Origin of the sequence: uncultured Acetobacteroides sp., from assembly GCF_963667355.2 — a bacterium.
In the GTDB taxonomy this organism is placed as follows: Bacteria; Bacteroidota; Bacteroidia; order Bacteroidales; family ZOR0009; genus Acetobacteroides.
The window spans coordinates 2887843-3118528 of record NZ_OY763328.2 but is presented as its reverse complement, the minus strand read 5'-3'; the positions used below and the strand labels follow the sequence as shown (position 1 = coordinate 3118528).

Annotated in this window: 189 protein-coding genes, 7 tRNA genes, 1 other RNA gene, 1 pseudogene and 2 riboswitches (2 of these 200 running past the window's edge); of the genes and pseudogenes, 98 read left to right on the top strand and 100 right to left on the bottom strand. The window is 49.0% G+C overall.

Annotated elements, in window-relative coordinates:
* The 3 genes from glpK to ACHZA1_RS12865 form a co-directional block, all read left to right on the top strand.
* Positions 1–558: the 3' end of a glycerol kinase GlpK gene (glpK, locus tag ACHZA1_RS12875; RefSeq protein WP_320052277.1), read on the top strand. Its footprint begins 957 nt before the window's first position; the window shows 558 of its 1515 coding nt (coding positions 958–1515); its start codon lies beyond the left edge, outside the window; its stop codon occupies positions 556–558.
* 105 nt (positions 559–663) lie between these two features.
* Positions 664–1395 carry an MIP/aquaporin family protein gene (locus ACHZA1_RS12870; protein ID WP_320052276.1) on the top strand — a complete coding sequence of 244 codons (732 nt, stop codon included), beginning with the start codon at positions 664–666 and terminating at the stop codon, positions 1393–1395.
* A gap of 133 nt (positions 1396–1528) precedes the next feature.
* Complete coding sequence (locus ACHZA1_RS12865) at positions 1529–2296, top strand: hypothetical protein (RefSeq protein ID WP_320052275.1); 768 nt, start codon at positions 1529–1531, stop codon at positions 2294–2296.
* Between the two features lie 391 nt (positions 2297–2687).
* Here ACHZA1_RS12865 and ACHZA1_RS12860 read toward each other — a convergent pair whose 3' ends face one another.
* The 5 genes from ACHZA1_RS12860 to ACHZA1_RS12840 all read right to left on the bottom strand — a co-directional run bounded on the left by ACHZA1_RS12860 (position 2688) and on the right by ACHZA1_RS12840 (position 13489).
* Entirely contained in the window at positions 2688–3416 is a 729-nt protein-coding gene (locus ACHZA1_RS12860; RefSeq protein WP_320052274.1) for a hypothetical protein, read from the bottom strand.
* 311 nt (positions 3417–3727) lie between these two features.
* The gene (locus ACHZA1_RS12855) at positions 3728–5407 is read right to left on the bottom strand and encodes a RagB/SusD family nutrient uptake outer membrane protein (RefSeq protein ID WP_320052273.1); all 1680 of its coding nucleotides are present in this window, start codon (positions 5405–5407) and stop codon (positions 3728–3730) included.
* An 18-nt stretch (positions 5408–5425) separates the two neighbouring features.
* On the bottom strand, positions 5426–8416 hold the full coding sequence (locus tag ACHZA1_RS12850; protein ID WP_320052272.1) for a SusC/RagA family TonB-linked outer membrane protein: 2991 nt from the start codon (positions 8414–8416) through the stop codon (positions 5426–5428).
* A 97-nt stretch (positions 8417–8513) separates the two neighbouring features.
* Positions 8514–10340: a RagB/SusD family nutrient uptake outer membrane protein gene (locus tag ACHZA1_RS12845; RefSeq protein WP_320052271.1), complete on the bottom strand. Its 1827-nt coding sequence runs from the start codon at positions 10338–10340 to the stop codon at positions 8514–8516.
* Positions 10341–10357: 17 nt separating this feature from the next.
* Positions 10358–13489, bottom strand: a complete 3132-nt coding sequence (locus tag ACHZA1_RS12840; RefSeq protein WP_320052270.1) for a TonB-dependent receptor — start codon at positions 13487–13489, stop codon at positions 10358–10360.
* Between the two features lie 503 nt (positions 13490–13992).
* On the opposite strand from ACHZA1_RS12840, the gene ACHZA1_RS12835 reads away from it, so the two are divergent.
* Together ACHZA1_RS12835 and ACHZA1_RS12830 are read left to right on the top strand one after the other, a co-directional pair.
* Entirely contained in the window at positions 13993–14121 is a 129-nt protein-coding gene (locus ACHZA1_RS12835) for a hypothetical protein (RefSeq protein WP_320052269.1), read from the top strand.
* Between the two features lie 547 nt (positions 14122–14668).
* Entirely contained in the window at positions 14669–15292 is a 624-nt protein-coding gene (locus tag ACHZA1_RS12830) for a hypothetical protein (protein WP_320052268.1), read from the top strand.
* 619 nt (positions 15293–15911) lie between these two features.
* Here the strand turns inward: ACHZA1_RS12830 and ACHZA1_RS12825 are convergent.
* From ACHZA1_RS12825 to ACHZA1_RS12805, 5 genes are all read right to left on the bottom strand, one after another.
* Positions 15912–18161 (bottom strand): hypothetical protein, encoded by a 2250-nt coding sequence (locus ACHZA1_RS12825; protein ID WP_320052267.1) that lies wholly within the window; start codon positions 18159–18161, stop codon positions 15912–15914.
* A gap of 543 nt (positions 18162–18704) precedes the next feature.
* Complete coding sequence (locus tag ACHZA1_RS12820) at positions 18705–19457, bottom strand: nitroreductase family protein (RefSeq protein WP_320052266.1); 753 nt, start codon at positions 19455–19457, stop codon at positions 18705–18707.
* Between the two features lie 80 nt (positions 19458–19537).
* Entirely contained in the window at positions 19538–20689 is a 1152-nt protein-coding gene (locus tag ACHZA1_RS12815) for a glycosyltransferase (RefSeq protein ID WP_320052265.1), read from the bottom strand.
* Between the two features lie 63 nt (positions 20690–20752).
* Positions 20753–21661, bottom strand: a complete 909-nt coding sequence (miaA, locus tag ACHZA1_RS12810) for a tRNA (adenosine(37)-N6)-dimethylallyltransferase MiaA (protein ID WP_320052264.1) — start codon at positions 21659–21661, stop codon at positions 20753–20755.
* Between the two features lie 5 nt (positions 21662–21666).
* On the bottom strand, positions 21667–22188 hold the full coding sequence (locus ACHZA1_RS12805) for a hypothetical protein (RefSeq protein WP_320052263.1): 522 nt from the start codon (positions 22186–22188) through the stop codon (positions 21667–21669).
* Positions 22189–22324: 136 nt separating this feature from the next.
* Here ACHZA1_RS12805 and ACHZA1_RS12800 point away from each other — a divergent pair, with 136 nt between their 5' ends.
* On the top strand, positions 22325–23575 hold the full coding sequence (locus ACHZA1_RS12800) for an ABC transporter permease (RefSeq protein WP_320052262.1): 1251 nt from the start codon (positions 22325–22327) through the stop codon (positions 23573–23575).
* An 84-nt stretch (positions 23576–23659) separates the two neighbouring features.
* On the opposite strand, the gene gap is transcribed toward ACHZA1_RS12800, so the two are convergent.
* The 3 genes from gap to ACHZA1_RS12785 all read right to left on the bottom strand — a co-directional run bounded on the left by gap (position 23660) and on the right by ACHZA1_RS12785 (position 26778).
* On the bottom strand, positions 23660–24664 hold the full coding sequence (gap, locus tag ACHZA1_RS12795; RefSeq protein ID WP_320052261.1) for a type I glyceraldehyde-3-phosphate dehydrogenase: 1005 nt from the start codon (positions 24662–24664) through the stop codon (positions 23660–23662).
* Positions 24665–25257: 593 nt separating this feature from the next.
* Entirely contained in the window at positions 25258–26214 is a 957-nt protein-coding gene (locus tag ACHZA1_RS12790; RefSeq protein WP_320052260.1) for a glycosyltransferase family 2 protein, read from the bottom strand.
* Between the two features lie 27 nt (positions 26215–26241).
* Complete coding sequence (locus ACHZA1_RS12785) at positions 26242–26778, bottom strand: DUF4199 domain-containing protein (protein WP_320052259.1); 537 nt, start codon at positions 26776–26778, stop codon at positions 26242–26244.
* A gap of 103 nt (positions 26779–26881) precedes the next feature.
* Between ACHZA1_RS12785 and ffs the strand changes: the two genes are divergently transcribed.
* Positions 26882–26981, top strand: an RNA gene (gene ffs / locus ACHZA1_RS12780) — signal recognition particle sRNA small type.
* 111 nt (positions 26982–27092) lie between these two features.
* Here ffs and ACHZA1_RS12775 read toward each other — a convergent pair.
* Entirely contained in the window at positions 27093–27842 is a 750-nt protein-coding gene (locus ACHZA1_RS12775; protein ID WP_320052258.1) for an adenosylcobinamide-GDP ribazoletransferase, read from the bottom strand.
* Positions 27843–27920: 78 nt separating this feature from the next.
* The gene (locus ACHZA1_RS12770; protein WP_320052257.1) at positions 27921–28376 is read right to left on the bottom strand and encodes a S4 domain-containing protein; all 456 of its coding nucleotides are present in this window, start codon (positions 28374–28376) and stop codon (positions 27921–27923) included.
* Positions 28377–29209: 833 nt separating this feature from the next.
* Positions 29210–29404: riboswitch (cobalamin riboswitch) on the top strand.
* Positions 29405–29518: 114 nt separating this feature from the next.
* Between ACHZA1_RS12770 and ACHZA1_RS12765 the strand changes: the two genes are divergently transcribed.
* From ACHZA1_RS12765 to ACHZA1_RS12755, 3 genes are all read left to right on the top strand, one after another.
* Positions 29519–31393, top strand: coding sequence for a TonB-dependent receptor domain-containing protein (locus ACHZA1_RS12765; protein ID WP_320052256.1), 1875 nt, complete (start codon positions 29519–29521; stop codon positions 31391–31393).
* Between the two features lie 59 nt (positions 31394–31452).
* Positions 31453–32511, top strand: a complete 1059-nt coding sequence (locus ACHZA1_RS12760) for a DUF5074 domain-containing protein (protein ID WP_320052255.1) — start codon at positions 31453–31455, stop codon at positions 32509–32511.
* 679 nt (positions 32512–33190) lie between these two features.
* On the top strand, positions 33191–34126 hold the full coding sequence (locus ACHZA1_RS12755; protein ID WP_320052254.1) for a carboxypeptidase-like regulatory domain-containing protein: 936 nt from the start codon (positions 33191–33193) through the stop codon (positions 34124–34126).
* An 80-nt stretch (positions 34127–34206) separates the two neighbouring features.
* Here the strand turns inward: ACHZA1_RS12755 and ACHZA1_RS12750 are convergent, their stop codons facing one another.
* The 13 genes from ACHZA1_RS12750 to ACHZA1_RS12690 all read right to left on the bottom strand — a co-directional run bounded on the left by ACHZA1_RS12750 (position 34207) and on the right by ACHZA1_RS12690 (position 45572).
* A complete protein-coding gene (locus ACHZA1_RS12750; RefSeq protein ID WP_320052253.1) occupies positions 34207–35949 on the bottom strand; it encodes an RDD family protein in 1743 nt (580 codons plus the stop codon).
* A gap of 442 nt (positions 35950–36391) precedes the next feature.
* Positions 36392–37426, bottom strand: coding sequence for an ABC transporter ATP-binding protein (locus ACHZA1_RS12745; RefSeq protein WP_320052252.1), 1035 nt, complete (start codon positions 37424–37426; stop codon positions 36392–36394).
* Positions 37426–38469, bottom strand: a complete 1044-nt coding sequence (locus ACHZA1_RS12740; RefSeq protein WP_320054919.1) for an iron ABC transporter permease — start codon at positions 38467–38469, stop codon at positions 37426–37428. Before ACHZA1_RS12740 ends, ACHZA1_RS12745 begins: the two co-directional genes overlap by 1 nt.
* Before the next feature lie 2 nt (positions 38470–38471).
* Positions 38472–39626, bottom strand: a complete 1155-nt coding sequence (locus ACHZA1_RS12735) for an ABC transporter substrate-binding protein (RefSeq protein WP_320052251.1) — start codon at positions 39624–39626, stop codon at positions 38472–38474.
* A gap of 28 nt (positions 39627–39654) precedes the next feature.
* A riboswitch (cobalamin riboswitch) is annotated at positions 39655–39845 on the bottom strand.
* Between the two features lie 75 nt (positions 39846–39920).
* Complete coding sequence (locus ACHZA1_RS12730) at positions 39921–40940, bottom strand: branched-chain amino acid aminotransferase (protein WP_320052250.1); 1020 nt, start codon at positions 40938–40940, stop codon at positions 39921–39923.
* A 292-nt stretch (positions 40941–41232) separates the two neighbouring features.
* Positions 41233–42441 carry an ATP-dependent 6-phosphofructokinase gene (locus ACHZA1_RS12725; RefSeq protein WP_320052249.1) on the bottom strand — a complete coding sequence of 403 codons (1209 nt, stop codon included), beginning with the start codon at positions 42439–42441 and terminating at the stop codon, positions 41233–41235.
* Between the two features lie 265 nt (positions 42442–42706).
* On the bottom strand, positions 42707–42985 hold the full coding sequence (locus ACHZA1_RS12720; RefSeq protein WP_394701034.1) for a GIY-YIG nuclease family protein: 279 nt from the start codon (positions 42983–42985) through the stop codon (positions 42707–42709).
* Positions 42986–43084: 99 nt separating this feature from the next.
* Entirely contained in the window at positions 43085–43363 is a 279-nt protein-coding gene (locus ACHZA1_RS12715; RefSeq protein WP_394701034.1) for a GIY-YIG nuclease family protein, read from the bottom strand.
* Positions 43364–43462: 99 nt separating this feature from the next.
* Positions 43463–43741, bottom strand: a complete 279-nt coding sequence (locus ACHZA1_RS12710; RefSeq protein WP_394701033.1) for a GIY-YIG nuclease family protein — start codon at positions 43739–43741, stop codon at positions 43463–43465.
* 62 nt (positions 43742–43803) lie between these two features.
* Positions 43804–43878: transfer RNA gene (locus ACHZA1_RS12705), tRNA-Val, on the bottom strand.
* Between the two features lie 111 nt (positions 43879–43989).
* Positions 43990–44064, bottom strand: a tRNA-Val gene (locus tag ACHZA1_RS12700).
* 24 nt (positions 44065–44088) lie between these two features.
* Positions 44089–44163, bottom strand: a tRNA-Val gene (locus ACHZA1_RS12695).
* 116 nt (positions 44164–44279) lie between these two features.
* Positions 44280–45572, bottom strand: a complete 1293-nt coding sequence (locus tag ACHZA1_RS12690) for a folylpolyglutamate synthase/dihydrofolate synthase family protein (RefSeq protein ID WP_320052248.1) — start codon at positions 45570–45572, stop codon at positions 44280–44282.
* Positions 45573–45705: 133 nt separating this feature from the next.
* Between ACHZA1_RS12690 and ACHZA1_RS12685 the strand changes: the two genes are divergently transcribed.
* Positions 45706–47040 (top strand): PhoH family protein, encoded by a 1335-nt coding sequence (locus ACHZA1_RS12685; protein WP_320052247.1) that lies wholly within the window; start codon positions 45706–45708, stop codon positions 47038–47040.
* 631 nt (positions 47041–47671) lie between these two features.
* Here ACHZA1_RS12685 and ACHZA1_RS12680 read toward each other — a convergent pair.
* The 12 genes from ACHZA1_RS12680 to ACHZA1_RS12625 all read right to left on the bottom strand — a co-directional run bounded on the left by ACHZA1_RS12680 (position 47672) and on the right by ACHZA1_RS12625 (position 58914).
* A complete protein-coding gene (locus tag ACHZA1_RS12680; RefSeq protein ID WP_320052246.1) occupies positions 47672–50125 on the bottom strand; it encodes an FAD-dependent oxidoreductase in 2454 nt (817 codons plus the stop codon).
* An 11-nt stretch (positions 50126–50136) separates the two neighbouring features.
* Positions 50137–50487 carry a winged helix DNA-binding protein gene (locus tag ACHZA1_RS12675; protein ID WP_320052245.1) on the bottom strand — a complete coding sequence of 117 codons (351 nt, stop codon included), beginning with the start codon at positions 50485–50487 and terminating at the stop codon, positions 50137–50139.
* Between the two features lie 163 nt (positions 50488–50650).
* The gene (locus ACHZA1_RS12670; protein ID WP_320052244.1) at positions 50651–52942 is read right to left on the bottom strand and encodes a glycoside hydrolase N-terminal domain-containing protein; all 2292 of its coding nucleotides are present in this window, start codon (positions 52940–52942) and stop codon (positions 50651–50653) included.
* Positions 52943–53022: 80 nt separating this feature from the next.
* The gene (locus tag ACHZA1_RS12665; protein WP_321426951.1) at positions 53023–53364 is read right to left on the bottom strand and encodes a DUF2809 domain-containing protein; all 342 of its coding nucleotides are present in this window, start codon (positions 53362–53364) and stop codon (positions 53023–53025) included.
* Between the two features lie 122 nt (positions 53365–53486).
* Positions 53487–54287, bottom strand: a complete 801-nt coding sequence (locus ACHZA1_RS12660; RefSeq protein ID WP_320052242.1) for an MBL fold metallo-hydrolase — start codon at positions 54285–54287, stop codon at positions 53487–53489.
* A gap of 78 nt (positions 54288–54365) precedes the next feature.
* Complete coding sequence (locus ACHZA1_RS12655) at positions 54366–54734, bottom strand: NifB/NifX family molybdenum-iron cluster-binding protein (protein WP_320052241.1); 369 nt, start codon at positions 54732–54734, stop codon at positions 54366–54368.
* A gap of 6 nt (positions 54735–54740) precedes the next feature.
* Entirely contained in the window at positions 54741–55052 is a 312-nt protein-coding gene (locus tag ACHZA1_RS12650; protein WP_320052240.1) for a NifB/NifX family molybdenum-iron cluster-binding protein, read from the bottom strand.
* Between the two features lie 3 nt (positions 55053–55055).
* Positions 55056–55454 carry a DUF134 domain-containing protein gene (locus ACHZA1_RS12645; protein ID WP_320052239.1) on the bottom strand — a complete coding sequence of 133 codons (399 nt, stop codon included), beginning with the start codon at positions 55452–55454 and terminating at the stop codon, positions 55056–55058.
* Between the two features lie 151 nt (positions 55455–55605).
* On the bottom strand, positions 55606–56289 hold the full coding sequence (locus tag ACHZA1_RS12640; RefSeq protein ID WP_320052238.1) for a TIGR00266 family protein: 684 nt from the start codon (positions 56287–56289) through the stop codon (positions 55606–55608).
* A 1-nt stretch (position 56290) separates the two neighbouring features.
* Entirely contained in the window at positions 56291–57004 is a 714-nt protein-coding gene (locus tag ACHZA1_RS12635) for a TIGR00266 family protein (RefSeq protein WP_320052237.1), read from the bottom strand.
* A gap of 8 nt (positions 57005–57012) precedes the next feature.
* The gene (locus ACHZA1_RS12630; RefSeq protein WP_320052236.1) at positions 57013–57672 is read right to left on the bottom strand and encodes a TIGR00266 family protein; all 660 of its coding nucleotides are present in this window, start codon (positions 57670–57672) and stop codon (positions 57013–57015) included.
* Positions 57673–57810: 138 nt separating this feature from the next.
* On the bottom strand, positions 57811–58914 hold the full coding sequence (locus tag ACHZA1_RS12625; RefSeq protein WP_320052235.1) for a M48 family metallopeptidase: 1104 nt from the start codon (positions 58912–58914) through the stop codon (positions 57811–57813).
* Between the two features lie 650 nt (positions 58915–59564).
* Between ACHZA1_RS12625 and ACHZA1_RS12620 the strand changes: the two genes are divergently transcribed.
* From ACHZA1_RS12620 to ACHZA1_RS12580, 9 genes are all read left to right on the top strand, one after another.
* Positions 59565–60047, top strand: coding sequence for a histidine phosphatase family protein (locus ACHZA1_RS12620; protein ID WP_320052234.1), 483 nt, complete (start codon positions 59565–59567; stop codon positions 60045–60047).
* A 2-nt stretch (positions 60048–60049) separates the two neighbouring features.
* The gene (locus tag ACHZA1_RS12615) at positions 60050–62104 is read left to right on the top strand and encodes an RNA degradosome polyphosphate kinase (RefSeq protein ID WP_320052233.1); all 2055 of its coding nucleotides are present in this window, start codon (positions 60050–60052) and stop codon (positions 62102–62104) included.
* Positions 62105–62121: 17 nt separating this feature from the next.
* Positions 62122–63039 carry a Ppx/GppA family phosphatase gene (locus ACHZA1_RS12610; RefSeq protein WP_320052232.1) on the top strand — a complete coding sequence of 306 codons (918 nt, stop codon included), beginning with the start codon at positions 62122–62124 and terminating at the stop codon, positions 63037–63039.
* A 3-nt stretch (positions 63040–63042) separates the two neighbouring features.
* Entirely contained in the window at positions 63043–63459 is a 417-nt protein-coding gene (locus ACHZA1_RS12605) for a DUF2721 domain-containing protein (RefSeq protein WP_320052231.1), read from the top strand.
* Positions 63460–63633: 174 nt separating this feature from the next.
* On the top strand, positions 63634–64938 hold the full coding sequence (mtaB, locus tag ACHZA1_RS12600) for a tRNA (N(6)-L-threonylcarbamoyladenosine(37)-C(2))-methylthiotransferase MtaB (RefSeq protein ID WP_320052230.1): 1305 nt from the start codon (positions 63634–63636) through the stop codon (positions 64936–64938).
* Positions 64939–65127: 189 nt separating this feature from the next.
* Positions 65128–66450 (top strand): ammonium transporter, encoded by a 1323-nt coding sequence (locus tag ACHZA1_RS12595; protein WP_320052229.1) that lies wholly within the window; start codon positions 65128–65130, stop codon positions 66448–66450.
* An 822-nt stretch (positions 66451–67272) separates the two neighbouring features.
* On the top strand, positions 67273–68079 hold the full coding sequence (locus ACHZA1_RS12590; protein WP_320052228.1) for an inositol monophosphatase family protein: 807 nt from the start codon (positions 67273–67275) through the stop codon (positions 68077–68079).
* 3 nt (positions 68080–68082) lie between these two features.
* Positions 68083–68991 (top strand): lysophospholipid acyltransferase family protein, encoded by a 909-nt coding sequence (locus tag ACHZA1_RS12585; RefSeq protein ID WP_320052227.1) that lies wholly within the window; start codon positions 68083–68085, stop codon positions 68989–68991.
* Positions 68984–70009 carry a glycosyltransferase family 2 protein gene (locus ACHZA1_RS12580; protein ID WP_320052226.1) on the top strand — a complete coding sequence of 342 codons (1026 nt, stop codon included), beginning with the start codon at positions 68984–68986 and terminating at the stop codon, positions 70007–70009. Before ACHZA1_RS12585 ends, ACHZA1_RS12580 begins: the two co-directional genes overlap by 8 nt.
* Positions 70010–70037: 28 nt before the next feature.
* Here ACHZA1_RS12580 and ACHZA1_RS12575 read toward each other — a convergent pair whose 3' ends face one another.
* The 3 genes from ACHZA1_RS12575 to ACHZA1_RS12565 all read right to left on the bottom strand — a co-directional run bounded on the left by ACHZA1_RS12575 (position 70038) and on the right by ACHZA1_RS12565 (position 73613).
* Complete coding sequence (locus ACHZA1_RS12575; RefSeq protein ID WP_320052225.1) at positions 70038–70703, bottom strand: inorganic pyrophosphatase; 666 nt, start codon at positions 70701–70703, stop codon at positions 70038–70040.
* Positions 70704–70723: 20 nt separating this feature from the next.
* Positions 70724–72025: a UDP-N-acetylmuramoyl-tripeptide--D-alanyl-D-alanine ligase gene (gene murF / locus ACHZA1_RS12570; protein WP_320052224.1), complete on the bottom strand. Its 1302-nt coding sequence runs from the start codon at positions 72023–72025 to the stop codon at positions 70724–70726.
* A 67-nt stretch (positions 72026–72092) separates the two neighbouring features.
* Positions 72093–73613, bottom strand: coding sequence for an SUMF1/EgtB/PvdO family nonheme iron enzyme (locus ACHZA1_RS12565; RefSeq protein WP_320052223.1), 1521 nt, complete (start codon positions 73611–73613; stop codon positions 72093–72095).
* A gap of 344 nt (positions 73614–73957) precedes the next feature.
* Here ACHZA1_RS12565 and ispF point away from each other — a divergent pair, with 344 nt between their 5' ends.
* From ispF to ACHZA1_RS12535, 6 genes are all read left to right on the top strand, one after another.
* Complete coding sequence (ispF, locus tag ACHZA1_RS12560; RefSeq protein ID WP_320052222.1) at positions 73958–74437, top strand: 2-C-methyl-D-erythritol 2,4-cyclodiphosphate synthase; 480 nt, start codon at positions 73958–73960, stop codon at positions 74435–74437.
* A 1576-nt stretch (positions 74438–76013) separates the two neighbouring features.
* Positions 76014–77129 (top strand): type IX secretion system outer membrane channel protein PorV, encoded by a 1116-nt coding sequence (gene porV / locus ACHZA1_RS12555; protein ID WP_320052221.1) that lies wholly within the window; start codon positions 76014–76016, stop codon positions 77127–77129.
* 285 nt (positions 77130–77414) lie between these two features.
* Complete coding sequence (porV, locus tag ACHZA1_RS12550; protein ID WP_320052220.1) at positions 77415–78563, top strand: type IX secretion system outer membrane channel protein PorV; 1149 nt, start codon at positions 77415–77417, stop codon at positions 78561–78563.
* 365 nt (positions 78564–78928) lie between these two features.
* Positions 78929–79519, top strand: a complete 591-nt coding sequence (locus tag ACHZA1_RS12545; RefSeq protein WP_320052219.1) for a LemA family protein — start codon at positions 78929–78931, stop codon at positions 79517–79519.
* A gap of 54 nt (positions 79520–79573) precedes the next feature.
* The gene (locus ACHZA1_RS12540) at positions 79574–80023 is read left to right on the top strand and encodes a TPM domain-containing protein (protein ID WP_320052218.1); all 450 of its coding nucleotides are present in this window, start codon (positions 79574–79576) and stop codon (positions 80021–80023) included.
* Between the two features lie 18 nt (positions 80024–80041).
* Positions 80042–80851, top strand: a complete 810-nt coding sequence (locus ACHZA1_RS12535; protein WP_320052217.1) for a TPM domain-containing protein — start codon at positions 80042–80044, stop codon at positions 80849–80851.
* Positions 80852–81136: 285 nt separating this feature from the next.
* Here ACHZA1_RS12535 and ACHZA1_RS12530 read toward each other — a convergent pair whose 3' ends face one another.
* From ACHZA1_RS12530 to ACHZA1_RS12510, 5 genes are all read right to left on the bottom strand, one after another.
* Positions 81137–81910, bottom strand: coding sequence for a C4-type zinc ribbon domain-containing protein (locus ACHZA1_RS12530; RefSeq protein ID WP_320052216.1), 774 nt, complete (start codon positions 81908–81910; stop codon positions 81137–81139).
* 2 nt (positions 81911–81912) lie between these two features.
* On the bottom strand, positions 81913–83013 hold the full coding sequence (locus tag ACHZA1_RS12525) for a Nif3-like dinuclear metal center hexameric protein (RefSeq protein WP_320052215.1): 1101 nt from the start codon (positions 83011–83013) through the stop codon (positions 81913–81915).
* Positions 83014–83103: 90 nt separating this feature from the next.
* Positions 83104–83442 (bottom strand): MerR family transcriptional regulator, encoded by a 339-nt coding sequence (locus ACHZA1_RS12520; protein ID WP_320052214.1) that lies wholly within the window; start codon positions 83440–83442, stop codon positions 83104–83106.
* 10 nt (positions 83443–83452) lie between these two features.
* Entirely contained in the window at positions 83453–84424 is a 972-nt protein-coding gene (locus ACHZA1_RS12515; protein ID WP_320052213.1) for a M23 family metallopeptidase, read from the bottom strand.
* Complete coding sequence (locus ACHZA1_RS12510) at positions 84421–85422, bottom strand: M23 family metallopeptidase (RefSeq protein ID WP_320052212.1); 1002 nt, start codon at positions 85420–85422, stop codon at positions 84421–84423. The genes ACHZA1_RS12515 and ACHZA1_RS12510 overlap by 4 nt, the downstream gene beginning before the upstream one ends.
* A gap of 237 nt (positions 85423–85659) precedes the next feature.
* On the opposite strand from ACHZA1_RS12510, the gene alaS reads away from it, so the two are divergent.
* From alaS to ACHZA1_RS12460, 10 genes are all read left to right on the top strand, one after another.
* Positions 85660–88278 carry an alanine--tRNA ligase gene (alaS, locus tag ACHZA1_RS12505; RefSeq protein ID WP_320052211.1) on the top strand — a complete coding sequence of 873 codons (2619 nt, stop codon included), beginning with the start codon at positions 85660–85662 and terminating at the stop codon, positions 88276–88278.
* Between the two features lie 176 nt (positions 88279–88454).
* On the top strand, positions 88455–88661 hold the full coding sequence (locus ACHZA1_RS12500; protein WP_320052210.1) for a hypothetical protein: 207 nt from the start codon (positions 88455–88457) through the stop codon (positions 88659–88661).
* Positions 88651–88980 (top strand): type II toxin-antitoxin system RelE/ParE family toxin, encoded by a 330-nt coding sequence (locus tag ACHZA1_RS12495; protein WP_320052209.1) that lies wholly within the window; start codon positions 88651–88653, stop codon positions 88978–88980. Before ACHZA1_RS12500 ends, ACHZA1_RS12495 begins: the two co-directional genes overlap by 11 nt.
* Positions 88981–89321: 341 nt before the next feature.
* Entirely contained in the window at positions 89322–89987 is a 666-nt protein-coding gene (locus ACHZA1_RS12490; protein ID WP_320052208.1) for an SDR family oxidoreductase, read from the top strand.
* Between the two features lie 6 nt (positions 89988–89993).
* Positions 89994–90935, top strand: coding sequence for an EamA family transporter (locus ACHZA1_RS12485; protein ID WP_320052207.1), 942 nt, complete (start codon positions 89994–89996; stop codon positions 90933–90935).
* A 163-nt stretch (positions 90936–91098) separates the two neighbouring features.
* Positions 91099–91470 (top strand): BlaI/MecI/CopY family transcriptional regulator, encoded by a 372-nt coding sequence (locus ACHZA1_RS12480; RefSeq protein WP_320052206.1) that lies wholly within the window; start codon positions 91099–91101, stop codon positions 91468–91470.
* Positions 91467–92768 carry a M56 family metallopeptidase gene (locus tag ACHZA1_RS12475; RefSeq protein ID WP_320052205.1) on the top strand — a complete coding sequence of 434 codons (1302 nt, stop codon included), beginning with the start codon at positions 91467–91469 and terminating at the stop codon, positions 92766–92768. Before ACHZA1_RS12480 ends, ACHZA1_RS12475 begins: the two co-directional genes overlap by 4 nt.
* Before the next feature lie 106 nt (positions 92769–92874).
* Positions 92875–94470: a M56 family metallopeptidase gene (locus ACHZA1_RS12470; RefSeq protein ID WP_320052204.1), complete on the top strand. Its 1596-nt coding sequence runs from the start codon at positions 92875–92877 to the stop codon at positions 94468–94470.
* A gap of 84 nt (positions 94471–94554) precedes the next feature.
* A complete protein-coding gene (locus tag ACHZA1_RS12465) occupies positions 94555–95853 on the top strand; it encodes a tetratricopeptide repeat protein (RefSeq protein WP_320052203.1) in 1299 nt (432 codons plus the stop codon).
* Between the two features lie 131 nt (positions 95854–95984).
* Positions 95985–97388: a tetratricopeptide repeat protein gene (locus ACHZA1_RS12460; RefSeq protein WP_320052202.1), complete on the top strand. Its 1404-nt coding sequence runs from the start codon at positions 95985–95987 to the stop codon at positions 97386–97388.
* Positions 97389–97441: 53 nt separating this feature from the next.
* Here the strand turns inward: ACHZA1_RS12460 and ACHZA1_RS12455 are convergent, their stop codons facing one another.
* A complete protein-coding gene (locus tag ACHZA1_RS12455; RefSeq protein WP_320052201.1) occupies positions 97442–97921 on the bottom strand; it encodes a DUF2062 domain-containing protein in 480 nt (159 codons plus the stop codon).
* A 159-nt stretch (positions 97922–98080) separates the two neighbouring features.
* On the opposite strand from ACHZA1_RS12455, the gene ACHZA1_RS12450 reads away from it, so the two are divergent.
* A complete protein-coding gene (locus tag ACHZA1_RS12450) occupies positions 98081–98386 on the top strand; it encodes a Dabb family protein (RefSeq protein ID WP_320052200.1) in 306 nt (101 codons plus the stop codon).
* 126 nt (positions 98387–98512) lie between these two features.
* Here the strand turns inward: ACHZA1_RS12450 and ACHZA1_RS12445 are convergent.
* Positions 98513–98881: pseudogene (locus ACHZA1_RS12445) on the bottom strand (methionine-R-sulfoxide reductase); the annotation flags it as partial.
* 384 nt (positions 98882–99265) lie between these two features.
* Between ACHZA1_RS12445 and ACHZA1_RS12440 the strand changes: the two are divergent.
* Genes ACHZA1_RS12440 through ACHZA1_RS12430 form a run of 3 tightly spaced genes read left to right on the top strand, consistent with a single transcriptional unit; the run spans position 99266 to position 103022 of the window.
* Positions 99266–101302 (top strand): hypothetical protein, encoded by a 2037-nt coding sequence (locus ACHZA1_RS12440; RefSeq protein WP_320052199.1) that lies wholly within the window; start codon positions 99266–99268, stop codon positions 101300–101302.
* Between the two features lie 34 nt (positions 101303–101336).
* Complete coding sequence (locus ACHZA1_RS12435; protein WP_320052198.1) at positions 101337–102041, top strand: hypothetical protein; 705 nt, start codon at positions 101337–101339, stop codon at positions 102039–102041.
* Between the two features lie 3 nt (positions 102042–102044).
* A complete protein-coding gene (locus ACHZA1_RS12430) occupies positions 102045–103022 on the top strand; it encodes a hypothetical protein (protein WP_320052197.1) in 978 nt (325 codons plus the stop codon).
* Positions 103023–103136: 114 nt separating this feature from the next.
* Here ACHZA1_RS12430 and ACHZA1_RS12425 read toward each other — a convergent pair whose 3' ends face one another.
* A complete protein-coding gene (locus ACHZA1_RS12425) occupies positions 103137–105083 on the bottom strand; it encodes an ABC-F family ATP-binding cassette domain-containing protein (RefSeq protein ID WP_320052196.1) in 1947 nt (648 codons plus the stop codon).
* Positions 105084–105503: 420 nt separating this feature from the next.
* Between ACHZA1_RS12425 and ACHZA1_RS12420 the strand changes: the two genes are divergently transcribed.
* A complete protein-coding gene (locus ACHZA1_RS12420; RefSeq protein WP_320052195.1) occupies positions 105504–106427 on the top strand; it encodes a M23 family metallopeptidase in 924 nt (307 codons plus the stop codon).
* 660 nt (positions 106428–107087) lie between these two features.
* A complete protein-coding gene (locus ACHZA1_RS12415) occupies positions 107088–107495 on the top strand; it encodes a hypothetical protein (protein ID WP_320052194.1) in 408 nt (135 codons plus the stop codon).
* A 238-nt stretch (positions 107496–107733) separates the two neighbouring features.
* Here ACHZA1_RS12415 and ACHZA1_RS12410 read toward each other — a convergent pair.
* Positions 107734–107806: transfer RNA gene (locus tag ACHZA1_RS12410), tRNA-Trp, on the bottom strand.
* Positions 107807–108108: 302 nt separating this feature from the next.
* A complete protein-coding gene (locus ACHZA1_RS12405; protein WP_320052193.1) occupies positions 108109–108924 on the bottom strand; it encodes a LexA family transcriptional regulator in 816 nt (271 codons plus the stop codon).
* 323 nt (positions 108925–109247) lie between these two features.
* On the opposite strand from ACHZA1_RS12405, the gene ACHZA1_RS12400 reads away from it, so the two are divergent.
* The 3 genes from ACHZA1_RS12400 to ACHZA1_RS12390 all read left to right on the top strand — a co-directional run bounded on the left by ACHZA1_RS12400 (position 109248) and on the right by ACHZA1_RS12390 (position 112069).
* Positions 109248–110498 carry a putative DNA modification/repair radical SAM protein gene (locus ACHZA1_RS12400; RefSeq protein WP_320054918.1) on the top strand — a complete coding sequence of 417 codons (1251 nt, stop codon included), beginning with the start codon at positions 109248–109250 and terminating at the stop codon, positions 110496–110498.
* Between the two features lie 3 nt (positions 110499–110501).
* Positions 110502–111290: a TIGR03915 family putative DNA repair protein gene (locus tag ACHZA1_RS12395; protein ID WP_320052192.1), complete on the top strand. Its 789-nt coding sequence runs from the start codon at positions 110502–110504 to the stop codon at positions 111288–111290.
* A gap of 131 nt (positions 111291–111421) precedes the next feature.
* Positions 111422–112069 (top strand): trimeric intracellular cation channel family protein, encoded by a 648-nt coding sequence (locus tag ACHZA1_RS12390; RefSeq protein WP_320052191.1) that lies wholly within the window; start codon positions 111422–111424, stop codon positions 112067–112069.
* A gap of 715 nt (positions 112070–112784) precedes the next feature.
* Here ACHZA1_RS12390 and ACHZA1_RS12385 read toward each other — a convergent pair.
* From ACHZA1_RS12385 to ACHZA1_RS12365, 5 genes are all read right to left on the bottom strand, one after another.
* A tRNA-Pro gene (locus tag ACHZA1_RS12385) sits at positions 112785–112859 on the bottom strand.
* Between the two features lie 42 nt (positions 112860–112901).
* Positions 112902–112976 (bottom strand) — tRNA-Pro (locus tag ACHZA1_RS12380).
* A gap of 9 nt (positions 112977–112985) precedes the next feature.
* Positions 112986–113072: transfer RNA gene (locus ACHZA1_RS12375), tRNA-Ser, on the bottom strand.
* Between the two features lie 177 nt (positions 113073–113249).
* Positions 113250–113531 (bottom strand): ATP-dependent Clp protease adaptor ClpS, encoded by a 282-nt coding sequence (locus ACHZA1_RS12370; protein ID WP_320052190.1) that lies wholly within the window; start codon positions 113529–113531, stop codon positions 113250–113252.
* A gap of 8 nt (positions 113532–113539) precedes the next feature.
* Positions 113540–116272: a tetratricopeptide repeat protein gene (locus ACHZA1_RS12365; protein WP_320052189.1), complete on the bottom strand. Its 2733-nt coding sequence runs from the start codon at positions 116270–116272 to the stop codon at positions 113540–113542.
* A gap of 371 nt (positions 116273–116643) precedes the next feature.
* Here ACHZA1_RS12365 and bcp point away from each other — a divergent pair, with 371 nt between their 5' ends.
* Together bcp and recA are read left to right on the top strand one after the other, a co-directional pair.
* Positions 116644–117108, top strand: a complete 465-nt coding sequence (bcp, locus tag ACHZA1_RS12360) for a thioredoxin-dependent thiol peroxidase (RefSeq protein ID WP_320052188.1) — start codon at positions 116644–116646, stop codon at positions 117106–117108.
* Between the two features lie 12 nt (positions 117109–117120).
* Positions 117121–118131, top strand: a complete 1011-nt coding sequence (gene recA / locus ACHZA1_RS12355; protein ID WP_320052187.1) for a recombinase RecA — start codon at positions 117121–117123, stop codon at positions 118129–118131.
* A gap of 678 nt (positions 118132–118809) precedes the next feature.
* Here recA and ACHZA1_RS12350 read toward each other — a convergent pair.
* The gene (locus ACHZA1_RS12350; RefSeq protein ID WP_320052186.1) at positions 118810–119565 is read right to left on the bottom strand and encodes a DUF6261 family protein; all 756 of its coding nucleotides are present in this window, start codon (positions 119563–119565) and stop codon (positions 118810–118812) included.
* Positions 119566–119800: 235 nt separating this feature from the next.
* Between ACHZA1_RS12350 and ACHZA1_RS12345 the strand changes: the two genes are divergently transcribed.
* From ACHZA1_RS12345 to ACHZA1_RS12320, 6 genes are all read left to right on the top strand, one after another.
* Positions 119801–120229, top strand: coding sequence for a hypothetical protein (locus ACHZA1_RS12345; RefSeq protein ID WP_320052185.1), 429 nt, complete (start codon positions 119801–119803; stop codon positions 120227–120229).
* A 128-nt stretch (positions 120230–120357) separates the two neighbouring features.
* On the top strand, positions 120358–121554 hold the full coding sequence (gene tcmP, locus ACHZA1_RS12340; RefSeq protein ID WP_320052184.1) for a three-Cys-motif partner protein TcmP: 1197 nt from the start codon (positions 120358–120360) through the stop codon (positions 121552–121554).
* On the top strand, positions 121538–122290 hold the full coding sequence (locus tag ACHZA1_RS12335; protein WP_320052183.1) for a phage Gp37/Gp68 family protein: 753 nt from the start codon (positions 121538–121540) through the stop codon (positions 122288–122290). The genes tcmP and ACHZA1_RS12335 overlap by 17 nt, the downstream gene beginning before the upstream one ends.
* Before the next feature lie 15 nt (positions 122291–122305).
* On the top strand, positions 122306–122839 hold the full coding sequence (locus tag ACHZA1_RS12330; protein ID WP_320052182.1) for a nitroreductase family protein: 534 nt from the start codon (positions 122306–122308) through the stop codon (positions 122837–122839).
* Positions 122840–123374: 535 nt separating this feature from the next.
* Positions 123375–125000, top strand: a complete 1626-nt coding sequence (locus tag ACHZA1_RS12325; RefSeq protein ID WP_320052181.1) for an alpha-L-fucosidase — start codon at positions 123375–123377, stop codon at positions 124998–125000.
* Between the two features lie 286 nt (positions 125001–125286).
* Positions 125287–125649: a hypothetical protein gene (locus ACHZA1_RS12320; protein ID WP_320052180.1), complete on the top strand. Its 363-nt coding sequence runs from the start codon at positions 125287–125289 to the stop codon at positions 125647–125649.
* A gap of 54 nt (positions 125650–125703) precedes the next feature.
* Here ACHZA1_RS12320 and smpB read toward each other — a convergent pair whose 3' ends face one another.
* On the bottom strand, positions 125704–126156 hold the full coding sequence (smpB, locus tag ACHZA1_RS12315; protein ID WP_320052179.1) for an SsrA-binding protein SmpB: 453 nt from the start codon (positions 126154–126156) through the stop codon (positions 125704–125706).
* Positions 126157–126216: 60 nt separating this feature from the next.
* On the bottom strand, positions 126217–126789 hold the full coding sequence (locus ACHZA1_RS12310) for a Yip1 family protein (protein WP_320052178.1): 573 nt from the start codon (positions 126787–126789) through the stop codon (positions 126217–126219).
* 80 nt (positions 126790–126869) lie between these two features.
* Between ACHZA1_RS12310 and miaA (ACHZA1_RS12305) the strand changes: the two genes are divergently transcribed.
* Positions 126870–127793 (top strand): tRNA (adenosine(37)-N6)-dimethylallyltransferase MiaA, encoded by a 924-nt coding sequence (gene miaA, locus ACHZA1_RS12305; protein WP_320052177.1) that lies wholly within the window; start codon positions 126870–126872, stop codon positions 127791–127793.
* 195 nt (positions 127794–127988) lie between these two features.
* Positions 127989–130097: a S9 family peptidase gene (locus ACHZA1_RS12300; RefSeq protein ID WP_320052176.1), complete on the top strand. Its 2109-nt coding sequence runs from the start codon at positions 127989–127991 to the stop codon at positions 130095–130097.
* A gap of 53 nt (positions 130098–130150) precedes the next feature.
* Here ACHZA1_RS12300 and ACHZA1_RS12295 read toward each other — a convergent pair whose 3' ends face one another.
* On the bottom strand, positions 130151–130972 hold the full coding sequence (locus ACHZA1_RS12295) for a helix-turn-helix transcriptional regulator (RefSeq protein ID WP_394701032.1): 822 nt from the start codon (positions 130970–130972) through the stop codon (positions 130151–130153).
* A 147-nt stretch (positions 130973–131119) separates the two neighbouring features.
* On the opposite strand from ACHZA1_RS12295, the gene ACHZA1_RS12290 reads away from it, so the two are divergent.
* On the top strand, positions 131120–132370 hold the full coding sequence (locus tag ACHZA1_RS12290) for an arginine deiminase family protein (protein ID WP_320052174.1): 1251 nt from the start codon (positions 131120–131122) through the stop codon (positions 132368–132370).
* Between the two features lie 521 nt (positions 132371–132891).
* On the opposite strand, the gene sucC is transcribed toward ACHZA1_RS12290, so the two are convergent.
* Positions 132892–134079, bottom strand: a complete 1188-nt coding sequence (gene sucC / locus ACHZA1_RS12285) for an ADP-forming succinate--CoA ligase subunit beta (protein WP_320052173.1) — start codon at positions 134077–134079, stop codon at positions 132892–132894.
* A 67-nt stretch (positions 134080–134146) separates the two neighbouring features.
* On the opposite strand from sucC, the gene ACHZA1_RS12280 reads away from it, so the two are divergent.
* On the top strand, positions 134147–134677 hold the full coding sequence (locus ACHZA1_RS12280; protein WP_320052172.1) for an RNA methyltransferase: 531 nt from the start codon (positions 134147–134149) through the stop codon (positions 134675–134677).
* A gap of 90 nt (positions 134678–134767) precedes the next feature.
* On the opposite strand, the gene ACHZA1_RS12275 is transcribed toward ACHZA1_RS12280, so the two are convergent.
* The 4 genes from ACHZA1_RS12275 to ACHZA1_RS12260 all read right to left on the bottom strand — a co-directional run bounded on the left by ACHZA1_RS12275 (position 134768) and on the right by ACHZA1_RS12260 (position 140745).
* A complete protein-coding gene (locus ACHZA1_RS12275) occupies positions 134768–136477 on the bottom strand; it encodes a TPR end-of-group domain-containing protein (RefSeq protein ID WP_320052171.1) in 1710 nt (569 codons plus the stop codon).
* Between the two features lie 264 nt (positions 136478–136741).
* Positions 136742–138934, bottom strand: coding sequence for a polyribonucleotide nucleotidyltransferase (locus ACHZA1_RS12270; RefSeq protein ID WP_320052170.1), 2193 nt, complete (start codon positions 138932–138934; stop codon positions 136742–136744).
* Positions 138935–139039: 105 nt separating this feature from the next.
* Positions 139040–139312 carry a 30S ribosomal protein S15 gene (rpsO, locus tag ACHZA1_RS12265; protein ID WP_320052169.1) on the bottom strand — a complete coding sequence of 91 codons (273 nt, stop codon included), beginning with the start codon at positions 139310–139312 and terminating at the stop codon, positions 139040–139042.
* 143 nt (positions 139313–139455) lie between these two features.
* Positions 139456–140745, bottom strand: coding sequence for a DUF2851 family protein (locus ACHZA1_RS12260; RefSeq protein ID WP_320052168.1), 1290 nt, complete (start codon positions 140743–140745; stop codon positions 139456–139458).
* A 209-nt stretch (positions 140746–140954) separates the two neighbouring features.
* On the opposite strand from ACHZA1_RS12260, the gene ACHZA1_RS12255 reads away from it, so the two are divergent.
* The 3 genes from ACHZA1_RS12255 to ACHZA1_RS12245 all read left to right on the top strand — a co-directional run bounded on the left by ACHZA1_RS12255 (position 140955) and on the right by ACHZA1_RS12245 (position 145602).
* Positions 140955–142616 (top strand): nucleoside kinase, encoded by a 1662-nt coding sequence (locus tag ACHZA1_RS12255; RefSeq protein ID WP_320052167.1) that lies wholly within the window; start codon positions 140955–140957, stop codon positions 142614–142616.
* 172 nt (positions 142617–142788) lie between these two features.
* Positions 142789–144249, top strand: coding sequence for an SPOR domain-containing protein (locus ACHZA1_RS12250; protein WP_320052166.1), 1461 nt, complete (start codon positions 142789–142791; stop codon positions 144247–144249).
* Between the two features lie 6 nt (positions 144250–144255).
* The gene (locus ACHZA1_RS12245; protein ID WP_320052165.1) at positions 144256–145602 is read left to right on the top strand and encodes a hypothetical protein; all 1347 of its coding nucleotides are present in this window, start codon (positions 144256–144258) and stop codon (positions 145600–145602) included.
* 491 nt (positions 145603–146093) lie between these two features.
* Here ACHZA1_RS12245 and ACHZA1_RS12240 read toward each other — a convergent pair whose 3' ends face one another.
* Entirely contained in the window at positions 146094–148487 is a 2394-nt protein-coding gene (locus tag ACHZA1_RS12240) for a transglycosylase domain-containing protein (RefSeq protein WP_320052164.1), read from the bottom strand.
* Positions 148488–148634: 147 nt separating this feature from the next.
* Between ACHZA1_RS12240 and ACHZA1_RS12235 the strand changes: the two genes are divergently transcribed.
* A complete protein-coding gene (locus ACHZA1_RS12235) occupies positions 148635–149345 on the top strand; it encodes a GH25 family lysozyme (protein WP_320052163.1) in 711 nt (236 codons plus the stop codon).
* A gap of 39 nt (positions 149346–149384) precedes the next feature.
* Here the strand turns inward: ACHZA1_RS12235 and ACHZA1_RS12230 are convergent, their stop codons facing one another.
* Entirely contained in the window at positions 149385–149957 is a 573-nt protein-coding gene (locus ACHZA1_RS12230; RefSeq protein ID WP_320052162.1) for an NAD(P)H-dependent oxidoreductase, read from the bottom strand.
* Positions 149958–150134: 177 nt separating this feature from the next.
* Between ACHZA1_RS12230 and ACHZA1_RS12225 the strand changes: the two genes are divergently transcribed.
* Both ACHZA1_RS12225 and uvrA read left to right on the top strand, forming a co-directional pair.
* Complete coding sequence (locus ACHZA1_RS12225) at positions 150135–151055, top strand: lytic transglycosylase domain-containing protein (RefSeq protein WP_320052161.1); 921 nt, start codon at positions 150135–150137, stop codon at positions 151053–151055.
* Positions 151056–151080: 25 nt separating this feature from the next.
* Positions 151081–153894, top strand: a complete 2814-nt coding sequence (uvrA, locus tag ACHZA1_RS12220; RefSeq protein WP_320054917.1) for an excinuclease ABC subunit UvrA — start codon at positions 151081–151083, stop codon at positions 153892–153894.
* A gap of 1128 nt (positions 153895–155022) precedes the next feature.
* Here uvrA and ACHZA1_RS12215 read toward each other — a convergent pair.
* From ACHZA1_RS12215 to ACHZA1_RS12200, 4 genes are all read right to left on the bottom strand, one after another.
* A complete protein-coding gene (locus ACHZA1_RS12215) occupies positions 155023–155505 on the bottom strand; it encodes a hypothetical protein (RefSeq protein WP_320052160.1) in 483 nt (160 codons plus the stop codon).
* A 13-nt stretch (positions 155506–155518) separates the two neighbouring features.
* Entirely contained in the window at positions 155519–158944 is a 3426-nt protein-coding gene (locus ACHZA1_RS12210) for a DUF6443 domain-containing protein (RefSeq protein WP_320052159.1), read from the bottom strand.
* A 63-nt stretch (positions 158945–159007) separates the two neighbouring features.
* Positions 159008–162403 (bottom strand): RHS repeat domain-containing protein, encoded by a 3396-nt coding sequence (locus ACHZA1_RS12205; RefSeq protein WP_320052158.1) that lies wholly within the window; start codon positions 162401–162403, stop codon positions 159008–159010.
* Positions 162404–162890: 487 nt separating this feature from the next.
* Complete coding sequence (locus ACHZA1_RS12200) at positions 162891–163157, bottom strand: hypothetical protein (protein WP_320052157.1); 267 nt, start codon at positions 163155–163157, stop codon at positions 162891–162893.
* Between the two features lie 264 nt (positions 163158–163421).
* Here ACHZA1_RS12200 and pdhA point away from each other — a divergent pair, with 264 nt between their 5' ends.
* The 5 genes from pdhA to ACHZA1_RS12175 all read left to right on the top strand — a co-directional run bounded on the left by pdhA (position 163422) and on the right by ACHZA1_RS12175 (position 169086).
* Complete coding sequence (pdhA, locus tag ACHZA1_RS12195; RefSeq protein ID WP_320052156.1) at positions 163422–164516, top strand: pyruvate dehydrogenase (acetyl-transferring) E1 component subunit alpha; 1095 nt, start codon at positions 163422–163424, stop codon at positions 164514–164516.
* A complete protein-coding gene (locus ACHZA1_RS12190) occupies positions 164495–165490 on the top strand; it encodes an alpha-ketoacid dehydrogenase subunit beta (protein WP_320052155.1) in 996 nt (331 codons plus the stop codon). The genes pdhA and ACHZA1_RS12190 overlap by 22 nt, the downstream gene beginning before the upstream one ends.
* A gap of 11 nt (positions 165491–165501) precedes the next feature.
* On the top strand, positions 165502–166794 hold the full coding sequence (locus ACHZA1_RS12185; RefSeq protein WP_320052154.1) for a dihydrolipoamide acetyltransferase family protein: 1293 nt from the start codon (positions 165502–165504) through the stop codon (positions 166792–166794).
* 27 nt (positions 166795–166821) lie between these two features.
* Positions 166822–168168 carry a dihydrolipoyl dehydrogenase gene (gene lpdA, locus ACHZA1_RS12180; protein ID WP_320052153.1) on the top strand — a complete coding sequence of 449 codons (1347 nt, stop codon included), beginning with the start codon at positions 166822–166824 and terminating at the stop codon, positions 168166–168168.
* Between the two features lie 267 nt (positions 168169–168435).
* Complete coding sequence (locus tag ACHZA1_RS12175) at positions 168436–169086, top strand: hypothetical protein (protein WP_320052152.1); 651 nt, start codon at positions 168436–168438, stop codon at positions 169084–169086.
* 32 nt (positions 169087–169118) lie between these two features.
* Here ACHZA1_RS12175 and ACHZA1_RS12170 read toward each other — a convergent pair whose 3' ends face one another.
* Both ACHZA1_RS12170 and ACHZA1_RS12165 read right to left on the bottom strand, forming a co-directional pair.
* A complete protein-coding gene (locus ACHZA1_RS12170) occupies positions 169119–169460 on the bottom strand; it encodes a hypothetical protein (RefSeq protein WP_320052151.1) in 342 nt (113 codons plus the stop codon).
* Positions 169461–169486: 26 nt separating this feature from the next.
* Positions 169487–169822 (bottom strand): hypothetical protein, encoded by a 336-nt coding sequence (locus ACHZA1_RS12165; protein ID WP_320052150.1) that lies wholly within the window; start codon positions 169820–169822, stop codon positions 169487–169489.
* 834 nt (positions 169823–170656) lie between these two features.
* Between ACHZA1_RS12165 and ACHZA1_RS12160 the strand changes: the two genes are divergently transcribed.
* Positions 170657–171136: a universal stress protein gene (locus tag ACHZA1_RS12160; RefSeq protein WP_320052149.1), complete on the top strand. Its 480-nt coding sequence runs from the start codon at positions 170657–170659 to the stop codon at positions 171134–171136.
* Positions 171137–171221: 85 nt separating this feature from the next.
* Here the strand turns inward: ACHZA1_RS12160 and mdh are convergent, their stop codons facing one another.
* From mdh to glmM, 4 genes are all read right to left on the bottom strand, one after another.
* Entirely contained in the window at positions 171222–172160 is a 939-nt protein-coding gene (gene mdh / locus ACHZA1_RS12155) for a malate dehydrogenase (RefSeq protein ID WP_394701031.1), read from the bottom strand.
* A 137-nt stretch (positions 172161–172297) separates the two neighbouring features.
* Positions 172298–173788: a TolC family protein gene (locus ACHZA1_RS12150; protein ID WP_320052148.1), complete on the bottom strand. Its 1491-nt coding sequence runs from the start codon at positions 173786–173788 to the stop codon at positions 172298–172300.
* A 15-nt stretch (positions 173789–173803) separates the two neighbouring features.
* On the bottom strand, positions 173804–175042 hold the full coding sequence (locus tag ACHZA1_RS12145; protein ID WP_320052147.1) for an efflux RND transporter periplasmic adaptor subunit: 1239 nt from the start codon (positions 175040–175042) through the stop codon (positions 173804–173806).
* Positions 175043–175097: 55 nt separating this feature from the next.
* Entirely contained in the window at positions 175098–176486 is a 1389-nt protein-coding gene (gene glmM, locus ACHZA1_RS12140) for a phosphoglucosamine mutase (protein ID WP_320052146.1), read from the bottom strand.
* A 219-nt stretch (positions 176487–176705) separates the two neighbouring features.
* Between glmM and ACHZA1_RS12135 the strand changes: the two genes are divergently transcribed.
* Entirely contained in the window at positions 176706–178292 is a 1587-nt protein-coding gene (locus ACHZA1_RS12135) for a pseudouridine synthase (RefSeq protein ID WP_320052145.1), read from the top strand.
* 67 nt (positions 178293–178359) lie between these two features.
* Here ACHZA1_RS12135 and ACHZA1_RS12130 read toward each other — a convergent pair whose 3' ends face one another.
* On the bottom strand, positions 178360–179532 hold the full coding sequence (locus ACHZA1_RS12130) for a DUF6051 family protein (RefSeq protein WP_320052144.1): 1173 nt from the start codon (positions 179530–179532) through the stop codon (positions 178360–178362).
* Positions 179533–179755: 223 nt separating this feature from the next.
* Here ACHZA1_RS12130 and ACHZA1_RS12125 point away from each other — a divergent pair, with 223 nt between their 5' ends.
* Complete coding sequence (locus ACHZA1_RS12125) at positions 179756–180604, top strand: LytTR family DNA-binding domain-containing protein (RefSeq protein WP_320052143.1); 849 nt, start codon at positions 179756–179758, stop codon at positions 180602–180604.
* Between the two features lie 371 nt (positions 180605–180975).
* Here the strand turns inward: ACHZA1_RS12125 and ACHZA1_RS12120 are convergent, their stop codons facing one another.
* Positions 180976–181590: a class I SAM-dependent methyltransferase gene (locus ACHZA1_RS12120; protein ID WP_320052142.1), complete on the bottom strand. Its 615-nt coding sequence runs from the start codon at positions 181588–181590 to the stop codon at positions 180976–180978.
* A gap of 634 nt (positions 181591–182224) precedes the next feature.
* Here ACHZA1_RS12120 and ACHZA1_RS12115 point away from each other — a divergent pair.
* The 11 genes from ACHZA1_RS12115 to ACHZA1_RS12065 all read left to right on the top strand — a co-directional run bounded on the left by ACHZA1_RS12115 (position 182225) and on the right by ACHZA1_RS12065 (position 193552).
* Positions 182225–183034: an FAD-binding oxidoreductase gene (locus ACHZA1_RS12115; protein WP_320052141.1), complete on the top strand. Its 810-nt coding sequence runs from the start codon at positions 182225–182227 to the stop codon at positions 183032–183034.
* Positions 183035–183705: 671 nt separating this feature from the next.
* On the top strand, positions 183706–184557 hold the full coding sequence (locus tag ACHZA1_RS12110) for a prephenate dehydratase (RefSeq protein WP_320052140.1): 852 nt from the start codon (positions 183706–183708) through the stop codon (positions 184555–184557).
* Between the two features lie 21 nt (positions 184558–184578).
* Positions 184579–185748 carry an aminotransferase class I/II-fold pyridoxal phosphate-dependent enzyme gene (locus ACHZA1_RS12105; RefSeq protein WP_320052139.1) on the top strand — a complete coding sequence of 390 codons (1170 nt, stop codon included), beginning with the start codon at positions 184579–184581 and terminating at the stop codon, positions 185746–185748.
* A 157-nt stretch (positions 185749–185905) separates the two neighbouring features.
* Positions 185906–186820 (top strand): prephenate dehydrogenase, encoded by a 915-nt coding sequence (locus tag ACHZA1_RS12100; RefSeq protein ID WP_320054915.1) that lies wholly within the window; start codon positions 185906–185908, stop codon positions 186818–186820.
* 320 nt (positions 186821–187140) lie between these two features.
* A complete protein-coding gene (locus ACHZA1_RS12095; protein ID WP_320052138.1) occupies positions 187141–188235 on the top strand; it encodes a chorismate mutase in 1095 nt (364 codons plus the stop codon).
* A gap of 6 nt (positions 188236–188241) precedes the next feature.
* The gene (gene aroB / locus ACHZA1_RS12090; RefSeq protein ID WP_320052137.1) at positions 188242–189279 is read left to right on the top strand and encodes a 3-dehydroquinate synthase; all 1038 of its coding nucleotides are present in this window, start codon (positions 188242–188244) and stop codon (positions 189277–189279) included.
* A complete protein-coding gene (locus ACHZA1_RS12085; RefSeq protein WP_320052136.1) occupies positions 189276–189917 on the top strand; it encodes a type I 3-dehydroquinate dehydratase in 642 nt (213 codons plus the stop codon). The genes aroB and ACHZA1_RS12085 overlap by 4 nt, the downstream gene beginning before the upstream one ends.
* Complete coding sequence (locus ACHZA1_RS12080) at positions 189907–190878, top strand: shikimate dehydrogenase (protein WP_320052135.1); 972 nt, start codon at positions 189907–189909, stop codon at positions 190876–190878. Before ACHZA1_RS12085 ends, ACHZA1_RS12080 begins: the two co-directional genes overlap by 11 nt.
* Positions 190847–192088: a 3-phosphoshikimate 1-carboxyvinyltransferase gene (gene aroA / locus ACHZA1_RS12075; protein ID WP_320052134.1), complete on the top strand. Its 1242-nt coding sequence runs from the start codon at positions 190847–190849 to the stop codon at positions 192086–192088. The genes ACHZA1_RS12080 and aroA overlap by 32 nt, the downstream gene beginning before the upstream one ends.
* Before the next feature lie 144 nt (positions 192089–192232).
* Positions 192233–193213, top strand: a complete 981-nt coding sequence (locus tag ACHZA1_RS12070; RefSeq protein ID WP_320052133.1) for a chorismate synthase — start codon at positions 192233–192235, stop codon at positions 193211–193213.
* 69 nt (positions 193214–193282) lie between these two features.
* Complete coding sequence (locus tag ACHZA1_RS12065; protein WP_320052132.1) at positions 193283–193552, top strand: hypothetical protein; 270 nt, start codon at positions 193283–193285, stop codon at positions 193550–193552.
* A 269-nt stretch (positions 193553–193821) separates the two neighbouring features.
* Here the strand turns inward: ACHZA1_RS12065 and ACHZA1_RS12060 are convergent, their stop codons facing one another.
* From ACHZA1_RS12060 to ACHZA1_RS12040, 5 genes are read right to left on the bottom strand one after another with little or no spacing between them, the layout of a single operon-like run.
* The gene (locus tag ACHZA1_RS12060; protein ID WP_320052131.1) at positions 193822–194160 is read right to left on the bottom strand and encodes a hypothetical protein; all 339 of its coding nucleotides are present in this window, start codon (positions 194158–194160) and stop codon (positions 193822–193824) included.
* 22 nt (positions 194161–194182) lie between these two features.
* Positions 194183–194851 carry a hypothetical protein gene (locus tag ACHZA1_RS12055; protein ID WP_320052130.1) on the bottom strand — a complete coding sequence of 223 codons (669 nt, stop codon included), beginning with the start codon at positions 194849–194851 and terminating at the stop codon, positions 194183–194185.
* A 9-nt stretch (positions 194852–194860) separates the two neighbouring features.
* Positions 194861–195232: a GntR family transcriptional regulator gene (locus tag ACHZA1_RS12050; protein ID WP_320052129.1), complete on the bottom strand. Its 372-nt coding sequence runs from the start codon at positions 195230–195232 to the stop codon at positions 194861–194863.
* A gap of 12 nt (positions 195233–195244) precedes the next feature.
* On the bottom strand, positions 195245–195997 hold the full coding sequence (locus ACHZA1_RS12045) for a hypothetical protein (protein WP_320052128.1): 753 nt from the start codon (positions 195995–195997) through the stop codon (positions 195245–195247).
* A 9-nt stretch (positions 195998–196006) separates the two neighbouring features.
* Positions 196007–196843, bottom strand: coding sequence for an ABC transporter ATP-binding protein (locus ACHZA1_RS12040; RefSeq protein ID WP_320052127.1), 837 nt, complete (start codon positions 196841–196843; stop codon positions 196007–196009).
* A 410-nt stretch (positions 196844–197253) separates the two neighbouring features.
* Between ACHZA1_RS12040 and ACHZA1_RS12035 the strand changes: the two genes are divergently transcribed.
* Positions 197254–199356, top strand: coding sequence for a M3 family metallopeptidase (locus tag ACHZA1_RS12035; RefSeq protein ID WP_320052126.1), 2103 nt, complete (start codon positions 197254–197256; stop codon positions 199354–199356).
* Between the two features lie 51 nt (positions 199357–199407).
* On the opposite strand, the gene ACHZA1_RS12030 is transcribed toward ACHZA1_RS12035, so the two are convergent.
* Positions 199408–200307, bottom strand: a complete 900-nt coding sequence (locus tag ACHZA1_RS12030) for a patatin-like phospholipase family protein (protein WP_320052125.1) — start codon at positions 200305–200307, stop codon at positions 199408–199410.
* A gap of 188 nt (positions 200308–200495) precedes the next feature.
* Here ACHZA1_RS12030 and ACHZA1_RS12025 point away from each other — a divergent pair, with 188 nt between their 5' ends.
* The 4 genes from ACHZA1_RS12025 to ACHZA1_RS12010 all read left to right on the top strand — a co-directional run bounded on the left by ACHZA1_RS12025 (position 200496) and on the right by ACHZA1_RS12010 (position 206475).
* Positions 200496–202553 (top strand): M3 family metallopeptidase, encoded by a 2058-nt coding sequence (locus ACHZA1_RS12025; RefSeq protein WP_320054914.1) that lies wholly within the window; start codon positions 200496–200498, stop codon positions 202551–202553.
* Between the two features lie 680 nt (positions 202554–203233).
* Entirely contained in the window at positions 203234–204802 is a 1569-nt protein-coding gene (dnaB, locus tag ACHZA1_RS12020) for a replicative DNA helicase (protein WP_394701030.1), read from the top strand.
* 215 nt (positions 204803–205017) lie between these two features.
* On the top strand, positions 205018–205497 hold the full coding sequence (locus ACHZA1_RS12015; protein WP_320052124.1) for a hypothetical protein: 480 nt from the start codon (positions 205018–205020) through the stop codon (positions 205495–205497).
* A gap of 189 nt (positions 205498–205686) precedes the next feature.
* Positions 205687–206475 carry a prolyl oligopeptidase family serine peptidase gene (locus ACHZA1_RS12010; protein WP_320052123.1) on the top strand — a complete coding sequence of 263 codons (789 nt, stop codon included), beginning with the start codon at positions 205687–205689 and terminating at the stop codon, positions 206473–206475.
* Positions 206476–206709: 234 nt separating this feature from the next.
* Here the strand turns inward: ACHZA1_RS12010 and ACHZA1_RS12005 are convergent, their stop codons facing one another.
* From ACHZA1_RS12005 to ACHZA1_RS11995, 3 genes are read right to left on the bottom strand one after another with little or no spacing between them, the layout of a single operon-like run.
* A complete protein-coding gene (locus tag ACHZA1_RS12005; protein ID WP_320052122.1) occupies positions 206710–207210 on the bottom strand; it encodes a DsrE/DsrF/DrsH-like family protein in 501 nt (166 codons plus the stop codon).
* Positions 207211–207229: 19 nt separating this feature from the next.
* Entirely contained in the window at positions 207230–207541 is a 312-nt protein-coding gene (locus tag ACHZA1_RS12000; protein WP_320052121.1) for a TusE/DsrC/DsvC family sulfur relay protein, read from the bottom strand.
* A gap of 35 nt (positions 207542–207576) precedes the next feature.
* Positions 207577–208809, bottom strand: a complete 1233-nt coding sequence (locus ACHZA1_RS11995; RefSeq protein WP_320052120.1) for an FAD/NAD(P)-binding oxidoreductase — start codon at positions 208807–208809, stop codon at positions 207577–207579.
* Positions 208810–208996: 187 nt separating this feature from the next.
* Here ACHZA1_RS11995 and ACHZA1_RS11990 point away from each other — a divergent pair, with 187 nt between their 5' ends.
* A complete protein-coding gene (locus ACHZA1_RS11990; protein ID WP_320052119.1) occupies positions 208997–209695 on the top strand; it encodes a Crp/Fnr family transcriptional regulator in 699 nt (232 codons plus the stop codon).
* Between the two features lie 407 nt (positions 209696–210102).
* Here ACHZA1_RS11990 and ACHZA1_RS11985 read toward each other — a convergent pair whose 3' ends face one another.
* On the bottom strand, positions 210103–210831 hold the full coding sequence (locus ACHZA1_RS11985) for a YjjG family noncanonical pyrimidine nucleotidase (protein ID WP_320052118.1): 729 nt from the start codon (positions 210829–210831) through the stop codon (positions 210103–210105).
* A gap of 218 nt (positions 210832–211049) precedes the next feature.
* On the opposite strand from ACHZA1_RS11985, the gene ACHZA1_RS11980 reads away from it, so the two are divergent.
* The gene (locus ACHZA1_RS11980) at positions 211050–212168 is read left to right on the top strand and encodes a DEAD/DEAH box helicase (protein WP_320052117.1); all 1119 of its coding nucleotides are present in this window, start codon (positions 211050–211052) and stop codon (positions 212166–212168) included.
* 22 nt (positions 212169–212190) lie between these two features.
* The gene (locus tag ACHZA1_RS11975; protein WP_320052116.1) at positions 212191–213540 is read left to right on the top strand and encodes an NCS2 family permease; all 1350 of its coding nucleotides are present in this window, start codon (positions 212191–212193) and stop codon (positions 213538–213540) included.
* Between the two features lie 77 nt (positions 213541–213617).
* Here ACHZA1_RS11975 and ACHZA1_RS11970 read toward each other — a convergent pair whose 3' ends face one another.
* Genes ACHZA1_RS11970 through ACHZA1_RS11960 form a run of 3 tightly spaced genes read right to left on the bottom strand, consistent with a single transcriptional unit; the run spans position 213618 to position 216153 of the window.
* Positions 213618–214358, bottom strand: a complete 741-nt coding sequence (locus ACHZA1_RS11970) for a LytTR family transcriptional regulator DNA-binding domain-containing protein (protein WP_320052115.1) — start codon at positions 214356–214358, stop codon at positions 213618–213620.
* Positions 214355–215419: a histidine kinase gene (locus tag ACHZA1_RS11965; RefSeq protein ID WP_320052114.1), complete on the bottom strand. Its 1065-nt coding sequence runs from the start codon at positions 215417–215419 to the stop codon at positions 214355–214357. The genes ACHZA1_RS11970 and ACHZA1_RS11965 overlap by 4 nt, the downstream gene beginning before the upstream one ends.
* Before the next feature lie 8 nt (positions 215420–215427).
* Complete coding sequence (locus ACHZA1_RS11960) at positions 215428–216153, bottom strand: LiaI-LiaF-like domain-containing protein (protein ID WP_320052113.1); 726 nt, start codon at positions 216151–216153, stop codon at positions 215428–215430.
* Positions 216154–216417: 264 nt separating this feature from the next.
* Between ACHZA1_RS11960 and ACHZA1_RS11955 the strand changes: the two genes are divergently transcribed.
* The 4 genes from ACHZA1_RS11955 (at position 216418) to ACHZA1_RS11940 (ending at position 220169) form a co-directional block, all read left to right on the top strand.
* Positions 216418–217494, top strand: coding sequence for an alkaline phosphatase (locus tag ACHZA1_RS11955; RefSeq protein WP_320052112.1), 1077 nt, complete (start codon positions 216418–216420; stop codon positions 217492–217494).
* A gap of 217 nt (positions 217495–217711) precedes the next feature.
* Positions 217712–218800, top strand: a complete 1089-nt coding sequence (prfA, locus tag ACHZA1_RS11950; RefSeq protein ID WP_320052111.1) for a peptide chain release factor 1 — start codon at positions 217712–217714, stop codon at positions 218798–218800.
* 55 nt (positions 218801–218855) lie between these two features.
* Entirely contained in the window at positions 218856–219686 is an 831-nt protein-coding gene (gene pyrF / locus ACHZA1_RS11945) for an orotidine-5'-phosphate decarboxylase (protein ID WP_320052110.1), read from the top strand.
* 117 nt (positions 219687–219803) lie between these two features.
* A complete protein-coding gene (locus tag ACHZA1_RS11940) occupies positions 219804–220169 on the top strand; it encodes a nitrous oxide-stimulated promoter family protein (RefSeq protein ID WP_320052109.1) in 366 nt (121 codons plus the stop codon).
* A gap of 474 nt (positions 220170–220643) precedes the next feature.
* Here the strand turns inward: ACHZA1_RS11940 and ACHZA1_RS11935 are convergent, their stop codons facing one another.
* From ACHZA1_RS11935 to amrA, 5 genes are all read right to left on the bottom strand, one after another.
* Positions 220644–222017 (bottom strand): dipeptidase, encoded by a 1374-nt coding sequence (locus ACHZA1_RS11935; RefSeq protein ID WP_320052108.1) that lies wholly within the window; start codon positions 222015–222017, stop codon positions 220644–220646.
* Between the two features lie 108 nt (positions 222018–222125).
* On the bottom strand, positions 222126–222710 hold the full coding sequence (locus tag ACHZA1_RS11930; RefSeq protein WP_320052107.1) for a DUF3109 family protein: 585 nt from the start codon (positions 222708–222710) through the stop codon (positions 222126–222128).
* A 123-nt stretch (positions 222711–222833) separates the two neighbouring features.
* Positions 222834–223667 carry an AmmeMemoRadiSam system protein B gene (gene amrB, locus ACHZA1_RS11925; RefSeq protein WP_320052106.1) on the bottom strand — a complete coding sequence of 278 codons (834 nt, stop codon included), beginning with the start codon at positions 223665–223667 and terminating at the stop codon, positions 222834–222836.
* 41 nt (positions 223668–223708) lie between these two features.
* Positions 223709–224710 carry an AmmeMemoRadiSam system radical SAM enzyme gene (gene amrS, locus ACHZA1_RS11920; RefSeq protein WP_320052105.1) on the bottom strand — a complete coding sequence of 334 codons (1002 nt, stop codon included), beginning with the start codon at positions 224708–224710 and terminating at the stop codon, positions 223709–223711.
* A gap of 175 nt (positions 224711–224885) precedes the next feature.
* Positions 224886–225398, bottom strand: a complete 513-nt coding sequence (gene amrA / locus ACHZA1_RS11915) for an AmmeMemoRadiSam system protein A (RefSeq protein ID WP_320052104.1) — start codon at positions 225396–225398, stop codon at positions 224886–224888.
* A 307-nt stretch (positions 225399–225705) separates the two neighbouring features.
* Here amrA and ACHZA1_RS11910 point away from each other — a divergent pair, with 307 nt between their 5' ends.
* Entirely contained in the window at positions 225706–226050 is a 345-nt protein-coding gene (locus ACHZA1_RS11910; RefSeq protein WP_320052103.1) for a DUF1493 family protein, read from the top strand.
* 266 nt (positions 226051–226316) lie between these two features.
* Positions 226317–227327 carry a hypothetical protein gene (locus ACHZA1_RS11905; protein ID WP_320052102.1) on the top strand — a complete coding sequence of 337 codons (1011 nt, stop codon included), beginning with the start codon at positions 226317–226319 and terminating at the stop codon, positions 227325–227327.
* Positions 227328–227434: 107 nt separating this feature from the next.
* Here the strand turns inward: ACHZA1_RS11905 and ACHZA1_RS11900 are convergent, their stop codons facing one another.
* Positions 227435–228613: an AIR synthase related protein gene (locus ACHZA1_RS11900; protein ID WP_320052101.1), complete on the bottom strand. Its 1179-nt coding sequence runs from the start codon at positions 228611–228613 to the stop codon at positions 227435–227437.
* A gap of 199 nt (positions 228614–228812) precedes the next feature.
* On the opposite strand from ACHZA1_RS11900, the gene ACHZA1_RS11895 reads away from it, so the two are divergent.
* A complete protein-coding gene (locus ACHZA1_RS11895) occupies positions 228813–229478 on the top strand; it encodes an NAD(P)H-binding protein (protein ID WP_320052100.1) in 666 nt (221 codons plus the stop codon).
* Between the two features lie 539 nt (positions 229479–230017).
* Positions 230018–230686: the 5' portion of an InlB B-repeat-containing protein gene (locus tag ACHZA1_RS11890; protein WP_320052099.1), read on the top strand. 525 nt of this gene lie beyond the right edge of the window; 669 of the gene's 1194 nt are visible here — the first part of the coding sequence; it begins with the start codon at positions 230018–230020; the stop codon falls past the right edge of the window.

The following is a 230686-nucleotide window of genomic DNA, read 5'->3' as shown; positions in this document are numbered from 1 at the left end:
GACGGTGCAAAACTCATCAAAAACGCTTCGGAAACAGAGGCAATGGCTACCAGCGTAGAGGATAACGGAGGCGTATACTTTGTTCCTGCACTTACCGGACTTGGCGCTCCCTACTGGGATCAGTACGCCCGCGGAACCATGGTGGGCATCACCCGCGGCACCTCGCGCGAGCACATGGTACGCGCAGCGCTAGAGGCTATTGACTTCCAAGTTTACGATGTACTAGAGGCTATGGAGCACGACTCGGGCAAAAAATCGCACGAGCTACGCGTTGATGGTGGCGCTGTTGCCAACAACTTCCTAATGCAGTTCCAAGCAGACATCTTTAAAGGCAAGGTTATCCGTCCGAAAGTACTAGAAACAACCGCACTTGGAGCAGCCTACTTGGCTGGTCTTGCAGTCGGCTTCTGGAATAGCACCGACGACCTGCAAAAGCAGTGGTCTATCGATAAGGTATTCGAGCCCAAAATGGAAAAGACTCGCGTAGAGAAGTACCTTAAGCAGTGGCACAAGGCCGTTGAGCGCGCTCAGAGCTGGATTGACCAGAACGAAGAATAGCAGAGTGCTTGCTGAGTATTTATAATTATAGGATTGCAGCCCGATAAACAACACCTAAAAAAGGGCTGCAATCCCTTTCAAATCTAACTTTTTAATTTCGAGAACATGAACGCATTTACCGCAGAATTCTTAGGCACCATGCTCCTTATTTTAATGGGTTGTGGAGTAGTTGCCAACGTCATCCTAAAGGGAACAAAAGGCAATGGAAGTGGCTGGATTGTAATAACCACAGGATGGGCATTGGGCGTATTTATCGGCGTTACCGTTGCCGGTCCCTATAGCGGAGCCCACCTCAACCCTGCCGTAACTATCTCCCTAGCCATCGCCGGCAAGTTTGCATGGGCAAGTGTACCAGCTTACATCGGAGCACAAATGCTAGGTGCCGCTACTGGTGCCTTCCTGATATGGCTATCCTACAACGATCACTTCAACCAAACGGAAGATAAGGCAACCAAGCTAGCCGTATTCAGCACGGGTCCTGCCATCCGCAACTATCCGCTCAACTTCATCTGCGAGGTTATCGGAACATTTGCGCTGCTGTTTGTCATCCTATTCTTCACGGATGCTAAGATTCAGGATGCCACTGGTACAACAATCGGTTTAGGCTCGCTAGGTGCTATTCCTGTAGCATTCCTGGTTTGGGTAATTGGCCTTTCGCTAGGTGGAACTACCGGCTACGCCATCAACCCAGCGCGCGACCTTGGCCCACGTATCATGCACGCCATCCTTCCTATGAAGAATAAGGGAGGTAGCGATTGGGCATACTCTTGGATTCCTGTTATTGCGCCTATTACAGGTGGAACGCTAGCAGCAGCTTTATACCTGTTCTTGGTATAGCGAACAATATAATGGGTGGGTAAACCTGACAGGTTTTGAAAACCTGTCAGGTCTAATAAACCGACATTTTACCACCATCCACCAAAGACCTCGGCTTTTGAATGCAGATTTTCACACGACAAACATTAACCCTATGAGACTATTTAAATCGACCATACTAGCGGTAGGAATGCTATCGGCATTCCCGTTCGCACAAGCACAAGATACGCCTGCGAAGGGCTCGATCGACATGCACCTTCAGGTTAAGAACATGCACCTTTGGAGAGGCTACGCCGTTACCGATGCACCAATGACCGCGCTCGATGTTGCCTACGTTTGCCCATCGAAGGCCTTTAAGATTGGCGTTTGGGGTGGTGAAGGATTTAACGGCGACTACCGCGAATTCGACTACTACCTTGCCTACAACAAGAGTGGCTTTAAGTTCGAGGTGTGGGACATCTTTAACTTCTCGCCTGGCTTGCCCTCCAAGCTGTTCGACTACGACCAAAAGACGACCAGCCACTTTATCGACGTAACCCTCGGGTACCAGTTTGGCAAGTCGTTTCCGCTATACCTCTCGGCCAGCACCATCATATACGGCAGAGACTTGGAGACAACTCCTAGCAACCTACCCGGCGTAGGACCACAATACGGCGACAACCGCTATTCGACCTACGCGTATGCTGAGTACCCCGTTTACAGCTACAACGGCTACGACATGAAGCTGTACCTGGGCGGCGCATTTGCCCTTGCCGGACAAACGCAGAACTTCTACGGCTCCAAGTCCAACATCGTAGCCACCGGCTTTGTGGTATCGAAAAACCTGACCATCGGCGACTACACCGTTCCGGTATCGGCCACTGCACTATGGAACCCCGAGCTCAACAGCGGGAATATCCAGCTAGCGGTGAACCTGTTCTAGCATTTTCTGATGTAAGCCTTTTTATATTTTATTCATAGAGCCAGATGCCGGGAGGTTTCTGGCTTTTTTTTGCGTTTGTTGGAATCTGGCATCGGTTACATGTTTTTGGGTGTCGGTTACAGTAGTTGACCCTCCGGTTACTAGTTTTTGAGCATCGGTTACCAAGTTTTGGCAGCTAGTTACCTTGGTTTACCCATCAGTTACCAAGTTTTGGGAGTCGGTTACCATGGTTTACCCACCAGTTACCAGGTTTGGGGCGTCGGTTACGGTAACTGGGCACAAAAAAGTGGTAACCGGGTAGTCAAACTAGGTAACCGACCGCAAAAAGAAAGTACCCCCAACCTGTAGGCGTACTACGGCTGAGGGTACTCAATAAATCATTTATAAGATCCTACTCTTCGGAAGTTTTTGCCTTCGATTTGGCAACCTTTACCTTCATATACTGGCTCACATACCCCCTCTTGCGCTCCTCGTTGCGCCAGAAGGCGTACTGGCCGCAGCGGCGAACCTCATCCATAGCCTCCTTGAGGTGGATGTAGGCCTTGTTGCGGGTTTGAACCGTAACATTGGAGTGCATGCGCGAGCCGTTGGCACGGGCAAGCAGGTCGGCCATCTCCTCCGATAGCACACCTGCCTTGTCGAATAGTTTCAGATCAACACCAATGGCCGTAAGCGGAGCCGGATAGGCCTTCCCCAGCGCGCAGAGATCGGTCAAATCCTGAATCATGTCGGCATGCCCGGATCCATCGGCAATACGCTGAACCTTGGTTAGCACATCGGGCATGTTGCGGTAGGCGAACAGGCCGTGATGGATCAGCTCGTCGTGCAGGGCGTAAGCCTCTGGCGAACGCAGATTCCACTCCTTCTGTGCCTCATCCTTGCTCTGAAACTCCTTGTTCCACTCGCCCTGAAGGTAGCGTAGCGCACCTGCACGAGGACTAATGCTATCCACCACTTTCCAGTCTAAACCAACTGCCGTAAGCAGCACCTTGTCTTCCTGAACCCAATGTTCGAGATTTTCGGCCTCCTGAAGCATCACCGATATCGGCATGTTGGGGGTTGCAGCATTCTGAACTTTCTCGATCTCCGCTGCAAGGAGATCATAATCTGTCTTGCTCATAAAATACCGTTTAAAAATGATTACTAAATTTCTACAGCACGCGAAGCAGCGTTTTGGCCTACTGCCTCTTCCTTCAACGCCCATAAAATTAGAAAAACGAAGCAAGATGACAAATAAAGCTAAACAATTTCATCTAAAACCTGCCAAGGAATACAGCGCAAAAGAGCCTTTACATAGAATGGCCATAGGCAGCCTCCCCTTCCGGTATCGCCCACAGAAAAGAAAGCCTCGACAATAAGACTACTCTATTGTCGAGGCTTTCATATCAGCTTCAATAAATATCCAAGGATGCTAAACCTAGCATTCGGATGCTACCAACCTGTATTCTGCTTCAGGTTTGGATTTATTACAATTTCTGCATAAGGGATTGGAGCAAAATACATTTTGTCCTCCCAAATTCGAGACTGGTAGCCACGCTCGTAAACAAGGCTCCCTTGGGCATCCTTTTTTAGGTGCAGCACACCAACCTTAGTAAAGAATTCGGGTCCCTTCTTCCACCTTCGCACATCGTAGAAACGGTGATCCTCAAAAGCGAGTTCCACAAATCGCTCATTCATGTAGCTTTTTTCGAAGGTTGCATTGTCCATTCCAGCAGGAAGAGCAGGCATTGCCACCCCGGTACGACTACGAATAACGTTAACTGCCGCAATAGCCGACATGGGGAACTCTGCAGACGTAGCATCAGGGCTACCTAGATAACGGTATACGGCTTCAGCATAGTTTAGGTAGAATTCACCCAAACGGAAGATTACCCAACTATGGCGCTTAGAAGTTTCCTTTCCTGGACGTAAATCCACCGAAACCTCTATCCACTTTTTCAGATAGTAGCCTGTAGGCGTAGCACCAGCCAAAGGAGCTCCATTTACCCCTCCTTCGAAGGTTTCGAGCGGTTTGGTGTTGTAGGTTGGCCACTTAGTGTCGCCGTTCTTTGCTACAGTTAGGTAAAACCGAGGATCTCGGCCAACCCAAGGGGAAGCAGGGTCATAACCACTTCCTGCCTCATCCCAGTATTTACCAGTGGTCTTCATTTGGTAGGCATCTACAAGGGTTTGGCTGGGGCAGTTTCCTCCACCGCCTCCTTCAACCCCAACAGGAAAGTTGGCATACTCCATCCAGTTACTGTCACCAGTACCACGAGCAAAGATTACCTCTGCGTTTTTATAGTTATCAACGCCCCAATTCTTCTCGTATGCACCTAGCTTAATTCCGTTAGAACTGGCAAAATCGAGTAACTCCTTCGAAGCAAGAGCCGCAGCTTTCCATAGCTCCTTGTTGTTATCCTTATTAAAAAGAGGGCTTGCCGCATATAGGGCCGCGCGAGCCTTTAGCGCCATGGCAGCAGCACGAGTTACACGCCCAATTTCCTTGTAAACCGATCCCACATAGGTTGGCGGAAGATTCGGAATAATTTCCGTACACTCCTTATTTATATAGTCGAAGATCTCCTTTGCAGGCGTTCTTGTAATGGTATTCGCTTCCTCAGCAGAAAGAACCTTATCTCCAACAAACGGAACATCTCCATAGGTTTTTACCAGCTCAAAATAGAAGTAGGCTCTCAAAAAGCGGACCTCCCACTGGTAGTTATTAAAGCGATCCATTTGCTCCTTGTAATCCTTATTATTGGCGAACTGCGAAAATGTTTGCCCCTTAGACTCAATAAGGAAAGTATTCACCGAACGAATGGCTTTATAGTAGTTGCTCCAGTTGGTCATTGTACGAATAGCGCTCCACGAACCATTATAAAAGTCGTGAACTCGTGATGATGGCTTCGAAAAAACAGCCTCGTCAGTTGCCGAAGCTAACATTCCATTGTCAAACGTTACAAAACCACCAAGCTGTCCATATATATCCGTAACGAACCCCCGAGTTTTATCGAAGCTGGTAAATACATCATTCTTATCAGCACTTACATGCTCATCATAGTCAAGATCGCTACAAGCAGCCAGCCCAACTATAGACATTAGCATAAAAAGTTTATTAACTATCTTCATGATATGAACTTTTTTATGTTAAAAACCAATACTTAACCCTACATGGTAAGACTTCAATGTAGGATAGTTTACACCGTAACTCTCTGGATCAACAATGTCTAAATTGTCGAAACAAAGAAGATCTACACCACGAACATAAATCTTAGCGGTGTTCAGCTTAATCTTAGATAGCAGCTGCTTAGGGAACGAGTAGTAAACCTCACAGTTTCTCAACTTCACGAATGACCTATCAGCAATCCAGGTCGAATTATTCGCAAAGTTATTGTCGCTATCAACAGTGGTTAAGCGAGGGTACTTTGCCGTTAGGTTGGTTGGAGTCCATCTATTTTCGTAATAGTCATTAGAAATAGTAGAATTGCCAATTAGTGGTTTGTAAACACTTTTCGTATTTAGCAACGCGCTATAGTTTCCAACACCCTGAAGTATTGCGCTAAAGCCAAACCCCTTATACTCGGCTCCTATATTAAATGAGTAGTATATTTCCGGACATACGGTATTATAACCCATAGCAACCATATCCAACGCATCAATTACGCCATCACCATTTTGATCTTTATACTTAAAGTCACCTGGTTTCACGGCCGAAAGTGTTTGACGAGGGCTGTTGTCAATATCCTGCTGATCCTTGAACATTCCCAACACTTGATATCCGAAAAGTTGGCTAATAGATTTTCCTGTACGTTTCAAGTAGTCGTAAGGCTGAGGAGTCTCTAGCGATTCCACGATCTTGCTACGCGAGAAGGTATACTTTGCGCCTGCAAACCAGCTAAAGTCACGTCCTACCTTACCGGCATAGTCCAACCCAAGTTCAACCCCTTTGCTATCTACTTTGCCGTCGTTGGCGTATGGGTCGAATGCACCATAAATCAAAGTATTTTGCCCTCCTGTAATAACAAAGATATCGCTACGTCTCTCGAAGAAGCAGTCGGCAGTAAGCTGCAAGCTATTCAACAGCATTGCATCTACCCCAACATTATACTTGTATGCCTTTTCGGTAGTTGGATTAGCTGTTGGAGTACGGCCTACCTTCCAACCATCTACCTTCTGAGGAGAATCTCCTAAATAGTAGCTGCTACCACCTACATAAGCTTGAGTTCCCAAGTCCAATTCTGGAACATAATCGGTATTAATAATTCCCGCAGAGGCTCGTAGCTTAAGGAAGTTTACCAGTTTAGAATCCTTCAAAAAGTTTTCATTCGAAAGCACCCATGCTGCCGAAATGGTAGGCGAAAACGCCCACTCCTTTAAGCCCTTTAGGCGGTTCGACCCTGAAGCCATTAGTACTAAATCGGCAAAGTAGCGATTAGCATATCCATAGTTAAAGCTACCCGATATGTTTTCCCTATTGTAGGTTTGGTCTCTCCCCGAATTCACTAGGTGATCGTGGTGATGCATGATTGAAGCACCAAACTTGCTTTCGCCAAACACCTTTTCATAGTCAACGCTCGTAACAATGTTAAGACGGCGAGACTGTACTCCCAGCGATGAGGTATAGTTAAGCTGCGAAACTTTACCACCTACTGTTGTGGTGGTGTCTATTGGATTCCCAGCCTGATCAAAAACAATCACATTATTCGAATAATTAAATCCCTTTGTTTTCGACTCCCAGTATTCGGTATAGTTATCGTATCCAACCCTCAACGAAGCAGACAGCCCAGGAGTAATAAAGTTAAGCTTCTCCGTCAGCTTTACATCAGCCTGTAGCGCCCTTGTTTGGGAACGAGCATAACCTGTACTAATAGAGTTTGCAACAGGATTTTGATTAGTCCAAGTGGCATCGCCCCCCCACTTCCCATCTAGTGCCCTTACAGGAAAAGCCGCAGAAGGCACAGAGTAAAGCTGATCCATAAGGGTCGATTGGTGAGTACCAGGTCTATTAGTTTCACCCAGAATACCAAGAATATTTACCTGTAATGCAGTTGTACTGGTCAAGTCGATGTCAAAGTTGGTACGAACATTACCTTTCGAACTTTTCAGCTGTGTTGAGTAGCCGCTATTCGCATCAGCATTCTTCAACAAGCCATCGCTTGTTTCAAGGTTAAGCACCGTAAAATAGCGGGCGTTTTTTCCGCCTCCTTTAAAGCTTAAGCTGTAGATATTGGTAGATGACCAATCTTTTAGCACCTCATCAAACCAGTCTACGTTTGGGTAAACACCAGGATAAGTTCCATTCTTAAACGCATCAACCTCGTAGGCATTATATCGAGGCGAAAGCCCGTCGTTCGCACGTGCTTCGTTTATCGCGTTTGCATAACGATACGAGTTTGCAAATTCAGGCAGACGTACAGGCTGCTTAAACCCGTGATCGTACCTGAAAGTAATGCTCTTCGAATTGTACTGACCACGCTTGGTTGTAACTGCTAACACCCCGTTAATTCCTCTAAAGCCATAACGGGCAACTGCCGCTGCATCTCTTAGCACTTCTACACTTTCAACCTCGTCGAGCACGATGTTGTCAATCGAACGTTCTAGCCCATCGACAACAACGAGAAGCGAGTTATTTGAAAGGGTTTTAGATCCTCTTACAAAAAGGGATGCATTGTTTTCCCAATCTACGCCACCATTTTGCAGGGCAGACAGTCCCAATATATTTCCGAACAATGCGTTGCTCAAATTTAGCGAGGAACTCTTCATCAGCTCTTCCGATTTAAGAACCGAAATTGCCCCCGTCAGCTCCTCCGCTCTACGTTCTACCCCATGAGGGAGCAAAACCACCTCGTCCCTATAGTCGAGCACCACAGATAAAGGATCAGCGCTCGTTATCTTGACATACTTTAGCCCAACTCCAGCCTTCGAAATGATGAGCTTATTACCAATGGTTGCGGATATCTTAAAACCTCCCGTACTATCGACCATTTCTCTTACCGCTGGAGCCTCAACAACTGATACCGTTGCTCCAAGTAACGGATTGTTTTTGCGATCCGCCACATGACCCAAAACCGTCACTTGTTGAGCAAAACCTGCAGCTGCCCCCCAAAGCAATATTAACAGCAATGCTATTTTTTTCATGTTAAATCTTTTTTCAGTTCTACAAGAACCCTGCGCTACCTAAACAAGGAAGGAAGGTAATTGCTGGAAATTAAACGACTTATCTCCGTATAATCTGCTACCATCCTGGGTTTTGAGTTAACCCGTACCCCTTATTTATTTCAGAAGGAGGGAATGCAGCCAAATACCACTTTGGGCTCCATCTGCCAGGTTTAGACCAATCGCGTTGTGATAGGTTAAACCTCTCGTACTTAAAGCTGCTTGGCCATCCTGTAGTCAGGCCATCTGTACGAGTTATATCTAATCCATGCAGCTGCTTGGTAAAATCATCAGCCAACTTTCTTCGAATCATATCGAATAGGCGGGTATCTTCCAGCCCCAGCTCGCAAGCACGCTCGCGCAGAATTTCCTTTATTAGAACATTCTTATCAGTAAGATCTAAGCTAGGATTGCTTTCTACTAAACCGCCTAAACCTACTCTACCACGCACTAAATTCACCTGTTGAATTGCCAAAGGAAGATTTTTGGTTTCTGCTAAAGCTTCCGCATAAATCAAGTACATTTCAGCCATACGCAGGTAGGGCCACGTTACAGATTTCATTCTATCAGAACCTTCCTGGATGTACTTGTACAGACCAAACCCAGACTTGTACCGATCCATATCTTTGGTAGTACGTTCACGTCCACCAATGTACATCTCCGCTTTGCGGCCTTTGAATGGAGCACCATTAACTAAAACCGTTTGGTAAAGTCTGGGATCCCTATTGGCAAACGGATTGGCAGCATGAGCAGGATTATTCCAATCGAAAGGCTTACCATCAGCCATGGGGAACATGTCCACATAATCGAGCGTTGGATTAAACATCCCATTTGCTTCTGCATCGGGGAAGTAGTAGTTATATCCTTCCCACGATTCGAATCTGTACTTTTGAGGCCTTGTTGAAATTAGCATTTCGGGATTCCCCCCCCCTGCACCACGCAAGAAGTAGGCATTCTTAAAGGCAGCCTGATAGTCTCCCCCTGTGTATAGTCCGTAGCGTCCTTGCGCGCTTTGCTCTTTAAAGAAGGCCTCACAGGCAGAAAGCGTACGATCCCAGAGCTCCTGCTTACGAGAACCAACCCAAACCTGTCGTTTTTCTACGGCAACCTGAGGGGGCTCGGTACTGTATGGTACATCATCATTAAATAGCGGACTGGCAGCAAACAGCAATATCTTGCACTTTAAACCCATAGCCCCAGCTTTGGTAAGCCTTCCATCCCAGTTCTCAATATCTTCGGGAGGAAGAGCCCAAGGAAGTTCGTTGGTGGCAATTGCTTCATCGAGGAGTGTAACCATAAAGTTGAGCGTTTCCTCGACCGTTGCTCTCGGATTGGTAAAATTCTCATTTATTTTAAGCGCATGGTTAACAATGGGCAATCCGCCAAGATGGCGAAATGCATCAAAGTAGTTCATCGCAATCATGGTCTTAGCCTCGGCCTTTAGACGGCTTTTTTCGGCTTCGTCCATATCCTTCGTTCTTTCGATATTTTCTATAAATATCCAGCATTTACGAACGTTTTGCCACATACCCTCCTTGGCAAACCCCCAACGAGAATGCCCGCTGTTATCTTCATAGCCAGCATTGTACGAACCACTGTAGTAAATGCTATTGGCAGTACCCCACGAGCAAGCCGTATTCATGCAGTCCGACAAGCATTCAAATGTCGACATGTTCATTTTACCACCAATATCCGACCAGCTAAGAGGCAAACCATAGTAAAGGCCGCTATACGCATTCCAAAGGAATCGTCGAGCATACTCCGCCTTGCTAAATACCGAATCGACGTTAACGTCTACGCCAGGAGCCTTCTCTAGGAAGTCGTCCCCAACCTTAAGAGGTTCTACGCATGCACTCATAGAAGCCAACATCGCTAGCAGTACGATTATTGAGCGTATCTTTTTCATACCTTCTGTTTTTTTAATTAAAACCCAATTTTCACCCCTGCACTAAACACCCTCATCAAAGGGTATGTAGGACGACTGTTAGTTCTAGATTCGGGATCTAGGAATTTGAGCTTAGAGAATGTCAACAGGTTGTACCCGCTAACAAACACCCTTAGCGACTTAACCTTAGCCTTGCTTACAAACGCACCGGTTATGTTGTACCCCATCTCCACGTTTTTAAGCCTTACGTAGCTGGCATCCTTAAGCCATAGGGTAGACATGGCATAGTTATTGGCCAAGCCAGTGGACAAGGTGGCCCTTGGTAAGGTGGCCGAATTTCGGGTTTCTTCAGTCCAACGATTTTCGTACTGGGAAATCAGCAGCCCATGGTTTTGGATATCGCCCAAAGGCTGACGGAGCAGCTCGTCAAGCTGCCTAGACACCTGCGTTGCAGCGGCCCAGTTCATGCTGAAGTTGAAATCTTTATAGTCGAAGCCCAGCGTTAATCCTGCAGTAAAGCGAGGGTAGTTCGGGTATCCGATAGCCTTAACATCGTTTTGGTTGATTACGCCATCCTTGTTAAGGTCGACGTACACGCAGTCTCCATTCTGCAGCGTGATGCCATGTGATGGGAATTTAGTATTGAACTCCTTCTCGTAGCGGGCAACAGCTGTTTCGTCGTAGAATCCCCAGAACACACGTCCGAAAGGCTGATCAACAGACTGTCCGGTACGGTTCATATAGGCTTCGTCTTGGAGAACTTCGTCGCTGAAGACAATCTTGTTCTTGGTGTACGATAGGTTTCCCTTGATAAAGTACTTGAAGTCCTTGCCGATCTTATCGTCCCAGTTAACGCTAAACTCGCACCCCTTATTCTCGACCTTACCCATATTTACGGCAGGAAGCGTTATGGCAACGTATCCGGGAACCGTCCTTCTTGTAATCAGGATATCCGAGCGATCGTCCCTAAAGAAATCTGCGCTCAGCTTCAGCCTACTGTTAAAGAGGTTCATGTCAACCCCGTAGTTCTGCTTTACCGCCTTTTCCCAGGTTACGTCCTTGTTGCCGAGCTTTCCTTCGTAGGCGCCAGGCTGGTTGGAGGTAACGTTAACGCCAAAGTTGTAGCTATTGCCCCCAAGCACATACGAGTCGTCGAGGTATAAGAATCGGTCGTCTCCGATCTTATCGTTACCAACAATGCCGTACGATCCACGGAATTTCAGGTAGTTCACCACCTCCTGTGCCTTAAAGAAAGGCTCCTCGGAGACAATCCAACCCAATGAAGCGGCAGGGAATACGCCGTAGCGCTTGCTAGGAGCAAAGTTCTCCGAACCATTATAGCCAATATTAAAGTCGAACAGGTACTTCGACTTAAAGTCGTAGGTTACGCGGCCAACGAGGCCAACGTACCCCGATGGGATATCCGTGTATGTCTTGGGATAGTACTTTTTTGATTGGTTGTAAAGGATCAGCGCGCTAAGGTGGTTATCCCCAATGTCTCTTTTCCAGTTCAACCCTGCCTCTGTGTACCAGTTTCTTCCCCTATCAAAGTTTTCGCCATAGCCTAGGTCAACCTCGTCGCCGCTCTTCCTGTACGAAATAGAGCCATCGGCTCCCAGCACAGGGGTATAGTAGGGCTTTGAAGCCGATCGGTTCTTATTCTGGTAGTAGGTGCTGTTGTAAGCACCTTTGATCTTTAGCGATAGCCCAGAGGTTACGAAGTCCAGCTTCTGATCCAGCTGAAAGTCAAGGTTCAGGTCGTTGTCTACCCGCTTTTGGTATCCTCGCCCATAGTAGATATCCAACCCATCAGATCCTGGATTCGAAATGTAGTCTGGGTTGGTTTTTATCCACTTACCGTCCACAATACCTGCACCTGAGAAGGGGGTTGCCCTATAGAGGAACCTAAAGATCTCTTCCTGCGTTTGGCCGGATATGGGCTGGTTCTTCTCCGCAACAACACCTCCAATGTTTACCGACATCACGGTAGTTTTCGTCAAATCGAAGTCGATATTTGCGCGGTAGTTGTACCTATTATACTTATAGTTCGATTCGCTGCTGGAATCGAATGTTTTGAAAAGCCCATTCTGGCTTGTCATTCCGAGAGAAACGAAGTAGCGAACCCGATCAATTCCCCCGTTTATATTGATGTTGTGCTGGCTTTGGGTGGTAAAGTCCTTTAAGCAGTAGTCCATCCAATCCATGTCAGGATACAGAATGGGGTTGGAATGGGTTCGGAATGCCTCCATAACCGTAGGCGTAAAGCGAGATTTGGTAACATCGCCCCCATCGCGGGTCAGCGCCTCGTTGTAGTACTGGGCGTACTGGTAGCTATTGGCAAACTCCAGCAGCTGGGTAGGAACCTGAACGCCAAAAGACGAAGAAATCGAGATCTGGGCCTTTCCCTGCTTTCCGCGCTTGGTGGTAACAATAATAACCCCGTTGGCGCCACGTACCCCGAACACCGCCGTTGCAGAGGCATCCTTCAGGATACTTAAGCTCTCGATCTCGTTGGGGTCTAGCTGAAAGAAGTTACGCTCAACCCCATCAACTAGCACCAGAGGGGTAGAGCTACTGGCCGACAAAGAACCGATACCACGAACGAACAGCTCGGGGTTGTCGGCACCTGGCTCGCCGGTATACTGAACTGAAGAAACGCCGGTAACCTTACCCGCTAGGGCGTTGCCCAGCGATGCGGTTGGGGATTTCAGCAGCTCGTCGCCCTTCATCCCGGTTACGGCTCCCGTAGAGGTTACCTTCTTTTGCTGTCCGTAGCCCACAACCATTACCTCGTCTAGCACCTTCGAGGCATCCTTGAGCACGACATTAAAGCTCGTTTTCCCATTCAGCGAGATCTCCTGCGTCTCAAATCCAACGAATGAGATCACCAGAACGCCCTTCAGATCGGGGCACTTGATGGTGAACATGCCGTTAACATTTGCAGCAACGCCGCTGGTTGGTGCTCCCTTATAGTACACCGTGGCCCCAATAACGGGATTCCCCGCTTGGTCCTTGATCTGTCCCTTTACCTCTATTCCCTTTTTACCTTGCGCTTGAAGGCTGCTAGGACTAGCGCCTCCAGCGGCATACAGCAAAATAGAAAAAGAACACATTAGAAAAACAAGAAGTGTTTTCCTAGAGAGCGCTTTCCTTCTTTTCTCTTTTTCCATAGCACAGAAAATTGTTTAACAATTAGATTCCTCGGTTGGTCCTTTTAACAAAATAACGTTTACACGGCAATATTAACGAATACGGGCAACAGCAACGGTGCGTTTTCAGTTCAATTTAAGGAGGAAATTCATTCATTTTTTTGCTACACACCAGCAACCGTTTTACACATATCTCTACAATAAAGACACTTGCAAAGTAAAAGTCGATTTTAGCTTAAATAATTCACCCTCCACTCGACCTTCCGATGAAACAACCCATACGCCCCATAACGCCCAAAGTTGCTTCACCCTTTTTACGTGAATATTTACATAAAATGTACTTACTCATGTTATAGGGCGACGACACTTCGATACGCACGCCTGCACACACCATTAACAACATCCAAAAAACTGTCGTTTACCCCATTGCAGCTAGGCACAAAGGGGACTAGCAGCAGAAGGGAGCTTCGCCGAGGTTGCTACCGTAGCATGCGCAACACCACTACGGCCCCAAGTCCAACATCGTGGCCACCGGCGTTGTGACATCGAAGAGTATGACCATCGGCGACCACACCATTCCGGTATCGGCCACCGCCCTTTGGAACCCCGAGTTCAACAGCGGGAATATCCAGCTAGCGGTGAACCTATTCTAGCATTTTCTGATGTAAGCCTTTTTATATTTTATTCATAGAGCCAGATGCCGGGAGGTTTCTGGCTTTTTTGTTGGCGGCCCCAACGGGCTTGCACCATGGGAGCGCATGGAGCATTGTAGATGCACAACGATCCATTGCAACCCTACAATGATCTATTGTAATCCTACAACGATCTATTGTAACCCTACAACGATCCATTGTAACCCTACAATGATCCATTGTAACCCTACAATGCCCCATTGCAACCCTACAACGATCCATTGTAACCCTACAATGATCTATTGTAACCCTACAATGATCTATTGCAACCCTACAATGATCTATTGCAACCCTACAATGGAGCAATGTAAACCTACAATGGAGCAACGCAAAATAGCGATATATCTAATTTTCAAGAATTTGTATGTTTTAAAAAACAAACAAAACCTATGTTATGCCATCATGAGATTGCCAGAACGCATTTTATGCTGTAAAACATGTTTTCAAAATGAAACTCGCCACAAATCCTTAACGTATAAATAGCATTATTAACTAAACTTCTCAAACCATGTCAAAGCGTGACGTTATCATTAACTACTTTAGGATGTCTGATTATGAGCTATCCACCTTTTCTCAGAATGTATCGAAGAAGCTAACAGGAAATGTAAACTTTAAGTTTGACGCCGCTACGCTTACAATGCTCGACGAGCGAACGACTACATATGTCGGGTCGCTAGTAAAGGCGCGGTCGGGTGCGCCGCACGATATCACCGAGAAGAACGTACAGAAGGAGCTGGTGTGCGCATGCCTGCATGATATTGCGATGGAGGTAAACGTGCAGGCCAAGGGGGATATCGTGAAGCTGCAGTCGAGCGGGTTTAACCTGCCCAAGGAGCCCAAGAAAAAGGGGGTGCTGCCCAAGCCCACCAAGTTTAAGGTGGCGAGCGGCACCAATAAGGGCGACTTGCTGTGCGAGGTAAACTCCAACCCAGATGCCTTTGTGTACAATTTCTACTCGGCACCGGTGCCTGCACCCGAAAACATCAACGAGTGGCGGCTTACCCCTTCGTCGACGCGCAAGAAGAATATCTCGGGCTTTACGCCGGGCAAGGAGTACGAGCTGAAGTGCGCCTACCAGGGCAGCGAGGATACGCTAACATTTAGCGAAAGCGTCCGAATTTTCGCCCAGTAGCCGCTCCGAACTACTGCATACGCCAAGGGGCAGCCTGTACGGGCTGCCCCTTGGCGTATAGGGACGATTGAGAATTGTACAGAAGCGCTTCTATCCCCATCGCATAAAAAAAGGGCTGCTCCTCGCGGACATCCCTCATCTTGTCTAAAAACGTAAACTAATGAACTAACCTAATCTAAACACACATCTATAATGAAACAATCAATTCAAATACGCTGAGCTCTGCCGTGCCGCAACGCTTGTGCATTGGCAGGAGCCCGTTCATTCTCTGTTTTGCGACGGCAAGTAAGCAAACGGATGTTAGCTGAGCGGTAGGTGCAAGCTACCAAATTGTGAATTATGGATGGTGATCGTGGGGTGCGCCTGAGCGTATTGTAGCCACCTGTTCGGCGGGGGCTTCTGCCAGAATTCAAAAAGCATAAACAGCGAATGGCAGCAAGCCACCTTCAGCGGATGTGGGAGGCAGGACTGGCGAAAGTAGATCAACCTACCCATAAAATAACGAACGAGCCTAAGCAACAACTGCTCAGGCCCGCTCGTTTACTATTATACGTCTAAAAAAAAGATCTTCTTCTAGCGTCGCTTAGCTTTCGAAATACCTTCGTATAGCCTCCACCATCTACAGTTTCACCACCTTAACGTTGTCGAGCATCAGCAGGTTGATGTTGCCATTCATGTTGCGGTTATGCTTCTCGTAGGTGAGCTTAAGGGTGTTGGTTCCCCTCTTCAGCTGTACGCGAACGACATTGGAGCGGCTCCAATCGCTCCAGGCATCCTTTTCGACAATCGGGAATACCATGGTAGCCACCTGCTTCCCGTTGATCCAAAGCGTGCGAAGGGCGGCAGAGTTCCCGCAGCACATGCGGTCGGTTCCATTCGAGTAGCGGAAGGTGAGCAGGTAGTCGCCCTCCTCGCCTACCGTTACGGGAATGGCGACTTTCGTGTTCTTGGTGGGCGACATCTCCACAAAACCTTTGCCGGAGAAGCTGGTATAGGGTAGATCCGACTTAGGGTTGAAGTCTTCTGCTTCGGCCGTAAAGGTTTTTGTCTGAGGTTCGATGGCAATCGGATTGCTAAGGAACGACTCGTACCCACGCGCATCTACCGCCTTCACCTGATACTCGGTGTAGCAGTCATCATTGCCAATGGCATAGGTGGTATCGGGAGTTCCATGCAGCGGCTTGCCGTTGCGGTACAGCTCGTACACGCCGGCGCCTGCAACCCTCCGCCAGGCCAGCACGCCAGCGTTAAGGGTAACCACCGGAGTTGCAGGGGCAAAGTCAACGCTCCGCAGGTTTACCTTCGATGGGGCAAACGGCGCATTCTTCATCTTGATGCTGATGTTGAGCACGCCCGAAGCGTTACCATCAACAAAAGGTTGCTGCTCTACGCCGTTTACGGTGAACGAGGCTATCTCGTAGCCAAACCCATCGACAGCGACGTTGATGGTAGCATTGCGGTACTTAAAGCCGGCAAGCGAGTACCTACCCGCGTAAGCCTGCGGGATTACGGGCGCAAAGGCAATGCCGTTGGGCTCGAAGTTCATCCCCAGGATCACCTTATAGGTCATCCCGATGTTGGCACCCACGCTCCATAGCTGGCGGTCGGAGTTGATGGCGGTTCCGTGGCTATCGCCCGTCGATGCCACAAAGTTCTCCTTGTTGGTAAGGTAGATGGCGGCAGCTCGGTAGATGGACGACATGCCGTAGGTCAGCGCAGCCTCGTTCCTCACCTTTGCGGCGGCAATATTCCAGAATGCCTGCACGAAGGGCCACACGCTGTTGTTGTGGTAGGGCCCAACCTCGGGTATCTGGGGGTATATGCACGTAGTACCATATTCGGTGATGGGGGTATTGGCAACTACCGACTGGCTACGCTCACCATCGGCCACGTTGTAGATAACGGCAAGCGCCTCTCCAAGCGCCTCCGATCGGGGCGATAGCGATATCGAGCTGATACCGTACAGGTACTGCCCGTAGTAGCCCTTATCGCCCATCCACAGCTGGGTGTTGATGCCACGCTTCACCGCTTCGGCCAGCTTACCATACTTTTCGCCCTTAATGCCAAGGATTTTTTCGATGCTATTTAAGATGTTGTAGGTTTGATAGTGTACCACCGATGTCCCAAGGTTTGCCGAGCGGTAGATATCGATGGGCTTCATCCACTGTGGGTAGGTTTGCTCCCTCCAATCTAGGAACGATGATTCGCCCAGCGGAAGGCTTCCGGGGTAGAAGATGGTTTTCAGGTCGGCTTCTACCGTATTCCTTATAATAGGATAGATGGTTTCCAGCCATTTCCTGTCGCCGGTGTACTTGTACACCTCCCACGCGGCAAGCGCCCACGTATTACGGTCGCTCGAAATCGGCCACGACCCACCCGAACCGGTATCCTGAATGATGTGGCCATCTTTGGTCTTGCGCATCAGCCCTCGCATGGCAACCTCAGGGTCGGCAATGGCAATGCCCAGAATGGTAGCGTAGCTAAGGTCGCGCGTCCACACGCCTCCCCAGCTTTTGCCCGTGTCAAAGTAGCCATCCTTGGTACGAAGCAGATCGAGCTCATTCAACGTCATGTTGTAGAGCGCATCCACCATCGGCACCGACGACTTTAGCTGCGGATAGCTGGTGTTTTTTAGTATGATTGATCGCTTGTAGGCGCCCGTAGTGCTGCTAAAGGCAGGTTCGTCGTTTCCGTTGAAGGTGGAGTATAGCGTATCGCCCTTCAGGAAGGCACGATCAGCCTTCCACGTCACCAAATCGGAAAAGATGGAGAAGTTCGGCGAGGTAAATATGGCCCTTTGCGAAGGTTGCGCGCTGCCTCCGAAGCAAGCGGCAACAGCCAACGCCATAGCGGTTATTTTATGTCTCATCAGGTAAGGATTTGCTTAATCCCCAAAGTTAGCATTAATCGATGTTCGCCAACGACAGACAACCGCAGAGATGATAAAGGGCCAAGAATCGATGCTAAAGGTAGCCTTAGCCTATTTAAACGGAAGAAGCGGCACTACTCCCAAACATACCTCCATTCACCGTTAGCCTGCCGTCGCCAAACGGTGTGGAAGATGCCGGTAGTAACGGAAATGGCAAACCTAAGCCATCATTGCAGCTGCCCAAAGCCCCAAAGGTCTTCAAGGCCAATAAACCCGAGTGAAACACAGGTAAGTAAGACAAGGAAAATAAACAATCATGAAGGGGTTGAATGTAGGCTACAACACGCATCTATTCCAGTTCCTTCAGTCAACCCTATTTGTTATAGAACCATACCTGCTCCAAGTAAAGAGACAAAAAAAGGGAGCCTTGATTCCAGACTCCCATACGGCATTTCAAAACATGTCTTCCTTAAAAATGGATCAAGTCTCAGATATCAGAGCTATCGTAGCAGACGATCTGAACTATTCCCTACTCGCCACTCCCTATTCACTGAATATATTGTTCATAAACCCCTGCTTCTTTAGCACATCGAGCAGCAGATTCGAGATAGCAACAAAGTCCTTTTTGGTGTAGCGGTTATCGGTAAACACCTGCGCAAGCGTATCCTTGCCGTTCTCCTCAAGCAGCTTAAGGGTAAGCGGCTGGGTATCGCGCTCGGTATAAATTCTATCAATATCCTCAGGGGTATAGTCCCTATACACCTCGCGATGAACAACTGCTTCGAGTGGAAGCCTGTCTGTTAGCTCGGGCATCTCGCTAGGGTAGCCCATAACCACGGTTGTAATGGGAACCACACCCTTAGGCAGCTTTAGTATATCGATGATTCTATCGGCCGTGTAGGTTGTGGTGCCAAGGTAGCAAATTCCCAATCCCTGATTTTCTGCCTCTAGGCTCACATTTTGCGATGCCAGTAGCGCATCTATTGCTGCAACCACAAAACCATGAAAGTTGTCGTAGCCAGGAGCGGCCTTACGCTGCTCGCACCACTTGTTGAAGCGGTTAAAGTCGGCGCAGAAGGTCATCATAACCGGTGCCTTAGTGGCAGGCTGATTAAAGTGGCAGGCGTTAAGCGCCTCGCGGCACTCGCTGTCGGTGGTTACCACAATGCTGTACACCTGCATATTCCCGGTGGTCGATGCGCGTACACCAGCCTCCAGAATACGGATTAACTTCTCCTCCTCCACCTTTTGGTTGGTGAAGTTCCTTATCGAACGATGGGTAAATATGGTATTCATACGTTTCTTTATTAGACGTTAGGGTTTAGACATTAGAAATTAGACTAAAGTTTCATTCGAAGAAGAATAATCTAATCGCATTACTTTATTGTCGCCTCATCAAATATTCTCAGAATCTCGTTAGCCATGCTGCCCCACGAGTACTTTACCTTTTCATTCTTTGCATTCTCCGACATCTCGGCTTCTCGCCCACTTTCGTAGAAATCGACAAGCGCATCGGCAATGGCAGGAATCTTAGGCTCCACAACGTAGCCCACTCTTCCATCTGGAATAATCTCCGATAGCCCACCAACCTTGGTTACCAGCATGGGCTTATTAAAGTGGTATCCAATTTGGGTCACCCCGCTCTGCGTTGCATGCTTATACGGCTGCACCACGATATCGGCAGCACAGAAGTATCTTCCAACTTCGGGATCAGGGATGAAGATTGGGTAGAAGATAACCCTATCCTTTAGCTCAAGACGCTCCACCTGATCGTAGTATGGCTTTGGATCGGCATAAAACTCCCCAGCCACCAGCAACTTTAGCTTTCTGTTCTGCAAACGAGCATCTGCAAAGGCATCAAGCAGCCAATCCAACCCCTTGTAGTCGCGAACCAGCCCAAAGAAAAGCATATAGTCAAACGAAGGATCAAGATTCAGCAACCTTTTTGCCTCATCTTTAGGAAGAATGGCTCCAAAGTTATCGAACAGCGGGTGATGGCAAAAGCCAACAGGACGCCTATAGCCAAGCGTTCCTAAATCCGTTCCAACGCTTTGCGACATTACCACAAAACCATGCGTAGAACCCAACCAAAACTTCGAAAGTAGCCTATCCCCTATTCTCTTCTCGTGCGGAATGATGTTGTCGGCCACCGAAACAACCTTGGTATGACCGTTACCCTTGGCAATTCGGGCTATCGTTCCAAAACAGGGAGCCATAAAGGGCAACCAGTAACGAATAAGAAGGATATCTGGCTTCCTTTTGCGGATTTTCATCCCAACATTAAGCCAGGTTAGCGGATTTATGGAGTTTACGGCAATGTCAATATCCAGTTCTTCAGGCTTAGGCTCCGTGGTGTACTGCGTTTTTCCAGGAAAAAGAAACGAAGGATACTGTAGGCTAAAGGTGTAAATCTTTACGCGATGCCCCATTCGCATAAGCTCCTGAGCCAACCTATCGTTATTGGCAGCAATACCCCCACGAAACGGATGAGCGGGTCCAACTATTACTATATCTAAAGGTTTCGTCATGTTAAATCGTATGATTGCCAGCAAAATTGGCTCTTTTTATTGAGATTGCGAAATGGGAATGCATCAAGCTTTGCGTGCCGCTGCAACATGCGCCATTATCCCATCGAAATCGTTTGGAGAAAACCAGGCAATATCGCAGTAGCGGTTAAACCAGGTTATCTGTCGCTTGGCATACCTTCGAGAGTTCCTTTTGATGAGCTCAACTGCCTCTTCCATCGTTATTTTTCCATCGAAGTAGTCGAAAAGTTCACGATAGCCAACGGTGTTGAGCGCGTTTAGCTCGCGATGCTCGTACAGCGACCGTGCCTCTTCAAGCAATCCCTGCTCCATCATCATATCCACACGCTGATTTATGCGCTGGTAAAGTTCCTCCCTGTCGCGCTGCAAGCCAATCTTTACGATGTCGAAGTTGCGGGTCTTCTCAAAGTTTTTTCGGAGGGTGGAATATGGTACGCCAGCAATTATACATACTTCAAGCGCCCTAATTACCCGCTGATGGTTATTCAAATCGATGGTATTATACGAATTCTCATCCAACCGCTTAAGCCAATCGGTTAGCGCAGCTATCCCCTCGTTCTTTAAGCGTTGCTTCAGCATCTCGCGAGTTTCGCTATTGGTTGCGGGAATGGCATCAATACCCAAGCATACAGCATCGATGTACAAGCCAGACCCTCCCGATAGTACTACATAATCAACATCCAAGAAAAGCTTTTCGATAACCTCCACGGCATCGAACTCGTAACGACCTGCCGTATACGGTTCGTGAATTGAACGAGAACCAATAAAGTAGTGAGGTACTGCTGCCAACTGCTCGGGCTCAGGAACCGCAGTTCCTATTCTCATCTCCTTATATATTTGTCGCGAATCCGAAGAAACGATGGGGGCATTCAACGCCTTGGCAATGCTAATGCTCAAATCGGTTTTACCTACAGCCGTTGGCCCCATCAGCACAACCAGAGTCTTTTTACCCATTAGCGCTAAAATTCATCATCCGACCGCTCGTTGTAATCCTCATACGATTCGAAATCATCAAAGTCCTCCATCACATCATCGTAAATCGAAGAGTCTTCTTCGCTAACGTTCTCGATTTGCAAAGGAGGCTCACCCTCGGAATAGGTTACAATAGGGTACTTCACGCCAACTTCGACCTTCTTATGCTCTAATACTTCAAGGAAGAGACTTCGGTCGCTATAAATATCAAACGTATAGAGCAACCGCTGATTCTTCTCCTTCACCAGCTCTTTAAGCGTCATAACATCCATTGGAACTGGAGCGTCATCCATATCGTCAGCCTCTTCCCCCAGATCAAAAAGGGTGAACTCGCGTAGTTTATTCCACTCGTGATCGACAGCGAAGAACGATGCCATTTGAGAAGAATCGAAGTTCAAGTCAGACTGTATCAGCTGGTGAAGATCAAAAAGGGTATTCTCTTCAGATATTTCGTAGTCACGAGCAAAGTTTTCCACATCTCCCGACAACGCCCTGAATTTAAAAACCATATAAAAGATTTTAGTCGTTAATTATTCCCCAAAAATAAAAAATATAGAATGAACAAAGCCACCATTTCAAGAGCTTTGTTTTATTAATGATTTTTGTACATTTAGAAGGATATATACTAATAAAAAAAGATAGCATATGCGTGCAGGAGCATTTGTCCAAGAAAACCTCCGAATTTCATGGCTTTCAATAAAATCGAATCCGCTAAGAACTATTCTAACCATTGTTATCATTGCCATTGGGCTCATGGCTTTAGTAGGCATTACAACGGCTATCGATTCAATAAAAAGTTCAATTACAAGTACCTTATCAATGATGGGGGCTAACTCCTTCACCATAACAAGCCGTGATTTCAACATACGAATAGGTGGAGATTCGAGGGGACGCGTAAGAAACAACCCTAACGTGTCCTACAACGAAGCCCTAGAGTTCAAGTCAAGGTATGAGCTGCCATCGACCATAAGCATATACATGAGAATGGGTGGTGCAAAGATTGTCCGTGGGAATGGAAACGAAACAAACCCAAACAACACCATAGTTTCTGCGGATGAAAATTACATTTCCAACTCAGGCTATGAGTTGGAAAAAGGAAGGGGAATCGTTCGATCGGAAGTTGAAAACCTAAACCACGTAGCCGTCATTGGGCAGGACATTGCAACTAAACTTTTCCCCAAGAAGAAAGACCCCACAGGGGAAATCATCAGCACAGTAGGTGGAAAGTATCGGGTAGTAGGTCTATTAAAGACTAAAGGAGGAATGATTGGAGGAGGAACCGATAGAATGGTAATTATCCCTGTCTCCCTAGGGAAAACACTACGGGCACGCGAACAATCATCGTTTTACATTTTGGTATTGCCAAAAAATCCAATGCACTTTAAGGAAGCACCCAAACAAGCAGAGGGACTTTTCCGTGCCATCCGAAAGCTCAAGGCAACAGACCCATCCGATTTCAATATCATAAAAAGTGATGCAATAGCAAAGGTGCTCATCGAGAATCTCAAGTACGTAACCTATGCAGCTACGCTCATCGGCTTCATCACCCTACTCGGGGCTGCAGTTGGCTTAATGAATATCATGCTTGTTGCTGTTGCCGAGAAAACACAGGAGATTGGAGTTCGAAAAGCCATAGGCGCAAAGTCAAAGAATATCAAGCAGCAGTTCCTTTTCGAGTCGATAATGATTTGTCAAATGGGAGGAGTTCTCGGTATTATTCTCGGTGTTTTACTAGGAAACGTCATATCATCGCTGATTGACAGCCCATTCATTATTCCTTGGGGATGGATTATTATTGGCATAGCCCTAAACTTTGGAGTTGGCCTTGCTTCAGGATACCTTCCTGCTGTTAAAGCGGCACGACTTGATCCGATTGAGGCACTTCGGTACGAATAGAGGAAATAAAATACAGAATGTTCAGATAATAAAAAAGGCCGACTATAGTCGGCCTTAATTTATTTAATTTATATAGTACTTAAACTATTTTACAGTACTCATGTGAGCGATAAGGTCAAGAACCTTGTTAGAATAACCCCACTCGTTGTCGTACCAAGATACAAGCTTAACGAAGTTTGGATTAAGCATGATACCTGCTTCAGCATCGAAGATAGAGGTACGAGGATCTGAGATGAAGTCGCTAGAAACAACAGCCTCTTCAGTATATCCAAGAATACCCTTCAATTCGTTCTCAGATGCAGCCTTAACTGCAGCCTTAATCTCATCGTAGGTAGCAGACTTTTCGATACGACAAGTTAGGTCTACTACAGAAACGTCAAGAGTTGGAACGCGGAAAGACATACCAGTAAGTTTACCCTTTAGCGAAGGGATAACCTTGGTAGCAGCCTTTGCAGCACCAGTTGACGAAGGGATGATGTTGCCAGCAGCAGCACGTCCACCTCTCCAATCCTTAGCAGATGGAGCATCAACAGTCTTTTGAGTATTGGTAGTAGCGTGAACGGTAGTCATAAGACCTTCAACAATACCAAACTTATCGTTGATAACCTTAGCAAGAGGAGCTAAACAGTTAGTTGTACAAGATGCGTTTGATACGAATTGCTCGCCCTTGTAAGTAGTGTGGTTTACACCCATTACAAACATTGGGGTGTCATCTTTTGATGGAGCAGACATAACAACACGCTTAGCACCACCTTGAATGTGAGCTTCGCAAGCTTCCTTAGTAAGGAATAAACCTGTAGATTCGATTACGTACTCTGCACCTACAGCACCCCAGTTAATGTCGGCTGGGTTCTTGCAAGCAGTTACGCGGATAGCATTACCATTAACGATAAGTTGTCCATTCTTTACTTCTACAGTGCCATCAAAACGACCGTGAACTGAGTCGTACTTTAGCATGTAGGCCATGTATTCAACATCGATAAGGTCGTTGATTGCAACAACTTCCATATCACTACGCTTTTGAGCAGCACGGAATGCTAAGCGTCCGATTCTTCCGAATCCGTTGATACCAACTTTGATTTTAGCCATAGCTTAAATGTTATAATGAAATAAATTGCTGTTTATCGATTCACAAAGATAATAAAACTGAAGAATACATCAATTCCCTTCCCACAGCCCAACAACAATAATAATACCTATACATAGTTTTATATTGTTGATTTTAAAACCCTTAATCAATTCGAAACACAGCCTGTCATGTTAATCGCGAATCCCTTAAGGATTCGTAAGAACTCCCTAAAAAAAGTTAACCCTAGAATACAGCCACTACCTCCTATTGGGAGATTGAGGGTATGCGGGACAACTTTTCTCAGAACTAGCACATGACGAAACTATTCCAGCCAAAACAACCAACGCTAGCAAAGCAACTAGTAACTTCTTCATTATTATCATGTTTTAAATACAAAAGAATCACACAAATTGACACTGCGAATCTAGCATTTATCTGCTAATCTCTGAAATTTATCCCGTACTAATTTTACCAACGGAGACAAGAACCATCGAGTTAGACCAGCAAAGGATAGAAATGCAGCAGCGTTCTACCTACAAAGGAAAGTGATAGACCAAAGCAGCATCTACAAAAAAAAGAGCAAGTCTTGAATTCAAGAACTTGCTCTTTTTCTCTATACTCTTTTATCGATTTGATAGTTATTTCGCTCGCTAGAACTCCTTGACACCAACTCACCAAGGAAGCCGGTAAGGAAGAGCTGTGCTCCGATAATCACCAGCGTTAATGAAATGTAGAATAGAGGCTGTGCCGTAACCTCACGCACTTTCATGTGGTTGGCCAAGTGGTAAATCTTTTCACCAATCATGAGCCCGGACAAAACTCCGCCTATTAAAAAGGTAATAATGCCTAGGGTTCCAAAAAAGTGCATTGGTTTTTTCCCAAACTTAGATACAAACACAACGGAAAGCAGATCGAGGAAGCCGTGAATGAAGCGTTCCCAGCCAAACTTCGTGACGCCATACTTGCGAGCTTGGTGTTCTACTACTTTTTCTCCTATTTTCTTGAAGCCGGCCTGCTTGGCAAGAACAGGGATATAGCGGTGCATTTCGCCATAGACTTCTACGCTTTTCACAACCTTACGACGATACGCCTTAAGTCCGCAGTTGAAGTCGTTAAGCTTAATACCGCTTACAAAACGAGCGGTTGCATTGAAGAATTTGCTGGGGAGACGCTTCCCTATTGGGTCGTAGCGCTTCTGCTTCCAGCCTGACACGAGGTCGTACTTCTCTTCGACAATCATTCGGTAAAGTTCGGGGATCTCGTTGGGGCTATCCTGCAAATCGGCATCCATTGTAATAACAACTTCGCCTTGGGCGGCGTCGAAACCGGAATATAGTGCAGCTGATTTCCCGTAGTTACGAAGGAAACTGATTCCTTTTACAAACGGATACTTTGCTGCTAACTCCTCTACAATATCCCAAGAACGATCGGTGCTACCATCGTCGACCATAACAACCTCAAACGAAAAGCCGTTGGCTTTCATCACCCTATCAATCCACTCTACCAACTCGGGAATCGACTCCTCCTCGTTGTACAGCGGAACTACTACCGAAATATCTAACTTACTCATTATCCTTTATTTATCAAAAACAACCTGCTACTCGAACACAGGCTTATCTTTCTTGACAAAGATTGCAGTAATTAAACTAATTACCAAACCAACAAGCGCATTACCGAGAAAACCTATGATGGCAATATAAAGTGGAGTTTGAAACTTTGAGGCCATTGCAATTGACTGTTCGACCTGAGAATCAGAGAGTCCTTTCTTCAATAGCATTTCGCGCTGAACATCGGCCATTTTTTCCATGTAGTTAGGTTCTATGACCGTTTGGAGAAGTACCATGAAGGCGATAGAGAGTACGCCTGCAAAGATATAGGTAAGCCAGCAGTAGATAAAAGCATTTCCATAGGTAATAAAACCACCACAAGCTGTTTTTCGATAGCTTAGGGCAAAATAGACAAGAGCGGCAATTGATATGACCATACTCAGCACGCTTAACCAAACATTTCCCTTGTAAATATCACCTGTCATATAGGTTATTACTACAAATAGAATTGAGATTAAGCCTAAAATTGCTCCATTTGTTGCAGCGGACTTTAGCATTACTGATGAGGGATTTTTTTCGTCTTCCATAACATGTTGTTTAATACGGTTAATGATTGTCAAAGATAAGAGATTTGGGGAATGCGCACGCATTTTATTTGGCTTCTTCGGAAATTGTTGTACTTTTGTGCCCGGGTAAGTCTTACACGACCAGCTCCTGCTGAATCCCCCCAGGACCGGAAGGTAGCAAGGGTAGGCGGTTGTAGCGGTGCGATGTAAGTAGCTTACCCTTTTTTGCGTTTATGCCCCAACAAAGCGCAAGGTCGAAAAAAGGCAACAGACTCGTCTAAAATAAAGAAGCCCCTTAGAGAAATCTTTGGGGCTTTTACATTATATGCATGCTGCTAAATGTTCGGTATTGCAGATACTCCCAGATAGAACGCAATCAAGCAGAACTGCTGCGTTGCCAAGCACTCTTCGAAGTTTACGCCTCCCCTGAATCGTTTAAAGAAAATCTGCATAATAATTCGGACTGCAATAAGAGGTGCTATTGCCACCCAAATCTTCAACCTAAGGGTTAGGAAGAAAGGGAGTAAGCCTGTGATAAGAACAATGAGCCAACCATCTACGCCTAACTTACCAAAAGCAGGGGCTGCATCGTACCCCTCTTTAGGACGTAAGTACCGATTGGTGTCAATCAGGGTTATGGTCGCCAAACGCGAGAGGCTTTCGCCCGAAAGTATTAGCCAGGGAACTAGAGCAGGACTTAGCTCCTGAAGAATGGAAAACTGGAGTATCAGAGCCAGAGCAACGCCAAGAATGCCCTGGATTCCGATTTGCTTATCGGTGCGGTTCTTGATGTAGAAGCGCTGCCCGTGCCTTCCTCCGAGGTTGTCGAAGAAGTAGGCCAGCCCCCCCTCCTGTAAACCTCCTGTTAGGAAGATAGAGAACGTTAGGGTGATTGCTACCGTAACGGGCTGAGTGAAAAGATAGTCAACCAGGTAAAAGACGAGCGCGGTAAGACCTCCTACTACCCATCCAGCAATTGCATAATAGGGTGCCGTACGCCCATAATCGACATGGGAAATAGACATCCATCGGGCAATGGGAATTCGGGTGAACAAAGATATTGTTGCAGCTATTTTTCGGAACATGCTTAATGCTGGCTTTTGGCTTAGCCGTAATGGTCTTACAAACTTATAAAATGAATAAATAAGAATACAGCAATACCGCTACTTTTTACGCCCGGAAAACCACTTTTTTGCCGATCCTGTCTTCTTATCGGGTTTTGAAGGGGATGATTTTGAAGGTGCAGAAGCGCTAGATGCATCCTTTTTAATGCTGTCGGCATTGCTCGATTTCTTCTTTTCCGCGAACTTTTCGTTTTTACCTGCTTCTGCTTTGACTGGTCTCTCCTTTTTGGATCCATCGGCCGTATTCCGGGAAACTCGCTTTGAGAGAAATTCAGGCTTTCGCTTTTGCTCGACCACCTTTTCGACGAAGCGGAGGGGCTCGCCATCGATTCGAATAAAGTCGGTTTTAAACGCGAGGTCGCCAACCTTTGCGGTGTGGCTATTTACGGTAACACGCTCTTGGGCAATATACTCGTCGGCCTCACGGCGCGAGCAAAATCCTGCATCGCTAATCAGCTTGTTGAGGCGAATAGCGTCCTTTTTACTTTGTCGCATATAGATTTAAGATGAAGGATGCAAACGTAACACATCCGCCACGAAGTTAGCTATTTCTGCGAATATCCGCCAAACGCCTTAGATTTAGCATATAAGCCTTTGCCTTTTGAACATAGCCTCTGAATTCAAGAATCGCTTAATAGCCGCTAGCAATCTACTAAAGGAAGAGACCTCTACCTTCTTTTCTTTTTGAAGGGCAGAAGAAAAGAAAAGCCCTTGGCACGAATTAACTCGCTCAGTTGCGGTAGAATGTCTTGGCTTAAGATAAGGTAATCGCCTTAAGGCGATTACTACTTTGAGAAATGCTGCGGAGGCGACCTTGCTCAAACAAGGATTCGTGCCAATCTTGTATATCCCGTTGTCGGAAAGTTGGGATGTCGGCTAACGCCTCCAGCTTCGCCATGATGATTACGGAGAAAAAGTTGTTGGGTGCCGTTTAGCTTGCTCGCCGATGGTTTACCATATAGAAATGGGATGGTTTACATTAACAATGCTACTGAGTCTATCGGAAAAGACATGAAACCATAAAGCCAAACGCCTTATTTTTAGCAAGATTTGGCATTAGGCGGTGTAAATGAGGAAGGTTAACAAGGGATGTCGTAAAACAAAAGATGCAGAGCTACTGGAAGATCCGTTCGCCCTGCATCTGTTTCTGAATAAAGCTTACTGCAAATGTATACTTATTATTGTATCAACAAGCATCTTACAGAAAATTATTTATTTGTTGATGAGGAATCCGCGACTAGATCTGCATGTAACTGCATTTGGGAAGACGAGACTGGAATTCGAGAAGAAAAAAAGCTAATGCCGCCTTTGGGAAGATAAATTAAATCTATCTTTGCCGCAGTTTTGGTCTCCGCCACAAGCGGAGCGAAGAGGGAATCGGGTGAGAAACCCGAGCAGTTACCGCTGCTGTAAGCTCCATCAAAACCTTTTATCACCATCCAAATGCCACTGTCCGATTGAGGACGGGAAGGCGGATAAAAGGGGAGCAAGCCAGAAGACCTGCCAAAACTGGAACATTTATAGCTTTCGGATAAAGAGCTCGATGTAATTCATCTTACATTACTTTTCGCATCACTTCTTTTTATTCGCAGGTTTTAAGTGGTTGAATCGCTAACGATTTTGATCATTTCTAAAACATGTTATTAAACGTTTTTCTACTTAGCGCGCTGTCCGTATATGGCCCTACAGCCATCGATGAAAAGACCACATCCGATACGGTAAGGCTGAAGGAGGTGGTGGTTAGCAGCAAGCTGAAGCGCTACTCGTCGGGGCTATCACTAAAAATCGTCTCGCCTACTGAGCTTAGGCAGAACAGCAGCGCACTGCTGACCGATCTTTTATCGAATCAAGCTAGCGTAAACGTGAATAGCTACAGCCCTGGGGGAACTTCGAACGTTTCGCTGCGAGGGCTGAGCTCGGCGCACACGGCGGTGCTCTGGAATGGCATAAACCTGCAGAGCTCGATGAATGCTGGCGTTAGCTTTGGAAGTATTCCAACCTTCTTCGTGGATCAGGTGGTGGTGCAGCAGGGCGGAAACGGCGCGCTGTTTGGCAGCGGAGCCATTGGTGGGGTGATTCACCTGGACAATGTGCTGCCTTTTGGAACGGGAAGCAGCGGCGAGGTGATGCAGTCGGTGGGCAGCTACGGACTGACCTATACCGGAGCCAAATATACCTACAGCGGGGCCAAAATGGCGATATCCTCTCGCCTATTCTATACGGAAGCCGAGAACAACTACAAGATTACCAGCAGCGACAACCGCGACAGGCAGATAAACGCCCGCTACCGCAAGGGAGGAATAATGGAAACCGGCACGTTTGCGCTAACGGGCAACGACAGGATGGTGGTATCGCTCTGGGGGCAGGATGGTTACAACCAGTACCCGCCGATGGTGAGCAACACCATGAGCAGCGAGTACGACTACAACCATTTTTTAAGGGCAACTGCACAGTGGCAGGCCACTCGCCACCGGGTTGACTTCAACATTAAGTCGGCCTTGTTTAGCGACTGGGAAAACTACCGCAACCCTGGCATAGAACGATCGAACCACCACACCACTCAGGGATTGCTGGAGGGGGAAGCCATCGTAAAGCTTAGCGCTGAGAGTACGCTGGAGGGGGGAATCAACGCATCGTACGAGAGAGCAACCTCGACCAACTATCCTGAGATCAAGGAGCGCTACCGGCCAGCCGGGGTGCTGGGATATCGCTTTAAAGCTGATGATATAGGGCTGGAGAGCTTTGCTAGCATCCGACAGGAGCTGGTTGATGGAAAGGCATCGCCCATGACATGGTCGGTGGGAATACAAAAAAGGTTGATGAAGGGGCTTCAACTAAGGGGGAATGCATCGAGGAACTACCGTATTCCTTCGTTTAACGATCTGTACTGGAAGGGATGGGGTAATCAGGACTTAAAACCAGAAGAGGGCTACGGCGAAGAGCTGGGGCTGGACTACCTACATACAAAGAATGGTTTTTTGCTGTCGATGAAAGCTGCGGCTTTTAATAACAATGTAAACAACTGGATTCAGTGGAAGCCAAACGGATCAGTATGGAGCCCGATAAACGTGGGAAAGGCATGGTCGAGAGGCGCGGAAGCCAGCATTACGGTGAAACAGCAGGTGGATAGAATGACGCTGGGGGTAGATGTGTCGGGGATGTTCACCCGATCGACAGATCAAACAAAAGAATCGCCGACAAAGGGGATGCAGCTGATGTATACCCCCAAGTACAAGGGAAGCGCGGCCATTTACGTTCAAGCGAAATCGTTTAGCATTAGGTATACGCAATCGTATACGGGTAGGCGCTACTACATCGGCAACACCGACTGGCTGAATCCGTTTTGGGTGGCCTCTGTTGCAGTGGACAAAACATTCGATTTCAACTGGGGAGGGTTACGCCCATTCGCCCGAATAGATAATATCTGGAACGAGGAGTATCAGATGCAAAAAGGCTATGCGCTTCCGCTAAGAACCTTTCAGGCCGGGATATCGGTAAGCTTTGGAAGGTAGAATTAGCCGCAGAATGCACCTACAACAGGAATAATCAACAATAAACAAAAAATAGAAAGATGAAGAAGCTTCTTTATGCGGCCCTACTTGTTGGCGCCACGCTACAGTTTACGGCTTGTGAAAATGATGACTCGACAAGCAAGCCTAAGCAACGCTACGACCTAACCCAAGGGATGGTAATTGCCAATGAGGGGAACTATGGAAAAAATAATGCATCAATCTCGCTCTACTACGCCACCGGCGATAGCCTAGCCAACGATGTTTACTACAAGGTGAACAAAGAGGCTCTTGGCGATGTGCTGCAAAGCATCGCAGAGGCTGACACTTCGGCCTACTTAATTCTCAATGGGTCGAATAAGGTAGTTGCCGTAAGCAAGTACTCGTGTAAGAAATATGCTACAATTTCGGTAGCGAATCCCCGCTATATGGCTGTTAATGGGAAAACTGGATATGTAACTGGATGGACTAACAATGAAGTAGCGGTGGTTGATCTTGCAACCAACAAGGTTACCGGATCAATTAAGGTTGGAGCAGGACCAGAAGGCATACTTATTAATAATGGCAAACTGTATGTGGCAAATAGCGGTGGATACGACAAAAACAATACGGTATCTGTAATTGACATTAAAACCAATACAATCGAGAAGACTGTGACAGTAGCGGATTGTCCAAAGAAATTTGTAGCCGATAAGAATGGTGCAGTTTGGGTTCTTTGTGCTGGTTATACCGACTACGACAAGGTTAATACTAACGCGATGCTTTGTAAAATAACGCCATCAACCTATGAAGTATCAACCAAAATTGACCTAGGAAGCTATCACCCTGAGAAGCTATCAATTAATAGCGCAAAGGATGCTATTTACTATGGAGGTGCATACGGAGATCCTAGCATTTACAAGCTTGAGATTACAGCGAAATTGGCACCAACAACTCCTCTAATAAAGGCTGATGGTATATATGGCTTTGCCCTCAACCCAACAAGCGGAGAAATTATGGTTATGATTGCCGATTGGACTGATGCAAATAGCAATATGGTGGTTCGCTATAACGCTACAGGAAGCAAAATTAAGGAATACATTGTAGGAGTTGGCCCTAATAGCGGATATTTCCTCAACTAAACAAATATATTTATAAAAAAGGCCGCACGACAAATCGTGCGGCCTTTTTTATTGCCTTTGGGGATTATCGAAATAGGCTATAATGAAAATGGAATAGCTTTCGTGGCTCTACAGTGAAAAAGAAAAATAGTAGAATTTAGCGGGTGATGCTTGCTAAGAAATAGATTCAACTATTTATGATGTTTTACTGCTCCTGAATGGCTTGATGAGAGCGCTGAAATGCATTACGCAACTCCTGAATGGCTTGGTGAGAGTGCAAAAGTGCATTACGCAGCTCCTGAATGGCTTGATGAGGGCGCAAAAGTGCATTACGCAGCTCCTAAATGGCTTGGTGAGGGCGCTGAAATGCATTACGCAGCTCCTGAATGGCTTGGTGAGGACGCAAAAGTGCATTACGCAGCTCCTAAATGGCTTGGTGAGAGTGCAAAAGTGCATTACGCAGCTCCTGAATGCTTGATGAGGGCGCAAAAGTACATTATGCAACAATGGGATGGGTTGGAGTGCTATCGGTATTGATGCAATTTGTCCTGCAATTTATTTGACAGAAAGCAAAAAGATAACAGACATTAAAAAAAACATGATTTTTTTAAACATATCAAAACCAATGGCTGTTTTTTTATAAAACTCTGCAAAGAGTAAAAGAAATGGCCACATTAAAAACCGAAAAAGAACAAAGAATATGACCAACCCTCAAGAAAACAGCTACGAGATGCAGATTACCATCCGCGACTTCCTAGGTAACAAGAAAACGATTACCGATTTACTGCCCAACTTTGGACCGCTATACACCCAGTACTGCGGGAATCTCTTACAGATAGGTTTAATAAAAGAGAAGAAATCGGCCAGCACGGCGGGCGTATCGGAAAAGAAGGAGAAAATTAAAACAAGCCTTATTAACAAGACCTTTGACATAGCCAATAAAACGATGGTGTTTGCGAAGATGGTTGAGAATCCGGTTCTTGCCAATGAGGTGAAATGCACGGAGTCGATACTATCGCACATTAAGGATGGAAAACTTATTGATCGGGCGAATCTCATATACAGCAGAGCCAGCGCGAACCTAGAGCCACTAAAGGAGTATGGGGTGACGGCTGATGGGTTAAAGGAGCTGAAGAGCGCCATAGGCCTTATGGAGACGACTATCCCGAGTACGCGCATAGAACGCAATGAGGCAGTAGCGCTAACCCAGCAGCTAAAGGCGCTTTTTTCGGCAAACGAAGCCATACTAGAGAAGATCGATCTGCTGATGCAGCTTGTTCGGCTCAGCCATCCTGAGTTTTATACTGGATATAAGTCGAATAGAAAATTGCCTAGCAAGAAAAGTACGACATTATCGCTTACCGCCAAGGTAACAAGTGCAGTTAATGGGGAACCGCTAAAGGGTGCTCGAATAGTACTTACGCCTGTTGCTAAACCAGGGATAGCCACTGCCGCCAAAAGCAGCAAGCCCGTAGAAAAGAAAACAGCGACCAAAGGGATGCTTAGGATAAAGAATCTACCAGAAGGGGTTTACCAGGTAACGATTGAGAAGGCTGGATTTGCTACCGTAACGCAAACTGTGAGCATTACCGATGGGAAGATGACGACGTTGCACATTAAAATGGAGAAGGAATAACGCTATAGAAGAACACCCCCGCAGCTGCGGGGGCGTTCTTTTAAGGCGTAACTCTTCTCTATCCCTGAAATAATAGGATGCTACTGAATGCGTTTTACAGTTTTATCAAAGTCGACACCTTCTACAAGGTATTTTTGCTTGTGACCAAGGGAGTCGACAAGGGCAAATGTGAACTTGTAGGATGCACCCTCCTTATAATTTGAAGCAGAAAGGCTGAACGTAGGATAGCTATAGCGATCGCTAGAGGCAGCATCAATATGAATCGGAAGAGGATCATTCCATTTTAAATCTCCAGCTAACAATTTAAGTTCAACAACATCGGCACTCCATCCTTTATTTTCAAATTTCAGAGATAAAATATCGCCATAGCGGCATCCGCTATAGGAGCTAACGATGCAAGGTCCAAATATATCAACAACATCCTCTATTCTGTATTTATGCTTGTCATTGGGGATAGTAAGCCAGCTAAAGTTTTCATTTTTATAGTCGCTATAATTAGGAGTTAGCCCTTTTCGTAAGTCGCTTAGGCTAATGGTAACCTTATCGAGCATGCCACTAGCAGCGCTATACTGCTTTTCGATCACAGGATAAGTAGCGAAGGCATCGTAAGCTAATACGGAGGCAACAATATTCTCGCCAGAAACTTTTTCGACCTTAAGGACTAGGTTGGTAGTACTAACGGGATCGTCAACATCGCAGAGTACGATAACACTACTAGTAGATAGCTTTGCGAGTTTTTCGGTAATACCATTCATCGTCTGCTCGTACTCCTTCTTTGCAGAACAATAGCTTCTATAATCGGAATAAAACTCGCTACCATAGTAGCATCCCGCAGCAAGCAGAATATACATTGGAATGAGCAGTAGATATTTTCGACCTGAAACACCTATGCTCTTTTCTCGGACAACGGTGGTGTTCGATAAGCTATCGTGCCAGCCATATCCTGACCCCAGAAACGACAATAACTCGAAAGGGATAAGCCTAGCGCATGTTCTGCCTAATACATGTCCGAAGGAAGCGGCATGACCGTCGCTATTAACTACCCGAGATTCGGTAAGATACTTAGCAGGGGTAGCCCCGAAAAAGTACTCGAAAAAGAGGAAGAAAATGAACTGAGAAAATATTGCTGCTACGTACAATAAAAGCCTAGAACTATCAACTAATCCCAAACGCTCAAACAAAAATCCCCAGTAATAGTAAAACGAGGAAGAGCAAATGGCAAGGCAAATTAAAGCATCAACTATCTTATGAACTAATCGAACAAGCTTACTAGCCTCCTTCAATTCCAACTTAGCGTCAACATTTGTCTCACCTTCGGTAGCATATTCCAGAACTCTATCCTTTGAAAGGGAATGGAGTACTTTCAAGGAAATATAAAACCAAAATGCAACAGATACGACATTTGCCAAAAGTATGTAAATATTAAAGTTCATAGAATTAGAACCCGACAAGAAGTAGAATATGTAACTAAGAAGAAGTATCGTCTTTACTAAAAGAATAATTGAAAAGAAAAAACGCAGCAATCTTGTTTCGCAATAGCGGCTTCGTTGGTAAACAATGACACCAACAAGAGCGGCAATATAAACGGCCATATCAATTAAGTACATGGGAAAGCCGCCATCGGAGCCGTCGTAAAGGAACAGGCGCATATCAAAAAAAGTCAAATGCAAATTAGGAGTTAAACTCTTCAACAGAAAATAAACAACCGATGATGTTTCTGTTACCCTAAAATTAACTAGAGTAATGAGTTCGAAAGCAATACCAACCAACACTGTAACCAAAGTGAGGATAAAGACTTTCTTGTGCGAAAGATTTAAAGACATAGGTATGAATTTTAAGTTTTATTTAATTCGATCTATTGATGTACTTCCAATCAGCCAAAATACAACATAGAGGAGGACTAAACAGTACCAACAAATTGACAAGGAATGCGAATAAAATTTCCCCGCAATAACAAAAATAAAAAGGCCAAAGATTCGTTTCGTGCTGCAATACAAAGTTAGCATTTCAGCAACTTTTTACAAAGACAAGTGAAAAGAGAAAAGGTAATGGTGAGGCCAACAATACTAAGGCTTAGGAGATATAAAACGGGCTTAAACAGCCAATAACAAGGACAACTTTCGTGCTTAATAGCAAGAAGATACTTCCATTTAGTAGAATACCATTCCGTTAATAGAAGAGTCCTATACGTAGCAAAAAGTCGCAGCAGAAATGCTACGACTCACCATACATATTTACATTCAGGAATTTTACGTATATAGGCTGTTACGATGCCTTTAGCAGCTTCAGCAGGTTTTCGATGGAGTTGGCGGTGAACATCTTCTCGGAGTTGCGGTAGACTAGGTACTCGCCGGGGCATTCCTCGCTGACCTCCACTCGGTATTCGGCCTCGGGGTCGGCAGATGGCGTAAAGCCGTTTCGCACCAGCGCGTTGGCCACCCATTGCGCCTCCACCCCTGCCCCGGTGATGTGTACCGACTTGGCAATAGCGTTATGCACGCGGAAAGAACCAGTCTCCTTGTCGAAGAGGATGCCTTCGCGCTCGAAGAATGAGTTGAACTCACCCGAGAGCACCAAATCTTCGGGTACGCCCGACACCAGCGGTCGCCCTTTTGCCAGCAGCCAAAGGCGGTCGGCGAGCTGCAGCGCCAGCTCTAGGTCGTGGGTGGAGAGCAGGATGCTCTTCTGGGTCTCTACGGCAAGGTTGTGGAGCAGCACCATCACCTCAATCTTGCTGGGAAGGTCGAGGAAGGCGGTAGGCTCGTCGAGAATGATGATGGGCGTTTCCTGAGCCAGCGCCTTTGCGATCATCGCCTTTTGGCGCTCGCCATCGCTAAGCTCCGATACGTACTTGGCGGCCAAATCGGCAATGCCCACCTGTGCGATTGCCCGCTCGACTACCCTGTGATCCTTTGTGCGAAGAATGCCAAAGTATCCGGTGTGCGGATATCGGCCCATACCCACGAGCTCGCGCACGGTCATCCCTCCTACCAGCGATCGCTCGGTGAGCACAACGCTTACCAGCTTGGCGTATTCGCTTTGAGAGTATCCCTTTATGGGCTTACCGCCAATGGAAACTTCGCCAGCCAGCCTTGGCTGAAAGCCAACCAGCGTCCGGATAAGGGTAGACTTACCCGCACCGTTAGGGCCCAGCAGGTAGGTTAGCTCGCCCGCCTTCAGCTCGAGGTTTAGCTTCTCGTGGAGGAGCGTAGGCTGGTTGCGGCCATCGGAGTAACCGATGCCCAACCCAGTAGCCTTAAGGGTTACCTGCTCTGTCTGCGGTTGTTTCCTTGCACTCATCACGAAAAGTATTGAAGCTTACGACGGTTAAAGATCACGTATATGACAACTGGCGCACCAAGCATCGAAGTTACGGCATTAATGGGGATAATTCCTCCCTCGCCGGGCAGCGTGGTGAGCAGGTTGCAAAAAAGAGCAACCACAGAGCCAAGCAGAATGGTGGCAGGCAGCAGCGTCTTGTGGTTGGAGGTTCCGAGCAGCATGCGCGCTACGTGCGGAACGGCCAGACCTATAAAGGATATCGGGCCGCAGAAGGCCGTAATGGCTGCAATTAGCAGGCCAGCCCCCAGCAGTATGGAGTATCGCGCCCGCTTAACGTTAACCCCCAAGTTGGAGGCGTAGTTCTCGCCCAGCAGCAGCGCGTTCAGCGGCTTAATCTGTAAAAGGGCAACCATAACCCCGATAATCGAGGCGATGGCAAAGGAGGGCATCTCGTTCCAGGTTACGTTCGAGAAATCGCCCATCCCCCAAAGCACGAAGATTTGAATATTCTCCTTCGAGGCGTAAAAGTTAAGAACAGAGATGATGGACGATGCCATGAAGCCTATCATGATACCCACAATAAGCAGCATGGCCGTATTCTTTATCTTTGCCGATAGCGAAAGAATGATGAAGAGCACCACTAGCGCCCCCAGAAATGCAGCAAGGATGTTGGCCGTGTAGCCCATAACCGTTCCAGCGATCATCGACCCATTAAGGGATAGCACCATAATGGCCACGCCAAGATTTGCCCCCGTGCTAATTCCTAAGATTGAAGGATCGGCAAGCGGATTGCGGAAGAGCGTCTGCATCATCAGCCCGCAGGCCGCAAGGGCAGCGCCCGCCAGCATGGCTGTAATCGACTGGGGCATGCGCGACATCCATACGATGTTGCACCAAGCAACGTTTGATGTGTCGGAACTAAAAAGGATGGAGAACACTTTTCCCAATGGAATGGACACCGTTCCCCAGGCGATGTTCATCAGCATCAGAAGAGGGATCAGCAACCCCACGCCTACCATGATGCGTATGCTTTGGCCCCGCTTACGCCTTACTGCGGACATGCTCATCGTGCCAGCATTTGGAAGTACTTTGGAACATAGCCGGGCAGCAGCTCCGGATGGAAGATGTTTACAAGATCGCTAAGGATGACGTCTGGTTCGAGATAGCCATCCTCGTAGTAGGGAGTTCTTCCCGTATCGCAGTTGATGATGGAGCCTTCTTTAAACGCCTTGAAGCTGCTGTAAAGACCGAACTCCTTTTCGAGATGGGCGTAGGTGAACACGTATGGGGTGTTGGTCTTGATGATCCAGTAGTCGGCATTCGATGCTTTAGCCAGCACCGATTCGAAATTCAGCGAAAGCGAACCTGTACTCTTATCATCCTTCCAAATATAGTCTGCACCAGCATCCTCGAGGAAGCGAGCCATGTAACTGCGACCTCCAGGGGTGTACCACACCTGTCCGAATTTCTTTTCGGTGAATACGGTAGGACGATGCGACTTGGCAGCCTTCGCAATTTTTGCAACACGGTTGTACCGGGCATCAACGCTATCGAACATTTTGTTGGCAAGCGCCTCCTTCTTAAAGAATAAGGAGATGAACTTGATCCATTCGGCACGCGCCAAAGGGGTATTTTCGAGGTACGAGCAGTCGTACACCAGCGGAACACCCGTTTGCTCAATCTTGTTAAGTGGACCACCCGATATGGGTGAAACAACCAAGATCTCAGGGTTCGCTTCGATGATGCGCTCTACGTTAGCCTGCGCCACTTCGCCAAGATTCGCTATCTTCCCCTGCTTAAGCTTCGCTTGTACAAGGCTATCCTTTACGTACTGAGGCTCTGCAACGCCAGTTATGGTTTGATTTACCCCAAGGCGAGCCATTTCGTTTACCGTTAAGCCGTAAAAGCAGGCCGATTTTTCGACAGGAACCTTCACGACAATGCCTTTGGGTAATCCCGAAGGGGTAGATTTCGTGCGATCGATAAGAATGTAGCGCTTAAGCAGCTTAGTGGAGTCGAACGGATCGCGAACATCAACCGTGGCGTAGCTGCCGCTGTAGCTGATGCTAAATCCGCGAAGGTATTTAAGGGTTATTTTCTCGGAGAAGTAGGACGAACCAGAAGTTGACGATTCGCCGTTGCCATTTTTCTTGGAAGAGCAAGCGCTAAACAGCAGAGAAACCAATACAATTGCCAGAAAGGCTCTAAAACGTGTCATTCCTTAAACTTTTATTCCCGAAAGTTGATATTTTACCCATGATACAGGCAGGTCTTCTGGCTCGTTCCACCTTTAAAACCTTCCCATCATCAGCTGACAGTGGTAAAAACATTAAAGGCTGCTACTAGAACTTACAGCTGCGGGTACAGCTCCGGATTTTAACCGGATTCCCTTTAATCTTACGTTGTTTGCAAGATCGCCAAATCGGGCACAAATGTAGCCTTTTTTCGACAATTATCTAAAAATGAAGGGCGACAAACTGCCGCCCTTCTATGCTGATTGCTATTTTATTGCTTACTCAACAATGGTTACCCATCCGTGAGGATCGGGAATATCGCCATACTGAATACCAACAAGAGTTTCGTAAAGCTTAGTTGACCATGCACCAGGACAACCATCTTTACAATACTTGTAAACCTTTCCGGTTTCCAGATCGGCAATTTCACCAATTGGAGAGATCACTGCAGCAGTACCGCAAGCGCCAACCTCTTCAAAAGTTTCGAGTTCCTCCACTGGAATTTGACGACGCACAGGTTTAAGTCCAAGATCTTCAGCCAACGTAAGTATACTCATGTTGGTTATAGATGGAAGAATACTCGTGCTCTTAGGGGTAATGTACATGTTATCCTTAATACCAAAGAAGTTGGCAGCACCAATCTCGTCGATATACTTCTTTTCCTTCGCATCAAGGTACAAAGGAGAACCGTAGCCCTTATCGTGAGTTTCGACTACGCCGCGTAAGCTAGCTGCATAGTTACCGCCAACCTTTAAGGTTCCTGTACCTAGCGGAGCAGCACGGTCGCTATCCTTTACAATAGCAATTTTAACAGGTTTAAAACCTTCCTTGAAGTAAGGACCTACGGGGCTTACAAATACAATAAAGGTATACTCCTTAGCTGGCTTAACGCCAACCTCGGCACCCGAACCAAAAAGAACGGGACGGATATATAGCGATGCACCAGTACCGTAAGGTGGTACAAAGCGCTCGTTAAGTTTCACAACCTTAAGGATAGCCTCTTCGAAAAGCTTTTCAGGAACTGGAGCCATAAGAATACCTTCGGCTGACCGATGTAACCGTTTTGCATTCTCGATCCAACGGAAAAGGCGGATTTTACCATCCTTACCTCTATAAGCCTTCAAGCCTTCAAATGCTTCTTGCCCATAATGAAGTCCTGTTGCGGCAATATGAATTGGGAGATACTCCGAATCAGACACCTCTAATTCGCCCCATTTCCCATCTTTAAATGTACAGCGGACGTTGTAGTCAGTTTTTATGTAACCGAAAGGCAACTTACCCCAATCTAAATTTTCCATATGATTGCGTTTTCTGATACCACCAAAAGTAATAGTTTTTCGTTTAGCAAAAACGATTTTAACAAATTTATCACTAACGAAACTATTATACATTACAATTTATCGCACCAATCATCGATTAAGCTACAAAACGACACAAAGTGATGTTTTTATTGTAGCAGATTGAACTACAAACACGAGATTCGTCTTTTAGATTTAACACTCAAAAATAGAGACATTAGAAGAGTGATGAATACTTACTACAATTATTCAAGTAAAAGGAGAGATAAAAACCTCTCCCTTATTTATCTGCCTAGAAGTCGCTTGTCATGATAAGCTGCGGCTTATCGTTGAAATTTTCGTACCGTGGACGATACCGTTCCTTGTCGTAGAACTTTTCGATGTCAACCTTTTTCTTGTAGCTGGTTACAACGTCGATAGGAACATTGTCGTACCGACCATTACGCAAGCTCACCAGCCTGCCACAGGTACCTTTAAGAATAAGATCGAGCGCAAGGTTACCAAAAGCCATGGGCACAATGCTATCAAGAGCATCAGGGGCACCAGAGCGTACCATGTAGCCCAAACGCTGGTTGATTACATCAATTTTTCGTCCATTATTATATTTCGCAGAGAGATTCCGAAGCTGCTCCGAAAGTATATCGCCAATACCGCCAAGCTTTTTATGCCCGTAGGCGTCAGCCTCCTCACCCTTAAAGATCATATCGCCATTTTTAAACATAGCGCCTTCGGAGACTAAGAGCACAGAGTACTTACTTGGATTGTTAGCCCTATCCTGAACCATCAGTTCGGTGAGATGCTCTATGTCGAACTTATACTCGGGGATAACGCATCTGTCGGCAGCACCTGCCATAGTTGGAAGTAACGCTGAAAAACCTGCATAGCGCCCAAACACCTCTATTACCAAAAAGCGCTCGTGCGAACCTGCAGAAGTTCTCAACTCGTGGGCAAGCTCAATTGTACGCGAAATGCAGGTACCAAAGCCTATACAGTAGTCGGTGCCAGGAACATCATTATCCATCGTTTTGGGGATTGCTACGATTGGAACTCCTTTATTGTGCAGATGCACCCCGTAGCTTAGCGTGTCGTCTCCTCCAATTGGAATGAGGTAATCGAGCCCCAGATAGTCGATATTCGACATCACCTCACCCGTCAGATCGTTAATATCAAGGGTGTACTTATCCTTATAAAGATCGGGAACCTTATCCAACCTCACATTATCAGGTCGGGTTCTTGTCGAATGAAGGAAAGTTCCTCCAGTTCGCCCCAATCGGTTTACCATCTGTTCGGTGAGCACAACTACATCCTCCTGCTCTTCTATTTTTTTGGAGCGATCGATGGTTATCATACCCTCCCAACCCTTACGAATCCCAACCACCTTGTAACCTTCACGAATAGCGCGGAACGTTACCGCTCTGATAGCGGGATTTAAGCCGGGGACATCACCTCCTCCTGTAAGGACGCCAATTACCCCTTTGTAGTTCGATTTAGTATTTGCCATGTAATTCCGGGAAATTAGTTTGCGCTTAATTTAGCTTAAAGCAATAATAAATCAAAGTATTTAATTCGAAAAGATTCAGAATAAATATTAGGAAGACAAAGGAGATTGTCTGCAAGGAAAATATGGATCAACCCCAAAGCATGGAATCGACCCAAAAAGCTTCCATGCCGAGAGTATAAATGCAAAAAAAGGGAATCACCGTTAAGTAATTCCCTTTTTTAATCTTCGTGGGAGCTACAGGATTCGAACCTGTGACCCTCCCGCCTTAAGCGGGATGCGCTGACCCCAACTGAGTTCCAGCCGCTATTAAACTCTCTATCCGCTTGCGGCTTTTCCAGCCCTTCATCTCCATCTCCCTACAGTAGGCTTCTGAACGGGAAGAATACGTTTCGCTGTACTTCAGAACCCAAGGAGAACCTTGACGCGAGTAGGCGGTTTTACCCCGTTCATGCTCTACTAGCCGACGTGCTAGATCGCCGGTGCTACCAATGTAGTATCGGTCCAATTTTGCACTGTAAAGAATGTAAACCCAAAAAGTTTCCATACCGAAAGCTGTAAATGCAAAAAAGGGAATCACCGTTAAGTAATTCCCTTTTAAAACCTTCGTGGGAGCTACAGGATTCGAACCTGTGACCCTCCCGCCTTAAGCGGGATGCGCTGACCCCAACTGAGTTCCAGCCGCTATTAAACTCTCTATCCGCTTGCGGCTTTTCCAGCCCTTCATCTCCATCTCCCTACAGTAGGCTTCTGAACGGGAAGAATACGTTTCGCTGTACTTCAGAACCCAAGGAGAACCTTGACGCGAGTAGGCGGTTTTACCCCGTTCATGCTCTACTAGCCGACGTGCTAGATCGCCGGTGCTACCAATGTAGTATCGGTCCAATTTTGCACTGTAAAGAATGTAAACCCAAAAAGTTTCCATACCGAAAGCTGTAAATGCAAAAAAGGGAATCACCGTTAAGTAATTCCCTTTTAAAACCTTCGTGGGAGCTACAGGATTCGAACCTGTGACCCTCCCGCCTTAAGCGGGAGGCGCTGACCCCAACTGAGCTCCAGCCGCTATTAAACTCTCTATCCGCTTGCGGCTTTTCCAGCCCTTCAACTCCATCTCCCTACGGTAGGCTTCCGAACGGGAAGAATATGTTTCGCTATACTTCAAGACCCAAGGAGAACCTTGGCGCGAGTAGGCAGTTTTACCCCGCTCATGCTCTGCTAGCCTACGTGCTAGATCGCCGGTGCTACCAATGTAGTATCGGTCCAACTTTGCACTGTAAAGAATGTAAACCCAAAAAGTTTCCATGCAGAAGGCTATAAATGCAAAAAGGGAATCACCGTTAAGTAATTCCCTTCTAAAATCTTTCGTGGGAGCTACAGGATTCGAACCTGTGACCCTCTGCTTGTAAGGCAGATGCTCTGAACCAGCTGAGCTAAGCTCCCGAATACATTTTCCAAAAAACATTTACTTCGAACCTGTGACCCCCTTTCGTCGTAAACGGAATGCTTTGAACTAGCAGAGTCATACTCCCAAAGTATGTTGTTTTCAAAAAGTGGGAGCTACAGGATTCGAACCTGTGACCCTCTGCTTGTAAGGCAGATGCTCTGAACCAGCTGAGCTAAGCTCCCGAATTATGTTGTTTTTGAAAGAAGTGGGAGCTACAGGATTCGAACCTGTGACCCTCTGCTTGTAAGGCAGATGCTCTGAACCAGCTGAGCTAAGCTCCCTTTCAAAAATCTTTTACAAAGATCGTTGCTTTCGTTTCCAAAAGCGATGCAAAGGTACAGCAAAAATTCAATTCTGCAAGAGTCCGCCATTTTTTTTGTTCTTGACAGCTGTATCCTTAAACCACTTCGGCAACTACAAACGTGCTTCCACCTATGAAAATAAGATCGTTACTCGACGCCATGCTTTTTGCTTTTTCTAGCGCCTTTTGAACATTCTTTTCGACCTCGCCAACTAAACCTGCTGCGCGACACTCTTCGGCCAGCAAATTCGCATCCTTGGCACGAGGTATACTTGCCTGCGTAAAGATGTAGTAGGCATCTTTGGGGAGCAACCCAATAACCGTGCTGATATCCTTATCGCTCACCATCCCAAAAACCCAGAAGAGCTTTTCGTGGGGTGTTTTGCTGATTTGATCGACAATGTAGGTAAGGCCATCGACATTGTGCCCGGTATCGCAGATGGTCAGCGGACTGTCGGATAACCTAAACCAGCGACCACGGAGCCCAGTTTGCGATGAGGCATGGCGTAGCCCTCGACGAATAGCATCGTCGGTGAGCGAAGGGAAATGCGCCTTAAGCACATCTACAGCAACAAGTACGCCAAGGATATTCTTTGCCTGGTAGCTGCCCTGCAGGTCGACCTCAACATCCTTATAAATGATATCGCCAGCGCAGCCTACAATGGTAAACCGCTGCAGACCATCGCCGGTTAGGGTGCGCTCCCCTACCCTGTACTTCTGATCGGCAAAAACAATGGGAGCCTGTGCCTCTTCGGCTATTCTGGCGAATACAGGAGCCGTTTCGGGATGCGACTCGCCGACAACGGCTGGCGTTTGAGGCTTGATGATGCCTCCCTTTTCGAAGGCGATCTTCGCTAAGGTATCGCCAAGAAACTCGGTATGGTCGAAGCCGATGTTGGTGATGATGCTAACCAGCGGGCTGATAATGTTGGTGGAGTCGAGCCTGCCGCCCATGCCCACCTCAACCACGGCAACATCAATCTGCTCGTCGGCGAAGTACTTGAAGGCTAGGGCTACCGTCATCTCGAAGAAGGAGGGCTGAATTCTTTCGAAGAGCGCCTTGTGCTGCTCCACGAAGCTGACAACGTACGCTTCCGAGACCTCTTCGCCATCGACCTTAATCCGCTCGCGGAAGTCGCGCAGATGGGGCGAGGTGTATAGGCCAACCTTTAGTCCAGCATCCTGAAGGATGGAGGCCAGCATGTGCGAGGTGGAACCCTTTCCGTTGGTTCCGGCCACATGGATGGTCTTAAATTTGGTGTGCGGATGGCCGAAATGCTCATCGAGGATGTGCGTGTTGTCGAGGTTTGCCTTGTAGGCGCTTTTGCCAACCCGGTGGAACATGGGGAGCTGGCTGAACATATAATCGAGCGTTTCCTGGTAGGTCATGATGAGAAATTTCCTGCAATTTTAGCTATAAAAGAGGAACAAATGTTCACGAGGGTGGGTTTTACTTTTAGTTTTTAGCAGCGATCGGCCTGCAACCATTCCTCGCCCTATAACCTTTTAATCCTTGACCATCATGAAGAAAAGTACTGCAACGAAAGGTATTTCAAAGGTATTCGTACTCGACACCAACGTCATCCTACACGACCATAGCTGCATCCGAAACTTCCAGGACAACGACGTTGTGCTTCCGATAACCGTACTCGAGGAGCTGGACAAATTCAAGAAGGGCAACGAGGAGGTCAACTACAACGCCCGCGAATTCTCCCGCGAGCTCGACAAGATTTCGGGCGACAGCCTCTTCAACGGCGGCATCGCGCTGGGCAAAAACATGGGCAAGCTGCGCGTGGAGCTGGGCCAGAAGATGCCCGAGAGGGTGCAGCAGTCGCTCTACGACGACATCCCCGACAACCGAATCCTCAGCATCGCCCTACACGTAAAGGAGCAGCACCCCGATCGTCCGGTGATCCTCATCTCGAAGGACATCAACCTTAGGCTGAAGGCCAAGGCGTTTGGGCTGCTGGCGCAGGACTACCTGACCGATAAGGTGGCCGACATCGACACCCTGAAGAAGGATGTTGAGGAAGTGCCCCTTGGCGATGATCTGATTGAGACCTTCTACAAGAACAACGAGCTGCCGGCAAATAAGCTGAAGCAGACCTTTTCGCATAACGAGTACCTGATCTTAAGGGGCAACTCCAAGAGCGCCCTCGCCTACTTCGACAAACCTTCGGGGATGTTTAAGCGGATTGAGAAGCACCGCGCCTACGGCATCGAACCGCGCAACTCGGAGCAGGCGTTCTCGCTCGACGCGCTCCTCCGAAAGGATGTGCAGCTGGTGGCCCTTACCGGAAAGGCGGGCACGGGGAAGACCCTGCTGGCGCTTGCCGCGGCCCTCGCCCAGGAGAAGGAGTACGACCAGATACTGGTGGCCCGCCCAATTGTACCGCTTTCGAACAAGGATATCGGCTTCCTGCCCGGCGACGTGGAGTCGAAGATTGGCCCCTACATGCTGCCGCTGTACGACAACATCAACTTCATAAAAACGCGCTTTAAGAACACCAACCGCGAGTACATGCGCATCGAGGAGATCCTGAAGTCGGACAAACTGGTGATTACCCCGCTGGCCTACATCCGCGGGCGCAGCCTGACCAACGTCTACTTCATCATCGACGAGGCGCAGAACCTCACCCCGCACGAGATCAAGACCATCATCACCCGTGCCGGCGAGGGCACCAAGCTGGTGTTTACGGGCGATATCTTCCAGATCGACCAGCCCTACCTGGACATCCGCTCGAACGGCCTCACCTACCTCAGCGACAAGATGCTCGGGCAGGAGCTCTTTGCCCACGTCAACCTCGTTAAGGGCGAGCGCAGCATGCTGGCCGAACTGGCCAGCAACCTGCTGTAGGCCGATTTACCCACTAAAAAGCACGAAGGTTCTCGCAGATTAAAAAAACTCCAAAGTGCGGGAACCTCGAAATTCTATTTTGGGCTTCCCGCACTTTGACGGTAAACCCAAATTTTCGTTTTGAGAATCCCGCATTTTAGCGGTAGCTCCAAAATGGAAGAATTGGGCTTCCCGCACTTTGGAAGTAACCCCATTTCCCCGTTTTGGGTTTACCGTCGGGCGGAAGTAAGCCCAAAACGGCGATTTGAGGTTAACGACGGGCGACGGGGAATTCAAAATCATTCTAAAATTTTACTGAAGGCCTTCAGCAATCCCGTTTTGTCGTTTTGAGGTCGCTGAAGGGCTTCAGCAGGTCCAAAATGGGAATTTGAGGTTACTGAAGGGGTTCAGTAAGCCCAAAACAAAAATTTTGAGGCTACTGAAGGGGTTCAGCAAGCCCAAAACGCAATTTTGAGGTTGCTGAAGGAGTTCTGCAGGTTCAAAACGAGCATTTGGAGCTGCTGAAGGGCTTCAGCAAAAAAAGAGGGGCCAGAAAAATCTAGCCCCTCGTATGGTTTTAGAAGATCAGACTCTCACATCTTAAGTCTTGATACTTGAGTCTTGTGTCTCGTATCTTGCGTCTCGTATCTTCCTAGATAAACAGGTTCACGCCAGCATTCTCGGCACGCTCCATGTAGGTGGCCACGCCGCCAATAGAGACGTTGTCGAGCAGTTCCTCCTGCTTCACGCCCATCATGTCCATCGACATTTGGCAGGCGATAAGTTCCACGCCGTTGTCGATGGCCTGCTGGATGAGGCTTTCGAGCGAGTCGATGCCCTTACGCTTCATCTCGTTGCGCATCATGGCGGTTCCCATGCCAACCATGTGCATCTTCGAGAGCTTCAGCTTTAGGCTGCTCGACGGCATCATCCAGCCAAACATGCGCCCCATGATATCCTTGCTAACGGCAGGCTTCTGCTGCTTCTTGATGACGTTTAGCCCCCAGAAAGTGAAGAACAGGGTAACCTTATGGCCCGTTGCTGCGGCGCCGTTGGCCAGCACGAAGGTGGCCAGCGCGCGGTCGAGGTCGTCGCTAAACACGATCAGCGTTTTGTTTTTGGGGCCAACGGCAGCCTGCGTGGTAGCCTTAGCCTCCACCTTCTCGGCAATGGCGGTTATCACCCCCTTCTCGCTGGTTAGCGACACCAAGCGGTTGCCGGTGCTGTTGCACCAGCTCTGCACGTCGCGGGCAAAACCGGGGTCGGTGGAGGTAACCTCAACCATATCGCCCGCCTGAGTCTCGTCGAACGACTTCTTCAGCTTCATGATTGGCCCGGGGCACTGAAGGCCGCAGGCATCAACCTTAAGCGTCTGCACCTTAACCTTCGGCGTTTTTTGATAGATGTGATCGTCCTTTTCGATGGTAAGGTTGGCGTAAATATCCTCGTTGCTCTGCTTCTGAACGGCAGTTTGGTAGGTTTTGTAGCCCCCCGAGAGGTTGTACACCTCGGCAAACCCGTTTTGCATCAGGATGCGCGACGCCACGTGACCGCGAAGCCCTACTGCGCAGAATACGGCAATCTTTTTATCCTTCGGGATCTCGTTAAGATGCTGGCGAAGGCTGTCAACCGGGATGTTCACCGCCCCGGGGATGGTTCCCAGCGCATGCTCCTCCTTGGTTCGAACATCGAGAAGGAAAAACTCCTGGACATCGTCGCCAATAAGCTGGCGCCAGTAGATGGGGCGCATCTTTCCGGCAAGGATATTCTCGGCCACGTACCCCGCAATGTTCACCGGATCTTTGGCCGACGAGTACGGCGGCGCGTAGGCGTGCTCGATATCCACCAAGTCGTGGATCGTACCGTTATTCTTGATGATGGTGGCCAGCATGTCCAGGCGCTTGTCGGTGCCATCGTAGCCCACCACCTGCGCGCCGTACAGCTTGCCCGTTTCGGGCGCGTACATAATCTTTATGGTCATTGGGATTGCCCCCGGATAGTACCCCGCGTGCGAGGCCGAGTGGGTGGTCGATTCGAGGTAGGGTATCCCCTCGCGCTTAAGCGTCTTCCCGGCAACGCCCGTCGAGCCAACGGTGATGTCGAACACCTTGGCGATAGCCGTAGCAATCGAGCCCTTGTAGGCGATCTCATTGCCAAAAACGATGTTGTCGGCACAGATGCGGCCCTGACGGTTGGCCGGACCTGCCAGGTAGGTTATGGTTGGTTTTTGGGTGATGGGGTTGATGTACTCGATGGCATCGCCCACCGCATAGATGTCGTCATCGGAGGTTTGCAGGTGCTCGTTCACCTTGATGCCGCCCGTTACGCCGATTTCAAGGCCAGCCTCCTTGGCCAGCTTATTATCGGGGCGAACGCCGATGGATAGAATAACCAACTCGGCCTTCAGCTCGCGCCCGCTCTTCAGCGACACCACCAGCTGCCCATTCTCCTTGCGGAAAGCGGTAACGGCCTCCTTCAGGTAGAACTCCACATTCTTTGTTTTCAGATGCTGATGCACAATGGAGGCCATCGAGTAGTCGAGCGGCGTCATCACCTGCTCCGACATCTCCACGATAGAAACAAGCGCGCCCAACTGATGGAGGTTCTCGGCCATCTCCAACCCGATGAACCCTGCACCTACCACCACCGCACGCTTGATGCTGTTCTCGGTAACGTAGCGCTTAATCCGGTCGGTATCGGTTACGTTGCGAAGGGTAAAGATACCCTCGGTATCGATCCCCGGAAGCGGCGGACGAACAGGCTCGGCACCGGGCGAGAGCACCAGCTTATTGTAGCTCTCCACGTACTCCTCTCCGCTTGCCAGATTCCTTACGGTAACCGTCTTTTCACTCCTGTTGATGGACACCACCTCGGCGTTAACGCGCACGTCAACGTTAAAGCGGGCGTTAAACGACTGAGGCGTTTGAAGGAAAAGCTTCTCGCGCTCGGCAATGGTGCCGCCAATGTAGTAGGGCAATCCGCAGTTGGCGTACGACACATGTTCGCCGCGCTCGAACATCACAATTTGGCTTTGCTCGTCCATTCTTCGGAGGCGAGCGGCGGTGGTAGCACCTCCAGCAACACCACCTACAATTAGGTACTTCATATATTCTGATTTTATTTTTCTAGCAACTTCGATAGCGCATCGGGAATGCACACCTGCTCTTCCGACATAGCAGATCGCTTCTCTGCTCCTGCTGGCGTAAGCTCTACCATCACCACACGCCTATCGTTCGGATCGGTTGTGCGCTGTATGTACTCCTTTTGCTCGATGCTTCCCAGCACCTTCGATAGCCGCGAGTTCGACAACGAGCAATCGGCACAGATATCGCCTACCTTAAGCGGCCCATCTCCCAGCATGCAGAGGATGATCCCCTCGTTTACGGTAATGCCATACTGCTTTAAAAACGACGCTTCGAACTCGTGAAGCGCCTTATAGATATCCTTTAGCTTGCAAATTGAGTTCATTCTATTTTATTTGACACTGTCAACTATTTACAGCCGCAAATATATGTCTTGTGAATTGATTAACGAAATAAAGAAGAAGAAAAAATTGAATAGTTGAGAAACAGCAAGAGAGCCATAACTCAATCATTACGGCTCTCTTGTTATGAGAAAACACCAACGAATGCTAGATGACCCCCACAGCAACATCCTTAACCTCGCCTCCAATTCGCACCGTTACCTTACCCGGCCTTACTCCGCGAATTTTGTAGGAGGTAACCTTACCATCCTGCCATGCGCAGTCTACCACATAACCACCCCGAGCACGAAGCCCGGTAAAGGAGCCCTTAGCAGCCCACTCCTTAGGCAACGCAGGTAGCAGCTGAATTTCTCCGGCATGGCTTTGCATCACCATTTCTACCATTGCAGCAGGAATGCCAAAATTTCCGTCGAGCTGGAATGGTGGGTGGTTGCAGAATAGGTTGGGCAGCGTATTATAGGTAAGCAAACCTCGGATCATTATGGCAGCACGCTCGCCCTCGCCCAAGCGAGCCCAAAGAGCACAGCGCCACGGCCATGTCCACGAGCGGCGGCTATCCCCCACCGTCGATTCAACCGTAAATGGCGTGTTTGTATTCTTTCCGTAGTTGCCGCTACGGCTTCTCAGGGAGATGATTGCAGCCTCAGCCAACTCCGGCGTTTGTGTTTTGCTGATCTGGCGACCTGGGTATACGGCAAACAAATGCGAGGTGTGCCGATGCTGGTCGTCGGGATCATCTCTATCGACCTGCCACTCCTGCAGCTGCCCCCACTTGCCTATCTTATTCGGAGCAAGGTGCGCCTGCATATCGGCAACCTTCTTCTGGTAGTCAGCATCCGTATTAAGCGCTTTGGCAACATCAAGATAGTTCTGGAATAAATCCCACACAATTTGCTGATCCATCATAACCCCATCCTCGTGTGGACCATGCTCGGGCGACCAGCCATTGGGCACCACCAGCGTTCCATCGGGTAGTTTCTTGAGGTGATCCTCCCAAAACTCGCAAATCTCCTTTATAATAGGATATCCAGTTTTTCGCAGATAGTCCATATCCTGCGTGAAAGCCCAGTGCTCGTACACATGCTGAGCATACCAGGCGCTAGCCGGGATATTCCACTCCCAGCCGTTTCCGCCAAAAATGCTTTGGCTGGTACGGGCAGTCCAGCCACGGATGCTATCGCCAAAGGCTTTGCGGGTAGCAATACGGCAAGGTTCCTGTGCGGCAATAATAAAATCGATTAGGGGTTGCTGGCACTCCGAAAGGTTGGTGGATTCGGCAGCCCAGTAGTTCATCTGAATGTTGATGTTGTTGTGGTAGTCGCTAGCCCATGCAGGAGTATTGCTGTTGTTCCAAAGCCCTTGCAGGTTGGCTGGCAACCCTCCTGGACGTGAGCTGCTAGCCAACAAGTAACGTCCGTAGTAGAACATGGTCTCCTCCAAATCGGGGTCGTTGGTTACTTTACGTTGGCTTATCAGCTTATCGAATGCTCTTGAATCGATATTGCACCCTTTAGCCTCCTCAGCTAAGACTTCTTTCCCAGCGTAAAGCTTCAAGCGCACATCGGTTGGGAGCGACAACAAATCGGACGAAGCAGTGCCAATGTCGAACTTTACGCGCCCTAGAAGGGCCGTCAAATCCTTGATGTGGTTCTTTCGCAATGCGTCGAACGTTTTTCTCTGAGCCTTGGCGATCTCAATTCCTATTAATTCCATAGGGTCTCTCCCGCGCCAATCAGACTTAAAATCGGGCTTGTAGCTAGTGCGGGCATCAACAAGCAGGGTTAACGAGTTGCATCTGCTAAAGGATAGGCGATTCCCCTCAACCATCACCGTTCCTCCATTGTGAAGAACGCGCACAACGGCAGCATACTTCAGCATATTGGGCATCTCGCCTCTAAAGATCAGCCCTTCGCTGGAAGCGACAGCCACAGCACCTTGGGCTGAGGTTAAAGAAATTTTACCAGACAAGGCACCCATCTTATCCGCCGCATAGCGGAAGAGCATCACCTGATCGGGATGGCTAGCAAACGCTTCGCGGGTGAAGCGCACTCCATCCTGAACAAAACTTGTAGAATGAGTGCCGTTCGAGATGTCCAACGAACGAGTATAGGAGGAAACCTCATTTTTTGATGCGAAGTCAACGACAATCTCACCGAAATTACGGTACGAACCAAATCCATGATCGCCGGTTTCGTAGTCGCCATCCCAGTTATTATCGCCCGACCAAAGGCTTTGCTCGTTAAGCTGAATACGATCTTGGGTAACGCCACCATAGAGCATTGCCCCCATCCGACCGTTACCAATTGGCAACGCCTCGGCAGACCATTTCTGCGCAGGCTTTTTGTACCATAACTTCGTCGATGGATTGCTCTGTGCCATGGACATGCCTACCCCAAGGAGTAATATCGATATAATTAAAAGCTGCTTCTTGAAGATCATGTGATGCATATATTAATACAGGTAAAGGCTTTTTCTATAAGAAAACCAAAGTTGTTGGAAATAGTTACAAAAACCTCCGATTATCTATCCTTATATAAATGATTTCTAAGAAGCGGCACCCTGTGCGCAAACGATTCGAACAATACCGCACTCCCCACACCCAGCGTATAGGCGATGATATCGGACCAGAGAAAGCCGAAGCCTAGCACGAGACCACCCAAGCGGTTAGCCCTAATTGCATCAATCCATGGCGCATGGTAGAGCTGCGATATCTCGATAAGGTAACAAAAGGCAAGGGCAACAAGAGCAGTACGAACGATGCTCCATCTGCAAAAAGCGGTGGCAAATAAAAGATAAACCATCACAGCCCAAAGCGTATCGCCCAAACCAAGGTTTATAAAATCAGGAAGGTATACCGCCATTTTGCGGGAACTAAGCCCGAGTAGAATGGACGATACCGATAGAAGCAGGAATAAGGTACGATTCCGACAAGTAGCCATAGGCATTTTTGAGCGTTTAATGTGCCTAAAGCTACCAAAAAAGGCTACAACTCGAAGGTGGTTCCTGTCGAATTGTAGAAAACCACGCTCCCCAACCGCTGTACAAATGCACCATATCGATCGATGCCGGTGCAGTGGCAGATGCCAAGCGACTTAGGCGCCAGCTGCTCGAAGTAGCAAATCGTCGCCTCCAGCTGCTCTGGGGTGCATCCTAACAGATGAAATCCACCCACTACCGCTTTTATCTTCTTCTTAAATGCTGATATTGCCGCCTCAACCATGTTGGTAATGCCCCTGTGCGAACAGCTGCTGATAATGGAGATGCCATCAACCGAATCGGCAACAAGGAAGAGCTCATCCACGAAGGTGTCCTCCTCAAACAAGGTCTCCTTTTTGACTAGGAAACCCTTGAAGTGGGTATCTGCAGGATTAACAATTGGGGTTTGAGGGATGATGAATAGCCCCTGATCGAGTTCCTGTAGGTCATCGACAAAAACGAGACGCCCTGATGCCAAGCAGGCATCCGCCGCAGCACCAACATAGCGGGAGGTGCCGCTGTACTTATCGAACAGTGCAGCCCGCTTGAGGTACACCTTCGCCTTTTGGTTAAGACGTAGAAACGTGTTTAGCCCACCCGCATGGTCGTAATGCCCGTGGCTGATCACCACCGCATCCACCTCGGTGAGATCGATGCCCATCGCTAGAGCGTTGCGCACAAAAACATCGGATTGCCCGGTATCGAAGAGAATCTTTCTATTCGCCGTTTCGATGTAGAACGACAGCCCATGCTCGGCTAATAGTCCCGACTTGTAGGTGAGGTTTTCGACTAGGGTGGTAACTTTCATGGGGTTTGATTTACATGTGGAGAATGCCTTACCCCCGACAGGGTTTGAAACCCTGTAAGGGGTAAGCCATCTATTTTTCTAGTGGTTGCACACATGCCCATCGTCATGCGTGTGCGAGCAGCCCACGCCCGAGTCGGTGAGCTCGCCTTTTAGCCATGCTTCGGCTACGGTCTTCACCTCGCCCGAGCAGCCACGAACCACCTGAATACCGTGGTTGCTAAGCACGTTGAGCGCACCAGCCCCCATGTTGCCAGCGAGCATCACCACAACGCCCTGCGCCTGCAGCACCGATGCAATGTTAGACTTACACCCGCAGCCCTGTGGCGATGGGATAGTTTCGGTAGCCACAATTTCGCGGTTTTCGCTTACTGTAAATACGGTGTACATCTCGCAGTGACCAAAGTGATCGTCGATACGGGTACCTCTTGTTGGTAGTGCAATTTTCATAGCCCATTATTTTGTACGGTTAATAATATCCTCAACGGTTTTCCCCTCTGGGGTAACAACTAGCTGAATTTCCTTGCCCCGAAGCAGCTCCACCACCTTGTTGCCAAAGCGACCTGCCACCACAACGGTTACCCCATGCTGCTCCAGCATTTCGGCAACCTGCAATCCTGCATGCTTCGCCTCAGAATGACAAGGATTCTCCAAAAAGGTAATTGCTCCTGTTTCCGTATTGTAGATGCAAAACCAGCAGCATCTACCAAAGTGCAGGTCGATGGGAGAGCTTACGGTATTTTGGCTTGCGGCTATTCCTAGAATCATTGCTTAACGATTTTGTGTTACGTTGCTGCTCGAGCATAGCGGACAGCGAGCATCTGCTTCCCCTTCGGTATTAAAGTCGATACTGCATGCGCTACAGTGAAACCAACGAGTAGCCATCTCTACGCTTCCCCCCTCTATTCTGATGGTAGCAGCTTCAGCCAGCGCCTGCGCCAGCTTGCGGCGGGCGCTGCTGTAGATACGGGTAAAGGTGGGGCGCGACACGCCCATCAGCCCGGCAGCCTCCTCGTGCTTCAGCAGCTCGTAGTCGCATAGGGTAAAAGCCTCATACTCCTCGTAGGAAACCACCACCTCTTTGGAGATGCTCTGCTGTACCCCAAAAGGAGTAAACCCTCCAAAGCTGGGGGCTCGCTGTATTAGCCTGCTCTTCTTTATCCGTGCCATCCACCGTAATTTTCGACAAATATAATGAACATATGTTCACAATAAAAAGAAAACAGTAATCGTGATACGGAATAATATTCCCGCAGCACCCAACAAAAAAGAGGCTGCCATTTTTGGCAGCCTCCTTGTTCTATAGCAATAGCGAAATCCGCTAATTATTCTTCTTTGGTCGGAAAGGGTTAACCCACGATAGGAATGGCTGGATCTTTCGGGTTTGAATCCAAACCTTTCCCTTACCGCTAAAACGGCAAACAAGACCTTCGCCCGAGAAGAAAAGCGACTTGTAGCCACCCACCTTCGACACCTGGTAGTCGAGCCCTTCGGTAAAGGCAACAATATGTCCGGTATCTACCACGTAGCCATCTTCCACATCAATAGGGATAATGCCGCCGTACGAGTTAAACCATAGGTCGCCAGTACCCGAGCACTTAATAAGGAAGAGCTTCTCGCCCGAGAAGAACCCCTTGGCTAGCCCCTGGAACTTCGACTCTACGGTAACGGTATCGGCGGAGGCAACGAAGGCGGTATTCTGCAGGTAGATCACCTCGTTGTCGAGGTACACATGCTCGACATCGCCAGGGCAAGCGGGGGCAATCTGAATCTGCCCAGCTCCATTGCGAGCCGTAAACTCGTTTATAAAGATGGACTCCCCACCAAGGAAGCGCGAAAAGCCCCCCTTAAACTTGGTCTTCATCTCGATGTTGGTGTCCATGGTTGCCATTGCGGCAGCCTCTACCTTAAGCTTTACATCCGAAGGAATGGTTACGGTGATAAAACCGTAGTCGGGCTTGCAGTCGAACTTATACTCAAACCCACGTTTTTCTGTTGTTTCCATGCTACTTTCTAGGTTTAAGTTTTGGACCAAGTATCGAACCAAACGACGATGAGTTGTGCGACTGAACCCAAACGGTTCCGTTGCCCTTAAACTTGCACACCAGCCCTTCGCCACCTAAGAAGGAGCTCATCCAGCTCTTACCCGCTTTGGTAAGCGAGAAGTTGAGGCTCTCCTCGAAGGCTACGATATGCCCGGTATCAACAATGTACTCTCCGTTTACCTTTATGGGGTAGATGGCGCCAAACGAGTTTACCACTACGGTTCCGCGACCACTTACCTTAAGCCAGAAAAGTGCCTCTTTCGACACGAGCGACTTGAACCCCTGCCAGCTGCTATCGATGTTGATGTCGGGGGTACTGGCTACATACGAGCCGCCCTGTACAATAATACCCTCGCCATTGAGTTCGTGCACCATCATATCACCCGCTTGGGTTGCGCCAAGCCAAAGGGTGCCGCCTTGGGCACCACCGTTGTAGTGGTTGAGGAAGAAGCTCTCGCCCGATATCATGCGCTTAAGCCCGCGGATAAAGCCGCCCGACTGCTTAGTATGGGTAGAGGTGGTCATCTGGAGGTTGGGGCTCATGGCGATCATGGCACCACCTTCGGCGGTAACCTGCTCGTTAGGAGCTAACGTTATCTTTGCGGCCGACGATCCCGGACGCATTTGCAGCTCTACCTTCATGGTGGTGGCTGCGGTAGCTGTATAGTTATCCATAGTTATTGCTAGATGTTACGGTTTACCCACGAGGCAAGGCCTGCCAGGTTGCGGGTTTGCAGGTAAATTTTTCCTTTCCCTTCTACGCGGGTTACAAAGCCTTCGCCCCCAAAGAAGCTGCTGAAGATGCCGCCCGAGAGCTGTGGCTTAAGCTTCATGGTAGGCTCGTAGGCAACTAGGTGCCCGGTATCAACAATAAACTGGCCGTTGATCTCCTTTTCGAGCAACCCGCCATAGGCGCCAAACACCACCTTGCCGTGGCCCGACACCTCGAGCTTAAAGAGACCTTCGCCCCCAATTAGCGAACCAAAACCTGCCCACTTTACGCCTAGCTTCACGCCAGGTTCCGAGGCGATATACCCGCCACGCTGTATGCAAAACGATTCGCCGTTAAGCTCCATTACGTGCATATCGCCAGGGGTAGGCTGGGTAAGCTCCAGCCTTAGCGGCTGCGAGGTGTTGTTGGTGAAATGGTTTACGAAAAGGCTTTCGCCCCCGAAGTACTTCTTGATTAACCCCCTAAAGAGGCCGCCGTTAAACTTGGCCGACATGTCGAGCTCGGCCGACATGCTTGCCATAGCATCCGACTCTGCCACGAATGCCTCACCCGGCTGCAGTTCTACCTCTACGTAGGAGAACACGGGCTTCCCTTTAATGCTTAGCTTCATTCGTTAATGGTTTTTATTTGTTTGAACTAAAAATGCTTGCACAAAATGGCCTTGGTACTCGCCATCAAGCCGAGATGCCCCATCGCGCGCTGCTGTCCTCGCTGATGCTAGAGCATAACCGCCCCAAGGCAGCACTGCCTAACGGCAAAGGGCACGCTTAAAGTCGTCGTAGCAGCCCGCGATGGGGGTAAAGCGCTTCGACAGCTTAGCCTCCTTCTTCTTAAGATCCGCTATTCGGCTCTTCGTATCGGGATGGGTGGAGATGATGGAGAGCGGTAGCTTCTCCAGATCGGTTTGCTTCTTCTGCAGAACCTCGAAGAAGCGGATCATCCCCCTAGGATCAATGCTGGCACCAACCAGGTAGTTCCACCCCGCGTCGTCGGCTTCGCGCTCGAACGAGCGGCTGTTGGCCAGCGAGGCCAGCTCGCCGCCCATGTTGGCAAAGGTGCCGGCTAGCGCGCTAACGTCGCCCAGCGTTGCCGAAAGGATGGCGAATAGCCCCACGTTGTTTATCACCCCACGGATATGGTGGCGATGGGTTACGTGGGCCAGCTCGTGCGAGAGCACGCCCATAACCTCCTCCCACGAGTGGGCGCTCTCTATAAGCCCGGTTTGAATGACCACCTTGCCGCCTGGCAGGGCAAAGGCATTAACAGTGCCATCCTTTACAAAGTAGATATCCACCGGAAAACCCTCGCGGCGCACCTCGCTTAGCAGAGGTTGGGCAGCCTTAAGGAATACCCGCTTTAGGGAGTCGTTCTTTACCAGCTCGTGGCTGGCGGTAAGCGTTGTAAAGAGCTGATCGCCCGCTTTACGCTCCCACTCTACCGGCACCTGGTTGGCGATACCGCGCACCATGCTATCCTTAGCGAGGTATAGCCCAAGCACCAGCAGCACAAAAGCACCTATAATAGATAGGCTGCCGATGACGAGCTTCCGAAAAATCCTCTTCGAAGCCCTAACATCGGTGGCAAAGCGTGGGTTGCCCTTTATCTTTTCATCCTTTAGGATGGATTTATCGTCGGTGTAGATTGACACCTCGGGATGCTGCGCCGAGGTGAAGAAAACAAACCGGTTGCCTGCACCACCTGCCGAGATGCGCACCTCGGCTAGCGAAAGCGTAAAGCTCATTTCATTGGCAGTAAAAGCGACGGAAAACGAATCGATGGTGAGCGCGCCAGCACAGCGACCACCCTTGAGGTCGGGGTGAATGAGCACCCCATTGTATACCTTCCTATCCATACTTATGCGCGTAAAATTCCCTTTAATGTAGATTATTCCCCAAAAATTAGCTCCGTAAATGTACACTATAATTGCACATACACAAATATGGCATCACCACCTACAGATAGCTCGCGGTTAGTGCTTACCTCACTCTCCCTCTAAAACAGCAGTCCGGTAGGGATAGCAGCACTAAGCCATAGACTAACGAGCAAAAACCAACCAAAGGTGTAGAATATATACGGCTAGTTAAAGAAGAATCTTACGAATGGTCGATAATCCCACCTGTATGGTAGCTATTGAATTTGAATGGTAGCCCTTGTAGACAAAGGTTACTTATCTTCTACCCCCAAAAGCGGTTCCCTGTCAGCTTGTATGGGTAAAACTTTCCCTCATTGCCAGCTGGTAGCCAACAAATCGTATTTCTCTAAGAAGATTTGAGGGCTAATACAGGGGTGAATTAGCTCCACCAGACTTCGGTGAGCCAATTACAGGGGTGTAATTCCTCCGCCGGACTTCGGCGAGCCAATTACAGGGGTGTAATTGCTCCACCAGACTTCGGCGGACCAATTACAGGGGTGTATTCACGCCCCCTACTATCGTCCCTTCTATGCCTTATGCCAAAAATTCACATTTATTCCTATCTTTAGGCATACCCAATTCCATCGAAAATGAAGATGCTGTACATCCTTCGGCATGCCAAAGCAAGCAGCGATGCCGAATACGCCGACATCGACCGACCGCTTAAGCCTAGCGGCATACGGGATGCCTACATTCTGGGCAATGAGCTGGAGCATCGGAAGCTTCAGGTCGACTACATTGCGGTAAGCAACGCTACGCGCGCCCTGCAAACCGCCTCGATAGTGGCACGTGCAGCAGAGCTCCCGTTCGAGACGCTGAGGGTTATCCCCAACCTGTACCTCTCCAGCTACAGCGAAACGCTGGCGTACATCAGGCAGCTCCCCGACAACGCTGCCTCGGTAATGCTTGTTGGGCACAACCCCGAGCTTTCGTACCTTTGCGAAAAGCTGCTCAACGAAAACCATCTCGAGCTACCCACCTGTGGCTTTATGGCATTTAGCGTCACTGCCGACAGCTGGAGCGAGGTAAGCAGTACGAATACAAAAGAAGAGTTCCATATATTTCCTAAGTAAAAATGGCAGATAAAGTATTGAAGAACATAAATAGGGAGGTTAGCTGGCTCGCATTCGACCAGCGCGTGCTGCAGGAGGCACAGGATAGGACGGTGCCGCTGATAGAGCGCGTCCGCTTCCTGGGCATCTTCTCGAATAACATGGACGAGTTCTTCCGCGTTCGGGTGGCTACCCTGCGCAGGCTAACCGAGTTCGAGAAGAAAACGAAGGACTACTACGGCGAAAGCCCCCGAAAAACGCTAAGCCGGATATCGGAGCTTACCAAGCAATCGCAGGAGAAGTTCGAGGAGATATTCAACGAGCTTACGGCGGAGCTGCGCACCCACAACGTTTACCTCATCAACGAGGGCGACCTCAGCCCCGAGCAGCATACCTACGTTAAGGACTTCTTTAGAACCAACATCCGCTACCTGCTGAGCCCCATCATGCTCAACCATGTCGACCGGATACCGCAGCTCAACGACAAGTCGATCTACCTCGCCATAAAGTGCTCGAACGAGGAGCACCCCAAGAAGGACTTTGCCCTGATAGAAATACCTTCGGATGCCTCGCGCTTCGTTGTTCTGCCCGACCATAACACCAAGAAGTTCGTCATTCTCCTTGACGATGTCATCCGCGCCAACCTTGCCGAGGTCTTCAAGATACTGCCCTACGACAAGTTCGAGGCCTACACCATTAAGATAACCCGCGATGCGGAGATGGATGTGGACAACGACCTTACCGAAAGCCTCCTCGAAAAGGTATCCAAGGGGATAAAGAACCGCAAGAAGGGTGAACCGGTACGCCTCGTATACGACAGGGAGATCCCCCGCGACCTCCTAAAGTTCCTCACCAACAAGCTGGGTGTCGACCGTGGCGATACGCTTATTGCCGGCGGACGCTACCACAACTTTAAGGATTTCATGAGCTTTCCCAACCTGCTTGGCGACGAGTTCGTAAACCCACCGCTTCCCCCGCTTAACGTACGCACCTTCGACAAGTGCCAAAGCATGACCGAGGAGATCGAGAAGAAGGATCGGTTCCTCCACTACCCGTTCCAGGACTTCGCCTACTTCATCCGCCTGCTCCGCGAGGCAGCGCTCGACCCCGATGTGGTAAGCATCAAGGTGTCGCTCTACCGCGTAGCCTTCGAGTCGAAGGTGGTCCGTGCGCTCATCAACGCCGCCGAAAACGGCAAAAAGGTTACCGCCATGGTGGAGCTGCGCGCCCGCTTCGACGAGAAATCGAACATCTACTGGTCGCAGCGCATGGAGGAGGTGGGCATCAACGTGCTCTTCGGGCAGCCCGGGTTTAAGGTGCACAGCAAGATCCTGCTCATCACCAAGAAATCGGGCAAGAAAACCACCCGCATTGCCGCCATCAGCACGGGCAACTTCCACGAAGGCAATGCCGCGCTGTACACCGACTTTACGCTGCTTACCGCCCAAAAGGATATCACCCTCGAGATCGACCATGCCTTTAGGTTTATCGAGAGCCCCTACTACACGCACAGCTACAAGCACCTGCTCGTATCGCCGCACGGCATGCGCAAGAAGCTGGTCTGCCTCATCAACGAGGAGATTAAGAACGCCAAGAGCGGCAAGGAGGGCTTCATCTTCTGCAAGGTGAACAACCTTGTTGATGAGGGAATCGTCGACAAGCTCTACGAGGCGAGCTGCGCAGGGGTAAAGATTAAGCTGATCGTGCGAAGCATGTGCTCGCTAATTCCGGGCATCCCGGGCAAGAGCGAGAACATCGAAATTACCAGCATCGTCGATCGATTCCTCGAGCACTCGCGCATCTTCATCTTCGGCAACGACGGCGATCCCAAGTACTACATCTCCTCCGCCGACTGGATGACCCGCAACCTCGACTTCCGCGTCGAGGTAGCCGCACCAATCTACGACAAGGATATCCAGCGCGAGCTGCGCAACATCATGGAGTATACGCTAAGAGACAACCAGAAGTCCAGAGTTGTTGATGCCAACCTAAAGAACGAGTACCGAACCGAACCCAACGCGCCCCAGTTTAGGTCGCAAATAGAGCTTTACCGCTACTACAGCCAACTCGAATACTAAAACAAAGAGCAAAGAGAATGAATTTACTGAAGTTTGCCGCCATCGACATCGGATCCAACGCCATGCGCCTCCTCATCACCAACGTTATCGAGAACGATGGCGAGGTTATCTACAAAAAGGCGTCGCTCACCCGAGGCCCTCTCCGGCTCGGCTTCGAAGCGTTCGAGAAGGGTAATATAGGCACAGAGAACGAGCAAAAGCTGGTACACTTGATGAAGGCCTACAAGCACCTGATGATTGTAAACGACGTTATTGGCTACCGAGCCTGCGCAACATCGGCCATGCGCGATGCCAAGAATGGCGCCGAGATCGTTAGGTTGATAAAGGAAAAGACCAACATCGATATCGAGATCATCGACGGCAGAGAGGAAGCCCAGATCATATACGACAGCCACATTGCCGATATGCTCGAACCCAAAAAGAACTACCTCTACGTAGACCTTGGCGGAGGCAGCACCGAGATGACGCTTCTGGTGAATGGCAAGCTCGAAAAGTCGCGCTCCTTCAACATCGGCACCCTCCGCCTTCTCAACAAGAGTGTCGACAAAAAGGAGTGGGACCAAATGCATTTGTGGCTCGACAGCATGACCGAAAAGTACGGAAAGATCGAGATCATCGGGTCGGGAGGCAACATCAACAAGCTCTACAAGCTAGCTGGCACCAAGATCGGTCAGCCGTTAAGCAGGGTTAAGCTCATGGCGGTAGCTAAACAACTCGCCGAGATTTCTGTTGAAGAGCGAATAATTCAGTTTGGGCTTAACCCCGACAGAGCCGACGTAATAGTCCCCGCCTCCGAGGTCTTCCTCATGGCCAGCCGGTGGGTCGATGCTAAAAACATCTACGTACCCGTCATTGGCGTTGCCGATGGCATCATCCGCAGCCTTTACGCCGACTACAAGAAGGGGATGCCCATAAAGAACGTACTAAACAAGTAACCCATGGAGCTAACCCTCACCACCCCAGCCCTGCTTTTCCCGGCCATCTCGCTGCTGCTACTGGCCTACACCAGCCGCTTCCTACACCTGGCGCAGCTCACCCGCAACCTCTACTCCGAGTACCACAACAACCCCGATAAGCTGCTCCTGCTGCAGCTGAAGAACCTCCGCAAGCGCATTAACATCATCCGCAACATGCAGGTACTAGGCAGTGCCGGCTTCCTTTGCAGCGTAATCTGCATGTTCTTCCTTTTTCAAAGCTGGATGATTGCCGCTAAGCTCATCTTCTCGGCGAGCCTTGGCCTTCTGATTATTTCTCTTGCCTTATCGGTATGGGAGCTGTACATATCCGTACACGCCCTCAACTTCCAGCTGTACGATATGGAGAACTTGTTGGATAAAACCGATGAAAAGGAATGACCCCCCCGCTACATCCGAATCATTATATAAATAAGAGTGGTATAATGCCACTCTTTTTATTTACGCCTCGCACAAAGCCAGACTCCTACAGTACGGTTTATTAGCTCTCACCAGCTTAGCACCAGCAAGCCATTATTTCAAAAGCAGTATCTTTGCCCCACTTTATTCGAAAAAATGGAGAAAGAGAGTAAGAAAGTTGCGTTCTACACGCTCGGATGTAAGCTGAATTTTTCAGAAACATCCACCCTTGCCCGCCAGTTTACCGAAGGCGGATACCAAAAGGTGCAGCACCACGAGGCGGCCGACATCTACGTGATAAATACCTGCTCGGTTACCGAGCACGCCGATAAGAAATGCCGCCAGGCCATCCGCAAGTTCGTCAAGCAGTCGCCAGGTGCCGTTATTGCCGTTACCGGATGCTACGCGCAGCTGAAGCCCGAAGAAGTGGCCAACATCGACGGGGTAAAGCTCGTAATGGGCGCCGCCGAAAAGGGCGAACTCTACAAGCGAGTGGTAGAACTTGTGGAGGAAAACAGCACCATCCCCGAGGTACACTCGTGCGAGATTACGCAGGTGGACAACTTCTTTAAGGCCTACTCCATGGGCGACCGCACCCGCTCGTTCCTAAAGGTGCAGGATGGCTGCGACTACCGCTGCTCCTACTGCACCATCCCCCTTGCACGGGGCAAAAGCCGAAACATACCAATCGGCGAGTTGGTAACGCAGGCCCATGAGATTGCCGCCAGCGGCATCAAGGAGGTGGTACTCACCGGCGTCAACATCGGCGACTTTGGCAAAACTACAGGCGAGTCCTTCCTCGACCTCATCCGCCAGCTCGACACCGTGCAGGGCATCGAGCGCTACCGCATCTCCTCCATCGAGCCCAACCTGCTCACCGACCAGGTAATCGAGTTCTGCGCCCAATCCGCCAAGTTCATGCCCCACTTCCACATCCCATTACAGTCGGGTACCGACAAGATACTCGGGCTGATGCGCCGCCGCTACCGCCGCGAGGTCTTCGAAGATCGCCTGGCAAAGGTGCGCTCCCTCATCCCCAACCCCTTCTTCGGCATCGATGTTATCGTCGGATTCCCCGGCGAAACGGAGGAGGACTTCCAGGACACCTACCAGTTCCTCGAACGGCTCCAGCCCGCCTTCCTGCACGTATTCCCCTACTCCGAGCGCGCCAACACCCCCACCGTGTTCATGGAGGGTAAGGTGAAGGACAGCGACATCACCGACAGGGCCCACCGCCTAGGCCTGCTCTGCGACCAGCTGCACCGCCAGTACTACGAGCGATGCGTGGGCACCGAGGGCCTTGTCCTCTTCGAGAGCGCCAACCGAAAGGGCAAGATGTACGGCTTTAGCGAGCGCTACATCAAGGTCGAAGTACCCTACGACAAGCAGCTGGTCAACCAGCTCGTGCCGGTGCGGTACGCCAGCCTTTCGCCCGAAGGGCACATGATCGGAAAACTATAAAAAAAGAGGGACACCCCTCTTTTTTTACGTTCAATCACAGCCAATACTAACTTTTCAAACATACAACCCCTATTATTCGCATATATTATCAATACATTTTACATTATTTCCAACTACACCCCCTCTTTTTTGTTTGCTGATTAAATTAAAACCATACTTTTGCCATTGTTCAACTAAATGGTCTTAGCTATGGAAACAAAAACGAAGTGGTTCTTTACCCTGCTCACACTGATCGCCCTAGCCGTACTGGGTTTCTTCATGCCGTCAACCCCCTTTGGCGAAATCCAAGGCGTTAACCCCGGCGACCTCGCCTGGATGCTCACCTCCACCGCCCTGGTACTCCTTATGACCCCAGGCCTCTCCTTCTTCTACGGAGGGATGGTCAACCCCAAGAACATCATCTCCACCATCCTGCAAAGCTTCGTGGCCATGGGCATCGTCAGCCTGCTCTGGGTGCTGGTCGGCTTCAGCCTAGCCTTCGGCGACAGCATCGGCGGAGCGCACACCGGCCTCATCGGCAACCCGGCCACCTTCTTCATGCTCAACAACGTCACCGCGGGCATCAACAAGGATCTCGCCCCCACCATTCCGCTCGCCCTGTTCGCCATCTTCCAGATGAAGTTCGCCATCATCACCCCGGCCCTCATCACCGGCTCGTTTGCCGGCAGGGTACGCTTCCGCGCCTACATCCTATTCATCATACTCTTCGTCCTCTTCGTCTACACGCCAATTGCCCACCAAACCTGGCACCCCAACGGGCTGCTCCGCAACATGGGCGTGCTCGATTTCGCCGGGGGCACCGTCGTGCACATGACCGCCGGGTTCGCCGCCCTAGCCGGCGCCATCTTTCTGGGCAAGCGCAACGACTACGACCTCCCCGAAAGGCGCGCCAACATCCCCTTCGTGCTGCTCGGCGCTGGGCTACTCTGGTTCGGCTGGTTCGGTTTTAACGCCGGCTCGGCCCTCGCCGCCAACGCCCAGGCCATCGCCGCCTTCCTCAACACCAACACCGCCGCCGCGGCCGCCATGCTCGCCTACATCTTCACCGATGGCGCCAAGGGCCAAAAGCCCTCGGGCATCGGAGCCGCCGTTGGCCTAGTGGTCGGCCTGGTGGCCATCACCCCCTCGGCCGGCTACGTCACCGTTGGCGAGTCCATCCTCATCGGCGTCATTGCCGGCATCGTCTGCAACTTCGCCGTATCCTTCCGCACCAAAACCTCCATCGACGACACGCTCGACGTATTCCCAGCCCACGGCATGGGCGGCGTGGTGGGCATGATCCTCACCGGCGTATTCGCCAAGGATGTCGGCCTAACCTCGGGCAACCTCAAAACCTTCGTCGTCCACATGGTTGCCCTGGTAGTCGTTGCCACCTACTCCTTCGGCATGTCGTACCTGCTCTACTGGCTCACCAACAAGATCGTCCCCATGCGCGTCTCCACGCACTCCGAAGAGGTGGGGCTCGACCTCAGCCAGCACCACGAAACCTACGGCTTCGCCTACAAGGACTAACCCGTTCCTACAAATCTCATTATTCAAGTGTGTTTTATATTTTAGAAGATAGATCCGACAAAGCCAAACCGTTGCGACAACGGTGGGGTTTGTCGATCTAACTTAACTCCGCCGCCCACCCAGAACAGCAGCCATCGCTTAGAATTCAGCACCCCAGCCCCTCCAATCCCTCGCAAAGCGCCGTAGCATCCGCCGCCTCACCTTCAGCAAAATCGCTTGCATCGTTAACCAACCGCCTTTCGCTGCAAAGTCGTAGCCTCCTCCGTTGGGATAATAGCCTTATGCATTGAGATAATAGACACCTGCCGTGAGATAATAGGCATAGTCAATGAGATAATGAATACTGGTTGTTGGATAATAGGTATAGTCCATCAGATAATGGTTAGTAGCCTTGGGATAATAAATACCTGCTTTAAGATAATGATTAGTGGCATTGGGATAATAGACATCTGCCGTGAGATAATAAGTTTAGTCAATCGGATAATAAACATATGCCATTAGATAATGAATGCCTGCCGTGAGATAATAGATACCTGCACCAGGATAATAGCCTCCAGCCCCGAGGCATTCCCGAACCGCTTACCGTGCAGCAGCTCCGCCGCACCCTGATCTCTGCAGCCCCCTGCCACCTCATCCGCCAAGGGTATCTCCCCAGCCCACCTCGCCCAAACATCCACAGCCTCACCCCAAAACCATCGTACCCCAAGCCCAATAAATAGCTTAAAAAAAGCCTCCACCTATCAAACTTTTGCCCAATGATTTTACCTTTGTACCGAAAACTAGGGAAGTCACACCTTTCCAACCACAAGCAGCATACTAAAAATGATAGATTACGAGAAAATCTGCCGCAAAACCATCTCCGTTGCCGTAGAGGCAGGGCACTGGATAAAGAACGAAAGAGCCACCTTCCAGAAAGATGCGGTAGAGACCAAGGGCCTTCACGACTTCGTCTCATACGTCGACAGAGGCTCGGAAGCGCTAATCGTAAAAGAGCTGATGGGGATCATCCCCGACGCTGGTTTCATCACCGAAGAGGGAACCGTAGCCACTGAAAACAAGAAATTCCGATGGGTGATCGACCCCCTCGACGGAACCACCAACTTCATCCACGGCATCAGCCCCTTCGCCGTTAGCATCGCCCTCATGGAGAACGAAGCTGTCGTAGTAGGCGTCGTTTACGAGGTTAGCCTCGACGAATGCTTCTACGCCTGGAAGGGCAGCCAGGCCTTCCTCAACGGAACGCCCATCGCAGTTTCCACGGCACCCACCATCCACGACAGCCTCGTGGCCACAGGGTTTCCCTACTACGACTTCTCGAGATTTCCCGAATACCTCAAGCTGCTGGAGCACCTCATGCGCAACACCCACGGCATCCGCAGGCTGGGCTCCGCCGCAACCGACCTCGCCTACGTCGCCGCAGGCCGCTTCGATGCCTTCTACGAGTACAGCCTCAATCCCTACGACGTGGCAGCAGGCTCCATCATCGTGCAGCAGGCCGGCGGCCATGTCTGCGACTTCGCCGGCGGCTCCAGCTACATCTTCGGCAGAGAAATCGTTGCCTGCAACGCCCTGCTAAAGGATGAGTTCACGGCCATCGTCAAAGATCACCTGAATACAACCAACCGCTAGAAAATGATATCGAGAATCGGCTACTCCCTATACTACTCGCTAAGCTGGATCATCTGGGCGCTGCCGTTGCACGCCGCCTACGCCATCTCCGACACCTTCTACTTCTTCATGTACCTGGTTGTTGGGTATCGCAAAAAGGTAGTACGCCAGAACCTAACCACCTCCTTCCCCGAGAAATCGCTACAGGAGATTAAGCAGATCGAGCGAAAGTTCTACCACCACCTCTGCGACCTGTTCATCGAGTCCATGCAGCTGCTGCACATGCGCGCTGATGAGGCAAAAAAACGATTCCGGTACACCAACCCCGAGGTATATCAGCGCCTTTACGCCGAGAACAAGAACGCCATTGTCGTGCTGGGCCACTACGGCAACTGGGAGGTAAACGTAACGTTCCCCCTCTGGTCGAAATTCCAAACCCTAGCCACCTACAAGCCGCTAAACGATAAGCATTTTAACAAGAAGATGCAGGAAGGCCGCGAACGCTTCGGAATAGAGGCCGTGCCCATGAAGCAAACGATAAAAAGGATGCTGGAGTGCGCCAAAAACGGGAAGCCAACAGCCCTTGCGCTTATTGCCGACCAGGCTCCCACCCAATCGGAAACCGACTTTTGGGTGAACTTCCTAAACCACGAAACCGGAGTTTTCCTAGGTCCCGAAAAGATCTCCAAAAAGATTAATGCTCCAGTGCTCTTCCTTCGCGTAGACAAGCCCAAGCGCGGATACTACACGCTAACAACAACCGTCATCTGCGAGAACCCCAAGGAGACAAAGCCTGGCGAAATCACCAAAGCGCACGTAAGCATGCTCGAACAGATTATAAAAGAGCAACCCGAATACTGGCTATGGTCGCATCGACGCTGGAAAAGATCTAGGCCAAGCCAAACCGCACTACACAGCTTAAAACATGAATAGAGTTGCCGTTGTTATCCTCAACTGGAATGGCTGTTCCTTTTTGGAGCAGTTTCTTCCTTCTGTTGTTGAAAATACGCCGACAGATATAGCCGATGTTATTGTTGCCGACAACGGATCAACCGACAATAGTTTAGCCTACTTAAAGGATCGCTTTCCCTCAATAAAAACCATCTGTTTCGACAAGAACTATGGCTTTACAGGAGGATATAATAGGGCAATAGAAACTCTCACCCACGAGTACACCATCCTCCTAAATTCCGATGTGGAAACACCCAAGGGTTGGCTAGAACCGCTCTACGAACAGATGGAGAAGAATCCACACGTCGGAGCATGTATGCCCAAAATGCTTGCCTACGCCGACAAGCACTCCTTTGAGTATGCAGGAGCCTCAGGCGGATTCCTCGACAGGTACGGCTACCCATTTTGCCGTGGGAGAATCCTATCCACAACAGAAATCGATAGCGAACAGTATAACGACCCCATTCCTGTTTTTTGGGCTTCTGGAGCTTGCCTTATGGTACGTACCAGCCTCTACAAGAAGTTAGGGGGGCTCGATAGCGATTTCTTTGCTCACATGGAGGAGATTGACTTCTGCTGGAGGCTACAGCATGCTGGATATAAAGTTATGGTATACCCACAAAGCCATGTGTTCCATGTTGGAGGAGGAACGCTACCCAACAACAATCCCCACAAAATGTACCTGAACTTTAGGAATAGCCTTTTAATGCTAGTAAAAAACCTTCCAGCCAAGACGCTACTAACAACCCTGTTTGTGCGAATGGTTTTAGATGGTGCAGCAGGAGTGGCATTTCTAATCCAAGGCAAGTGGGGCTTCTTTGTAGCCGTATTAAAGGCACACAGAGATTTCTATAGAATGCTAAGTAAGTTCCTTGCAAAACGCAAAGAGGTTGGAAAAAGTAAGCCAAGTGGGTTTTACAAGAAAAGTATAGTCTTTAGCCACCTAGTAAAAGGTAAAAAGACGTACAGCCTACTTGATCCATCAAAGTTCACTGCATAAAAAAAGTCGCCTTATGGCGACTTCCCTATTATTTTAGCATGAGCATATCTTCTAAGTTAAATCGGTCGTTGTAATCCTCCATCGATCGTTTAATTACCTCATAAGCCTCCTCCCTATCGTACACATGGCTAATTTCCACCCTACGCTTCTCTCCAGGGAGATCTTTGTATGTCAAGAAATAGTGCCTTAGCCTATCTATAGCCATTGGAGGGCAATCGGTAATATCTCTATATTCGCCATATACCGCATCATTCTCCAGCACTGCAATAATCTTGTCGTCAGCATCAACTCCATCGATCATCCGAAAACCACCAATCGGACGTGCACGAACCAAAATATCACCGTGAGCAATATCCTTTTCTGTAAGAATACAAATATCAATAGGGTCACCGTCCCCCTTTATGCCATCTCTGCTTACCTTATCAATTGTCATCTGTGCAACCTTTTTTCCCGAATAGGTTTGAGGAATAAAGCCATATAACGCAGGAACAACATTCGAATACTTCTGAGGGCGATCCAATCGCAAGTAACCAGAGATCTTATCAACCTCGTACTTTACGGTATCTGTCGGCACCATCTCAATAAAACATGTTACTACCGTAGGTGCCTCTTCTCCTATTGACACGCCATGCCAAGGATGCGACTTATACCGCAATCCCATCAACTTCCCCACAATTGGATCCATAGATTTCATATGTTCACAAATTAATCTGCTTATAGTAAAGATAAGGCATTTTCCAGCTTAATGCCACGCGACCCTTTTACCAGAACAAGCGAGTTTTCTATTGGATTCGCTTTTAAGTACTCGATAAGTTCGTTTGAATTTGTAAATAGAATTGCACTTGTACTACCAGCAACTGACACAAATTCAGGACCAACAAGGAGCAAATTCTCCACCCCCAACTGTTCCGCAAGGTTAACTATTTTTACATGCTCGCTTGCTGAGGCCTCACCCAATTCAAGCATATCGCCTAGAATTGCAATCTTGCTGCCAACATTAAACTTCGTAAAGTTTGATATTGCGGCTTCCATACTTGTAGGGTTTGCATTGTAGCAATCTACAATAACCAAATTCTTGGAGGTACGCATCAGCTGCGACCTGTTATTTGTTGGAGTATACTCATTCAAAGCCTTTTTAATATGATCGACAGAGATTCTGAAATGAAGACCAATCGTTACTGCTGCTAGCACATTATCGGCATTGTAATCACCTACAAGTTGCGTCTCAAGCGTAATCCCTTCCATTTCTCCTTTATCAACTCGCATTCTAAGAAATGGATGATCAATATCTTTTGTTAAGATCTCTACCCCCATTTTGCTCATACCATAAGCTACCGTACTAGCAACTTTACGTTCCTGAGCCATTTGAACTAGATAAGAATTGTCGGTGTTTAAAAAGATCGTGCCATTTACGCTATTTATAAAGTCGTAAAGTTCCCCTTTCGTCCTTTTTACTCCTTCAAAAGAACCGAATCCTTCAAGATGAGCCATTCCAACGTTAGTAATCAAACCCAAATCAGGCATGGCAATTGATGTCAACTCATCAATATCTAATGGATGATTGGCACCCAATTCAATCACAGCAACTTGAGCATCAGAAGGTATTGAGAGAATTGTGAGCGGCACTCCTATCTGATTATTTAAGTTGCCCTTGGTGGCAGCAACCTTATACTTACTGCTTAGCACTGCAACAATCAACTCTTTAGTCGTTGTTTTTCCATTAGTGCCAGTTAATCCAATAAAAGGAATCTTAAGCGTACGACGATACATTCTGGCAAGTTCCTGAAGTGCGAACAAACCATTTTCAACGTAAACAATTCCGTCACCTTCAATTGATCTGTCATCAACAACTGCTAGAGCAGCTCCCATTTCAAGAGCCTTTTTTGCAAAATTATTTCCATCAAAGTTACCGCCCTTTAGGGCAATGAAAATATCGCCAGTCGTTATTTGTCGAGTATCAGTCGTAACTCGTGGATTTTTTTGATACTGCTGAAAAATTATATCAAGTGCTTCCATTGGGTACTATTATAAAAAAAGAAAACCTCAAATTGAGGCTTTCTTTATACTATCACGATTTTGTCTATTACTTTTTCTTGCTTGTAGCCGCAGGAATACGGTCTCCTAAACTTTCCATAGCACAACGGAAACCGATATCGTCTCGTGCTTCATTTTCGTCAAGATAACGACGAGTTCCAGGAACCATCCAATAGGCTCTATCTCTCCAAGAACCTCCCTTATAAACCCTCGACTTGTCACTAATAAGCGAGGTCATCCCGTCATTAGGTCGAGTCTTTGCTTTATTATTACCTTGATAGTACATCTTATGAGTAGTACTTACACTATCTGAGCTATTCTCCATCGAATACCCTAGGATAGTTCCAAGATCACCATCCTTAATGTTACGGTTGTCACCCTTACGATAGTTGTATCGCTTAACTGATTTAAGAGTATCTATCACGAGGTGCTTTAACGAGTCAACCATCACACTTCCATCTTCCTTCTTTCTATATTCAGTAAAGACGTTTCCACGGAAAGGACGGAAATCTTCTACATCTTCAGCAGATAGCGGACGATATACATCAAGAACCCATTCGTTCACGTTACCTGCCATATCATAGAGCCCAAAATCATTAGGCCAGAAAGAGCGAACAGGTGCTGGTTTTGAGAAACCATCATTTGCATTTCCTGCCGTTCCTTTGTAGTCACCACTTCCGCGTCTCATGTTCGCTGCAAAAACACCTCGATCTTTGGGGTCAGAATTACGCAAGCTGTGACCATTCCATGGATAATTTCGACGTTCAACTACACGCTCATCGTAAGTGTTTCCAATAAGAGCTAAAGCTGCATATTCCCATTCTGCTTCAGTTGGGAGCCTGTATTGTGGAAGAATAAGACCATCCTCAAGAGTTACTCGACGAGTTCCATTCTTCCCATCTTTAGAGTTGCTTAAGCTAGGAAGGTTTTTCTTTACTTTTCCTTCATATTGCCCAGCAAGATACGCATCTGTATTAAATTGAGAGGCTGGGTCATAATCTAGAACACCATATTCTATAAGGCGAAGTTCATTAACACGGTCGGTACGCCAAGTACAGTAGTCGTTAGCCTGACGCCACGAAACTCCAACAACTGGATAATCGTTAAATTGAGGAAGACGGAAATAGTTCTTCATCAACGGATCGTTAAATGCAAGTTCTCTACGCCATACGTTAGTATCGGGAAGCGCCTTACGATATACCTGAATGAAGTTTGGATAAGCCTTACGTAACCAAAACAGATACTCTCTATAGTCCGTATTGGTAACTTCGGTTTCATCCATATAGAAGTTATCCACAGTTACCCTTCTAGGAATATTGTTCCAATCATAAAAGATATCCTGCTGAGTTTGTCCCATGGTAAATGTACCACCTTCAATGAACACCAGATTAGGACCAAGATCCTGTTCTTGTGCATCCTTCACCTCAAAACCTCCTGTTTTGGGATCGTTGTAAGCCCAACCTGTTGTTGGCGAATTCCCTTTTCGTGCCGTATTGCTATTCCCCCCACATCCAACAAGCATTAGTGCTGAAATGGCCAATATTGGAAATACCGTACTGTTAATCTTCATAGTAAAATCCTTTGGTCTACGTTATCCCTTCATTTTTACATTCCAAATATAAATATTAATACCCTAACAAGGTCGGTGGAACAAGATTATTTTATGAAAAATAAAAAAAAAGAACCGACTGATGACACAAGAGCTTTCTTGTTCTGTTAAAACAAAATGCCCCATCAATATTTAAAATGCGCAACGAATTAATACCAAACTTGTTGAAAACAGGCCAAAAGTAACCCCATTATAAAGCGACTCGAACCTAATTCAAAACGAATGCGTACAGCAATAAAAAAATAGAGTACTTTTGAAAATGAAGAAGCCTATTACGAACAAGCAACACTAACACACAATTAGCCATGAATATACGTATTGGGAATGGATACGACGTACACCAACTTGCACCAGGACTGGAACTTTGGTTAGGAGGCATTAAAATTGAGCATGAAAAAGGATCGGTAGCACATTCAGATGGAGACGTTCTTATTCATGCTATTTGCGATGCAATACTAGGAGCCGCAGGGCTCCGCGACATTGGCTATCATTTCCCTGACACCTCATCAGAATTTAAAGGTATAGACAGCAAAATTCTTCTATCTAGAACAGCGTCTTTGGCTAGAGAAAAGGGATTTAGCATCAATAATATAGACTGCGTATTATGCCTACAACGTCCTAAAGTAAAAGACTTCATTCCCCAAATGGTTGAGACTCTTTCTCAAGTTATGGGAATTGACGCAGACCAGGTAAATGTAAAAGCAACCACCACCGAAAAATTGGGCTTCGTTGGTCGCGAAGAAGGCATTGAAGCTTATGCTGTAGCACTTCTGCAAAAACAATAAGCTACCACCGGAATGTGTTTTTCATAAATAAAAGGAATACCCGCGTTAACAACCCTAGAAATCAAGAAAAAAGCACATGAAGCCTAACTCTTGAAAAGCAGTGTAAGAACAAGTGAACGGTAACATGCCGAATGATGATCCGGACTTCTCCCATTATTGTTGAGTTACCCTAAAGTTCCCTTTAAGAGACTTTGGATGAATACAGCATTAACTAAATCGTGAAAGCAATTTTTTTGACTGTCCTCCCTTCGGCTTATTGTAGAACTGCCAACAATAACAAATCACCCTCCATTCGTGGCATTTCACCTGCTAGTGCCATGATTCACTAATGATTTAGGCCCTTAAAAAACACATTGAAAGATCGGTTTGTGCCTTAAAATCTTGTGCAAACATCCGAAGATAAGTTGATTTCTAAAAAAATCTTGTGCGTAGCACGTTTCGGGTGCAAATTAAATTCAACAGATGGCTGAATTTAATTCAGTAACCTACTGCGATAAATTCAGTAGGCGACTAAGCTTAATTCAGCAACTTACTGCGATGAATTCAGTAAGCGACTGAGCTTAATTCAGCAACCTACTTCGATGAATTCAGTAAGCTACTAAGCTGAATTCAGTAACCTACTGCGATAAATTCAGTAAGCTACTAAGCTGAATTCAGCAACTTACTTCGATGAATTCAGTAAGCTACTAAGCTGAATTCAGTAACTTACTTCGATGAATTCAGTAAGCTACTAAGCTTAATTCAGTAACCTACTGCGATGAATTCAGTAAGCTACTGAGCTTAATTCAGCAACTTACTGAATTAAATTAGGACACAAACGCCAGCAAATAAACATATAAACAACACATTACACGTAAAAGAACATCACGATATGGCCAGCAACAGCCCCGTCGAGCATACTAGTCTCATATAGCCTAAATGCAAGTTGCAAATACCCTAAATTACTCATCCTGCATAATTGTTTTTGAGCAACCACAGGGCTTCTTATAAAACCATCAGAGTTCTATTGCAAGTTTTCTCCATAACATAACCATATACGAGACATCACCAAGTAAAAACGCATCAACACAAATAAAAGAACGTCGTCATCCTATCACACTAACAAATTGGAACATAACGAGCAACCGAAGACTGCACCTGCACGCCCTATAGACATTAATATTTCTTCGTTTTTAATGTGCTATGCACGAAAACGCCACTATACGTCACAATGCCTCTTTGCTAGCATATAAATGCATTCTGGCATAGCGACCAATAGCGTACGCAGAAGGGTGGTTTTTATCCTTAAGCATTTACTTCGGGGCTGCAGAAAACCGCTATCGCCCCCCACAGCTCCTATTGGTTGGGCCTATTATGGTATATCAAAGAGGTGAATATAGCATTTTTATCAGCTATAAAAGCGAAACGAGCATGAATGCAGGAATTCACCAAAGTAGCTGAAAGTTTGCCATACGAGTTGCATGTGACCATGAGGAAACAATTTCTTTTACATGAAATCCATAAACAAACAAGGGAGAGGTTTCTAATTCCAATTAATTTGATTTAATTTTACCCCATTAATATAAAAAAGAAAATAATGCATAAAAAGTTACGGCCTTTTTTTCTATTCGGCTCTTTTTTGATTTCTGCATCGAACCTATTTGGACAAGATAACCAGATAAGCGTTGGTGCTCCGTTTTTAACCATTACACCAGACGCAAGAGCTGCAGGCTATGGAGATCAAGGTGCCGCAACAAGCCCCGACAACAACTCTCAATACTGGAATCCTGCCAAATACGCTTTTGCAAATGGCAAATACGGAGGATCTTACTCGTTCACCCCATGGCTTAAAAACATTACTGACGATATAAGTTTACACTACCTGTCGGGCTATTATAAAGTAGATGACAAACAAACCGTAAGCGCTTCCTTACGTTATTTTTCTTTAGGGAATATTACATTCACAGGTAATGACGGGAATATCACTACCGATTTTAAGCCAAATGAATTTTCTATTGATGTTGCCTATTCGCGAAAACTAGCAGAATCCCTATCTGCCTCTATTGCATTCCGCTACTTACGATCAGATTTAACGGGAAACAATGCCATTCCAGATTTAAATATTGACACAAAAGCCGCATCTGCATTTGCTGCAGATATTGCTCTTTACTATCAAAAAGTAGTTGGTCAAAATGAGTACGCTTTAGGCGTTAACATTTCTAACATTGGTCCAAAAGTTTCCTACAGCAACGTAGGAGAAAAATCCTTCATCCCTACAAATTTAAGAGTTGGGGTTCGCTACACCCGCTGTGTTGGTGAGAAAAGTAAAGTATCAGGCTTGCTTGAAACATCTAAGCTGCTTGTCCCAACCCCAGATATCGAGAACGGAGTTGACAAAAACGCCAATAAAGGAGTACTCGATGGCATTTTCTCTTCGTTTGGTGATGCCCCAGGAGGATTTAAGGAAGAACTCAAAGAATTTGTTTACTCAATCGGTGCAGAGTATAGCTATGCAAATACTATAGCCCTTCGCGCAGGATACTTTCATGAGGCAGAAACGAAAGGCAATAGAAAGTTCTACACCTTTGGCTTCGGAATTAACTATAAGATGTTCATTATTGATGCCTCATACCTAGCACCATCTAATGGAGGTCGAAACAACCCTCTTGATAATACTTTCAGATTTTCATTGGGATTTCAAATACCAAAGTAGGATTTAAAATGCCCTATGTAAAATAAAGGTCTAAGAGATCCGCGTGTTTCTTCGAATCAAAGATTATAAAAAAGGCAGAGAATGTAAGATTGTTACTCTCTGCCTTTTTCTTGTAATTCAACAACGTAGGCAATCGGTATTACTTTTTTACTAACTAGTTATGCAAAAAAGACATTGTTAATTAAAAGAAAAAACTATTTTTATGGTTTATAAATATGGTTTAAGGGGATGTTAAGGAAGTTTGCTGTTGGCGTGTGTGTTATCGGGGGAATTTTATTAACAAACATGGGGTTTTCTCAATCGGATATAATTGGACGAGAGTTCAATCCGATTAGAGTTGCTGCACCGTTTTTGACCATAACGCCAGACTCCAGAGCGGCAGGTTGTGGGGATCAGGGAGTAGCAAGTGGTGCCGACAATAACTCGCAGTACTGGAATCCTGCAAAGTACATTTTTGCGGATCCTAAGATGGGGGTGTCTTTTTCGTACACCCCGTGGCTCAGAAATATCATAAGTGGAATAAGCCTAAGCAACCTTGCCGGCTACTACAAAATTGACAACAACCAATCAGTAAGCGCCTCTCTAAGGTACTTCTCGCTTGGTGAAGTAGAGTTCACCGATAATTCGAATACCTTACAGAAACAGTTTAAGCCAAACGAATTTGCACTTGACGCTGCTTATACCCGTCGGTTAAATGACATTCTATCATCGGCAATTGGCTTTAGATATATTAGTTCCAACCTTACAGGAGGCTACGCCGAGAATGCTGTGGAAACAAAAAAAGCGAGTTCCTTTGCTGCAGACATATCTCTTTACCTGGAAAAATCGGTACGAATGGGGTATAACGATGCTGAAGTTGCATTCGGGATGTCGATATCTAACATTGGCTCAAAAATTTCATACAGCGACAACGAAAATGCCAAGTCGTTTTTACCAACAACCTTACGCATAGGGGGCCGATACTCAATAATCGCCAACCGGACGCATAAAATATCAGGCCTCGTTGAAACTTCGAAGTTACTTGTTCCTACACCCAAATACGATGCACAAGGGAATAATCTAAATGCGAATAAAAGCGTTGTGAGCAGCATTTTCAGCTCGTTTGGAGATGCTCCTGGTGGAATGAAAGAGGAGTTGAACGAGTTTTCCTTCTCGCTAGGGGCCGAATACACCTTCAACAACACGTTTAGCCTACGAGTTGGCACATTCAACGAATCAAAAAACAAGGGAAACCGAAAGTTCTTTACAGTTGGCGGAGGGCTAAAGTATAACCTTTTCGTATTGGATGTTGCCTACCTAGTGGCAACATCCAATAGCGCAAACAACCCTCTAGCAAACACCTTTAGAATAACAATTGGAACTGAACTGGGACAAGACAAATACAGTAGCTCCCGCGGAAGAGGTCGATCACGAGGAGGAAGAAGGCATCGCTAGAATTAAAGCATAGGAAGAAAGCCCGGCAATAATATGCCGGGCTTTCTTTATTATTACATGGCATTTAAATCTGTTTTTCAATCGGATTACCATCAGTAATGGAGGGAAAGAACTTATATACGAACGTTACAGCACATGGAAACAACCGCTAGCTTATTGAGCAGCATCTCTGCCAAAATGGCGTGCTGCCTTACTACGAATAGGACTAATTCCCCTTAAAAGCAAGATTGATCACCCTGAGGAGAATGCTCCTTCCATCGAAATACACACTTGAAAAATATTTTGCCGGCAAAACCTAGAATGTTGAAATGTTGCACGCATTTTGCTTATCTTTTCCCCTGTTAACGCAAAATAAAAACGACAAAATGAAAAAGACGTGGATAGTGTTAGCTGCAATTGCAGTGCTTGTTCTTATCATCTTCTTATGGTTTAAAAATTCGTACAACGGGCTCGTAGTTTTAGACGAGAATGTTAAGGGACAATGGTCGAAGGTAGAAGCCCAGTACCAAAGAAGAGCGGACCTTATACCAAACTTGGTGAATACTGTTAAGGGGTATGCCGATTTCGAAAAATCGACGCTAACTCAAGTTATGGAAGCAAGGGCAAGTGCAACTCAAGTAAAGGTTAGCCCAGAAAACCTCGATGCTAAGAGTATTCAGCAATTCCAAGCCGCCCAAAATCAGGTTTCATCGGCATTAGGAAGATTGTTGGCTGTTGCCGAGAATTACCCAAACCTAAAGGCTAACCAAAACTTTCTCGATCTTCAATCTCAACTTGAAGGGACTGAAAACAGGATTACGGTTGCCCGTAACGACTTCAATGAGGAGGTGAAAATCTACAATAAAACCATCCGCAAATTTCCTCAAATGATATTTGCATCGATGTTTGGCTTCGAGAAGGCTGCCTACTTCGAAGCCGACAAGGGTGCCGAGAAAGCGCCACAAGTTAAGTTCTAACAGCATAACAACAAGCAACCTCTTTTCGTGGGGTTGCTCTTTCAACATCTTACAATGAAAAGCCAGCAGCTATTCAGCGAAAAGGAGAAAGAAGCGATTGTCGGCGCCATCAAGGCGGCAGAGCTTAACACTTCTGGCGAAATTCGGGTTCATATCGAGTCGCACTGCAAAGAGAAAAGCGTGCTAGATAGAGCCGCAAAGGTTTTTGCAGAGCTTGGCATGCACAAAACAGCGCTTCGGAACGGGGTGCTCGTCTACCTTGCCACCGCCGACCGCAAGTTTGCCATTATTGGCGACGCGGGAATCAACCAAAAAGTTCCCGCGATTTTTTGGGAGTGCATTAAGGAGAAGATGGCAGGCAACTTCAGGGAGGGACGGCTTACCGAGGGGCTTACCGAAGGGCTACTCCTTGCCGGAGAGCAGCTCAAGAAGCATTTTCCCAGAGCAAGTGACGATGTCAACGAGCTTTCCGATGAAATATCCTTTGGCGATTCGATGGAATAGCAACTAAATCTAAACAAAATGAGAGTACTACATACGCTGCTATTCGTCTTGGTTTCGGCATTTTCGGCGTTGGGGCAAAACCTACCCGAGAAGCCAAATCCACCTAGGATGGTAAACGACTTTGCCAACATGCTTACCCCTCAGGAGCAGCAGCAGCTGGAGCAGAAGTTCCGGGCCTACAACGACACGACATCTACCCAAATTGCCATTGTAACCGTACCTACCCTTGATGGCTACGACATCAGCGAGTACGCTTTTGCCCTAGGGCGCAAGTGGGGAATCGGACAAAAAGGCAAGAACAACGGCATCCTTATCCTGGTAAAGCCCAAAGCGGGCAGCGAAAAAGGGAAAGTCTTTATTGCTACCGGCTACGGGATGGAAGGTGCAATTACCGATGCCCGAAGCAACAGGCTAATCGACGAGGTGATCATCCCTGCATTTCAGAAGAAGCAGTACTACCAGGGGCTAGACGAAGCCACAACGGCCCTGATCCAGATGGCGAGAGGCGAGTACAAAGCCGACAAGAAGGGGGCAGGAAAAGAGGTTTCGCCATTGTCCTCCCTGCTGGTGTTCCTGATAATCGCCATCGTATTTGGCGCTATTGCGGCGCTGGGGCGTGCCCGAAGAAATGCAGGATCGGTGTACAGCTCGGCGGGGCACCACGCGAGCAGCCTCCCTTGGTGGCTCCTCTTGATGGGCATGGGCAGCGGCTTTGGTGGTGGGCGCAGCTCGGGCGGATGGAACGACTTCAGCGGAGGCGGAGGAAGCGACTTCGGCGGATTTGGCGGCGGCGACTTCGGCGGCGGCGGTGCTGGCGGCGACTGGTAGCTGAATGCTAATTGCACAAGTAAGCTTACAGCATAAAAGTGCACGTCCGCAGCTAACGGCAATCCATTACAACGATGCAATGGATTTCCGCTGGCTGCGGATTTCTATTTCAAGGATGAAATGAGCTTCCGCTACCAGCGGAAACCTGTTTCATTGTTGGAATGGAACTATGCCCAGCAAAAGCAGCCCCCAAGGCACTTCATCCTAAAAAGCATAGCGATTGCTACCCAACAACAAAGGCTGCCCTTGAAGGAGCAGCCTTGGCCTATATCATGCTGGATTGGGCTATTCAACCTCCTCGCCAGATAGCGAGGTGTCAACCAAGATACGCCCGCAGTACTCGCAAACGATAACCTTCTTGCTGAGCTTAATGTCGAGCTGGCGCTGTGGTGGAATACGGTTAAAGCACCCCCCGCAGGCATCACGCTTTACGGTGGCCACGGCCAAGCCGTTGCGGGCGTTCGAGCGGATACGCTTGTAGGCGTAAAGCAAACGGGGCTCGATAAGCTGCTGAAGCTGCTCCGAACGATCGCGGAGGTCGTTCTCCTCCTTCTGGGTTTCCGAGGTGATTTCGTCAAGCTCGTGGCGCTTATTTTCCAGGTCAACGGCACGCTCTTGCATGTGCGTCTTAGCGTCTTCGATAAGGCGACGCTTTTCTTTAACCTGAATGGTAAACTCCCGAATACGCTTGTCGGCAAGCTCTATTTCGAGTGTTTGAAACTCGATTTCCTTTGCTAGGGATTCGAACTCGCGGTTGTTGCGAACGTTATCTTGCTGCTCGCCGTACTTTGCGATTAACCCTTTCGAGATTTCAATGTCTGATTTCTTTTTGGCAATCTGACTTTCGAGGTTCAGAATTTCGGTTTCGAGATTTCGTACGCGCGTATCTAAACCTTCAATTTCGTCTTCGAGGTCTTGAACTTCAAGAGGAAGTTCCCCCCTAAGAGTTATGATTTTGTCAATTTCAGAATCTACAACCTGAAGCTCATAAAGCGTTCTGAGTCTTTCCTCAATCGAAAGCTCGTTGGCATCTAGGGCTTTGTTTTTTTCTGTTGCCATATTCAGCGATATAAGTATTTTACTGGGTTATCAACTAGTTCGGTCTTGTAAACCGCGAAATTAGCTATTTTTTCTCGAATAAAGTCATAAAAAACACCAATAGCAAATTGCTCTGTTTCAAAATGACCGGCATCGACTAGCAAAAGCGTTTTCTGGTAGTCGAGAAAGCTATGGTATTTCACATCGCCAGTCACCAGTGCATCGGCTCCTTTGGCGATGGCTAAGCTGGCGAATGAGGCACCGCTACCACCGCACACTGCCACCTTTTTGATGTGAGATTTATGGGGATTCGAGAAGCGCAGCACCGAGCAACCAAGCTTTTCCTTAACCATTTCGAGGAAATCAGAGACGTCAACGGGCGCTTCTAGCTCGCCAACCATTCCTAAGCCAACTTTCGGGTAGTCATTTTCAAGAGGGATGATGTCGTACGCCACCTCCTCGTATGGATGAGCCTCAACCATTGCTGCTACAACTCCATTTATACGGATTCGAGGACAGACAACCTCAATGCGAGCCTCAGGTTCGACGTGTAGCTGCCCTATCTCGCCAACAAAAGGGTTGGCCCCTTCGGATGCCCTAAACGATCCGCTCCCATCGGAGCTGAAGCTGCAGCAATCGTAGCGGCCAATACCTCCGGCTCCAGCAGCAAACATCGCCTCGCGAACTGTTGACGCTTGCTCGTGAGGTACAAAGGTTACCACCTTTACCAGCTGCCCCTTTAGCGGACTAAGCACCTGACGCTTTTTAAGCCCCAAGATATCGCATAGCTTATCGTTTATGCCCCCAGGAACGCTGTCGAGGTTGGTGTGGGCTGCGTAAAGCGCTATATTGTGCTGGATTGCCTTGAGCACGATGCGCTCAACTGCGCTACGTCCAGTAATGCTCTTCAACCCCGAAAAGATAACAGGATGATGCGAGATGATAAGATTAGCGCCTAACGCTATGGCTTCATCCACCACCGTTTCGGTAACATCGAAGCAAAGAAGGATGCAGGAAACCTCCATAGAAGGAGAACCAACGCTCAATCCAGAGTTGTCGTAGTTCTCCTGGTAGCCAAGAGGCGCCAGCTGCTCTACAATTCGGGCAACATCATTTACTGTCATCTTTTAATAGATTTTATTTGCTGGAATGATGCAACAAGACGCACCTCGGCATGCAGGCGTGCATCATCATTGACAGAATCAACGTGAATTTTAGGGAAGCCTGCTGCTAACATCGAGCAGCATTTCCTTGATTTTTGTAAGGCGATCGATTACCTCGAAGCTGCGATCCTCGCCTTCCTTGTTATCCTTTAGCCGTTTTTGAGCCCCTTCGAGGGTCATCCCCTTTTCCTTTACCAGATGGTAGATGAGCTTTAGGGTTTCTATATCCTTTACGGTAAATAGCCTATTCCCCTTCTTGTTTTTCTGAGGTTTAATAATGGTGAAATTCTTCTCCCAGAAACGGATAAGCGAAGGGTTAACTCCCAGCATCTCGGATACCTCTCCGATGCTGTAGAACAACTTTTCAACTTTTTTTTCCTTGTAAGGCATCGCGTATAATTTAGTCTAAACTTTGCCCACTCTGACTTACCTTTTGGATAAGCTTGTGGTAATCGGTTGGACTAATATCGGCAAAAAAGAAATGCACTGGATTAACTGGACGATTATTTTTTAAAACTTCGTAGTGAAGATGAGGTGCAACGCTCATTCCAGAGCTGCCAACCGTGCCAATTACCATCCCTTTCTTTATGCGTTGTCCATTTCGAACTCCGATTTTTCCAAGATGGGCATAGAAGGTGCTATACCCGTTGGTGTGGTTGATCAGTATTGAGTTCCCACTAGAACGTCGGCTGTCGGTTTTAGCAACAACCCCATCAGCAGCTGCCAAAACTGGCGATCCTGCAGGCGATGCAAAATCGACACCATCGTGAGGCTTTAGCGTTTTGTAGAAGGGGTGTATGCGAATTCCCATTGGTGCTGCTAGCTGCCGTATATCCTTTTGCTCAAGAGGAATTATCGAGGGAATAAACCGAATAGCGTCGGATTTGGCATGCGAGATTGCCTCTACGCGCTTTAATAGCGCCAGATCAATAGGTACCTGTTTTGCATTTACCGACGCTAACGTGGCTTGACTTTGCTCGATTAGCTCGTTATTGTCCTTACCCTCTATTTCCTCTATCCTTAGGGCATAGTTTCCTCCTGCCAAAAAGACGCTGTCCTTGTAGGGCTCGGCTTCAAAAATAACCCGGTAGATGTTTTGGTCGCGAGTTTGCAAGTCGCCCAGCACTCTTTGCAACTTATCGAAGCGCTTGTCGAGCTCGCGGTACTGCTTGCTGAGCAGCTTATTTTCGTGCTTTAGCTTCTTCTCGACAGGCGTATCGAAAAAGAACGAGTATACCGTATAGTAGATGGTCGAAATAACGGCTGCCGTGACAAGAATTACAGCAGCACGAACAATCCGCTTCTTTAGCGTTGTCCCCACCTTTTGGTAGTTCAACGACTCGGGGTTGAATAGGTACTTGTGCTTGCTCATCTTCTTCTCCTTTTCGTTTTAGAAAGATCCTTTCCGGCACTTTTCGCCTTTGGGGCATTGTCGACGATGCTTTCGTATTCATCTAGGTCCATGTCGCGGCTAAGGTAGTTTAGCGGATTCACAGGACGCCCACGTACTATGACTTCGTAGTGTAGGTGTGTTCCTGTAGATTTTCCCGTGCTTCCCATTAGCCCAATCCTCTCGCCACGCTTAACACGTTGACCGGGAGCAACCAACACCTTTGTAAGGTGAGCATAGCGCGTGTGGTATCCGAATCCGTGGCTGATAAGGATTTGATTACCGTATCCTCTAAACGAATATTCGGTTGATTCTACAACTCCGTCTCCGGTAGCATATATCGGAGTACCCATTGGTCCTGATATATCAATTCCCTCGTGGTAGGCCCAGCGGTGGTAAACAGGGTCGATACGTCCACCAAAGTTTTCCATTAACCTAAGCCTTCCTTTTAGCGCAACCGGATTGATGGCGGGTACGCAGAGCATCATCTTCTCCTTGCTCTTAGCGAGCATGGCAACCTGATCGAACGATTTAGACTGAAGGTAAACCTTGCGGGTTAGCATATCCAACTTTTCTGCCGTACCTATTAATATGTCCGAATTCTCGTATCCCGCAAGCTTCGCATACTTCTCGGACGAAGTTGCGCCAGCCTCACGAACCTGCTCGGGGATGATATCCAGCTCAAAGATGGAGCGGTAAACGGTGTTATCGCGCTCCTGCAAGTCGGTGAGGATGCGGTCTGCCTCGTCGAATCGCTTGTTGAGCAGATCGTACTTCACCCGTAGCTCGGCGTTCTGACGGCGTAGGTTATGCGATTTTGGCGTATCGAAGAAGAGCCCGTAAAACACCATAAAAACAGATGCGATGGCAAATCCCACCAGAAAGGTGACCAATCCTTTGGCAAAACGGGTCTTTAACGGGATGGCTACGATATCGAATGTGAGCGTCTCGGGATTAAATCGATATTGTATTTTAGCCATTATACCGTGGTTTGGTTGGTGAACAAATTGGTTGGATGGGCGACAAATCTAGCGGAAATAAACTAATTTTACAACCTCGTTTTAGGATCCATCTCCTGCAAATATGGCAGCGTTGAGATGCCCCTTATACAGTGGTTCGCCTACCTATTTTGCAGCGGCTCTGCTAAAAGGTAACTTGCGAAACTCTTGATTATCTGTTCTTGAATTGAAGTAAAATTGAAATAAAGTCGATTCTGTATGAATTCGAATGACATTAGAAAAACATTCTTTGATTTCTTCCGCTCGAAGCAGCACGAAATTGTGCCTTCGGCTCCTATGGTGGTAAAAAACGACCCCACCCTGATGTTCACCAACGCTGGAATGAACCAGTTTAAGGACATCTTTTTGGGCAACCAACCCGCTAAGTTCCCTCGCGTAGCCGACTCGCAGAAGTGCCTTCGCGTATCGGGTAAGCACAACGACCTCGAAGAGGTAGGCCACGACACCTACCACCACACCATGTTCGAGATGCTGGGCAACTGGTCGTTTGGCGACTACTTTAAGGAGGAGGCCATTGCCTGGGCTTGGGAGCTGCTAACCGACGTGTACAAGCTGCCTAAGGATAGGCTCTACGCTTCGTACTTTGGTGGCAGCAAGGACGACAACATGGATGCCGACACCGAGGCCCTCGACATATGGAAGAAGTACCTTCCGGAAGCACAAATCCTACCCGGATCTAAGAAGGACAACTTTTGGGAGATGGGAGAAACCGGCCCCTGCGGCCCTTGCTCAGAGATTCACATCGACCTAAGAGATGACGACGAGCGGGCTAAAGTAGCCGGTCGTGATCTTGTTAATAAGGATAATCCGCTGGTAATCGAGATATGGAATAACGTGTTCATGCAGTTTAACCGCAAGGCAAACGGCGACCTAGAGCTGCTACCTGCCAAGCATGTTGACACCGGCATGGGATTCGAGCGCCTCTGCATGGCCCTACAGGGCAAGAAGAGCAACTACGATACCGACGTATTCCAGCCAATGATTATGAAGCTTGCCGAGATGTCGGGCAAGAAGTACGGCGAAAACAAGGAGGCCGACATCGCCATGCGCGTTATTGCCGACCACCTCAGAGCCATCGCCTTCTCGATTGCCGACGGCCAGCTGCCATCGAACGTTAAGGCCGGATACGTTATCCGCCGTATCCTTCGCCGTGCCGTTCGCTACGGGTACACCTTCCTTGGCTTCAACGAGCCATTCATCAACAAGCTGCTGCCAACGCTGGTTGGGCAGATGGGCGAACAGTTCCCTGAGCTGAAGTCGCAGCAAGCGCTTATTGAGAAGGTAATCACAGAGGAGGAGGCCGCCTTCCTGCGCACCCTCGAAACGGGTATTCGCCATCTTGACACCATCATCGAAAAGGTAAAAACTGAAGGCAAAAAACAGATTGACGGCAAAACAGCCTTCATCCTCAACGACACCTTCGGATTCCCCTACGACCTTACCGAGCTAATTGCCCGCGAGAAGGGATTCACCGTAGATAAGGCAGGCTTCGAGAAGGAGCTGCTGGAGCAGAAGAACCGCTCGCGCAACGCCGCTGCCGTTGAAACCGACGACTGGGTGGAGCTGCGCAAGTTCGACTCCGAGGAGTTTATCGGCTACGACAACAATACAGCCGACGTGGTGATTGCCCGCTACCGCGCCGTGAAGAGCAAGAATAAGATCCAGTACCAGCTGGTGTTCGACCGCACCCCATTCTACGGCGAGAGCGGCGGCCAAGTTGGCGACTCGGGCTACATCGAGTCGGAAAACGAGAAGATCGCCATCATCGATACCGTTAAGGAGAATAACCTTATTGTACATATCACCGATAAGCTTCCGCAGGATGCATCGGCCAACTTCCACGCCGTGGTAAACATGGAGGCCCGCACGGCCACCGCCAACAACCACTCGGCAACCCACCTGCTCCACTTCGCGCTTCGCCAGGTGCTTGGAACCCACGTTGAACAAAAGGGATCGCTGGTTCGACCAGAGGGGCTTCGCTTCGACTTCTCGCACTTCCAGAAGGTAACCGACGAGGAGATGATGCAGGTGGAGCGCATCGTAAACGAGCTCATCCGCAGAAATACCCCGCTAAAGGAGCACCGCGATACACCAATTGAGGAAGCCAAGAAGCTAGGCGCCATGGCGCTATTCGGCGAGAAGTACGGCGATAAGGTGCGCGTGATCCAGTTTGGAGAGTCGGTTGAGCTGTGCGGCGGAACCCACGTTCCTGCAACTGGACAGATCGGTCTCTTCAAGATAACGGGCGAGAGTGCCATCGCTGCAGGCGTACGCCGCATCGAGGCGGTTACCGCAAGGGGTGCCGAGGAACTCATCTACAGCCAGGAAGAATCGCTAAAGGAGGTAAAAGCTCTGCTGAATAACCCCGCCAACCTATCGGCAGGGCTAAAGAAGCTGATCGACGAGGCCACCGAGCTCCGCAAAACCATCGATGCGCTGATGCGCGAAAAGGTGGTGGCGCTGAAGAGCGAGCTTAAGGCGAAGATCTCCGAGGTAAACGGCACAAAGGTGCTTGCCCAGGAGGTTGCCCTTAGCCCCGATGCCATCAAGGATCTTGCCTTCCAGCTAAAGGGTGAACATGCCGATCTACTTATAGTAATAGGTGCGGTGAACGACGGCAAGCCCAGCCTTACCGTTGCTGCCGGCGATGCCCTAATCAAGGATAAGGGGGTAAATGCCGGACAGATCATCCGCGAGGCCGCCAAGGAAATCCAAGGTGGCGGCGGCGGCCAGCCCTTCTTTGCCCAAGCAGGCGGAAAGAACGCCCAAGGCATCGCCAAGGCCATTGCCAAGGCGGTGGAGCTAGGAACAAAATAATTTGTAGACGCGAAATAAAACGTTAATGTAGGGGCGAAAGATTTTTCGCCCCTACATTAGATAAAATCCCGCCCCAGCAATGGAGGCGGGATTTTTTTCGTACCCGCTCAGCCTCAACCTGCCAACATGCATTTAGCAGAATTATTCGCTACTTTTGTAGCTCAAAACTAGAAACAATGAAACTCCTGATCGAAATAAAGGATAGCAAGGTTGACTTCATCCTCGAACTCCTAAAAAACTTTTCGTTCGTAAAGGTTAGCCCGCTGACAAAAGAAAAGGCGGAGCAAATGGAAGACCTCAAGGATTCGGTAGACTACGTGAACGAGGCCAAGGCAGGCTACAAGAAAAGCCGAAGCGCCAAAGATTTTCTCGATGAGCTATAGCATTTCGACAACTCCTACATTCGAAAAGCAGGCAAAGAAGCTTGCCAAAAAGTACCCATCACTCAAATCCGACCTCCTCTCGCTTATTGAAAAACTAGAGGAAAACCCGACTCAGGGAGTTGAGCTAATCCCCAATTGCTATAAGGTAAGAATCGCAATTGCCTCTAAGCATAAAGGAAAATCGGGAGGTGCCCGAGTTATCACCTACGTACATATCGAAAACCAGCAAGTCTACCTTCTTTCGATATTCGACAAATCGGAAAAAGAAGCAATTTCTGATGCAGAAATTAGGGATATCCTAGGTTGCATTGAATTGTAGGGGCGAAAAATATTTCGCCCCTACGCCGTTTATTCCCGACCATTTTCACACATCCCCCGAACATTTAAAGGCAGCTTTCGCAATTATGCATGCATAATTGGCCGCTGCAGATTTGCGACAACGAATTATGCATGCATAATAGGGCGCTGCAGCTCTGCGGCAACGAAATATGTATGCATATTGGGCTGCTGCAAACCTGCGGCAGCCCAATATGTACGCATACAGGGCTGCCGGCGATGGCGCGCAGGGTTGTATGTGCGCATGCTGGGCCATTCCTTTAAAAAGAGTAAAAAAACATCCCCAATTCTTGCTATACTTGCACCGACATCATCCCCGAAAATATGAAGAAGAAAGCGTTGGTGGTAGGTGCAGGCTCGGATATGGGCCGCTGCATCATCGAGCGGCTCGGCGGCGAGTACGACATCTGCTACACCTACCGGTCGAAAAGGGATAACCTGCCTGCCGGAACATCATTCCAGCTCGATATCACCTGCATTGAGGCGATAGAGGCGGTATTCGCCCAGGCTGGGCCGCTGGACCTCATCGTAACGGCCTCGTTCCCGTACATCAACACCAGCCTCGACTCGCTGGACGACTACGCCATGATGGAGCGCTACCTGCGCGGCTACGTGGCCATCTTCACGCTGGCCAAAAGGCACCTCAACAAAGGTGGGCTGCTGGTGAACCTGCTGGGGCAGAGCGCCGACTTCGGGCTGCCCTCGGCCCCGCACTACGGCGCCAGCTTCGCCTACATCGACAACCTGGCCAAGAGCTACAATGCCCGCTACGGCCGCCAGGGGCTGATGAACGTCTTCAACCTGCAGCTGGGCCCGGTGGAAACCGCCCTCTGGGCTGGCGTGAGCGCCGACGAGCGCAGGTACTTCGAGGAGCGGGTGCAGGCCTTTATCGACCCCAACGAGGTGGCCGAGCTCGTCTACAACGTTTCGAAGATGAAGGTGATCCCCACCAAGCTGGTGCTCGACGGCTACTTTAGCTTACCCATCTAAAAGGCCATGAGCAACAGCAAAGGAGCCACGCTGCTCTTCATCGGATGCCTTTTGATGGGCTCCATGGGCACCTTCGCCAACTTCGTGCAGGGCACCCATCCGCTAAACATCCTGCTGATGCGCTACGGATTTGCCCTAGCCGGGCTGCTGGCTATCCTGCTGCTGCAGCTCATCATCAAAAAGAATGAAGCCAAGCAGTACGTTAGCCGCAACTGGAGCGCCATAAAGGCATCGCCCAAGGTGTACCTGCTCACGGGGCTGGTGTCGGCGCTGGTGATGGCCACCTACGTCATGGGCACGCTCCGCTTCTCGGTTGGCCTCAGCGTGGTGATGCTCTACACCGCCACCATCTACCTGCCGTTTATCGAAAAGATGATACGCCGATATTTCATGCCCAGCCTCCACCGCTCGAAGTTTGGCAGGCGATACTACATCTCGTCGTCCATCAACCTGCTGGGGCTGCTGCTGGTGGTAGCCTCCACCCTGTCGGACGCCAAGCTGAACCTCATCGGGCTGATTTCGGCGGTAGCCTCCGGCTTCCTCTTCAGCATCCTGATGGTGCAGGTGAGAGCCATGAAGGGCAGCGGCATCGATGCCGAGCACACCCTCGTTAGCGGAGCGCTGGTTGGCTTTACGCTCCTCTTCCCGGCGGCATTCCTGCTCCCCATCTCGTTTACCCCCCACAACCTTGCCGCAGCAACCGGGCTTGGCGTACTGGCAACCGCCATTGGGGGCATCTTCTACTTTAAGGGATTTAGCGCCGTGCGCCCCGATCTGGCCCCGCTCCTCGCCTACTTCGAGCCCATCTTTGGGTCGATGCTGGCGCTCATTTTCCTTGGCGAACGCTACAGCCTGCTGGCCGTAGTGGGAGTCATCCTCATTATTGGCACCAGCATTGCCTACACCTACCTCACCCGAAGGGGAAACAGCCGGCAAGGCACCCGCTAAAATTCCGCCGACAAGAACACGCACGCCCCCATTCACCCCATTTCGGGGTGCAGCATCACTATTTTCATAAAAGAACTAGCGCTACCGTATTATTACTATAAAAATAGTTGCAATTACTATTTTTATAGTATACATTTGTTCCATCGAATAATTAGAATCAACAATGGAAAAGCTAACACGACAAGAAGAAAAGGTAATGCAGGCCATCTGGAAAACGGGCGAAGGCGCCATTAAGGACATCATGGAAAACTACCCCGACAAAAAGAAGCCGCACTACAACACCCTTGCTACCGTGATTAAGATTTTAGAACCAAAGGGCTATGTAGACCATAAAACCTTTGGCAACGTAAACGTATACTTCCCCATTATAAAAGAGGAAGAGTACACCGCCCAGTTCCTTTCGGGATTTGTGAGCAGCTACTTCGGCAACTCGTATAAAAACGTGGTGTCGTTCTTTGCCCGCAACGAAAACCTCAGCGAGGAAGACCTTAAGGATATTCTCGACATGATTCAGAAAAACAGGGAAAAGCCATGACCACCGAATTCCTAATCTACCTAGCCAAAGTTGCGCTCAGCATCCTGCTGCTGATGGGGCTATTTAAGGCAGCCCTCGCAGCCGACCATTCCTTTGCCCGCAACCGTTTCTATTTAATGGGAGCTGTACTCTGGAGTATCTGTGTTCCCCTACTAACCACGCAGTGGAGCAGCAATCCGGTAGCCGTTATCGCACCAACCTATACCATAAACCTACCCGAACTGGTGGTCACGGCCCCAGGCACAGCAACTGCCAGCAACGCTTGGGGCAACCCAACCACCATCATCCTCACCATTTACCTTACCGGTGTTGCTATCTTTCTTTTGCGGATGATGGGATCGTACGCCCGCGTACTCTACATCATCGCCACTTCCAATGATTATACTATCGATAGCTATAATATCAAGGTGACCCGTGCGGCCATCGCCCCATTTGCCTTCTTCGGGTGGATTGTCTTCCCCGAGAAGCTAATCGACCATCGCGACCTTACCAAGATGCTGCTCCACGAGCGCGTGCATAGCCGGCAGCTGCACTCCATCGACCTCCTCTTGGGCGAGCTATTCGCGGTGTTCCAGTGGTTTAATCCGGCATCCTGGATGCTCAAGAAACTTATTACCGAGAACCACGAGTACACGGCCGACCGTGCAGTGATAGACCTCGGGGTGAGCACCTACGAGTATCAGGCATCGCTGGTAAACGCCACCGTTGGGCGCGAGGTTGTTCCGGTAAGCCACTTTAGCCTAATTCTTATTAAAAAACGCATTAAGATGATGAACAAGAATCGTAATTCGGCATGGCTCCGAGTAAAGAGCCTGCTCGTTCCTGTGGCATTTGTGGCTGCAGTAGTGCTAACATCGTTTACCGTTGATATGGGAGTAAAACGCTCCAACAACAGCAACGAGACCTCATCGGAAGCAGCGGTAAAAAAGCAACAATCAAAGGTTAAGGTTACTCCACCAGCCAATAAAAAAGAGAACAACAACCGAACATACCGAGCCGTAGAGCAAATGCCTTCCTTCCCAGGAGGAACAAAAGCTATGATGGAATTCTTATCAAAGAATACCCAATACCCTGAAGAGGCTGCTAAGAAAGGCATACAAGGAACTGTTTTCGTTCAGTTTGTTGTAGAAAAGGATGGTTCTATCAAGGATGTTAAAGTTATAAGAGGAAAACATCCATTGCTCGATGCGGAGGCTGTTAGAGTTGCTAAGCTAATGCCTAAATGGACTCCAGGTAAACAAGATGGTAAAGCGGTTAGAGTAGAATTTACCATGCCTGTTAAGTTTAAGCTTCAATAAAACAAATTGCTAATACAGGCAAGCCGCCAGCAGCATTCTGGCGGCTTCTTACTTCTTGCGATTCTCGATATACACTCGACATACACATGTAACGCTAAACCAGACCATGACCACCGAATTTCTAATCTACCTAGCCAAGGTTGCGCTCAGCATCCTGCTGCTAATGGGGCTCTTTAAGGCAGCCCTCGCCGCCGACCATTCGTTTGCCCGCAACCGTTTCTACCTAATGGGCGCCGTACTCTGGAGCATCTTTGTTCCCCTACTCACCACGCAGTGGAGCAGCGAGCCTGTAGCCGTTATCGCTCCAACCTACACCATAAGCCTACCCGAGCTGGTGGTCACGGCCAAAGGCACAGCAACCGCCAGCAGCGGATGGGGAGATCCCACCACCATCATCCTTACCATTTACCTTACCGGTGCTGCCATCTTTCTTTTGCGGATGATGGGGGCCTACGCCCGCGTACTCTACATCATCGCCACTTCCAACGATTATACTATCGATAGCTATAATATCAAGGTGACCCGTGCGGCCATCGCCCCATTTGCCTTCTTCGGGTGGATTGTCTTCCCCGAAAATCTAATCGACCATCGCGACCTTACCAAGATGCTGCTCCACGAGCGCGTGCATAGCCGGCAGCTGCACTCCATCGACCTTCTCTTGGGCGAGCTATTCACGGTGTTCCAGTGGTTTAACCCGGCATCCTGGATGCTCAAGAAACTTATTACCGAGAATCACGAGTACACGGCCGACCGCGCCGTGATAGACCTCGGGGTGAGCACCTACGAGTACCAAGCATCGCTGGTAAACGCCACCGTTGGGCGCGAGGTTGTTCCAGTAAACCACTTCAGTTTGATCCTTATTAAAAAACGCATTAAAATGATGAACAAGAATCGTAATTCAACATGGCTCCGCGTAAAGAGCCTGCTCGTTCCTGCTGCCTTTGTGGCTGCGCTTTCGCTAACCTCCTTTACCGTTGAGATGGGAGTGAACCGCTCCATCAACAGCAACGAGACCTCATCGGAAGCATCGGTACAAAAGCAACCATCAAAGGCTAAAGCTACCCCATCCACCGTCAAAAAAGAGGACAAAACTCAGGAATTCCAAGTCGTAGAACAAATGCCCTACTTCGGAAAGCAAAAGTCATCAAGCAAAAGCGAGATGATGCGGTTCTTAGCAATGAACACCCAGTATCCGAAAGAAGCTGCAGAAAAGGATATACAGGGAACCGTATATGTTCAGTTTGTTGTTACCAAAAAAGGGAAGATTACTAAAACTAAAGTTATCCACGAAGCGCATCCATTGCTCAACGAAGAAGCCATACGCGTTACCAAGCTAATGCCCGACTGGACACCTGGTAAGCAAAAAGGAAAAAAGGTAAACGTAGTGTTTGTTTTGCCTGTTAAATTTGTTTTAGAAGGTAAAAAAGTTAGCACAAGCACAACCATAACTATACCCTCCGAAAACACGGTAAACATAGACAGTAAAAACAAACCCATGTATACCATAAATGGGATAGAGTATGCAGGAGATGTTAACACAATAGACACTCACTACATTAAGTCAATATCCATCTATAAGGATGCTGCTTCGTGCGCCAAATATGGAGATAAATCAAAAAACGGAATAGTTAACATCAAACTGAAGAATGGGGTAACTACTCCAACAACTCTTGATGGCCCTACAGTTACCGGCTACAAGTAACCTTTTACAAGTCACCAGCATTTCCCGCTGGCGGCTCTTATCCCCGCTAATCGTTCGAAATCCCCCCTCAAAACAATAACGACCATGAAAACTTACTTCCTACTTTTAGCGGGGATACTGCTAAGCAGCACCTCCCTTTTTGCCCAGCGCGAGGAGTTTAACCGCGCCATCATCAACGACGACAGGGAGGCCATTATTCGGTATGGAGAGCAGCTATTGTTGAGCAATCATCAGTCGAAGGAGGTGTACCGCAAGCTGGCGCAGGCGTACAAGGAGAAAAGCAGCTACAGTAAAAGCATCGACTGCCTCAATAAAGCCTATCTGCTCGACAGTACCGATATCAAAACAACCATCTCCCTTGGCGAAATCTACCTTGCCAACGGCGATGAGGATAAGGCGCTGGAATACTTCAACCGTACCTCCGACATCGACCCCTCAAATACGTATGCCCTTTCGCTTCAGCTTAAGATATTCCTGAACAAGGGAAACCTTACCAGCGCACAGAAGCGTGCTACCATGCTCTGCCAAATAGACAGCAGCAACTTTGCCCATTTCAGAAACCTCGGGATCGTTAACCTTCGCTTGGGGCAGAACAAAGATGCCGCCGAAGCATTCGAGCATGCCATGCTTCTTAATCCCAAGGATATCCTTAGCCGCAGCAAGCTGTGCAGCTACCTTATCACCTCGGCGCAATACAAAAAAGGAACAAAAGTTGCCACAGATGGTCTTGCGCTGATGAGCGATCTCAAATCGCAAAACGCCATCGTTCTACGACGTAACCTTGCCCTTATTCAGTACAACCAAAAGAATGCGGATTCCTGCATCAACCTTGTAAAGCAGCTAAGAGCCGATGGCGATTCTATAGATGTATACACCTACAAGCTGGCAGGCTACAGCTACTTTATGAAAGGCTTCTACGACGATGCCGCAGCCAACCTCGAAGTGCTCTACCAAAAGAGCCCCGAAGCCGACAGCCTCCAATTCCAGCTGCCCTTTACCATCGCCCAAGCCTACTTCAACATGTACCAGCTAAAGGAGGCCAAAAAGTACGCCGATATTGCCATCCGCAATATTACGCCTTCGCCCCAACTCCTATACAGCGGCAACCTGCTTAAGGGACAATGCAGCGTGGAGGCAAAGAATTACAAGGAAGGTATTGCAGCATTCGAGGAAGCCATCCAGGTTAGCCCAACCGAACCCGTAGCCTACACAGCGCTAAAGAACTGCTACCTAAAGATGAAGAATCGGCAAAAGGCAATCGAATCGCTCAACCGCTACATCGCCGTTATCGACAGGCAAAAGGAAAGCGGCCTAGAAATCAGCAAGGAAACAATGGAAGATTACCGCGCTGTGAAGAAGCATATCGAAGAAATGAAGCAATGATCGCCAAAAAATCAGGAGCAAAGTCTCCCACGAAATAACGTATAAAGGGTAATGCTTGCTACAATCATTTTTCTATATTTAACGCATCTAGTTAAAGAAAAACAAACAAATACTTTTAAACAATCTGCAGCATGAAACGATCCGTTTTGTTCCTAATTGGGTTACTACTGACCTCTTCCCTTTTTGCACAACGCGAGGATTACAACCGAGCGATTATCAACGACGACAACGAGGGCATCATTAAGTACGGCGAGATGCTTCTCTACAGCGGAAAATCATCAAAAGAACTCTACCGGAAGCTCGCGCAGGCCTACAAGGAGAAAAATAGCTACAGCAGGTGCATCGATTACCTCAACAGGGCCTACCAGCTCGACTCCAACGACGTAAAAACATCGTTTGCTTTAGGAGAAGCCTATCTTGTTAAGGGCGACGAAGAGCAGGCAATGCAATCTTTACTAAAGGTGATGGATCGCGACAGCAAAAATACCCAAGCCCTAAGCCTTATCCTTAAGATGAACCTAAGCAGCGGAAGAAAAGATCTTGCCGAGATAAACGGGCTTGAACTATGCTCGATAGACAGCACCAACTCTGCCTATTTCCTTACCCTAGGTAGAATTTACGAATCGAGACAAAAGGACAAGCAGTCGCTTAAGGCCTACCTCAAGGCATGGGAGCTTAATCCGAACAACCCTACCACAAACCTGCTGCTGAGCAACGCCCAAATCCAGAACGATCAACCCGACAGCGCAATTCGAACCGCCAATCATGGGCTACGCATTGCAGGAAACGACAAGTCGCGTACCGCAATTCTTCTTCGCCGAAACATTGCGAAGGCGTTTTATAGATCGGTGCAATACGATTCGTGCCTGGCATACTGCGCCAAGCTAAAAGCCGATGGCGATACTATTGAAGATGCTACCTACAAGCAGGCTGGATACGCCTACTTAAGCCTTCGTGACTACCTAGGCGCTTCGGAGGAGCTGCAAAAGGTGTGGGATAAGAACAGTAACAACGTTCAGCTCACATTCGAAATCCCCTACTACCTCGGAAAATCCTATCACGAAATAAACGATCCTCAGAAGGCTATTAAATACCTAACAAAGGCATTAGAATCTTTACAACCCAACGAGGTAAAGCTCTACAAAGCGTACATTGCCAATGCCGAATGCTATTGCAAGATTAAAAAATACGACAAGGCCATCGAACAGCTAAACAACGCCCAATGGTATCAACCTGAGAATACCGAGACATACATTAAAATCGCAGATATCTACGAGACAGACCTTAAAGATTTCGCAAAGAGAAACGAGGAGCTGAAAAGCTACCTCGCATACATAGATAGCATCCGCAAAAAGAAGGGAAGCATACCTCAAAATATGGAAGAAAGCTACAATAGTATGAAGGATATGCTTGAAAGAAACATCATAACCATCACAGTTGAAAAGGGATCTGACGGTAAGATGAGATCGGTTTACACAAAAAAAGATGCAAATGGCAAAATCCTTGAACAAAAGGAGATCGGACGCCAAAAGTAGCTATCAGTGAAAAGAAATTGAGTACAGCAAGAGCCCTTCGGGGCTCTTCGTCGTTAACGCCTACGCACCTTTAGCAGCAGCGACGTTGCTAAACCAAAGGTAGAGGCCACCACAACCGCCAACGCCACACTGCCCACCACGTACTGAAAGAGCGCCGCCTGCAAAACATCAAGGTTAATGGAGGAGAGGCTAAACGCAACGGGCTTACTCACAAATAAGCCCCCGAAAATCACGCTAAAGTAGAGCACAAAGGGGGTCATTGGAGGTACGCTGAAGTAGCTGGCCGCAATTACCAGCGGCTTGTTAAGCTTTAGGAGAAACGAGGTGGCAACGGCAACAATGGTTTGGAAGCCCCACAACGGAATGATAGAGATAAATACCCCAACCGCAACCGAGATGCTCTTGGTGAGGTCGCTCTCGTTGGGATCGACGATAAGCAGCTTCAGCTTTACAAGGTACTGCTTCAGCTTCGCCTTAAAAGTAGTGGGTACGGCCTCCTCCTGGCTCTTTGGTTGTGGTTGGTTATCGCTCATGCTCTCCATTTGAGGAGGCGAAAGTAGCAAAAATAAACAAACCCCTTTCGCCGGTGTAGCTTTGCTACATCGGCACCTAAATCAGCCATAGCTTTTAGCGTTCGTTAGCAAGCACCCTGTATCCAAAGATGATATCTTTGCGCTAAATACATACGATTTATGGTAAAACATGTAGTTTGCTGGAAGCTTAAAGACGAAGCCGAAGGCAACACCAAGCTGCAAAATGCGCTTATCGCAAAAGAGAAGCTCGAAGATCTCCGCGAGGTGATCGACGAGATCAGAAGTATCAGGGTTGGCATCAACGCACCCGGAACGCCCGAGGGGAACTGGGATTTGATCCTGGAAAGCGAGTTTACCACCCTCCGCGATCTGGATACCTACGCCAACCACCCCGATCACCTTAAAGTTGTCGAATTTATCAAGAAGGTTGTTGAAGGACGTATTTGCGTGGACTACGCAATTTAAGCTATAGACGTAACCTACTAGAAGAGGCCCCGCATAAAGCGTAGGGCCTCTTCTATTTTTAAGGTGGTAGATCATGTCTGTAGGAGCAGGTTAGGCCTCTCCTTCACGCTACCGCTACGTCCGCTCGTCGGGAATGAAGTTCAGCGACACCGAGTTTACGCAGTGACGGGTATTGGTTGGGGTAAACCCCTCGCCCTCGAAAACATGCCCCAAGTGCCCGCCACATTTGGCGCACGAAATCTCAACCCTTCGCCCATCAGGATCTGGCGTACGCCTCACGGCATCTTCAATCTCATTATCGAAGGCAGGCCATCCACAGCCCGAGTTAAACTTGCTATCGGAGCGGTAGAGCGGCGCCTTGCACTGCCGGCAAACGTAGATTCCCCTCTCGAAATGATCGTCGTACTTTCCACTAAAGGGGCGCTCGGTCCCCTTCTTGACAAGGACATACTCCTCATCGCGCGTAAGCCTTCTGAATTCCACTCTTTTCATCATCTTCTGTTTTTCCGATTTAGGCTATCCCCCTACTCCAGCGCAGCGCTAGCATCACCAGCGGTGACCTCTCTAGCGGTTTTTTCTACGGAAGAAAGAGCTAAAGGTTCACTAACCTCTGCTAAGCAATGCCTACTAACAAAAATTGCAGGGTATATCTTCCGCTATGGACAGCCAAGTAAATGTAAAGGGTAAACTAAAACGGTTGTAGACTTCAGCACCACCTACAGGAGGAACCGTGTCTCAAACCGATACATTTAATGCTGTAACGAATGGTAAATTTGTTAATTTTACCCAGTCCTACACATTTCCGCAACCACCATCAGAATATTGGTAGGTTGCTCAGGACTGGAATAGGCTAACCAATCTGTAAAACATATCGAATAAATGGCAAAGTACTTATTAACCTTCGCAGCAGCAATCTTACTTTTCGCGGCATGCCAAAAAGAGAAAGAGGGGATTGACAGCTTCCCCATTCTTGCAACCAATCCCATGGTGGATGTAGACTCTTCAGGCATAACATTAAACATGACCTTTACAAGTAAAGGATCCTGCAAAATTCAAGAAGCCGGTTTTTGTATTGATTCAACCAGTATTAAATCGTTTACAGCCGAAAAATCTACAACTATAGAAGATTTAGCCAATGAAAGTTCCTATAGTAAAAGGATAAAGAGGCTATTCTTGCTGGGAAAAGAATACTACGTCCGCTCCTACGTAAAGGTGAAGGATGCCATAATCCTCGGTAACGAAATCAGCTTCACCGGCCAACGCGACATAACTCCAATAATTACAGAATGTACACCAAACGAAGGGTTACATCCTATTGATACGATATACATAAAGGGGGAGAACTTCGAGTTTTACAAGAATAAAATGAAAGTCCTTAGGATTGACTATGATGGTTGGACTACCCACCCTATGGGCTTCTCTTACATGGATAAAAACACGATTAAGGTATATGGTTCATTTTGGCATTTAAACCGACTAAAGATTCAATTTGACAACATAGGACTAAGTCCCAATTTGAATTTAAAATTGAATGAATTAAAAAACATTAGGATTGACAAGCAAAATGCTTATCCAGGCGATACCATTACATTTAACTGGGATAATGTGCTAGACAAAAGAGACAGTCTGGATGTTAGTATTAACACCTATAACAAAGCTCAGGTTATTGAGAGAACTGAAAAACACATCAAAATTAAACTTCCTAAATGGGGTTGGTACTCTTGGCAAGTTTCTTTTAGCTGCAACTACCATTACACTTCGAATTCAATCAACGTATTAAGTGTTTTTGATGATTACAATGTGGGAACGATAAATGCAGGAGAGAGTTTTAGAATACGCACAAAGTTTCCAATAGACGAGGAAGATGTAAATGGCCTAAAGATTTACAACTTAAACTATAATATACTGGACAATTCGTATGTCAGTTTAGAACCCAAATATGTTGATAGTCGAACTATCGAATTTACACCATCTGAAATCGCTGCTGACAATGCCAAACCTAACGAAGATTTGTCATCAACTTTTGCTATTTACAACAAAGGCGACTACCATTCTAGTATAAAATTGGGGACCATAACTTTTAAGTATAACTTTCGCACAGGGACTAGAATGGGGGTAATTCCGAACCAAACACCACCATCTGTAGTTGTTACTGATAATGGTTTTTGTAACTATAGCAATGGTCTTAGTGTGGGATCTATTCCTTTGGAGAATCAATTGCATGTGAAACCTAACATCCTAAATATCCCATCATGTATTAATAATTTTGGATTAACGAAAGATCCTATAAACCACAAAACCTACTTCTATACTTGTTATTACTATGATTATGGCTATATCTATGTTACAGATGAAAAATTCAACCATATAGAAACCATCGAATTCAAGCCAACACCATATGTAGTCAACTATTGTTCATCGTTTATATACAACAGCAAAATCTTTTTCTTAGGGCATACAGGTTACCAATCTAATAATACACGCGATGTATTTTCCATAGATTTAACCACCAAGGAATACAAAAAAGAAGATATTACTTTACCTTGGAGCAATGTGGGCAAAGAGGGGTACTACGATTACTTCATGGAAGCAATAAAATCGCACAACATTGGTGGAGACATTTATATCGATGCCCTATCTAAAGGCGTAAATTCGATTTATAAGCTCAACAAAAACACCATGCAGTTCGAATACTTTGCCGACTTCCCACATAACCCTAACAACAGCCCGTTAATCACCTATGAATTTAACGACAAATGGTGCGTAATAGCGAACGATAAGGTATGGGTATTTAACGGAAGCACATGGAACGAATGGGCAAATGCACCTAAGGATTGTACAATGTACTTTGAGTACAATGGCAAGATGTACTTTACTCAAAAGGGGTACTTCAGCTTATACATGCGCCCTTTATAGAGATCAAATATATTTCTTCTTAATCAATCCAATAATGAAAAGGTTTTCAACAATAATAGCATTAGTAATCATTTGTATGCCTGCATTCAGCTCTGGCTACAAGTACCTCAAGGTAGAGGTAAACCGATTAAGCGGTAGTCCTACAGGCGATAAGATGGTTAGCACATCGGCCATTACAAGCGAATCGCTTTACAACAACTACTCGAAAATGAGCGGTTTTTCGGTAGGAGCTAGCTACCTATTGGGCTACCATATAGAAGTGGGGGCTGCCTTTTCTCATTCGAACATGAAAGATTGGAGAGGTTCTTCCAACAGCTACTTTCCGGGAGCATCCTCTCAGATTAATATGCTACAGGTATTCGGAAACATCAACCTTCCTATTTTTCGGTACAACGTTTTAAACACGATAAGCCTCTACTTAGGAGGAAGCCTCAGCTACGGTAGTGTGGCAAATAGCGTATACGCATCGTTTGTAAAAACGGAGAACGCTTACGAGTTTATGAAGACCAGCTCAGCTTACCTCTATAAGCGAAACGCTGGCGGTGCCGGACTGCGATTTGGTGCAAACATCGACATACCCTACTACAATCTTGGAGTAAACATTGGTAAATCGTTCAACATAAACAAGGTTGAAAAGAAGGGATTTATTTACGATGATGCTTTTAGCACCTCCCTTTGGGAAGTTGGTGTCTATTTCAAACTCCCTAAACAATCACGTAGAATTATCAAATCAAACTAATTAATGAAAGCAATACTTATAGCTGCATTTTCACTTGCGTTCGCCTCCAGCTGCTTTTCGCAAAAAAACAGCATCAACGATATTGTAAGATTAAATAAGGGCAAGACGATCTACGATTTGGATGTATCAAAGGGTAGAACTATGCTTGCCTATGGTGTGGGTAACCGAGTGGTAATCCTGAATCCAGACAACATCGATGACTCGACCGGAATTGCCGTACCCGACAAGGTTACAAGTATTGATATTTCGGAAGACTCTTCGAAAGTTACTTTCGGTACAATGACGGGAAAGGTTGGCATTATCGATATTAAATCGAAGACAATAGAAGGCGTATTCACGCCGCATAAGGAGGTTGTTACGTCAGCGAGATTGATAAATGGGAATAAGGGCATTGTAAGCAGCTCGTACGATAGCAACCTCTGCTACACCGACACCGAATCGAAGGCAACCACCATCATTCAAAAATTTGAGAAGGAAATAAACTCTATTGCCGTACAAGACAGCCTCCTCCAGTTTATCACCATTGGTGGTGATGGGATGCTTAACGTATGGAACTCGAAAAATCTCCAAAGCATCGGTAAGATGAAGGTTGACAACAGCTGGGGAAGAGATCTCGTTTACTGGAGCAATAAGCGCATTTCGACCTGTGGCGATGCTGGCACCATTCGCACCATAAATATAGGAAACCCATCAATGCCATACGAAGAAGAAAAGGAGAAGCATGTCCTCTCCAGAATTTATTCTATAGACATACTTTCTTCTAGATATGGCAACATTTCAGCATCAACTGATAACTATGGCAAAGTAAAGGTTAAATGCAATATTGCATTTAATGAATCCGTATATGGCCATAACATAAACGACCTAACCTACAAAATTCGTTTTATTGGAAATTCGGAATCTCTTATTGTTGCGGTTGCAACACAAAAAAATGGACTTTATATCATTCCAGTATCAAAGATGTCTACGCTCAAGCTATAAGATACCTCCCAAAAGGAGTTTGGGGAAAATAAAAAGGCTGTCTCGTTTTCGAAACAGCCTTTTTGGTATTCGATAATTCTATTATTCATTTCGTACGAAATACGAGACACCCCCCTATCCTTTTAGCTCCTCCAGCTCCTCGTGGGCAATCTCCCACTCGTACATCTTCTCCTCGATGGATTTCTTGAGGGCGTTGTACTTCTTGAACAATTCCGGATCGGCAGGGTCGATATTGTGGGCCGATGGGTTGGCGAACAGCTCGTCCATCTTGGCCACCTCGCCTTCGAGGCGCTCTATCTCGCGCTCGATGTTGGCTACGGCGTTCTCGGCCTTGCGGACCTGGCGGTCGAACTCCTTCTTCTCGAGGTACGACTGCTTTCCATCGGAAACACCCCCTTCGCTCCTGGCCAATTGGGCAGGCGTAGCCTTGCGCTCGAGCTCCTGCAGGCGCTCCATCTTACGCTTGGCAAGGAATTCCTGAATGCCGCCGAGGTGCTCCTTCACCACGCCATCGCGGAACTCGTATACCTTCGACACAAGGCCATCGAGGAATTCGCGGTCGTGCGATACCACGAGCAGCGTGCCGTCGTAGTCCATCAGGGCCTGCTTTAGGATGTCCTTCGAGCGCATGTCCATGTGGTTGGTGGGCTCGTCGAGGATCAGGAGGTTGTGCGGCTCGAGCATCAGGCGGGCCATGGCCAGGCGCGAGCGCTCGCCGCCCGAAAGCACCATCACCTTCTTGTCCACCTCCTCGCCCCTGAAAAGGAATGCGCCAAGGATGTCGCGAAGCCTTGTGCGGATGTCGCCCACGGCCACATGCTCCAGCGTATCGTACACGGTCATGTTGCCGTTCATGATGTCGGCCTCGTTCTGGGCAAAGTAACCGATGCCGACGTTGTGCCCCAGCTTACACTCGCCCTCGGTGTGCGGATGCTCGCCCATCAGGATCTTGGCAAAGGTCGATTTCCCCTCGCCATTACGCCCCACGAGCGCCACCTTCTCGCCGCGCTCCACCACGATGTTGGCACCGCTAAAGACGTGCTTCTCGCCGAAACTCTTGCCCAGCTCCTTAGCCTCGACCACCACCTGTCCCGAGCGGGGTGCAGGCGGGAATTTGATGCTAAGGCGGGCGTTATCCTCCTCGTCAACCTCAATGATGTCGAGCTTTTCGAGCTGCTTGATGCGGCTCTGCACCTGGTTGCTCTTGGTAGCCTTGTAGCGGAAGCGCTCGATGAAATCTTCGGTATCGGCAATCTGCTTCTGCTGGTTGGTGTAGGCCGCCAGCTGCTGCTCGCGGCGCTCCTTGCGCAGCTCCACGTAGTGGCTGTAGGAGGTTTTATAGTCGTACACCTTACCGAGGGATATCTCGATGGTGCGATCGGTAACGTTGTCAAGGAAAATACGGTCGTGCGAGATGAGCACCAGCGCGCCGGGGTAATCCTTAAGGTAGGTTTCGAGCCACTGGATGGATTCGATGTCGAGGTGGTTGGTGGGCTCGTCGAGCAGCAGCACCGAGGGACGGCGCAGCAGCAGCTTGGCCAGCTCGATGCGCATACGCCAGCCACCGCTGAAGGTCGACGTGGGCCGCTCGAACTCCTCGCGCTTAAAGCCCAAGCCCAGCAGGGCCATCTCGGCCTCGCCATCCTGGTTGCCGCCTCCTAGGAGATGGTAATGCTCGTTGGCATCGGAGAGGCGGGTACAAAGCTTCGCGTAATCGTCCGACTCGTAGTCGTCGCGCGTACCGATCTCGGCGGTAAGCGCCTCAACCTCCCGTTCGAGGGCCTTCAGGTGCTCGAAAGCCGAAAGCGTCTCCTCGAAAACGCTGCGGGTGTCGTGCACCTTCATCTGCTGGGGGAGATATCCCAGGGTAACCTCGCTCGGAATGGCAATCGTACCGCCATCGGGAACGCGCTCGCCAAGAATCACCTTAAGCAGGGTAGACTTGCCCGCACCGTTACGGCCAACAAGGCCAATGCGGTCGCGCTTATTAATCATAAAGGAGATGCCCGAGAAGAGATCGGTACCGCCAAACGAGACGGTTACGTTATTAATGGATATCATTGTACGCTAAAATTATTGGCGGCAAAAGTACGAAAACTTGGGCGATATTCTTTCGCCGTCCATATAGGCATAGCCGTCAAACTAACAGCTATGTATAACTATATTTTTGAAGGGAAAACATTAATAGTAAGCATAAACGCATAATTGAATATGCTTATCCCCTCCTAGGGAGGGGCAAGGGGTGGGTAAATAAGTAAAACCATACATTCCGTCTATTTGAAGTAACCATAACCCACCCCTACCCCTCCGGAGGAGGGGATAACCAGTTTCAATTATGCGGTAGTGCTTACTTTCAGTACATTTCCTTAAAATAAATATTCTACACTCTAGCCCTTAAAGCGAAATCCATGGCACGCTGGCGCAGAAAGGTAGAAATCCATATATTTTGTGCTACTTTTGCCCAAAATAACACTTACCTATATGAAAAAGCTATCAGCGCTTATCCTTTTCACAGGGATTACCCTGTGCACTTTTGCCCAGAACGACGAGGTAAAGGTCGATTACACCTACGTTGAGAACGGAGTTGAAATCAACGCCACCAACCAAAGCAGCACCCCTAAGATCATAAACCTTAAGCTCACGGTTTTAGACAACTACTCTACGTTTGACGACAACCCAACCACCAAAACGGTAATGCCCAACAACACCTCGAGCATCTGCAAGCTTACCATCATAAATAAAGACAGAAGAGCAGATTTCAACTATCGGTATCAGTACGTATCGGGGACGAGCGATGTTCGCTACAATCCCCAGATGGTATACCTGCTACCCGTAAGGGAGGGAAAAAGTACGAGAATTGGAAGCGGAACATCTATCGGAAGCTACCTCAAGAAGGACCTCGAAGACAAGGCGATGGGCTACGTCTTCGAAGCTGAACCCAACGACACCATTTATGCCACCCGCAAGGGCGTTGTGTACGACATCGTGGATGGTAACGAGGATTATTCCATCGAGTTCTATAAGCGCGAGCAAAACAGGCTATCGATTTACCATAAAGACGGAACAATATCCCAGTACTTTAGAATAAAGAAGGGATCGGCGCTGGTCAAGAATGGCGATGAGGTAGAGGCAGGCCAACCGTTGGCATTAGCTGCAGGCAAAATGGGGGGAAAGGCCAACTTCCTTATATCCTTCTACTACTTCGACGAGAGAAAAGCTAGGCTGCAAAAAAAGCCTTTCGAGCTTACCCGCTACCTTCCTAAGTTTGCTACGGCAGAAAGCCAGCCAACCGAGCTTGCCTTCAACCAAACGTACACCTCAACGCATCCCGTTGATATAGTTACGCTCGAAATGACGAAAAAGGAGAAGAAAAAGTACCTAGAAAAGAAGGGGATTAAGAAGTAGGGGGCCAATACAAACAAATTTACCTTGCTAAGCACGGACAGTAGCCCCATAGCAGGCAAGCAAGGGATGGTAGGCAGCAAGCTGGCCCCATAATGCTGCCTTCGCATCGGTTATACTCACCCAACGGATGGCAAAAGGCACTCTTATCGCACGACGACCCTCCCTTTTCACGAGCTGACCCTCCCTCAGCACGTGAAATACCACACATTTCACGCGCTGACCCTCCCCCTGTACGTGAAATGCCACCCTTCTCACGCGCTGACCCTCCCTCTGCACGTAAAATACCACACATTTCACGCGCTGACCCTCCCTCTGCACGTGAAATACCACCCTTTTCATGCGCTGACCCTCCCTCCTCGCATAAAATACCACACATTTCACGCGCTGACCCTCCCCCAACACGCAAAATACCACACATTTCACGCGCTGACCCTCCCTCGGCACATAATTCCCCTCCCCCTACGCATAAAACACCACCCCTTTTTCTCAATTCATGTTATGCATCGCGCTGCATGAGGGATGCTTCTAGCGCTCTACAGGCACGCAGAAAAAAAACATACAGCTATTCTGAACCTTTTTGGCAGGCATAGCGTTCTATACTTAAACAAGCCATCAAGAGTTAATTAACGACAGTATTAACCATTTAGAAAATTAGTAGTAATGGCCAACAATTCTAAGATCTCGTTCGGCAACAATGCTTCGGAGAACCTAGATGTTGCGTCCAAACTAGTTGGAAAGCATAAGCTAGAAGGTGCTGCTTCACCGCTACATACGCTTCCCGATGTAAATTGGACGGAAATCGAGGCTGCCGTTCCGAAGGCAATGGCAAAGCAGCGCGAGGCAGAAGAGTACCGCATGAAATCGGACATGCTGTACCGCGAGCGCGACAATTTGCTAGCGCCGATCGTAGAAGCTGTACGTCTTAGCAAGAATTTGCTTAAGACAATCCACTCGAAGAACCCAAAGGCGCTTTCGGAGTGGGGTTTCGAAGTAACCTACAGCGCTCCTACGAAGCCTAGTAAGACCAACCCTAAGAAATCCTCTAATTCCGATAAAAAGGAGGAGTAGCGGAACCGCTCTTAGGTAAACAAAAAGCGGACGGAGGGGAAACCTTCTGCCCGCTTTTGTCTTTTTGCTGGTAGACGAGGCACCTTTAGCAAAAATGCTGGCAGAAGTCGGCAGCATGCCCATACGCAGCGCATCTGAAACCCAATGTAGCTCAGCCGAAGAGGGGAATTGTACGTAACATTACAATTTATGCGCAAAAAAAAAAGAGTCTTATCGTACGATAAGACTCTTTTTGTAGCACGGGAGGAGCGACTCGAACGCCCGACACTCGGTTTTGGAGACCGATGCTCTACCAACTGAGCTACACCCGTGTTTCTCTCAGAAGTGGCGCAAAGATGTGCCATTTTTTTCGATCTTGCAAGCCCTACAGCCGTATTAGGGCTACATTTTCGCCATCTCACTAAGCGTCAGCGGCAATATTTCTAGCAGCTGCCGGGTAAATAAAGCGACGAATTACCAATGATTACGCAGTATGGTTTAATAAAAGCACGTTTTCCCCTCCTTAGGAGGGGATAAAGAGCCTTGATTCAGGCATTGATTAAAATAGATAGAACGCCCTTTGATTGTTATGCGAAATCACATACACATTGCAAAGGAACCAATGTAAATATTTCTAGCAGCTGCCGGGCAGGTTGCTCTTCAGCTGCTCCACATCGGCGGTAAGCCTAGCAATTTGAGCCTTCAGGCTGTTCATCTCCTCGCTAATGGCGTTGTCTATGGCGAACGAAAGTACCCCTTTTGCCTTCCATACCTCTAGAATGTCCTGCGGCCCTACCCGGTAGGGGTCGTAAAGAGGGTTATCGGAGACGAAAAGGAAGGTTCCGTCGCTATCAACATTATTGTAGAGGCGCTTAAATACAACGCCCTCGCTCTCGGTAAGCACCACGTAGGCCTGCCCATCCTTGATGCTCATCCAATTCTCCACATACTCGCACACGATGTACGATCCCGAAGCAATTGGCAGCATGCTGTCGCCCTTAATCTGAAACATGCGGTAGGTACGCTCAGCGCTCATCTCGGCAAGCGGCATTTCGAACGCCGGCAGCTGCTCTACGAACTCCACATCGCCATATCCATCGAGGTATCCGGCCGATGCCTGAACGGGAACAACGGTAACCTGCTCGCGGTTGCTGGCGTTGACAACGGTGGTAAGCACCCGGAGCTCCGTCCCCTGCATTTTAGGGCGGAACGACTTAAGCTGCTCCTCTGGGGTGATGCTCAGATCGACAGAAATAAGCTCGTCAATACGTATTTTAAAGATGCATGATATCTGCATAAGAGCTCCCAGCTTAGGGGTAGCCCTTCCCTCCTCGTACGATCCGATTACCGAACGATTGGCGCCGATTTTGCCGGCAAGCTCCTCCTGCGTAAGCCCAAACTTCTTGCGCAGGTACTTTAGGTTAGAAGCAAAGCACTCTTCTATCTTCATATTATGGTGGTTTTAACTCATTACGCCTTAATATTTCAGAACCGCTACGCTCCAATATTCCTGCAAGGGAATAGAATTGGAGAATTCTTTCTTAATAGCAGCACAACCTCCCTTCATAGGAGGAACAGGGGTAGGAAAAAGAGACGTGAATTGCATCTTTGGCGCCCTTTCCCAATCCTTTTACCATTCTGCTGCTGAAACTTCAATAAAACAAGCCCAATTAACAACTTTTTTAGCCATTTGCCAAATATTTTAGCAAGTAATTTGCATAACGTCCCATAAATATTATACATTTGCCAATACTATTAGCAATCAAAACAGCAATCGCTATGGATTTGGCTAAAAAAATAGGCATTTTGGCCAACGCGGCCAAGTATGATGTATCGTGCGCTACCAGCGGAAGCAAGCGCAAGAACACATCCGGAGGATTGGGTAACGCCCTATCGGCAGGGATTTGCCACAGCTTTGCCGACGACGGCCGATGCATTTCGCTTTTAAAGGTGCTCTTCACCAACCAGTGCATCTACGACTGCGCCTACTGCATCAACCGCCGCTCGAACGATGTTCCCCGCGCCGCATTTACTGTCGACGAGCTGGTAGATCTCACCATAAGCTTCTACCGCCGCAACTATATCGAGGGGCTATTCCTTAGTTCCGGCATTGTCGTGTCTGCCGATCATACGATGGAGAGGCTGGTTAACATAGCCAAGAAATTACGTAACGAGCATGGCTTTAACGGCTACATACATATCAAAGCTATCCCTGGAGCATCGCAGGAGCTGCTCAACGAGGCGGGATTGTACGCCGACCGTATGAGCGTAAACATCGAAATCCCTACCGATAGCGGGCTAAAGTATCTCGCCCCCGAAAAGGATCATGCCAGCATCATCCATCCCATGCTATACATAAAGGATAGGATAGTTTCCAACAAGGAGGAGCGCCGCGTGTTCCGAAAAGCGCCACTCTACACGCCCGGAGGGCAAAGTACGCAGATGATTGTTGGAGCAACCAACGAGAGCGACTCAGACATTCTGCATCTAGCCTCAGGCCTATATAAAGGAGCCAACCTGAAGCGCGTATACTACTCAGGATACCTACCAACCAACGCCTACGACAAGCGGCTGCCGGCAGTTTCGGCGCCACCCCTCAAGCGCGAGAACCGACTTTACCAAGCCGACTGGCTACTGCGCTTCTACCATTTCAATGTTGATGAATTGGTGGATACGCTTAACCCCAACCTCGACCTAGAACTCGACCCTAAGGCCGCCTACGCCATCCGCCACCCCGAAATCTTCCCTATCGACGTTAATCGGGCAGATTACGAGATGCTGCTTCGTGTTCCCGGCATTGGGGTTCGCTCGGCTAAGCTAATAGTGGAGGCACGGCGCTACCGCCGCCTCGACAGCGACAACCTTCGTCGAATTGGCGTCGTAATGCGCAGGGCGAAATACTTCCTAACCTGCAACGAGCTGCCAAGTAAGGCAATCCTCAGCGACTACCAGCCTGGCACGCTAAAGTCGCTCATCATCCGCGACGCAGCAATTGCAAAACCACAGCAGCTATCACTCTTTTAGCCCATGCTACCTGCAACCTCCGATAAAAATAACGTCGCTGTAATCTACGATGGCACCTTCGAAGGCTTCCTATCTGCCGTTTTCGACATCTACGAGCAGAAGCTATCGCCAGTAACCATCACCACCGACACGCAATCGATGCTTTTCGGTCGTCAGGTTGTATTAGCAAAGGACGAATACAAGGGTGAACGCGTATTTAACGGCATCTGCAGGTACGGAGGCATGCCCACCTGCGACATGCTCTACCATGCCTTCACCTCAAACGCACCAATGATGGAGATGGATCTGTTTCGTTACCTGCAGCTGCTATTCAGGCTTAAGCGCGATGTCTCGGGGATGATGGGCGAGAGCTACATCCTCCGCGTGAGGCAGCTGCAGCGCAAGGTAACCCGCGAGGCCCATCGCATGCTGATGTTTATCCGCTTCGAACAATCGAAGGATGGCACCTACTTTGCCCCCATTGCTCCACAGTACGACGTTCTCAAGATAATAGTTTCCCACTTTAAGAACCGCTTCACCGACCAGACCTGGGTAATCTACGATACAGCCAGAAGCTATGGGGTACATTTTAACGGCAAGGATGTTGCGCTTATCACCATCGACGAGCCAACCTTCAACATCGAAAACGGCAGGCTAGCACCATCAATGGTCTCCGAAAGCGAGATGGAGTACCAGCGCCTATGGCAGGTTTTCTTCAAGGAGATTGCCATAAAGGAGCGAAAGAACATGAAGCTACAGCAAAACTTCATGCCCAAGCGATTTTGGAAGTACCTCACCGAGAAGAGACAGTAAACCAAGGTTAATCTATACTTAGATACCTGAAAAGATAGGCAGGTACCGCAACGCACACCGCCACACACGCCACTAAATTTCAATCCATTAGAAATTAATCCAACCGGTACGCCGACAAAATTAATCCATAAATGGGGCTATATTTGCGCTTCAAATCATCGGACATGAACTTTTTTAGCCTACTCGACCTTATTGGAACATTCGTATTTGCCATAAGTGGAACCATTGCTGCCGGAGAAAAGCGCCTCGATCTTTTTGGCGCCGCATTCATTGGTTTTGCCACAGCAATAGGGGGCGGAACGCTACGTGACATGATGATTGGCATTACTCCTGTAAGCTGGACCTCGTCAATGGCATACGTATACGCCATAGTGCTTGCCGTTGCCCTCACATTCGTGCTAAAAGAGCAAATATTCCGCTTCCGCAGAACCATTTTTCTATTCGACACCATAGGAATTGGCGTTTTCACCATTATTGGAGTTGAAAAAGCTTTAGAAAACGGCATCAACACAACTGTAGCCATCATTATGGGAATCCTAACGGCGGTTGCCGGTGGAGTTATTCGCGATACGCTTAACAACGAGGTTCCTCAGATCTTTAAGAAGGAGATTTACGCCACAGCCTGCTTTATTGGCGCCATTGTATACATACTTTTAAAGCGAATTGGCGTTCAAGCAGAGACCAACCAGATTACCACTATCCTTATAATTATTGGAATACGAGTTATATCCGTTAAGCAGCAGTTTGGTCTGCCAAGAATCGACTTCAAAGCCCAGTAAACCAGCGATTGTAACCCTCTATTTATATTAAAAGCGTATAAACAATACGCATTTTTATTCCCTGCATAGGCTGACAGGCAGCTTTACAGCCTTAGTTGTTTATTGTTGGATAAAAGAATGCAACATTCCGAAGCCATAATAGCTGCAATGCTCAACATATTCAACGACTACACCGCCACAATGCTTTACAGTCATATTAAAACAAACTGGCACCGGCTGGATGTCTCGTAGAATGGTTGCACTATTACCAATCAAAAAGTCCCGATATTCAACAATGGAATCAACAAGAGCTGTTGCTGTAGTGTTTTTGAATGGTGCCAACGCGTTATCGGCACCTGCGATTATAAGAAGATTACCTATCCGCGCTATTTCTGGTTCTGCCTGCTCATACTCGAATCTAGAGTCACACTTTTCATCGATCAGCTTTTCGTAGAAACCAATGGCAGTATCAATATCATTAACATATACCCTTGTTAGGGATCTTCCTAACCTTCATCATTCAAAACTTTGAAGCCATAGCGTCATCTCTGTGCTATTAGCAGGTTTTTGATGAAAGATTTTGCGAACACCTGCGCATTTACACTAAACCCAACCATTACAAGTACGGTTGGGTATAAATAAAAAAAAGCGCGTAGGATCACCCTAGGCGCTTCTAAAGTATTAAAACCACTCTTAAGTATAAACAAAAAAACCTCTTAAAGAACAGAGGCTTTCGTCGGGGTGGCAGGATTCGAACCTGCGACCTCCTGCTCCCAAAGCAGGCGCGATGACCGGACTACGCTACACCCCGTTGTTCTTATTTATAGACAAGCAACGACTTGTCTCCGGTTTGTCGGGGTGGCAGGATTCGAACCTGCGACCTCCTGCTCCCAAAGCAGGCGCGATGACCGGACTACGCTACACCCCGTTGCACTTGCGGTGAGGGGGGGATTCGAACCCCCGGTACGGTAACCCGTACGTCAGTTTAGCAAACTGGTGGTTTCAGCCACTCACCCACCTCACCGTGATTGCGATGCAAATATAAGGATAATTGCTAAGTTGCCAAACATTATTCTAACATTTTCCCAATGAAATCAAGGTCTCGCAAGGGATATACAACCCTTTCTAGCCCTATACACCCTGAAAATTAAAGGGGTTATTGCTCCAGCAACAACCCCTTTAATTTTTATGAATTCAAATATTAGGCATCAATAGTGGCGCTAAGCCCCCGTGTTGCCAAGCCTGACTGCATTGCTTCGAGGTACGAGTACTCGCCATGCTTAATATCGCACTTGCCTTTTAGGTGAGCAATAAGCGCACATTGCTCAGCCTGCTCGGCGGTATGCTCGCACACATCTACCAACGACTCTATGACGTGCTCAAACAGGTTAACATCATCATTAAAGAGGATGAGCGAATAGCTTGCCGATTCCAACTCTTCAATGTCACCACCTAAATCTGGTAAAATCTTCTCTAAACTCATTGCTGCTACTATTGCCCGTTAGGGTTTAACTCAATCTTTGTAACAAAAGCCTCGACAACCCCCTCCGAAACTAGCTTGTTCTTTAATGGAATTGCCTGCTCAAATGTATTAAAATTTCCGATGCTGTAGCTGACAAGCCCATCAGCCATTGGCGATTTTATCACTTCTTTATCAGACAATAACTTTTCTACTATATCCCTGATATTCTTTGGCATCTCACCAGCAAAAGTCCCAACGACTACCCTAAACATTGCAGTTGGAGCTACCGAAACGCCCTTTGTATCCGTTACCTTTCGTGCCTCGATGGTTTTAGCCTTCGCTAATGGAATTACCTTTTTATCGGCAAAGGCAACGATAAAGGCATCCTTAAAGCCATTCTCCTTTACCTGGATGATTCGACTCTGAGCGCTGGCGTAGCTGTTGAAGATGCCTGCAAACACCCGTTTTCCTCCGCCTACCACCTCGTAGAACATTGGTGAGAACTTGAAGAGCGAATAGTTGAGCTCCTGCGAAAACAATCCTAGCTGAAAGGAGTACACCACGCCAAGTGGAAGTGATTTAATTGCAGGCATTGGATTTTGCTGGCTATACGATGCGGTGGTATTTACGGCAAACTCCCCGCTATTGGTTGGTGCCGAAAAGACGATATCCTGAATCTCCACGTTGTCGCGCTTTACGTTACCGAAGTTCGAGGTTGCATTTCCTGCTGGAACAACATCCGATGGCACAACCTCCTTAGATGGATTTAGCGCAGCAAGCAACGAATCGGATATAACCTTCTCGTTGGCAACGTGGGCGAGGTATAGGCTAAGCTGGTTGAGCGACTTCTGCTCATCTATAAATGCCGTAGCCACCTTTTGGTAGTCGCTATAGGTATCGCCACCTGCAGCTGCTTTGCTTCGAAAATCCTTTGCATGCAGGTACAATCGCTGTGCGCCTTGCAGCAAGGAGGAGTCTTCGGCGACAGCACCTTGTACTGCTTTGGCCACCTCGCTCATTACATCGAAGTAGGCTGTATAAAACGGAGACCAGCTGCTGTTCAACCTCTTTACAGCAGGGGCAGCGCTTTGCTCAAACTCGCTTATCTTTTCCTTAACCTTTGCCTTCTCCGTTGAATCGGACGCTGCCGCTAGTATTTGCTGCAGATCCTGAATCTGCACTCCAATGGACGATAGGCTGTCGACGAGCAGCATTGCTGGCCTCATTCTTAACGGCGAAGCAGCTAACTTTTCGAGCAAAGGGGTTGTGAAGTAATCGGCAAGCTTACCGTTCTGAGCAAACCACTCGTTTACAACAACAGGCTGCTTTTCGGGCACCTCAACATCCGGCTTCACCTTTCCATTTAGGTAGTCCTTCTCCAAAGCGCTTGCCTGGTTGAGCAGCTGCTCGTGAATGGTTCCCAACTCCAGCAGCTTATTCTCGTTGAAGACAATCAGCCGCTCTACGTCCTTACGGGTTGAATCGGGCATATCAGCCCAAACAGCCCTTAGACGCTCCATCTTCTTTGAGGTAGAATCGGTAAGCGCCTCGTTGTTTGCCAGCGCAGACCTAATCTTTCGGTACTCGGGAAGCGATGCCACACCTTCGGTAGCACCTGCAGCTGCATCTTTCTGCTGCTTAACGGCAGCAGTATCCGCTGCGGGCTCAGCCTTCTTCTCCAGCGCCTGCATGGCGTAGGCGGTTTCCGAAGAGACCTCTACCCGAATGGTGTTATCGACCCCATCAACCTTAAAAACTGCCACCTCGTTCTCGTTCTTCACCCCTCGCTTAGATGCAAAGCAGGCGGTTTTGCCATCCTGACTTGGCACAAAGAGGTAGTCGTCGTAGGGGCTGTTGATGGGGAAGCCCATGTTTTCGGGAGTGCTCCACTCCTTCTTATCCGCATTGTAGGTTGCTCGGTATATGTCGTACCCGCCGAGGCTGTAGAGCCCCTTCGAGGCGAAGTAAAGCGTGCTGTTATCGGGGCACATGTAGGCGTAGTCCTCGTCGAAGGGCGAGTTGATGGTGCTAGGAAGCCGTTGTGGCCGGCTCCACGTCCGCTCGTCGACCTTTTGTATGAAGTAGAGATCCTTGCTGCCTGTCTCGTTCTGTCCGTAGCTGGCGTACACCGAGATATCGCCAACCGCTCCTCCCTCGACATGCGAGAACATGAGCGAGTTCAGCCCCTTTTTCCCATCAGCAACCGTTTTTAGATCGGCAGGTATTTCGCCAAAGCCTGAGTTCAGGGGGTAGGTGTCGTAAGTTTTGTAGAAGTCGGCAGCGCCAACCAGAGCCTTGGCAACGGGCGACACCTTGGCGCTGTAGCGGAGCAGGTTTTGTCCGTTGGATGCCGCGCTTGCCGCCAGCTCGAGCGCTATGGTAGAGACATCGGGCGATCCGCCATTTACCATAAAGCGCTTGTAGTAGCTCAGCGACTCGTCGAACCGGTACAGGTAGCGGCACACCTCGCCGAGGTAGTAGTACACCTTGTTGGGCACCTCCTTGGTTGACGCCACCTTCAGGTACCTATACGCCGCATTCAGGTCCTCTTCGGAAAGGAAGTAGCAAACCCCAAGGCGGTAGTTGTAGGTGGGATCCTCGCTGTAGCGCTCGAGCAGCTGGGTGTACGCAGGGATGGCCTCGCGGTACTTCCCCGCCACAAAAAGCTGGTTGGCGGCATCCGAGGAGACCTGCTGCGCCGAGGCGCTGGCGAAGCTCATCAGCAGAATTGACACCGTAAGTAGTAATCGATGGGTGCGCATGGCTTTAACTAATTTGATATTGCTAAGGTAACGAATCAATTGGTTTTAACAATTTGATGGGTGCTGGATTTTACCTGTTTTACCCTTAGAGATGCCATCGTAACCTTTAGGCTAAGGATAGTTTTACGTTTGATGCTGACAGAAAACCCACCCCTGCCCTCCCGCCTAAGCGGGAGGATAAACAGATTCAATCATGCACAGGTACTTGCTATTAATCCGTTTCTTTCGAAATAGTTTTTGGTACAATTCTTAGCCTCGGCGATGAGAGATGCCCTTGCAGCATTCGCCAGCGCCATCATGCCAAACAAAATTATGAACACCCCTCGATATCTCAGATTTTTTAGTAGCTTTATTGTAAAATTGAACTGATTATGGCAACGTTACAGATTGGCGATAAAGCCCCTGATTTTAAGGGCATCGATCAAAACGGCAAGGCGGTTACCCTTGCCGACTTTGCCGGAAAGCGGCTAATCCTCTACTTCTACCCCAAGGACAGCACCCCCGGCTGCACCGACGAGGCCTGCAGCCTCCGCGATGGATGGGGCGAGCTCAGGGCGCAGGGATTCGAGGTGCTGGGCGTAAGCGCCGACTCGGAGGCTTCGCACGTCAAGTTCATCGAAAAGCATAGCCTGCCCTTCAACCTGATTGCCGACACCGAAAAATCGATCCTCGAGGCCTACAACGCCTGGGGCGAAAAGAGCCTATACGGCAAGAAGTACATGGGCATCATCCGTAAAACCTACGTGATCGGCGCCAGCGGCATCATCGAAAACATCTTCGAAAAGGTGAAGGTGAAGAGCCATGCCCAGCAAATCTTGGACGCATATAAAAAATAACAAACAGATAGAATGGCCACAGCAAAAGCAGAAATCAACAAGGACAAGCTAAAGGCGCTACAGGCAACGCTCGACAAGATCGAGAAGGACTTTGGCAAAGGTGCAATTATGAAGATGGGCGACAAGCCTACCATGGACGTGCCCACCATCTCGTCGGGCTCCATCAGCCTAGATGTTGCCCTGGGCATCGGCGGGTACCCACGCGGCAGGGTTATCGAGATCTACGGCCCAGAATCGTCGGGTAAGACCACGCTGGCCATCCACGCCATTGCCGAGGCGCAAAAGACGGGAGGCATTGCCGCCATCATCGATGCCGAGCACGCCTTCGACCGCTTCTACGCCGAGAAACTGGGCGTTGATGTGGAGACGCTGCTGATCTCGCAGCCCGACAACGGCGAGCAGGCGCTCGAAATTGCCGACCACCTGATCCGCTCGGGTGCCATCGACATCGTGGTGATCGACTCGGTTGCCGCGCTTACCCCCAAGGCCGAAATCGAGGGCGACATGGGCGAGAACAAGGTTGGCCTTCAGGCCCGCCTGATGTCGCAGGCGCTGCGCAAGCTCACCGCCACCATCAGCAAGACCAACACCACCTGCATCTTCATCAACCAGCTGCGCGAGAAGATCGGCGTGATGTTCGGCAACCCCGAAACCACCACCGGCGGTAACGCGCTGAAGTTCTACGCTTCGGTGCGCATCGATATCCGCAAGAGCACGCAGATTAAGGACGGCGAGGAGGCCACCGGCACCCGCGCCAAGGTGAAGATCATCAAAAATAAGATGGCGCCACCGTTCCGCAAGGCCGAGTTCGACATCATGTACGGCGAGGGGATCTCGAAGATTGGCGAGATCATCGACCTAGGCGTGGAGTACGAGATCGTGAAAAAGAGCGGCTCGTGGTTCAGCTACGGCGACACCAAGCTAGGCCAGGGGCGCGATGCCGTGAAGCAGCTGCTGCAGGACAACCCTGAGCTGGCCGAGGAGCTAGAGGGCAAGATCCGCGAGGCGCTGGCCGCCAAGTAGGGTCACGGATTGAACGGATTTACGCTGATCTTTTAAAGATCGGAATTGCATAAGGGGAGGCTACCTGACAACGGGTGGCCTCCCTTCGTTTTTGATCACAGATTTTGAGGATTACTCGGATTGCACGGAAGCTCTTTCTAGGAGCGTTGCGGGTTTCCTTAAGGCCTATTTAAGGCGACTGCTCCCGCCTTAGCGGGAGGAATACGCTCGGTGCAGCCTTTGCGTATGAGAGATTTCATGTGAAAGTAATTGTCTTTTTAATGGTCACATGCTGCTCGCATCACAGTCTTTCATCAACGTTGGTGAATACTGCATTCATGGTCGTTTCGCTTTTAGAATTAATGCTTAGGAACGGATGGAAAGCTAAGCCGTATTCACCCCCACCCCCCCTAAAGGGGGCTACGGCGCAGCCCGTATCGCAACCAGAAGCCGAATAGGAGTTCGAGATTCCCCATGATGGTTGAGCTGCCGCGAAGTCCCCTTTAGGGGATTTAGGGGTGGATTCAATGCATTGCATATCCTAAAAGCTATACCCCTGCTTTGCGTATAGCATCATCATCGGTAATACCATCTTCCAAATTGCCAATCGCCCACCCCAAAACAAACAAATGGCGCAACCCTTGCCGAGCTGCGCCATCGTGTGCCGTACATGTTAACCTCCAAAGCCGATCGCCTTGGCTACTTCTTATCCTTATCCTTGTTTTTCTCCTCCTCTTCCTTCTTCTTGTTCTCGCGGATGGTGGCGCGGCTCTTTAGGGTCTCGGCGTAGGGTTCGATCACCGCGTTGATCTGCTCGATGGCGGCGGCCACCTCGGGCTCGTAGTCCGAAACCGAGTCGAGATACTGGAACACCTGGCTCAGCGAGGCGCTCAGCCTGCGGGTACCCTCGACGCTGGTGAGGTTGCCGGTAACCGTGCTGGCCTGTATCTTATCCCAGCAGCGCTTAACCTCGGCCGCCTCGGGCACTAGCCTTGCCACCACCTCGGTTGCCCCAATGGTGGCGATGTCGGCCGTTAGCTCGGGCGATGCCTTAATGTCGCCAACGAGTAGGGTGATGGCCTCGACCTCAACCGGAATCCGAAAATTCTGCATGTTGAAGCCCCTCCGGCGGATAGCGGTAAGCACCCGTTCGCCAGCACCGCTCACCTTCTCGTCGCGCCGAAGCGTTGCCGTGGTGGCCACCCCTTTAAGCTCCTGCACCGAGCTGTCGCAGATGTCGTCCTTGTCGTGCAGTTCCTGGGTATCTTCGGGTTTAGCCTTAGAGCCAATGGCCGCATCGAACTCCACCTTCGACACCTTTACCGTATCCACCATTTTTTGGGGAACGCGCTTACCGGTGACAAGCACCTCTAGCCGTTCGATTACCGATACTGCCAGCGAACCGAGTTCCTTAACCAGCAGCTTCTTCAAATTAATAGACTTAATTCTAACCATAACAAAATGTTTTTAGATGTTTATAAATACCGCACGGTGGCTGAATTGGCTGTTGACATGCCCCGCGTACGGATGCGTTGTGTTGGCTTTGGAGGCCTGCCCTAAAGTTGGTAATTATATTTTAAATTAACAATTCACCATCAGTGCAAATCTCATTAATCGCTACATACCTTTGAATTATGACATATGAAGTTTTGTTTTATTAATAAAGTAACGCTACAGAACACTAACAAACATGCCACACAAGCGCTCCCTACCCCTACCGAAAGCCCCCCAAACCTCCATAAGCAGGGGAAAGGGGGTGGATGACCACCTAAACGCTCTGAAAAATGGAAAGGAAGCGAGGGGTGACCACTTAAGCGCTCTAAGAAATGGAAAGGAAGCGGGGGATGACCACTCAATCGCTCCAAAAAATGGAAAGGAAGCGGGGGGTGACCACTTAAGCGCTCTGAAAAATGCAAAGGAAGCGAGGGGTGACCACTCAAACGCTCCGAAAAATGCAAAGGAAGCGGGGGGTGACCACTTAAGCGCTCTGAAAAATGGAAAGGAAGCGGGGGGTGACCACTCAATCGCTCTAAAAATGCCCAACCGCTGGTTATCGAGGATGCTCCACCAACATTTTTCTATAACGCTGCTTAACGGTGGCCGTTTATTGCTACTTTAGAAGCCTATTTATAATCGTATATCTACCTGTAAGAATAGCAAACGTGATTCCCCTTTCGATGTGGGATGGTAGGTTACGGTTATCGAAGAATCGTCGGACATATTTAAACATGTAAAAGAAAAAGAATTATGGAAAAACAGAAAAAAACTGATGCAAAGAAAACAATGCTACCACACTCGAAGGCTAAATTAGAGTATTATCAATTCTATCTTAAACGTTATCTAACAATTCTACGATTAGCGGATTTTACCAACTGTATTAACATATTTGATGTCTTTTGTGGAACAGGAATCTATGAAGATGGGACAAAAGGAAGCCCCATCTTAGCATTTGAAGCCATTGAGGAGAGTTCTGAAAAGAATAATGGGAAAAAATTAGCACCTGTCAGTCTTATTGTAAATGACATTGAATCGGTCAAAATTGATGGTATTCAGAAATATTTGACCAAGAAAAACAATGACATCTGCAAAATAATTTATCACAACGAAGATGCAGACTCATTTTTGTCAAACATTGAAAATACAATAGGACAACAACAAACGAATGAGCGCAATCTGATATTAATAGATCCTTATGGGTACAAAAAAGTTCGAAAAGAGAATATTAAAAACCTTTTGCTAAAAAAAAGGAATACAGAAATAATGCTTTTTTTACCTATATCTCAAATATACCGGTTTACAGGAGCAGTAATTAATGATGAAGACACTAAAGTTAAGGCCTTGAAAGACTTTATTGACAGTTTCTTCCCAGACAAAACTCATTCAATTTACAACAACTGTCTAACTCATGAAAAAGAACTAATCGAATATATCAGACAAGCATTAATGTTTGAAGGTAAATTCTATGCAACATCCTATTATATTCAACGAGATACAAGAGAGCATTACTATGCCTTGTTTTCTATAACTCCAAACATATACGGACTCGAAAAAAACCTAGAGGTTAAGTGGAAATTAAATGAGGAGTCAGGGGAAGGATTTGAGCAACCCAAAGCAATGTTGGGTCTGTTTGATAATCAGTTTAAAGAAGAAGCCCAAAGAGAGCAATATGACAGGCTTAAAGATATATTGTTAACCATTATCGAAGAAAAAGGCTCTATAGACAACAATCAATTGTATGAGATTACTTTAAAGAACATGTTTTTGCCTAAACACTCAAAGCAAGTACTTATACAATTGCAAGAAGACAATATAATAGAGGTCATAGATGTTAAAACCATGAAAGATGCAAGGCATGGTGCTTTTTACCAATGCTACAATAACTACAGTAATAGAATCGTAAAAATTAGAATCAAGAAAAAAGAGAATCATGTCATCAAAAATTGAATGGACAGAAGCCACTTGGAATCCCTCGTCAGGATGTAGCAAAATATCATCAGGTTGCAAAAATTGTTATGCGGAAGTAATGGCAAAACGATTAAAAGCGATGGGAACTGTAGGTTATGAAAACGGCTTTCATTTTTGTACCGTACCATCTCGCCTAAATGTTCCACTGAAGAAAAAAAAGCCAACTGTGTTTTTTGTAAACTCAATGAGTGATCTTTTTCACGAAGAAATGCCAATCAGTTATCTAGATCAAATATTTTCTATTATTGACCAAACACCTCATCACACCTATCAAATACTAACCAAAAGAGCTGAGAAGATGTATGATTATCTCTCACAAAGGAGAATTCCTAAGAATGTATGGCTAGGTGTAACAGTTGAAAACAAAAAAGAAGGTCTTCCTAGGATAGATAAGTTAAGAATGCTAAATGCGAGTGTTTTGTTTCTTTCCATAGAGCCCCTCCTCGAAGATTTAGAACAAATTGATTTAACTAATATCAATTGGGTTATAGTTGGAGGTGAAAGCGGGAGTAACGCTAGGCCAATGGATAAACAGTGGGTCGAAAACATAAAAACACAGTGCAACAACAATAACGTTGCTTTCTTCTTCAAACAATGGGGCACATGGGGTGCTGATAAGGTAAAACGAAGTAAAAAAGAAAACGGTAAAGAACTAAATGGCAAGGTGTGGCATGAATACCCAGCTTCGATAAAAAAACAGTATAACAAGTTGTAATAAATCATACGCCCTATGCAATTCTCCGAACTCATAAAGCATCGCCAAAGCGATAGGAAGTACGCCGACCGCCCCGTTGAGCGGGAGAAGCTGCTGCAGTGCCTGGAGGCGGCGCGGCTGTCGCCCTCGGCCGACAACGCGCAGCCCTGGAAGCTGGTGGTGGTCGACGACCCCGCGCTAAAGGAGCAGGTGGCCAGCTGCGCAACCGAGCTTGGCATGAACAGATTTGTCCATCAGGCACCCGTAATCGTTGCGGTAGTGCTGGAGCGGATGAACGTTATGGCCACCATTGCCAGCGCCATCAAGCGCAAGGACTTCTCGCTGCTCGACGTGGGCATGGCCGTCAACCAGCTGTGCCTACAGGCCGCCGACATCGGGCTTGGCACCTGCATCATCGGCTGGTTCGACGAGAAGCGGGTTAAGCAGCTGCTACAGGTAGACAGGGGCCGACGCGTTCCGCTGCTGGTTACCATCGGCTACTCCGAGGCCCAAACGCGCGATAAGGTGCGCAAGTCCATCGAGCAGATGAGCAGCTGGAATAGGTACTAGACGCATTCGTTAAACATCCCTGACAGTCATAGCCATCAAGCCAGGCCATTTTTTCAAAGCCTAAAGGCATAATCATGGTAGGTTATCCCCTCCTTGGAGGGGGCAGGGGGTGGGTTTACTCGTTAAAATCAACATTTCCACTCCCACTTAGCGTTCTTAACCCACCCCTACCCCTCCAGAGGAGGGGATAAAGAGTATCAATCATGCACTGGGGCTTAATAACGACTCCTCCATTTCAAAAACATAATTCTATGCATCCGCTTAGCTTATGCCTGAAAGGTGGGTACTAGGCACCGACGCTATCCCTGACAGGGTTTAGAACCCTGTCAGGGATAACCACCCATAAGCATACCCCATTAAAAAAGCCGACCTCAGCAGTCGGCTTTTGCCACATCTAGGAGCTGCACCCGCTCGGCCAAACACCTCCCCTCCCCCATATTTTAACCATCAAACTGATGGCTAAAATTGATTCCATCGTATATCTTTAGCCCGCTAACACTAACTTATTTGAGACGCAATTGTAATCATCACCAAAATGAATAAAGGACGAATAGCAAGAGCGGCGCTGCTAGCGGCAGCCTGCTGCTACGGCGGCACCTCGTACGCGCAGAAGGCCGAGGTGCCCATGCAAACGGGGAAGTTCGAGGCCAGCTGGGAGTCGCTGAAGCAGTACCAGGCCCCCGAATGGTTTAAGAATGCCAAGTTTGGGATATGGGCGCACTGGGGCCCCCAATGCCAACCCGAGCAGGGCGACTGGTATGGTCGCGGCATGTACGAGGAGGGTAGCAACCAGTACAAGTGGCATAAGGAGCACTACGGGCCGCAGTCGGAGGCGGGCTTTAAGGAGGTAATTAACGACTGGAAGGCCGAGAAGTGGGATCCAGAGGCCATCGTCAAGCTGTACAAGCGCTGCGGCGCCCAGTACTTCTTCGCCATGGCCAACCACCACGACAACTTCGACCTCTGGAACAGCAAGTACCAGCCCTGGAACTCGGTGAACCTAGGCCCTAAGAAGGATATCATTGCCGGCTGGGCCAAGGCGGCCAAGCACAACGGCCTGAAGTTTGGCCTCAGCGTGCATGCCGCCCATGCCTGGACGTGGTACGAAACCGCGCAGGGAGCCGACAAGCAAGGCCCCTACGCCGGAAAGCCCTACGACGGTAAGCTAACCAAGGCCGACGGCAAGGGCAAGTGGTGGGACGGCTACGACCCCCAAGAGCTGTACGCCCAAAACCATCCCCTCAGCCAAAAGGGCAACTGGGACAAGCAGTGGGACTGGGGCGATGGAGCATCGGTACCATCCGAGGCGTACTGCACCAAGTTCTACAACCGCACCATCGACCTCATCAACCAGTTTCACCCCGACCTGGTTTACTTTGATGATACGGCCCTCCCCCTTTGGCCCATCAGCAACGTGGGGCTGAAAATCGCCGCGCACTACTACAACCAAAACATGCAGCTCCATAAGGGGAAGCTCGAGGGGGTGATTTTCGGTAAGGTTCTTACCGCCGAGCAAAAGCAGTGCATGGTATGGGATGTCGAAAAGGGCGCGCCCGACCAGATGCAGCCCCTACCCTGGCAAACCTGCACCTGCATCGGCGGCTGGCACTACGAGCAGTGGCGATACGAGCAGGGCAAGTACAAGCCAGCCTGGGTGGTTATCCGCACCCTCGCCGACGTGGTGAGCAAGAACGGCAACCTGCTGCTCAACATCCCCGTAAAGGGCAATGGCTCCATCGACGATAAGGAGATAGCCGTCCTAAACCAGATAGCCCAGTGGATGGATGTCAACAAGGAGTCTATCTTCGATACGCACCCCTGGAAAATCTTTGGCGAAGGCCCGGTAACCGAAAAGGGAAACCCCATAAAGGTGCAGGGATTTAACGAGGGAGCCATCACCCAGCTCACCGCGCAAGATATCCGCTTCACCCAAAAGGGCGATGCCATCTACGCCATTGTAATGGCTTGGCCCGAGAATGGCGAGGTGCTGGTTAAGTCGCTGGGTACCGCCAATCCCTACGACGTAAAGAGCATTCGTAAGGTAGAATTGCTCGGCCACGGGAAGCTGGCCTACACCACCGATGCCTCGGGGCTAAAGGTGAAGCTGCCAGAGGTTAAGAAATCGGACATGGCGCTGGTGCTCAAGATTAGAACAAAGTAGCACTGCATCATACTGAGGGTAGTAATAAAAAAACGCCGACTTTGCAGTCGGCGTTTTTTATATCTTCATGTGGCGATCCATCTCGCGCTTGGCGTACACCCTCTTGCCTCAAACTAATGCGAACTTGACGCAGGTTATCGTTAGAGAGCTAGAGTTCCCTTCCACCTATACCACTTAAGAGATTCTTTTTATCAACAGATCATTGGCATAATTTTTGTCAACAACAAACAATGATTACTAATTATTTTATTTTGGAAAGCAAACCTGATTTAAAACAAAAAAGCGCATGAAAAAGTTCTTAGTCTTATTTATTCTAGCCTTCTTATTTATGGGGTGTGCTAAGAATGCAATAGTAACAACGAATGCCTGTAATTCTGCAAATCCAATCGAAGAGGTTGATTGGCTAAAAGCCATGAAGAACTCCCTAACAAATTGCAGCTGCGAGATGTCTATCATTCAGGGGACATACAACAACCAAACGGTGTTCTTTACTATGATTACCGACCCTCTATGCAACAGCGTTAACATGCCCACCCTGTACAGCTGCGAAGGGAAGGTCGTTCGGGTTTTTAATGAAACCGACTATCGCGAATTCAATGATAAAGTAACTACGGTGAAAGTGCTTTACCGATGTAAAACCACAAAATAACAGCCACAACCTTTCTATATGCAACAAAAACGCCGACTGTACAGTCGGCGTTTTCTATATCTTCATGTGGCGATCCATCTCGCGCTTGGCATCCTTCAGCTTCAGGGTTTCGCGCTTATCGTACTCCTTCTTACCCTTGGCAAGAGCGATATCGAGTTTCGCTAATCCCTTATCGTTAATAAAAAGGCGCGTGGCGATGATGGTGAGCCCCGTCTCCTGCGACTTGCGCTCGAGCTTCGCCAGTTCCTTGCGCTGCAGCAGCAGCTTGCGGTCGCGCCGCGGATCGTGGTTGTTGTAGGTTCCCCAGTAGTACTCCGAGATGTTCATCCCCTTAACAAAAAGCTCGCCGCGGTGGAAGTAGCAGAACGAATCTACCAGGCTCACCTTGCCGGCACGAATCGACTTGATCTCGGTACCCGTTAGCACGATGCCAGCGGTGTAGGTCTCGATGAACTCGTAGTCGTGGCTGGCACGCTTATTCCGTATGTTGACTTTTGGTTTATCCATGTTACGATGACAAAAAAGCAGAGCTCCGAGCCCTGCTTTACAAATATAGAAAAATACCTTCTAAAATGCGATGGCCAACAATCCCCGCAGAACAAGGTGGGCAATAAGGCTTATGCCCACAAAAATAAGCACGGTGAGCACGGTGTAGCCCAAGCGCTGCTCGGTAACGGTGCCCAGCACTGGCTTAAAGCCCAGCCAAAGTACGTACAGCGAGTAGAAGCACGCAAGGCGCATCAGCCCGTTGATTGGCTGAACCTGAAGGATGTTGCCGATGGTCATAAACAGCAATGCCGGAGCAATGGAGAAGATGGCCAGCTTAGCCGAAAGCGTCAGATCCTTGGTGGAGTCGAAGTTCACCGAAAGCTTTTCGATGGCATAGGCAAGTATGATTACCGAGCCACATGGGATAGCAAAGTCGATGATGGTTTGTCCAATAATCTCTCCGAGGCTCTCATCCTGCGTCCAAATCAAATCGCCAATAAAGGTCGACATGGCGTAAATGGCACAGAAAGGAATCAGGTAGGCCTTATACAAGGCGTTGATTTCAACCTTCTCCTCGCGGATTTCCTCCCATTCCATTTTAGGATTTCGAAGAAGATTGAAAATTCTACTCCAGAGTTGTTTAGGGTTCATTTGAGCGTGCGTTAAAAAAGCAGACAAAAATAGGCTATTTTTGCAGAATTACTCCCATGTTTTAAAGCATTTCATCTGCGATGAGCAAAAAATTATACGACCTTATAACCATTGTAGGACCAACCGCTTGCGGCAAAACCACCCTCGCTGTTGCGCTTGCAGATAGGTTGGGTGGCGAAATTCTATCGGCCGACTCGCGCCAAGTATACCGATGTATGGATATTGGAACGGGGAAAGATCTCTCGGAGTACCAGCTCAACGGGCGACATATTCCATACCATTTAATAGATATTGTTGATGCAGGAGTACGCTTCGACGTCTTCGAGTACCAGCAGGCATTCCTAAAGGCCTACAACGAAGTTGCCGCTCGGGGCAACCAAGCCATCGTATGCGGTGGATCGGGGATGTACGTCGAGGCGGTAGTAAAAGGGTACGACCTAAAGCCTGTTCCTCAGAACGACGAACTAAGGGCATCGCTCGAGGCGTACTCGCTCGAGAAGCTAACCGGTATGCTCAGCACCATGAAGTCGCTGCACAACAGAACCGATGTCGACACCAAGAATCGCGCCATCCGCGCCATCGAAATAGAGACCTACTATAGGGATCATCCGAACGAAAAGGAGGATTTTCCTAAGTTCACCAACATCTACTTTGGCATCGACATTCCCCGCGACCTGCGCCGCGAGCGCATCACCCAGCGGCTGCATCAGCGCCTCGACGAGGGGCTGATCGACGAGGTAAAATCGCTACTTGCCAAAGGCGTTACCATCGACGACCTCCTCTACTACGGGCTGGAGTACAAGTTTGTGGGCAGCTACCTCGACGGCAAGCTCGCCTACCCCGATATGGAAAGCGGTCTGGAGATGGCCATCCACCAGTTTGCCAAACGCCAGATGACCTGGTTCCGAGGCATGGAGCGAAAAGGTGCCACCATAAATTGGATTGAATACCAGCTTACGCTTGACGAAAAGGTGGAGCTGATTCTAGAGAAGATCGGACAATAGACAGTAGGGGAAAGTCAGCCAATTCAAATCATCGTAAATAATAGCACCCGAGCAAGAGGATAGCAATATCATATTATCGCCAAAATTGTACTTTTACCTCCAAATCGTAAGCAAAATCAACAAACAGAAGCGTAACAAAGACGAAAATGCATCGTTATGCAGGTAGCTACAAACGTTAGGACAAATTTATTTCGTATGAAGAAAATACACTTTAAACCAGCAGCACTGCTGCTCCTTTCTCTTATGGCATTCTCATCAGGAAAGGGGGCACACGCAGCAACCGGTGCAATAGCCATCGACACTGCGCTTACCAAGGAGGAAATCGCCAAGGGCATCCTCACCCCCGAAATCATGTGGAAGTTTGGACGCGTAGGCGCTCCTACCCTATCGCCCGACGGCCAACAGGTGGTATACCCCATCTCGTACTACAACCTAAAGGAGAACAAGGGCGTTACCAACCTTTACCTTTTATCTACCAAAGGTGGAGAACCTAAGAAGATAACCGACGAAAAGGGTTCGGAGTCGAATCCTGTATGGAGCAAGGATGGTAAAGCAATCTACTTCCTCTCGACCCGCGAAGGCGGATCGCAACTATGGAAGTACAACCTCAGCGATGGGGCAATGGCCAAGCTAAGCAGCCTCGATGGCGACATCAACGGTTTCACAATCTCTCCAGATGGTCAGAAGATTGCTTACGCAACCGATGTGAAGATACAAAAGGTTAGCGGCAAGGAGGTTTATCCCGAAATGGATAAGTCGAACGTGATGATCTTCGACAACCTGATGTACCGCCACTGGGATACCTGGGAGGATGGCTCGTACAGCCACATCTTTGTTGCCGACTTTAAGAACAACACCATCGAAGGTGCTATCGACATCAACAAGGATCAGGCATGGGACACCCCAATGGCAACCGACTACGACATTGCAGAGGTACAGTGGAGCCCAGACTCAAAGAAGATTGTGTTCGCCACCAAGCCGCTTACCAGCCGCCAGTACGCCACCAGCACCAACTCCGACATCTTTGTTTACAACGTCGAAAGCAAAACGACTGAAAACATCTCTTCGGATAATGCCGGTTACGACCGCTACCCCACCTTCTCGCCCGATGGTAAGACCATCGCATGGTGGAGCATGAAAACCGACGGATATGAGAGCGACCAAAAACGCCTCTTCCTAATGGACGTTGCAACTGGCGTAAAAACATACGCTACTGCCGGATTCGACCAAAACATCGAAACCTATACATGGAGCAACGACAGCAAGACCATCTACTTTACCAGCGGAATCCAAGGCACCGAGCAGGTATTTAAGATTGATGTGGCCAAGAAAGCCATCACCCAGTTCACCAAGGGCTACCACGACTACACCGCCTGCTGCTTCAACAACGGCGTGCTAGTTGGTCAAAAGATGTCGATAAAGATGTCGCCCGAAATCTTTAAGGTTGATATCAAAACTGGCAAGGAGACTCAGCTAACCTTTACCAACGCCAACATCTACCGCCACATTAAGATGGCCGAAACTCAGGAGCGTTGGGTTACCACCACCGACGGTAAGAAGATGCTCGTTTGGGTAGTTCTCCCCGTAAACTTCGATGCAAGCAAGAAGTATCCTGCCCTACTCTACTGCCAAGGCGGACCACAATCAACCGTTAGCCAGTTCTGGAGCTTCCGTTGGAACTTTCAGATTATGGCTGCTAACGATTACGTAATTGTAGCGCCAAACCGTCGCGGAGTTCCATCGTTCGGTCAGGAGTGGAATGCACAAATATCTGGCGACTACTCTGGTCAAAACATCAAGGACTACCTAAGCGCCATCGACGATGTTAAGAAGGAGCCTTGGGTTGATGCAAACCGTTTAGGATGCGTTGGCGCTAGCTACGGCGGCTACTCTACCTACTTCCTTGCCGGGAATCACGAGAAGCGATTCAAAGCCTTTATTGCCCACAACGGCATGTTCAACCTCGAAAGCTTCTACGCGGCTACCGAGGAGACCTTCTTTGCCAACCACGACCTTGGCGGCGCATACTGGGATAAGAGCAACGCCGTAGCGCAGCGCTCGTTTGCCAACAGCCCACACCGCTTCGTTCAGAACTGGGATACCCCAATCATGGTAATTGTAGGCGGTCACGACTTCAGAATTCCTTACACCGAAGGCCTACAAGCTTACAACGCTGCAAAGCTTAGAGAAATCCCTGCTAAGCTGCTTGTATTCCCCGAAGAAACCCACTTCGTTACCAAACCACAGAATGCGGTTATCTGGCAGCGCGAATTCTTCGGATGGCTGGATAAGTGGCTTAAGTAAAGATATGACAGCAATAGAAAAAGGGGTGAGCGTTACTGCTCACCCCTTTTTTACTATTCGAATTGATTCAGGTAGTCCCCCAACAAAACGTCAGTGCTTGATAGCTCAAACTTCTTCCGCAGCCTTGTTCGAATAGCCTCGATACTCTTAACGCTAATTCCGGTTATCTCCGAAATGCACCTAGTTGTAGTATTAACCCTTACAAGGGCACACACCTTATATTCATTGGGGGTTAAGTCAGGGAATCGGCTACTTAGGTTCTCATTAAAGTGCGGATGAAGTGCTACAAAGCTACGCTCAAACACCTTCCACAAATCGGTAACCCTATACTTTTCGACCTCTAAAACAGCTAACGTCATCCACCCCTGATATGCCACTGGCTGCTTCTCTTTTATCTTATTGAGCTTTGCTATAACCTTATCGACTAGCACGTTTTTCTCCTCCACCTCCAGCAGTTTCGTCAAAACCTCCTTATCCTTCAAAGCATTGACCTCATCCAAGCATTTGCTCTGAATGAGTTTCGCTTCTTCTATCGCCTTTTTATAAAGCCTCCGATACCTAATAAAACCTACTGCACCTAAAAATGCCAGCACAAAAAGAATAAAGAAAGCAAGCCCAAGCACAGCTAGGTGATCGGCTGCTCCATTTTCCGGATTGCTTCCAATGCCGCCATCTTCTGGCCCGACAGTTTTTTTATGGAAAGCAGCGATACTTACTGCATAGAATTTATTACAACTAATCCCCTCCTTGAAACTTCCCAAATCTACAGGGGCAAAATGCAACACATCAACAGCGTAAGCACTCCGGACTTGACATCCGAATAAATTCAAACATAGAAGGCAAAGGCAAAAAGCGGTGGCTAGTAAACGTATCATTGGATTTGTCTATGGTTATTTTTAATGTCCCGTAAAAATATAACTTTTACACATCTTTACAATTCTACCCAATAGTCTTAATTATAGCTTTGCAATCTCTTTCTGGAATTGTAAATTTGCCCCACTCGAAAACTAATAAAAAACCTCATGGAAATAAACGTAAGCTCGGAATTTGGAACGCTCGAAGGCGTTATCCTTCACTCACCAGGTGCCGAAGTGGAAAATATGACACCCGAGAATGCCCAAAGGGCGCTCTACAGCGACATTCTCAACCTATCAATAGCCAAGAAAGAGTACCAACAAGTAATAGGGGTCTTGAGCAAAGTGACCCAAACCTTCGAGGTAAAAGACCTACTTGCCAAAACCCTATCCTCGCCTGCCGTAAAGGAGGAGCTGGTTAGAAGTATTTGCGCAGCAGAGAAGCAGTACCAGCTAGTTGACGAGCTTCTAGCTCTATCACCAGTGGCCTTAAGCAAGGCACTCATAGAAGGGTTGCCGCTTAAAAGGAATAACCTAACAACCTTTTTAAGCGAAGATCGATACTCCCTGCACCCTCTCTTCAACTTCTACTTCACCCGCGATGCCTCAATCTCGATCAACAACAAGGTGCTCATTGGTAAGATGGCCAACAAGGTTCGCGATAGGGAGGCAACCATTATGGAAGCCATTTTCAACCACTCGGGAGAATTCTCGACAAGTACCATCAACCCCTACAACTCGCAAGATGCACGCCAAATTACCATTGAAGGTGGAGATGTGCTAATTGCCCGCGAAGATGTGCTAGTTATTGGGAATGGATGCCGAACCACAACACAGGGAATTGACTTTATCCTTTCCCAAATCTTACAGCAAGACAAGAAAGGCAGATTCCATATTATTGTTCAAGAGCTACCTCACACCCCCGAGTCGTTCATCCACCTCGACATGCTATTTACCCTGCTCGACTTCAACAAGTGCATGGTATACGAGCCAATAATTCTTAACAGCAACAAATTTCAGACGGTTCATATTACTGTAGATAACGGGACTGTAAGCATCCGCTCTGTTGACAGCATCCTTTCAGCACTTCGCTCGCTGGGCATCGATTTAGAGCCGATTGTTTGTGGGGGCACAAAGGACAGCTGGACTCAAGAACGCGAGCAATGGCATAGCGGCGCTAACTTCTTTGCCCTTGGGCCTGGCAAGGTGATGGGCTATGCGCGTAACGTAAACACCTTGGAGGAAATGAACAAGCACGGCTTCGAAATAATAAGAGCCAAGGATGTTATCACCAACCATATCGACTTGAGCGCACACAACAGATATGTTGTTGCTATTGATGGCTCCGAGCTACCCCGCGGTGGCGGTGGTGCTCGATGCATGACGATGCCTGTAAGAAGAACAAAGATCAGCTGGTAAACCCGCGAAACCATAAATAGAATGCACTTATCCTCCTGCCTATACAGGAGGATAATACGCCCTGATTATACATTTTGGCCGCCGAAACCATCCCTTGGCGTAACAGCGGTTGCCCCTGCTCGATCTAGGACTCCGTCGTAACCACCTATTGCAGCTGGCCTACCATTCAAAAGCAATGATCCTCGGCTATAAACCCCACTTCAACGCATCTCGTGGCATCTCGGAGGTAGGTAAGAGCCGCTCGGCAAGCCCCCAAAGCACCCTGCTGCAGCTTCAATAGCCTCAGAACACGCATCAGAGCCATCTCCAGCAGACTTTAATGTATCTCCGATATACCTCGAACGTATCTCCGATATACCTTTTAAGGGTATTAGGCATTGCGCTGAGGCAGACGGCAGGAGTTGCAGGCTATTTTCAGGGGCTGCGTAACCTTTTCAGGCCTCCCATGATTGCCCGGACAGGGGTTTAGATCCTCGCCTGCTTACATATTGCTGCAGAAATTTCGCTTGGGGATATGCTAATCAGGCAACGACAGACTTAATCAGATTTGCGGCATCTAGCAACGAGGTAGCAGATCGCATCTTGAGCCCTGATTCATCAAGTATTCTTTTGCCCTCAATAGCATTCGTTCCCTGAAGACGCACAATTACAGGAATTCCAATCGTCCCTACCTCCTTACACGCACTCACAATACCTTGGGCAACCCTATCGCATCGAACAATACCACCAAAGATATTTATAAGAATGGCCTTCACGTTCGGATCTTTTAGGATGATTCTGAACCCAGCCCCTACTGATGCTGCACTTGCACCGCCTCCCACGTCCAAAAAGTTGGCTGGAGCGCCACCAGAATGCTTAATGATGTCCATCGTTGCCATGGCCAAACCAGCACCATTCACCATGCAGCCTACATTTCCATCAAGCTTTACGAAGTTGAGCTTACAAGCAGCAGCCTCCACTTCGTAGGGGTCTTCCTCGTTCTCATCCCTATATGCTGCAATAGATGGATTTCTAAACAAGGCATTATCATCAATAGCCATTTTAGCATCAACCGCAAAAATACGCCCATCCGCAGCCTTTAGGAGCGGGTTGATTTCGAGTAGCGATGCATCAGAGCCAACATAGGCATTATATGCGGCCAGTATAGCCCTTCCAAAATTCTTCAAGGACACCCCAGAAAGACCCAACCTGAAGCCCATTTTCCTAACTTGGTAATCTTGCAGCCCTACTGGCTCAACAATTTCCCTAAATATAAGGTTGGGAGATTTTAGGGCTACCTCTTCGATATCAACACCGCCTTCTGCTGAATACACAATTGAATTTTTGCCAACCTTTCGATCCAGCAGAATGGAAAGGTAGAGCTCTTTCAATGGCTCCGAACCTGAAGAGTAAACATTCTCGGTCACCAGCACCTTACGCACCTTTTTGCCTTCTACACCGGTTTGATGCGTCACCAGCTGCATGCCAATCATTGCCTCGGCAATCTCATATGCTTGCTCTGCCGATATAGCCAGCTTCACACCACCGCCCTTACCACGACCACCTGCATGGATTTGAGCCTTAATAACACAGCTATCAGAATTTACCTCTTCCTTTAATCGAAGAGCAGCATCTAGCACCTCTGCGGGGGAAGAAGCAAGAATTCCAAAAGGAACAGGAACACCATACTTGGCTAAAATCTCTTTCGCCTGATACTCGTGCAAATTCATAAAGATGAAATGATAGATACGGTTTAACGCTAAGTTGTTATATCTTTACCCCTCTTTTATGGTAAACATGAGAAAGTTAGAAGTACACGAGTTAAACAGATTAGATGTCGAAGAGTTCAAGAGGATAGAAAAACACCCTGTCGTAATTGTACTCGACAACGTTAGGAGTCAGAACAATATTGGATCTGTATTTCGCACAGCCGATGCCTTTAGAATCGAAAAGGTGGTGCTAACAGGAATATGCTCAACACCACCTAACAAGGAAATTCACAAAACAGCCTTAGGTGCCGAAAACAGTGTTGAATGGGAATACTTCGATAAATGTACCGACGCTGTTGAAAGCCTAAAAAATGCAGGCTACACCATTGTATCTATTGAGCAAGTAGAAGGTAGCATTTCTCTCGAAAAGTTCACAATCGATCAAAATGCTAAATATGCATTAGTGCTAGGCAACGAGGTTAAGGGCGTCGATCAGGAAGTTGTGCAAGCAAGCGATTGTGCTATTGAAATCCCACAAGAGGGAACAAAGCATTCGCTCAATGTCTCTATTACAGCAGGGATTGTAATGTGGGAGTTCTTTCGGAAGTTTTCGTTTTAGCAGCCAAGGTTCAGTAGGCAATCGCCGATTATACGGCACAAAAAAAGGAGGCTCAAGGCCTCCTCTTTTTATATCAGAATCATCTATATACTATAGAAGAGATTGGAATGCAGCATTCTGAAGATATGCACGGAATTCGAATTCAGTTGCAGCAAGTTTCTTCAATGAAGCATCACCAGATACAGCTTGCTTCAAGTTGCTAAGCAATGCCGATTCGTTTCCTTGACGAGCAGCGATAACAGCCTTAAGGTAAGCACCCTTTGGAGTGTTAACTTGCTCAAGAACCTTAGAAGCATTTTCAGTCTTACCTACAAGAAGTAGAGCAAGAGCTTGGTTGAACGAGTTCGATCCTGCAAGGTAATCAACTGCAGCAGTGTATTGACCCTTAGTGATTGCAATGTAAGCAAGGTTGTGCTTAACTTGTTCACCAGCATCACCAGCTTGAACAAACAGCTTTTCAGCTTCAGCAATCTTACCTTGAGCAAGAGCAACAGCACCTTGGTTGTTCTTAACAACTGCATCGCTATTAATAGCAGCAGCAGCTTCGAATTGCTTAGCAGCCTCAGCAACCTTTCCTTGCATTAGGTAAACAGCACCAAGGTTATTAATTGCCTTGTAGTTTTTGCTATCAATTTGAATAGCGCCTTCGTATGCTGCAATTTTGTAAGATGGATCAGAAGAAAGTTTAGCACCATACACTAGTTGATCTGCAGAAATGTTGCTGAAATCCTTGTTTTGAATCTTAGCCTTGATTTGATCATCAGAAAGACCAATGCTATTTACGTTAGCAATAAGGTTAGACTTTCTAAGTGCTGGAAGAATTGTCTTCTTAAGGTCAGGCCAACCTGCAGATAGATTCTTGATTTCACGGTCGCGAACGTTAGGATCGCTATACATAGAAACTACTCGAAGGATAAGTTCCTTATCGGCAATATTTGAAGCGCTAACTAGTGCAACAAAACCATCCCAATCTTCACCAAGAGAGGTAACTTCTGGCTTGCTAACCACATCTTTAATCTTCTTGAAATCCTTCTTTACAGCATCCTTAGTAGAAGCACCACGCTTGGCAGAAAGTTTGTCGTTTAATTCAACTGGACCATCTGGAGAAGCGTAAGCCTTTATGGAAAGACCTTGGAAAGATTTATTTACAGTATCACCCTTAACCTTTGCAATGTATTGCTCTAAGTCTTTAACTTGAGACTTAGACAACTGCTTCTTTTCTACTATTGCCTTGTTAATCATGAAAAGAATTTCAGCAGATTGTTGTTCTGGAGTAACTCTTTGGTAAGATTGATCATAGAAAATTGGAGCAGCAGCAGGAGTTGCTAAAGTGTATAGAGCACTAACGCCATCAGCCAACTTATAAGGTTGATCGAATGGAATAGTCTTACCCTTATAAAGGATCTTTACACGAAGCTCAAGTTTCGCCATTCTAAGCTGATCGCTGTATGGGAATTCAACCTCTTGCTCATAGCTACCACCATTTTCGTAGCTAATAACCTGATTGTTATCCTTTACATCTTCGCCCTGAAGAAGTTTTGCTGTTGCTGCAAGTTCACCTCCATTATAAACCAAAACAGGAGTTAACTCAAGTACAGCCTTCTTGTTGAAGAACTTGACTGGGAAAGCAACGCTAATCTTAGCCTTAACAGTTCCAGCTTTTGCTTCAAGTGAAGATGGAACGCAGGATACCTTTACTTGGTCAACTGCCTTCTTCATCTTTTCAGGATTGCTACAACTTCCCAAAAGAAGTACTACAGCAACCATCCATGCTAAATAGCTGATACGAATGTTTCTCATAATCGCTTGTCTATTTTTGTATTAAAGTTTCTTTTTACAAACTCAGGCCATTCACCTGCAAACTTATAAATCTTTAAGCTAAAAAAGAAATAAATAGATCAAATAAATCGGTTTTCCTCTTTTACTCAATAGATAATGCGTAAATCACTTAGAATTAACAGCAACAAACGCCAAAAGTCAACACCCATGAACCACATTTAGGCTATTTTAACCAACAAAAAGGGGGAACAAATGCCCCCCCTTTCCTATAGTTATATCCTCATATTACTCTTTACGCTCAGGTCTCGAAGGGCGATCCCCACGTTTAGGACCATCGGGACGTGGTTCACGAGGTGCTTGCTCTGGTCGTGGAAGAAGTGCTCTACGACTCAACTTCAACTTCCCAGTCTTCTTGTCGACTTCAATGAGCTTTACATCAACAATATCACCTTCTTTAAGAACATCTTCCACCTTTTCGACACGGTTATGGTCAATCTCTGAAATATGGAGAAGACCATCCTTACCAGGTAGAATCTCAACAAATGCTCCAAACTGAAGAATTGACTTCACCTTTCCACGGTAAACCTCACCCTCTTCAGGAACTGCTACTATGGCTTTAATCTTTTGAGCTGCAGCAAGAAGTCCGTCTCTATCTTCACTAAAGATATCAACAATACCCTTATTTTCAACCTCAGTAATGGTAATTGTAGTATTAGTCTCCTTTTGGATTTCCTGGATGATCTTACCGCCAGGTCCAATAACCGCGCCAATAAACTCCTTAGGTATGATGATTTGCTCAATACGAGGAACATGTGGTTTGTAATCCTCTCGTGGTTCTTTTATCGTTTCTAAAATCTTACCTAAAATATGCATACGCCCAGCACGAGCTTGATCTAGCGCTTGAGATAGTATCTCATACGACAACCCGTCAACCTTAATATCCATTTGAGTAGCAGTGATACCATTCTCAGTTCCTGTAACTTTAAAGTCCATATCACCAAGATGATCTTCATCGCCAAGAATGTCTGAAAGGACAGCAAATTTTCCCGTCTTCTTATCTGCAATAAGCCCCATTGCTATACCTGAAACTGGACGCTTAATCTTCACACCTGCATCCATAAGAGCAAGAGTCCCAGCACAAACAGTAGCCATTGATGAAGAACCGTTAGACTCAAGAATATCTGAAACAACGCGAACTGCGTATGGGTTTTCAGGATTCTTTGGAACCATAGGCTTAAGAGCACGGAATGCAAGATTTCCATGTCCAATTTCTCGACGGCTTAGTCCACGTGAAGCACGAGCATCACCAGTTGAGAAAGGAGGAAAATTATAGTGAAGGACAAACTGCTCGGTACCTTGATTAAGAACCTCGTCGATTTGTTTCTCGTCAAGTTTTGTTCCAAGCGTTACAGTAGTAAGCGACTGTGTTTCTCCACGAGTAAAGACAGCTGAACCGTGAGCCGATGGAAGATAGTCCACCTCACTCCATATTGGACGAATAGTTTTTGTGTCGCGTCCATCAAGACGTACTCCTTCGTCAATGATCATACGACGCATGGCCTCTTTAAGTACATCGTGGAAGTAGCGTTCTACAACAGGTTTCATACCGGCAAGAACCTCTTCTGGTACTGATGCCTCGAATTCTTCAAGAACTGCAGCAAATTTATCGCTACGTTCATGCTTCGAGGTCATTCCTTTTGCTATCTCGTATACTTTATCGTAGGTTTCTTTCCAAATCTTTTCACGAAGTTCTTCGTCATTACGCTCATGGCAGTATGTTCGCTTAGTGGTTTTACCAACCATTTCAGCAAGTTCTACTTGGGCGATACAGTGCTTCTTAATTACCTCATGAGCAAACTTGATCGCATCAAGCATATCCACTTCCGAAACTTCATTCATTTCACCTTCTACCATCATAATATTATCGAGGGTAGCGGCTACCATAATGTCTATATCGGCATCCTTAAGCTGCGAGAACGTTGGGTTAACCATCAGTTCGCCATTAACTCTTGCAACACGAACTTCTGAAATTGGGCCATTAAATGGAATGTCGGAGACAGCCAACGCTGCAGATGCGGCAAGACCTGCAAGTGCATCTGGCATAGTATCTTTATCTGCAGAAATTAGGTTTACAGTAACAAAAACCTCTGCATGAAAATCATCTGGGAATAGAGGACGTAGAGCGCGATCAACCAATCGCGAAACTAGAACCTCATAGTCAGAAGGCTTTGCCTCTCTTTTCATAAACCCACCAGGGAAACGACCTGCAGCTGCATACTTTTCCTTGTAGTCTACTGAAAGTGGCATAAAGTCAACGTCCTCCTTGGCCTCCTTTGCAGCAGTAACAGTGGCAAGGAGCATCGTATTACCCATCTTAACCACAACAGAACCGTCAGCTTGCTTGGCCAACTTCCCTGTTTCTATCTCAATTACCCTGCCATCACCAAGTTCAATTGTTTTTTTGATCGCATTATACATATAAAAACCTCTTTATTAATTCCAATCTCGTTATAAAAAAACAAATATACTCCTTTTGTTAAAAAGGAGTATAAAAAAAGGCAATTTTGCAATTGCCTTTTAAAATTATTTTCTCAAGTTAAGAGCCTTGATAATTGCTCTATATCTTTCAATTTCCGTATCCTTCAAATACTCGAGCAATCTTCTTCTCTTACCCACCAACTTAAGTAGCGAACGTTGGGTGTCATAATCCTTACGGTGGGTTTTGAGATGCTCGGTTAAATGGTTGATACGGTATGAAAATAGCGCAATCTGACCCTCTGCTGAGCCAGTATCGGTATTAGACTTCCCGTACTGTTGAAAAAGTTCTTGTTTTTTCTCTGCTGTTAAATAACTCATCTCTAAATGTTTTTATAACGTTCGCCTATAAAGACGCGCAAAATTAAGCAATATTTCTGGTTCGGCAAATCATCCACCCACTTTTTTCTACCAATTAACTTCAGAAAAGCTTAACCATCAGCAAAAACTAGCATATTGCAATTCTAGCGCATACAGACGCCTCCTTCTACAATTTTTTTCCCTATTGGGCAGCACAAACAGCGTTTTTCATCGCAGTACACCTTTTTTAAATGCAGCAAAGCCTGTGTGTAAAATGCAGACTTTACTGGCATACCCAACCGCCTCCATCTATCAACTACACTATTATTATCAGGGGAGATAGCATCAAGCAGATCAAGTGCTTTTTCTTTTAAATGGTATGCGTCATTCATATGTCCATATGCAAAAACGAAAGGAACAAGGAGATTTATACCAAGCAGATTCAAGGCGCCATTCCCCAAACGCTTCTTCTGCGAAACAGTTGTTTTACCAAACACGAAGTGATCTTCCCAATAGGGTGAAAGTTCTATATTCGAAAATAACGCACAGAACTCTTCGAAACTGCTGCATATTACTATGCTGCCAAATATTGATGAATGTTCATGAAGCAAACTTGCAAGTTGCGCTATACGTATGGTTGGAAAATTTTGAGGCCTAGTTCTCAGAAATTTCCACATACTTTTATCCAATGGTTTCAACTTGTATTTTGCTGATAAGAATTGGTACTCGAGTTTTAAGGTTGTCGTATATGTGTCATCTTCAACATTGCAGAGTAAGCCTGCTTGTCCAAACAGCAACGCTTCTATTGACAATCTGCTGTTACGATGCTTTAGTATCATCTGATGTGGCAAAGCTTTTGCCAACAACTCGAATGGTAGCGAGTTTATTGAAAATCCAAAGTTTCTCAGAAGAAAGATATAGGCAACCTCTTCCCAGTTACTTGATGTTCTCTTAAGTTCATGCTCAATTGCTTCTACTTTTTTACCCAACTTCTCGACCAGCAATCTTCCTAAAAATTGCTTTATCAAAAAGGAATCAATTTCAGCAATATACCTTTCGCAAGGAATCCAATCAGACGAGTTAATCATCTCGCGATATCGGACTTCAAGGCTTTTATCGAAGTGTAATACAGCACACTTAACAGAAGTTCCAGTCGTTCGAGTTATCTCCACATCATCATGATTAGCAACAATGTGCATAATTACACTGTCATACGCCTTGTCGGTATGATGGTTGTGCTTTAGCCAGTCTGAGGTATTTTGGTGAACTTCTACATTACCAGCCCAGAGCTGACCATCGATTTGCAACTTAGCATTGAAAAAATCGGGACCTGAATCACCATTTTGACTACCAGCATGCAGCACTTTAACGTTTTCGCCCGAGATGCACACCAACTCTCTTGTGTCAAAAAGCTGAAACTTCCATATAAATTGCAAGAAATGTTCACTCATCATTTTGAATGTTTAAAAACAAGACCAACCATTTGAGATTAAATATACAATAAATCTCACAGAACTAAAATGATTGCATTTGTACGGTAAAAATTACACGATCCTCTCTATATTATTTACAGCAAACAGGAACTCGTCACATTAAAATATTCTAAATGGCCACATCAAACAATCAATAAAAGATTAGTTTTAGCGCTCAAAATAGAGCAAACATGTCGAATAGAATTGAAATTGTCGTTGATAACATTGGGAATAAAGCACATGTTGAACCTGGAATGTCATTATCCGACATAGCAAAATCTCAGAATATAATGTTAAAGCATCCTATTCTAGGTGCTTTTGTAAACAACAAAATTAAAGAGCTTTCATACAAGATTTATTCTCCAAAAACTGTTCGTTTTATTGATATCACCCACCAAGCAGGACGGAGAATGTACGAGCGTTCGCTATTCTTTGTCCTTAACAAGGCCATAAAAGAGGTACTTCCTTCCAAGCAGCTGCGAATAGAGCACTCCATATCAAAAGGCTACTACTGCGAAATAGAGGGTATGGAAGGCGTTGACCTCGAAATTGTAATGGCAATCCTCGATAGAATGAAGGAAATAATTGATGCAGATCTTCCTTTTACCCGAATAAAAATGCTTACAGAAGAGGCTATTCCTCTTTTTGAAAAAGAGGGATTGAGCCAAAAGGTAAAGCTGCTAAAGACTAAGCCTAAACTATACACATCCGTCTATAAGCTAGATGGCACTATAGACTACTACTACGAAGAGCTAGTTCCGTCTACAGGTTACCTTACTAACTTCGATTTGGTAAAGTATTTCGAGGGTATGCTTTTAATGACTCCCAAAAAAGACAATCCAGAGAAACTAGAAGACATCATCCTACAAAACAAGATGTTCGATATCTTTCAAGAACAAAAGGATTGGCTTAAGATTATTGATGCAGAAACAATCGGAGATCTTAACCAGACCATACTGGAAGGAAACGGCGGGGAACTAATTAAGGTTGCAGAAGCACTCCATGAAAAAAAGGTTGCACAAATAGCCGATCAAATCTACAGCAGGAAGGACGTACACCTTGCGCTCATTTCAGGTCCGTCATCAAGCGGAAAAACAACCTTTTCGAAGCGTCTTGCTGTTCAACTTCGCGTTCTTGGGCTAAAGCCAGTAACTATCTCCATGGACAACTACTTTGTTGACCGCGAGCACACCCCTAAAGACGAAAATGGCAACTACGATTTCGAATCGATTTACGCCGTTGACATAAAGCAATTCAACACAGACCTAACCGCCTTAATGAACGGAGAGACTGTTGAAATTCCAATATTTAACTTCGAGACAGGGCAACGAATTTACAAGGGACACAGGCTGAAAATTGACAAAAACAGCATCATCATCGTTGAAGGTATCCATGCACTAAATCCTATGCTTACCTCGATGATTGAGGATAAGAAAAAATTTAAGATCTACCTTTCGGCACTTACATCTATTTCGATGGATAGGCACAACCATGTACCAACTACCGACAACAGACTTATCCGCCGAATTGTACGCGATGCTCGATACAGAAGCTACTCAGCCTACGAAACCGTAAAAAGATGGCCCAGCGTCCGTAACGGCGAAGAAAAAAACATTTTCCCCTACCAAGAGTTTGCTGATGTGATGTTCAACTCGGCCCTACTCTACGAGCTGGCAGTCCTAAAACAATATGCAGAACCTCTCCTTAGAGAAGTACCTCCTACTGCCCCTGAATACGCTGAAGCTCATAGACTCCTTAAATTCCTCAGCTACTTTGTTCCTCTCCTGGAGGAAGAGATTCCACCAACTTCAATTTTAAGAGAATTTTTGGGAGGAAGTAGCTTTAGTTTTTAATCATACTGCACTGTTTTTATAGCACTTAGAACTAGACAACAGAATAAGTCACCAAAAACTTATTCTGTTGGTTTATGCTAGGGCTATGATTTCCAAATATCTTTTATATTTTTAAGCTATATTTAGAGATGATCTAGACTAATTACCGAACTACAAGTAACCTAATAGGGAAATGTTGCGATTTTTTGGATTATTACTGGGATACTTCTTACTATCTACCACAATAGTGCATGCTGGCGACAACCCTGTTTTGGTAGTTAACGCTCCAAAACAGGCAGTTGCAGGTTCTACATTCGTTGTAAACGTAGAGGTATCAAATGCAGAGATGCAAGGGATTGCCCGATTCATGCAAGTGCTCCCATATGGAGTTACCATTGAACCCGCTGAGTGCGCAAACTCTGATTTTGAGTTCGCCAATCAAACGCTAAAACTAATGTGGTTCAGCCTTCAAAAAACCAACTCCCTGAAATTCTCGTACAAAGTTGTTACCCATGCAAACATAAAAGGTTCACTTAATTTGAGCGGATCGTTTGTTTTTATCAACTCTAGCAACATACACACTACAGCGACAGGCAATGATGTGGTGGTAGAGATCACCCCTGCACCCAATGTTAGCCCTGCAAATGTGGTGGACATCAAAAACTTTAAAAGTAAGCCAACTCCTGAAAGCAACCTAACATTCATACCTGCAACGCAGCAGATGGAGTCGCTCAAGATGCCATCAAAAGCATTAAGGCAGGTATCGTACGATGCAAAGACAGACACCTACTTGGTGAGCATCCTGTTGGATAAGGGAAAGGCTAACAAATATGCCAAGCTGGAGGAAACCATTCCTCAAGGATATACTGCCGAATCGGTTGAAACGAGAGGTGGTGTTTTCGACTTCAGCAATGGTAAAGTGAAATTCCTGTGGCTTGATCTTCCTAGTCAACCCCGCTTTTTGGTGAGCTACAGGCTAAAGCCCAAAGCTAAGCAAGCCGATGGAAAGGCGCTTAGCATAACCGGCTACTTTGCATTTATGGTAGCCGATGCTACTGAGATTCACGAGGTAGCTCAGGCTCAGGTGGACCTGAAGAAGTTTGCAATTACCTCGGACGTGAGAACTAAAGGTCGTGCAACAACCGCTGGTGGAGCCCGCGAAATTCCAATTAAGTACGTAGGAATTGCCAAGCAACCCCAGCAGGCGAAGAAAGCAGAGACTACTGCCAAGGTTCAGGAAGCGCAGAAGCAACAGGCGAAAACGCCTACGACTGCTCCCCTGAAGGCAAATACGAAGGCTGCTGAAGCGGCCCCAACAAAACAGGAAACTTCTAAGCAGGAAGCGCCTAAGCAAGAAGCTTCAGAAACCAAAGCAAAAGCAGGAGTCGCATTTAAGGTGCAGCTTGCGGCCGTATCCAAGGAAGCCGATAAGGCAGGCGCAGCAAACCGGTTCAAGACAGACTCTCCGCTTCTTAGGGAAGAAATTAATGGGATGGTAAGGTATCTCGTTGGGCCTTTTACAACCTACAACGAAGCCCTTGCCGCTAAGAATAAGGCAAAACAGAGCGGCTATAAAGATGCATTCCTTGTAGCCTACAATCAGCAGGGCTCGCGTATTAGCATTAAAGAAGCCTTAGCGTCGGATAAAAAATAAAGTTGGATGAAGCATATTCTCAAAAAAATTGTAATCGCATCGATACTCATTGCTGGAGCAAATAGCGCCATAGCCCAACAGGATGAGCTGGAGGAGATCTGGCGAAAGAACTTGAGAACCGAGGTTCAAGTAGAAAATCCAACATACCGTCCGGTTATTGGCATCGGCACCGGCTGTCTGACCTTTTGGGGTGACTTGCAGAACCAAGGAAACTCCTCCCTACTCGGGAACTCGGCCTTCAAAATAAACCTTTCGGGGTTCATCGATAAGAAGCGAAACTTTAAGTGGAACGTGTTCTGGCTTAACGGGCAGATATCCGGAAAGTACGTCCAATACGACGGCACGTTCGGCTTCATCAACTTTAAAACCAGCGTCAACCAGTTTGGGGCGAACCTGGAGTACACCTTCAACTCCCTCTTCAAAAGGGGGCGATTCCACCCCTACATTTCGGTTGGCTTTGCGCCGCTCAACTTCTCGCCCATGGGCGACTTCCTCGACAAGTCGGGGGCCCTCTACACCGCCACAACGATTACGAAACCCGACGGCAACTACGAGAGCAACCTCAAGAAGTACTACAAGAATTTAAACTATAGCGAGAATACCTTTACCGTCCCGATTGATGCGGGCCTCGACTTTACGCTGCACGACCGTATCGGCATACGGCTGGGGGCGTCCTACAACATCACGTTCTCGGACGAGCTCGACAACATCTCGCCCAAAACGGTGAGCGCAATCAATAGCGGCACGAAGGGGCCCAAAATCCCAACCTCGCTGAAGGTAAACAGCAGCAACGACGCCTACCTGTTTACCTACCTAGCGCTCAACTTCGACCTGTTCTCCGATAGGAAGTCGTACATCATCACCAAGCTGGCCATGGACATCGAGAACGAGCCTACCTTACAGGCCGACCAAGATTGGGATGGCATTCTGGACCCCGGCGACGATTGCCCCGACACGCCATCGGGAGTCAAGGTGAACGACTTCGGCTGCCCGCTGGATACCGATGCCGACGGGGTGCCCGACTACCTAGATGCCGACAACCGCACGCCGGTGGGCTCGACGGTGAACAACAAGGGGGTGGCCATCACCAAAGAGGACTTCAGCATACTGGACAACCAGTTTGCCGCCGTTCGCCGCGAGGATGCCCGGATATTTCTCGCCAACAACGGAAGGAAGCACGCCTACAAGCCGAAGGGGGAAATGCCGGCCAAGTACGCCTCGGTGGACACCAACAAGGATGGCGACATCTCGTACGACGAGCTGAAGAGGGCCGTGGATGACTTCCTCGACAAGAAATCGAACTTTACGGCTGCCGAAATATCGGAGATCTACGAGTACTTCTTCGCGCAGTAAGCAAGCCGCCTCCCGACATACCTTATACCAGCAGAGGGTGCCTAAATGTATTTTAGGCACCCTCTGCTGCTTAGTAAAGGAGGCGCGGCTGCCGTCCTTCCCCTTTGCGAGCTTCCGCTGCTGTGGCAACAATGGTTGATTCTCTTAAGGAAATCCACCATTGTTGTCGCTCAATAGTAGATTCTCTAAGGGAAATCTACCGTTGTTGTTGCTCAATAGAAGATTCTCTAAGGGAAATCGACTATTGTTGTTGCTCAGTAGCAGATCCTCTAAAGGAAATCTACCATTGTTGTTGCTCAGTAGCAGATCCTCTAAAGGAAATCTACCATTGTTGTCGCTCAATAGTAGATCCTCTAAGGGAAATCTACAATTGTTACCGCTCAGTAGTAGATCCTCTAAGGAGAATCTACCATTGTTGTTGCACCAGGGCCCCATATACGGCAAAGGCCGGGCATTGCTGCCCGGCCTTTGCCGTATATGTATCGTATGCCCTACTCGGCTGGCTGCTCCTGTGGCTCCTCCTCGGTACCGAAGTCGACGCTATTGTCGAGCAGCGAGTCGAGCGAGCTTGCCTTAGGGGCGTAGCGCGTGTGGCAGGTGTACTCCTTGGGAATCTTGCCCTGAGGCTTGGGGAATTTCCCCCTGAACTGAGGGAACTTATCGTCCTTCATCACCTTTTCCATAAAGCGGCCGTAGATGGGGAGCGCGGTCTTACACCCCTCACCCAGCTCGGTGGTGCGGAAGTGAACTGCCCTCGACTCGGCGCCTACCCAGCTGCCCGATATCAGGTTTGGCGACACGCCGATGAACCATCCGTCGGACTGGTTGGACGATGTTCCAGTTTTACCGCCGAAATCGGTGCCCCACTTAAACAGGTCGTACTCGAACAGCGCCTGCGTGGTGGCGCCGGGCTCGGTAAGCCCCGACTTCAGCAGCTCGAGCATGTAGAAGGCGGTGAGGTCGTTCAGGATCTTCTTCTTTTGGGGGCCGGCCTCGTAGATCACCTTCCCCTTCTTGTTCACAATCTTGGTTACCAGGATTGGCTTCACGGAGTAGCCCCCGTTGACCATTGGTGCATACGAGTTCACCAGCTCGTAGAGTGACACGTCGCTGGAGCCCAACGACACGGAGGGCACGCTTGCCAGCGGGGTGGTAACCCCCATCTTGTGGGCGTAGGCGATCACCCGATTCCACCCAACATGCTGGGTGAGCTGCACGGCAATGGAGTTTATCGACTTGGCGAAGGCATGCTTCAGGGTAACCTGCGAGCCGGAGAAGCTGCCGTTGGCATTCTTAGGCGTCCAAGACTTCTGAACGCCCTTTTCCACATAGTTTACGGTAATAGGGCTATCCACCAACTTGTCGCAAGGCCCAAATCCGGCATCCATCGCGGCAGTGTACACGTAGGCCTTAAAGAGCGAGCCTGGCTGACGCTTCGACTGCTTCACGTGGTCGTACTTAAAGAAGGGGTAGTTGATGCCCCCCACCCACGTTTTTATGTAGCCCGAGTTCGGATCCATCGACACAAACCCGGCATGCAGGAAGCGCTTGTAGTAGCGCAGCGAGTCCATCGGGCTAAAGGTGGTATCCTTTACGCCCCCCCAGGTAAAGACCTTCATCCTGCGAGGCTGATTCATGTAGAAGTCAACAGAATCGGCTCTACCTTTATACTTATCCTTCAGCGCGGCATACCGGCTGGTTTGCTTCGCGGCATCCTCGATAAACCCGGGGATTTCGACCCCTTTGGTATCAGCCCAAGGATTCTTCCCCTGCCAGTGGCCCTCGAATCGGCGCTGCAGCGGCTCCATCTGCTCGGTAACAGCCTCTTCGGCATACGCCTGGAGGTCGAGGTTGATGGTGGTGTATATCTTAAGGCCGTCCTCGTATAGGTCGATATCGTTCTCCTTGAGCCACTGCTTGAGGTAGCTGCTCACCGCATCGCGGATGTACGAGGCGTTGCCGTCAATATTTTCGTCGGGATTGTAGGCCAGCTTCAGGGGCAGCCTCTGCAGCGAATCCCTCGTCGAAGCCGAGATGTAGCCGTACTTGGCCATCTGCTCCAGCACCACGTTACGGCGCTCGAAGGCATTCTTTGGCCTTCGGATGGGGCTGTAGTAGGTAGGCGCCTTGAGCAAGCCAACCAAAAGAGCCGACTCCTCGGTTCGAAGCCTGATCGGCTTCTTGGAGAAGAAGGTTGCGGCAGCCGTCTTTATGCCGTGCGAGTTGCTCCCGAAGCTCACCGTGTTGAAGTACATGGTAAGAATCTCCTTCTTATCGTAGAACATCTCAATCTTAATAGACGTAATCCACTCCTTTAGCTTATAAATAACGACATTGATGCCGGGGATATACCCTATCAGCCCCTTCGAGTAGTCGTCGCGGGTTTTAAACAGGTTCTTCACCAGCTGCTGGGTGATGGTGCTACCACCTCTCCTATCGCCCTTGGCGGTAGAGTAGAGCGCGCTAGCCGTACCCTTAAAGTCGATACCCCAGTGGTCGTAGAAGCGGGCATCCTCGGTAGCCACCAGCGCGTTTACCAGCGAAGGTGGGAGATCCCTATAATCAACGGGAGTACGGTTCTCAACAAAGTACTTTCCTATTAGCTTACCGTTGTCGGAGTACAGCTCCGAGGCAACGTTCATGGAAGGGTCCATCAAATCGGCTATTCTCGGAGAGCGACCAAACAGCCAAAAGATGTTGATGTCAATCAGAAAAAGGGCAAGGAATATCGAGACAAAGACTACCCCCGTATAAAAGGCGATTTTCTGGTACCACTTATACGATCGTGCCGTTACAAATCGACCTTTAATCCACGCTAAAAGCCTCTTCGAAATATCCTTAAGCCAGTTGAGCGCAGCGATAAGCTGCCCTTTTTGAATATTCATCCTAAGTCGTTGATTTGGCGCAAAGATAGCTTTTCTAGGTATTCAGAATCGTTTTTAACATTGTAAAATAGCTTTTCTATGTTTTTAGAGGAGTGCATCGTACGTAAGAATAATTACTTTTGCAGCTGTAACGTTGAGGAATTTAAAATGAGGTTCAAGTTTTCGAAGAAGCTACTACCGGCATTCGTTGCACTAGTTGTAATGCCCTGCTGCGGCAGCAAGTCAACCGACAAAGGTTCAGAGTTCTATTTTGATGTTGATAAAAACAAGTATCCCATTTGGGGCATTGATGTATCGCGCCATCAAAGCCACATTAACTGGGAGTCGGTTTCCTCAAGCGGTATTGACTTTGTTTTTGTGAAGGCAACCGAAGGGGTTACCGTTCAAGATCCGATGTACAAGGACCACATGGACGAGCTAAAGCGCCACAATATAATAAGGGGTGCCTACCACTTCTTCAGTTACAAGTCCACCGGAAAAAATCAGGCGAAAAACTTCATCAACACGGTAAAGCTCTCCAAGGGCGATTTACCTCCAGTACTCGATGTTGAGTTCAAACGAAGAATGCCATCGCGCGCCAAGATCATCACCGAGGTTAAGGCTTGGCTCAAGGATGTTGAACATCACTACAAGGTAAAACCCATCATTTACCTCGACTACGACTTCTACCAGAAGTACCTCAAGGGCTCCATTAGCAAGGACTACGAGCTTTGGATTACCGACTACTACGGCGAACCCGATGGCTGGACCTTCTGGCAGCAAACCGACAAGTATCGCATCAACGGTGTAAACACCCGAGTTGACCGTAACGTGTTTATCGGATCGAAACGAGAATTAAGAGAATTACTTATTGACTAAATAGGAAAGAGCCCCAAATATCGGGGCTCTTCTCGTATCCTACATTTTTGCAATGGCATCCTTTAGGCTATCGAGGTACTCCTGCCGCAGCTCGTCGGAAGAGTTCATAATACCAGGGAAGAAGATATGCTCCACCTCCATTCCGCAGAAGCCAAACACCCCCACATCCTGCGTATCCATCAACGAGATGTACATTCTATCGTGATAAATGGCCTCTGGCTGACCGTGGGTGGAAATTAGCAGCGCCCGCTTCCCCTTCAGCGGATGCACCCAACCCTTTTCATCAATCGCATAGGCAAAACCGTAGGAGAAAACCCTGTCGATATATCCTTTTAAAATGGCAGGAAAGCCTGTCCACCAAATGGGGTAAACCAAAATTAGCCGTTCGGCCCATGTTATCTTCTCCTGCTCCACCTTGACATCAGCAGCCACACTCCCGCTATACTGCAGGTTAAGATCTTCGGGTTGTAGCACCGCCTTAAAATCCATCTCGTAAAGATCGGAGACCTTTACCTCGTGCCCCATCTCATCGAGCAGGCGCACAACCTCTTCTTTTATGGCATGATTGAAGCTGAAAGGATTCAGATGAGCGTAAATGACAAGACACCTCATACGTTTTGTTTTTAGGATACTGTTATAACATCCGAGAGCAGAAATACGGCAGTACAAGCAACCATAAAACACCGTTTACGGCAGCTTTTTTAGGTTAATTAAAGAGGTTAACCACAAGGCAAACATCGTTATTGCTGGTTTAAGCCTAAATTTGTGGGTTCCCAGAATTACAAAGAGATGAAGACACGTTATATCACGGCGATTGCCCTTGCGCTGATACTTTCCAGCACAATAGCCAACGCCGACGATGAGAAAGGAATAAGATCAGAAAGAACTATTCCAGCGGTAGAAACCCCCGCCCTCCCCAAAGCCATTACCTTCGCAGATGAAGCGGTGCCCCTACAGAACTTCGACACCTACGAAAGCCTCGAGCGCGAAATTCTGGTGAACACCTTTTGGCAATCGCAAACGCTTTTCAACCTTAAGCAGGCTTCGCGATACTTCGCTCAAATAGAGCCAATACTAAAGGCGAACAACGTTCCCGACGACATCAAGTACATTGCCGTGGCCGAAAGCAGCCTGCAAAACGTGGTATCGCCAGCAAAGGCAGCCGGTCCCTGGCAGATCCTCGAAGGTACCGCCAAGCAGTACGGGCTAGAGGTGAACGAAAATGTTGATGAGCGTTACAACATCGAAAAGGCAACTGAAGCGGCTGTTACCTACCTGAAGCGAGCAAAAGATTCGTTGGGTAGCTGGACGCTGGCAGCCGCATCGTACAACATCGGACTCACTGGGCTAAAGCGCCACATGACCCGCCAGCAGCAATCCTCGTACTACGACCTGCTCCTTGGCGACGAAACGGGCCGCTATGTCTTCCGCATCCTTGCTTTCAAAATCATCTTAAATGATCCTAAGGCATACGGCTTCGACTTTGGCGAGAACGACCGCTACCCCGAGCTACAGTACACCGAGGTTAAGGTAGACTACGCCATCGACGATTTGGCCAGCTTTGCCATTGCCAACAAAACCAGCTACAAGCTGCTGAAGCTGTACAACCCTTGGTTGCGCAGCAACATCCTCCCCAAGAACGAGGGAAAGACCTACATTATTAAGCTACCGAAAGAAGGTTTCAGAGAGAATGCCTACAAACAACGATAATACCATCCAAAAGGATGAAGCCCTAATGGGCGAAGAGGAGTGCATCACCGTGCTGGGTGCGCGGGTGCACAACCTCCGCGACATCGACGTTACCATACCGCGCAACGCGCTTACCGTGATTACGGGCTTGAGCGGTAGCGGCAAATCGTCGCTGGCGTTCGAAACGATTTACGCCGAGGGGCAGCGCCGCTACCTGGAGACGCTATCGGCCTACGCCCGCCAGTTTATGGGCAACATGGAGCGCCCCGATGTTGACAAGATCACCGGGTTGAGCCCCGTTATCGCCATTGAGCAGAAGACGACCAACAAGAATCCCCGCTCGACGGTGGGCACCATCACCGAGGTGTACGACTTCATGCGCCTGCTCTTTGCTCGCGCCTCCATCGCCTACTCCAAGAATACGGGCGAGCAGATGGTGCGCTACACCGACGACCAGATTGTCGACCTCATCATCGAAAGAATGGAGGGCAAGAAGGCTGCCGTTCTTGCTCCGCTGGTAAAGGGACGCAAGGGGCACTACAAGGAGCTTTTCGAGCAGCTGGTGAAGAAGGGATTCCTCTACGCCAGGGTCGATGGGAACATCCTAGAGATAAAGAGCGGCATGAAGCTGGATCGCTACAAGGTGCACCACGTGGAGCTGGTTATCGACAAGCTGGTGGTGAAGGCCGACGACCGCAAGCGCCTTCGCGACTCGGTGGTTACGGCCATGAGCCAGGGCAAGGGCACCATCATGGTGCTCGACTACGAGTCCGAAGATGCCCGCTTCTACAGCCGCCACCTGATGTGCCCCTCCACGGGCATATCGTACAACGAGCCTGCCCCCCACTCCTTCTCGTTCAACTCGCCACAAGGTGCCTGCCCGCACTGCAACGGCTTGGGGCACGTGGTGGAGCTCGACGTGGAGAAGATTATCCCCAACCCCAAGCTGAGCATCCGAAAAGGCGGCATCGAACCAATCGGTGCCTTTAAGAACTCGCTTATCTTTTGGCAGCTCGAGGCCATTGGCCGCAAGTACGGCTTCACGCTCAACGACCCCATCGAGGATATCCCGGAGGATGCCATGAACATCATCCTCTACGGCTCCGACGAAACCTTCCGCCTAGCCGAAACGCCCATGGGCACCACGGGCTACGTGATGAGCTTCGACGGCGTGGTGGCGTACATCAGCCGCGACGACGACGACAGCGAGAAGGCCAAAAAGAAGATTGAACAGTTTACCCGCTATATCACCTGTCCCGACTGCAAGGGCACTCGCCTAAAAGAAGAGGCGCTCTTCTTCCGGTTTGCGGATAAGAATATTTCCGAGCTGTCGGACATGGACATCGAGAGCCTTTACCACTGGTTCCTGCAGGTGGACGATAATCTTAACAGCAAGCAGAAGGCCATTGCCCGCGACATCCTTAAGGAGATCCGCGAGCGGCTGCACTTCCTGCTCGACGTGGGCTTGAGCTACCTGTCGCTGAGCCGCAGCTCGGGCACGCTCTCGGGCGGTGAGAGCCAGCGCATCCGCCTGGCTACGCAAATCGGGTCGAAGCTGGTGAACGTGCTCTACATCCTGGATGAGCCCAGCATCGGGCTGCACCAGCGCGACAACATGAAGCTCATCACCTCGCTCAAGCAGCTGCGCGACACCGGCAACTCGGTGATCGTGGTGGAGCACGACGAGGATATGATGAAGGAGGCCGACTACATCGTAGACATGGGCCCCCGCGCCGGAGCCCACGGAGGCGAGGTGGTGGCCGTTGGCCCTTTCGACACGATAAAAAATGCAAACTCGCTAACCGGGAAGTACCTGCGCGGCGAGCTGAAGATACCCGTACCCGAGAAGCGCCGCGAGGGCAACGGAAAGTTCATCGCCATAAAGGGGGCAACGGGGAACAACCTCAAGGACGTATCGGTGAAGCTGCCGCTGGGCACCTTCATCTGCGTGACGGGCGTATCGGGCAGCGGCAAGTCCACCCTCATCAACGGCACGCTGCACCCCATCCTCAGCAAGCACTTCTACCGTTCGCTGAAGGACCCGATGAGCTACGCGGCCATCGAAGGGATAGAGCACATCGACAAGGTGATCGACGTAGACCAATCGCCCATTGGCCGCACGCCCCGCTCGAACCCCGCCACCTACACCAACGTGCTTGGCGACATCCGCAAGCTGTTCGAGTCGACCCCCGAGTCGAAGATCCGAGGCTTTAAGGCGGGCCGATTCTCGTTCAACGTGAAGGGCGGCCGCTGCGAGGAGTGCAAGGGCGCCGGGGTGCAAACCATCGAGATGAACTTCCTGCCCGACGTGTACGTCACCTGCAAAACCTGCAACGGCAAGCGCTACAACCGCGAGACGCTGGAGGTGCGCTACAAGGGCAAGTCCATCAGCGACGTGCTGAACATGACCATCGACCAGGCATCGGTCTTCTTCGAGCACATCCCCGCCATCTACCAAAAGGTAAAGGCGCTGCAGGATGTGGGCCTGGGCTACATCACCCTTGGGCAACCCTCCACCACCCTGTCGGGCGGCGAGAGCCAGCGCGTGAAGCTGGCCACCGAGCTGGCCAAGCGCGATACCGGCAATACCTTATACATCCTCGACGAGCCCACCACCGGCCTCCACTTCGACGACGTGCGCCAGCTGCTGGAGGTGCTCCAGAAGCTGGTGGAGAGGGGCAACACCATGATCGTCATCGAGCACAACCTCGACGTGATTAAGGTGGCCGACCACATCATCGATATGGGCCCCGAGGGCGGCGCCGGCGGCGGACTGGTGGTGGCCACCGGAACGCCCGAAGAGGTAGCCAAGAAGAGGAAGAGCTACACGGGGCAGTTCCTGAAGGAGTACCTTAGATAGACGCTAGATTTTAGACGATAGATATTAGACGAAAAGGCTCGGACGTAGGTCCGGGCCTTTTGCGTTTTACCATCAGAATTTTAGACGTTAGATATTTGAAGAGTACATACCCCTGACAGGGTTTGAACCCCTGTCAGGGGTAATTGGCATGGGAGGCTGCGAGGAGGTCAGAAACCTCCTCGCAGATGTGAAAACTCAATCCACACGCCTGCCAACTTGCCAACTTGTCAGGCGGTGTAGGTTCGGTCTTCCTTCGGTCTTCTTCGCTCAAGGCTCGGTGTAGTTGCTACTCTAATCCTGTCATTTTGGCACAACCTTATGGCTACTCGACTATCCCATATCCGTAGATATAATTTCTATGCTTTTAGTAGAACAATAGCCACCCCATATAGGGCAAAAGCATTAATACCGTGCCTCCGTTATGTAGCCCCTTCTTTCTCCCTCTAGGTTACTTTCCCGAAGCTTAGGGTGATAAAAAAGGAATCTAGAACATGAAAAAAGTAGCTCCATCCCTTTAAAAAGGAGCTGCAAACATCAAAAAAGTAGTTCCAATCTACTAAAAAGTAGTTTTAAACTGCAACGCCGAAGCTCGTAGGATGCCGCCGAGGGTACCAGCAACCTTTTTATTGTACCAGCAACAAAAAGGTTGTTTGAAGCTACTCTTTTATACTATAGAGTGGCGGCTTTGTTGTAGGGACAACTTTTTTATTGTTTCAACCTGCGGTTTTGTAGCTATAACCCGCGGTTTTACTATTTGTACCTGCACTTTTAATGCTTTTACCTACGATGCCGAGGCTTGAAGTTTCGATAAGGTTGTTGCGAACTTCGGCGATGTAGCCACAAACAGCTGTTGGATCATTTTTTTGCTTAACCTCAAAGCGCTTTAAGGACTTATTCCAGAAAAGCATCTCCACCCCTATAGCGCAAAAAAGCCCGGATTGCTCCGGGCTTTTTTATTTTCGTTTTATGGTATTATAAGACTGCTGCTTATGTTCGAGGCGATTACAACCGAAATGAAGCGAACTCAGCATTAATTAAATCGCGCCGATCCAGTGCTTTTATTCTACACTTCGCCTTGCAAAAGGTATTACATATACAAGCCAGTCTTAATTCCTTATTTACATTGTTCTACTTTTTAAAATAATTTTGATAGGATACTTCAATATCAACAGGAGCCACAATAATTGGTTTTTCTTTCCCATTAAAAAGAATTATTTTCCAAGGACAGTCTCTCAATGAGTTTTTGTCAACAACTATAGTATCTCCTTTCAATATAAACCTATAAATGTTTGTTGAATCATTAACTACATATTTTGAAATACTTTTATTTTGATTCAAAAATGATTGTGCTGTTGTATTATAATAACCAGCATCTTCTTCAAATGTATTGTTCCCTTCTTTTTCCTTCTCGTTTAGAATGGAATCTAGTTCATTTTCAGTTGGCCTAACCCATATGATTACAGGTTCTGAATAAACAATATTTCGTAAGCTTTTTTGTTTTACAGAATCAACCTTGGGGTTAATTTTATCAATATTCTGCTTGTCTTTGTTTGCAGAATTTGAACAACTTCCTAAAATCAGGAGTATAAAAACCAAGTACGTATTTTTCATGACCAATCAGTTTTTATTTTGGTAAATTGTTTTCAATTTTATAAACAGGTCCTGTAACAGGTAATATTACAGGTGTCTGTTGACTACTCTGACTTGTTGGAATTTCTGCATGTACCACACCATTTTCTAATCGAGTAACAATACTACTCTGATTATCTTTCAATTCATTACTAAATAATTTAGCAGCAACACCAGTCATTGGCATGTCAATCGCATTTAGTTTAGAATAATTTGACGAAGAGTGAGTTGAAACAAATCCGACTTTTTCTGCAGTTTTTAACATTTCAGTTTTAATATCCTTTGGGCTCATCCCTCCATCTTTTGCTTTTTGATAAGTTGCACAAACAGCATCGCCTTTTTTACCATATACTTCCTTTATTTGATATTCAGAACCTGTTTTTTCACAATTACTATACATCGCATTTATTTGAGATTTAGGATCGCGGTAGGTACTTGAAACAGTAACTGTTTTTACCCCTAAATTATCAGCTGATTTATTAATTACATTTTTTGATTGCTGAGAAACATATTGCTCATCCTTTTTCTTTTGAAATTTAATATCAGCCATCCCATCTGGATCAATCATACTCAACGGATCATTATGACAATATGCATATGTTGAAATGCTAAAGAACTTTTCAGATTTTGGATCCACAGAGTGCCACCTCCCCAACTCCGGGTCGTAGAACCGTGCGCCGTAATCGTACCAGCCGAAGGTGGTGCCGCCAATGCTCTGGTCCTGTAGTTCCTTGCCGTTGTAAAGGTAGCGGTTTCTATCGCTGTTTACAATATCCTCAAACGACTTGCCGAAGGGGTAGTAGTCGGTGGCCTGCGCTAGGGCTAGCGTTTGCCCAGCACCAGCCGCCTTGCTAAACATGGCGCGGGTGTTGCCTAGGTGGTCTTTCAGGTTATACTGATAGGTGCCGTTGCCCAGCACCATACCCTCCTCGTGTAGGGCATAGGCCAGCGTCTTGCGCTGGTCGTACACCATGCTGCCGTGGTAGTAGCGGGCGGAGCCGTCGGGGTTAGCTACCGCCAGCTTCACCCCGGTGGCATCGTAGGTGTAGCCTACGCTTTGGCCGCCCTTGCTCACGCTCTTAGGTAGATTCATCTCGTTGTACTGTATTGCAAACCCGTTGCGGCCGTCGGTGGTGGCGTTGCCGTTGGCGTCGTACTGGTAGGCGGCACCTCCGTTGATGCTGAGCAGCCGGTTGCCGCTGTAGGCGTAGCCGTAGATGGTGGCGGTGCTAGCCCCATTGGTACGGGTTAGGTTGGTGATATTGCCGTTGACATCGTAGCCAAGGCTCTTCTCTGCGTAGGCATCGCTAGCCGTAAGCGCCTCGGTGGTGGCGTAACTGCTACCCGTAAGCCTATCCAGCCTGTCGTAGGCAAAGCCGTAGCCCTTCTTGTTCTGAGAACCGTCAACCATCTTGGTGCGCCACACCATAGAGGAGATGTTGCCGCCAAACAGAGGTTTTACATTGGCTCCTGCTACCTCAGGCGCTTCATACGCTAGGCTCATGGCGAAGAAGTCGTCCCCAGCAGTGTTGGGCTCGTTGATCTTGGTGAGCCAACCGCGGATGTTGTACTCGTAGTGCTGCTTCTGATCGGTGCCTCCGTACTTCTTTTGCAGCACGTGGCCAAGCGCATCGTAGGTGTAGGTGGCCACGGTTTCCTCCGTGCCGCTGTTCAGCTTCACGTATAGCCCCTTCAGCAGCCCGCTGTCGTAGTACTTGTAGGTGCGCACCAGCGTGGTGTTATTGCCGTTAAACGTTTGCTCTTCCTTCACCTCATCGGGCTGCCCCACGAAGTTGAGCTTGCTGGATACGGTGATGCCATCGCCAGCCTTACCTCCATAGAGCTCCTTCTTGATGGTTTGGATTACCCTTCCCTTCTCGTCGTAGTAGGTGGTGGTGGTGCTCCAGGTGCTGGTGGTGAGCTCCCTTACGCGGCTCACCGTGGATAGCCCCGTAACGTTGGTAGCCACAACCTGATCGTACACCATACTACCTCCAAGTTTGGAGCCCCCACCGTTGTCGTAGCTATCGTAGAAGGTGTAGGTGAGCGCATCGAGCGTGCCATCTAAAGCTTTATTTCCACTGTCTACCCTAGGGAAACTACTCTTCGAGTATTCAACACCGCTGGGGGTGTCATACTGGGGCGAAGCGCTAAAGGCGGCATCCACGAGCTGCTGCATTGCCGCTTGAGTAGCTACCCCGTTGGTTAGATAGCCCGTCTCCACGGGTCGGTTTAGCGCATCGTAGCGGGTGTATAGCCACTTGGGCGTTATACTACTATTGGCATCCTTTGCAACTCGAAGATTCCCATCCTGTACCGCCACCAGCCTATCGCGGCCGTCGTACACCATATACACAGCCTCTACCCCGGGCAGTTTCTTTTTAATCATACGCCCGTACCCGTCGTACTCGTAGTAGTAGGCCAGCGCATCGAGCGACTCCATGGCTACGCCAGGTGCCGCCGAGAAGCCAGCCTGCCCCACAAAGCCAGGCTTTAGCGTTAGACTGGCTCCTGAGACTAGCAGGTACGCGGTGCTACTAGGGCTGTTCAGTTCCTGCGCCCCCTGCACCACGCTGGTGCCAGCGGGAATCCCCTTAGGAAGCCCCTTGGTATCGAGCGAGGCCATGTACTTAGGCGGTAGGACCCAGCGTAGGCGGCCAAAGTCGTCGTACACGTAGTCGGTGGTGGCATTTAGCCCATCAGCATCGGCCACCTTGCGTACTACGTGCCCCTCAAGATCCTTGTACTCTACCGTGGTGGTCTTATCCTCGTCCTGTACCGCCGTGCGGTAGAGCGTGCCAGGTAGGTAGCACTGCCCGCCCGTAAGCGTACCGTTGTCGGCCACCGTCCATAGCACCACCTCGTCGGCCTTATTGGTGCCGTATGCCGTACTCACCGTGTGACCGCTACCTAATGCATAGGACGTACCGGGCGCGCTCTGCTCCACCACGCGGTTTAGCGGCGATCCATCGAAAACGGTCTCGCCATAGCCGGGCTGGTTGTTAAACTGGACGTTGTAAAAGGTAGTCTGATCGTTTAGTGCGGTACCCAAGTAGGCTCCGGCACCTGCCCCTTGCGCCTTGGGTAGCGGCAGGTACTGGCGGTATTCGCGCCCCATGCCGTCGTACACATGCGGGGTGATTTGGTCGTTGAAGGCGGAGCCGTCAGCGTTGGGTGTGGCCGCTACCCCTATGGTTTGTAGGGGTCGGCCTAGCCCGTCGTAGTACTCGATGGTGGCTCTCTGTTTTGCGGCAGGGAGCTTTAGCAGGTCAACCACAGTGGTGGTAGCCTCGCGGGGCGTGCGCTTGATGATGTAGTTCTGACCCGCAGTGGGGCTAACCTGGGCATGCAGCACCGAACCTACAAAAAGTAAAAGGCCCAGTACTAGATGCTTCTTTTCTGAAATATATTTTTTCGCCATATCTGTTACTAAAATTAGTACATGCTGCCCTTCAGGCGCCTGTATGTATGGTATTGCGTTTAGCTATTGATTCTTATCGTTGTAGTAGTTGTAGTCATTTTTCGATACAATATTACCCTTATCGTCCTTAACGCTCGTAAGCCGACCAAAACCATCGTACTCGTAGTAGGTGGTAGCTCCGTTAGGGGTGGTTTTAGAAGTAATACCCACGAGCGGCCTATACGTATAGGTGGTAACTAGCACGTTGGTAGGAAATTCTTTGCGGATGCTGTTGTTTAGCGCCTTTAGGCGATCTCTCGTTGCAGCATCTGTTAGGTTGGTGTAGCTCTGCAGCTGGACTACCAAGCTTGTCTTTCCCGAAACATCATCGTATGTTGCATTATCGAACTGAGCCACAGGGTAGGTGCTGTTGTATCCCCAGATAAAAGAGGTAGAAGTTCCATTTTTCCTCTTTAGCTCCTTTATATAGCCATCACCTCCATAGCCAAATTGTTGTTCTTCACGATACCCCTTACCTTCGCTCCAAAGTGAATACCTAAAAGGACAATACACCCCATCGGAAGGATAATAGTACTCGAGCAGCCTACCCTCTTTTTGCCTATCATTTACAAAACGCTCTTCTTTTACAACAATTCCTGGCATATGTCCCATGTGCAGATACAGATTCCCCGCTGCCGCTAGGTTGTATGGATAGTAGTACTTTTCGGTTACTATATCTCCGAAAGACCTCTTTGTGCTCTTCGACGATAGCTGCCCCATCTCATCGTAGGCATAGCTGCTCTCCTCCGATATTGTGCCTTGGTCGGTATAACTCTTCACATACTCCTTCGTCTTAAAAATCTGGTAGGAATATATAGGGGAGACATACAGGTACCAATCATCAATTTCGTACACTAGAGGCCCAGAATCACGTGGTCCTACTCTACAACTAGACCAATGCTCATTATCATATTTCAAAAATGAGGAGTAATTTTTTGCAACAGTTTTTTGCTTCAAGTCCATATCAAAGGACTGCTCCTTTACCAGCTTCTCTTTGTCAAAGTAGCTCACCTTACTCAACGATCCATTCAATGGCTTCTGCTCTACTCTAAAGATCACCCCCTCCTGCGAGAACACGGGTAAATCGTTACTGAAAATCTTGGTGGTTTTTCCATTTGAATTCTCCTTCGAGTCAACCTCTTTAATCTCTACATTAGAGTAGCCGACTACAGGTCCATCGTATTGAATTATCGGTCTATCTGCTACATTTAGCTGGCTAATAAAAAATTGGAATATACTTTTGCAGTCTTTTCCAGGTTGCCTACAAGAAGATACGTAGCTTAGAGGCACCATCAGCTTACCGTACGAATTCCCGTCGGCAGACTCATAGCAAAACACCTGTTTTTTCTGCAAGACACTATTGCTGTAGAAGCAAATCTGAGCAACCCGGCAACCTCCACCTATGCTATACTTACTATTTAAATTTGGCAGTGCATATTCGTGCCTTACCGAAGCGTATACATGCTGCGTAGGGTAAGGATAGACACTAGGAGTTCCTTCGGGGATGGCAGTTTGCACCACCAAATTCACCCTTCGCCGTCTATCTGTAGTAAAGGTTACCTGTAACTCCCTATTCCAATCGTCAAACTGATTGGCGCTAAATTGGGCTAAGTAGGTCCATGGGGTAGAGGACTTATCGACTAGAGATATCATTGTATTACCCTTAACGTTCGACAGGGGAACACAAGATGGTGGATACATGCACCTAAAGCTAGCGGAAAAAGTCACCCGTCTATCTGGTTCAATAAAAAATCCCTCATCCATATTTTTATTGGTTCGGTACTCATCTACCTTTTCCAGCACATTCGACTTTATCTCCTCTGCGCTCAAGCATCTGTAGTTCGAAAAGGCGTTGGGCTCATAGGCTATTGTCGTAGTCCCTCCTGTAGGGTATGTAATTTTGTTAAGTAAGCCCGCCTTCATAAATGTGGGGCTTGCACCTCTGTTGGCTCCACCGTTCGTCTTTTGCCGTTCTATAAAGGCCTCCCTTTTATTGTCATCTAGCAATGGGTACTCATACTTCCCAAATCTAAAAGTAGGTACTAGTATGTTATTATTCTCCCCATTGTAGTACCCCCAATGGTCAATAGCTGTACTCTTCTTGTAGGGCAATGCTACATTCTCATAGGCGAACGTGTACCTATTTACAGCATTGTCGTAAACAAAGCTGTACTTACCAGCATATTTTTTGAAATCGCCGCTCGATACCTGAAAGAGAGAATCCAGCCTAAGCCTCTTGCTAACTTGATCCTCTGTGAAATTCGAAAAGCTTTGATTGTACGGACTATATAAAAGAGATTTCTCTCTTGTGGACTTATTGCCCTCAAAGTAGCTATTAAATAGAACGTACATCTTTTTTAAGCCTCCATCGTACTTGGAGTAAACGCTTATGCTATCGAGCTTTCGAGGGGCATCCCCTTTTATATCCAACCGGGCGCTCAACCCGAATTTAACTAGCTCCGATTTTGTTTCAATGCTCTCCAAGTATACTGGAGACCCTGTATATTTATTAACTTGATCAGATTGCAACCTAGCACCCTTTACAAGGTCTATATAGGCATTCTGGGTGTCATTCTCTTCTGTTCTTTCCGTAGTTCCTTCTGTAGACATAGACGGAAGTGGGGTATACGACAGCTTAAGATCCGAATTAAAGTAGCGAAACTGGATACAATCGTCCGCAGCCTTATCCGGGAATGCTATTTTAGTAAGGTAGTAGCTGTCGGAATAGGAGAATGCATCGCCTATCGTTTTAGAAGTTCTCTCAAGTTGGTTAAAATAGTATTTAATTCCAAGCTTATCGGTTATAATAAAAAAACCATTTTCCCGTTCCACGGTTAGCAAATCAGCCTGGTTTAGGGCATGGTATTGATGATCTTGTCCTTCAACAAATCTCCCAGAATAGCCGCAAAAATTAAACGAAAAGAGATCGATTTGATTTTGACTATTAAATATGTAATAAAGGCTACCTCTCTCGGGTTTATCAATACTTCCAAAACTTGAAAAAGTATACTTCTGATGAAAGTCATGGTAATTCTCATTAAACAGCTCATGCAGCGTTTTTTTTGTATAAGACTGCATAAGCAAATCATCCAATTCTTGGTCTGTCTTTATTGGATTGCACTCGGCGTCATTCATTCCGGCAGGAATGCAGTTAATTACACCACCAGCATTTAACAACCAGCCCAACCCAACAACGCTTGCTTCATCATCGGCCTTAATACCCCCAGAGTGGTATTGTAAGCTTATATCATGGGTATAATTCCCAACCTTCACGCTATGAATGGGAATAGTAATATCAGCGACTCCCGTATATTCAGAAACTGGCACATCAACAAACTTCTGAAACATGGAGGCATCTGGGCTTAAAAATTTGGGAATTTGGTTTCCAACCTGATTGGCCAGCTGGGCCTTTAAAGCCATAGGATTTAGCAGCACCCAGATAATTGCTGAGCACAAAAAGCACCGTTTAATACACAACCTCATTTAAATAAATTATTATCGTAATATGCACATCATCTGTTTAAAATAGAGACCATTTACACAAACAAATCTATATTTCAACTTTTTGATGAATGGTTTAAGCTGATAAAAGTAGAATCTACTTTATTAATCACAGGTAAATCACATAAATTAATAACAAACATTAACATGTAAAAATACACATCAACCGAGAGTCTACATGCCTATGTCTGTAGGAAGATATTGGAGGTGAAGTTTTCGACAAAAAAATAGCACTATCAATCATACAAAATCAGCGCCCCGCATTTCGTGCTGTGTTGAGCAACTTTAGGTCGCTGCTAAAGTTCAACGAAATAACAACCTTAGCAAAATGCAGTTCGGCACAACTAAACAACAACGAGTTTTTTACTTTTGGGCTACAGTTTGCAGGGTTTTACATAACCTATATTTATGAATACTGGTAGGCGTAGCCACTAGTGGTGGCTTTAATAGCCCCCTCCTCGTGTAGCACAAGGTTCAGCATTTTATCCTTGTTGTACACCATGCTGCCATGGTAGTAGCGGACGGTGCCGTCAGGTTGGCTACCGCCAGCATCGCCCTGGTGGCATCGTAGGTGTAACTTATGCCTTGGCCGGCCTTGCTCACGCTCTTGGGTAGGTTCAGCATCGCCCCAAGATGCGTCGAACGCTGTTGCGTATTTACTACTGTGCGACAACAAAGCAACCTCCCATCATAAGATTTCCAAAAAAACATCACTAAACAGCTTAACATTTTCCCCAACCAGCTGTTTTGACTGGCAAAACTGGAAGCATACTCGTCTGAGAGAATTATAGTATCATGACACAAGTATCAAGTATCACGAGGCTAACGCCAGCTGTATTTAATGGTCTATACAAAATTTACGTCCCATTTCGTGATACATGTATCGTGTGTCGTGATACAATAGATGATGAGATGCTACAAAACTAACAGTAACGCTATGTCACTAATATTTGAGAACTACAATCCGGCTGAAGACAAGCTTTTTCAGATCATGGATAATACCGGGGGGATCATCAACCCCACCGAAATGCCCGACATCAGCGATGCGCTTGCGGTAAAAGCGTACAAGGACATGCTCTTCTCGCGCATCGCCGATGCCATGGCCGTTTCGTTCCAGAGGCAGGGGCGCATGTACACCTACCCCTCCAACTACGGACAGGAGGCCATTGCGGTAGCCGCCGGGATGGCCATGCGCGAGGACGACTGGATGGTTCCGGCCTTCCGCGAGCTGGCCGCCTGGCTGGCCAAGGGCGCAACGCTCAAGGAGATCTTCCTGTACTACATGGGCAACGAGGAGGGTAGCGCCTTTAAGAATGCGAAACACCTGCTCCCCTTCAGCGTCCCCATCAGCTCGCAGTTCCCGCATGCGGTGGGCATCGGGTACGCCATCAACCAGCAGAAGAAGGACGAGGTGGTATTCGCCTTTGTTGGCGATGGGGGCACCTCCGAGGGCGACTTCAGCGAGGCGCTAAACTTTGCCGCCGTATGGAAGGTTCCGGTTGTCTTCATCGTGCAGAATAACCAGTACGCCATCTCGGTCCCCATCAGGAAGCAGACCAAGTCGAGGAACATTGCCGTTAAGGCGATGGCCTTCGGGATGCCCGGCATCAAGGTCGATGGCAACGACATCTTTGCCATGTACGCGGCCGTCAAGCATGCCGCCGATTACGCCAGAGCCAAGAATGGCCCGGTGCTCATCGAGGGCTTCACCTACCGCAGGGGCGCCCACACCACCTCCGACGATCCCACCAAGTATCGAACCAAGGAGGAGGAGCAGGAGTGGGATGCCAAAGATCCGCTTAAAAGATTAAGGTACTACTTAGATAGCAAAGGGCTGTGGACCGAGGATGAGGAGAAGCTCACCGAGCAGTACAAGCAGGAGGTGGAGCGCCAGTTCGAGGAGGCCGAGAAGACCCCTCCGCATACGCTGGACGATGTGTTTAGGTACACCCACTACGAGATGCCCGACGAGCTAAGGCGCCAAAAGGACGAATACGAAAAATACTTACTATGGAAGGAGGGACGAAAATGAGCGTAATGACAATGGTGCAGGCCATCAACAATGCGATGGATATTAAGCTAGCCGAGGATGACAACGTGGTTATCTACGGCGAGGATGTTGGCTACGAAGGAGGCGTCTTCAGGGTTACCGAAGGGCTACAGCAAAAGTATGGCGAGAATAGGGTATTCGACTCGCCGCTGGCCGAATCGGCCATCGTAGGAACAGCCGTAGGCATGGCTATCGCCGGACTCCGTCCTGTGGTAGAGCTACAGTTCGACGGATTCACCTACCCCGCCTTCAACCAGATTGTGTCGCACGCCGCACGCATGCACAACCGCACCCGAGGAAAGTTTAAGACCCCAATGGTGATCCGATTCCCCTACGGCGGCGGCATCAACGCGCTGGAGCACCACTCCGAGAGTCCCGAGGCAACCTACGGGCACATTCCCGGGCTTAAGGTGGTAATCCCCTCCACCCCGCACGATGCAAAAGGGCTGCTGATCTCAGCCATCGAGAGCGACGACACCATCATATTCATGGAGCCCAAGCGCATCTACCGCGCCATCAAGCAGGAGGTCTCCAACGAGAAGTTCTCCATCCCCATCGGCAAGGCAAAAGTGGTAACTCCCGGAACCGACATCACCGTGGTGGCCTACGGCGCCATGATTCGTGAGGTGCAAAAGGCAATGGTGATGGCCAAGGAGGCCGGCATATCGGTAGAGCTCATCGACCTGAGAACCATCTACCCAATCGACAGGGAGACCATCGCGCAGTCGATACAAAAGACTGGACGCGTGCTAACGGTGGCCGAATCGCCCACCAGCTTTGGCGTAGGTGCCGAGATTACGGCCATAGCCAACGAGGAGGCGTTCCTCTACCTCGAGGCTCCTCCCAAAAGGGTTAACGGGTTCGATACCATAATCCCATTGGCCAAAGGCGAGCACTTCTACATGCAAACGCCCGAGAAGATTTTCTACGAGATTGAACGAACAGTAAGATTTTAACCACTTACGCTATGAGGTACATATTTAATTTTCCAGATATAGGCGAAGGCTTAGACGAAGGCATCATTGCCGAATGGCATGTTGCCAAGGGCCAACAGGTAAAATCGGGCGATCCGCTAGTGCTGATGGAAACCGACAAGGTTGTAACCGACATCCCATCGCCCAAGAGTGGCACCATTGTTGCCATCTACGGCAAGGTTGGCGAAACTATTCACGTGGGCAGCCCTTTAGTAGAAATAGAGATTGAAGGTGTTGCCGGCGAAGAGGCGGTAGCCGAGGCTGCGAAGAAAGACTTCGTAGAACCTTCGGAAGAGCCCATTGAGGAGGGCTCCTTCGGAGTTGTAGGCACCATAGAGGTTGCCGGGAACAAGGCTTTCCTACCCGCCAGCGAAGAGGGAGTTGCAGAGGCGCCATCTCCCGAGAAACTGCAAAGAAAGGCGCTTGCCACACCCGTTGCGCGTGCCATGGCTAAAGAGCTCAACGTTGATATCAACAACATTAAAGGAACTGGTCCCGGAGGAAGGATTACCAAGCAGGACATCCAGCAGTACGTTAACGGAGCGGGGAGACCTGCCGTCCAGCGTGCCGAATCACCCCATGTTGAAGATCAGGTAACCTACGAGCCGCTCACCCAAATCAGAAAGACCATCGCAAAGACTATGGCGCTTTCGATGCAGAATGCCGTACACATGTCGGTGCACGAGGAGGTGGAGATCAGCGAGCTGATGCGCATACGGGAGAAGTACAAGGTGGTGCTTGCCGAACGAAACATCAAACTAACCTATCTAGCCTTTATCGTTAAGGCCACGGCCCTAGCGCTAAAGCAGCATCCTGCGCTTAACTCGCAACTCGACTTGGACAACAGCCGAATGATCCACAAGCACTACTACAACATTGGTATTGCCGTTGATACCGCCGAAGGGCTCGTTGTTCCCGTTATTAGGAATGCGGATAAACTGTCGATTGCCGAGATTGCAACGCAGATTGCAGCCTTCAGCGAAAAGGCGAAGGAGCGCAAGCTTACCCTCGACGACCTGAAGGATGGCACCTTCACCATCACCAACTATGGTGCTATCGGTGGAATCTATGGGAATCCGGTAATCAACTACCCTCAGGCAGGCATTCTAGGTGTAGGCAGACTGCTCAAGAAGCCTATTGTTAAGGGCGATCAAATAGACATCGGAAACATACTTCCACTATCGCTTGCCGTCGACCACCGAATTGTTGATGGTGGCGAGACGACTCGCTTCCTGCTTCGCATCATGCGCTACCTCGAAGATCCAATCGCCATGGAGTTCGAGTAGGATATCAACATTAAAAAGATTGTGTTTATGGAATACGACGTAATCATCATAGGCGCTGGTCCTGCCGGCTACGTAGCCGCAATCAGAGCCGCACAGGTGGGGTTGAAAACCGCCATCATCGAAAAGAAATACATCGGCGGGATGTGCCTAAACTGGGGCTGCATACCCTCCAAGTCCATCATCGAAAGCGCGAAGCTGTTCAACAGGATGAAGAACAGTGCAGAGTTTGGCATCGAAGGTGTTGATCCAAAAGCGCTGACGTTTCGCTGGGATAAGGTGAAGGCTCGCTCGCAGAAGATCACCCGGAAGCTTACCTCGGGCATCGGCTTCCTGCTCAAAAAGAATGGAGTCGACGTTATTATGGGCGAAGCCAAAATCACAGGCAGCGGCTCGGTGGTGGTGGATAACCGGAGCATCACCGCCAAGAGCATCATCATTGCAACTGGCTCCTACCCTGCCCCGCTTAGCGATAAGCTCAGCAACTCCCCGGTGGTTCATCTCGAGAGGATTTTCGAACTCAAGGAGATCCCCGAAAACATTGTTGTTTACGGCAAGGGCATCATGTCGATAGAGATGGCGCAGTTCTTCCAGCTAATCGGGAAATCGGTTGCCGTTGTTTCGGAGGATAGCGAGTTCTTCCCCGGCATCGACGAGTACCTGCAAACCTTCATCACCCGAAAACTTAAGGCCGATGGCATTCCTTTCGTGGTGGGCGATCCCGTCGAAAAGTACGAGGATGGCTACCTGTACGTGAAGGATAAAAAGATTGCCTGCGATGCGCTTGTCAACAGCAGCTTCCGCAACGCCATCATCCCCGAAAGCCAACCTGCGCTATCGCTCGACGAGCAGGGCTTTATTGCCGTCAACGACCGCTTCGAGACCAGCATCCCGGGTGTTTATGCCATTGGCGATGTTAACGGAAAGAGTTTCTTGGCGCACATCGCCTCGGCACAAGGGCTGTGGCTGGTTAACCATCTGAAGGGTATCCATACGGAGTTTGCCATCCATAAGTACCCGCTAAACTTCTACACCGTTCCGGAGATTGCGCAGATTGGGCTAACCGAGCAGCAGATTAAGGACGATGGCATCGAGTACAAGGTGAGCGAGTTCCCACTAACCGCCAACGGCAAGGCTCTAATAGAAGGCAACACCGAAGGGTTCATCCGCATGCTTTCCGACAAGAAGTACGGCGAAGTGCTCGGCGTACAGATTGTAGCCGAACACGCCACCGACATGATTGCCGAGGCATCGGCCTACCTACAGATGGAGGGCACCGTTTACGATGTGGCGCAAACCATCCACGCCCACCCTTCGGTGTCGGAAATTTTTATGGAGGCCGGATTCGAGGCGGTGGATAAGGCGATACATAAGTAAAAAAGACCTCACCTTTAAAACGTGAAATCTTTTACAGGGATAGACACCGTGATAGCACTGTTGTTTAATAGATGCAAGCATATTCCCTCCTTTGGAGGGGCAAGGGGTGGGTAAAGCAGCCACCCCTTGCCTAAAACATTTTTATTTGAAGAGAATGAATAAATCAAGCATCTCCAACTTTGGACGAGTTCTAAACCCACTCCTACCCCTCCCAAGGAGGGGATAAAACCGCCCAACATAACGCCATAAGATTTTAGTTTATCATCCATGATCCCCATTCACCAATACAACCTCCCCGACATCTCCATCCTCGAAAGTACCGGGGATGCCTACCACATCTGGCATCCGCAGGATACCCATATTGTTTTAGGAGCAGGCAACAAGCCGGAGGAATCGCTCATCGAGGAGCACGTGCTGTCCGACCAAATCGCCGTGCATAAGCGCCCATCGGGCGGGCAGACGGTGGTGCTCACCCCCAAGACGCTTGTGGTGTCCGTGCTCCTTCATCAAAATCCCACCGCCAACCCTTTGGAGGCATTCAAGAAGATCAACACCGCTATAGCCAGCGCCCTCACGCGCGTTGGCGTCGAAAACTTGGCGCATAAGGGCATCTCCGACATCACCATCGAGGATCGAAAGATTCTGGGATCATCCATCTACCGAAGCAAGGACAGGCTCTTCTACCACGGCGTGCTCAACGTTGCAGAGCCCAGCACCACCTTCGAGCGCTACCTGAAGCACCCGCCCAAGGAGCCCGACTACCGCAGGGGAAGACCCCACGGCGACTTCGTTACATCAATTGCAAACAACAAGAACGATATTGATATTCGCGACATCGAGCGGTCGCTTCACGATGCCATGCGGGAACTGATGGAAAGCTTATCAAACCCCAAAAAAGAGGGGGCTCCCAACTACTAGAGCCCCCTTTGCTATGGTAGCGTATTAATTTGCTACTCACCAAATGACATTCGAAGCATCTTATGCCCTATTCCCTGCGAGTCATTATACGTATCAATGCTGTACGACACCAGTTGGGCAAGGTTATAGTATTCATCATCCACCCGGAGAAACCTACCGTCAATGCTAAAATCATCGTACACCCACCAGCCAGGAACAACATTGTTTTTTGGTGCACACCATATAGCCACCTTCTCTACTTGCTCCTCTTTCAGCACACGCTGCAGCTCCTTGGATACGACGTCTGACGAAAGCTGTACCTCATCCTTTTTACACGAGACAAAGGCCGCTGTAGCCATCAAAAAAAGCATCCATAAAACACATCTTACCCTCATACGATATCAGAATTTATATTAAACAATCACTGTACCCTAATGTACAACCTCATCCAGCACTCCTTTCCGCTGGCCTCGTTGCTGTAGAGAAGCTGGTATTTTACAAGTTGGCTTAGGTTGTAGTAGCTATTGTCTACCCTAACAAACTCACCCTTAACCTCAAAATCTCGGCTATAGGTCACGTACATCACATCAGTGCTAACGCTTGCATCCAGAACGGCAAGCTTAACAACGCCTTCTTTTTCAATTACCGAGTTCACCTTGTTGGCAACCGACTGCCCTTGGGTAAGCTCATCTTTATCACATGAGTACGGTAACGCTAAGGAGATAAGCGCTACCAGGTAGACAAAAATCTTTTTCATAAATTATACGGTTTGATGTTAATTTACTGCTAAGATATGCAATTCTGGCTCCATTGCACTTCGCATATAAAATAAACGCCTGTAAGGTGCCTTATATTTTGCCGAGCAAACTCATGAATTGGGTCAATTCCCACCAAGTTCGAGTTTTCCGTTGGTTGCAAGCAAGACAGCATTCTCCAACCAAGGCACCTAGGAGCATTTGACCATTCGAAACAATTACTTTCACATGTCAACCAACAAGACCGATATTGATATTAGCGACATCGAGAGGTCGCTGCACGATGCCATGCGGGGGCTGGTAGAGTAAGGTCCCTACTAAACGCAACCATTATCACGTTACGTGATTTTACATGCTCAAGGCTAACAACTCAAGGTAAAGCCTGCAAATCACACGGGTCTTTCTACTAATCACACGGCATATATCAACATACACAAGACACTTAACCATATACGCACAGATCATAACCACAAACTAACGGTACTTACTCATAATCGCACGAATACTATTAATAAACTCACGGTACATAAACCTAACCGCACGGTTATCATTCACAAACTCACGTCACTTAACCAAAACCTCACGTATCTATCATCAAAACAAACGGTTTTTACCATCAATCACACGGCAAACATTTGCATTGTGGAGCCAGACATACCCAAAGCGGCTCGAAGAAGATAAAAATCCACCTTCAACCAAGTTAACTTAAGCCCATGAACATATCCTTAAAAAACTTGTAGTTAATAGTAGCACCACAACAGCTGCCCTACCCGATTGCCCAAGCGGCACGCTGCTAGGGTGCCTGCCGCGATTGGTGTTGCTAAAATCTTCTCGAGATGAACAATATTAAGATGAAAAAGGTGCTGATTTCGTTGGATTATAATCCAACCGCCGAAAAGGTTGCCGAAACAGGCTACGCGCTCGCCAAAGAAATGGGCGCTGAAGTTTACCTCATCCACGTAATCTCCAACATGGAGTACTACACCTCCACCGTATACTCGCCCATTATGGGGTATGGCGACTTCGGCAACGTGGGCCTGTCAACGGTGTACACCGCCGAGGACCTGAAGGCCGAAACCCAGAAGTACCTCAACAAGTCGAAGGACCACCTCAGCGACGACACGATCCAAACCATCGTGGTCGAGGGCGATTCGGCCGATGCCATACTCGACGTAGCCGCCGATATCCATGCGGATGTTATTGTGATGGGCTCCCACAGCCGGAGATGGCTCGATAAGATCCTGGTGGGAAGCGTAACCGAACGGGTTTTGCACAAGTCCAAGATTCCGCTCTTCATCGTTCCAACCCGAGGATAACTCACATCGGATAAATAAGGAATCAGAACAAAAAAAGAAAGTCGCCCCGGTGAGGGCGACTTTCTGCTATTTGAATAGTCCCAGACTAGAACATCTTCATTTCATCAAGAACGTTCATTACGTTCTTAACCGCCTTAGCGCTGGTTTCAAGCTGAGCTTGCTCTTCAGCGGTAAGCTTAAGGTCGATGATCTTTTCGATACCGTTCTTGCCAAGTACAACAGGTACGCCAAGGGCGATGCCCTTCATGCCGTACTCGCCGTTAAGCATAGCGCAAACTGGGTAAACCGACTTGGTGTCGCGTACGATAGCCTCTACCATTTGGGCAGCAGCAGTACCAGGAGCATACCAAGCAGAAGTTCCTTGAAGAGCTACGATCTCGCCACCACCGTTTTGGGTGCGCTTGATGATCTCCTGAAGGCGATCTTCAGCGATTAGCTGACGTACTGGAATACCGCAAACTGAGGTATAGCTTGGTAGTGGAACCATGGTGTCACCATGACCACCCAAAAGAAGCGCTTCGATGCCGATAGGCGAAACGTTAAGCTCCGATGCGATGAACGCTTTGTAGCGAGCAGTATCAAGGATACCAGCCATACCGAATACGCGGTTTGATGGAACCTTAGCAGCAAGGAATGCAGCGTAGGTCATAACATCAAGTGGGTTCGATACAACGATGATCTTAGCATCTGGAGAATGCTTAATGATGTTTTCGGTAACTTCCTTAACAATCTTAGCGTTGGTCGAAATTAGGTCGTCGCGGCTCATACCGGGCTTACGAGGAAGACCTGCAGTAATAACTACAACTTCAGAACCTGCAGTTTTGTCGTAGCCTTCTGGACCAACACCAGTAACACGGGTGCTGAATCCTTGGATAGGTGCAGTTTGCCACATATCAAGGGCCTTACCTTGAGCAACGCCTTCACGAACGTCAACCAATACAACCTCGTTGCAAAGATCCTTGCGAGCAATCTCGTGAGCACAAGTTGCGCCCACATTACCAGCACCTACAACTGTAATTTTCATAATTTGAATGTTATTTAATTAAAACCTCTCTTCATTTTCAGATTGTTAGCACGACTTATTGCTAACAAATTCACAGCCCAAATATAGGATAGTATTTCAAATATTATCCCTCTATTTTCAAGTTCAACAGCATGTTTTTAACGTATTAAGCTTTCGTAGTCAGCCTCCAGCTCCCTCCCCTTTTCGAAGTCGTAGAGCGACACACGTCGAAGATCGTAGTAGTACCACCAGAAGTTTTCCAGCGTATTTACGAAGTTAGAGTTGGCGTTATCCTTCTCGGAGAGCGCCGTATTCAGGTCGAGCACCGAAATCTTTCCGGCGATGAAGCGATCCATCGACACCTTGTAGCGTATCTGTGCAATGGTATCCGACTTAGCGGCAATCCGGTACTTCTGCCCCATCATGTTAAAGCGCATAACCTTAACAAAGATATTCTGGTCAAACTCTATCTGCGACTGCTCCGTCTTTCCCTTCACCAAATCGAGGTTGCTCTGCGCCATCTTAATCTTTCCACGCCGCTGCCCCCAGTCGATGATGGGCATCGAAATGGTAACCTGTGCCGTTTGCGACGGCTTTACATTTGCATAGGCCCCCTGCAAATCGATAGAGTTCTGGTTAAACCCTATCGAGGCTCTAAGATTAGCGGTAAATCCTGTTTCCCGCCTATTCTCCTCAAGCCAACGCTCTGCCTCAAGCAGCTGCCGGTTAAAGCTAACGATGTCCGGATTATTCTTTCGAGCATGCTCCAGTACTTTCTCGTACGAGAGCACCATCTCCGGAACCTTCGTTGGAACAACAAGCGCCAACTCCCGCTTATCGCTAATTCCTAAAAATGATCTAAACTTATTCTGCGCATCCTCTAGGTCGACCAACCGCTGGCTGTATGCCGACTCAGCGTTTAGCTTCGAGAGCTCCATCTGCATCACGTCGCTCTCCGAAATAGACCCCAACTTAAAGCGTCCTTTGGATATCTTGTAAAGCGTATCCGCATTCCTCAAGTTCACCTTTGCAATCCGAAGATCCTGCTGCGCAATAACCAAATCGAAGAACTTGCTAATAGCCGAAAGTATAACCGTCTCCCGCTTGTACAGGTAGTTCCTTTTGGCTTCCTCATACTTCAGCGGATCAATTCGCCGTTGCCACTTGAGCCAGTTTACCCCAAAAAGATTCTGCTGGTAAGTAATTCCAATGGGTTGAGCCTTGTAAGTCTTTTGAACTAGCGCTTCGAAGTCATCATTCCGCTCAAGGTTTGATTCTATCGAGAAATTTCCACCTGTTAGCCCTACTTTCTGGTTTATCGAAAGCGTCATGGTCTCGTTAAAGTAGTTCTGGGGGGTATACTTCACGCTCCCATCATTCTGCTGAACAGGCGAGATGGTATTGACATATTTAGGGATGGTTCCACTCAGGTTCAACGAAGGCAGAAAGCTTGCTTTGAAGCTTCTATAGTCCCAGTAGGACGAAAGGAAGCTGCTCTTTGCATTTTTCACATCGTTCGACAGTTCAAGAGCAGCATTGATGTAGTTCTCGAGATCATAGACATGAGAATTTCCGTTCTCCTCCTTCTGCCCGTACAAGCCCTTAACGCAAAGCACAGCTATTGCTAACGTAATAGTAACTCTCCTCATAGTATGAATGCGCCTTTACAGCTGCTTAAGGATAAACGAATCTACCTTTTCAGGACGACTTAAGAATATCTCCTCCCCCTTCTTCAAACCTTTAACAATGGCCACCAACTCACTATTTGATCCACCAAGAGCTACCTCCTGCTTCCGTTTATCCTCGGTATAAACGTAGTGCTTCCCCTGCTCGGCCACAATGGCTTTTTGCGGCAGGTAGAGTACATTGTTTAGCGTCGTTAAGCGAAGATCGTTAATGGAAGACATCATTGGGCGCAGCTCCTGCGACGAGTTATGGATTCGAACCATTACGGTATACAACTTCTTACCATCAACCACGCGTGGAAATCCAGATATTTCCTCTATGCGACCATTAAACGAGGTGTTCTCCAAAAGCGGAATCCTAACCTTTGCATCCTGCATAAGCTTCACCTTTGCAAGATCACCCTCTGGCAGTTCAAACGTAGAGTAGAAAGAAGAGCTATTAGGTATTAATGCTACAGTAAGATCATCGGGGGTAATAATACTCCCCGCCTGGCGCTTATTTCCCGACAAATCGGTATAGTAGGTTACAACACCACTTCGAGGAGCACGGACCACTACTGCACCAAGCAACTTTCTTAACTCAAGAGGCTTTTTAGCCGCATTCTCGGCCTTTGCTTGAAGAGCAACAGCGTTGTCCGCAATCTGCTGCATCTTAAACTTCATGTTTTGGTATGCCTGATCGTAGGCAATTTTAGACTTCTCGAATTCCAGTTTAGACTTTTTCTGTGCTGCTGGAGGATCGTAAAACGATTGCTCCATATTAATCTGACTAATCTCCATGTTAATACGAAGCGTCGAGAGATTATATCGTACATCACGAAGTTGGGCTACTGTATCGGAGAGTGCGCGTTGTGCCTGTCCGCTTAAGTCGGCAGCCTCAAGCTCTGCTGCCTTTATCGCATTCACAATGCTCTCCCTGTCGAGAAGCGCAATAGGCTCCCCTGATCTAACCACCTTACCTTCCGGCACAATCGTTTTAATTCGAACTTGTCCGATTACATCCGATTTAGACCTAAATGCAGTAGAAGCAGCAACCTTAATAAAGTCCTTTGCAACAAGTTCTCCATTAGCAACAATGGTAACATCAACATTTCCCTCCTCTACAGCAACAAGTTTAGGCTTACCTGAACTAAAAACATCTGAAGTAAAAACAAAATAGGCTGCAAATCCAACTACAACAACTAAAACTAAGACTAATAGAAATCCCCTCTTCTTCACTCTACTTTTGGGTTTAGATGGTTAGAAAACCGATTGAAGCCCTACAACCTAACATTTACAGATTGCAAATGCTACGGATGTCGCCAATAATTTGACCGGCAAAAGCATCTGCTTCAGCTACAGTAGGAGCCTCTGAGTAAATACGAATAATTGGTTCTGTATTCGACTTACGCAGGTGTACCCAACGATTATCGATATCAATGCGAACTCCATCAATGTCGTTGATCTGACAATCTGCATACTTTGCCTTCATTTTGAGTAGCACATCATCAACATCTATTGCAGGTGTAAGCTCTATCTTATTTTTTGATATGTGGTAAGATGGATATGTCTTACGAAGTTCCAAACAAGTTTTGCCACTCTTTGCCAGGTGTGTAAGGAAAATAGCAACACCTACAAGAGCATCGCGACCGTAATGACTTTCAGGATAAATAACCCCTCCATTACCTTCTCCACCGATAACAGCACCAACCTCTTTCATCTTTGCCACAACGTTTACCTCACCAACTGCCGATGCTGCATATTCTACACCATGCTTAATGGCAATATCCTTAAGCGCTCTCGACGACGAAAGGTTAGATACAACATTACCCTTGGTAATTGAAAGTAGATAATCGGCAACAGCAACAAGGGTGTACTCCTCTCCAAACATAGATCCATCTTCACAAACAAAAGCAAGACGATCAACATCGGGGTCAACAACAATTCCTAAATCAGCCTTTTCTTTAACAACTAGTTGGGCAATGTCCACTAAGTGTTCAGGAAGTGGTTCGGGGTTATGAGGAAACTGTCCATTAGGCTCGCAGTATAACTTTACCACTTCAACTCCCATTCTCTCGAGCAATTCTGGGATAACGACACCACCTACAGAGTTAACAGCATCAACTACCACTCTTAACTTTGCTTTTTTCACGGCATCAATATCAACTGCTTTAAGAGCAAGAACAGAGTCTATATGCTTTTGGCTAAAAGAGGCTTGTTTTACTACTTTTCCCAAGTCGTCTACCTCTGCAAAGAAGAAAGAATCGCTCTCCGCAATGGACAGAATACGTTTACCATCGGCATCTGAAAGGAATTCTCCCTTACTATTAAGCAACTTCAATGCATTCCACTGCTTAGGATTGTGGCTTGCTGTAAGAATAATTCCACCGTCAGCCTCTTCCATAGTAACGGCAACCTCTACCGTTGGCGTAGTTGCTAAGTCAGCATCAACCACATTTACGCCACAACCCATTAAAGTACCAACTACCAAATTGCTAACCATTGGTCCCGAAATACGTGCATCGCGACCGACAACAACCTTAAGGACATCCTTCTTTGTTGATTCTTTTAACCATTGGGCATACGCAGTAGTAAACTTCACTACATCAATAGGGCTTAAACCACTACCAGGCTTTCCTCCTATTGTACCTCTTATTCCTGAAATAGACTTTATTAATGCCATCGAAAAACGTGTTAGAGTGATAAAAAATTGATGTTAGAGTTTGAACTGGTAAATATAGCAAAGTCATCTTTACCCTATCCCCAACCGTTCACCCTTAACATACCTTAATAGTATATATTTAGAAAAGAAGGTGTACATTTCCCCATGAAAAAAACACTACTTTTGTAGGTAAGGAATTCGCAGAGAATGCGAGAAAAACAATCTTAATTCGCTACCAGAATGGAAAATGAATTTTACGAAGAAAGCCCCGAGAAGTCTACGCGCAGAAGCTTCGACAACGAATCGGGCGAGTCTTTCCAAGAAAAACAAAATGAGAAACCTAAAAGAACCATTTCCGATCCAAACAGAGGAGTATTTGAAAGGAAGGTAGATTTCAACCCAAACAGAGAAAGAAACTTTGACCGCGACGACCGTGGTGGAGATCGTAGTGGTTTCAACCGCGAGCGCAACTTCAACCGTGATGACCGTGGTGGAGATCGTGGTGGATTCAACCGTGAGCGCAGCTTCAACCGCGATGACCGTGGTGGAGATCGTGGTGGTTTCAACCGCGAGCGCAACTTCAACCGCGACGACCGTGGTGGAGATCGTGGTGGTTTCAACCGTGAGCGCAGCTTCAACCGCGATGACCGTGGTGGAGATCGTGGTGGTTTCAACCGTGAGCGCAGCTTCAACCGCGACGACCGTGATGGAGATCGTGGTGGTTTCAACCGTGAGCGCAGTTTCAACCGCGACGACCGTGATGGAGATCGTGGTGGTTTCAACCGTGAGCGCAGCTTCAACCGCGACGACCGTGGTGGAGATCGCGGTGGGTTTAACCGCGAGCGCAGCTTCAACCGCGATGACCGTGGTGGAGATCGCGGAGGTTTTAACCGTGAGCGCAGCTTCAACCGCGACGACCGTGGTGGAGATCGTGGTGGTTTCTACTCCCCATTTGAGAAGAAAAAAAGCTACGGCGGAGATTTCAACGATCGAAATGATAACAGCAATCGCACCCTTCGTCCACGTAAAAGCCGTGGGGAAGAGTTTGATCGTCCAAAAATTGGTGCTGGATTAGGTCCAAAATACGTAGAGGAGCCTATTGATCCAGAAGCAGAAATCCGCTTGAACAAGTATATCGCCAACTCTGGTGTTTGCTCACGTCGTGAAGCCGACAACCACATCACAGCAGGTGAAATTACAGTTAATGGAGAAGTAGTAACAACCCTTGGTACCAAGATTAAGATGGGTGATGAGGTTCAATTTAACGGAACCATCATCAAAGGAGAAAAGAAGGTTTACCTCATTCTCAACAAGCCTAAAGGATATGTTACCTCTGTAGATGATCCCCACGCCGAAAAAACGGTAATGGAGCTTATTAAAGGAGCCTGCAACGAGCGCATTTACCCTGTTGGTCGCCTAGACAAATCGACTACAGGCGTTCTTCTCCTCACCAACGATGGAGAACTTACCAAAACGCTTACTCACCCTACCTATAACAAGAAAAAAATCTACCACGTGTTCCTCGATAAGAGAATAAGCGAGGAAGATATGGAGCGTATTGCTACTGGAGTAGACTTAGACGATGGTGTAGCTTATGCTGATGCCATTAGCTACGTTGACGGCAGCGACAAATCGCAGGTAGGCGTTGAAATTCACTCTGGCAAAAACAGAATTATCCGCCGCTTATTCGACACCATCGGATATAAGGTAATAAAGTTGGATAGAGTTTACTTCGCAGGATTAACCAAGAAGGGACTTCCTAAAGGAAGATGGCGTTTCCTAACTCAACGCGAGGTTGGAATGCTCAAGATGGGATCTTACGAATAGTAAGTTTTCGTCACCTAAAAAATAAAAAGAGAGGATGGTTCACACCATTCTCTCTTCTTTTTGGGCACTAGCCTAAAAAGCTGGCTGCTCGCCGGAAGACATGCTTAAAGCCTCCATCAACAGCATCGCCTATAGTAGGCTTCCCAATAATTGGAAACGGTTGCTCGTGCGAGTGGGGAAAAGCAAAATCCACCATCTCAATATTTTTACTGCCAATGCTTCTAAAGAAGGATGACACTCCCGTAGGTGGGATCACCTTATCTTTTAAAAGCGAGATGGCATACACCTGTCCTTTAAATTTCGAAAACATATCGCATCGAAAATCTTTTAGCCTATCCATGTTGAGCATTGAGCGAAAAGCCATAGCAAATCGGTTATCCGCTATAAACACCCCCAGCCGTGTCTGACGAGCAGATTCTTTTTCAAACTCATCATTGTAGTAGCTGAAAATTTTACTAAAGGATGCCTCGTCCATTATCATCTTAGAAACGCCATTCATGTCGTTAAAAAAGGCACCGCCGCAGAACATGAAAAGTCTTGAATTCGAGACAATGTCGTTTGGGTTGGCAATAAAAAGTATCTGGGAAAGAAATGCCCCAATTGAGTAAGCAAAAAAGTCAACTTGGGCATCACCCTTAACGTACGGAATGCTCCCCATTTGAATTTGTTCTAGCAGGCTAACGAGATCGATTGCGCTCTGATAGCCCGATGTAAAAAACCTCAATGGGTCGGACAGCAACCTCCGGCTAAGCGCGATGTTAACAAACGAGGAACTATCGGCTTTGCCATACCTCTGGTTGCAGTCGTTGAGCACCGAAAGCATCGCCCGAGGGTCTGCCCATTCCTTGGGAGCCCTATTTATATGGTACGATATTGGAAATAAAATAACCGCGCTATTGGTAGACCTTGCAAGCTCATCCGCCCAGGGCATGTACTTCATCCAGCTGCGCTCGTTTAGCCCATGCAGCAGCACGATTACCTTATCGTACTTTTTTTCGCCGTTGGGCAAAAAAATGGGGTAGGTGAAGTTGCCGTTTATATCATCGGAATCGGACAAAACGTCCTCCTCCTTGTTAGCGTTTAGCAAAACATCGGGATGGTTTGGCAGCTGAAACCGCTCGATCTTGCCGGAATGGAAGCTTAGGGTGCGAATTTTAAGATCGGCATTAGCAAAATCAACGTTTCCGTTGACTAGGATGTCAATTTTCTTGAAACTATCTAAAGCACTCGTGTACCCCATATCGCTGACGATTAATTTACTAGTTGCAAAGGTAAGGCATCGGTAAGCATCCGTCAACTTTATGGGCTGACGGCAAGGCGGCTGGGGCAAAATTGGGGATATAGGGGTAAGATTGCCGAATATGGGGTGAAATTACAGGAACAATGAGCGTGCTTCTCCCGTATTTTGTATTTATGCCCGAGAAAAATTACATTTGCTAGACAGAGAATAGAAGGCAATACCGATGGTGGATCTACAAAAAACGATACCAAGCTATATTACCGACAAAGGGAATATTGTTAGACTAATATTCTTTACGGCAGCTTTTGCTCTTGTGTTCATCAACATTTACTCTCCTTTTGGAGTAGAGACCTGGTACAACGTTACCCCGCTGCAGCTATTCTTCTACTCCAGCTTGGTTATCCTTACAGGGGTGCTCGTGGTTGTTGCAAGCCGCGTGCTCATGTACCAGATAAGCAAAGCGAGAACGCTGCTGCTGTGGCAGTACCTGCTGTGGATTTTGGCTGAGATAATCTTCATGGCGCTATTCTACACCCTGTACGAATCGGTAATTCTGCACGAGAAAAGGGGCATCCTCGAGCTAGCCAAAGTCTCAATTCAAAATACGGCGCTCATCATTCTGCTCCCCTACTCGGTTCTTTGGTTGTACTTTTCGTGGAAGGAGAATAAGGATAAGCTGGAGGCGCTTATTCAGGGTGACGCCCCCTACGATGCCACCAAGATGGTTGCGTTTCACGATGAAAAGGGGATTCTACGGCTCTCGCTGAAGGCCGAGAACCTTATCTACATAGAGGCGGCCGACAACTACGTAAACATACACTACTACAACAAGGGGAAGGTGTCGAAGTTTATGCTCCGCAACTCGCTAAAGAGGCTAGAGGAGATGTTTGCCAGCTCCGAGATGGTGCGCTGCCACCGCTCCTACATGGTCAACTTCGGGAAGGTGAAGATTATCCGGAAGGATAAGGATGGCCTTAGGCTCGAGCTGGATGTGCCCAATGCCCAAGACCTCCCCGTATCAAAATCGTACGTCGAAAGCGTGATGGCAACTTTCGGAAAGTACTGCCGCTAGGCGCCCTTCGCGCCCAGTGATTTCGCTTTTAAAAATACAGGCTCAGCATTTTGCAGAGGCGATGACTTTATAAAGAGAATTTACCTCTCTTATCTGTTCTTTTTGAAGGGCAAAAAGAACGAAAAACCCTTGGCACAAATTAACTCGCTCGGTCGCGGTGGAATGTCGCCATATCAAATGATTGCTCCTAGTCCTTTCATTGCTGTTGCGCTAATTAGCGTTGTAGCAGCTCCGCTCGCTCAAACAGAATTCGTGCCAGTCTGGTATGGCTGCGCCATGGTATTTACGGGGGAAAGCTAACCTACTCAAGTACGCCTGTCCGCCGTTGGTTAGCCATTCTTCTATTATTTGTTTGATTCAAATTGCAAAAGTTAAACCCCTGCCTTCGCGCCAACGATGAGGAATAGCGGATAGCGACGGCCGTTCTCCCGCTTCATCTCCATAAACACGTCGGAATGGGTTACCGCGAGGCCTGCTGCCCCGAATGCTTGGGCCAGCTGCGCAAGATCGAACCCGTTGTGACCCTCGAAACCCGCGCCATGGAACGAGCCATCCTCGGAAACGAGGTCGACAATGGCCAGCTTTCCTCCTGGTTTTAGGAGCCCAGAAAAGCGGGCAAGAATAGCCGCGTAGTCGGGGATATGGTGCAGCGTCATGGAGGAGAATATCAGGTCGTAGGCCCCGCTAAAGGAGGTATCCGCCGAAAGGTCGACGTTGCAAACCTGCGCATTCGGGAGCTGCTGCTGCGCTAGCTTGGAGGAAAGAACCTCCAGCATCCCCTCGGAGGTATCGATAAAGGTTGCCGTGCCAATCTTCGCGAGCAGCTGCAGCCCCACCAGCCCGGTACCGCACCCGTACTCCATCACATCCATCGAAGGATCGAGCGTCACCGCACCCTCGATGGCGGCTGCTACGCGCTGCGCCTTTTTCACCCGCTGGGGCGTATCCCACTCGGCGGCTCTTGCATTAAAATCGTTCATGTCCATACTCAGCAACGGGGTTAGCCCGAATAGTTAGTGCGCTAAGGTAGCAATTCCCAAATTTTAGTGATGCATTGACTTCGGAGCGGGATCAATTCCTAAATTTTAGTGATGCATTAACCTCGGACCTGGATCAATTCCCAAATTTTGGGGATGCATTGACCTCGAAGCTGAATCAATTCCTAATTTTTGGGGATGCATTACCTTCGATGCTGAATCAATCCCCGAATTTTAAGGATGCATTGACTTCGGAGCGGGATCAATTCCCAATTTTTAGGGATGCATTACCTTCGGAGCTGAATCAATCCGTAAATTTTAGGGATGCATTGACCTCGGAGGTGAATCAATCTCCAAATTTTAGGGATGCATTGCCTTCGGAGCGGAATCAATCCCTAAATTTTAGTGATGCATTGCCTTCGATGCTGAATCAATTCCCAAATTTTAGTGATGCATTACCTTCGGACCTGAATCAATTCCTAAATTTTGGGGATGCATTGCCTTCGGAGGTGGATCAATTCCCAAGTTCTAGCGGATAATGCGCTCCACCCCTCCCCCATCTGCTTATAAAAGCTAAACCAAAAACATTTGCGCCTCTCCCATGTTTTCCCCCACAAAATTAAAAGAAGGAGGACCACAAGCCATGGGAAAATGCGCATGCCAAACAAGAACCACCGCTAAAACCGATACCCCCAAGAAGCGCTGCGGCTGCAACTCGAAGCAGCCCCTGCTAGCCAGCAACCCCGCAGCGGCCATGCAGGCGGCAGGGCAGCTGGCCGACATTTGCCGAATTGCGCCCGAGGAGCAAGAGCACCTACACCAGGTTGTTCGTGTTGACGAGCTCCCCAACGCCACCTACCTAATTCGCATCGAGAAGAAGGGCCTCGAGCCTAGAAGCGGCCAGTACATGGCGCTAAGCGTACCCGGCGATATCCAGACGCGCCACTACTCCATCTACAGCGGCGAAAACGACGAAACGCTCGATTTCCTGATAAAGGAGGTTGACGACGGGATAGTATCCGTTAAGCTGCACCAGTTTAAGCCCGGCGATAAGGTGCTAGTAGAGGGCCCGTGGGGGCATTTTAGGGTAAGGCCCAGCGATGTTGGCACCAAGAGGTTCCTGTTCGTTGCCTCGGGAACCGGGATATCGCCATTCCACAGCTTCATCAAGTCGTATCCAGGCCTAGACTACCAGCTGCTACATGGCGTGAGGTACGGCAACGACCGCTACGGGATGGACGAATACCCAAAGAAGCGGTACGTAGCCTGCACCTCGCGCGACGGGGAGGGTGATTTTCGGGGCAGAGTTACCGACTACCTAAAGGCCAACCGGGTTGAGCCTGGTACGCTCTGCTACCTCTGCGGGAATAACCAAATGATTGAGGATGCCATCGCCATCCTTCAGTCGCAAGGAATAAAGGAGAGCGAAATCTATACGGAGATATTCTTTTAGCCCGGCCATAAGTTCCATTTCTGCAGCGGCGGAGAGGTGCTCGCGCACCTTTTCGCCGCTTTTTCGCCAGCCAAGGCCACACCTTAATAAAACAATCGATTTAGCGCCTATCCCCTTTTAATTTTGAAGTCCAACCTGCACATACAGCTCATCTCAATAACCGACATCAATAAAATTCTTGTTTTTTAGCACTTTACAGTTCGCTTGCAGACAACCTTCCACCGTTAAGTATAGCTATAAAACAGCGCATTGCCGAACATCGGTAAGCAGAAACAGCTATCATTGCATCCGTCATAACGAACAAAGAGATGAACAAGTCCCTACAAGTAACAAGTTGGTTTTACTTTTTTTACTACTTCTTTTTTTACGAAAGAGGGGGCTTGGCTATTGCGCGATAAGATCGACACAAAAATAGAGCAAGCCCCAGCAATGGGGCTTTTCTTTTTTTAAAACCATAAGCAGATGCAAAACGTACAAAACATAGAAACAACGAGGGCAGAGCAGCAGGTGCGGTTACGTTCGCTATTTAGCGCTTCGTATTTCTACTTTTTCTACTACTGGAGAAAGAAGGGACTTTTATGTGCGTGCTAGCATCAGAATAGCAACACCGAGCATAAAGGTCCCACACGCGTGGGGCCTTTTTTTATATCCGACCAAAAAGACAAAAACAAATGATACTAGAGTACGAATCGCCATTAAGAGTAGCCATACAGGGGGTAAGAGGGGCCTTCCACGAGATCGCCGCAAGAGAAACCCTTGGTAACGATATCATCCCCGTAGAATGCCTAACCTTCCGCGAGCTGGTTGCCGCAACCGAATCGGAGAAGGTTGATGCCGCTCTTATGGCCATCGAGAACTCCGTAGCAGGCGGCATCCTGCCCAACTACGCGCTGCTCCGCAACTCGGAGCTGCAGATTGTCGGCGAGGTTTACCTGCGCATCGTACAGAACCTGCTAGCCCTACCCGGCGAAACGGTAGAGTCCATCAAAGAGGTGGAATCGCACCCCATGGCCATACAGCAGTGTACCGACTTCTTGGGAGAGCATCCCGAGTGGAAGATCATCGAGTCGGAAGACACCGCTCTTAGCGCACGTAAGATATCGGAGGGTGAAATCCGGGGAAAGGCAGCCATTGGCTCGTCGCTAGCTGCCGAGCTGTTCGGGCTTAACATCCTTGCTCCCGAAATAGAATCGAACAAGGAGAACTATACCCGCTTCCTCATCCTTACAAAAAAGGATGGGAAGATACGCAACACCACCTCCAACAAGGCCAGCATCTGCTTCTCGGCCAAGCACGAGCCAGGAGCCCTAGCCGACATCCTTAAGGATATTGCCGACTGCGGCGTAAACCTTTCCATGCTCCACTCCCTGCCCAAGGTTGGGGCTAAGTGGGAGTATATCTTCCACGCCGACCTTGTGTACGATAGCTACATGCAGTACCTACAGGCCGTGAAGACGCTCAACGAAACAGCCACCTACTTTAAGGTGCTGGGCGAATACCAAGCTGGATCAGAAATATTTTAATGCATAAGAAATAGCAACACCATGCACGTAAAACCATCGAGTAGGATTGGGAAGGTAAGCGAATACTACTTCTCGAAGAAGCTAAAAGAGATTGACCAGATGAGGGCCAACGGCACCAAGGTCATCAACCTTGGCATTGGCAACCCCGACTTGAAGCCTTCGGCCGCAATGATTGAGGGCGTTTGTGAAACCAGCCGAAAGAGCGGCGTCCACGGCTACCAGAGCTACATTGGCAGCCCCGTTCTTCGCCAGGCCTTTGCCGATTTCTACCACCGATACTACGGCGTGACGCTAAACCCATCCAACGAGATTCTTCCGCTAACGGGATCGAAGGAGGGCATCATGCACATCTCCATGGCCTTCCTCGACGAGGGCGACGAGGTGCTGGTACCCAACCCCGGCTACCCCACCTACACCTCGGCCACCAAGCTGGCTGGTGGCGTTCCTGTGGAGTACAACCTCACCGAGGAGAACGGGTTTCACCCCAACTTCGAGGAGATTGAGCAGCGCGATCTATCAAAAGTAAAGTTGATGTGGGTGAACTACCCCCACATGCCAACGGGTGCTAAGGCTACGAGGAAGCTGTTCGAGCAGCTGGTGGCGTTCGGCAGGAAGCACCAGATACTCATCTGCCACGACAACCCCTACAGCTTCATCCTAAACAAGGAGCCGCTAAGCCTGATGGCCGTTGAAGGGGCCAAGGAGGTGGCGCTGGAGCTCAACTCGCTAAGCAAGTCGCACAACATGGCCGGATGGCGCGTGGGGATGCTGGCAGGAAGCGCCGAACACCTTAGCGCAGTGCTCACCTTCAAGAGCAACATGGACTCGGGTATGGCCCTGCCCATTCAGATGGCCGCTGCCGCTGCGCTGAGCGCCGACCAGAATTGGTTCGACAGCATCAATGCCGAGTACGCCAAAAGGCTGGTGCTGGCCGAGGAGATTGCCCGAAAGATAGGCTGCAAGCTACCCAAGGAGCATTCTGGAATGTTCCTATGGATAAAGATTCCCGACAGCGTGGAGAGCGCCGAGGCAATGGCCGACAAGATCCTCTACCAAAAGGGCATCTTCATCACGCCGGGATCGATCTTCGGATCGAACGGCAGCCGATTCCTGCGCATCTCGCTCTGCGCCGATGAGGCAACCCTAAAGGAGGCCGCCGATATACTTAGCACGTTTAAACTAGAGGAGTAACCTCCTCGTTAAGGCTCTAAGTTTTATCAGGGCAACTCCCCTCCTTCTTAAGGAGGGGTGCCCGTAGGGCGGGGAGGTTCGAAATCATATAATAGATGCAAGTCAACCACCCCCGGCTGCGCCGACCCCTCCTTAAAAAGGAGGGGAATAGCACCGAATAAAAGTTCGCAAAACTATTGAATTTATAGCCTCTAGTTGCGATCTCAAAAAAAGAAAAGAACGAAAAATGAACATTACAATAATCGGATTAGGCTTAATTGGAGGATCGATGGCCATCGACTTTAAGCATATGGGGCATCGGGTGCTAGGCGTCGAAGCCAACCCCTTTCACCAGCGCGAGGCCATGGATCTTGGGCTGGTGGAGCAATGCCTCCCGCTCGATCAGGCCGTAGCACAGTCGGACGTGGTGGTGGTTGCCGTACCCGTAGGAGCAACACCAGCCGTTATTAAGGAGGCGCTGCAGCATCTTCAGGCAAATGGCGTTATCTTTGATGTTGGCTCGACCAAAAAAGGTATCTGCAAGGCGTTGGAGGGGCATCCTCGCCGCGAGCGGTTCGTTGCCGCCCACCCCATTGCAGGAACCGAGTACAGCGGACCGTCGGCAGCGCACAGCGGCCTATTCTACCGCAAGTTGGGCATCATCTGCGATAGGCAAAAAAGCGCCACCGATGCCGTAGACTGCGTGGAGGACCTGTTCGTGCAGCTGGGCATGGAGCTCAAGCGCATCGACTCCGACGAGCACGACAAGCACCTGGCCTACGTGTCGCACATCTCGCACCTATCGTCGTTTACGCTGGGGCTTACAGTGCTCGACATCGAGAAGGACGAGCGTTCGATCTTCGACATGGCCGGCAGCGGTTTCGCCTCAACGGTCCGACTGGCAAAGAGCTCGCCCGAGATGTGGGCGCCCATCATGCTCGAAAACTCAGAGCACCTGCTGGAGGCGCTCGACAGCTACATCGACAACCTCAACAAGTTTAAGGAGCGCATCCTTAACCGCGACGAGGAGGGGCTAAAGGAGCTGATGCGCGAGGCCAACCGAATTAGAAGGGTACTGGAGAAGAGAAGTTAAAGGAAGAAGCACAAGCCCTGAAAGGGCTAGACTGAAATTGGCGAAAAGCAAGGTGTTAGACGAATGGAGTAGATTAAGAAGCAACCACTTCGAGAATCTAGGCAGAGGCAGAAGATACTACGTAGAGACGTTGCACTGCAACATCTCTACCTCCCGGTAACCCTGACAGGTTTTGAAAACCTGTCAGGGTTACGACCCGAAGATTGGCTCACCGGATATAAGGTTACCAGACCAGTCTTAAGGAGGCCTCTCAGGATTAAGCGAAGATGTCTAACATCTAAAGTCTTAAAACGTAATGAAACAAACAAAAACATCATACAATGGCAGCAAACGAGCTTAAAGATTTGATTCCAATGACCGAATGGTTACCGGGAATCAAGAGACCGCTAATCATCGCAGGACCTTGCAGCGCCGAGAGTCCCGAGCAGCTAATGGAAACCGCAAAGGCCATTAAGGCCCTTGGCCAGGTGGATATCTTCCGCGCTGGCATATGGAAGCCCCGCACCTTCCCCAACAACTTCGAGGGGGTAGGCAGCATCGGCCTAGAGTGGCTTCGCGAGGTGAAGAAGGAGACCGGTCTACCTGTTGCCACCGAGGTAGGCTCGGTGAAGCACGTGTTCGAGGCCATCAAGTACGGCGTCGACCTCATCTGGATTGGCGCCCGCACCACGGCCAACCCCTTCGCCATGCAGGAGATCGCCGAGGCGCTTCAGGGGGTAGACATCCCCGTGCTGGTGAAGAACCCGCTTAGTCCCGATCTCGAGCTGTGGGATGGGGGCATCACCCGCATCTACGCAGCCGGCATCCGCAAACTCGGCGCCATCCACCGCGGCTTCTCCACCTGGGGCAAGAGCGACCTGCGCAACACCCCCCACTGGCAGGTACCCATCGAGCTAAAGCGCATCCACCCCAACCTGCCCATCATCGGCGACCCCAGCCACATCTGCGGAAACCGCACCATGATTGCCGACATCGCGCAGCGCGCCATGGATTTCAACCTCGATGGGTTGATGATCGAGAGCCACTGCAACCCCGACGAGGCGTGGAGCGATGCCAAACAGCAGGTTACCCCTGCCCGATTGGGCGAGATCCTCAGCGGGTTGAAGATGAAAACCGAGAGCACCAGCGATGAGAAATTTATTCGTACCTTAGATGAGCTCCGCTCGCAGATCGACATGTACGACGACCAGATCCTAAACATTTTGGAAGCCCGCATGAAGATCGCCGAGAAGATTGGCCTCTGCAAGAAGGAAAACAACGTGAGCATCCTGCAGACAGCCCGCTGGAGCGACATCATCAACAAGATGGTTGAGAAGGGAGCTGGCAAGGGGTTAAGCGATAAGTGTATCTCCGAAATCTTCCAGTCGATCCACGAGGAATCCATCAACCATCAGATTAACGTAACCAGAGACTAAAGGACAATGGTAGAGGTAAAAGTTAAGGGCACCTACGCCGATTCGTCGATCCTTGTCGGCGAATCCATCACGAGCATCTCCAAGCACCTCCCCGCATCGGGGGTGTTTGTGCTAACCGACGATAAGGTGAAGAGCCTTTACGGAAAGCACTTCGAGAGCCACCCAACCTTTACCATCGGGCAGGGCGAGAGTAACAAGACGTTGCAAACGGTGGAGCAGATCTACCGCTGGCTGCTCGACAACGACGCCGACCGCAGTTCGTTTATCCTAGCCGTTGGCGGCGGCATCGTGTGCGATGTGGCGGGCTTCGTAGCCTCCACCTTCATGCGCGGCGTTCGCTTCGGCTTCGTCTCCTCCACCCTCCTCTCGCAAGTCGATGCCAGCGTTGGCGGTAAGAACGGGGTAAACCTCGAGGGCTTTAAGAACATCGTTGGATGCTTCAACCAGCCCGAGTTCGTGATCTGCGACCCACAGATGCTCCTCACCCTCGACGAGCGCGACTACCGCAGCGGCCTTGCCGAGGTGGTTAAGCACACCCTCATTGCCGATGCCGCAATGTTCGCCTACATCGAGCAAAACGCAGACAGGCTGCTGGCCCGCGACGCCGAAGCCATCAACCGCGTGGTGGAAAACTCGGTTCGCATAAAGGCTAATATTGTTTCGATGGATGAGCGCGAAAAGGGCGAACGCCGCAAGCTCAACCTCGGGCACACCTGGGGGCACGCCGTCGAGAAGTTAACCCACCTACCCCACGGCGAGGCGGTAAGCATCGGGATGATGTTCGCCGCGCAGCTGTCGGCACAAAAGGGATTGATGAGAACCGACGAGGTGCAGCGGCTCAAGGCTCTGCTCGAAAAGTTGCAGTTGCCCATATCGGCATCGTTCGATAGAGAAACCGCGTTCGGCTACATGCTAAAGGATAAGAAGAAGGAGAAATCCACCATACACTTCGTGCTGATGGAGGGCATCGGCAGCACCCGCGTGGAGCCGCTTAGCACCACCGAACTGCAGGATTGCTATAAAAAGATGGAGGCCGCGCTATGATCTGCATCAGCTACGGCACCATCGCCCTAAACGACCTACTCGAAAAGTTAAAGACCACCCGCATGGCCGAGATTCGCATCGACCTGCTGGGGCTTACTAAGGATGAGATAGCAGCGGTATTCCGCTCGCACCCCAACCTCATTGCCACCTGCCGCCCCGATACGATGGGTATAGATGCGCAACGCGAGCTGCTGCTCACCGCCGTCGAAAGCGGCGCAGCCTACGTAGATGTGGAGGTAGAGGCGCCATCATCCTTCAAAAAGAAGATGGTGGAGGCCGCTCACGCCAAGGGCTGCAAGGTTATCGTATCGTACCACAACTACACCGAAACGCCCAGCCGAGAAACGTTGCTAGGCATAATGGTGGAGATGGTGGACGATGGTGCCGACATCCTGAAGCTTGCCACCATGGCCAACAGCGCTGCCGATGCGGCACGCATCCTATCGCTCTACGAGAATCCGATAAAGCCGATGGTGGCGCTGGCAATGGGCGAGGCAGGAAAGGTAACCCGCATAGCCATCCCGCTACTGGGAGCACCATTTACCTTTGCCGCCCCCGAAGGTGCAGCCACCGCGCCCGGCCAGCTAACCGACATCGGAATGAATACCATCTATAAAACTATTGGCCATGAAGAGTAAGTTGATGGCCGTTTTTGGCAATCCCATCCTGCACAGCAAAAGTCCGCTGATGTTTAATGTGCTCTTGGGCGAGAGCGGCTTCTACACGCGCATCAGGGTACAGTCGGGCAAAGATGTTGCCGAGGCAGCACGCCACCTGAACCTTGCCGGAGCCAACATCACGGCACCCTTTAAGGAGGATATCCTTCCCTTTGTTGATGAGCAATCGGAGGAGGTAACCATGATTGGCGGCGCCAACACGCTTGCCAACAACAACGGCCACCTCACCGCCTACAACACCGACTGGTACGGCGCAACGCAGGCCATTAAGCAGAGCGGGCTATCTTTAAAAGGATTGAAAGTGGTACTTCTTGGGTTGGGCGGAGCAGGAAAAGCCGTAGCCTACGGGCTGGTTAAGGAAGGTGCCGATGTTACCCTTGTAAACCGGACGGCATCGAAGTCAGTAGAAGTATCACGCAAGCTAGGCTGCAGAATGGGAAGGTTAGAAGAGCTGCCAATACTCATTGCTGATGCGGAACTCTTCGTATCGGTGCTAAGCCCATCGGCAAAGATTCCAATCAGCCATCTACCTAAAGGACTTTGGATATTCGACGCCAACTACCACGCATCGGCGCTGGTAGAGATGGCAAAAAAGAACGGCAATCCAGTAGTAGACGGTAGCCAGTGGCTGCTACATCAGGCGGTAAAGTCGTACGAGCATATCTTTGGCACAACGCCATCGGTAGAGGTGATGGAACAAGCGCTTGAACAGCCCCGCAGCACCAGCATTAAGGTTGTAGCCATCTGCAACGTGGCAGAATCAAAACAGATTAGCGAAGAACTTTGGGCTGCACCTAAAGTAGATGCAGAAAGCATCATAAACCTACATCAACCCGATTTGGTAATTTACACACCAACGCTAAGCATTAGCGAGGTTGAAGAAATCTATAATGATGAAAGAAGTAAAGCCTTCGGAAGTTAAGGGAACCGTATGCATCCCTGCATCGAAAAGCGTGGTGCAGCGTGCCGTTGCTGCGGCAATGCTGGCGCGTGGCACCTCCATCATACACAATCCCAGCACCTGCAACGACTGCTTGGCGGCGCTCAACATGGCCCGTCAGCTGGGTGCAACGGTGGTTGAGGAATCCAACAGGTGGATCATTTCGGGAGATTTTCGTCCGAGCAACACGGAGCTATCGTGCGGCGAGGCGGGCTTAAGCATCCGCATGTTCACCCCCATCGTTTCGACGTTGGCTACCAAGCAGACGCTAACCGGACATGGTTCGCTTACCACCCGACCAATGGGAGGGCTTGAAGAGGCCATCAACCAGTTGGGAGCATCGTGCCAAACCACCAACGGGTTGCTTCCCATTACCGTTCAAGGTCCGATGATGGGCGGCACTGCCAACATCGATGGCTCGTTGAGTTCGCAAATACTTACTGGGCTGCTAATGGCTGCCCCGCTTGCCAAGCAGGATGTTACCCTCAACGTAGCCAACCTCAAGAGCCGCCCCTACATCGACATGACCATTGAGGTGATGCAGCAGTTTGGCGTGGAGGTGGAGAACGACAGCTACCAGCACTTCCGAGTAAAGACAAATCAACAATATAAGCCCTACGAGCTACGTGCCGAGGGCGATTGGAGCGGTGCTGCCTTCTTCCTAGTTGCCGGGGTGATTGCGGGTAAACTACGGGTGGAAAATTTATCGTCAGCCTCCAAGCAGGCCGATAAGGAGATTATTGCGGCTATTAAGCTAGCAGGAGGTAAGATTACCGAGGGCAACGGCTTCTTTGAGGTGGAGAAATCGCCACTAAAAGCCTTCTCGTTCGATGCAACCAACTGCCCAGACCTATTTCCTCCGCTTGCCGTGCTGGCCGCCGCTTGTAAAGGAAGAACGCTACTGAAGGGCGTATCACGCCTAACGCACAAGGAGAGCAACCGCGCCTTAGCCATCCAGAACGAATTTGCCAAGGCGGGCATCATTGTAGAAATTGAGGGCGACGAGATGTATATCAAGGGAGCAACGCCCCAAGCCTGCACCATGGAGTCGTACAACGACCACCGCATGGCGATGGCTGCGGCAACGCTGGCGCTGATTGCATCGAAACCTATTGGCATAACCACGCCGGAATGCGTTGCCAAATCATACCCAGAATTTTGGGAGCATCTGGAGAGTGTGATGGAACACTGATAACGCTGATGAAACAGATTCTCACAGATAATCTATTAACCACAAAGGGTACAAAGAACACAAAATCTCTGTGTCCTCTGTATCTCCGTGCCTCTGTGTTTCTTTTCTAAAGTCTATAATCTATCATCTAATATCTACAAAGAAATGAACTCATTTGGAAGACTGTTTAGGGTAACCATATTTGGCGAGTCGCACGGCGCATCGGTGGGCATTAACATCGACGGATGCCCAGCAGGCATTGCCCTCTCGGAGGCCGACCTGATGGCCGACCTAGCCCGTAGGAAAAGCGGCGCCAAGGGTACCACGCCACGCAGCGAGGAGGATCTACCTGAGATCATCTCGGGCGTATTCAACGGGCATACCACGGGAGCACCCATCACCATTATATTCAGAAATACCAACACCATCTCCAAAGATTACTCGAACCTTGTTACCTCGCCCCGCCCAGGCCATGCGGACTACGTGGCACAGGAGAAGTACAAGGGATACCAGGATTACCGCGGAGGGGGACACTTCTCGGGGCGCGTTACCCTTGGGCTCGTTGCCGCTGGGGCTATCGCCAAGGAGGTGCTTGAGGGCGTTACCATCGGCGCGAAGCTGGTATCGGTAGGCGGGCGTACCGACATCGATGCAGTGATCGACGAGGTGGTGGCTACGCACGACTCGGTGGGCGGCGTGGTAGAGTGCCGCGCTGCGGGGCTTCCCGTAGGCTGGGGCGAACCCTTCTTCGACTCGGTGGAGTCGGCCATAGCGCACATCGCATTTGCCATACCCGCCACCAAGGGCATCGAGTTTGGCTCGGGATTCGCCGCCGCCACCATGCGCGGCAGCGAGCATAACGACGCCATCATCACCCCCAATGGAAAGACCGCATCGAACCATGCGGGAGGCATCAACGGAGGTATCAGCAACGGAAACGAGCTGGTGTTTAGGGTGGCGATAAAGCCTACGTCGAGCATAGGGGTGGCCCAGCAGACCCTCAACCGCGAGACGGGCCAGGTGGAGGAACTAATGATTAAGGGGCGTCACGATGCCTGCATCGCCCTACGCGTACCCGTGGTGCTGGAGGCCGCTACGGCCATCGCGCTTGCCGATCTTTCGCTCGTAGCCAAGGCTTACCTGTAGGATTGCCTCGACGGAGGCATCTGCGACAGAGAAGGCGATATCTTCCATGAGGATGGAGGCATCGAACGAGTGGAAATCGACATCTACCATGTGGGTGAGAGCATCGGACGACTAGAAATCGACATCTACCGTGTGGGTGGAGGCATCGGACGACTAGAAATTGACATCTACCATGTGGGCGAAGGCATCGGACGACTAGAAATCGATATCTACCATGTGGGTGGAGGCATCGGACGGCCAGAAATCGATATCTACCGTGTGGGTGGAGGCATCGGACGAATGGAAATCGACATCTACCATGTAGGTGGAGGCATCGGACGACTAGAAATTGATATCTAACATGTGGATGGAAGCATCGGACGACTAGAAATCGATATCTACCATGTGGGTGGAAGCATCGGACGGGTGGAATTTGAGACCGAGCATGGAGACGCGTTTAAAGCGCATCACCACAAATGAAAAGCGCCCTTTTGGGGCGCTTTTTCGTTAACCAAATTTCTGATTTGCTAAAACAACCACGTTTTCAATCAGGATATATTCTGCTTCACAAGCCACATCGCAAAACGAGGTCGTGCGACTTGTACCTAGCTACTTGATACGACAGGGGGCTACCTCTCGCTGCTAATCAGGCTACGACCTGCGTTAATCAGGCCCTGTAGCGGAGCCGTAAGGTCGAGGCTGGGGGTCATTGCGCGGCTTGAGCCAAATGCGCTGAACGAGCTGCCTACAATCGAAGGCAGCTGGGCCATTTGATCCTTCACCGCGCTGGCGCTTGCCTTCAGCTCCGAGTAAACCTGCTTGTTGAGGTCCTGGGCTAGGGCTTCTTCGCCCAGCAGCGGCCTATAGCTGGTAGCCATCAGGCCAACACAGGCAAGAAACATCACCCCGCTGAATGCCGTTACAGCTAGCATTACTCGGTCGGTACGATTGGTTACAAGTGCTTTCATTGTTGATGGTATTAGCGGATTTTTATCGCACCCTAGATGTTGTGGTATTATGCACCCAGCCAATAGAGGATTCTTTGGACTGCGAGATGTTTACCCTACTGCTACCCTCTACATCAACCCCTGTCAGGATGGCGGTGTCGCCTAGAAGGATATCCCACGCCTTAACGTTAACGCCTCCCCTTAGGGTTGTCAGCGACTTCCCCTTGCCCACAAAGTGGAGGGATTTGGCCGTAAGGTCGCTCACGGACACCTCTGCCGTTCCCGAAACCTCGAAGGTTAAGCTGTCGGCGACCATGGCGTCGATGGTACAGAAGGCGCTATTGAGCTCAAATCTCTGGGCTCTTGGTAACTCTACAATAACTTTGTTGACACAGCTATCCGCCTTGGTAATGCTTAGGATGCCGCCTTGTTGTGCTACGTTAACGGTTCCCTTGCCGCTATTCTCCACCCATACGCTTGTCTTAGCCGAAGAGGTGAACTTAACATGAACATTGAGTTTGCTGTTGCCGTCGATGTGCAAGGTATGGCAAGGGTTAAAGGTGAGCTCCTTCATGCCAGACTTACTCTCGCCGACATCGGCGCTACGCTCGCTGGCCGTCTTAACGGTGCGCACCGCCTTGTTAACAACAACGGCTGTAATCACAACCGAAAGGGCTACAAATGATAGTATGAGGATATTGCTTGTTTTCATACGGTTGTATTATTTGGTAAGGTTAACCTTGTATTCGTTGTACATGTGGCTCAGCTCGTCGAAGCTGATGTCGAGCTGAAAGATGCTCTTGAAGAAGTTGGGGAGCGAGTCGGTGATGAACTCCTCGCGCAGCAGGCTCTTCACCCGCTGCACGGCATCCTCGGCCACGAAGTAGCCAATGCCCCTCTTGTTGTAGATGATTCCGCGGCTCTGCAGGTGCTCGAAGGCGCGCATGGCGGTGTTGGGGTTCACCTCGAGCTCTACGGCCAGCTCGCGGATGGAGATGATCTTCTCGTTGACCTTCCACTTGCCCATCATGATGCTATCGCACATGTAGTCGGCAATCTGGATGTATATCGATTTGGTACTGCTGAATTCCATGGCTACATGTTTTTAGATTTGCTTTTCTGATAGCCTGAAGTAGGCCACTGTCCAGAAGAAGGGAGGCAGAAGCCAAAGAAGGTATTTTAATCCTACCATTTCGAACTTCTCGGGTCCTAGGTCTAGATGAATACCTTCCGAGTGGTCGACAAAAGCACTAAGCCCTTCGTAGTTTATCCGGATGATGATGCCACCCACAGCAATAAGAATCCCGTAGAAGAGCACAATAGCAAGAGTTGTTTTCAGCAGGCTGCGCTTGCCAAACCAGATGGAGCCCAGCATGTACACCGACTGAACAATCAGGAAGGGACGGAAAGAATTGGCCATGCTGCCGGCATCGAACTCCAAAAAGGACTGCATCCTAACCAGCCCCGTGGCGTTTATGCCCGCGTAGAAGAGGCCATCTACCGCCAGAAAAATCAGGAAAAAAGCAATAGGGAATATCACCGAGGTGTAGAAGATGGCATTTAGCAGCTTTTCCAGCTGGGAAGCCGGTGTCGCAAGATAGGCCATACCTTTAATCTTACCCTTCGTTTCAGCGAAAGCCCTATCGGCATAAATAATTCCAAGGACAACGATTCCCACAATAAATACAACCTTTTGGGTCTCGGTTGAAATGCTTCCGGTGGTTGCTGCAAGCCCAAAGATTACGGCAAACACCGCAGCCAACCCTAGTATTTCGTAAATGGTTGACGATTTGCTATCGAGGAATCTCTTCCTTACAAGAAGTCCAAATCGGTTAAAGTCGAATATGTTGCTTTTCATGGTTACGGCTTATTTGTTGTTAAACACTTGTTGAATGGTACCCTTTTGCGCCAGCACCGAGTTGAAGAGGATTTCCATATCGAGCTTGCTGGCCTCGCCGTTGGCGTTGTGGAACACCCCGGTAAATCCCCGTAACGACGATTCTCCGTAGATAGCCGTAGGTGCCAGTTCGGCATCAACAGTCTTAAACACCAGCTTATCGGTGATGGCATCAACAGGTTGGTTAAGGGCAACCACGCCTTCGTCGAGCACGATGACGGTATCGATAAGGTTGTCGAGGTCTCGTACCTGGTGGGTGGAGATGATGATGCAGCGCTCTTCGGTTGCCACAGATGCTACAATCTTACGGAACTGGCTTTTCGAAGGGATATCAAGCCCGTTGGTTGGCTCGTCGAGGATAAGCACCGAGCAGTTAGTTGCCAACCCAAAGGCGATGATGGCCTTCTTCTTTTGCCCGTACGAAAGGCTCGACAGTTTCTCGTCGTACCCAATTTCGAACTCCCTAATGTAGTTCAGGAAGCTGCCCAAGTCGAATTTGGGGTAAAAAGGAGCAGTAGAAGCTACGAAATCGCGTATGCGCAGGTCGTTGGTGTGAATATCCTCCGAGATGTAGAAGATATCGCTCAAAAAGTTGGGCTCACGTTTTTTAGGTGTATACCCTAGCACCACGCAGCTCCCGAAGGTTGGGAAAAGCATTCCTTGGATTACCTTAAGCAAGGTGGTTTTACCGGCGCCATTCTTGCCAAGCAAGCCGTATATATGCCCTGCCTCGAGGCCTAAAGAAAGATCTCTGAAAAGCATCTTCTTTTTACTGTAGCCAAACTGCAAGTTTTTGATGTCAATCATTACTTATTGTTTTAGTGTTCTACTTTACTAGTACAATGCAAATATAGAACACTACTTTTTACTATCGCAATACTTTTGATATTTTTTTTGCTGATTTTTAAAAATATTTTATTTTTCACTGATTTTATGGATGATACGAATGCGTAAAATCTCCCCTCCCCCAGTAAAAAGACATCCGCAAGAGCAAAAAATGAGCTCTAGCAGGTGTATGAGGCACCTCATTTGCCCGCCTTTTCTCCCAAAAAAGATGAGCAGCAACAAGTTTTTCGCGAAAAGATTGTCTACTTAATTACATGCGCACGATTTACCAGCATTCCTTTTGGGCGAATCGTACCTTTTTGTTTCTTTGATCCATCATTAAACAAGAGGAAACTCAACAAGCTGTTATAAACATAAAACCGCACAAAACTGTGAAAAGAATTCTGATTATGGCTGCAAGTACCGCCATGCTTTTAGGAGGATTTGAGGGTAAGTCCCAAGACAATCCGTTCTTTAGCGAGTTTAAGACTCCACATCAGGTGCCCGACTTCCAAAAGATTAAGTTAGAGCACTACCTCCCTGCCTACCAAGAGGCCATTAAGCAACACGATGCCGAAATTACAGCTATCGTAAACAACAAGGCAAAGCCAACCTTCGAGAATACCATTGTAGCCCTCGACAACAGCGGCGAAATGCTAGGCCGCGTGGGCGGCACCTTTGGCAACATGATGGGCACCGATGGAGATAAGGCCATGCGCGACTTGGCTAAGCAGCTCACCCCGCTTACCTCTAAGCACTACGACGACATCAACTTCAACGAAGGGCTCTTTAAGCGCGTTGAGGCTGTTTACAACAATAAAAAGATTACCAGCAAGCTAAACACCGAGCAGAAGATGCTTCTTGAAGAAACCTACAAGGACTTCAAACGTGCAGGTTCTGGTCTTCCTGCCGATAAGGTTGCCCGCCTTCGCCAAATTAACGGCGAGCTGTCAATGCTGTCGCTTAAGTTTGGCGATAACAACCTTGCAGAAACTAACAACTTTAAGCTAGTTCTCGAAAATAGGAACGACCTAAAGGGGCTTCCACAAAGCGTGGTTAATGCTGCTGCCATAGATGCTAAAAAGGCAGGGCTAGAAGGCAAGTGGGTATTCACCCTGCAAAAGCCTAGCATGATTCCTTTCCTTCAGTACTCCGAAAAGCGCGACCTACGCGAGCGCCTCTACAAGGGCTACCTCAACCGCGGCAACAACTACAACGAGAACGACAATAAGGAGGTAATCAAGCAAATTCTTACCCTATCGAAGGAGCGTGCCAACATTCTGGGCTTCGAAACTACCGCCGACTACATCCTCGACGACCGCATGGCCAAGAACCCTGACAACGTGTACAAGCTGCTTAAGCAGGTATGGACTCCAGCCCTTGCTGTTGCCAAAAGAGAGATCGCTGACATGCAGGAGCTGGCTAAGAGCGAAGGCATGAACGAGCCTCTTCAATCGTGGGACTGGTGGTACTACTCCGAGAAGGTACGCAAAGCCAAGTACGACTTGGACGAGGAGCAGCTTCGCCCCTACTTTAAGCTCGAGAATGTTCGCGAAGGCATCTTCTACGTTGCCAATAAGCTTTACGGCTTAGAGTTTAAGAAGATCACCGACATCCCTGTACCAAACGAGGAGCAAACCGAGGCTTTCGAGGTTACCGAAAAGGGCAAGCATGTGGGCATCCTATACATGGATTACCACCCACGTGCCACCAAGCGCGTAGGTGCATGGTGCACCAGCTTCCGCCGCCAATCGAATGTTGATGGAAAGTATGTAACGCCAGTGGTATCTATCGTATGTAACTTCTCGACACCAACCGCCGATGCTCCTGCCCTACTCAACGCCGACGAGGTAGAAACCCTCTTCCACGAGTTTGGTCACGGCCTACACAACCTGCTATCGAACGTTCACTACAAGGGTCTTGCAGCAACCCAAGTTCCACGCGACTTTGTTGAGCTTCCATCGCAAATTGACGAGCACTGGGCATTCCAACCCGAGGTGCTTAAGGTTTACGCCAAGCACTACAAAACTGGCGAGGTTATTCCTGCCGAGCTAATTGCTAAGCTAGACAAGAGCGGCAAGTTTAACCAAGGATTTGCAACCGTTGAGTACATTGCTGCTGCAATTCTTGACCTCGACTACTACACCCAAAAGGATTTCAGCAACCTCGACATTAACGCATTCGAAAAGCAGTCGATGGATAACCTAGGCATTATTCCACAAATTGCGCCACGCTACCGTACCACCTACTTTAGCCACATTTGGGGTGGTGGATACTCTGCTGGCTACTACAGCTACATGTGGGCAGAGGTGCTCGATGCCGATGCCTTCGAGGCATTTGCCGAAAAGGGCATCTTCGATCAGGCAACGGCCAAGAGCTTCCGCGACAACATCCTCTCGAAGGGTGGCACCGACGATGCTATGACCATGTACAAGCGCTTCCGCGGTGCTGAGCCAAGCATCCAACCGCTGCTTAAAAACAGGGGCCTTAACTAGGTAAGCACACAATATCAATAAAAAAAAGCCTGACGTACTGTCAGGCTTTTTTTATTGTGCACCATTAAGGATATCGGGATGCTCGGCAATAAACGCTTCGAGCGACTTTTTAGCATCGTGGTAGCCAATCCAGAACATCTCCTCGCCCAACCGGATATCCGTGACCTTATACCTAACCAACTCGGCAGGTTCAATAAACAGATCGACCTGCCCCTTATCTATAAAAGTGTTTGCCCTAATCATCAGCCTTACCACGCGCTCCCACTCGGGCTCGTACATGCGGTCGTGGGCCGAGTAGTCCTCCATCGGGTTAACGTGCATCGCTATAACATACCGGCAGGCACGCCGGATGGGCGATACGGCGAGGTTCTGCATCACGCCCCCATCTACGTAGTGCTGCCCATCGATGAGGACGGGCTTAAACACCATGGGGATGGAACTCGATGCCAGCACCGGCTTCAGCATGTCGCCGGTGTGGAAGTAAACGTTTTGTCCTGTCTCGAGGCTGATGGCGTTTACCACTAGGGGGATGTTCAGCCCCTCGAAGGTGGTGCAGGGCAGATGGTGACGAAGGATTTGCAGCAGATCGCGCATCTTAAAAAGCAGATGCCCGTTGCGAGCCATCTTTATAGGGTCGGACTTGGCTGCATTGGGGCGAAGGCGGGGAAACCGCAGCAGTCGGATGCTGCCAAACACGTCGATCATGGCATCGGGCGTTTTACCCCCGGCATACATTGCGCCGGCAATTGCCCCTGCGCTGGTCCCCGAGATGATGCCCGTTTTTATACCTACCTCATCTAAAGCCTTTAGAAAACCGGCATGGGCAAACCCTCGCGCCCCGCCACCGCTCATTACGATGCCGACCTTATACAAGGGTGCCTCGCAGCAAAATAGGTGCTTGCTGCTATCGGATACGATGGTGATGCTGCGCGTGCTGCCGTTTTTCTTCATGCCTGAGGCCTTCTATTGGCCCAGACAAGTTACTCGAAGCGAAAACATAGAATCTTATGCATTAACGTTATCTTCTATTTTTTTTATATGTTTACAATATAATGTAACGACGTTGCATTAAGCTAAAACAACTGCAAACTTAATTCTCAAAACCAGTGAAAAAATTAGTCATTATTGCATTTGCTGCCATGGTAATTTTTAGCGCTTGTGGAAAAAAACAAGCAGACAATCCGCTACTGGGGACATACGACACCCCATTCCAGGTTCCACCTTTTGATAAGATCAAAACGGAACACTACCTGCCATCCTTCGAGGAAGGTATTAAGCAGCACGATGCCGAAATCAAGGCTATCGCCGAGAACAAGGAGGCCCCAAATTTCGAGAACACCATCGTGGCTCTAGACACTAGCGGAGCACTCCTTAACCGAGTAGCTTTAGTATTCTTCAACCTAAAGTCGGTAATCTCCGACAAGGAGATGCAGGAGGTTGCTGGCAAGGTTGCGCCAATGCTCTCGAAGCACTCCGACGACATCACCTTTAACAAGCCGCTGTTCGAGCGCGTGAAGGCGGTGTACGACAAGCGCCAGTCGCTGAAGCTGAACACCGAGCAGAACCGCTTGGTGGAGCTTATCTACAAAGATTTTGACCGTGCCGGTGCCGGCCTAGACAAGCAAAAGCAGGATCAGCTGCGCAAGATCAACGAGAAGCTATCGCTGCTAGGCGTGAAGTTCTCCGACAACCTGCTGGCCGAGAATGCCGCCTTTAAGCTGGTACTCGACAAGAAGGAGGACCTTGCCGGGCTGCCTCAGGGCGTGATTGACGGCGCTGCCACCACCGCCAAGGAGCAGAAGATGGATGGCAAGTGGGTATTCACCCTCGACCGCTCGAGCATCACCCCATTCCTGACCTACTCGTCGCGCCGCGACCTGCGCGAGAAGATCTACACCGCCTACCTCAACCGCGGGAACAACAACAACAAGAACGACAACAAGGCCGTTATCAAGGATATCCTTAAATACAACCTCGAGCGCTCGAGGCTGCTTGGCTTCAACACCACCGCCGACTACATCCTCGACGTGAACATGGCTAAAACTCCAGCCAACGCGTTTAAGCTGCTCCACCAGCTGTGGAAGCCAGCCCTTGCCGTTGCCAAGAAGGAGCTTGCCGATATGGAGGTGCTTGCCGCTAAGGATGGCATCAAGGACTTTAAGAGCTGGGACTGGCACTACTACGCCGAAAAGGTGCGCAAGGCCAAGTACGACCTCGACGAGGAGCAGATTCGCCCCTACTTCAGCCTCGACAACGTTAAGAAGGGCATCTTCTACTGCGCCAACAAGCTCTACGGGCTAGACTTTAAGCAAATCGACAACGTACCCGTTTACCATAAAGACGTGGTTGCCTACGAGGTTACCGAAAAGGGCAAGCATGTGGGCATCCTGTACATGGAGTTCTTCCCCCGCGAGAGCAAGAGCGGTGGCGCATGGTGCACCTCGTTCCGTCCGCAGACCAACATCAACGGGAAGTTTGTTGCCCCAGTGGTATCCATCGCCTGCAACTTTACCAAGCCAAGCGGCGACACCCCTGCCCTGCTGAGCATGGACGAGACCGAAACCCTCTTCCACGAGTTTGGCCACGCGCTTAACGCACTTCTCGCCAACACCACCTACTACAAGACCGGCGGCGCTATTCCTACCGACTTCGTAGAGCTTCCTTCGCAGATCAACGAGCACTGGGCGTTCGACCCCGAGGTGCTTAAGGTGTATGCTAAGCACTACAAGACCGGCGAGGTTATCCCTGCTGCCCTTGTGGAGAAGATGAATAAGAGCGACAAATTCAACCAGGGCTTTGCCACCACCGAGTACCTGGCTGCATCGCTTCTTGATATGTCGTACTACACCCTTACCAATATCGACAACCTCGACATCAACAAGTTCGAGAAGGAGACGCTGGATAAGCTAGGGCTGATCCCACAGATTGCGCCTCGCTACCGCACCACCTACTTTGCCCACATATGGGGCGGCGGCTACTCGGCCGGCTACTACGCCTACATCTGGGCTGAGGTGCTGGATGCCGATGGCTTTGAGCTCTTCAAGGAAAAGGGCATCTTCGACCCCGCTACCGCCAAGAGCTTCCGCGATAACGTGCTCTCGCAGGGCGCTGCCGACGATGCTATGGCCATGTACAAGCGCTTCCGCGGCGCTGAGCCTAGCCTCGATCCACTTTTGAAAAACCGTGGACTAAAGTAGGCCGTCTGCCTATCTAGAATATACTCGAAGCAGCAGGGAGCAATCTCTGCTGCTTCCTTTTTTATGCGCACGCCACATATGAAGGGGCTACCCCGAGCCCCATCAGCTCGCAGCAGCACCTCCTCGGCCAATCCCCCTACCGAAATGGCCTACCCAACACCTCTGGCAAGCGATCCCTAGGCCAGAAAGTGCTTCCCGACATGTTCCGCGAACGATCTTCCTTCCGGAAACGACCTCCGTAGGCTGCTATATTCAAATCAACCGGTAGTATTTAAATATTGCAGGATAAATATTCACTTTACACCGAATAATTTAAATATTGCGGTATCAATATTTGAATTACAGCAGAAGAAAACAATATTGCAGCGCAATATTCAATAATTCCAGTAGAATTTAAGTATTGCAGCCTCCGAAAGCCACAACCGCATCGCAGATGAACCTCCAGAGGCCTACGCAGGGGCATCTCGGTCCCCGGAGGAACGACCCAAGGCCTCCGAAAACCACGACGCGCAGCCAGATGGTGCACTGTAGAGGTCGGCCAGCGCATTCGGCCTCCCAGATAGCCCGAGGAGCTGTTCGTCGTCGGTTAATACCCTGGGGGTAATTAGTCATAAACTCTTCGGCGCGCCGGACGACCCTGCCGAAATTGTAGCTACTTTTGTGGACTTATCCGAATAAAGATGGCTAAAGGAAACTACAGCAAGAAACCCCAAACCACCAACGTGGCAACCGTTGGGCTGGAGATGGGCAAGGTACCGCCCCAGGCGCTCGACCTCGAAGAGGCCGTGCTGGGCGCCATGATGCTCGAGAAAGATGCCATCATGAGCGTGATGGACGTGATCAAGCCCGAGGCGTTCTACAAGGAGGCCAACCAGAAGATCTTCCTGGCCATCTCGCGCCTGTCCACCCGCATGGAGCCCGTCGACATCTACACCGTATCGCAGGAGCTCAAGCGCACCGAGGAGCTCGACGAGGTGGGCGGCCCCTACTACCTGACCCAGCTGACGCTGAAGGTGGGGTCGGCGGCGCACGTAGAGTTCCACGCCAAGATCATCGCCCAGAAGTTTATTCAGCGCGAGCTGATCCGCATATCCAGCGACATCCAGCGCAACTCGTTCGACGAGACCATCGACGTGGAGGAGCTGCTGGACACCGCGCAGATGGAGATCTTCAACCTGGCAGAGGGCAACGTGAAGAAGGAGGCCCTGAAGATGGATTCCATCGTCAAGAACGCCATCGCCCAGATCGAGGAGGCCTCCAAGCGCACCGACGGCCTCAGCGGCGTGCCCACGGGCTTTGTGGCGCTCGACCGCCTCACCTCGGGCTGGCAGCCATCCGACCTTATCATCGTGGCCGCCCGCCCGGCGATGGGTAAAACGGCCTTCACCCTGTCGATGGCCCGCAACATGTCGGTCGACCACAAGAAGCCGGTGGCCTTCTTCTCGCTCGAAATGGGCGCCACCCAGCTGGCCATGCGTCTGATCATCGGCGAAACCGGCATCGAGTCGGACAAGGTAAAAAACGGCAAACTGGAACCCCACGAGTGGGCCCAGCTCGAAATGCGCATCAAGGACCTCACCGAGGCCCCGCTCTTCATCGACGACACCCCGGCCCTCTCCATCTTCGAGTTCCGCAGTAAGGTGCGCCGCCTCAAAACCCAGCACGACATCTCCATCGTTATCATCGACTACCTGCAGCTGATGGTCGGCCCGCCCGAAACGCGCGGCAACCGCGAACAGGAGGTATCGGTGATCTCGCGCTCGCTCAAGGCCATCGCCAAGGAGCTCAACATCCCCGTCATCGCGCTATCGCAGCTCAACCGTTCGGTGGAAACCCGCGGCGGCAACAAGCGCCCGCAGCTCTCCGACCTTCGTGAGTCGGGAGCCATCGAGCAGGATGCCGACATCGTGTCGTTCATCCACCGCCCCGAGTACTACGGAAACACCGAGGATGAGGACGGCAACTCGCTGATCGGCATCGCCGAGATCATCGTAGCCAAGCACCGTAACGGCTCGGTGGACGACGTGCGCCTGCGCTTCCAGAAGGAGGGCGCCAAGTTCCTCGACCTCGAGGATGGCGACATCAGCGCCTACGCCAACCTGCTGCCGCAGGGCGGCGCAGCGGGCGGCGGCATGGACAGCAGCGCGCAGGCCTTCACCGTAGGCTCGAAGATGAACAACGACTTCCCCGGCGGCGGCGAGTTCGACCTCGGCACCAAGGGCGGCTTCAGCACCGACGTGCCCTTCTAGGAGGCCTCGCGGCCCATTCCTGTTGACAAAGTTCCACAGGTTGATGACCTCCCCCAGCCGAACAGCACGCCTTTCAGCTAAGGGAGTCGTCGATCTATGCCGCTACAGCCGCTTCACCTACAGCGCGAAGAATTCTTTTGCGCCATAAAAGTTGTGCAATGCCTGCTGTTGGCCTTATTTTTGAAAAGCAATTTACCGTACAAAATAAAATAGAGATGAAAAAGCTTCTACTTATCGTAAGCGCAATGGCGCTACTATCAGGAATCGCTCAAGCGCAAAACCCAATTCCGAAGGGCACCACGCAGATTAACGCCGGATTCGGGCTCGCCTCATACACCGTCCCCGTTTACTTCGGGATGGACTTCGGCATCGGTCACGACCTGTCGATTGGCTTCGAGACCGCGTTTCAGGATCGTAACGATCACTATACAGCGTGGAGCTTTGCCGGCAACTGCAACTACCACTTCAACCGAATTCTGAACATCCCCAAGAACTTCGACTTCTACGCAGGTGGTAGCATCAACGCCATTGCCTACCACTACGACTACGACTACGTAGATAGAGAAACCGGCCTATTCCCTGGCATCCAGGTAGGCGGCCGCTACTACTTCACCCCCAACTTCGGGCTAAACTTCGAGCTTCGCGGTGGGGATATCCTCTCGGGAGGTAAATTTGGAGTATCATTTAGATTCTAACATACCATACCAGCGTGTTAAGGGCGGGGGTGCGCAGGCATTCTCGCCCTTTTTATTATCGTTCCCTGGCAATAAAAGCGCAGAACGCCCCGTTAACCCATAGCGTCGCGCTGCATTTTTGCTTACTTTTCGGGGCCGAAAGAGCGCGAGAGGCTCCTTTGCATATTCGTAAACCCTAATTCTATACCGATGAAAAAATGGCTTTTAGCGATTGCCCTGGTAGGGCTAATCGGGAGCAGCACATTTGGCCAACAGCAATTCCAAAAAAAGAACTTTGTGCCCGCCAAAGGCGATACGCTCCGATACCAGGTGCTATACCCCGCAAGCTACAGCGCCGAGAAGAAATTTCCTCTGGTAATCTTCCTGCATGGCATGGGCGAGCGCGCCAACGACAACATGCTACAGATGAAGCATGGATCGAGGATGTTTACCAACCCGGTAAACATGGAGAAGTACCCCGCCATCGTGCTCTTCCCCCAATGCCCCACCACCAGCAGCTGGATTAAGACCTTCCCCCAACGCAACGACAACGGCGATATGGACTGGTCTACGATAGCCAACGATAGCATTGCGCAGCCGCTGCAGGCCGTTAAGGAACTCATCGATTCCTACGTTGCCAACGAAAAGGTAGATACCAAGCGCATCTACATCATGGGCCTTTCGATGGGCGGCATGGGCACCTTCGACATGGTAGCCCGCTACCCCGATCTGTTTGCGGCAGCAATTCCTATTTGCGGCGGCATCTACCCTCCTCGCCTAAAGGAGGCGGCCAAAACGGTGAAGTTCCGCATCTACCAAGGCGATGCCGACCAGGTTGTTTCGTGCAACGGTTCGCGCCAAGCCTACCTCGCGCTAAAGGAGTATGGCGCAACGGCTAGCTACGTAGAGTTTCCCGGAGTAGAGCACAACGCCTGGAATCCGGCCTTCAACCAGCCCGACTTCTTCGAGTGGCTCTTTAAGCAGAAGAGGAAGAAGTAGGAAAGAGACACAAGATGCAAGACACAAGACTTTAGACGTTAGATTTTAGACAATATGAAGGGGGCTGCATCTTAGCTGATGCAGCCCCCTTGCTTAATTGGGCTTATGACAGAAGGATGTTCGATGTGCCGACTTCCCCCTCTTTTCGGCATCGGCAACGCTCGGTTGATGGGGCTTTGCCGCGCCTACTCCACTTACACACGAATACGACACACCGAACACCCTATTCTAAATCTAGGTAAAGATTATCTGCGTACCCTGTCCGCCGCACAGCTCGTAGAACTGTCCCACGGTGAGCACGTCTTTTACCTCGTCGCTCAAGTCGCTCTTCTTAAGCTTAAACATGTCCATGGCCAACTTGCAGGCGTAGATTTCGCCGCCTCCGGCAGTAATCATCTCCAAAAACTCGGGAACTGTTGGGATGTCCAGTTTCTCCATCTCGGCCCTCATCATTTTCGAAACGCCAGCCTCAACACCGGGTAAAGCGCCCAGCAGCGTTGGGAAGGGCAATCCGCCAGGCATGCGCATGGCCGGATTACCAACGGCTGCCGTATGGAGGCTACCCATCTGCTTTTTGGTAATAGCATCGAGACCAAAGAAGGTAAAGAATACCCTGGTTTCGATGCCCTCCATTACGGCTCCGTTGGCCATTACTAGGGTAGCATATACATCTTCGAGACTCCCTTTGGCGCATATAATGCACACCTTTTTCAGGGGATATTCTTCGTTGCTCATAGCATTCGTTTTTTGAGGGTTAAACGCAGCTTAGCGGTTTCTTAACACCGGCGATCTTGGTTGCCAGCTTTAGCGGTGCACCCGGGAAGAGCTCGTAGAAGCCCTTGATATCTACAATACCCGACTTGCCAATGCTACGAATGGTAAGCGCCTCGCCCTTGGCAACCCGCTCGCGGAGGAAATCGAGCACCTGGTAGTGCCTATCGGTAAGCTCGAGGTTGTTCTCCTTTGCAATTGCTGCAGCCACCTCCTTGGTCCACTGGTTAGCATTTTCGAGGTAGCCTTCGTCGTTTACATCTACCATTACACCTGCATACTCTTTCTGTGCCATGTCTTTATTTTGTTTTTGTTTTTACTACGTTATTCTTAAACCATCTTCTTCCCGGCTAGGCTGAACTTGCTCGATATGGGTAGTTTCCTATTCTTCAGCAGAAACTCCCAGTATATAAGCTTAAACGCCAGCTTGCCCCAATGGTTTAATCGGGTTACGCCCAAAAGCTTCATTGGCCCTATGCCAGGAACGGGATACATGCCGGGTAGGGGTTCGTTGGTGTAGTCGAAGTCGATAAGCGTACCCTTGCCGTGCCCCGTTTCGATGAAGCAGTTAGCATGCCCATCGAACTGATGCGAAGGCGCCCTGCCGCTGGCGTACTCCACGATGTTCTCGGCCAGCACATCGGCGGCAAAGTGGGCAACCGAGCCCGCCTTGGATGTGGGCAGATTGGCGGCATCGCCAATGGCAAACACGTTGGACTTATGCACCGACTGCATCGTTCCCTTATCCACCTGCACGTAGCTCATATCGTCAACCAAACCCGATGAGGCTAGAAACTCCTCGCCCAAGTTAACGGGAACAACAACTAAGCCGTCGAACTCCACCTCGCGCCCATCGTACGAGCGGATGACGTTCTTCTTCTCGTCTACCCCCTCCACGTAGAAGTCGGTAACCACGTTGATGTTCTTCTCGGCAAGCACCGAGCTCAGCATTTTGGTGGCAACGGGCTTGGTAAATGCGCCCGACATCGGCGTGGTGTAGATGAGTTCCACCCTATCGCGAATGCCCTTCTTGGTGAAAAAGGCATCAGCCAAAAAGACGAACTCCAGCGGAGCAATGGGGCACTTGTAGGGTAGCTCGGTGATGGTCATCACCAGCTTGCCGCCCCTGAAATCTTTCAGGTAGTCGTGCAGCGCAACAGCCCCCTCGAAGGTGTAGAAGTCGAAGATGTTCCTGTACCAGCGATCGCCAACCAGGCCGGGCGTTTCGGAGGGCGTTGGCACCGTACCCGTAGCCACAATCAGGATATCGTAGCGGATGGTCTCGCCACCGGCAAGGTTCACCGCATTCTCCTCGGCGTTGATGCTAAGGATATCGGCAACCGTAAACTTCACATTCTTGGGGATAAACGCATCCTTCTTCTTCACCACATCCGCTGGCGAGTAGATCCCAAAGGGGATAAACAGGAACCCGGGCTGGTAGTAGTGGATGTTGTTTCGGTCCAGCACCTCAATCTCCCACTCCCTACGGTCGAGCAGCTTTGCCAGCTTGTTGGCCATTATGGTGCCGGCCGTTCCCGCACCAAGTATGAGCACTTTTTTCATCCTTTTCTATTTTGTTTTTTCGGATGGAACATCTAAAGTCTTGCAGCTTCGAAATTTTACTTAATTTCGTTCGGGTTGATCGCCCTCTGCAAGTGCAATATTACGACGGGGATTAACGCATAATCAATCGGATGGCATGATAAAGATCAGCACCTGATATTTATCACATTTGTAAAACGAGTAAACCATGGGCAATAACGGCATGCTGTGCTCCTGCAAGGAATGTATCGTCCGAAACCTCATCTTCGAGCACGTTTCGGTGGATGAGCTAACGGACTACTGCTCCACCAAAACCGAGCGAAACTTCAAGAAGGGGGAGGCCATCATTCGCGAGGGTGAGGCGATCACCTCGTTCCTGTACATCCAGAAGGGGCTGGTGAAGCTGCACCGCCATACGGCCGACTCGGCCTACGACCAGATCATCTCCATCGCCCTACCGTTCGACCTCATCAGCATCCTCTCCGTTTTCTCCGACACCCGCTACAACCTCTCCATCACCGCCATCGAGGACACGGTGGTGTGCGAGTTCGACCTGAATAGGATTAAGGACTTGGTGAGAACTAACGGCGCATTTGCGCTCGACCTGCTGGCGCGCATCAGCCGCACCACCGACAACATCCTCCGCCGCAACAACGACATCAACAGCAAGAACCTGCGCGGCCGCATCGCCTACATCCTGCTCTTCTTCGCCAACGACATCTACCGAAACCGCCGCTTCGAGCTGCCCATCTCGCGCAAGGAGATTGCCGAGCTCATCGGGATGACCACCGAGAACGTCATCCGCATCCTCTCCGAGTTTCGGAAGGAGCACATCATTCGGATAAACGGGAAGGAAATTGAGCTTGAGGATGCCGATAAGCTGAAGCTGATCTGCCTGCACGGGTAGAGCCACGCCGCTGCTGCACACAGCCGCACCCCTCAACCGCCCGAGCAGGCATGGGAAGGTTTCGAACGTGCAGATAGAAAATCCGAGCGTGCAGCAAGAGATTCAGAGCATGTAGATGGAAAGTTAGAGCATGTAGCTGGACATTCAGAACGTGTAGCTGGAAAGTTAGAGCATGCGGCTAGACATTCAGAGCATGCGGCTGGACAATCAGAGCGTGCGGCTAGACATTCAGAGCGTGTGGCTAGACATTCAGAGCATGTGGCTGGACAATTAGAACGTGCGGCTGGACATTCAGAGCGTGTAGTTGGACAATTAGAGCGTGTGGCTAGACATTCAGAGCATGTGGCTAGACATTCAGAGCGTGCGGCCAAAGATATCTAACCTGCGGCTAGCCCTCCCCCGACGCCCTACAGCACCCGCTTGAGCTCAATCAGGTCGCGAATCTGGTAGGTAGGGGTAAACGCCCCCTCCTCCCCCTGTGGGCTGTAGAACACCTGATCGATCCCCGCGTTGCGGGCCCCCACGATATCCACCTCAAAGTCGTCGCCCACCATCAGCGCCTTGCCAGGGCGGCACCCCGCCTCGCGGAGCGCCTGCTCGAAGATGCGCACGTCGGGCTTCTGATGCCCCACATTCTCGGAGGTCAGCATCAGGTCGAAGTACTGCTCCAGGCCGCACGCCTTAAGCTTAACCCACTGCACCTCGTTAAAGCCGTTGGTGATAATCAGCATGCGGTAGCCGCGCCTGCGGAGGTACTCCATTACCTCCATGGCGTTGGGCATCAGCGACGTTTTGGTGGGACTGTCGGCAATGTAGCGCCTGTCGAGCGTTTGGGCGAGCTGCTCGTCCTTCACCCTTACCGATTTCAGCGTAAGCGAAAAGCGCAGCGTGCGCAGCGTCTCCTTGGCCACCCTGCCGTGGCGGTACTCGGCCCAGAGGCGCTCGTTGTGCTTCAGGTAGGTTGAATGAAACTCGTCGAAGGTTTTAAAGTGGCGGAAGAGTTCGAACTCCTGGTAGAGGTCGCTCAGCGTAACGCGCGCGTTGCCCTCAAAGTCCCACAACGTACGGTCGAGGTCGAAGAAAATATGGGTGTAGGGCTTCCCGCCTAGCTGCCTAATGATGGGTTTCAGATTCATGGGAGGTAAAATTAGCGGTTTTAGCCCGTAGCCCCCCGCCGTTATGCGACTTTAAGGTAAAATAAGAATGCCCCCAACCGGCGGAAAAGCCAGCAGCATGGGCTCGTGCACGAAAGGATGCGTAACGCCTACAAAGCTTTATATTGATCAAGCCTTGCTTTAGATGCTACATTTCCCACGATTATTACTACTTTTGCGATCAACTAAAACAGTAGGAATTGGAGTTTAAAGACTTAAACCTTTGTAGCGGAGTCCTCGAAGGCCTAGAGGCCATGAACATCGCTACCCCAACACCTGTTCAAGAGAAGGCAATCCCGGTGATCCTCGAAGGGAAAGATCTCATCGCCTGCGCTCAAACCGGAACAGGTAAAACCGCCGCCTTCGTACTTCCCATCATCGACAAGCTCGCCAGCCGCGAGAACCACAACAAAGCAACCACCCTTATTCTAGTGCCCACCCGCGAGCTGGCCATTCAGATCGACCAGCAGATAATGGGCTTCAGCTACTTTACCCCTGCCACCTCGGTAGCGGTATACGGTGGAAACGACTCGATGCTGTGGGAAACGCAGAAGACCGCGCTCATCAACGGAGCCGACATCATCATCGCAACGCCAGGCCGACTGATCACCCACCTCAACTTTGACTACTTTAAGCTATCCCACATCGAGCACTTCATCCTCGACGAGGCCGACCGCATGCTCGACATGGGATTTGTTGAAGATATTACCGCCATTGCGGCCAAGCTGCCCGCCAAACGGCAAACCGTGATGTTCTCGGCCACCATGCCCGACAAGATCCGAAAGCTGGCCCGAAAGATCCTGCACGATCCGGTTGAAATCAACCTGGCAACCTCGAAGCCTGCCGAGAACGTGCTTCAGGCCGTTTGCATGGCCGAGGATTCCGAAAAGGTGCGCATTCTGGTTAACCTGCTAAAGGATAAGCCCAACATCAAGAGCGTGGTCATCTTCTCCTCCACCAAAACCAAGGTAAAGGAGATTGAAAAGACGCTTAGGGCAGCCAAGCTAAACACCGCCGCCATCCACTCCGACCTCGACCAGAAGGAGCGCGAGGAGGTAATGCGCCGCTTCCGCTCGCGCGACATCCAGCTGCTGGTGGCCACCGACATCATCTCGCGCGGCATCGACGTGGAGAATATTGACATGGTGGTAAACTTCGACGTGCCGCACGACCCCGAAGATTACGTGCACCGCATAGGCCGTACCGCCCGCGCTCAGGCCGAAGGCGTGGCCATCACCTTTGTAAACAAGAAGGACAAGCGCCTGCTCGACAACATCGAGAAGTTTTTAGGGTGTAAGATCTATCAGTATCGTCATTAATAACTAACAACTCTAGCCCCCCATGTTGGAAAAAATTTTCAAGCTGAAGGAACAGAACACAAACGTGAGAACCGAGATCATTGCTGGCATCACCACGTTTGTAACGATGGCCTACATCCTAATTGTTAACCCCAACATCCTTTCCGGAACTGGAATGGACAGGAATGCCATCTTCTTTGCTACAGCGGTGGCTGCCGGTGTGGTGTCTATTGCCATGGGATTTGTTGCCAACTTCCCCATTGCCCTAGCGCCAGGAATGGGATTGAACGCATTCTTTGCGGCTATTGCCGTGCAGGGTGCCGGAATGCCTTGGCAGGCTGCCCTTGGTGCCGTATTCATCTCCGGCATCATCTTCATCATACTAACCGTTACCAAGATTCGCCAATTGCTGGTTGTGGCCGTGCCCAACTCGCTTAAGGTGGCCATCACCGTAGGTATCGGCTTATTCATTACCATTATTGGAGTTAAGATGTCTGGTATCATGGTGGCTAAAACGCTATCGCCCAACATTGTCCCATTCAAGAATATGGAATCGTCCCAATGGATTATCGGATTGGGCGACTTCAACAACCCCGCAATGGCTCTTTCGCTAATTGGCCTGCTCATTTCGGTAATGCTGATGGCCCTTCGCGTTAAAGGTTCGCTGCTGATTGGCATCGTTACCACCACCCTTATCGGCATCCCCATGGGGGTTACGGTTATTCCAGAAAACTTTGTGCCATTTGCCCTACCCGATTTCCACCACCTAGCAGTGGGTGCGCTCGACGTTAAGGCTGCACTTAACATGGGTATCTGGACCGTTGTGTTCACCTTTACCTTCGTTGAGCTTTTCGACACTTTCGGAACGCTTGTAGGAACCGCCCGCAAGGCCAACCTTGTTGATAAGGATGGAAACTCTCCAAAAATCGGCAAGGCCATGCTTGTTGATGCATTCGGCGTATCGTTTGGAGCCCTAATGGGAACCTCTACCATTACATCGTACGTAGAGAGCGCCGCAGGTATCAGTGAAGGTGGCCGCACCGGCCTTACCGCCGTTACAACTGGGGTGCTATTCCTCCTTGCCCTAGTGATTGCGCCAATTGCGCTGCTTATACCTGGAGCAGCAACGGCACCAGCGCTTATCATCGTTGGTTTGCTAATGGTATCGAGCATCAAGGAAATCGACTTCAGCGACTTCACCGAAGGTTTCCCTGCATTCATCACCTTTGTGCTGATGCCCTTTACCTACAACATTGCCAACGGCATTGCTGGCGGTATCGTATTCTACACCGCCCTTAAGGTGCTAACCGGAAAGTGGAAGCAGGTACACTGGATGATGTACATCCTCTTCGTACTCGTAATCGTTCGCTACGTCTTCCTAGCCGAACACTAGACAGTAGCATCATAACATAAAAGAAAACCCTCGCCAAAAGCGGGGGTTTATTCGTTATATGAAACATCCAAGTGTTTTTACAGCTTCAGCGCATCCTTTAGCGCCTTGTAGCCCGAGTTGCTGGCCTTAACCTGGTCGCCGCTCTTCAGCTTTACGATGTAACTCTCCTTCTCGAAGAGTTCAATACGGCTAATCTCATTGATGTTGATGATAGAGGAGCGATGAATCCGGATAAACGTATCGGGATCGAGATGCTGCTCGAAATACTTCATGGTTTTTTCCTTAAGGAACTTGCCCGTCTTGGTATGGATCATCACGTAGTCGCCCTCCGACTCCAGGAAGACGATGTCGCTAGCGGCAATAACCTCGATCTTCGAGCCCGACTTAACGGCGATGCGCTGCAGTATTTCCGTCTTTTCCTCGGCCAATGCGATAACTTCGGTATAGTTCTGCTCGGTTTGGGTGGAGATACGGTCCATCACCTTGTGCACCGCATCGGCGAAGCGCTCGCGCGAGAAAGGCTTTAGCAGGTAGTCGACCGCATTCTCGTCGAACGCCTTTATGGCGTAGCTGTCGTAGGCGGTGGTAAAAATCACCTGGGGCTTATGCTCAATGATTTCCAGCAGCTCGAAGCCCGAGAGTTTTGGCATCTGCACATCGAGGAATATTAGGTCGGGCTTATGCTCGTTGATGCTCTTGGCAGCAGCAAAGCCGTCAGAGCACTCGCCTATCACCTGAATCTCCGAAAAATCTTTCAGGAACTTCTGAACCAGCATCCGGGCTGGTTCCTCATCGTCAATAATTAAGGTACGAATCATGCAACACTTTTTTTGGCTGATGGTATGATGAGGGTAACCTCAAAAACCTGATTCTCGTTCTTTATATGGAGCAGCGTTTCGTTCTGGTAGATGAGCTTCAGCCGCTCGGCAATGTTACGAAGCCCAATGCCGGCCCCCTTCCCCATGGGTGCTCCCTCTTGGTAGTTATTTCTTATGGATACGATCAGAACGTCATCCTCCATATAGGCCTTAGTCTCCACCATAATGGGCTCCGTGCTCTCGTACACCCCATGCTTAATGGCATTCTCAAACAGCGGCTGAAGAATCATCGCGGGCATGGCTGCATCAGCAGCCTCGTCCTCCACGGCGAAGCTATACTGCAGCTTAGCGCCAAAGCGGATCTTCTCGATATCGAGGTACCGATGGATGTTCTCGATTTCCTTACTCAACGCAACGAATGGTGTTTTCTCCTGCGATACGGTGTAGCGCAGGTAGTCGGAGAGCTTCACCACCATCTCCTGCGCCCTATCGGCATCAACCATAGTTAGCGAGCTGATGGAGTTAAGGCTGTTGAACAGGAAGTGCGGGTTAATCTGCGCCCGAAGCATGCTTATCTCCACCTCCTTGAGCGAGCGCTGCAGGAGCAGCTCCTTTTCGTGCTTCTCTCGAAGGTTTTGAGAGTAGATGTACAGGTAGTAGGATAGTACCACAATCGTGTAGCCCAAAAATCCGTGAAAAATCACCAGAGGAACCAGCTGTTCAACGGGCATGGTTGCGGTATGGCAGCTGGGCGCAAACAGCGCAATCAGGCTGTAGCTGATGTAGTGCCATACCATAATGGTAATGGCAGCCGTACCTAGATGGTGAAAGAGAAACAGAATCTCCCCCCGCTGAATGGAGCAGCTATTTACACTATACCATAGCGGGATGGACATAATGGCAAAAACAAGGCAGGGAATACCATTTTCTATGAGAATATCTCCTAGCGAAGAGGTCCCATAAAAGTAGCTTAGCGACACATTCATGATAAGAATAAACGGCCACACCGCTATATAGCCAATAGCAAGAACCCTGCTTTTTACAAGAGGATGGTCAAACATCGGTACTGCTAGATACTTTTAATTTCACCGCCACCAAACACGCACACTCCTTTTACGATAAGGCGCTTTCGAGGCTCAACCACCGAGGTGCGAACAAAGCTGCGCTTATCGCCAAATCCTCCAAGGATAGATACCACCTCAACCTGCACCTCCCAGTCGGAAGGCACGAACAGGGTCATGCCGCCAAAAACGCAAACCGTTTCAATGATGGCCACGTTATTATCGAGTTGGGCCTGGGTTAGGTCTATCTCCGCTCCCCCAAAGATGTTGGTAAACTTTCCGCCTCTAAACCCTGCGGTATAGCGGCGCTTCGAGGCCCCAAAGAGGTTAAAGTCATCAACGATTCCATCGGTTTCTACCGTAGTCGTTCGCGAAAATGGTCCCATGCAGCAACCGTCTTCATTTTTTTTTTCATCGCCATACGAGCGCCTGACGCTGTGCTTTAGGATAAGCAGAACACCTCCACCAATAAGCAGGATTGGCCAGAACATCCCAATAAAGTTAAAGGGCAAGTCGATGATGCGGGGAACTAGGAAGAAGGCACCTACCATAATCAGGACCAATCCCGACACGTAGCTCTCGCGGCTAAATATGTTTACAAAACCAATTACGATCAGCAGCATCTGCCAGGTAAATACCCAATGGGTTACCTCGGGGCTAATCAAGTTCATCTTTTCTAGCATCAAGATGAAACCGGCAGCTATAAGAACAAGCCCAAATGCAATTTTCTTCATGGCTTTAGATTGTGAACAACAATTATGGTGTCTCATATATAAGGGCAGTTAAATGTAACAATGTTTTTGATGCTACAAATTTAAAATTAGAATAAGGTTCCCTCAACAGCTAATCGACTAATAGCACCTTGATTAAGATAAATTGCCCTTTTTAGCAGACAAGACGACTTTAATTTTCCATGAATTTATCCTACATCAGCCAGATTTCGTCAAATTTTGACAAACTTTGCCCCTCAAAATTAATCTCGATAAACTACTTGTCACATGAAAAGAATACTTATAGCCGCCTTGATGCTAGCGTCGTCGCTGGCCTACGCCCAGAAGGCGCCCAAAAACATCATCCTGATGATTGGCGATGGAATGGGGTACAACAGCGTTGCCCTTCGCATGCTCGAAGCCAAGGGAACGTCCAACTTCGAGCGCTTTAACAGCATTGGCTCCGTCAAAACCTACTCGGCCGGTGGCCGAATTACCGACTCGGGAGCTGGTGGAACCGCATACGCCATTGGCGAAAAGACCTATAACGGCGCCATTGGCGTTGACACCAACAAGCAATCCAAGCCCAACCTTATGGAGATTGCCCAAAAGAACAAGCTGGCAACGGGCATCGTTGTAACCTGCGCGCTTACCCATGCGACCCCTGCATCATTCTCCGCCCATCAGGTAAAGCGCGACATGTACGAGGCAATTGCTGGCGACATCATCAACTCGAATGTAGACCTGCTTGTGGGCGGCGGAATGAAGTACTTCGCCAAGCGCAAAGATGGCCGCAACCTAATTGACGAAGCCAAAACCAAGGGCTACTCCATCTACACCGATACCACGTCGTACTTTAGCTCCGACGCCAAAAAGGCAATGGTAGTAGTGGCCGACGACCACCTCAAGCCTGCCAACAAGGAGCGCGGCAACTACCTTGCCCCCGCAACCCTAAAAACGGTTGAGCTGCTCAAAAAGGAGAACAAGAATGGCTTTGTGATGATGGTGGAAGGATCGCAAATCGACTGGGCCGAGCACAACAACGACGCTGAATACCTGAAAACCGAGCTAGCCGACTTCGACAAAACCATTGGTGCCGTACTCGACTTCGCCCAAAAGGATGGCAACACCCTTGTAATCGTCCTTGCCGACCACGATACCGGCGGCGTAACCCTACCCCCAGCAGAGGTTAACAGCCTTAGCGAGGAGTACGGCAACTACGCTATTAAATTCTCGACCGGAGCCCACTGCGGCACCCTAATCCCCGTATTCGCCTACGGCCCAGGTGCCGAAAAATTCCAGGGCATCTACCAGAATAGCGACGTTTTCCACAAGATTATGCAGTTGAAGAAGTGGGGGAAATAACTTCTTCTTTCACCTCTAAAATTGCAATCGCATATCCCAAGAAGGCCTCTCTGACGAAAGGCCTTCTCTTTTTTCCGGCTTACGCTCTGAATTCCTACCTACGTCAAGCACCCCTTCTTTTCCTTCTGATTACCAATAAATACTAATTTATTCAATAAGCAAGGCTATTTGAGGGAAAGTTGTAAATTTGCACCCAATTTTAGAAGGATTCAACACTATGTCAGAGAACTCATTTTTAAGCAAATTGGAGTTTTTCAAGATTAAGTTCGAGGAGGTTGGCCAGCAGATCACCGACCCGGACGTAATCGCCGATATGAAGAAGTACGTGGCCCTGAACAAGGAGTACCGCGAGCTAGAACCCATTGTAGCAGCTTACGAACGATATAAAATTGTTGTTAGCAACCTTGCCTTTTCGAAGGATGTTCTTACCAACGAGAAGGACGAGGAGATGCGCGACATGGCCAAAATGGAAATCGATGAGCTAGAAGCCGAAAAGGTGGAGCTTGAGGAAAACATCAAGTTCATGCTTATCCCTGCCGACCCTCAGGACGAGAAGAACGCCATCCTCGAAATCCGTGGCGGTACCGGCGGCGACGAGGCGGCCATCTTTGCTGGCGACCTCTACCGCATGTACTCGAAGTACTTCGAGAAGAAGGGCTGGCGCACCGAGGTTACCAGCTACTCCGAAGGTACCGCAGGTGGCTACAAGGAAATCGTGATAAAGGTATCGGGCGATAAGGTATACGGAACGCTGAAGTACGAATCGGGCGTGCACCGCGTACAACGCGTGCCCCAAACCGAGACTCAAGGCCGTGTACACACATCGGCGGCAACCGTGGCCGTGCTACCCGAAGCCGACGAGTTCGACGTGCAGATCAGCATGAACGACATCCGCAAGGATACCTACTGCTCGTCGGGACCTGGAGGCCAGTCGGTGAACACCACCTACTCGGCCGTACGCCTTACCCACGTCCCTACCGGGATTGTGGTGCAGTGCCAGGACGAGAAGTCGCAGATCAAGAACTTCGACAAGGCGCTCAACGAGTTGCGTACCCGTATCTACAACATGGAGTACCAAAAGCACATGGACGAGATCTCGAAGCAGCGTAAGACGATGGTATCAACCGGCGACCGCTCGGCCAAGATCCGTACCTACAACTACCCACAGGGCCGCATCACCGACCACCGCATCAACTACACCGTGTACAACCTGCCGGTGTTCATGGATGGCGACATTCAGGACCTGATCGACAAGCTTCAGTTTGCCGAAAACTCGGAACGTTTGAAGGAAACAGAATTGAACTAAACTCTATAGAGCGGGCTTATTGTCCGCTCTTTCTATATCAAATACCATAACCAGCATGAACGCACAGCAGCTATTCGAACAGATCCAGGCCAAGCGCAGCTTCCTCTGCGTGGGGCTCGACAGCGATATCACCAAGATCCCCCAGCATCTCCTTTCCGCCGAAGACCCCATCTTCGAGTTCAACAAGGCCATTGTTGATGCTACCGCCGAGTACGCCGTAAGCTACAAGCCCAACCTGGCCTTCTACGAGTCGCTGGGCGTTGTCGGCTGGATCAGCCTGCAGAAAACCGTTAGGTACATCCGCGAGCGCTACCCCGCGCAGTTCATCATTGCCGACGCCAAGCGCGGCGACATCGGCAACACCTCCGAGATGTACGCCAAGGCGTTCTTCGAGGGCTTCGACTTCGACGCGGTTACCCTTGCTCCCTACATGGGCAGCGACACCGTCACCCCCTTCCTGAAGTACGAGGGCCGGTGGAGCATCATCCTGGCGCTAACCTCCAACAAGTCGGCCGCCGACTTCCAGCTGCTGGAGGATGCCGCCAACGGCAAGAAGATTTACGAGGATGTGATTACCACCTCGGCGCAGTGGGGCACCGCCGACAACACCATGTACGTGGTGGGCGCCACCAAGGCCGAGATGCTGGGCGACGTTCGCCAGCTTATCCCCAACCACTTCCTGCTGGTACCGGGCGTAGGCGCTCAGGGCGGAAGCCTTAGCGAGGTAGCAAAACATGGGATGAACAGCCAGTGCGGCCTGCTGGTTAACAGCTCGCGCGCCATCATCTACGCCGATACTACCGAGAACTTTGCCGCCGCCGCAGCCAAGGCTGCCCGCGAGGTGCGCGACGAGATGGACATCCTGCTTAAGGAAAAAGGTCTGTAGAAGGGTAGACGTTAGATTTTAGACTATACTTCGTAAACCATAAAGCATCCCTGACAAGGTTTTGAACCCTGTCAGGGATTTCCTCCTCAAAATCGTCTCCTCAACCCTACTCCCCCAATGAACCTCCTCCGCGAAAAGCGCACCATAGCCGTAATGATTGGCCTATACTGCCGCCACCACCACGGCAAGAACAAAACTTTTCGTACAGACGGGTTTCAAACCCGTCTCTTCAGCCACCACCACGGCAAGGGCGAAACGCTGTGCGCCAGCTGCGCCTCACTCCTCGAATACGCCACCAAGCGAATTGATAGCTGCAAGTTCGGCTCCCACAAGCCCGTCTGCGCTAGGTGCACCATCCACTGCTACAAGGCCGATATGCGCCAACAGGTACGCCAAGTGATGCGCTACGCCGGCCCACGCATGCTCTACCGCTCACCCTACCTTGCCATCTGCCACCTTATCGGTAGCTGGCGAAAGGGGTAAACTCCAAAACAGAGTTCACCCCTTCACCTTCCCGTCATACTGAATTTCGGTGAAGTCGCATTTAATTTATGCGGGATCAAGCTCCATAAATGTGGCGTACTATTGCATTTATGTGGCATCGACTTACATTTTGGTGCTTTCGACTTTAATTAATGTGGCGTTTGCTTTCATTTATGTGGCGTCAAGCTTCATTTAAGTGGAATCACATTACATTATTGTGGTGCTTACCTTCATTTAAGTGGTGTAACATTTCATTTATGTGGCGTCTGCTTCCGCTTATGTGGCTATGGGTTTCATTTTGGTGGGATCTACTTACGATTATGTGGCGCCGACTTACACATCGGTGGCATCAAACAACATCGCCACCGAAACGAATTACCTCTCAGCAGCACCTTACCGAATAGTAGCACCGCTGGAACGCAAAAAGGGTCGCCCATATTCGGACGACCCTTTGCTTTGTATGGTAAAAGAAGTTTACTTCTTCATCTCCTGGTTGTAGTGGGCGTAGAAGCGCGTGTTGGTCTCGATCCCCTTAAAGAAGCGGTTGAGCGAGAAGCTCTCGTTGGGCGAGTGAACGCGGTCGGACTCGTGCCCGTAGCCCATTAGGATGGACTTAATGCCGAGCACCTTCTCGAAAACGGCCACGATTGGGATGCTGCCGCCGCTGCGGAGCGGAATGGGCTGCTCGCCGAACACATCGACGCAGGCCTTGGAGGCGGCGCGGTAGCCCGGATGGTCGGATGGCGACACGTAGGGCGCCCCACCGTGGTGGGCCTTTACCTTTACCCTCACGCTCTTGGGCGCAACGGCCTCGAAGTGCTTCTTAAAGAGCTCCGCAATCTTTTGGTGATCCTGGTTGGGCACCAAGCGCATGGAGATCTTGGCAAACGCCTTGGAAGGGGTCACCGTCTTGGAGCCCTCGTCGGTGTAGCCGCCCCAGATGCCGTTCACGTCGAGCGAAGGGCGGATGCCGGTGCGCTCGCTGGTGCTGAAGCCTGCCTCGCCCTGCACATCGTCGATGTCAAGGTTCTTCTTGTAGGCCTCTAGGTCGAAGGGGGCACGGGCAATCATGGCGCGCTCTTCGGCCGATACCTCCATCACGTCGTCGTAGAAGCCGGGGATGGCGATATGTCCGTTGTCGTCGATGCACGAGGCAATCATCTTAGCCAGCACGTTGATGGGGTTGGCCACAGCGCCGCCAAAAATGCCCGAGTGCAGATCCTGGCTTGCGCCGGTAACCTCAACCTCCATGTAGGCCAGGCCGCGGAGGCTTTGGGTAAGGGTGGCGGTGTTCTCGCCAATCATGCTGGTGTCCGAGATCAGGATTACGTCGGCAGCCACCAGCTCCTTGTGCTGCTTGCACCACTCCTCGAGGCTGGGTGATCCGATCTCCTCCTCGCCCTCGATCATAAACTTCACGTTGGTCTGCAGCTGCCCGGTCTTAACCAGGTACTCAAACGCCTTCAGCTGGGTAAACATCTGCCCCTTGTCGTCGTCGGCGCCGCGAGCCCAAATTCGGCCGTCGCGAATTTCGGGTTCGAAGGGGTTGCTGGTCCATAGCTGGATGGGGTCAACGGGCATTACGTCGTAGTGCCCGTAAATTAGCACGGTAGGCGCGGCAGCATCGACGATCTTCTCGCCAAACACCACGGGATTACCCGCCGAAGGGATCACCTCGGCCCTATCGGCACCGGCCTTAAGGATGGCATCCCGAATATACTCGGCCGTACGAACCATATCTGGCTTATGCTCGGCCTGCGACGAGATGGATGGAATGCGAATCAGCCCAAAAAGCTCGTCGAGCATGCGCTCCTTGTTCTCCTCGATATACGTTTTGATGTTACTCATACGATCAAATTTAAATTTGCCCTAAAATAAACAATCACCGGAAATATCGGGGATTGTTTATCTGAATTATCGAAATAATGTCGATTGTGATTTTAATTCGAAGCTGTATTAGTCGTTTTGGCTTTCGAATTCGAGCATTTTGGCGGCATCCTCTATCTTTTGGTAGAACTCCTCGCCAAACCTACGGATGAGCGGCTCCTTAAGGAACTTGTACACGGGCAGGCCGATGTTGCTTCCGAGGATACGGGCGGGCTTGCAGATATCCCACACGTCGTAGTTTACGCCGATAAGGCCGCTGGAGAACTCCTTGATGCGAATTGGATAGAGGTAGCACGAAATGGGCTTCTGGAAGCAGGTCTTCCCCTCCATGTAGGCCTTTTCGATGGCGCAGAGAGTAACCCCATTCTCCACGTAGGTGTAGGCGCACTCGCCCTTGTTGATCAGCGGCGTAGTCCAATCGCCATCGCTATCCTTAACAACAACCGCCTGCGACTCTACCGCAGCAATGCCCAGAGGGGTCATGTAAGGTTTCCAGCTGGGGTACTCGTTATCCATCACCTCCATCTCGTCCTCGCTGACAGGGGCTCCCGAATCGCCGCTTACACAGCATTCGCCCTTGCACTTGCCAAGGTCGCAGCAGAACTGCTTTTCGAAGATGTTCAGGCTGAATATAACGTTGTCGATTTGAATCATGGCTGTAAGTTTTCGCCAAAGATAGGGATTATGAATAGACTTTAGATGATAGATGTTAGACGTTAGACTTTAGATAATATGTGCTAGATATTATTAGGTTCAGCACCTACCCTCCCCTACTCCCTAATAGTACGCCATCATCGACACGTAATCGACCACCTCAGCCGAAGGGTACACCTCGCCGGAGTGCCCGCGCTTAAGCACCTCCACCTTAGCTTCGGGGGCTACCCGCTTGGCAAAGTCCAGGAGGGTCATGATGGGACCGTAGCCACAAATAGAGATATGCATGGTACGCACGCGATGCTCGAACTCCTCCAGATCGAACTGCAGCAGCGGCTCTAGTGCCATGCTGTCGAGCTCGTACCCCACCTTCGAACTCTTGAAGTGGGTGAAGTCGGAAGAGGCGACAAGCAGGATCTTACGGTTTAGCTTATCGGCAGCCGATTTCAGGAGCATTGCCAGCGAGCTGGCATTACGGTAGCTCTGCTCGAGCATGTTTATGGGGAGAAACGTCACCTTACCGCCAATGAAATGCTGAATAAACGGCAGGATAACCTCAGCCGAATGCTCGAACCGCTGCGCCTCCTCGTTGAAGGGGAGCGCCAGCTCGTGCGCCAGCTCCATGTCAACATCAATAACACCTAGCGGCGACTGCCACTGCGTATGGCTATCGATCGACATTGGGCTGCGACCCATTCCCGTGTGGTTGGGCGCCACCACCACCACCGTATCGAAGCGCTGACCGCTTTCGCGTACAATCTCGAAGAAGTGCACCGCCTGATGGGCGCAAAAAACATGTCCTGCGTGAGGGATCACCCCGCCAATGATACGGTTATCCTTTAGCGAGTAGCTTATTTCATCTTTTTGCATGGCCACCTCGTGGTCGAAAAGCGTTTCGATATCGGTCCGCTTGTCGGAGTAGAATCGACCTTCGGCATAGTTTTCTCTTGCTGGCATCGGATTACGTTATTACGTTGTTCATCTTCCTAAATGGCATTTTACATCACCTGACTGCTGCAGCCCGTACACTTGCCATCATCGGTTAAGCCAATAGGATTGCCGTGCATGCCATGCCGCTCCACCACTAGCTTGCCGCACTTAGGGCAGTAGGTGTTATTATGCTCCACCAATCCGGTATTCCCCACGTAAACGTTGTGAAGGTACTCCTTGGCAACGGCATAGAGTTCCAGCAGCGACTTTATTGAGGTGGAAGGCGTATCGAGCAGGTAGTTGGGGAAGTATCGGTTTACGTGAAGCACCGTGTTAGGTCCCAGTATTTCCGAAATCCAGGCAGCAACCTCGCGAAACCTTGCAGGATTATCATTCTCGTAAGGAATAACGAGGTAGGTTATCTCCAGATGCTTCCCAGCCTCCACAATGGCTTTAAGCGTATGCCTTACCGGCTCGACAGTACCGCCAAGCATCCTCTTATAGAAGGTATTCGAGTACCCTTTTAGGTCGATGTTGAAGGCATCCATCAGCGGGAGCAGGTAGTCAAGCGGTATTGCCTCGATGTAGCCATTCGATACCATGACGTTTAGAAGCCCCGCCTCCTTCACCTTTTCCGCCACGTTGTACATGTACTCGTACCAAACCGTGGGCTCGTTGTAGGTGTAGGCAACGCCAATATTACCCTGCTCAACAGAATCCAGCGCCTTCTGAAGGATTACCTGCGGAGATATGTTGGGGAACGTTTCGTACCACCCATCGCCCTTAACCTGAGCAATGCTATAGTTCTGGCAGAAGAGACATCGGAAATTGCAGCCTAAGCTTCCTATCGAAAAGATGTACGAGCCAGGATGGAAGTGGTACAGCGGCTTCTTCTCGATGGGGTCGAGCGCCATGGCTGATATCACCCCATAGTTTAGGCTGTAAAGCACTCCCCCATCGTTCTTGCGAACCTGGCAAATCCCCTTCTTCCCTTCGGCGATGCGGCACCGATGGGGGCACAGGCCGCAGCGTACCTGACCGTCGATTGTTGAGTAAAACTTCGCTTCCATATCAGAAGTTAGATATTAGATGCTAGACGTTAGATTTGAGATGTTAGACCCTAAGCATTCGAAAATGGCTACCATTAAAGGATAACACGCTACGTTCATCCCTTCCCCATGCTAGCGGGGGATAGCGCTACCTAGCGCAGCTCCGAATCTTTTCATCTTTCATTTCCCCGACTCCCTAGTAGTACCTATCAACCATAAATCGGTAGAGCTTAACCCTTTCTTCGGGGAAGATTCCGGCTTTCCGCCTTACGATCCGAAGCTGCTCGTCGATGGTGGTAACGGAGGGGAGGTTGGGAAGTAGCACGCCTCGCTTATAGCCGCTCTCGATGATTACCCCATAGATGTCTGGATCGAGCTCGCTTTCCGACGTTATAGGCTCCGGCTTATGGAGGATATCCACAGAGATCTCCAAATCCTCGACCTCCTCTTCTGATACAGGGGGGAAGCGGGGATCGTTGAACGCCGCCGATAGCGCATTCGTCTTGATCTCCTCGTAGAGCGATGGCTTACGGGGCTCGAGCGTGCCGATGCATCCGCGCAGCGAACCGTCGGAGGTATGCAGCGAAACAAAACAGGCAGCCCGAACCGTTAACTCGTGCGATAGCGATGGTTCGGGGTCCTTACCCTCAAAGGCGGCTGCGATGGTTTCCTTTGCAAGCTTTGCAAATACGGTTGATGGTGTCGACATTGTTCCCTATGTTTTGCATTTCACCAATATGTTACAACCCTAGCGTACTACACGTAACTTGGTCACTACAACTACCACCTAATACGTATAAACGCCACACTATGTTATTACAAACCCATATCTTCGTCAACTAAAATCAGTTTTACGCGATTTGCCGGAAACGACATCTCCACGAGTGGCAGATGCGCTTTACTTTTTTGCTAATTTTGATGCTGTATACGTGTAGGATTATGAAAAGAAAGGCTTTAATAATTTGTTACTATGCGAATATGCTAATGTTTATATTTTTTCAAATACAGAAATATTGATGATAAAAACAGACAATAATTACCCAGTTAATAAAGAATCATTCGATACTCTTGTAAAGTTTTTCGAGGATTTATTAGGTATAAAGATCAATGCAGAGACCATTCTATTTAAGGATCTTTCCTTAGTCGGACATGATGCATCTGAATTTATGATAAGGTTTAGTGAAAGATTTGAAGTCGATTTGACAGATTTCAAATTCAATGATTATTTTGTTGAAGAAAGTAACATACCTTTTCTTTATTGGATTTACTTTTTTTTCAGAAAAGAAAAGCTTAAACGTAAAGAGATTAGCGTACCTCATTTATTGGAAATTATTAAAGAAAAAAGATGGATTGAGGTCTAGTCCGAAGTTTCCATAAATGCACATTCAATAGTTTATTGTTTTGTAGCGTAGAGGTCTTCAGCCTTGCACCCTAGAACTGGTTGAAAAAATTGAGCATGGTTCATTTTTTTTTGTTCGTACAAAGTTGCGAAATTTGGGAGACGAATAAGCAACTATAAAATCTCAGTATCCAAACCAAAGCCGCCATTACCACCTAAACGAAGGCCATAAATTCTAGCTCGGACTTCAATAAAAAAATACCTTTGCATCCCTAATCTAATTTTACGATGATAAACAAATTCACCTCAACCCTACTCCTGCTACTTTACGTATGTACCTCCGCTTTTGCTCAAGATGCGAAGCCGCTCACCGAACGATGGAACAGCTACACAAAATGCAAGAGCGCAGACGAAGCTAAAGCCTTCATCAACAAGCGCGACTTCGGAAGCATTTACTCCTTCTTACAACCTGGATCGGAGCTAATATCCAAATTTAGTGTGGTATCGGAAGATGTTTACGGGAATTCGGGTCGCATATTCCTGAAAATTTACGACTTTCAAACCTGGATAGCCTTCAAAAAGATTGAAGGCAATTGGGTTATGACCATGGACGAGAATGAACTACTGGAACACCTCACCGCTACATGGTTAAAAACCGACATTAATGGGGTTACCTATGTTAGCAGTTCTCCGCTAAGTCCCGAAGCGCTAAAGGAAGCCAACACTTTTGCCCAAAAGAATGGAGAACTACAAAACAAGTTTGGCATTAAGCTACCCGAATTTCGGTACTACTATGCCAAACTAGGAGACGAGGCCGCAAACATTGTTGGCGAGAAGTACAAAGGGAGCGGAAAGGCAAGATACCACGCAATAAAAGCGGTTGAGTGCGCCGACCACATACACGAGCTGGTGCACATCTACGCCGGTGAGTTTGGCATGGGCAATTCGTTTATCGACGAAGGAGTAGCCAACTGCTTTGGAAATGAAGACAAGAGCCGTTCACCTAAGGCAGCAGAAGAAGTACTGGCCTTGCTCAACGATGGTGGCTATCAGAAGTACCTTGACGGACCTACATTCAACGAAGCCAACTTGAAACGAAAAAACATATACGCTTTTGCCCAGCTAACCATGACCTACTGGGTTGGTAAGTTTGGCATAGATAAAATAAAGATGCTCCTCAAAGCCGAATGCGATAGCAATTTAGATATCAAAAAGTACATCGAGAATAACTTTGAAAAAGCCGACGAAACGAACAACGCCTTGCGCGAGATCTTAAATAAAAAGATCAGCGCAAGCTAGGGAATCAAGATCAATACAATTTGTAACACAAAGAGCCAAGGCAATCGCCTTGGCTCTTCTTCTATATTTTCATCTGCACAAGACGCAATTGAATCGCGCCTCTGCCATTATTTCTCGTAAACAAACTCGCCAGCCTCGCTGCGAACGGTAACCTTGGCGCCTGCGGGCGATGCCTCAACGCGGCCGATCACCTGGGCCTTGATGCCAAACGATTCGCTGATTTCGATAACCGCCTGCGCGTGCTCCGGTGCAACGTAGAATTCCATGCGATGCCCCATGTTGTACACCTTGTACATCTCCTTCCACTCGGTGCCCGAGCACTCCTTGATGTAGCGGAAGAGCGGAGGTATTGGGAACAGGTTGTCCTTAATTACATGTACGTCGTCTACGAAGTGGAGCACCTTGGTTTGGGCGCCACCCGAGCAGTGTACCATGCCGTGAACGTCGGCGCGCATCCTATCGAGCACCGCCTTTACCACTGGGGCATAGGTACGGGTTGGCGATAGCACCAGCTTACCCATGGTTACGCCCGTTTCGGGATCGACATCGGTAAGGCTATACTTTCCTGAGTAAACAAGATTTTCAGGAATGGCCGAGTCGTAGCTCTGGGGATACTTAGCGGCAAGATCGTGCGCAAATACGTCGTGACGGGCAGAGGTGAGGCCGTTGCTCCCCATGCCGCCGTTGTACTCGCGCTCGTAGGTGGCCTGTCCGTATGACTCCAATCCTACCACCACATCACCCGGACGAATGTTGTCGTTGCTGATGATGTCGCTACGCTTGATGCGGGCGGTTACGGTGCTATCAACAATAATGGTGCGAACGAGGTCGCCCACATCGGCCGTTTCGCCGCCGGTAAGCAGGATGTCCACACCAACCTTGCGCAGCTCCTGAAGGAAGTCTTCGGTGCCGTTGATGATGGCGGCAATCACCTCGCCGGGCACCAGCTGCTTGTTGCGGCCAATGGTGCTCGAGAGCAGTATATTATCGGTTACGCCCACGCACAGCAGGTCATCGATGTTCATTACGATGGCATCCTGCGCAATCCCACGCCAAACCGACAGGTCGCCCGTCTCCTTCCAGTACATGTAGGCCAGCGACGATTTGGTGCCGGCGCCATCGGCGTGCATCACCACGCAGTACTCCGGATCGCCGGTAAGAATATCGGGGACTACCTTGCAGAAAGCCTTTGGGAATAGCCCCTTGTCGAGATTTTTGATGGCGCTATGCACATCTTCCTTTGATGCCGATACGCCGCGCTGGTCGTACCTCGAAGAGTTGGTCATCGGATGTCGTTTTTTGAATTGCCTGGCAAAGATACAATTGAAACCGCAAACCGGAAACCGAGAACCCCTATCAATCCTTAAAACCCGGCATTTAACCTTTATTAATCACCTTATGGCCTTTAAAAATGGGCATCTCCCCCAGGATACCTATCTTTAGTCCACTTTTTGAAAAACGGAAGAAGCACCGAGGAGATGGCGTATGGAAGGTAAAATTGCACTTGTGGTTGGAGGGACAGGCCTCGTTGGAACATCGCTTTTGGAGCAGCTCGTTGCCGACGAGCGGTACGCCGAGATTGTATCGATCGGCCGCAGCAGGCCATCCATCGAAAGCCCCAAGATCACCTTCGTCGAGAACGACCTCTCGAAGCCCAAGAGCGCTGCCGAGTACCTTTTTGGCGACGACCTGTTCATCTGCATCGGCACCACCATCAAGAAGGCCAAGACCAAGGAGGCCTTCCGCTTCGTCGACCTCACCATCCCCAAGAAGGTGGCCAAGCATGCCCGCAAGAACAACGTAAAAAGCATAGCCGTGGTTTCGTCGGTGGGGGCGCACCCCAAGTCGGAGAGCTTCTACCTCCGGATGAAAGGGAAAATGGAGGAGGCCGTTACCGCCGAGGCCTTCAGGCGCACCGTCATCCTTCGCCCGTCGCTGCTGATGGGCAACCGCCAGGAGCGCCGGCTGGCAGAGACCATAGGCCGCTGGCTGGCTCCGGTTACCAACCTCTTCCTCTGGGGCAAAAAAATGCGCAAGTACCGCGCCATAAAGGCCAGCGAGGTGGCCGCCGCCATGATCTACCACATCAACCTCGACGTTAAGGGGGTAGATATCATCCACTACGACCAGATCAAGCAGGCAAAGCAGTAGCGGAGGCTGCTTTCTAGCTTTAGGAAGGGTGCATTCGGCCCTCCGACCTACAAAATCTAAATTAGATTTGCTCCATTCGACCCTCCAATCCGCCAAATCTAAATTAGATTTACTTCATTCGACCCTCCGATCTGCCAATTCTAAATTAGATTTACTTCGTTCGACCCTTCGATCCGCCAAATCTAAATTAGATTTACGCCATTCGCCCCTCCAATCTCCGTTTCACCGCTTGTGAGAACGAGATTTGCACCACCGACCACCTTCTCACAGCCTGTGAGAGTGGAATCCGCCCCTCCAGTCTCCGTCTCACAATCGGTGAGAGGAAAATCCGACCCTCCGATCGTCGTCTCACCGCTTGTGGAAACGCCATCCGCCCCTCCGATCGCCGTCTCACCGCCTGTGAAAGGAACATCCGATGCTCCGATTGCCGATTTCCCCATCCATTTTAGCGCTACTTCAGCCTAACAAGCACTCGTTAACGCTGCGATGTTCGGCTATCGCTTAGCTTCGCGCCCTATACAAAAACTAATTACCTTACAATGCGCAAACTTTTTCAGTTAACCACCATCTCGCTGCTGGCAGCGCTATCCTTCGGCTGCTCCAAAGACAGCGACGCCCCCAACGATGACCTGAACGCCAAGCTTACGCTTACGGTGGAATGTTCCCCCACAGAGGGAGCCGTAACCGTCAACCCACAAAAAACAACCTACACCAGCGGCGACAAGTTGGAGCTTACGGCCAAGCCCGCCGATGGCTACGAGTTTAAGGGCTGGAGCATGCCCGATGCAACCGTGCAAACCACCAGCACCATCAGCTACACCATTACCCAGGATGCCACCATCAAGGCCGTCTTCGAGAAGAAGGGAGCGGCGGCCACCTTCCAGGTAACAGCCACCTGCGACCCCAACCAGGGCAGCGTTAGCATCAGCCCCCAGAAGGAGGCCTACCACAAGCTCGACATCGTGCAGGTAGAGGCTACCCCCAAGGAAGGCTACGCGTTCGACCGCTGGGAGGGCATCACCGCTTCAGGCTCTAGGGCCACCATCTGCATCGATGGCAGCCTTGCCATTAAGGCCATCTTCAAGAAGAAGGAGGGCACCACCGAAAAGCCCGAGTTCATCTTCACCGCCATGCGCCTAAGGGACAAGAGCGGCACCTACTACCTGCACGTTAGCGCCAGTTTCTCCCCGCTAGCCTACCAGGACGAG

What these genes read in the sequence shown, in the direction of transcription:
- ACHZA1_RS12010 (WP_320052123.1), top strand. Translation starts at nt 205,687, where the DNA reads ATGAAAAAATGGCTTTTAGCGATTGCCCTGGTAGGGCTAATCGGGAGC.
- murF (WP_320052224.1), bottom strand. Translation starts at nt 72,025, where the DNA reads ATGGAAGCACTTGATATAATTTTTCAGCAGTATCAAAAAAATCCACGA.
- ACHZA1_RS12530 (WP_320052216.1), bottom strand. Translation starts at nt 81,910, where the DNA reads ATGGCAACAGAAAAAAACAAAGCCCTAGATGCCAACGAGCTTTCGATT.
- ACHZA1_RS12005 (WP_320052122.1), bottom strand. Translation starts at nt 207,210, where the DNA reads ATGAGCAACGAAGAATATCCCCTGAAAAAGGTGTGCATTATATGCGCC.
- ACHZA1_RS12855 (WP_320052273.1), bottom strand. Translation starts at nt 5,407, where the DNA reads ATGAAGATAGTTAATAAACTTTTTATGCTAATGTCTATAGTTGGGCTG.
- ACHZA1_RS12310 (WP_320052178.1), bottom strand. Translation starts at nt 126,789, where the DNA reads ATGAACCCTAAACAACTCTGGAGTAGAATTTTCAATCTTCTTCGAAAT.
- ACHZA1_RS12350 (WP_320052186.1), bottom strand. Translation starts at nt 119,565, where the DNA reads ATGGTTAGAATTAAGTCTATTAATTTGAAGAAGCTGCTGGTTAAGGAA.
- aroB (WP_320052137.1), top strand. Translation starts at nt 188,242, where the DNA reads ATGGTAGAGGTAAAAGTTAAGGGCACCTACGCCGATTCGTCGATCCTT.
- ACHZA1_RS12730 (WP_320052250.1), bottom strand. Translation starts at nt 40,940, where the DNA reads ATGGAAAATTTAGATTGGGGTAAGTTGCCTTTCGGTTACATAAAAACT.
- ACHZA1_RS12260 (WP_320052168.1), bottom strand. Translation starts at nt 140,745, where the DNA reads ATGATGAGTGAACATTTCTTGCAATTTATATGGAAGTTTCAGCTTTTT.
- ACHZA1_RS12755 (WP_320052254.1), top strand. Translation starts at nt 33,191, where the DNA reads ATGACCAACCCTCAAGAAAACAGCTACGAGATGCAGATTACCATCCGC.
- ACHZA1_RS12280 (WP_320052172.1), top strand. Translation starts at nt 134,147, where the DNA reads ATGAGAAAGTTAGAAGTACACGAGTTAAACAGATTAGATGTCGAAGAG.
- ACHZA1_RS12865 (WP_320052275.1), top strand. Translation starts at nt 1,529, where the DNA reads ATGAGACTATTTAAATCGACCATACTAGCGGTAGGAATGCTATCGGCA.
- ACHZA1_RS12645 (WP_320052239.1), bottom strand. Translation starts at nt 55,454, where the DNA reads ATGGCACGGATAAAGAAGAGCAGGCTAATACAGCGAGCCCCCAGCTTT.
- ACHZA1_RS12185 (WP_320052154.1), top strand. Translation starts at nt 165,502, where the DNA reads ATGAGGTACATATTTAATTTTCCAGATATAGGCGAAGGCTTAGACGAA.
- ACHZA1_RS11910 (WP_320052103.1), top strand. Translation starts at nt 225,706, where the DNA reads ATGATAAAAACAGACAATAATTACCCAGTTAATAAAGAATCATTCGAT.
- ACHZA1_RS12585 (WP_320052227.1), top strand. Translation starts at nt 68,083, where the DNA reads ATGATATCGAGAATCGGCTACTCCCTATACTACTCGCTAAGCTGGATC.
- pyrF (WP_320052110.1), top strand. Translation starts at nt 218,856, where the DNA reads ATGAACGCACAGCAGCTATTCGAACAGATCCAGGCCAAGCGCAGCTTC.
- ACHZA1_RS12625 (WP_320052235.1), bottom strand. Translation starts at nt 58,914, where the DNA reads ATGGATAGGAAGGTATACAATGGGGTGCTCATTCACCCCGACCTCAAG.
- ACHZA1_RS12270 (WP_320052170.1), bottom strand. Translation starts at nt 138,934, where the DNA reads ATGTATAATGCGATCAAAAAAACAATTGAACTTGGTGATGGCAGGGTA.
- ACHZA1_RS12435 (WP_320052198.1), top strand. Translation starts at nt 101,337, where the DNA reads ATGAAAAGGTTTTCAACAATAATAGCATTAGTAATCATTTGTATGCCT.
- ACHZA1_RS12275 (WP_320052171.1), bottom strand. Translation starts at nt 136,477, where the DNA reads ATGAGAAACATTCGTATCAGCTATTTAGCATGGATGGTTGCTGTAGTA.
- ACHZA1_RS12870 (WP_320052276.1), top strand. Translation starts at nt 664, where the DNA reads ATGAACGCATTTACCGCAGAATTCTTAGGCACCATGCTCCTTATTTTA.
- ACHZA1_RS12045 (WP_320052128.1), bottom strand. Translation starts at nt 195,997, where the DNA reads ATGAAAAGCAACATATTCGACTTTAACCGATTTGGACTTCTTGTAAGG.
- ACHZA1_RS12820 (WP_320052266.1), bottom strand. Translation starts at nt 19,457, where the DNA reads ATGAATACCATATTTACCCATCGTTCGATAAGGAACTTCACCAACCAA.
- ACHZA1_RS12590 (WP_320052228.1), top strand. Translation starts at nt 67,273, where the DNA reads ATGATAGATTACGAGAAAATCTGCCGCAAAACCATCTCCGTTGCCGTA.
- ACHZA1_RS12105 (WP_320052139.1), top strand. Translation starts at nt 184,579, where the DNA reads ATGCACGTAAAACCATCGAGTAGGATTGGGAAGGTAAGCGAATACTAC.
- mtaB (WP_320052230.1), top strand. Translation starts at nt 63,634, where the DNA reads ATGGAGAAAGAGAGTAAGAAAGTTGCGTTCTACACGCTCGGATGTAAG.
- ACHZA1_RS12160 (WP_320052149.1), top strand. Translation starts at nt 170,657, where the DNA reads ATGAACAATATTAAGATGAAAAAGGTGCTGATTTCGTTGGATTATAAT.
- ACHZA1_RS12790 (WP_320052260.1), bottom strand. Translation starts at nt 26,214, where the DNA reads ATGAGTAAGTTAGATATTTCGGTAGTAGTTCCGCTGTACAACGAGGAG.
- ACHZA1_RS12490 (WP_320052208.1), top strand. Translation starts at nt 89,322, where the DNA reads ATGAAGAAGAAAGCGTTGGTGGTAGGTGCAGGCTCGGATATGGGCCGC.
- alaS (WP_320052211.1), top strand. Translation starts at nt 85,660, where the DNA reads ATGAATTCGAATGACATTAGAAAAACATTCTTTGATTTCTTCCGCTCG.
- ACHZA1_RS12665 (WP_321426951.1), bottom strand. Translation starts at nt 53,364, where the DNA reads ATGGCGGTATACCTTCCTGATTTTATAAACCTTGGTTTGGGCGATACG.
- ACHZA1_RS12745 (WP_320052252.1), bottom strand. Translation starts at nt 37,426, where the DNA reads ATGAGTGCAAGGAAACAACCGCAGACAGAGCAGGTAACCCTTAAGGCT.
- ACHZA1_RS11975 (WP_320052116.1), top strand. Translation starts at nt 212,191, where the DNA reads ATGTTGGAAAAAATTTTCAAGCTGAAGGAACAGAACACAAACGTGAGA.
- uvrA (WP_320054917.1), top strand. Translation starts at nt 151,081, where the DNA reads ATGGGCGAAGAGGAGTGCATCACCGTGCTGGGTGCGCGGGTGCACAAC.
- ACHZA1_RS12000 (WP_320052121.1), bottom strand. Translation starts at nt 207,541, where the DNA reads ATGGCACAGAAAGAGTATGCAGGTGTAATGGTAGATGTAAACGACGAA.
- glmM (WP_320052146.1), bottom strand. Translation starts at nt 176,486, where the DNA reads ATGGCATTAATAAAGTCTATTTCAGGAATAAGAGGTACAATAGGAGGA.
- ACHZA1_RS12685 (WP_320052247.1), top strand. Translation starts at nt 45,706, where the DNA reads ATGAAGAAAAGTACTGCAACGAAAGGTATTTCAAAGGTATTCGTACTC.
- ACHZA1_RS12205 (WP_320052158.1), bottom strand. Translation starts at nt 162,403, where the DNA reads ATGGCTTTAAAGGCCCAGCTGGCCAATCAGGTTGGAAACCAAATTCCC.
- ACHZA1_RS12510 (WP_320052212.1), bottom strand. Translation starts at nt 85,422, where the DNA reads ATGGCTAAAATACAATATCGATTTAATCCCGAGACGCTCACATTCGAT.
- miaA (WP_320052177.1), top strand. Translation starts at nt 126,870, where the DNA reads ATGAGCAAAAAATTATACGACCTTATAACCATTGTAGGACCAACCGCT.
- ACHZA1_RS12250 (WP_320052166.1), top strand. Translation starts at nt 142,789, where the DNA reads ATGTTGCGATTTTTTGGATTATTACTGGGATACTTCTTACTATCTACC.
- ACHZA1_RS12325 (WP_320052181.1), top strand. Translation starts at nt 123,375, where the DNA reads ATGAATAAAGGACGAATAGCAAGAGCGGCGCTGCTAGCGGCAGCCTGC.
- ACHZA1_RS12390 (WP_320052191.1), top strand. Translation starts at nt 111,422, where the DNA reads ATGGGGCTATATTTGCGCTTCAAATCATCGGACATGAACTTTTTTAGC.
- ACHZA1_RS11900 (WP_320052101.1), bottom strand. Translation starts at nt 228,613, where the DNA reads ATGACCAACTCTTCGAGGTACGACCAGCGCGGCGTATCGGCATCAAAG.
- ACHZA1_RS12465 (WP_320052203.1), top strand. Translation starts at nt 94,555, where the DNA reads ATGAAAACTTACTTCCTACTTTTAGCGGGGATACTGCTAAGCAGCACC.
- ACHZA1_RS12785 (WP_320052259.1), bottom strand. Translation starts at nt 26,778, where the DNA reads ATGGAAGACGAAAAAAATCCCTCATCAGTAATGCTAAAGTCCGCTGCA.
- ACHZA1_RS12750 (WP_320052253.1), bottom strand. Translation starts at nt 35,949, where the DNA reads ATGTCTTTAAATCTTTCGCACAAGAAAGTCTTTATCCTCACTTTGGTT.
- aroA (WP_320052134.1), top strand. Translation starts at nt 190,847, where the DNA reads ATGATGAAAGAAGTAAAGCCTTCGGAAGTTAAGGGAACCGTATGCATC.
- ACHZA1_RS12080 (WP_320052135.1), top strand. Translation starts at nt 189,907, where the DNA reads ATGAAGAGTAAGTTGATGGCCGTTTTTGGCAATCCCATCCTGCACAGC.
- ACHZA1_RS12630 (WP_320052236.1), bottom strand. Translation starts at nt 57,672, where the DNA reads ATGAAGCTAAGCATTAAAGGGAAGCCCGTGTTCTCCTACGTAGAGGTA.
- lpdA (WP_320052153.1), top strand. Translation starts at nt 166,822, where the DNA reads ATGGAATACGACGTAATCATCATAGGCGCTGGTCCTGCCGGCTACGTA.
- ACHZA1_RS12480 (WP_320052206.1), top strand. Translation starts at nt 91,099, where the DNA reads ATGGAAAAGCTAACACGACAAGAAGAAAAGGTAATGCAGGCCATCTGG.
- ACHZA1_RS12615 (WP_320052233.1), top strand. Translation starts at nt 60,050, where the DNA reads ATGGCAGATAAAGTATTGAAGAACATAAATAGGGAGGTTAGCTGGCTC.
- ACHZA1_RS12535 (WP_320052217.1), top strand. Translation starts at nt 80,042, where the DNA reads ATGAGAGTACTACATACGCTGCTATTCGTCTTGGTTTCGGCATTTTCG.
- ACHZA1_RS12760 (WP_320052255.1), top strand. Translation starts at nt 31,453, where the DNA reads ATGAAGAAGCTTCTTTATGCGGCCCTACTTGTTGGCGCCACGCTACAG.
- ACHZA1_RS12210 (WP_320052159.1), bottom strand. Translation starts at nt 158,944, where the DNA reads ATGGCGAAAAAATATATTTCAGAAAAGAAGCATCTAGTACTGGGCCTT.
- ACHZA1_RS12430 (WP_320052197.1), top strand. Translation starts at nt 102,045, where the DNA reads ATGAAAGCAATACTTATAGCTGCATTTTCACTTGCGTTCGCCTCCAGC.
- ACHZA1_RS11895 (WP_320052100.1), top strand. Translation starts at nt 228,813, where the DNA reads ATGGAAGGTAAAATTGCACTTGTGGTTGGAGGGACAGGCCTCGTTGGA.
- smpB (WP_320052179.1), bottom strand. Translation starts at nt 126,156, where the DNA reads ATGGATAAACCAAAAGTCAACATACGGAATAAGCGTGCCAGCCACGAC.
- ACHZA1_RS12765 (WP_320052256.1), top strand. Translation starts at nt 29,519, where the DNA reads ATGTTATTAAACGTTTTTCTACTTAGCGCGCTGTCCGTATATGGCCCT.
- ACHZA1_RS12115 (WP_320052141.1), top strand. Translation starts at nt 182,225, where the DNA reads ATGGGAAAATGCGCATGCCAAACAAGAACCACCGCTAAAACCGATACC.
- ACHZA1_RS12025 (WP_320054914.1), top strand. Translation starts at nt 200,496, where the DNA reads ATGGTAATTTTTAGCGCTTGTGGAAAAAAACAAGCAGACAATCCGCTA.
- ACHZA1_RS12170 (WP_320052151.1), bottom strand. Translation starts at nt 169,460, where the DNA reads ATGAGGGTAAGATGTGTTTTATGGATGCTTTTTTTGATGGCTACAGCG.
- ACHZA1_RS12050 (WP_320052129.1), bottom strand. Translation starts at nt 195,232, where the DNA reads ATGGAATTCAGCAGTACCAAATCGATATACATCCAGATTGCCGACTAC.
- ACHZA1_RS12165 (WP_320052150.1), bottom strand. Translation starts at nt 169,822, where the DNA reads ATGAAAAAGATTTTTGTCTACCTGGTAGCGCTTATCTCCTTAGCGTTA.
- ACHZA1_RS12720 (WP_394701034.1), bottom strand. Translation starts at nt 42,985, where the DNA reads ATGGAAACTTTTTGGGTTTACATTCTTTACAGTGCAAAATTGGACCGA.
- ACHZA1_RS12565 (WP_320052223.1), bottom strand. Translation starts at nt 73,613, where the DNA reads ATGAAGATTAACAGTACGGTATTTCCAATATTGGCCATTTCAGCACTA.
- ACHZA1_RS12580 (WP_320052226.1), top strand. Translation starts at nt 68,984, where the DNA reads ATGAATAGAGTTGCCGTTGTTATCCTCAACTGGAATGGCTGTTCCTTT.
- amrA (WP_320052104.1), bottom strand. Translation starts at nt 225,398, where the DNA reads ATGTCGACACCATCAACCGTATTTGCAAAGCTTGCAAAGGAAACCATC.
- ACHZA1_RS12605 (WP_320052231.1), top strand. Translation starts at nt 63,043, where the DNA reads ATGGAGCTAACCCTCACCACCCCAGCCCTGCTTTTCCCGGCCATCTCG.
- ACHZA1_RS12800 (WP_320052262.1), top strand. Translation starts at nt 22,325, where the DNA reads ATGCGTGCAGGAGCATTTGTCCAAGAAAACCTCCGAATTTCATGGCTT.
- ACHZA1_RS11965 (WP_320052114.1), bottom strand. Translation starts at nt 215,419, where the DNA reads ATGTTTGACCATCCTCTTGTAAAAAGCAGGGTTCTTGCTATTGGCTAT.
- ACHZA1_RS12450 (WP_320052200.1), top strand. Translation starts at nt 98,081, where the DNA reads ATGGTAAAACATGTAGTTTGCTGGAAGCTTAAAGACGAAGCCGAAGGC.
- ACHZA1_RS12680 (WP_320052246.1), bottom strand. Translation starts at nt 50,125, where the DNA reads ATGAAGTACCTAATTGTAGGTGGTGTTGCTGGAGGTGCTACCACCGCC.
- dnaB (WP_394701030.1), top strand. Translation starts at nt 203,234, where the DNA reads ATGGCTAAAGGAAACTACAGCAAGAAACCCCAAACCACCAACGTGGCA.
- ACHZA1_RS12735 (WP_320052251.1), bottom strand. Translation starts at nt 39,626, where the DNA reads ATGACACGTTTTAGAGCCTTTCTGGCAATTGTATTGGTTTCTCTGCTG.
- ACHZA1_RS12440 (WP_320052199.1), top strand. Translation starts at nt 99,266, where the DNA reads ATGGCAAAGTACTTATTAACCTTCGCAGCAGCAATCTTACTTTTCGCG.
- ACHZA1_RS12495 (WP_320052209.1), top strand. Translation starts at nt 88,651, where the DNA reads ATGAGCTATAGCATTTCGACAACTCCTACATTCGAAAAGCAGGCAAAG.
- ACHZA1_RS12120 (WP_320052142.1), bottom strand. Translation starts at nt 181,590, where the DNA reads ATGGACATGAACGATTTTAATGCAAGAGCCGCCGAGTGGGATACGCCC.
- pdhA (WP_320052156.1), top strand. Translation starts at nt 163,422, where the DNA reads ATGTCACTAATATTTGAGAACTACAATCCGGCTGAAGACAAGCTTTTT.
- mdh (WP_394701031.1), bottom strand. Translation starts at nt 172,160, where the DNA reads ATGAAAATTACAGTTGTAGGTGCTGGTAATGTGGGCGCAACTTGTGCT.
- ACHZA1_RS12215 (WP_320052160.1), bottom strand. Translation starts at nt 155,505, where the DNA reads ATGAAAAATACGTACTTGGTTTTTATACTCCTGATTTTAGGAAGTTGT.
- ACHZA1_RS12290 (WP_320052174.1), top strand. Translation starts at nt 131,120, where the DNA reads ATGGAAATAAACGTAAGCTCGGAATTTGGAACGCTCGAAGGCGTTATC.
- ACHZA1_RS12660 (WP_320052242.1), bottom strand. Translation starts at nt 54,287, where the DNA reads ATGAAAGTTACCACCCTAGTCGAAAACCTCACCTACAAGTCGGGACTA.
- ACHZA1_RS12525 (WP_320052215.1), bottom strand. Translation starts at nt 83,013, where the DNA reads ATGACAGTAAATGATGTTGCCCGAATTGTAGAGCAGCTGGCGCCTCTT.
- ACHZA1_RS12515 (WP_320052213.1), bottom strand. Translation starts at nt 84,424, where the DNA reads ATGAGCAAGCACAAGTACCTATTCAACCCCGAGTCGTTGAACTACCAA.
- ACHZA1_RS12545 (WP_320052219.1), top strand. Translation starts at nt 78,929, where the DNA reads ATGAAAAAGACGTGGATAGTGTTAGCTGCAATTGCAGTGCTTGTTCTT.
- bcp (WP_320052188.1), top strand. Translation starts at nt 116,644, where the DNA reads ATGGCAACGTTACAGATTGGCGATAAAGCCCCTGATTTTAAGGGCATC.
- ACHZA1_RS12485 (WP_320052207.1), top strand. Translation starts at nt 89,994, where the DNA reads ATGAGCAACAGCAAAGGAGCCACGCTGCTCTTCATCGGATGCCTTTTG.
- ACHZA1_RS12330 (WP_320052182.1), top strand. Translation starts at nt 122,306, where the DNA reads ATGCAATTCTCCGAACTCATAAAGCATCGCCAAAGCGATAGGAAGTAC.
- ACHZA1_RS12825 (WP_320052267.1), bottom strand. Translation starts at nt 18,161, where the DNA reads ATGAGACATAAAATAACCGCTATGGCGTTGGCTGTTGCCGCTTGCTTC.
- ACHZA1_RS11905 (WP_320052102.1), top strand. Translation starts at nt 226,317, where the DNA reads ATGATAAACAAATTCACCTCAACCCTACTCCTGCTACTTTACGTATGT.
- ACHZA1_RS12055 (WP_320052130.1), bottom strand. Translation starts at nt 194,851, where the DNA reads ATGAAAACAAGCAATATCCTCATACTATCATTTGTAGCCCTTTCGGTT.
- ACHZA1_RS12840 (WP_320052270.1), bottom strand. Translation starts at nt 13,489, where the DNA reads ATGGAAAAAGAGAAAAGAAGGAAAGCGCTCTCTAGGAAAACACTTCTT.
- ACHZA1_RS12575 (WP_320052225.1), bottom strand. Translation starts at nt 70,703, where the DNA reads ATGAAATCTATGGATCCAATTGTGGGGAAGTTGATGGGATTGCGGTAT.
- ACHZA1_RS12670 (WP_320052244.1), bottom strand. Translation starts at nt 52,942, where the DNA reads ATGATCTTCAAGAAGCAGCTTTTAATTATATCGATATTACTCCTTGGG.
- ACHZA1_RS12070 (WP_320052133.1), top strand. Translation starts at nt 192,233, where the DNA reads ATGAACTCATTTGGAAGACTGTTTAGGGTAACCATATTTGGCGAGTCG.
- ACHZA1_RS12395 (WP_320052192.1), top strand. Translation starts at nt 110,502, where the DNA reads ATGCTACCTGCAACCTCCGATAAAAATAACGTCGCTGTAATCTACGAT.
- ACHZA1_RS12405 (WP_320052193.1), bottom strand. Translation starts at nt 108,924, where the DNA reads ATGAAGATAGAAGAGTGCTTTGCTTCTAACCTAAAGTACCTGCGCAAG.
- ACHZA1_RS12830 (WP_320052268.1), top strand. Translation starts at nt 14,669, where the DNA reads ATGTCAAAGCGTGACGTTATCATTAACTACTTTAGGATGTCTGATTAT.
- ACHZA1_RS12420 (WP_320052195.1), top strand. Translation starts at nt 105,504, where the DNA reads ATGAAAAAGCTATCAGCGCTTATCCTTTTCACAGGGATTACCCTGTGC.
- ispF (WP_320052222.1), top strand. Translation starts at nt 73,958, where the DNA reads ATGAATATACGTATTGGGAATGGATACGACGTACACCAACTTGCACCA.
- porV (WP_320052221.1), top strand. Translation starts at nt 76,014, where the DNA reads ATGCATAAAAAGTTACGGCCTTTTTTTCTATTCGGCTCTTTTTTGATT.
- ACHZA1_RS12245 (WP_320052165.1), top strand. Translation starts at nt 144,256, where the DNA reads ATGAAGCATATTCTCAAAAAAATTGTAATCGCATCGATACTCATTGCT.
- prfA (WP_320052111.1), top strand. Translation starts at nt 217,712, where the DNA reads ATGTCAGAGAACTCATTTTTAAGCAAATTGGAGTTTTTCAAGATTAAG.
- rpsO (WP_320052169.1), bottom strand. Translation starts at nt 139,312, where the DNA reads ATGAGTTATTTAACAGCAGAGAAAAAACAAGAACTTTTTCAACAGTAC.
- amrB (WP_320052106.1), bottom strand. Translation starts at nt 223,667, where the DNA reads ATGCCAGCAAGAGAAAACTATGCCGAAGGTCGATTCTACTCCGACAAG.
- ACHZA1_RS12110 (WP_320052140.1), top strand. Translation starts at nt 183,706, where the DNA reads ATGATACTAGAGTACGAATCGCCATTAAGAGTAGCCATACAGGGGGTA.
- ACHZA1_RS12725 (WP_320052249.1), bottom strand. Translation starts at nt 42,441, where the DNA reads ATGGCAAATACTAAATCGAACTACAAAGGGGTAATTGGCGTCCTTACA.
- sucC (WP_320052173.1), bottom strand. Translation starts at nt 134,079, where the DNA reads ATGAATTTGCACGAGTATCAGGCGAAAGAGATTTTAGCCAAGTATGGT.
- tcmP (WP_320052184.1), top strand. Translation starts at nt 120,358, where the DNA reads ATGGAAAAACAGAAAAAAACTGATGCAAAGAAAACAATGCTACCACAC.
- ACHZA1_RS12620 (WP_320052234.1), top strand. Translation starts at nt 59,565, where the DNA reads ATGAAGATGCTGTACATCCTTCGGCATGCCAAAGCAAGCAGCGATGCC.
- ACHZA1_RS12455 (WP_320052201.1), bottom strand. Translation starts at nt 97,921, where the DNA reads ATGAGCGATAACCAACCACAACCAAAGAGCCAGGAGGAGGCCGTACCC.
- ACHZA1_RS11960 (WP_320052113.1), bottom strand. Translation starts at nt 216,153, where the DNA reads ATGAAGAAAATTGCATTTGGGCTTGTTCTTATAGCTGCCGGTTTCATC.
- ACHZA1_RS12030 (WP_320052125.1), bottom strand. Translation starts at nt 200,307, where the DNA reads ATGAAGAAAAACGGCAGCACGCGCAGCATCACCATCGTATCCGATAGC.
- ACHZA1_RS12295 (WP_394701032.1), bottom strand. Translation starts at nt 130,972, where the DNA reads ATGATACGTTTACTAGCCACCGCTTTTTGCCTTTGCCTTCTATGTTTG.
- ACHZA1_RS12635 (WP_320052237.1), bottom strand. Translation starts at nt 57,004, where the DNA reads ATGGATAACTATACAGCTACCGCAGCCACCACCATGAAGGTAGAGCTG.
- ACHZA1_RS11970 (WP_320052115.1), bottom strand. Translation starts at nt 214,358, where the DNA reads ATGATTCGTACCTTAATTATTGACGATGAGGAACCAGCCCGGATGCTG.
- miaA (WP_320052264.1), bottom strand. Translation starts at nt 21,661, where the DNA reads ATGGGTAAAAAGACTCTGGTTGTGCTGATGGGGCCAACGGCTGTAGGT.
- ACHZA1_RS12235 (WP_320052163.1), top strand. Translation starts at nt 148,635, where the DNA reads ATGAGGTTCAAGTTTTCGAAGAAGCTACTACCGGCATTCGTTGCACTA.
- ACHZA1_RS12425 (WP_320052196.1), bottom strand. Translation starts at nt 105,083, where the DNA reads ATGATATCCATTAATAACGTAACCGTCTCGTTTGGCGGTACCGATCTC.
- ACHZA1_RS12015 (WP_320052124.1), top strand. Translation starts at nt 205,018, where the DNA reads ATGAAAAAGCTTCTACTTATCGTAAGCGCAATGGCGCTACTATCAGGA.
- ACHZA1_RS12230 (WP_320052162.1), bottom strand. Translation starts at nt 149,957, where the DNA reads ATGAGGTGTCTTGTCATTTACGCTCATCTGAATCCTTTCAGCTTCAAT.
- porV (WP_320052220.1), top strand. Translation starts at nt 77,415, where the DNA reads ATGGGGTTTTCTCAATCGGATATAATTGGACGAGAGTTCAATCCGATT.
- ACHZA1_RS12710 (WP_394701033.1), bottom strand. Translation starts at nt 43,741, where the DNA reads ATGGAAACTTTTTGGGTTTACATTCTTTACAGTGCAAAGTTGGACCGA.
- ACHZA1_RS12860 (WP_320052274.1), bottom strand. Translation starts at nt 3,416, where the DNA reads ATGAGCAAGACAGATTATGATCTCCTTGCAGCGGAGATCGAGAAAGTT.
- ACHZA1_RS12650 (WP_320052240.1), bottom strand. Translation starts at nt 55,052, where the DNA reads ATGATTCTAGGAATAGCCGCAAGCCAAAATACCGTAAGCTCTCCCATC.
- ACHZA1_RS12130 (WP_320052144.1), bottom strand. Translation starts at nt 179,532, where the DNA reads ATGGGGTACACGAGTGCTTTAGATAGTTTCAAGAAAATTGACATCCTA.
- ACHZA1_RS12815 (WP_320052265.1), bottom strand. Translation starts at nt 20,689, where the DNA reads ATGACGAAACCTTTAGATATAGTAATAGTTGGACCCGCTCATCCGTTT.
- ACHZA1_RS11940 (WP_320052109.1), top strand. Translation starts at nt 219,804, where the DNA reads ATGAACCTCCTCCGCGAAAAGCGCACCATAGCCGTAATGATTGGCCTA.
- ACHZA1_RS12655 (WP_320052241.1), bottom strand. Translation starts at nt 54,734, where the DNA reads ATGAAAATTGCACTACCAACAAGAGGTACCCGTATCGACGATCACTTT.
- ACHZA1_RS12675 (WP_320052245.1), bottom strand. Translation starts at nt 50,487, where the DNA reads ATGAACTCAATTTGCAAGCTAAAGGATATCTATAAGGCGCTTCACGAG.
- ACHZA1_RS12335 (WP_320052183.1), top strand. Translation starts at nt 121,538, where the DNA reads ATGTCATCAAAAATTGAATGGACAGAAGCCACTTGGAATCCCTCGTCA.
- ACHZA1_RS12190 (WP_320052155.1), top strand. Translation starts at nt 164,495, where the DNA reads ATGGAAGGAGGGACGAAAATGAGCGTAATGACAATGGTGCAGGCCATC.
- ACHZA1_RS12415 (WP_320052194.1), top strand. Translation starts at nt 107,088, where the DNA reads ATGGCCAACAATTCTAAGATCTCGTTCGGCAACAATGCTTCGGAGAAC.
- ACHZA1_RS12255 (WP_320052167.1), top strand. Translation starts at nt 140,955, where the DNA reads ATGTCGAATAGAATTGAAATTGTCGTTGATAACATTGGGAATAAAGCA.
- ACHZA1_RS12085 (WP_320052136.1), top strand. Translation starts at nt 189,276, where the DNA reads ATGATCTGCATCAGCTACGGCACCATCGCCCTAAACGACCTACTCGAA.
- ACHZA1_RS12775 (WP_320052258.1), bottom strand. Translation starts at nt 27,842, where the DNA reads ATGTTCCGAAAAATAGCTGCAACAATATCTTTGTTCACCCGAATTCCC.
- ACHZA1_RS12365 (WP_320052189.1), bottom strand. Translation starts at nt 116,272, where the DNA reads ATGCGCACCCATCGATTACTACTTACGGTGTCAATTCTGCTGATGAGC.
- ACHZA1_RS12225 (WP_320052161.1), top strand. Translation starts at nt 150,135, where the DNA reads ATGAAGACACGTTATATCACGGCGATTGCCCTTGCGCTGATACTTTCC.
- ACHZA1_RS11990 (WP_320052119.1), top strand. Translation starts at nt 208,997, where the DNA reads ATGGGCAATAACGGCATGCTGTGCTCCTGCAAGGAATGTATCGTCCGA.
- ACHZA1_RS12300 (WP_320052176.1), top strand. Translation starts at nt 127,989, where the DNA reads ATGAAGAAAATACACTTTAAACCAGCAGCACTGCTGCTCCTTTCTCTT.
- ACHZA1_RS11935 (WP_320052108.1), bottom strand. Translation starts at nt 222,017, where the DNA reads ATGAGTAACATCAAAACGTATATCGAGGAGAACAAGGAGCGCATGCTC.
- ACHZA1_RS12500 (WP_320052210.1), top strand. Translation starts at nt 88,455, where the DNA reads ATGAAACTCCTGATCGAAATAAAGGATAGCAAGGTTGACTTCATCCTC.
- amrS (WP_320052105.1), bottom strand. Translation starts at nt 224,710, where the DNA reads ATGGAAGCGAAGTTTTACTCAACAATCGACGGTCAGGTACGCTGCGGC.
- ACHZA1_RS12150 (WP_320052148.1), bottom strand. Translation starts at nt 173,788, where the DNA reads ATGAGGAGAGTTACTATTACGTTAGCAATAGCTGTGCTTTGCGTTAAG.
- ACHZA1_RS12805 (WP_320052263.1), bottom strand. Translation starts at nt 22,188, where the DNA reads ATGGTTTTTAAATTCAGGGCGTTGTCGGGAGATGTGGAAAACTTTGCT.
- ACHZA1_RS12715 (WP_394701034.1), bottom strand. Translation starts at nt 43,363, where the DNA reads ATGGAAACTTTTTGGGTTTACATTCTTTACAGTGCAAAATTGGACCGA.
- ACHZA1_RS12475 (WP_320052205.1), top strand. Translation starts at nt 91,467, where the DNA reads ATGACCACCGAATTCCTAATCTACCTAGCCAAAGTTGCGCTCAGCATC.
- ACHZA1_RS12640 (WP_320052238.1), bottom strand. Translation starts at nt 56,289, where the DNA reads ATGGAAACAACAGAAAAACGTGGGTTTGAGTATAAGTTCGACTGCAAG.
- ACHZA1_RS12595 (WP_320052229.1), top strand. Translation starts at nt 65,128, where the DNA reads ATGGAAACAAAAACGAAGTGGTTCTTTACCCTGCTCACACTGATCGCC.
- ACHZA1_RS12135 (WP_320052145.1), top strand. Translation starts at nt 176,706, where the DNA reads ATGGAAAATGAATTTTACGAAGAAAGCCCCGAGAAGTCTACGCGCAGA.
- ACHZA1_RS12845 (WP_320052271.1), bottom strand. Translation starts at nt 10,340, where the DNA reads ATGAAAAAGATACGCTCAATAATCGTACTGCTAGCGATGTTGGCTTCT.
- ACHZA1_RS12175 (WP_320052152.1), top strand. Translation starts at nt 168,436, where the DNA reads ATGATCCCCATTCACCAATACAACCTCCCCGACATCTCCATCCTCGAA.
- ACHZA1_RS12060 (WP_320052131.1), bottom strand. Translation starts at nt 194,160, where the DNA reads ATGAAAGCACTTGTAACCAATCGTACCGACCGAGTAATGCTAGCTGTA.
- ACHZA1_RS12740 (WP_320054919.1), bottom strand. Translation starts at nt 38,469, where the DNA reads ATGTCCGCAGTAAGGCGTAAGCGGGGCCAAAGCATACGCATCATGGTA.
- ACHZA1_RS11955 (WP_320052112.1), top strand. Translation starts at nt 216,418, where the DNA reads ATGAAAAGAATACTTATAGCCGCCTTGATGCTAGCGTCGTCGCTGGCC.
- ACHZA1_RS12690 (WP_320052248.1), bottom strand. Translation starts at nt 45,572, where the DNA reads ATGACCTACCAGGAAACGCTCGATTATATGTTCAGCCAGCTCCCCATG.
- ACHZA1_RS12770 (WP_320052257.1), bottom strand. Translation starts at nt 28,376, where the DNA reads ATGCGACAAAGTAAAAAGGACGCTATTCGCCTCAACAAGCTGATTAGC.
- ACHZA1_RS12345 (WP_320052185.1), top strand. Translation starts at nt 119,801, where the DNA reads ATGCCACACAAGCGCTCCCTACCCCTACCGAAAGCCCCCCAAACCTCC.
- ACHZA1_RS12460 (WP_320052202.1), top strand. Translation starts at nt 95,985, where the DNA reads ATGAAACGATCCGTTTTGTTCCTAATTGGGTTACTACTGACCTCTTCC.
- ACHZA1_RS12470 (WP_320052204.1), top strand. Translation starts at nt 92,875, where the DNA reads ATGACCACCGAATTTCTAATCTACCTAGCCAAGGTTGCGCTCAGCATC.
- ACHZA1_RS11930 (WP_320052107.1), bottom strand. Translation starts at nt 222,710, where the DNA reads ATGATTCAAATCGACAACGTTATATTCAGCCTGAACATCTTCGAAAAG.
- ACHZA1_RS12095 (WP_320052138.1), top strand. Translation starts at nt 187,141, where the DNA reads ATGGCAGCAAACGAGCTTAAAGATTTGATTCCAATGACCGAATGGTTA.
- ACHZA1_RS12850 (WP_320052272.1), bottom strand. Translation starts at nt 8,416, where the DNA reads ATGAAAAAAATAGCATTGCTGTTAATATTGCTTTGGGGGGCAGCTGCA.
- ACHZA1_RS12520 (WP_320052214.1), bottom strand. Translation starts at nt 83,442, where the DNA reads ATGCCTTACAAGGAAAAAAAAGTTGAAAAGTTGTTCTACAGCATCGGA.
- ACHZA1_RS12610 (WP_320052232.1), top strand. Translation starts at nt 62,122, where the DNA reads ATGAATTTACTGAAGTTTGCCGCCATCGACATCGGATCCAACGCCATG.
- ACHZA1_RS11995 (WP_320052120.1), bottom strand. Translation starts at nt 208,809, where the DNA reads ATGAAAAAAGTGCTCATACTTGGTGCGGGAACGGCCGGCACCATAATG.
- ACHZA1_RS12240 (WP_320052164.1), bottom strand. Translation starts at nt 148,487, where the DNA reads ATGAATATTCAAAAAGGGCAGCTTATCGCTGCGCTCAACTGGCTTAAG.
- recA (WP_320052187.1), top strand. Translation starts at nt 117,121, where the DNA reads ATGGCCACAGCAAAAGCAGAAATCAACAAGGACAAGCTAAAGGCGCTA.
- ACHZA1_RS12040 (WP_320052127.1), bottom strand. Translation starts at nt 196,843, where the DNA reads ATGATTGACATCAAAAACTTGCAGTTTGGCTACAGTAAAAAGAAGATG.
- ACHZA1_RS12540 (WP_320052218.1), top strand. Translation starts at nt 79,574, where the DNA reads ATGAAAAGCCAGCAGCTATTCAGCGAAAAGGAGAAAGAAGCGATTGTC.
- ACHZA1_RS11985 (WP_320052118.1), bottom strand. Translation starts at nt 210,831, where the DNA reads ATGAATCTGAAACCCATCATTAGGCAGCTAGGCGGGAAGCCCTACACC.
- ACHZA1_RS12320 (WP_320052180.1), top strand. Translation starts at nt 125,287, where the DNA reads ATGAAAAAGTTCTTAGTCTTATTTATTCTAGCCTTCTTATTTATGGGG.
- ACHZA1_RS12125 (WP_320052143.1), top strand. Translation starts at nt 179,756, where the DNA reads ATGGTGGATCTACAAAAAACGATACCAAGCTATATTACCGACAAAGGG.
- gap (WP_320052261.1), bottom strand. Translation starts at nt 24,664, where the DNA reads ATGGCTAAAATCAAAGTTGGTATCAACGGATTCGGAAGAATCGGACGC.
- ACHZA1_RS12370 (WP_320052190.1), bottom strand. Translation starts at nt 113,531, where the DNA reads ATGAGTTTAGAGAAGATTTTACCAGATTTAGGTGGTGACATTGAAGAG.